The sequence below is a fragment of the Roseomonas sp. WA12 genome, assembly GCF_054165765.1.
Genome location: NZ_CM135108.1, coordinates 221972 through 446027, shown reverse-complemented (window position 1 = coordinate 446027; position 224056 = coordinate 221972). Strand labels below are relative to the sequence as shown.

210 protein-coding genes (2 of these 210 cut by a window edge) are annotated in these 224056 nt (G+C 70.7%); 103 read left to right on the top strand and 107 right to left on the bottom strand.

The genetic code is table 11. From position 1 onward, the window contains the following. The 11 genes from ACVBD7_RS02085 to ACVBD7_RS02035 form a co-directional block, all read right to left on the bottom strand. Window positions 1–1673, bottom strand: partial view of an LPS-assembly protein LptD gene (locus tag ACVBD7_RS02085; protein WP_458095869.1) — the 5' portion only. The gene continues 688 nt to the left of window position 1, outside the view; the window shows 1673 of its 2361 coding nt (coding positions 1–1673); it begins with the start codon at window positions 1671–1673; its stop codon lies beyond the left edge, outside the window. Between the two features lie 32 nt (window positions 1674–1705). Next, window positions 1706–2824: an LPS export ABC transporter permease LptG gene (gene lptG / locus ACVBD7_RS02080; RefSeq protein WP_458095868.1), complete on the bottom strand. Its 1119-nt coding sequence runs from the start codon at window positions 2822–2824 to the stop codon at window positions 1706–1708. Further along, on the bottom strand, window positions 2821–4035 hold the full coding sequence (lptF, locus tag ACVBD7_RS02075; protein WP_458095867.1) for an LPS export ABC transporter permease LptF: 1215 nt from the start codon (window positions 4033–4035) through the stop codon (window positions 2821–2823). Before lptF ends, lptG begins: the two co-directional genes overlap by 4 nt. A 78-nt stretch (window positions 4036–4113) precedes the next feature. Further along, a complete protein-coding gene (locus ACVBD7_RS02070; protein WP_458095866.1) occupies window positions 4114–4872 on the bottom strand; it encodes a trypsin-like peptidase domain-containing protein in 759 nt (252 codons plus the stop codon). Continuing rightward, window positions 4869–6320, bottom strand: coding sequence for an FAD-binding oxidoreductase (locus ACVBD7_RS02065; protein WP_458095865.1), 1452 nt, complete (start codon window positions 6318–6320; stop codon window positions 4869–4871). The genes ACVBD7_RS02070 and ACVBD7_RS02065 overlap by 4 nt, the downstream gene beginning before the upstream one ends. 35 nt (window positions 6321–6355) lie before the next feature. After that, window positions 6356–8005, bottom strand: coding sequence for an ABC transporter permease (locus ACVBD7_RS02060; RefSeq protein ID WP_458095864.1), 1650 nt, complete (start codon window positions 8003–8005; stop codon window positions 6356–6358). A 25-nt stretch (window positions 8006–8030) separates the two neighbouring features. Then, on the bottom strand, window positions 8031–9059 hold the full coding sequence (locus tag ACVBD7_RS02055) for an extracellular solute-binding protein (protein ID WP_458095863.1): 1029 nt from the start codon (window positions 9057–9059) through the stop codon (window positions 8031–8033). 154 nt (window positions 9060–9213) lie between these two features. Next, window positions 9214–9750 carry a chromate transporter gene (locus ACVBD7_RS02050; protein WP_458095862.1) on the bottom strand — a complete coding sequence of 179 codons (537 nt, stop codon included), beginning with the start codon at window positions 9748–9750 and terminating at the stop codon, window positions 9214–9216. Continuing rightward, the gene (locus ACVBD7_RS02045; RefSeq protein ID WP_458095861.1) at window positions 9747–10334 is read right to left on the bottom strand and encodes a chromate transporter; all 588 of its coding nucleotides are present in this window, start codon (window positions 10332–10334) and stop codon (window positions 9747–9749) included. Before ACVBD7_RS02045 ends, ACVBD7_RS02050 begins: the two co-directional genes overlap by 4 nt. 120 nt (window positions 10335–10454) lie before the next feature. Next, a complete protein-coding gene (locus tag ACVBD7_RS02040; RefSeq protein ID WP_458095860.1) occupies window positions 10455–11417 on the bottom strand; it encodes an L-threonylcarbamoyladenylate synthase in 963 nt (320 codons plus the stop codon). After that, entirely contained in the window at window positions 11414–12175 is a 762-nt protein-coding gene (locus tag ACVBD7_RS02035) for a 3'(2'),5'-bisphosphate nucleotidase CysQ family protein (RefSeq protein ID WP_458095859.1), read from the bottom strand. The genes ACVBD7_RS02040 and ACVBD7_RS02035 overlap by 4 nt, the downstream gene beginning before the upstream one ends. A gap of 124 nt (window positions 12176–12299) precedes the next feature. On the opposite strand from ACVBD7_RS02035, the gene ACVBD7_RS02030 reads away from it, so the two are divergent. The 5 genes from ACVBD7_RS02030 (at window position 12300) to ACVBD7_RS02010 (ending at window position 18478) form a co-directional block, all read left to right on the top strand. Beyond that, window positions 12300–14336, top strand: coding sequence for a cache domain-containing protein (locus ACVBD7_RS02030; protein ID WP_458095858.1), 2037 nt, complete (start codon window positions 12300–12302; stop codon window positions 14334–14336). Between the two features lie 93 nt (window positions 14337–14429). Then, window positions 14430–16115 (top strand): leucyl aminopeptidase, encoded by a 1686-nt coding sequence (locus ACVBD7_RS02025; RefSeq protein WP_458095857.1) that lies wholly within the window; start codon window positions 14430–14432, stop codon window positions 16113–16115. A 98-nt stretch (window positions 16116–16213) separates the two neighbouring features. Continuing rightward, a complete protein-coding gene (locus ACVBD7_RS02020) occupies window positions 16214–17698 on the top strand; it encodes a leucyl aminopeptidase family protein (protein ID WP_458095856.1) in 1485 nt (494 codons plus the stop codon). Beyond that, complete coding sequence (locus ACVBD7_RS02015) at window positions 17695–18141, top strand: DNA polymerase III subunit chi (RefSeq protein WP_458095855.1); 447 nt, start codon at window positions 17695–17697, stop codon at window positions 18139–18141. The genes ACVBD7_RS02020 and ACVBD7_RS02015 overlap by 4 nt, the downstream gene beginning before the upstream one ends. A gap of 91 nt (window positions 18142–18232) precedes the next feature. Continuing rightward, window positions 18233–18478 (top strand): hypothetical protein, encoded by a 246-nt coding sequence (locus ACVBD7_RS02010; RefSeq protein WP_458095854.1) that lies wholly within the window; start codon window positions 18233–18235, stop codon window positions 18476–18478. Window positions 18479–18615: 137 nt separating this feature from the next. Here the strand turns inward: ACVBD7_RS02010 and ACVBD7_RS02005 are convergent, their stop codons facing one another. Next, window positions 18616–19104, bottom strand: coding sequence for a bleomycin resistance protein (locus ACVBD7_RS02005; protein WP_458095853.1), 489 nt, complete (start codon window positions 19102–19104; stop codon window positions 18616–18618). Between the two features lie 130 nt (window positions 19105–19234). Here ACVBD7_RS02005 and ACVBD7_RS02000 point away from each other — a divergent pair, with 130 nt between their 5' ends. Together ACVBD7_RS02000 and ACVBD7_RS01995 are read left to right on the top strand one after the other, a co-directional pair. Next, a complete protein-coding gene (locus ACVBD7_RS02000; RefSeq protein ID WP_458095852.1) occupies window positions 19235–20377 on the top strand; it encodes a DUF4336 domain-containing protein in 1143 nt (380 codons plus the stop codon). Window positions 20378–20528: 151 nt separating this feature from the next. Then, window positions 20529–21164: a hypothetical protein gene (locus tag ACVBD7_RS01995; protein ID WP_458095851.1), complete on the top strand. Its 636-nt coding sequence runs from the start codon at window positions 20529–20531 to the stop codon at window positions 21162–21164. A 24-nt stretch (window positions 21165–21188) separates the two neighbouring features. On the opposite strand, the gene mutL is transcribed toward ACVBD7_RS01995, so the two are convergent. The 3 genes from mutL to pgi form a co-directional block, all read right to left on the bottom strand. Continuing rightward, entirely contained in the window at window positions 21189–23057 is a 1869-nt protein-coding gene (gene mutL, locus ACVBD7_RS01990) for a DNA mismatch repair endonuclease MutL (protein ID WP_458095850.1), read from the bottom strand. A 72-nt stretch (window positions 23058–23129) separates the two neighbouring features. Next, window positions 23130–23417, bottom strand: coding sequence for a hypothetical protein (locus ACVBD7_RS01985; RefSeq protein WP_458095849.1), 288 nt, complete (start codon window positions 23415–23417; stop codon window positions 23130–23132). 87 nt (window positions 23418–23504) lie between these two features. After that, the gene (gene pgi, locus ACVBD7_RS01980) at window positions 23505–25115 is read right to left on the bottom strand and encodes a glucose-6-phosphate isomerase (RefSeq protein ID WP_458095848.1); all 1611 of its coding nucleotides are present in this window, start codon (window positions 25113–25115) and stop codon (window positions 23505–23507) included. 164 nt (window positions 25116–25279) lie between these two features. On the opposite strand from pgi, the gene ACVBD7_RS01975 reads away from it, so the two are divergent. From ACVBD7_RS01975 to ACVBD7_RS01950, 6 genes are all read left to right on the top strand, one after another. Then, on the top strand, window positions 25280–25666 hold the full coding sequence (locus ACVBD7_RS01975; protein WP_458095847.1) for a CidA/LrgA family protein: 387 nt from the start codon (window positions 25280–25282) through the stop codon (window positions 25664–25666). Beyond that, the gene (locus tag ACVBD7_RS01970) at window positions 25663–26379 is read left to right on the top strand and encodes an LrgB family protein (protein WP_458095846.1); all 717 of its coding nucleotides are present in this window, start codon (window positions 25663–25665) and stop codon (window positions 26377–26379) included. The genes ACVBD7_RS01975 and ACVBD7_RS01970 overlap by 4 nt, the downstream gene beginning before the upstream one ends. A gap of 99 nt (window positions 26380–26478) precedes the next feature. Beyond that, window positions 26479–26787: a hypothetical protein gene (locus ACVBD7_RS01965; protein WP_458095845.1), complete on the top strand. Its 309-nt coding sequence runs from the start codon at window positions 26479–26481 to the stop codon at window positions 26785–26787. A 59-nt stretch (window positions 26788–26846) separates the two neighbouring features. Next, window positions 26847–28040 carry a ribonuclease D gene (gene rnd, locus ACVBD7_RS01960; RefSeq protein ID WP_458095844.1) on the top strand — a complete coding sequence of 398 codons (1194 nt, stop codon included), beginning with the start codon at window positions 26847–26849 and terminating at the stop codon, window positions 28038–28040. A gap of 215 nt (window positions 28041–28255) precedes the next feature. After that, on the top strand, window positions 28256–28954 hold the full coding sequence (locus tag ACVBD7_RS01955) for a class I SAM-dependent methyltransferase (protein ID WP_458095843.1): 699 nt from the start codon (window positions 28256–28258) through the stop codon (window positions 28952–28954). 118 nt (window positions 28955–29072) lie between these two features. Next, complete coding sequence (locus tag ACVBD7_RS01950; protein WP_458095842.1) at window positions 29073–30734, top strand: histidine kinase famiy protein; 1662 nt, start codon at window positions 29073–29075, stop codon at window positions 30732–30734. Between the two features lie 242 nt (window positions 30735–30976). On the opposite strand, the gene ACVBD7_RS01945 is transcribed toward ACVBD7_RS01950, so the two are convergent. Next, a complete protein-coding gene (locus tag ACVBD7_RS01945; RefSeq protein WP_458095841.1) occupies window positions 30977–31981 on the bottom strand; it encodes a Bug family tripartite tricarboxylate transporter substrate binding protein in 1005 nt (334 codons plus the stop codon). Between the two features lie 133 nt (window positions 31982–32114). Here ACVBD7_RS01945 and ACVBD7_RS01940 point away from each other — a divergent pair, with 133 nt between their 5' ends. Beyond that, window positions 32115–32267: a hypothetical protein gene (locus ACVBD7_RS01940; protein ID WP_458095840.1), complete on the top strand. Its 153-nt coding sequence runs from the start codon at window positions 32115–32117 to the stop codon at window positions 32265–32267. A gap of 221 nt (window positions 32268–32488) precedes the next feature. Continuing rightward, window positions 32489–33283 carry a hypothetical protein gene (locus ACVBD7_RS01935; protein ID WP_458095839.1) on the top strand — a complete coding sequence of 265 codons (795 nt, stop codon included), beginning with the start codon at window positions 32489–32491 and terminating at the stop codon, window positions 33281–33283. Between the two features lie 141 nt (window positions 33284–33424). Here ACVBD7_RS01935 and addA read toward each other — a convergent pair whose 3' ends face one another. From addA to tsaE, 5 genes are read right to left on the bottom strand one after another with little or no spacing between them, the layout of a single operon-like run. Next, window positions 33425–36862, bottom strand: coding sequence for a double-strand break repair helicase AddA (addA, locus tag ACVBD7_RS01930; protein ID WP_458095838.1), 3438 nt, complete (start codon window positions 36860–36862; stop codon window positions 33425–33427). After that, a complete protein-coding gene (gene addB, locus ACVBD7_RS01925) occupies window positions 36859–39849 on the bottom strand; it encodes a double-strand break repair protein AddB (protein WP_458095837.1) in 2991 nt (996 codons plus the stop codon). Before addB ends, addA begins: the two co-directional genes overlap by 4 nt. 46 nt (window positions 39850–39895) lie before the next feature. Then, window positions 39896–40621 (bottom strand): nucleotidyltransferase family protein, encoded by a 726-nt coding sequence (locus ACVBD7_RS01920; RefSeq protein WP_458095836.1) that lies wholly within the window; start codon window positions 40619–40621, stop codon window positions 39896–39898. After that, the gene (locus ACVBD7_RS01915; RefSeq protein WP_458095835.1) at window positions 40618–41625 is read right to left on the bottom strand and encodes an aminoglycoside phosphotransferase family protein; all 1008 of its coding nucleotides are present in this window, start codon (window positions 41623–41625) and stop codon (window positions 40618–40620) included. The genes ACVBD7_RS01920 and ACVBD7_RS01915 overlap by 4 nt, the downstream gene beginning before the upstream one ends. Beyond that, entirely contained in the window at window positions 41622–42086 is a 465-nt protein-coding gene (tsaE, locus tag ACVBD7_RS01910; protein ID WP_458095834.1) for a tRNA (adenosine(37)-N6)-threonylcarbamoyltransferase complex ATPase subunit type 1 TsaE, read from the bottom strand. The genes ACVBD7_RS01915 and tsaE overlap by 4 nt, the downstream gene beginning before the upstream one ends. Before the next feature lie 134 nt (window positions 42087–42220). Between tsaE and ACVBD7_RS01905 the strand changes: the two genes are divergently transcribed. The 6 genes from ACVBD7_RS01905 (at window position 42221) to ACVBD7_RS01880 (ending at window position 46884) form a co-directional block, all read left to right on the top strand. Then, the gene (locus ACVBD7_RS01905; protein WP_458095833.1) at window positions 42221–42400 is read left to right on the top strand and encodes a hypothetical protein; all 180 of its coding nucleotides are present in this window, start codon (window positions 42221–42223) and stop codon (window positions 42398–42400) included. Between the two features lie 155 nt (window positions 42401–42555). Beyond that, complete coding sequence (locus ACVBD7_RS01900) at window positions 42556–43575, top strand: NAD(P)/FAD-dependent oxidoreductase (RefSeq protein ID WP_458095832.1); 1020 nt, start codon at window positions 42556–42558, stop codon at window positions 43573–43575. Beyond that, window positions 43568–44230, top strand: coding sequence for a glutathione S-transferase family protein (locus ACVBD7_RS01895; protein WP_458095831.1), 663 nt, complete (start codon window positions 43568–43570; stop codon window positions 44228–44230). Before ACVBD7_RS01900 ends, ACVBD7_RS01895 begins: the two co-directional genes overlap by 8 nt. Before the next feature lie 13 nt (window positions 44231–44243). Then, on the top strand, window positions 44244–45074 hold the full coding sequence (locus tag ACVBD7_RS01890; protein WP_458095830.1) for a VOC family protein: 831 nt from the start codon (window positions 44244–44246) through the stop codon (window positions 45072–45074). Continuing rightward, window positions 45071–45820, top strand: coding sequence for an FkbM family methyltransferase (locus ACVBD7_RS01885; protein WP_458095829.1), 750 nt, complete (start codon window positions 45071–45073; stop codon window positions 45818–45820). Before ACVBD7_RS01890 ends, ACVBD7_RS01885 begins: the two co-directional genes overlap by 4 nt. Then, the gene (locus ACVBD7_RS01880; RefSeq protein WP_458095828.1) at window positions 45820–46884 is read left to right on the top strand and encodes a glycosyltransferase family 4 protein; all 1065 of its coding nucleotides are present in this window, start codon (window positions 45820–45822) and stop codon (window positions 46882–46884) included. The genes ACVBD7_RS01885 and ACVBD7_RS01880 overlap by 1 nt, the downstream gene beginning before the upstream one ends. Here the strand turns inward: ACVBD7_RS01880 and ACVBD7_RS01875 are convergent. The 4 genes from ACVBD7_RS01875 to ribA form a co-directional block, all read right to left on the bottom strand. After that, a complete protein-coding gene (locus ACVBD7_RS01875) occupies window positions 46865–47581 on the bottom strand; it encodes a YjbF family lipoprotein (protein WP_458095827.1) in 717 nt (238 codons plus the stop codon). The genes ACVBD7_RS01880 and ACVBD7_RS01875 overlap by 20 nt on opposite strands. 22 nt (window positions 47582–47603) lie before the next feature. Continuing rightward, window positions 47604–48092: a L,D-transpeptidase family protein gene (locus ACVBD7_RS01870; RefSeq protein ID WP_458095826.1), complete on the bottom strand. Its 489-nt coding sequence runs from the start codon at window positions 48090–48092 to the stop codon at window positions 47604–47606. 94 nt (window positions 48093–48186) lie between these two features. Further along, window positions 48187–48651 (bottom strand): hypothetical protein, encoded by a 465-nt coding sequence (locus ACVBD7_RS01865; protein WP_458095825.1) that lies wholly within the window; start codon window positions 48649–48651, stop codon window positions 48187–48189. A 49-nt stretch (window positions 48652–48700) separates the two neighbouring features. Next, window positions 48701–49879: a GTP cyclohydrolase II RibA gene (gene ribA / locus ACVBD7_RS01860; RefSeq protein ID WP_458095824.1), complete on the bottom strand. Its 1179-nt coding sequence runs from the start codon at window positions 49877–49879 to the stop codon at window positions 48701–48703. Between the two features lie 383 nt (window positions 49880–50262). Here ribA and ACVBD7_RS01855 point away from each other — a divergent pair, with 383 nt between their 5' ends. Further along, entirely contained in the window at window positions 50263–50979 is a 717-nt protein-coding gene (locus ACVBD7_RS01855) for a response regulator transcription factor (protein WP_458095823.1), read from the top strand. 254 nt (window positions 50980–51233) lie between these two features. Here ACVBD7_RS01855 and ACVBD7_RS01850 read toward each other — a convergent pair whose 3' ends face one another. Next, window positions 51234–52586 (bottom strand): ATP-binding protein, encoded by a 1353-nt coding sequence (locus ACVBD7_RS01850; protein ID WP_458095822.1) that lies wholly within the window; start codon window positions 52584–52586, stop codon window positions 51234–51236. 47 nt (window positions 52587–52633) lie between these two features. Beyond that, complete coding sequence (locus ACVBD7_RS01845; RefSeq protein ID WP_458095821.1) at window positions 52634–53797, bottom strand: penicillin-binding protein activator; 1164 nt, start codon at window positions 53795–53797, stop codon at window positions 52634–52636. A 20-nt stretch (window positions 53798–53817) separates the two neighbouring features. Here ACVBD7_RS01845 and rsmI point away from each other — a divergent pair, with 20 nt between their 5' ends. The 5 genes from rsmI (at window position 53818) to ACVBD7_RS01820 (ending at window position 59595) form a co-directional block, all read left to right on the top strand. Continuing rightward, window positions 53818–54765, top strand: coding sequence for a 16S rRNA (cytidine(1402)-2'-O)-methyltransferase (rsmI, locus tag ACVBD7_RS01840; protein WP_458095820.1), 948 nt, complete (start codon window positions 53818–53820; stop codon window positions 54763–54765). 64 nt (window positions 54766–54829) lie between these two features. After that, complete coding sequence (locus ACVBD7_RS01835) at window positions 54830–55990, top strand: hypothetical protein (RefSeq protein ID WP_458095819.1); 1161 nt, start codon at window positions 54830–54832, stop codon at window positions 55988–55990. Window positions 55991–56100: 110 nt separating this feature from the next. Further along, window positions 56101–58455: a xanthine dehydrogenase family protein molybdopterin-binding subunit gene (locus ACVBD7_RS01830; RefSeq protein WP_458095818.1), complete on the top strand. Its 2355-nt coding sequence runs from the start codon at window positions 56101–56103 to the stop codon at window positions 58453–58455. Then, window positions 58452–59204 (top strand): SDR family oxidoreductase, encoded by a 753-nt coding sequence (locus tag ACVBD7_RS01825; RefSeq protein ID WP_458095817.1) that lies wholly within the window; start codon window positions 58452–58454, stop codon window positions 59202–59204. Before ACVBD7_RS01830 ends, ACVBD7_RS01825 begins: the two co-directional genes overlap by 4 nt. 97 nt (window positions 59205–59301) lie before the next feature. After that, on the top strand, window positions 59302–59595 hold the full coding sequence (locus ACVBD7_RS01820) for a hypothetical protein (protein WP_458095816.1): 294 nt from the start codon (window positions 59302–59304) through the stop codon (window positions 59593–59595). Here ACVBD7_RS01820 and hemW read toward each other — a convergent pair. After that, window positions 59592–60746, bottom strand: coding sequence for a radical SAM family heme chaperone HemW (gene hemW, locus ACVBD7_RS01815; protein ID WP_458097618.1), 1155 nt, complete (start codon window positions 60744–60746; stop codon window positions 59592–59594). The genes ACVBD7_RS01820 and hemW overlap by 4 nt on opposite strands. Before the next feature lie 141 nt (window positions 60747–60887). Between hemW and ACVBD7_RS01810 the strand changes: the two genes are divergently transcribed. From ACVBD7_RS01810 to ACVBD7_RS01790, 5 genes are all read left to right on the top strand, one after another. Further along, entirely contained in the window at window positions 60888–62324 is a 1437-nt protein-coding gene (locus ACVBD7_RS01810; RefSeq protein ID WP_458095815.1) for an MFS transporter, read from the top strand. 49 nt (window positions 62325–62373) lie between these two features. Beyond that, window positions 62374–63213: a lysophospholipid acyltransferase family protein gene (locus ACVBD7_RS01805; RefSeq protein ID WP_458095814.1), complete on the top strand. Its 840-nt coding sequence runs from the start codon at window positions 62374–62376 to the stop codon at window positions 63211–63213. A gap of 56 nt (window positions 63214–63269) precedes the next feature. After that, the gene (locus tag ACVBD7_RS01800; RefSeq protein ID WP_458095813.1) at window positions 63270–64622 is read left to right on the top strand and encodes a 3-deoxy-D-manno-octulosonic acid transferase; all 1353 of its coding nucleotides are present in this window, start codon (window positions 63270–63272) and stop codon (window positions 64620–64622) included. Between the two features lie 17 nt (window positions 64623–64639). Next, entirely contained in the window at window positions 64640–65629 is a 990-nt protein-coding gene (gene lpxK / locus ACVBD7_RS01795) for a tetraacyldisaccharide 4'-kinase (RefSeq protein ID WP_458095812.1), read from the top strand. A 126-nt stretch (window positions 65630–65755) separates the two neighbouring features. Beyond that, window positions 65756–66598 (top strand): DUF2272 domain-containing protein, encoded by an 843-nt coding sequence (locus ACVBD7_RS01790; RefSeq protein WP_458095811.1) that lies wholly within the window; start codon window positions 65756–65758, stop codon window positions 66596–66598. 40 nt (window positions 66599–66638) lie between these two features. Here the strand turns inward: ACVBD7_RS01790 and ACVBD7_RS01785 are convergent, their stop codons facing one another. The 10 genes from ACVBD7_RS01785 to ACVBD7_RS01740 all read right to left on the bottom strand — a co-directional run bounded on the left by ACVBD7_RS01785 (window position 66639) and on the right by ACVBD7_RS01740 (window position 75697). Continuing rightward, window positions 66639–68129 carry a carboxypeptidase M32 gene (locus ACVBD7_RS01785; RefSeq protein WP_458095810.1) on the bottom strand — a complete coding sequence of 497 codons (1491 nt, stop codon included), beginning with the start codon at window positions 68127–68129 and terminating at the stop codon, window positions 66639–66641. Then, the gene (locus ACVBD7_RS01780) at window positions 68126–68827 is read right to left on the bottom strand and encodes an SURF1 family protein (RefSeq protein ID WP_458095809.1); all 702 of its coding nucleotides are present in this window, start codon (window positions 68825–68827) and stop codon (window positions 68126–68128) included. Before ACVBD7_RS01780 ends, ACVBD7_RS01785 begins: the two co-directional genes overlap by 4 nt. A 102-nt stretch (window positions 68828–68929) precedes the next feature. After that, window positions 68930–69799, bottom strand: a complete 870-nt coding sequence (locus ACVBD7_RS01775) for a cytochrome c oxidase subunit 3 (protein ID WP_458095808.1) — start codon at window positions 69797–69799, stop codon at window positions 68930–68932. 142 nt (window positions 69800–69941) lie between these two features. Further along, window positions 69942–70538: a cytochrome c oxidase assembly protein gene (locus ACVBD7_RS01770; RefSeq protein ID WP_458095807.1), complete on the bottom strand. Its 597-nt coding sequence runs from the start codon at window positions 70536–70538 to the stop codon at window positions 69942–69944. 46 nt (window positions 70539–70584) lie between these two features. Beyond that, window positions 70585–70713 carry a hypothetical protein gene (locus ACVBD7_RS01765; protein ID WP_458095806.1) on the bottom strand — a complete coding sequence of 43 codons (129 nt, stop codon included), beginning with the start codon at window positions 70711–70713 and terminating at the stop codon, window positions 70585–70587. 14 nt (window positions 70714–70727) lie between these two features. Then, complete coding sequence (locus tag ACVBD7_RS01760) at window positions 70728–71699, bottom strand: heme o synthase (RefSeq protein WP_458095805.1); 972 nt, start codon at window positions 71697–71699, stop codon at window positions 70728–70730. A gap of 54 nt (window positions 71700–71753) precedes the next feature. Beyond that, window positions 71754–73358, bottom strand: a complete 1605-nt coding sequence (gene ctaD / locus ACVBD7_RS01755) for a cytochrome c oxidase subunit I (protein ID WP_458095804.1) — start codon at window positions 73356–73358, stop codon at window positions 71754–71756. Between the two features lie 24 nt (window positions 73359–73382). Next, a complete protein-coding gene (gene coxB / locus ACVBD7_RS01750; protein WP_458095803.1) occupies window positions 73383–74303 on the bottom strand; it encodes a cytochrome c oxidase subunit II in 921 nt (306 codons plus the stop codon). A gap of 289 nt (window positions 74304–74592) precedes the next feature. Next, window positions 74593–74931 carry an ArsR/SmtB family transcription factor gene (locus ACVBD7_RS01745; RefSeq protein ID WP_458095802.1) on the bottom strand — a complete coding sequence of 113 codons (339 nt, stop codon included), beginning with the start codon at window positions 74929–74931 and terminating at the stop codon, window positions 74593–74595. Between the two features lie 97 nt (window positions 74932–75028). Further along, window positions 75029–75697 (bottom strand): hypothetical protein, encoded by a 669-nt coding sequence (locus ACVBD7_RS01740; RefSeq protein WP_458095801.1) that lies wholly within the window; start codon window positions 75695–75697, stop codon window positions 75029–75031. A 136-nt stretch (window positions 75698–75833) separates the two neighbouring features. Here ACVBD7_RS01740 and ACVBD7_RS01735 point away from each other — a divergent pair, with 136 nt between their 5' ends. From ACVBD7_RS01735 to ACVBD7_RS01720, 4 genes are all read left to right on the top strand, one after another. Next, window positions 75834–76469 (top strand): LolA family protein, encoded by a 636-nt coding sequence (locus ACVBD7_RS01735; protein WP_458095800.1) that lies wholly within the window; start codon window positions 75834–75836, stop codon window positions 76467–76469. A gap of 95 nt (window positions 76470–76564) precedes the next feature. Then, the gene (locus tag ACVBD7_RS01730; protein ID WP_458097617.1) at window positions 76565–77371 is read left to right on the top strand and encodes a gamma-glutamyl-gamma-aminobutyrate hydrolase family protein; all 807 of its coding nucleotides are present in this window, start codon (window positions 76565–76567) and stop codon (window positions 77369–77371) included. A 404-nt stretch (window positions 77372–77775) separates the two neighbouring features. Then, the gene (locus ACVBD7_RS01725) at window positions 77776–78459 is read left to right on the top strand and encodes a fumarylacetoacetate hydrolase family protein (RefSeq protein ID WP_458095799.1); all 684 of its coding nucleotides are present in this window, start codon (window positions 77776–77778) and stop codon (window positions 78457–78459) included. A 15-nt stretch (window positions 78460–78474) separates the two neighbouring features. Continuing rightward, window positions 78475–79296, top strand: a complete 822-nt coding sequence (locus ACVBD7_RS01720) for an exodeoxyribonuclease III (RefSeq protein WP_458097616.1) — start codon at window positions 78475–78477, stop codon at window positions 79294–79296. Here the strand turns inward: ACVBD7_RS01720 and ACVBD7_RS01715 are convergent. From ACVBD7_RS01715 to ACVBD7_RS01695, 5 genes are read right to left on the bottom strand one after another with little or no spacing between them, the layout of a single operon-like run. Beyond that, on the bottom strand, window positions 79293–80324 hold the full coding sequence (locus ACVBD7_RS01715) for an ABC transporter ATP-binding protein (protein WP_458095798.1): 1032 nt from the start codon (window positions 80322–80324) through the stop codon (window positions 79293–79295). The genes ACVBD7_RS01720 and ACVBD7_RS01715 overlap by 4 nt on opposite strands. Next, window positions 80321–81307, bottom strand: coding sequence for an ABC transporter ATP-binding protein (locus tag ACVBD7_RS01710; RefSeq protein WP_458095797.1), 987 nt, complete (start codon window positions 81305–81307; stop codon window positions 80321–80323). The genes ACVBD7_RS01715 and ACVBD7_RS01710 overlap by 4 nt, the downstream gene beginning before the upstream one ends. After that, window positions 81304–82179 carry an ABC transporter permease gene (locus ACVBD7_RS01705; protein WP_458095796.1) on the bottom strand — a complete coding sequence of 292 codons (876 nt, stop codon included), beginning with the start codon at window positions 82177–82179 and terminating at the stop codon, window positions 81304–81306. Before ACVBD7_RS01705 ends, ACVBD7_RS01710 begins: the two co-directional genes overlap by 4 nt. Further along, a complete protein-coding gene (locus tag ACVBD7_RS01700) occupies window positions 82176–83132 on the bottom strand; it encodes an ABC transporter permease (RefSeq protein WP_458095795.1) in 957 nt (318 codons plus the stop codon). Before ACVBD7_RS01700 ends, ACVBD7_RS01705 begins: the two co-directional genes overlap by 4 nt. After that, window positions 83129–84730: an ABC transporter substrate-binding protein gene (locus ACVBD7_RS01695; RefSeq protein ID WP_458095794.1), complete on the bottom strand. Its 1602-nt coding sequence runs from the start codon at window positions 84728–84730 to the stop codon at window positions 83129–83131. The genes ACVBD7_RS01700 and ACVBD7_RS01695 overlap by 4 nt, the downstream gene beginning before the upstream one ends. A gap of 124 nt (window positions 84731–84854) precedes the next feature. On the opposite strand from ACVBD7_RS01695, the gene ACVBD7_RS01690 reads away from it, so the two are divergent. Continuing rightward, window positions 84855–85559 carry a creatininase family protein gene (locus ACVBD7_RS01690; protein ID WP_458095793.1) on the top strand — a complete coding sequence of 235 codons (705 nt, stop codon included), beginning with the start codon at window positions 84855–84857 and terminating at the stop codon, window positions 85557–85559. On the opposite strand, the gene ACVBD7_RS01685 is transcribed toward ACVBD7_RS01690, so the two are convergent. Next, a complete protein-coding gene (locus tag ACVBD7_RS01685) occupies window positions 85556–86308 on the bottom strand; it encodes an SDR family NAD(P)-dependent oxidoreductase (protein WP_458095792.1) in 753 nt (250 codons plus the stop codon). The two genes, ACVBD7_RS01690 and ACVBD7_RS01685, sit on opposite strands and share 4 nt — an antisense overlap. Then, window positions 86305–87324: a ketopantoate reductase family protein gene (locus ACVBD7_RS01680; protein ID WP_458095791.1), complete on the bottom strand. Its 1020-nt coding sequence runs from the start codon at window positions 87322–87324 to the stop codon at window positions 86305–86307. Before ACVBD7_RS01680 ends, ACVBD7_RS01685 begins: the two co-directional genes overlap by 4 nt. Before the next feature lie 120 nt (window positions 87325–87444). Here ACVBD7_RS01680 and ACVBD7_RS01675 point away from each other — a divergent pair, with 120 nt between their 5' ends. Both ACVBD7_RS01675 and ACVBD7_RS01670 read left to right on the top strand, forming a co-directional pair. Then, window positions 87445–88356 carry a polysaccharide deacetylase family protein gene (locus tag ACVBD7_RS01675; protein WP_458095790.1) on the top strand — a complete coding sequence of 304 codons (912 nt, stop codon included), beginning with the start codon at window positions 87445–87447 and terminating at the stop codon, window positions 88354–88356. Between the two features lie 79 nt (window positions 88357–88435). After that, window positions 88436–89965 (top strand): ABC transporter substrate-binding protein, encoded by a 1530-nt coding sequence (locus ACVBD7_RS01670; protein ID WP_458095789.1) that lies wholly within the window; start codon window positions 88436–88438, stop codon window positions 89963–89965. 92 nt (window positions 89966–90057) lie between these two features. On the opposite strand, the gene ppdK is transcribed toward ACVBD7_RS01670, so the two are convergent. Genes ppdK through ACVBD7_RS01655 form a run of 3 tightly spaced genes read right to left on the bottom strand, consistent with a single transcriptional unit; the run spans window position 90058 to window position 95893 of the window. After that, window positions 90058–92736, bottom strand: coding sequence for a pyruvate, phosphate dikinase (gene ppdK / locus ACVBD7_RS01665; protein WP_458095788.1), 2679 nt, complete (start codon window positions 92734–92736; stop codon window positions 90058–90060). An 11-nt stretch (window positions 92737–92747) separates the two neighbouring features. Beyond that, complete coding sequence (glyS, locus tag ACVBD7_RS01660; protein WP_458095787.1) at window positions 92748–94985, bottom strand: glycine--tRNA ligase subunit beta; 2238 nt, start codon at window positions 94983–94985, stop codon at window positions 92748–92750. After that, window positions 94985–95893, bottom strand: coding sequence for a glycine--tRNA ligase subunit alpha (locus tag ACVBD7_RS01655; RefSeq protein ID WP_458097615.1), 909 nt, complete (start codon window positions 95891–95893; stop codon window positions 94985–94987). Before ACVBD7_RS01655 ends, glyS begins: the two co-directional genes overlap by 1 nt. Before the next feature lie 276 nt (window positions 95894–96169). On the opposite strand from ACVBD7_RS01655, the gene ACVBD7_RS01650 reads away from it, so the two are divergent. Both ACVBD7_RS01650 and ACVBD7_RS01645 read left to right on the top strand, forming a co-directional pair. Next, entirely contained in the window at window positions 96170–97495 is a 1326-nt protein-coding gene (locus ACVBD7_RS01650) for a family 1 glycosylhydrolase (protein ID WP_458095786.1), read from the top strand. Beyond that, on the top strand, window positions 97492–98232 hold the full coding sequence (locus ACVBD7_RS01645; protein ID WP_458095785.1) for an SDR family NAD(P)-dependent oxidoreductase: 741 nt from the start codon (window positions 97492–97494) through the stop codon (window positions 98230–98232). The genes ACVBD7_RS01650 and ACVBD7_RS01645 overlap by 4 nt, the downstream gene beginning before the upstream one ends. On the opposite strand, the gene ACVBD7_RS01640 is transcribed toward ACVBD7_RS01645, so the two are convergent. Together ACVBD7_RS01640 and ACVBD7_RS01635 are read right to left on the bottom strand one after the other, a co-directional pair. Beyond that, window positions 98198–98521 (bottom strand): hypothetical protein, encoded by a 324-nt coding sequence (locus ACVBD7_RS01640; RefSeq protein ID WP_458095784.1) that lies wholly within the window; start codon window positions 98519–98521, stop codon window positions 98198–98200. The genes ACVBD7_RS01645 and ACVBD7_RS01640 overlap by 35 nt on opposite strands. A 6-nt stretch (window positions 98522–98527) precedes the next feature. Beyond that, on the bottom strand, window positions 98528–99358 hold the full coding sequence (locus ACVBD7_RS01635; RefSeq protein ID WP_458095783.1) for a S49 family peptidase: 831 nt from the start codon (window positions 99356–99358) through the stop codon (window positions 98528–98530). Between the two features lie 92 nt (window positions 99359–99450). Here ACVBD7_RS01635 and ACVBD7_RS01630 point away from each other — a divergent pair, with 92 nt between their 5' ends. Together ACVBD7_RS01630 and ACVBD7_RS01625 are read left to right on the top strand one after the other, a co-directional pair. After that, a complete protein-coding gene (locus ACVBD7_RS01630; RefSeq protein WP_458095782.1) occupies window positions 99451–99834 on the top strand; it encodes a hypothetical protein in 384 nt (127 codons plus the stop codon). A 2-nt stretch (window positions 99835–99836) separates the two neighbouring features. Then, window positions 99837–100148, top strand: a complete 312-nt coding sequence (locus ACVBD7_RS01625) for a DUF167 domain-containing protein (RefSeq protein WP_458095781.1) — start codon at window positions 99837–99839, stop codon at window positions 100146–100148. A 90-nt stretch (window positions 100149–100238) separates the two neighbouring features. Here ACVBD7_RS01625 and ACVBD7_RS01620 read toward each other — a convergent pair whose 3' ends face one another. Both ACVBD7_RS01620 and ACVBD7_RS01615 read right to left on the bottom strand, forming a co-directional pair. Continuing rightward, window positions 100239–100742, bottom strand: a complete 504-nt coding sequence (locus ACVBD7_RS01620; RefSeq protein WP_458095780.1) for a YciE/YciF ferroxidase family protein — start codon at window positions 100740–100742, stop codon at window positions 100239–100241. A 96-nt stretch (window positions 100743–100838) separates the two neighbouring features. Next, window positions 100839–101735: a LysR substrate-binding domain-containing protein gene (locus ACVBD7_RS01615; RefSeq protein ID WP_458095779.1), complete on the bottom strand. Its 897-nt coding sequence runs from the start codon at window positions 101733–101735 to the stop codon at window positions 100839–100841. A gap of 95 nt (window positions 101736–101830) precedes the next feature. On the opposite strand from ACVBD7_RS01615, the gene ACVBD7_RS01610 reads away from it, so the two are divergent. The 3 genes from ACVBD7_RS01610 (at window position 101831) to ACVBD7_RS01600 (ending at window position 103684) form a co-directional block, all read left to right on the top strand. Next, window positions 101831–102574: a TSUP family transporter gene (locus ACVBD7_RS01610; protein ID WP_458095778.1), complete on the top strand. Its 744-nt coding sequence runs from the start codon at window positions 101831–101833 to the stop codon at window positions 102572–102574. After that, window positions 102571–102792, top strand: coding sequence for a hypothetical protein (locus tag ACVBD7_RS01605; RefSeq protein ID WP_458095777.1), 222 nt, complete (start codon window positions 102571–102573; stop codon window positions 102790–102792). Before ACVBD7_RS01610 ends, ACVBD7_RS01605 begins: the two co-directional genes overlap by 4 nt. A gap of 67 nt (window positions 102793–102859) precedes the next feature. Continuing rightward, a complete protein-coding gene (locus ACVBD7_RS01600; RefSeq protein ID WP_458095776.1) occupies window positions 102860–103684 on the top strand; it encodes an alpha/beta fold hydrolase in 825 nt (274 codons plus the stop codon). Here ACVBD7_RS01600 and ACVBD7_RS01595 read toward each other — a convergent pair. Continuing rightward, window positions 103653–105296 carry a glycoside hydrolase family 17 protein gene (locus ACVBD7_RS01595; RefSeq protein ID WP_458095775.1) on the bottom strand — a complete coding sequence of 548 codons (1644 nt, stop codon included), beginning with the start codon at window positions 105294–105296 and terminating at the stop codon, window positions 103653–103655. The genes ACVBD7_RS01600 and ACVBD7_RS01595 overlap by 32 nt on opposite strands. A gap of 129 nt (window positions 105297–105425) precedes the next feature. Here ACVBD7_RS01595 and ACVBD7_RS01590 point away from each other — a divergent pair, with 129 nt between their 5' ends. The 3 genes from ACVBD7_RS01590 (at window position 105426) to ACVBD7_RS01580 (ending at window position 107711) form a co-directional block, all read left to right on the top strand. After that, the gene (locus ACVBD7_RS01590) at window positions 105426–105872 is read left to right on the top strand and encodes a CoA-binding protein (protein ID WP_458095774.1); all 447 of its coding nucleotides are present in this window, start codon (window positions 105426–105428) and stop codon (window positions 105870–105872) included. A gap of 84 nt (window positions 105873–105956) precedes the next feature. Then, a complete protein-coding gene (locus tag ACVBD7_RS01585) occupies window positions 105957–106769 on the top strand; it encodes a DUF2076 domain-containing protein (RefSeq protein WP_458095773.1) in 813 nt (270 codons plus the stop codon). A gap of 78 nt (window positions 106770–106847) precedes the next feature. Next, window positions 106848–107711, top strand: coding sequence for a LysR family transcriptional regulator (locus ACVBD7_RS01580; RefSeq protein ID WP_458095772.1), 864 nt, complete (start codon window positions 106848–106850; stop codon window positions 107709–107711). A gap of 105 nt (window positions 107712–107816) precedes the next feature. On the opposite strand, the gene ACVBD7_RS01575 is transcribed toward ACVBD7_RS01580, so the two are convergent. Together ACVBD7_RS01575 and ACVBD7_RS01570 are read right to left on the bottom strand one after the other, a co-directional pair. Next, entirely contained in the window at window positions 107817–108041 is a 225-nt protein-coding gene (locus tag ACVBD7_RS01575; protein WP_458095771.1) for a hypothetical protein, read from the bottom strand. A gap of 138 nt (window positions 108042–108179) precedes the next feature. Beyond that, window positions 108180–108653, bottom strand: a complete 474-nt coding sequence (locus ACVBD7_RS01570; RefSeq protein WP_458095770.1) for a hypothetical protein — start codon at window positions 108651–108653, stop codon at window positions 108180–108182. Window positions 108654–108747: 94 nt separating this feature from the next. Here ACVBD7_RS01570 and ACVBD7_RS01565 point away from each other — a divergent pair, with 94 nt between their 5' ends. Beyond that, entirely contained in the window at window positions 108748–109983 is a 1236-nt protein-coding gene (locus ACVBD7_RS01565; RefSeq protein WP_458095769.1) for an MFS transporter, read from the top strand. 14 nt (window positions 109984–109997) lie between these two features. Continuing rightward, window positions 109998–110696 carry a trimeric intracellular cation channel family protein gene (locus tag ACVBD7_RS01560; protein WP_458095768.1) on the top strand — a complete coding sequence of 233 codons (699 nt, stop codon included), beginning with the start codon at window positions 109998–110000 and terminating at the stop codon, window positions 110694–110696. A 115-nt stretch (window positions 110697–110811) separates the two neighbouring features. Here ACVBD7_RS01560 and ACVBD7_RS01555 read toward each other — a convergent pair whose 3' ends face one another. The 6 genes from ACVBD7_RS01555 to ACVBD7_RS01530 form a co-directional block, all read right to left on the bottom strand. Continuing rightward, on the bottom strand, window positions 110812–111423 hold the full coding sequence (locus ACVBD7_RS01555; protein ID WP_458095767.1) for a GNAT family N-acetyltransferase: 612 nt from the start codon (window positions 111421–111423) through the stop codon (window positions 110812–110814). Continuing rightward, a complete protein-coding gene (locus ACVBD7_RS01550; protein WP_458095766.1) occupies window positions 111416–112168 on the bottom strand; it encodes a class I SAM-dependent methyltransferase in 753 nt (250 codons plus the stop codon). Before ACVBD7_RS01550 ends, ACVBD7_RS01555 begins: the two co-directional genes overlap by 8 nt. After that, the gene (locus tag ACVBD7_RS01545) at window positions 112165–112947 is read right to left on the bottom strand and encodes a phytanoyl-CoA dioxygenase family protein (protein ID WP_458095765.1); all 783 of its coding nucleotides are present in this window, start codon (window positions 112945–112947) and stop codon (window positions 112165–112167) included. The genes ACVBD7_RS01550 and ACVBD7_RS01545 overlap by 4 nt, the downstream gene beginning before the upstream one ends. Beyond that, a complete protein-coding gene (locus ACVBD7_RS01540; RefSeq protein ID WP_458095764.1) occupies window positions 112940–114025 on the bottom strand; it encodes a class I SAM-dependent methyltransferase in 1086 nt (361 codons plus the stop codon). The genes ACVBD7_RS01545 and ACVBD7_RS01540 overlap by 8 nt, the downstream gene beginning before the upstream one ends. Window positions 114026–114401: 376 nt before the next feature. After that, complete coding sequence (gene dctA, locus ACVBD7_RS01535; RefSeq protein WP_458095763.1) at window positions 114402–115724, bottom strand: C4-dicarboxylate transporter DctA; 1323 nt, start codon at window positions 115722–115724, stop codon at window positions 114402–114404. Between the two features lie 600 nt (window positions 115725–116324). Further along, entirely contained in the window at window positions 116325–117458 is a 1134-nt protein-coding gene (locus ACVBD7_RS01530) for a threonine synthase (protein WP_458095762.1), read from the bottom strand. 86 nt (window positions 117459–117544) lie between these two features. Here ACVBD7_RS01530 and ACVBD7_RS01525 point away from each other — a divergent pair, with 86 nt between their 5' ends. The 5 genes from ACVBD7_RS01525 (at window position 117545) to ACVBD7_RS01505 (ending at window position 120943) form a co-directional block, all read left to right on the top strand. Continuing rightward, window positions 117545–118663, top strand: coding sequence for a M20/M25/M40 family metallo-hydrolase (locus ACVBD7_RS01525; RefSeq protein WP_458095761.1), 1119 nt, complete (start codon window positions 117545–117547; stop codon window positions 118661–118663). Window positions 118664–118864: 201 nt separating this feature from the next. Then, window positions 118865–119368, top strand: coding sequence for a YciE/YciF ferroxidase family protein (locus ACVBD7_RS01520; protein WP_458095760.1), 504 nt, complete (start codon window positions 118865–118867; stop codon window positions 119366–119368). 44 nt (window positions 119369–119412) lie between these two features. Continuing rightward, entirely contained in the window at window positions 119413–119922 is a 510-nt protein-coding gene (locus tag ACVBD7_RS01515) for a ferritin-like domain-containing protein (protein WP_458095759.1), read from the top strand. 93 nt (window positions 119923–120015) lie between these two features. Then, the gene (locus ACVBD7_RS01510; protein ID WP_458095758.1) at window positions 120016–120552 is read left to right on the top strand and encodes a DUF4142 domain-containing protein; all 537 of its coding nucleotides are present in this window, start codon (window positions 120016–120018) and stop codon (window positions 120550–120552) included. Between the two features lie 106 nt (window positions 120553–120658). Beyond that, entirely contained in the window at window positions 120659–120943 is a 285-nt protein-coding gene (locus ACVBD7_RS01505; RefSeq protein ID WP_458095757.1) for a hypothetical protein, read from the top strand. Window positions 120944–120966: 23 nt separating this feature from the next. On the opposite strand, the gene ACVBD7_RS01500 is transcribed toward ACVBD7_RS01505, so the two are convergent. The 5 genes from ACVBD7_RS01500 to ACVBD7_RS01480 are packed head-to-tail and all read right to left on the bottom strand — an operon-like array spanning window position 120967 to window position 127945. Beyond that, the gene (locus ACVBD7_RS01500) at window positions 120967–121512 is read right to left on the bottom strand and encodes a cob(I)yrinic acid a,c-diamide adenosyltransferase (protein ID WP_458095756.1); all 546 of its coding nucleotides are present in this window, start codon (window positions 121510–121512) and stop codon (window positions 120967–120969) included. Between the two features lie 37 nt (window positions 121513–121549). After that, window positions 121550–122575, bottom strand: coding sequence for an energy transducer TonB (locus ACVBD7_RS01495; RefSeq protein WP_458095755.1), 1026 nt, complete (start codon window positions 122573–122575; stop codon window positions 121550–121552). Between the two features lie 13 nt (window positions 122576–122588). After that, window positions 122589–123476 (bottom strand): cation diffusion facilitator family transporter, encoded by an 888-nt coding sequence (locus tag ACVBD7_RS01490; RefSeq protein WP_458095754.1) that lies wholly within the window; start codon window positions 123474–123476, stop codon window positions 122589–122591. 25 nt (window positions 123477–123501) lie between these two features. After that, on the bottom strand, window positions 123502–127002 hold the full coding sequence (metH, locus tag ACVBD7_RS01485; RefSeq protein WP_458095753.1) for a methionine synthase: 3501 nt from the start codon (window positions 127000–127002) through the stop codon (window positions 123502–123504). A gap of 10 nt (window positions 127003–127012) precedes the next feature. Beyond that, window positions 127013–127945 (bottom strand): ArsR/SmtB family transcription factor, encoded by a 933-nt coding sequence (locus tag ACVBD7_RS01480; protein ID WP_458095752.1) that lies wholly within the window; start codon window positions 127943–127945, stop codon window positions 127013–127015. A gap of 56 nt (window positions 127946–128001) precedes the next feature. Between ACVBD7_RS01480 and ACVBD7_RS01475 the strand changes: the two genes are divergently transcribed. Together ACVBD7_RS01475 and ACVBD7_RS01470 are read left to right on the top strand one after the other, a co-directional pair. Beyond that, complete coding sequence (locus ACVBD7_RS01475; protein WP_458095751.1) at window positions 128002–128370, top strand: hypothetical protein; 369 nt, start codon at window positions 128002–128004, stop codon at window positions 128368–128370. A 189-nt stretch (window positions 128371–128559) separates the two neighbouring features. Next, on the top strand, window positions 128560–129438 hold the full coding sequence (locus tag ACVBD7_RS01470; RefSeq protein WP_458095750.1) for a tripartite tricarboxylate transporter substrate binding protein: 879 nt from the start codon (window positions 128560–128562) through the stop codon (window positions 129436–129438). A 46-nt stretch (window positions 129439–129484) separates the two neighbouring features. Here ACVBD7_RS01470 and ACVBD7_RS01465 read toward each other — a convergent pair whose 3' ends face one another. The 6 genes from ACVBD7_RS01465 to ACVBD7_RS01440 all read right to left on the bottom strand — a co-directional run bounded on the left by ACVBD7_RS01465 (window position 129485) and on the right by ACVBD7_RS01440 (window position 134545). After that, window positions 129485–129820: an NIPSNAP family protein gene (locus ACVBD7_RS01465; RefSeq protein ID WP_458095749.1), complete on the bottom strand. Its 336-nt coding sequence runs from the start codon at window positions 129818–129820 to the stop codon at window positions 129485–129487. A gap of 122 nt (window positions 129821–129942) precedes the next feature. Beyond that, the gene (locus ACVBD7_RS01460) at window positions 129943–130461 is read right to left on the bottom strand and encodes an N-acetyltransferase family protein (RefSeq protein ID WP_458095748.1); all 519 of its coding nucleotides are present in this window, start codon (window positions 130459–130461) and stop codon (window positions 129943–129945) included. Between the two features lie 84 nt (window positions 130462–130545). Beyond that, window positions 130546–131736, bottom strand: a complete 1191-nt coding sequence (locus ACVBD7_RS01455; protein ID WP_458095747.1) for an amidase — start codon at window positions 131734–131736, stop codon at window positions 130546–130548. A 91-nt stretch (window positions 131737–131827) separates the two neighbouring features. Further along, on the bottom strand, window positions 131828–133216 hold the full coding sequence (locus ACVBD7_RS01450; protein WP_458095746.1) for an esterase-like activity of phytase family protein: 1389 nt from the start codon (window positions 133214–133216) through the stop codon (window positions 131828–131830). Between the two features lie 118 nt (window positions 133217–133334). Beyond that, entirely contained in the window at window positions 133335–133778 is a 444-nt protein-coding gene (locus ACVBD7_RS01445) for a DUF3429 domain-containing protein (RefSeq protein WP_458095745.1), read from the bottom strand. 47 nt (window positions 133779–133825) lie between these two features. Further along, window positions 133826–134545 carry a GNAT family N-acetyltransferase gene (locus ACVBD7_RS01440; RefSeq protein ID WP_458095744.1) on the bottom strand — a complete coding sequence of 240 codons (720 nt, stop codon included), beginning with the start codon at window positions 134543–134545 and terminating at the stop codon, window positions 133826–133828. Window positions 134546–134639: 94 nt separating this feature from the next. Here ACVBD7_RS01440 and ACVBD7_RS01435 point away from each other — a divergent pair, with 94 nt between their 5' ends. After that, entirely contained in the window at window positions 134640–135467 is an 828-nt protein-coding gene (locus ACVBD7_RS01435; protein ID WP_458095743.1) for a ferredoxin--NADP reductase, read from the top strand. A gap of 27 nt (window positions 135468–135494) precedes the next feature. Here the strand turns inward: ACVBD7_RS01435 and ACVBD7_RS01430 are convergent, their stop codons facing one another. Next, the gene (locus ACVBD7_RS01430; RefSeq protein ID WP_458095742.1) at window positions 135495–137450 is read right to left on the bottom strand and encodes an alpha/beta hydrolase domain-containing protein; all 1956 of its coding nucleotides are present in this window, start codon (window positions 137448–137450) and stop codon (window positions 135495–135497) included. 266 nt (window positions 137451–137716) lie between these two features. Between ACVBD7_RS01430 and ACVBD7_RS01425 the strand changes: the two genes are divergently transcribed. From ACVBD7_RS01425 to ACVBD7_RS01405, 5 genes are all read left to right on the top strand, one after another. Further along, entirely contained in the window at window positions 137717–139441 is a 1725-nt protein-coding gene (locus ACVBD7_RS01425; protein WP_458095741.1) for an MFS transporter, read from the top strand. Between the two features lie 121 nt (window positions 139442–139562). After that, entirely contained in the window at window positions 139563–140375 is an 813-nt protein-coding gene (locus ACVBD7_RS01420) for an enoyl-CoA hydratase (protein WP_458095740.1), read from the top strand. Further along, a complete protein-coding gene (locus ACVBD7_RS01415; RefSeq protein ID WP_458095739.1) occupies window positions 140375–142015 on the top strand; it encodes an AMP-binding protein in 1641 nt (546 codons plus the stop codon). Before ACVBD7_RS01420 ends, ACVBD7_RS01415 begins: the two co-directional genes overlap by 1 nt. 46 nt (window positions 142016–142061) lie before the next feature. Next, entirely contained in the window at window positions 142062–142592 is a 531-nt protein-coding gene (locus tag ACVBD7_RS01410) for an N-acetyltransferase family protein (protein WP_458095738.1), read from the top strand. Between the two features lie 71 nt (window positions 142593–142663). Further along, the gene (locus tag ACVBD7_RS01405; protein ID WP_458095737.1) at window positions 142664–143725 is read left to right on the top strand and encodes an ROK family protein; all 1062 of its coding nucleotides are present in this window, start codon (window positions 142664–142666) and stop codon (window positions 143723–143725) included. Window positions 143726–144421: 696 nt separating this feature from the next. On the opposite strand, the gene ACVBD7_RS01400 is transcribed toward ACVBD7_RS01405, so the two are convergent. The 5 genes from ACVBD7_RS01400 to ACVBD7_RS01380 all read right to left on the bottom strand — a co-directional run bounded on the left by ACVBD7_RS01400 (window position 144422) and on the right by ACVBD7_RS01380 (window position 150679). Next, window positions 144422–144985 (bottom strand): DUF1643 domain-containing protein, encoded by a 564-nt coding sequence (locus tag ACVBD7_RS01400; RefSeq protein ID WP_458095736.1) that lies wholly within the window; start codon window positions 144983–144985, stop codon window positions 144422–144424. Further along, the gene (locus tag ACVBD7_RS01395; protein WP_458095735.1) at window positions 144982–145380 is read right to left on the bottom strand and encodes a DUF3592 domain-containing protein; all 399 of its coding nucleotides are present in this window, start codon (window positions 145378–145380) and stop codon (window positions 144982–144984) included. Before ACVBD7_RS01395 ends, ACVBD7_RS01400 begins: the two co-directional genes overlap by 4 nt. A 3-nt stretch (window positions 145381–145383) precedes the next feature. Next, window positions 145384–146514, bottom strand: a complete 1131-nt coding sequence (gene prfB, locus ACVBD7_RS01390; protein WP_458095734.1) for a peptide chain release factor 2 — start codon at window positions 146512–146514, stop codon at window positions 145384–145386. Window positions 146515–146631: 117 nt separating this feature from the next. Next, complete coding sequence (locus ACVBD7_RS01385) at window positions 146632–149259, bottom strand: penicillin-binding protein 1A (RefSeq protein WP_458095733.1); 2628 nt, start codon at window positions 149257–149259, stop codon at window positions 146632–146634. 289 nt (window positions 149260–149548) lie between these two features. Then, window positions 149549–150679 carry an N-acetylmuramoyl-L-alanine amidase family protein gene (locus ACVBD7_RS01380; RefSeq protein WP_458095732.1) on the bottom strand — a complete coding sequence of 377 codons (1131 nt, stop codon included), beginning with the start codon at window positions 150677–150679 and terminating at the stop codon, window positions 149549–149551. A 774-nt stretch (window positions 150680–151453) separates the two neighbouring features. Between ACVBD7_RS01380 and ACVBD7_RS01375 the strand changes: the two genes are divergently transcribed. The 3 genes from ACVBD7_RS01375 (at window position 151454) to ACVBD7_RS01365 (ending at window position 156452) form a co-directional block, all read left to right on the top strand. Then, window positions 151454–154483, top strand: coding sequence for an Rne/Rng family ribonuclease (locus ACVBD7_RS01375; RefSeq protein ID WP_458095731.1), 3030 nt, complete (start codon window positions 151454–151456; stop codon window positions 154481–154483). Between the two features lie 30 nt (window positions 154484–154513). Beyond that, complete coding sequence (locus ACVBD7_RS01370; RefSeq protein ID WP_458095730.1) at window positions 154514–155542, top strand: GNAT family N-acetyltransferase; 1029 nt, start codon at window positions 154514–154516, stop codon at window positions 155540–155542. A gap of 139 nt (window positions 155543–155681) precedes the next feature. Next, window positions 155682–156452 carry a competence/damage-inducible protein A gene (locus ACVBD7_RS01365; RefSeq protein ID WP_458095729.1) on the top strand — a complete coding sequence of 257 codons (771 nt, stop codon included), beginning with the start codon at window positions 155682–155684 and terminating at the stop codon, window positions 156450–156452. Between the two features lie 4 nt (window positions 156453–156456). Here the strand turns inward: ACVBD7_RS01365 and ACVBD7_RS01360 are convergent, their stop codons facing one another. After that, on the bottom strand, window positions 156457–158028 hold the full coding sequence (locus ACVBD7_RS01360; protein ID WP_458095728.1) for a hypothetical protein: 1572 nt from the start codon (window positions 158026–158028) through the stop codon (window positions 156457–156459). Between the two features lie 86 nt (window positions 158029–158114). Then, window positions 158115–159056 carry a peptidase M14 gene (locus ACVBD7_RS01355; RefSeq protein ID WP_458095727.1) on the bottom strand — a complete coding sequence of 314 codons (942 nt, stop codon included), beginning with the start codon at window positions 159054–159056 and terminating at the stop codon, window positions 158115–158117. Between the two features lie 155 nt (window positions 159057–159211). Here ACVBD7_RS01355 and ACVBD7_RS01350 point away from each other — a divergent pair, with 155 nt between their 5' ends. Together ACVBD7_RS01350 and comJ are read left to right on the top strand one after the other, a co-directional pair. Next, complete coding sequence (locus ACVBD7_RS01350; protein WP_458095726.1) at window positions 159212–160357, top strand: aminotransferase class V-fold PLP-dependent enzyme; 1146 nt, start codon at window positions 159212–159214, stop codon at window positions 160355–160357. Between the two features lie 5 nt (window positions 160358–160362). Continuing rightward, window positions 160363–160836, top strand: a complete 474-nt coding sequence (comJ, locus tag ACVBD7_RS01345) for a competence protein ComJ (RefSeq protein ID WP_458095725.1) — start codon at window positions 160363–160365, stop codon at window positions 160834–160836. A gap of 4 nt (window positions 160837–160840) precedes the next feature. On the opposite strand, the gene ACVBD7_RS01340 is transcribed toward comJ, so the two are convergent. Genes ACVBD7_RS01340 through ACVBD7_RS01325 form a run of 4 tightly spaced genes read right to left on the bottom strand, consistent with a single transcriptional unit; the run spans window position 160841 to window position 165225 of the window. Then, on the bottom strand, window positions 160841–162091 hold the full coding sequence (locus tag ACVBD7_RS01340) for a D-amino acid dehydrogenase (RefSeq protein WP_458095724.1): 1251 nt from the start codon (window positions 162089–162091) through the stop codon (window positions 160841–160843). A gap of 32 nt (window positions 162092–162123) precedes the next feature. Beyond that, window positions 162124–162996, bottom strand: coding sequence for a tryptophan 2,3-dioxygenase (gene kynA, locus ACVBD7_RS01335; RefSeq protein WP_458095723.1), 873 nt, complete (start codon window positions 162994–162996; stop codon window positions 162124–162126). Continuing rightward, on the bottom strand, window positions 162989–163753 hold the full coding sequence (locus tag ACVBD7_RS01330) for a DsbA family protein (protein WP_458095722.1): 765 nt from the start codon (window positions 163751–163753) through the stop codon (window positions 162989–162991). Before ACVBD7_RS01330 ends, kynA begins: the two co-directional genes overlap by 8 nt. Then, window positions 163750–165225 (bottom strand): M48 family metalloprotease, encoded by a 1476-nt coding sequence (locus ACVBD7_RS01325; protein ID WP_458095721.1) that lies wholly within the window; start codon window positions 165223–165225, stop codon window positions 163750–163752. Before ACVBD7_RS01325 ends, ACVBD7_RS01330 begins: the two co-directional genes overlap by 4 nt. Between ACVBD7_RS01325 and ACVBD7_RS01320 the strand changes: the two genes are divergently transcribed. Both ACVBD7_RS01320 and ACVBD7_RS01315 read left to right on the top strand, forming a co-directional pair. Further along, window positions 165173–166591, top strand: coding sequence for a gamma-glutamyltransferase (locus ACVBD7_RS01320; protein ID WP_458095720.1), 1419 nt, complete (start codon window positions 165173–165175; stop codon window positions 166589–166591). The genes ACVBD7_RS01325 and ACVBD7_RS01320 overlap by 53 nt on opposite strands. A gap of 76 nt (window positions 166592–166667) precedes the next feature. Continuing rightward, window positions 166668–167786: a pyridoxal phosphate-dependent aminotransferase gene (locus tag ACVBD7_RS01315; RefSeq protein ID WP_458097614.1), complete on the top strand. Its 1119-nt coding sequence runs from the start codon at window positions 166668–166670 to the stop codon at window positions 167784–167786. Between the two features lie 36 nt (window positions 167787–167822). On the opposite strand, the gene ACVBD7_RS01310 is transcribed toward ACVBD7_RS01315, so the two are convergent. Next, on the bottom strand, window positions 167823–168632 hold the full coding sequence (locus ACVBD7_RS01310) for an IclR family transcriptional regulator (RefSeq protein WP_458095719.1): 810 nt from the start codon (window positions 168630–168632) through the stop codon (window positions 167823–167825). 121 nt (window positions 168633–168753) lie between these two features. Here ACVBD7_RS01310 and ACVBD7_RS01305 point away from each other — a divergent pair, with 121 nt between their 5' ends. The 5 genes from ACVBD7_RS01305 (at window position 168754) to ACVBD7_RS01285 (ending at window position 175048) form a co-directional block, all read left to right on the top strand. After that, window positions 168754–170439 (top strand): AMP-binding protein, encoded by a 1686-nt coding sequence (locus ACVBD7_RS01305; protein WP_458095718.1) that lies wholly within the window; start codon window positions 168754–168756, stop codon window positions 170437–170439. Continuing rightward, window positions 170436–171614: an acetyl-CoA C-acyltransferase gene (locus ACVBD7_RS01300; RefSeq protein WP_458095717.1), complete on the top strand. Its 1179-nt coding sequence runs from the start codon at window positions 170436–170438 to the stop codon at window positions 171612–171614. Before ACVBD7_RS01305 ends, ACVBD7_RS01300 begins: the two co-directional genes overlap by 4 nt. An 11-nt stretch (window positions 171615–171625) precedes the next feature. Beyond that, the gene (locus ACVBD7_RS01295; protein ID WP_458095716.1) at window positions 171626–172828 is read left to right on the top strand and encodes an acyl-CoA dehydrogenase family protein; all 1203 of its coding nucleotides are present in this window, start codon (window positions 171626–171628) and stop codon (window positions 172826–172828) included. 13 nt (window positions 172829–172841) lie between these two features. After that, window positions 172842–173981, top strand: a complete 1140-nt coding sequence (locus tag ACVBD7_RS01290; protein WP_458095715.1) for an acyl-CoA dehydrogenase family protein — start codon at window positions 172842–172844, stop codon at window positions 173979–173981. 83 nt (window positions 173982–174064) lie between these two features. Further along, window positions 174065–175048 carry a tripartite tricarboxylate transporter substrate binding protein gene (locus ACVBD7_RS01285; protein ID WP_458095714.1) on the top strand — a complete coding sequence of 328 codons (984 nt, stop codon included), beginning with the start codon at window positions 174065–174067 and terminating at the stop codon, window positions 175046–175048. Here ACVBD7_RS01285 and ACVBD7_RS01280 read toward each other — a convergent pair. Further along, a complete protein-coding gene (locus tag ACVBD7_RS01280; RefSeq protein ID WP_458095713.1) occupies window positions 175035–176630 on the bottom strand; it encodes an FAD-dependent monooxygenase in 1596 nt (531 codons plus the stop codon). The two genes, ACVBD7_RS01285 and ACVBD7_RS01280, sit on opposite strands and share 14 nt — an antisense overlap. Window positions 176631–176861: 231 nt before the next feature. Further along, window positions 176862–177854 carry a Bug family tripartite tricarboxylate transporter substrate binding protein gene (locus tag ACVBD7_RS01275; RefSeq protein WP_458095712.1) on the bottom strand — a complete coding sequence of 331 codons (993 nt, stop codon included), beginning with the start codon at window positions 177852–177854 and terminating at the stop codon, window positions 176862–176864. A 262-nt stretch (window positions 177855–178116) separates the two neighbouring features. On the opposite strand from ACVBD7_RS01275, the gene ACVBD7_RS01270 reads away from it, so the two are divergent. From ACVBD7_RS01270 to ACVBD7_RS01255, 4 genes are read left to right on the top strand one after another with little or no spacing between them, the layout of a single operon-like run. Beyond that, entirely contained in the window at window positions 178117–178626 is a 510-nt protein-coding gene (locus ACVBD7_RS01270; RefSeq protein ID WP_458095711.1) for a VOC family protein, read from the top strand. A gap of 10 nt (window positions 178627–178636) precedes the next feature. Further along, complete coding sequence (locus tag ACVBD7_RS01265) at window positions 178637–179599, top strand: ABC transporter substrate-binding protein (RefSeq protein ID WP_458095710.1); 963 nt, start codon at window positions 178637–178639, stop codon at window positions 179597–179599. Next, window positions 179596–180384, top strand: a complete 789-nt coding sequence (locus ACVBD7_RS01260; protein ID WP_458095709.1) for an ABC transporter ATP-binding protein — start codon at window positions 179596–179598, stop codon at window positions 180382–180384. Before ACVBD7_RS01265 ends, ACVBD7_RS01260 begins: the two co-directional genes overlap by 4 nt. Next, entirely contained in the window at window positions 180384–181133 is a 750-nt protein-coding gene (locus tag ACVBD7_RS01255; protein WP_458095708.1) for an ABC transporter permease, read from the top strand. Before ACVBD7_RS01260 ends, ACVBD7_RS01255 begins: the two co-directional genes overlap by 1 nt. An 8-nt stretch (window positions 181134–181141) precedes the next feature. Here ACVBD7_RS01255 and ACVBD7_RS01250 read toward each other — a convergent pair whose 3' ends face one another. Continuing rightward, window positions 181142–182233, bottom strand: coding sequence for a hypothetical protein (locus ACVBD7_RS01250; RefSeq protein WP_458095707.1), 1092 nt, complete (start codon window positions 182231–182233; stop codon window positions 181142–181144). Window positions 182234–182332: 99 nt separating this feature from the next. Further along, window positions 182333–185065 carry a preprotein translocase subunit SecA gene (secA, locus tag ACVBD7_RS01245; RefSeq protein ID WP_458095706.1) on the bottom strand — a complete coding sequence of 911 codons (2733 nt, stop codon included), beginning with the start codon at window positions 185063–185065 and terminating at the stop codon, window positions 182333–182335. 392 nt (window positions 185066–185457) lie between these two features. Between secA and ACVBD7_RS01240 the strand changes: the two genes are divergently transcribed. Further along, complete coding sequence (locus ACVBD7_RS01240; protein WP_458095705.1) at window positions 185458–186435, top strand: peptidylprolyl isomerase; 978 nt, start codon at window positions 185458–185460, stop codon at window positions 186433–186435. 11 nt (window positions 186436–186446) lie between these two features. Continuing rightward, window positions 186447–187682 (top strand): bifunctional glutamate N-acetyltransferase/amino-acid acetyltransferase ArgJ, encoded by a 1236-nt coding sequence (gene argJ, locus ACVBD7_RS01235; protein ID WP_458095704.1) that lies wholly within the window; start codon window positions 186447–186449, stop codon window positions 187680–187682. 6 nt (window positions 187683–187688) lie between these two features. Here the strand turns inward: argJ and ACVBD7_RS01230 are convergent, their stop codons facing one another. Then, a complete protein-coding gene (locus ACVBD7_RS01230; protein WP_458095703.1) occupies window positions 187689–187865 on the bottom strand; it encodes a hypothetical protein in 177 nt (58 codons plus the stop codon). Window positions 187866–188030: 165 nt separating this feature from the next. Here ACVBD7_RS01230 and ACVBD7_RS01225 point away from each other — a divergent pair, with 165 nt between their 5' ends. From ACVBD7_RS01225 to ACVBD7_RS01200, 6 genes are all read left to right on the top strand, one after another. Next, the gene (locus ACVBD7_RS01225) at window positions 188031–189005 is read left to right on the top strand and encodes an MBL fold metallo-hydrolase (RefSeq protein WP_458095702.1); all 975 of its coding nucleotides are present in this window, start codon (window positions 188031–188033) and stop codon (window positions 189003–189005) included. Window positions 189006–189235: 230 nt separating this feature from the next. Next, window positions 189236–189442: a cold-shock protein gene (locus tag ACVBD7_RS01220; protein WP_458095701.1), complete on the top strand. Its 207-nt coding sequence runs from the start codon at window positions 189236–189238 to the stop codon at window positions 189440–189442. Between the two features lie 112 nt (window positions 189443–189554). Further along, entirely contained in the window at window positions 189555–189788 is a 234-nt protein-coding gene (locus ACVBD7_RS01215) for a hypothetical protein (RefSeq protein ID WP_458095700.1), read from the top strand. A gap of 81 nt (window positions 189789–189869) precedes the next feature. After that, window positions 189870–190061, top strand: a complete 192-nt coding sequence (locus tag ACVBD7_RS01210) for a hypothetical protein (RefSeq protein WP_458095699.1) — start codon at window positions 189870–189872, stop codon at window positions 190059–190061. A 27-nt stretch (window positions 190062–190088) separates the two neighbouring features. Continuing rightward, window positions 190089–190730, top strand: a complete 642-nt coding sequence (gene trhA, locus ACVBD7_RS01205; protein ID WP_458095698.1) for a PAQR family membrane homeostasis protein TrhA — start codon at window positions 190089–190091, stop codon at window positions 190728–190730. 92 nt (window positions 190731–190822) lie between these two features. Beyond that, window positions 190823–192070: an extracellular catalytic domain type 1 short-chain-length polyhydroxyalkanoate depolymerase gene (locus ACVBD7_RS01200; RefSeq protein WP_458095697.1), complete on the top strand. Its 1248-nt coding sequence runs from the start codon at window positions 190823–190825 to the stop codon at window positions 192068–192070. Between the two features lie 83 nt (window positions 192071–192153). On the opposite strand, the gene ACVBD7_RS01195 is transcribed toward ACVBD7_RS01200, so the two are convergent. From ACVBD7_RS01195 to ACVBD7_RS01160, 8 genes are all read right to left on the bottom strand, one after another. Then, a complete protein-coding gene (locus tag ACVBD7_RS01195) occupies window positions 192154–193140 on the bottom strand; it encodes a Gfo/Idh/MocA family protein (protein ID WP_458095696.1) in 987 nt (328 codons plus the stop codon). Further along, entirely contained in the window at window positions 193137–194105 is a 969-nt protein-coding gene (locus ACVBD7_RS01190; RefSeq protein ID WP_458095695.1) for an MDR/zinc-dependent alcohol dehydrogenase-like family protein, read from the bottom strand. The genes ACVBD7_RS01195 and ACVBD7_RS01190 overlap by 4 nt, the downstream gene beginning before the upstream one ends. A gap of 156 nt (window positions 194106–194261) precedes the next feature. After that, window positions 194262–195173 carry a beta-xylosidase gene (locus ACVBD7_RS01185; RefSeq protein WP_458095694.1) on the bottom strand — a complete coding sequence of 304 codons (912 nt, stop codon included), beginning with the start codon at window positions 195171–195173 and terminating at the stop codon, window positions 194262–194264. Continuing rightward, window positions 195170–195922, bottom strand: a complete 753-nt coding sequence (locus ACVBD7_RS01180; RefSeq protein WP_458097613.1) for a TIGR04290 family methyltransferase — start codon at window positions 195920–195922, stop codon at window positions 195170–195172. The genes ACVBD7_RS01185 and ACVBD7_RS01180 overlap by 4 nt, the downstream gene beginning before the upstream one ends. A gap of 5 nt (window positions 195923–195927) precedes the next feature. Then, window positions 195928–197055, bottom strand: a complete 1128-nt coding sequence (locus ACVBD7_RS01175; protein ID WP_458095693.1) for a CgeB family protein — start codon at window positions 197053–197055, stop codon at window positions 195928–195930. Further along, window positions 197052–198167 carry a glycosyltransferase family 4 protein gene (locus ACVBD7_RS01170; protein WP_458095692.1) on the bottom strand — a complete coding sequence of 372 codons (1116 nt, stop codon included), beginning with the start codon at window positions 198165–198167 and terminating at the stop codon, window positions 197052–197054. The genes ACVBD7_RS01175 and ACVBD7_RS01170 overlap by 4 nt, the downstream gene beginning before the upstream one ends. Beyond that, on the bottom strand, window positions 198164–199228 hold the full coding sequence (locus ACVBD7_RS01165) for an SDR family NAD(P)-dependent oxidoreductase (RefSeq protein ID WP_458097612.1): 1065 nt from the start codon (window positions 199226–199228) through the stop codon (window positions 198164–198166). Before ACVBD7_RS01165 ends, ACVBD7_RS01170 begins: the two co-directional genes overlap by 4 nt. 5 nt (window positions 199229–199233) lie before the next feature. After that, on the bottom strand, window positions 199234–200349 hold the full coding sequence (locus ACVBD7_RS01160) for an NAD-dependent epimerase/dehydratase family protein (RefSeq protein ID WP_458095691.1): 1116 nt from the start codon (window positions 200347–200349) through the stop codon (window positions 199234–199236). 370 nt (window positions 200350–200719) lie between these two features. On the opposite strand from ACVBD7_RS01160, the gene ACVBD7_RS01155 reads away from it, so the two are divergent. The 6 genes from ACVBD7_RS01155 (at window position 200720) to ACVBD7_RS01130 (ending at window position 206851) form a co-directional block, all read left to right on the top strand. After that, complete coding sequence (locus ACVBD7_RS01155) at window positions 200720–201796, top strand: inositol-3-phosphate synthase (protein ID WP_458095690.1); 1077 nt, start codon at window positions 200720–200722, stop codon at window positions 201794–201796. Between the two features lie 7 nt (window positions 201797–201803). Then, window positions 201804–202403, top strand: a complete 600-nt coding sequence (locus ACVBD7_RS01150) for a histidine phosphatase family protein (protein ID WP_458095689.1) — start codon at window positions 201804–201806, stop codon at window positions 202401–202403. Then, window positions 202400–203497 carry a CgeB family protein gene (locus ACVBD7_RS01145; RefSeq protein WP_458095688.1) on the top strand — a complete coding sequence of 366 codons (1098 nt, stop codon included), beginning with the start codon at window positions 202400–202402 and terminating at the stop codon, window positions 203495–203497. Before ACVBD7_RS01150 ends, ACVBD7_RS01145 begins: the two co-directional genes overlap by 4 nt. Beyond that, on the top strand, window positions 203494–204612 hold the full coding sequence (locus ACVBD7_RS01140; RefSeq protein WP_458095687.1) for a CgeB family protein: 1119 nt from the start codon (window positions 203494–203496) through the stop codon (window positions 204610–204612). The genes ACVBD7_RS01145 and ACVBD7_RS01140 overlap by 4 nt, the downstream gene beginning before the upstream one ends. A 24-nt stretch (window positions 204613–204636) precedes the next feature. Continuing rightward, complete coding sequence (locus ACVBD7_RS01135) at window positions 204637–206373, top strand: hypothetical protein (protein WP_458095686.1); 1737 nt, start codon at window positions 204637–204639, stop codon at window positions 206371–206373. Between the two features lie 91 nt (window positions 206374–206464). Next, window positions 206465–206851 (top strand): hypothetical protein, encoded by a 387-nt coding sequence (locus ACVBD7_RS01130; RefSeq protein WP_458095685.1) that lies wholly within the window; start codon window positions 206465–206467, stop codon window positions 206849–206851. Window positions 206852–206893: 42 nt separating this feature from the next. On the opposite strand, the gene ACVBD7_RS01125 is transcribed toward ACVBD7_RS01130, so the two are convergent. Beyond that, window positions 206894–207850 carry an acetyl-CoA carboxylase carboxyltransferase subunit alpha gene (locus ACVBD7_RS01125; RefSeq protein ID WP_458095684.1) on the bottom strand — a complete coding sequence of 319 codons (957 nt, stop codon included), beginning with the start codon at window positions 207848–207850 and terminating at the stop codon, window positions 206894–206896. A gap of 242 nt (window positions 207851–208092) precedes the next feature. Here ACVBD7_RS01125 and ACVBD7_RS01120 point away from each other — a divergent pair, with 242 nt between their 5' ends. Beyond that, window positions 208093–209091, top strand: coding sequence for a Bug family tripartite tricarboxylate transporter substrate binding protein (locus tag ACVBD7_RS01120; protein WP_458095683.1), 999 nt, complete (start codon window positions 208093–208095; stop codon window positions 209089–209091). A gap of 5 nt (window positions 209092–209096) precedes the next feature. Continuing rightward, a complete protein-coding gene (locus ACVBD7_RS01115) occupies window positions 209097–209840 on the top strand; it encodes an SDR family oxidoreductase (protein WP_458095682.1) in 744 nt (247 codons plus the stop codon). 10 nt (window positions 209841–209850) lie between these two features. Here the strand turns inward: ACVBD7_RS01115 and ACVBD7_RS01110 are convergent, their stop codons facing one another. Next, window positions 209851–210750, bottom strand: coding sequence for a tyrosine recombinase (locus ACVBD7_RS01110; protein WP_458095681.1), 900 nt, complete (start codon window positions 210748–210750; stop codon window positions 209851–209853). Window positions 210751–210774: 24 nt separating this feature from the next. After that, window positions 210775–210921, bottom strand: coding sequence for a hypothetical protein (locus tag ACVBD7_RS01105; protein WP_458095680.1), 147 nt, complete (start codon window positions 210919–210921; stop codon window positions 210775–210777). A gap of 211 nt (window positions 210922–211132) precedes the next feature. Between ACVBD7_RS01105 and aroB the strand changes: the two genes are divergently transcribed. Together aroB and ACVBD7_RS01095 are read left to right on the top strand one after the other, a co-directional pair. Next, window positions 211133–212815, top strand: coding sequence for a 3-dehydroquinate synthase (aroB, locus tag ACVBD7_RS01100; RefSeq protein ID WP_458095679.1), 1683 nt, complete (start codon window positions 211133–211135; stop codon window positions 212813–212815). 47 nt (window positions 212816–212862) lie between these two features. After that, window positions 212863–213417, top strand: a complete 555-nt coding sequence (locus ACVBD7_RS01095) for a DUF2889 domain-containing protein (protein ID WP_458095678.1) — start codon at window positions 212863–212865, stop codon at window positions 213415–213417. 3 nt (window positions 213418–213420) lie between these two features. Here the strand turns inward: ACVBD7_RS01095 and ACVBD7_RS01090 are convergent, their stop codons facing one another. Both ACVBD7_RS01090 and ACVBD7_RS01085 read right to left on the bottom strand, forming a co-directional pair. After that, window positions 213421–214806: a hypothetical protein gene (locus ACVBD7_RS01090; protein ID WP_458095677.1), complete on the bottom strand. Its 1386-nt coding sequence runs from the start codon at window positions 214804–214806 to the stop codon at window positions 213421–213423. Between the two features lie 32 nt (window positions 214807–214838). Then, on the bottom strand, window positions 214839–215126 hold the full coding sequence (locus ACVBD7_RS01085) for a BolA family protein (protein WP_458095676.1): 288 nt from the start codon (window positions 215124–215126) through the stop codon (window positions 214839–214841). Between the two features lie 145 nt (window positions 215127–215271). Between ACVBD7_RS01085 and ACVBD7_RS01080 the strand changes: the two genes are divergently transcribed. The 5 genes from ACVBD7_RS01080 to ACVBD7_RS01060 all read left to right on the top strand — a co-directional run bounded on the left by ACVBD7_RS01080 (window position 215272) and on the right by ACVBD7_RS01060 (window position 220479). Then, the gene (locus ACVBD7_RS01080) at window positions 215272–215805 is read left to right on the top strand and encodes a J domain-containing protein (RefSeq protein ID WP_458095675.1); all 534 of its coding nucleotides are present in this window, start codon (window positions 215272–215274) and stop codon (window positions 215803–215805) included. A gap of 50 nt (window positions 215806–215855) precedes the next feature. Further along, window positions 215856–216866: a cobaltochelatase subunit CobS gene (cobS, locus tag ACVBD7_RS01075; protein ID WP_458095674.1), complete on the top strand. Its 1011-nt coding sequence runs from the start codon at window positions 215856–215858 to the stop codon at window positions 216864–216866. A gap of 40 nt (window positions 216867–216906) precedes the next feature. Then, window positions 216907–217542: a glutathione S-transferase family protein gene (locus ACVBD7_RS01070; RefSeq protein ID WP_458095673.1), complete on the top strand. Its 636-nt coding sequence runs from the start codon at window positions 216907–216909 to the stop codon at window positions 217540–217542. Then, a complete protein-coding gene (cobT, locus tag ACVBD7_RS01065; RefSeq protein ID WP_458095672.1) occupies window positions 217539–219416 on the top strand; it encodes a cobaltochelatase subunit CobT in 1878 nt (625 codons plus the stop codon). Before ACVBD7_RS01070 ends, cobT begins: the two co-directional genes overlap by 4 nt. Before the next feature lie 70 nt (window positions 219417–219486). After that, the gene (locus ACVBD7_RS01060; protein WP_458095671.1) at window positions 219487–220479 is read left to right on the top strand and encodes an esterase-like activity of phytase family protein; all 993 of its coding nucleotides are present in this window, start codon (window positions 219487–219489) and stop codon (window positions 220477–220479) included. Here ACVBD7_RS01060 and ACVBD7_RS01055 read toward each other — a convergent pair. The 4 genes from ACVBD7_RS01055 to ACVBD7_RS01040 form a co-directional block, all read right to left on the bottom strand. Continuing rightward, window positions 220464–221240: a sensor histidine kinase gene (locus ACVBD7_RS01055; RefSeq protein WP_458095670.1), complete on the bottom strand. Its 777-nt coding sequence runs from the start codon at window positions 221238–221240 to the stop codon at window positions 220464–220466. The two genes, ACVBD7_RS01060 and ACVBD7_RS01055, sit on opposite strands and share 16 nt — an antisense overlap. Window positions 221241–221372: 132 nt before the next feature. Beyond that, window positions 221373–221669: a 50S ribosomal protein L28 gene (gene rpmB, locus ACVBD7_RS01050; protein ID WP_458095669.1), complete on the bottom strand. Its 297-nt coding sequence runs from the start codon at window positions 221667–221669 to the stop codon at window positions 221373–221375. Between the two features lie 168 nt (window positions 221670–221837). After that, window positions 221838–222104 (bottom strand): hypothetical protein, encoded by a 267-nt coding sequence (locus tag ACVBD7_RS01045; RefSeq protein ID WP_458095668.1) that lies wholly within the window; start codon window positions 222102–222104, stop codon window positions 221838–221840. A gap of 52 nt (window positions 222105–222156) precedes the next feature. Beyond that, a protein-coding gene (locus ACVBD7_RS01040; RefSeq protein ID WP_458097611.1) for an ABCB family ABC transporter ATP-binding protein/permease crosses the window boundary here: on the bottom strand, window positions 222157–224056 show its 3' portion. It continues 47 nt past the right edge of the window; the window shows 1900 of its 1947 coding nt (coding positions 48–1947); its start codon lies beyond the right edge, outside the window — the gene reads right to left on this strand; the stop codon is at window positions 222157–222159.

Below are 224056 nucleotides of genomic sequence, written 5' to 3'. Positions count from 1 at the left end.
TCCTCGTTCGGGATGTCGCGCTGGCGGCCGGTGTTGGGGCCGGAGACGAGCTGGACGCGGGGCTCGATCAGCTGGGTGCCGAGGCTGCCGGCGGAGCGCACGAGCGGCAGGCGCCAGTCGAGGGCCACGCGGATATTGCCGGTGACGGTGCTGGTGTTGCTGACATCGCTGAAGTTCGGCGCGAGGTTGAGGTTGGCGGCGTTGTAGCCGAGCCCGTCCGCCTGGGCGCGGAAGGTCCATTGCGCGCCGAGATTGTCGAAGCGGGGCAGTTCGTAGCGCAGGCGGGTGCCGGCGCGGCGGGTCTGGGTGCCCTCCCCGCGGTAGATCTGGAAGGCGGTGGCGTCGGCGGTGAGGGTGCCGCCCAGCTCGTCCCGGTTCAGCACCGTCTCGTAGTACATGTCCGGCAGGACGAAGGGCGTGCGGCTCGTCAGGTCCACCTCGCGCAGGCCCTGGAAGGCCAGGGCGCGGATGCGGGCATAGGACTGGTAGCCCCAGAAGCCTTCCGCATAGGCGGTGCTGGTGAGCACGGCGGTGGCGGGCTGGCGGTAGGCGCGCAAATAGGTCTCGCTGCTCGCGCGGTTGATGCTGAAGCCGGCTTGCCAGTTCTCGTCGATGGTGAAGAGGCCGCGGGAGAAGATGTGGCCGCCCAGGCCCTTCTCGCCACTGGATTCGCGGCCGTTGAGGTAGCCAAGCGAGCCCTGGGCGCTGATCTGGCCGGCGTTGAAGCGGCGGCGGTAGCTGAAGAAGCCGGAGGGCGGCGCCTCGGTCGCCACCATCGGCGTGACGGTCAGGTCGCTGCTGTCGTCGATCGCCCAGTAGTACGGGACCTCGGCGAAGCCACCAAGATAGCGGGTCTGGCCGAAGGAGGGGGTGAGGAAGCCCGAGGAGCGCGGCGTCGAGGGGTCCGGCATCGACATGTAGGGCGTGTAGAAGGCCGGCACGCCGCCAAAATCGAGCGTCGCGTCGCGGAAGCGGATGCGCTTGGACTCGCCGTCCTGGGTCGCGAGGCGGGAGCGGAACTGCCAGAGCGGGGGGGCCAGCGGGTCCTCGGCGCAGAGGTCGCAGGAGGAGTAGACGACGCGGGAGAGGTCCATGACCACCGCGCCGTTCTCGGTCGTGCGGCGGAGGGCGCCGTTGGCGGCGACGCGGCCGTTCTGGGCCAGCAGGCCGCGGAGCCCGTTCACCACGGTGTCCCGCGTGCTGCCCATCAGCTCCACGCGCTCGGCGAAGAGTACCTGGCCGTCGGGCTCGAGCAGCTGGACGTTGCCCTCGGCGATGGCGATGCCGGTATCGCGGTCATAGGTGAAGCGCTCGGCGCGGAGGATGCGGCCGCCCTGCCAGGCCTCGACCGCACCGGTGGCGGTCACGCGGTTCTCGTTCTGGTCGTACTCCACCTCGGTGGCGGTGAAGGTGACGGGGGTGTCGCGGTCCACGGCGGCGACGCCGGCACCGAGCGGGCCTGCGCCGGGCGTGGCCGGGCGCGCGGGCGCGGCACCTCCGCCGAAGCCCATGCCGCCCCCTGCCCCGCCGAGCTGGTCGGGGCGGATGGACAGGGTGCCGCTCTGGGCGAGGGCGGGGGCCGGCAGGGCCGCGGGCAGGGCCAGCGCGGCCAGGAGCGCGGTGCCGCCGAGCAGGCGGGCCCGCTGCGAGCGGAGCGGGAGAGAGGCAGGCATCGGGCGGTGGCGCCTCCGGGCGATCGCGTCCGTCATCCATCCTCCAGGTGCAGCAGAAGCGCCAGGGCACACATCAGCCCGGCAGCGGCCGGCGCCCAGGCGGCCAGGATCACGGGCAGGGTTCCGGTCTCACCGAACTCGCCGGTGACGCGGTCCAGCAGGAACAGGGCGAAGCCGGCCGCGACGCCGGCGCCCAGCATCTGGGCGACGCCACCCTTGCGGGCTTCGCGCATCGAGAAACCGGCGGAGAGCAGGGCCATGGCGACGGCCAGCATGGGCAAGGCGAGCAGGGAATGGAACTGCAGCCGGTGGCGCACGGCCGAAAATCCCGAATCCTCCAGCACGGCGATGAAATCCGGCAACGCCCAGAAGGAGAGGGTGTCGGGGCTGGCGAAGCTGTCCTCGATGCGGTCGGGGGTCAGCTCGGTGGGGAAGCGCAGGCTGTGCGGGGGGCTGGCCTGGCGGTCGGCGCCGAAGGCAACGGCAGCGTCCAGCACCCAGGCGCCGCCGGCCAGCGTGGCGCGGGGGGCCTCGACACGGCCGAGGAAGCGGTCCGTGGAGGAGATGCGCCAGACCGACACCTCCTCCAGCGCGAAGCCGCCGAGGCTGCCCGGCGCGCGGGCGGCGGGGCGGCCGGAGAGGATGGCAACGCCCTGCGGGTCGATCTCGCGGTCGGCTTGGCGGAGCCAGAGGCGTCCGCCGGCGAGGGTGGTGGTGCCCGCGTTGTTCCGCAGCGCGGCCGCGTCCAGCCGCTCGGCGCGCGAGAGGAGCACGGCCGAGAGGGGGGAGAGGCCAGCGGTGGCGGCGGCGCCGAGAATGGTGGCGACGAGGACGGGACCGAGCAGGAAGCCCCAGGCCGAGATGCCGGCCGAGCGGGCGACCACCAGCTCGGAGGAGCGGGCGAGGCGCCAGAAGGCGAGGATGCCGCCGAGCAGGATGGCGAAGGGCAGGACCTGCATCGCCACGAAGGGCACGCGGAGCGCCGCGATGGTGGCCACCAGCCCGAAGCCGGCTTCCCGCGTGGCGGCGCGGCGGAGCAGCTCGATGAAGTCGAACAGGGCGACGAGGCCGGTGAGAGCCGCGAGCATCACCAGGCACATGACGGCGAAGCGGCGCGCGACATAGGCGCCGAAGGTCAGGGGAAAGGTCACCCGGCAGCCCCGCGCGAGAGCTTGCCGGCGGCGGGCGGGACGGTGAGGCCGGGGCCGGAAGCCGGGCGGGGCACAGGGGGGGCGCGGCGCGGCCAGCCCGGGGCGCCCGAGAGCATCCAGGCCGCGGCGACGGCCGGGCCAAGGGCGTGGAGCCAGATCAGCGGGATGAAGGCGTTGTTCCTTGCCGCGAGGTTGCCGACCGCGAGGCCGAGGGCAAGGAGGGAGACCACCGTGCCGATCGCGGTGATGGCGGTGAGTCCCCCGCCGTGGCGGCGGAAGACGCTGCCCAGGGCGGCCGCGAGGCCGACGAGGGCGAAGGACAGGGCCGTGAAGGGCGAGGCGAGGCGGCCATGGCCTTCCGCACGGAACTTGCGGATGTCGCGCTCGGCCAGGCCCTCGTTCGGGTCCGGGTTCAGCAGCTCGCCCACGAAGCGCTCGCGGCTGTCGCGGTTGCGGGAGTCCTCGGTGCGGCTGGAGCGGGCGAGGTCCACGCTATTCTCGCCGAAGGCCAGGACCGAGAGGCGGGCGACGGGGGGCGTGCCGGGCGGGGAGTTGGGGGGCACCGCGCGCTCCATCTGCTGGCGCTGGCCGTTGAGCAGGACCACGCGCGGACCGTTGGTGCTGGGCAGGATGACGCCGCGCTCGGCCAGGATGGTCACGGGGGCGCCGGGCTCGCGCTGGTCATGGATGAGGATGCCGCGGAGCGTGCCGTCTTTCTCGCGCAGGCGGGCATAGACGGTCAGGTCGCTGGAAACGCTGCTGAAAACGCCTTCCTGGACGAGGATGGCGGCCATCTGGTTGCGGATCTCGAACTGCCACTCGCGGAAGGCGGCGTGGGAGATGGGGACCAGCCAGGTCTGCAGGAGCAGGCCGGCGCCGGTGGCCAGGGTGGCGACCAGCAAGGCCGGGCGGGCCAGGCGCCAGTCCGACAGGCCGGCGGCGCGCATTACCACCAGTTCCCGGTCCGAGGAGAGGCGGACATAGGTGAAGAGGGTGACCACAAAGGTGGTGATGGGAAGGATCACCGCGAAGAAGGAGGGCAGCAGGAGGCCGGTGAGTTCGAGGAAGACCGAGAAGGGCAGGCCGCGGTCCAGCACCAGCTCGATGAAGCGGAGCGACTGGGTCAGCCAGATCAGCGCTGCCAGGCCGATGGTCACGGCCAGCAGGGTCAGCGCGATCTGCCGAGCGATGTAACGCGTGATGCGGCTCATGGGGGGCGCAACCTATCCATCCGACCCCGCCGGGGCAAATGGCCCTTTGTGACAGAACAGCCCCTTGGGGCGGGATGTTCAGCTTTCCGGCGAGCGGCCGGCCGGGATGGCGGGTGCGACGTCGAGAAAGGCGCGGATGGCGGCAGCCGGAACGATCCGGGTGTGACCGGGCGTGGCCTCCGGGCGGTGGCTGACAATGCCGAGCAGGCAATGGCTTTCGGCGTCCACGACGCCGGAGCCGGATTCGCCCTGGGCGAGGAGGACGGGAAGGTCGGCATAGGCGCCGTCGGCAGCGCGGGCCTCGGGGACCATGGGGCCGGCGCGCAGGACGTCGCGCGGGGTAGAGAGGACGCGGACAGGCTGGCCGGGGATGGGGCCGGAGGCACAGGGGCGCGCGGCGGGGCCGGGGGGGACAGTGCCGGCCTGGAGGAGGGCGAGGTCCTGGCCGCCGCGATAGGTGACGCCGATCCCGGCCTCTGCCCTGCCCTCCCCCATGTGGATGGCGCGCACGGGAAGGGTGCGGCCGGCGTAGCGGATGGTGGGCTGGGCGGGGGTGCCGGCGCAGTGGCGGAGGCGGGGCACGCTGTCGTCCACGAGATGGGCGGCGGTGAGGAAGCGGCCATTGCCGAGATGCACGGCCTGACCGTCCAGCGGGCAGGACGGGAGGCGGCCGGCGCGGAGCTCGGCGCGGAAGGCGTCGGGGATGTCGGGCAAGCGGGGGATGGTGTCCGGCGCCGGGTGGGCAGCGCCGGTGCTGGGTGCGGCTGTTTCGCGCGGGGCACAGGCAGCCAGGGCGCTGGCGGCCAGGGCGGCCGCGAGCAGCGCCCTGGCCGTCATGCCGGGAGGACCTTGCCAGGGTTGAGCAGGCCCTTGGGGTCGAGCGCGGACTTGATGCGGCGCATGGCGTCGAGTTCGGGGCCACCGCGCCATTCGGTGAGCATGTCGGGCTTCAGGCGGCCGATGCCGTGCTCGGCGGAGAAGGAGCCGTCGAGGTCGCGGACGATGGCGTTCACCGTGTCCATGATGTCGTGGCTGCGGGCGAGGAAGTCGGCGGCGGACATGTTCTCGGGCTGCTCGAGGTTCATGTGGATGTTGCCGTCGCCCATGTGGCCGAACGGGACGGGGCGGCTGCCGGGGATGAGCTTCTTCAGCGCCTCGCTGGAGCGGCGGATGAGTTCGGGGACCTTGGAGACGGGGACGGAGACGTCGTTCTTGACCGAGGCGCCCTCCTTCTTCTGGGCCTCGGGGTGCTCCTCGCGCAGGCGCCACATGGCGTGGCGCTGGGCCTCGCTCTCGGCGAGGGCGGCGTCGGTCACCTCGCCGGCTTCGAGGGCCTCCTCCAGCACCGCCTCCATCAGGCCGCGCAGGTCGGCATCGGGGCGGGAGGAGGCGAGGTCCACCAGGACGTAGTGCTCGGCGCGCTCCGAGAGCGGGAGGGTGGCGCCCTCGATGTGCTGAAGGACGAGGTTCATGCCCTGCCCGGCCATGTATTCGAAGGCGCGGACGGCGCCCTCGTCGCGGTCGCGGAAGCGGCGGAAAAGGGAGAGGGCAGCGTCCTCGCTCTCCACCGCGCAAAGGGCAATGGCCTCGGCGCGCGGGCGGGGAAAGAGGCGGAGGACGGCGGCGGTGACGATGCCGAGCGTGCCCTCGGCGCCGACCATCAGATGGCGCAGCGCGTAGCCGGTGTTGTCCTTCCGCAGGCGGCGCAGGCCGTTCACCACGCCGCCATCGGGAAGGACGAATTCCAGCCCCAGCATCAGGTCGCGCGCGTTGCCGTAGCGAACGGTGGTGTTGCCGCCGGCATTGGTGGAGAGAACGCCGCCGATGGTGGCGGTGCCTTCGGCGCCCAGCGACAGCGGGAAGAGGGTGCCGGCCGCCGCCGCCGCGTCCTGCGCGGTTTTCAGGACCACGCCAGCTTCCGCCACCATGGTCATGTCCAGCGGGTCGAGGTCGCGAATACGGTTGAGGCGAGAGAGGGAGAGGATGACCTGCCGCCCGCTCTCATCCGGCATGGCGCCGCCGACCATGGAGGTGTTGCCGCCCTGGGGGACGACGGGGATGGATGCCCCGTGGAGGAGGCGCATGCAGGCGGCCAGCTCCTCGGTGGAGGCGGGGCGCAGAAGGGCGGGGGAGGCGCCGCGGTAGAGACCTCGCCAATCGGAGAGATGGGGTTCGAGGTCGGCCGGGTCGGTGAGAATGCCGCGCGGGCCGAGGATGGCGTGGAGCGCGTCCATCACGGCGAGGGGCAGCGGAGCAGTGGTGAGGGGCTGGGCGGTATCGGGCATGGTCGGGGGACCAAACGCCCGGCCGGGGCCGTGGGTCAAGAGCGGTCTGAGCCCTTGGGGAGGCGCTGTCTCGGCCGCCCGCCTGCCACCAGTAGCCCGATAACAGGTAGGCCCACCACGACAAGCGCCAGGGCGGCGACCGCACCCTCCTCATAGGTGCCGCGGGCGGCTTCCGCGTAGAGGGCGGTGGCGAGGGTTTCGCGGTTGAAGGGGCGGAGCAGGAGGGTGGAGGGGAGTTCCTTCATGGCGTCGAGGAACACCAGCAAGGCCGAGGCCGAGAGGGCGGGCAGGAGAAGGGGAAGGTGGACGCGGGCAAGGATACGCCCCCTGCCCGCCCCCATGGCGCGGGCGGACCAGTCCAGCTGCGGCCGGATGCGGGCATAGGCGGCGTCCAGCCCGCCGGCGGGGATGGCGAGGAAGCGGACGAAATAGGCGGTGACGAGGGCTGTCGCGGTGCCGGAGAGGGCGGGGAGATGGTCGCCGAGGGTTGCGGTGAGGTCGTCCAGCGCGCCGAAGGCGAGGATGAGGCCGACGGCGGCGATGCCGCCGGGGAGTGCGTAGCCGAGCAGGCTGGCGCGCAGCAGGGCGGTGTCGGCGGTGGCGCGGCGGTCGGGCATGGCGTCGCCGCGGGCGCCGAAGGCGAGCAGCAGGGCGGCGGGGAGGACCAGCAGGGTCGCCATGGCCGAGAGGGTGGCGCTGTTGGCGATCCAGTTGCCGAGCTCCGGTGGCAGGCCGAATTCGGCCACGCGGCGCCAGGCGGCCCAGAGGAGGTAGGCGGCGGGGATGACGAAGCCGAGCAGGACGGGGACGAGGCAGAACAGCATCGCCAGCACGCCGGGCGCGGGGGAGAGGGTGCGGCGGTCGGGGCGCAGGGTCTCGCGGACCACGTGGCGCCCACGGGCGCGGGAGCGGGCCCAGCCGTCGAGCGCGAGGAGGGCGGCGACGAGGGCGAGGATGACGAGGGCGATCTGCGCCGCGCCTTCCAGCGAGGAGCGGGTGATCCAGGTGACATAGACGGAAACGGTGAGGGTGCGGACGCCGAGGAATTCGGCGGCGCCGACATCGTTCAGGGTTTCCAGCAGGGCGAGCGCGGTGCCGGTGGCGATGGCGGGCCAGGCCATGGGCAGGCCGACCTGCAGGAACAGGCGCAGCCCGCCCGCGCCCATGCCGCGGCCGGCGCGGAGCAGGTCCTGCCCTTGCGTGAGGAAAGCGGCGCGGGCGGCGAGATAGACATAGGGGAAGAGGACCGTGCCCATCACCATGATGCAGCCAGGGAGCGAGCGGATCTCGGGCAGCGGAATGGCGCGGGGGCCGTGCAGGCCGAGAAGGGCACGAAGGGCAGATTGCACAGGGCCGGCGGGGTGGAGGACATCCAGCCAGGCATAGGCGGCAACATAGGTCGGTAGGGCGAGCGGCAGGACGAGGGCCCAGGCAAAAGTCTTGCGCCCGGGGAAGCGGTAGCAGGAGACGAGCCAGGCGGTGCCGGTCCCCACCCCGACCACCACGGCGCCGACACCCGCGAGAAGCAGCGCGGTTTCCAGCGCCGCATTCGGTAGGACGTAGCGGATCAGGTGCGGCCAGAGATCGCCCGATCCGCGCGCGGCGGCGATCGCCAGGGCGGCCACCGGCAGCGCCACAAGGGCAGTGCTGAGGGCCGCCCCGATCCGGTGGAGCCGGAGGGGCAAGGCGGAGCTTTGGCAGGCCGCGCCGTCAGCGGTCGAAGCCGACCTCGTCCACGATGCGGCTGGCGGCGGCGCGGCGCGCGGCGACCTCGGGGAGGGAGACGTCGCGCGGGGTGATGGGGCCGAAGCTGGCGACGATCTCGTTCACCGGGGTGTTCGGGCGCACCGGGTTCTCGAAATTGGCGTCGGCATACATCGTCTGCGCCTCGGGCGAGGTGAGGAATTCGAGGAAGCGGACGGCCTCGGCGCGGTTGGGGGCATGGCGGGTAACGGCGGCGCCGGAGATGTTCACGGCCGTCTCGTTGGCCGGGAGGACGACGCGCACGGCCTCGCCCCAGCGCTTCTGCTCGTCGCCGCCGCGGCCGGAGAGCATGAGGCCGGCATAGTAGGTGTTGGCCAGGCCAACATCGCAAATGCCGGCGAGGATGTCGCGCGCCACCTCACGGTCGCCGCCCGTCGCGCGGCGGGCGAGGTTGGCGTGGAGCTTGGCGAGATAGTCGCGCAGCCAGGGCTCGCCGTGATGGATCATCAGGATGGAGAAGAGGGCAGTGTTGTAGGGGTGCTGGCCAGAGCGGATGCAGACGCGCCCCTTGTAGCGAGGGTCGGCCAGGTCTTCGTAGGTGAGGCGCGCGGCCTCAGCCTCGGGGATGCGCTCGCGGGAGGCGTAGATGGCGCGGGCCCGGGTGGAGAGGGCGAACCAGCGGCCCTCGGCATCCCGCAGGTTGGCGGGGATGGCGGATTCCAGGGCGGGGGACCTCACGGGCTGGGTGAGGTTGCGGTCCACCAGCTCCATCAGGTTGCCGACATCCACCACCATGGCGACATCGGCGCGGGAGCGGCTGCCCTCGGCGGCCAGGCGCTCGGCGAGGCCGCCCTGGACGAAGACTGTGTTGACGGCAATGCCGGTCTCGGCGGTGAAGCGGTCGGTCAGCGGGCGGGTCAGGCCTGGTTCGCGGGTGGTGTAGAGGTTCACCTCGGCGGCGCGGGCGGCGCCCAGGCCGAGCGGGGCGAGCAGCAGCGAGAGGGCGAGACGGAGGGCGGTCCGCGGGCTGGGCATGGTGCTGGCCTCGTTCTGGTGACTGGAGTTCGTGACTGGGAGCGGTGAATTGGCGCCGTGGGTGGGCTTCGTGACTCGGCCGCAATCTGTTCCAGCACCGGTTTACGGGCAATAGGTGAGAATGCGTATCACTGCGCGGGCGGAAATAGGGCTGCTAGAGCAGGACAAGGCCCAGCACGCCGCCTGCCGCCAGGGCCCAGATGGGCGAGAGTTGCGATTTCCAGGTGAAGAGCGCGGCGCCGGCGGTGATGAGGATGGCGACCGCCACTTCCGCGCCCGTGCCGCGCGCGGCGGCGGCGCCGGTGACGAGGCCGGTTGCGAGGATGAGGCCGATGGCGACCGGCACCAGCCCGGCGCGCAGCGCCGCCATGCGGGGGTCCCCGGCCAGACGCTGGGTGAGCATCGCCACCGTCCAGGCGAGGATGAAAGTGGGGCCGAGGAAGCCGAGCAGGCTGGCCGCCAGCCCCTGCCAGCCCGCGACATGCCAGCCGATGACGGCGACGAAGAGGACGTTGGGGCCGGGCGCGGCGGAGGCGAGGGCGTAGCCCTGGGAGAAGACCGCGTCGGTCATCCAGCCGCGCAGCTCCACCACCTCGCGGTGCATCTCTGGGACGGCGGCGTTGGCGCCGCCCACGGCGACGAGGGAGAGCTTGAGAAAAAACAGGAACAGGTCCCAGACGGGTCCACTCATCGGGTTGTCCCCTCCCCTCTCCGCCCACGCCAGACCACGGCGGCGATGCCGATGGGGCCGAGGACGAGGACGATGGCCGGGAGAGGCACGCGGAACAGGGCGGCGGCCGCGGTGGCGAGCAGGCCGATGGCGATGAGCTCGGGCGGGGGGCTGAGGCGGCCGGTCATGCGGAAGGCGTTGCCGATCACCATGCCCGCAGCGGCGCAGGCCAGGCCGTGCATGAAGGGAGCCACATGCGAGTCGTCCGCGAAGTTTTGCCAGAGCATGACGAAGCCCATCAGCACGATCAGCGGGAAGAGGTAGAGGCCGCCCGTGGCAGCCAGCGAGCCGGGCAGGCCGGCGAAGCGGCGGCCGATCATCACGGCGGCATTGCCGACATTCGGGCCGGGCAGGACCTGGCCGAGGCCGAGGATCTCCGCGTAGTCGCGCTCGCTCAGCCAGCGGCGCTCCTCGACCAGGGCACGGCGAACCCAGATCTGCGCGCCGCCGAAGCCCATCAGCCCGGCCTTGGCGAAGGCGAGGAAGATCTGGCCAGGACCGGGGCTGGGGTTGAGCGGGAGGGGGTCGGTCGGGGTGGCGGGCACAGGGGCAAAATCCGCCGGTCGGGGGGTGGGGGCAAGGGGTGAGGAAGGCAGGGGGAGGTGAACTCCCCCGGACCCCTCTCTTTTTTTGCGGGTTTTGTGAATGCGGTTGGGCTGGTCCGCTTATCGGGGGGCGGCGGCGCGTGCGAGGCGGTCGTTGATGGCCTCGCCCAGGCCGGATGGGGGGACGGGCATCGCGGCGATGGCGCGCAGGCCGCGAGCGGCGCCCTCCGTGTCCAGCCAGCGGAGGCCGGCGAAAAGGCGGGCGGCGGCCTCAGAGGGGTCGGCGGTTTCAGAAAGGTTCCAGAGGGCACCGGCGCCGGGGAGAGGCTGTCCGAAGGCGAGCAGGGCTTCGTCGGGAGCAACGGAGGTGGCGTTCAGGCGCACGGGCAGCGCGGGGGCGTAGTGGGACAGCATCATGCCGGGCGAGCGCAGGGTTTCGGGCGTGCCGGTCGGGTCGGGGCGGGCGATGGGACCGATCAGGGGTTCCATCGCGGCCGGCGTGATGCCACCGGGGCGGAGGAGGAGGGGTTCGGGGCCGCTGAGGTCCAGCACGGTGCTCTCGAGGCCGACCGCGCAGGGGCCTCCATCGAGGACGGCGGCGATGCGGCCTTCAAGCCCGTCCAGCACATGGCCGGCGGTGGTGGGAGAGACGCCGCCGGATCGGTTGGCGGAGGGCGCGGCCAGGGGAAGGCCGGTTTCGCGGAGGAGGGCGAGGGCAAGGGGATGGGCGGGGACGCGGACGGCCAGCGTGTCCAGCCCGGCGCCAGTGAGCTGGTCGATGCGGCTTCTGGGATGGCGGGGGAGGACGAGGGTGAGCGGGCCGGGCCAGAAGTGTTCGGCCAGGGCCCGGGCGCGGTCGTCGGGGACGACTTCCGCGAGGGCGGATGCGGCGTCCGGGAAATGGCTGATCAGCGGGTTGAAGCTGGGGCGGCCCTTCGCAGCGTAGATGGCGGCAACGGCGCGGCCATCCGTCGCATCTGCGCCAAGGCCGTAGACGGTCTCGGTGGGGAAGGCGACGAGGGCGCCGGCGCGCAACAGGGCGGCGGCGCGCGCCAGTGCCTCCAAGGGCAGGTGCTCCGTCATGCACCCTGGGCGAGGAAGGGGTGGTTCTCGAAGCCGGTCTTGCCGTAGCGAAGGGAAGCGCCCTCGAAATCCGTGACACGGCCGCCGGCGGCCTCGAGCACGGCCTGTGGGGCTGCGGTGTCCCATTCCATGGTGCGGCCGAAGCGCGGGTAGAGGTCCCCCTCCCCTTCGGCCAGGCGGCAGAACTTCACCGCGGAGCCGATATTCTCGATGCGCGCGACCTTGCGCCCGGCGAGGAAGGTGCCGAGGCGCGGGTCGTCGGAATAGTGCCGGGAGGCGAGGACGACCGCGCCCTCCCCCGGGACGGTGCGGGCGCGGATGGGGCGCTGGCCCGCGGCGTCGCGCTTCCAGGCGAGGCCGGTGGGGACGATGCCGCCGAAGATCTCCATGCTGGCGGGGACGGCGACGGCGCCGAGATGGGCGCGGTCGCCCACCACCAGCCCGACATTCACGGTGAAGCTGTCATGGCCGGCGGCGAATTCGCGAGTGCCGTCCAGCGGGTCCACGAGCCAGTAGCGAGGGGCAAGCGCGGTGACCAGGCCGGCGGCGACCTCCTCCTCGGCGATCACAGGGATGTCGGGCGTCGCGGCGCGCAGGCCCTCGACGATCAGGGCTTCCGCGATGCGGTCAGCCTCGGTGACGGGGGATTCGTCGGACTTGCGCTCGACCGCGAAGCCGGCAGCGCGGATGACGTTGATGGCGTGGGCGGCGCGCTCGGCCAGGGTGGCGGCCAGGGCGAGCAGGTCTTCGTCGGTCATCACGAGGAGATAGCGCGGAGTGGGGGCGCGGGGGCAGCCCCGGCGGCGGGGTGGGGCTGCGATTAAGAATGTTTCCAGGGTTGGGACCTAAGGTGCCGGTTCCCCTTACCGAAATGGTTCCTGCATGCCCCGACATGTCCTGAGATCGCGCATCTCCGATTGGCCGATCGCGCTGCGGCTGCATCTCTGCACGCTGGTGGCGGTGCTGGGGCTGATCGGGCTGGCCGCCTATGAGGTGCGGACGCGCTCGGTGGAGCTGGAGCAGGACCGGATCGGCATCCTGCGCGCGGTGGTCGAATCGGCCCGCGCGACCGCGGCGCGGTTCGAGGCCGAGGAGCGGGCGGGGCGGATGGACCGTGCCGCCGCCCAGGCCGCCGCGGCCGCCGCGATCCGCGCCGTGCGCTACGGCGGGGATGAATACCTTTGGGTGAACGACGCGGAGGTTCGGCCGCGCATGGTCATGCATCCCTTCCGGCCGGATCTGGAGGGGCAGGACCTGTCCGGGCTGCGCGACCCGAACGGCTTCGCGCTGTTCGTCGCCTTCGCCGAGACGGTGCGCCGCTCCACCTCCGGCGTGGTCGGGTATCTGTGGCCGCGGCCAGGGGCTGAGAAGCCGGTCGAGAAGCTGTCCTATGTCGCGGGCTTCGCGCCGTGGAACTGGGTGATCGGCACGGGCATCTATGTGGACGACCTGCGGGCGGCGCAGCGGCAGATGATCCTGAAGGGCGCGCTGATCGCGGGGCTGGCGGCGCTCGCGGTGGGGCTACTGACCTGGTTCGTCGGGCGCGGGATCACGCGGCCGCTGGCGCGCGTCACGGCAGCCACCACGGCCATGGCGGGGGGTGACCTGGAGGCGCCGGTACCGGGGGCGGCGCGGCGGGACGAGTTCGGGCAGCTTGCGCGCGCGCTGGAGACCTTCCGCGAGAATGGGCTGCGAACGCGGCGGCTGGAGGCCGAGGCCGAGGCCGAGCGCACGGCGCGGGACCGCCGGGCAGCGTCGCGGGAGCGGCACACGCAGGATTTCGGCGCCTCCGTCTCCGGCGTGCTGGCGACGCTCGGACGATCGGCGGCGGAGATGCGCGGCGCGGCGGGTGAGATGTCCGAGGTGGTGCAGCGCACGCGGGACAGCGCGGCGGGAACCGCGACCGGGGCAGAGGATTCGTCCCGCAACCTGACCGCCGTTGCCGCGGCGACGGAGGAGTTGAGCGCGAGCGTGGCCGAGATCGCGCGGCAGGTGGCGCAGAGCGCGCAATCCGCCCAGGCGGCGGTGCAGCGCGCGGATGCGACGGATCGCGCGGTGCGCGGGCTGAGCGAAGCGGCGGAGCGGATCGGCGAGGTGGTGCGGCTGATCACCGACATTGCCGGAAAGACCAATCTGCTGGCGCTGAACGCGACGATCGAGGCGGCGCGGGCGGGCGAGGCGGGCAAGGGCTTCGCTGTGGTGGCGAGCGAGGTGAAGGCGCTGGCGACGCAGACCGCTAAGGCCACCGAGAGGATCGACGTGCAGATCCGCGGCATCCAGGCCGCAACGGGCGAGGCGGTGGAGGCGGTGCGCGAGGTGGGCACGGCCATCGCGCAGGTGGACGAGGTGGCGCATGCGATCGCTGCCGCGGTCGAGCAGCAGGGCGCGGCGACGCGGGAGATCGCGGCGAGCGTGCAGACCGTTTCCCGCGCGACGGACGAGGCGACAGGCGCGATGCGCGAAGTGGCGCGCATCACCGACCGGGCGCAGGCGAGCAGCGGGGCGGTTTCCGCCGCCGCGGACGACCTGGCGCAGGTGGCGGGCAGCCTACAGAGCGAGGTGGACCACTTTCTCCGGGCGATGATGCAGGCCGAGAGCGCGACGGATCGCCGCCGCTATGAGCGCGTGCCCGGCCGGGGGATGCGTGTGGTGCTGCGCGGCGCCGGGCAGCCCGCGGATGGGCGGGAGGTGGAACTGAAGGATGTCTCGCGCGGGGGCGGCGCGATCCTGTCGGACTGGATGCCGGGCGCCGGCACGGGGGTGGAACTGGCCTTTCCGGGCGTGGTCGGGACGGTGCCGGGGCGGGTTGTTCGCGCGGGCGAGGGCGTCGTGGTGGTGACCTTCCGCCAGGATGCCATGGTGATGTCCCGGGTGGATGCGGTGCTGGACCAGGTGGGGCGGCCGGCGCTGGCGGCCTGATCGGGCGTTTGATGGCGGGCGGGCTGCGCACCCGGCGTGGCGGATCCTCCGCCGGGTGCTATCTTCGGGGCTGAACAGCCCCCGGACGCCCCCATGCTCGACATCGCCTTCGCAAAGCCCGCCCTTCCCGAGAGCGGCGCCCTCGTCCTGCCCCTGGCGGAGGAGGATCTGGGCGGGGCGCTAGTCGGCGAGTGGGACAAGCTGCTGGGCGGGCATCTGGCGCGCGGGCTGGCAGCGGCGGAGTTCAAGGGACGCAAGGGGCAGTCGGCCACGCTCTACGCACCGGGCGGGGGTTTGTCCCGGCTGGTGCTGATCGGCCTCGGCAAGCGCGATGCGCTGGATGCGGCGGCGGCCGAGGCGGCCGGCGGCATGGCGGTGGCCGCGCTGGGGCGCGAGACGGTGGCCTCCATCGATGCGCGGGCGATCGGCGGCTGGGCCGGGGCGCCGGCCGATATCGCCATGGGCGCGGCGCTGCGGTCCTGGCGGTTCGACCGTTATCGCACCACGGAGAAGGCCGAGGACAAGCCGCGGCTGACGGGTGTGAAGGTGCTGTGCGCGGACCCGGCCGCGGCCAAGGCGGAATGGGCGCCGCGCCGGGCCGTGGCGGATGGCGTGTTCCTGACCCGCGAACTGGTGAGTGAGCCGGCCAATATCCTCAACCCGCCGGAATTCGCCGACCGCCTGCGCAAGCTGGAGAAGCTGGGCGTGGAGGTGGAGGTGTTCGGGCAGAAGGACCTGGAGAAGCTGGGCTTCGGTTCGATGCTTTGCGTGTCCCAGGGCTCGGCGCAGCCGCCGCGCATGGTGGTGATGCGCTGGAACGGGACGGACGCGAAGAAGAAGGACAGCAAGCCGATCGCCTTCATCGGCAAGGGCGTAACCTTCGATACGGGTGGCATTTCCATCAAGCCGGCGGCAGGCATGGAGGACATGAAGTGGGACATGGCCGGGGCCGGCACGGTCTCTGGCCTGATGATGGCGCTGGCCGGGCGCAAGGCGAAGGCTGATGTCGTCGGCATCGTCGGGCTGGTGGAGAACATGCCCTCCGGCACGGCGGTGCGGCCGGGCGATGTCGTCACCTCCTATTCCGGGCAGACGATCGAGGTGATCAACACGGATGCGGAGGGACGGCTCGTCCTCGCGGATGTGCTGTCCTACTGCAAGAAGCGCTTCGATCCGGCCTTCATGGTGAATCTGGCGACGCTGACGGGCGCTATCATCGTGGCGCTCGGCAACGAGCATGCCGGGTTGTTCTCGAACGACGACGGTCTGGCGGCGCGCATCCAGGATGCAGGCAAGTCGGTCGGCGAGCTGGCCTGGCGGATGCCGCTGGGGGATGCCTATGACAAGGCGATCCGCTCCGACATCGCGGATATGAAGAATGTCGGCGGCGGGCGCGCGGGTGGCGCCATCACGGCGGCGCAGTTCATCCAGCGCTTCGTCGATGGCTGCCCCTGGGCGCATCTCGACATCGCAGGTGTGGCCTGGGGCGGCAAGGATCTGCCGACCGTGCCGAAGGGAGCCTCCGCCTGGGGCGTGCGGCTGCTGGACCGGATGGTCGCCGAGCACCACGAGGGCCGGGTGCCGGCGGCGGATCCGGCCGAGACCGAGGTGGCGGCGGTGAGCGGTGAGGGTAGCGCCTCCGCCGCCGCGCTGTCGGAGGGGACGGTGGCGTCCGAGCCGCTGGTGCCGGCGCCGGATGGGGTGACCTCGGCGGCGACCGAGCCTGCGCTGGCCACGCGCGCGGCGCGGCGCCCTGCGACGCGCCGCCCGCGCCGCTGACGGCGCGGCCGTGAGGGGCGCCCGTGCCGCTGTGATGTCGGGGCCCGGTTCTTCCGGGGCCTCGTCCGGCGGGGCTCGGCTTTGTTGAGGGGGCGCCCGTGCTGAAGCTGCGGCTGATCGAGTTGCCGCATCGCGGGGCGCCGCTGGCGGTCCCGGTGCGGCCAGGCAAGGCGTTGCCGGAGGGGCTTGGCGCGGCCGCCGCGGCGGCGGGGTTCGATCCCGCGCGCGGCCAGGCATTGCGGCTGGATGGGGTGATTCGGGACCGGCGCGTCTGGCTGGTCGGCGTCGCGCCCGGGCCGCAGGGGATGGAGGCGGCGGGGGCGCTGCTGGCGGCCTCGCTGGGTGGCGGTGAGGGTGAGGAGAAGGAGGGCGGCGCGCGGCACGCGGTGCTCGACGCGCGCGGGTTCTCCCCGCCGGAGGTGGCGGCGCTGGCCATGGGAGCAGGGATGCGCGCGCATCGGCTGCCGCATCTCGGCGCGGTGCGGCCCCCTGACCTGCGGCAGCTAGATCTTTTGGTAGATAATGTGGCGGCTGTTGCGCCCGCGGTGGAGCGGGTGCGGGCGGTGCTGCGCGGGGTAGGGCTGGCACGGGATCTTGCGGCGGAGCCGGCGAACCGGCTGACGCCCGAGGTCTTCGCGGACCGGCTGCGCGGGCTGGAGAAGCACGGCATCGAGGTGGAGGTGCATGGCCGCGGCTGGCTGGAGCGGCATGGCTATGGCGGGCTGCTGGCGGTGGGGCGCGGGTCGGCGCATCCGCCGCGGCTGGTGGTGCTGCGCTGGCCCGGCCATGGCGGGCACGCGGCGCCGGTCGCCTTCGTGGGCAAGGGGATCACCTTCGACACGGGCGGCATCTCCATCAAGCCGGCGGCGGGGATGGAGGCGATGAAGGGCGACATGGCCGGGGCCGCGGCCTGCGGCGGGGCGATGCTGACGCTTGCGCTGCGCGACAGCCCGGCACCGGCGGTGGCGGTGCTGGCGATCGCGGAGAATGCGACGGGGGCGGACAGCTACCGGCCCGGCGACGTGCTGCGCATGGGGTCCGGGCTGACGGTGGAGGTGGTGGATACGGATGCGGAGGGACGGCTGGTGCTTGCGGATGCGTTGCATCACGCACGCGGGCTGGGACCATGCGCGATCCTCGATCTGGCGACGCTGACGGGGAGCATCGTCTCGGCGCTAGGGCATCAGCGGGCCGGGCTGTTCGGGAATGATGAGGGGCTGCGGGATGCGGTGATGGCGGCCGGGGATGCGGTGGGCGAGCCGCTCTGGCCCATGCCGATCGGGGCGAAGCACCGGGCCGATCTGGCGAGCGAGATCGCCGATCTCCGGCACTGCCTGCCGGCGGGGGGCGGCGGTGGCGGCTGGGCCGGGCGGTTCCTGCCCGACGCCTGCCATGCCGCGGCCTTCCTGCGGGACTTCGCGGCGCCCGAGGGTGGAGCGGCAATCCCCTGGGCGCATCTGGACATCGCCGGGATGGATCTACGGGAGGAGGGGGTGGCGTCCGGGCCCTATCCGCTGCCTCCGGGTCCGAGCGGGTATGGGGTGCGGGTCCTGGAGCGGCTGGTCGCGGATCGCTTCGAATGAGCGAGATCGGCTTCTATCACCTGACGCGCACGGCGCTGGAGCTGGCCCTGCCGAAGCTGCTGGGACGCGTGCTGGCGACGGGCGGGCGGGCGGTGGTGCGGGTGGGCGGGCCGGAGCGGCTGGCCTCTCTCGATACCGCGCTGTGGCTTTGCCCGGAGCCGGACTGGTTGCCGCATGGCACGCCAGCCTCCGGCGATGCCGATCTGCAGCCGATCTGGCTGACGACGGAGGACGAGGCGCCCAATGGGGCGCGGCACCTGTTCCTGGCGGATGGGGCGGAGACGGGGCGGGCGGAGGATTACGACCGGATCTTCGACCTGTTCGACGGCAACGACGCGGCGGCGCTGGAGGCTGCGCGCGACCGCTGGCGCCGGGCGCGGGCGGCGGGGCATGCGCTGACCTACTGGCAGCAGGGGCCGGGTGGCTGGGCGAAGCGGGAGTAGGAACCGCGTGAATCGTGGGCTGTCATCGGGGCTGCCCTTGCCTGCGGGCGGCGGGGCTGCCACATCGGCCCGGCCCTCAGGAGCGCAAGCTATGTCCGAGAATACCCAGGCGACCGAGACCATGACGGTCGGCGCCCTGATCGCCGAGCTGCAGAAGCTCGACGCCAGCCGTCCGATCGCGCTGGGCATCATGCTCGGCGGCGACGAGAGCGAGGAGGGCGAGATCGACATCTACGGCATCGACCTCATCGAGGAGATGGAGGCCGAGGACGGTTCTCCGGCCTATGTCATCGCCTGCGACCTGCGCGGGTCCGATGACGAGGAAGAGGAGGGCTGAGGCCCCCTCCCCGCGCGGCCTCGGGCTTCCGGCCCGGTGCGCGGGGGATGGCGGGCTGAGGCCCGCGGCGGAAGGCGGGGGTTCGGTCCCTGTTCCGCGACAGGGCGGGGCCGGTTGCGATCGGGCCCGTTCGCGCTTCAGGCCTCCGCCGGGCGCGTCCCGAGATCCTCGGCAAAGCGAAGCAGATAGCCGTCCGGGTCCTCGACCAGGAGTTCGCGCTGACCGCGAAGCCTGTTGCCGGCGCGGTACCAGGCCTCCGCCGGTTCCTCGCGCAGAGGCCAGCCCGCGGCCTGCAGCCCAGCCAAGATCGGGCCGAGGCGATCGACCATCATCTGCAGATTGATCCCGCGTCCGAAGGGACGCTCCAGCACACCCGTCTCCCAGCGGCCGTTGCGCTCGCACAGCATCACCTGCACGCCGTCCCGGACGAGGAAGCCGAAGCGGGCGGCCGGGCGGTCATAGGCGACGGCGAAGCCCAGGGGGCCGCACCAGAAGGCGAGGCTTTCGGCCAGGCTGGTGACGGCAAGTTCGGGGATGAGGGACGCGAAGCCGGTTTCGGGCGCGTGCCCCGTGCCGGGCGAGGCCGCGCGGCGGACGGGATCGGCGATGGGTGGCTCGTCGGGCATGGGGCGGGGTCCCGTGGGGCGTCGTGAGGTTGTGTCACCCCTTCTGTTTCGCTTCCAGCCCGCGCGCAGGCGCATCCATCCCCGGCGGGCTCCGTTTCCCCTGCTCCCCACAGGGATGGACGGTTCGGCCATGATTTCCACGCGACTGCACGGGCTGATCGATTACGGCGTCGCGGCCGTGCTCGGCGGCCTCTCCCTCTCGCGCGCTCTACCGCCCGCAGCGCGGCGGGCCCTCGGCACGGCGGCGGGCTATCACACCGTCTACTCGCTGGTCACGGATTACGAGGGCGGGGTGAAGCCCGTGATGTCCATGCGGCAGCACCTCGTGCTGGACGCGATCGGGGGCGCCGCGCTGGTGGGCGCGGGAATCCGGATGCGGGGGGAATCGGATGCGACGCGGGCGCTGCTGGTCGGCGTCGGGCTGGCGGAACTGGCGGTGGTGGCGTTCAGCAGCAACGCGCCGGTGCGCGGGCCCGGCCAGGGGAGCGGGCCGGTCGGGCGGCTGCTCGGGCGGGACAAGGCGCATGACGGGCACGGACATGGGGTGGCCTACCCGCCTCTTGATACGCCCAAGCCGGTGGCGGACGGGGTGTTCGTGGTGGACAGCCTGCTGCCGAACGCACTCGGCGCCGTGCTGGGCGTGCGGATGACGGTGATCCGGCTGCCGGATGGCGGGCTGTTGCTGCACTCGCCCACGCGGTTCAGCCGGGGGCTGCTGCGGGAGTTGCAGGCGATCGGGCCCATCCGCCACCTGGTGGCGCCGAACATCGCGCATTGGACCTTCGTGAAGGACTGGCAGGAGGCCGTGCCGGAGGCGGTCAGCTGGGCGGCGCCGGGGCTGCGGGACCGGGCGCAGGTACGGCGCAGCGGGGTTCGGCTGGACCATGACTTGGGGAAGACCGCGCCGGCGGAATGGGGTGGGGTGGTGGAGACGGTGCTCGTGCCCGGTGGTGGCGGGTTCCACGAAGCTGCGATGTTCCACAGGTCATCCCGCACGCTTGTCGTGACGGACCTGGTGATGAGCCTGGAGGCGAAGAAGGTGCCGGTGCTGCTGCGGCCGCTGGTCTGGCTGTTCGGAACGATGGCGCCGGACAGCATGCCGCCGCCCTATCTACGGGCGGTGGTGAAGTGGCGGCAGCCGGAGGCGGCGGCGGCGGCTTCGCGGCTCGTCGCGTTCGAGCCGGAGCGGGTGCTCTTCGCGCATGGGCGGTGGTTCGAGCGGGATGCGGCGGCGCGGCTGCGGCATTCGCTGCGATGGCTGCTGGCGGCCTGAGAAGGCACGGCACCCGGATGGGCGGGGTTCGTGGCGATCGCCACGTTCCATCCGGAGCAAAGTCCGGCGGATCGGTCGTTGCGGAGGGTGGCAGGGCCGTCCCACACTGAACCGATCCGCCATGACGAAATCCGCCCGGCTACGCCGCCTCTTGCTGCTCGGCAGCGTCCTGCTCATCCTGATCTATCTCTACCTGCTCAACGGCGCGGCTCCGTCGCAGGATCGAGTGCAGGTTGTCCTGCCTGGCTGGACCGCCTACATCGCCCTGGGCAGCCTTTTTCTGTTCGTGCTCTCGCAGTTGGCGGCAGTAGTGATCCGGAGGGGGTGGCGGCGGGTGATGCCGCTGATCGTGCTCGTGCCGGCGGTGCCGGCCTTTCTGCTGGCCCTCGGCCTGCTTGATGTGACCATGCGACGCGTGGAGCTCGACCGCACAACCCTCCCGGATGGGCGGGTGGTGATGCTGACCCTTGAAGCCGTGCCCACGGATGCTGTTTTCAACCTTTGGGAACAGCCGGAAGGCTGGCGTTGGCGATCGCTCTTCGAGAGCGGCGAGGCGCTCACCTATTCCGAGGACGGTTCGTTCACGGCCGATCCGCGCCTCGTCGTTTCTAGGGACGGGCGCTATCTGCTCGTCCGCCGTGGCGGCATCTGGACGGATTGCTGGGCAATCGATGCCAAGGGGTCATGTTTTTTCCTGGTGGAAGGCACTTCTCCCGGCCGCGAGGAATGGCTGTCCCGGTCGCAGAGTATCGCCTTCATCACCGGGGCTGATCCGTCCGAGCCCTGAGACCTCGGCACGGCCGGTTCCTTCCTAGGTTCGGCCGAACATCCGGGCGAGGTCGCCGGTGCCGAGGCGGAGGAAGGTGGGGCGGCCGTGGGAGCAGGTCGCCGCGCGGGGGGTGGCCTCCATCTCGCGCAGCAGGGCGGCCATTTCGGCGGGGTTGAGGCGGCGGCCGGCGCGGACGCTGCCGTGGCAGGCGAGGCGGGCGACCGCGGCGTCGAGGCGGCGCTCGAGGGCGGTGCTCTCCTCCCAGTCGGCAAGTTCGGCGGCGATGTCGGCGAGGATGGGGGCGGGTTCGGGCGTGCCGAGAAGCGCCGGCAGGGCACGGACGAGGATGGCGCCGGGGCCGAAGGGCTCGATCTCCAGGCCGAGGCGGGCGAGTTCCTCGGCGCGCTCGGCAAGGCGCAGGGCATCGGCGGCGGGGAGGTCCACCACGGCGGGGAGCAGCAGGGGCTGGGAACGGACGCCGCCGGTGACGAGCTGGGCGGAGAGGCGCTCATGCGTCAGGCGCTCATGGGCAGCGTGCTGGTCGATGAGGATGAGGGCGCCATCGGGCGCCTCGGCGAGGATGTAGGTGTCGAGCAGCTGGGCGAGCGGACGGCCGAGGGGACCCTCCGCGCTGCCGCCCGGCAGGCTTGGAGTCTCCGCGGGGACGGTCATGGCACCGGGCGGCAGGGCGAAGCGGGCCTGGGCCGGCGGTGCGCCAGTCGGGCTGGATGGCGGCGGGGCGGTGAAGAAGGTGGAGGTTTCGGCGAAGCCGCGGGGCTGCACCGGGGTGGTGCTGCCGTCGGACCAGGCGACGGCGGGTTCCGGCAGGGGCTGGCCGGCGCGGCTGGGCCAGGCGGGGTCGGGGGCGCCACCGGAGTCCCAGCCCGTGCGGGTGGTGCCGACGCCGGCGCCGGTGCCGAGCGCGCGGCGAAGGGAAGCGATGAGGGCGCCGCGGACGCCGCCGGCGTCGCGGAAGCGCAGCTCGGTCTTCATGGGGTGGACGTTCACGTCCACGGCCTCGGGCGGGATCTCGATGAACAGGGCGGCGACGGGGTGGCGGCCGGAGGCCAGTACATCCCGATAGGCGACGCGGAGGGCAGCGCGCAGCAGCGGGTCCCGCACGGGGCGGCGGTTGACGACGAGGTGCTGCTCGGCGGCGGTGGCGCGGTTGTGGGTGGGAAGGGCGGCGAGGCCTTCCAGAGTCAGATCAGGCCATTGGCCCTGTACGGGGACGGCGGCGGCAGCGAAGTCGCGGCCGAGCAGAGCGGCGGCGCGGGCGGTGCGATCGGCCGGGGGAAGGTCCAGCGCCACGCGGCCGTCCACGGTCATGCGGAAGCCGACCTCGGGCCAGGCAAGGGCGAGGCGGCGGACGGTTTCCACCGCGTGCGAGGCCTCGGTGCCGGGGGTCTTCAGGAACTTGCGGCGGGCGGGGGTGGCGAAGAATAGGTCCCGCACCTCGACACGCGTGCCGGGCGGGGCGGCGGCGGGGGTGACCTCGCCGACGCGGCCGGCTTCGACCTGGATGCTGTGGGCGTCCCCATCCCCCCCTTCGAGACGGGGGCGCGTGGTGATGGAGAGGCGGGAGACGGCGCCGATGGAGGGCAGCGCTTCCCCGCGGAAGCCGAGGGTGGCGATGCGGAAGAGGGTTTCCTCGTCCGGCAGCTTGGAGGTGGCGTGGCGCTCAATGCAGAGGGCGAGGTCGGCGGGGATCATGCCCTTGCCGTCATCCTCGACGAGGAGGCGGTCGATGCCGCCACCCTCCAACGTGATGGCAATGCGACGGGCGCCGGCATCCAGCGCGTTCTCCACCAGCTCCTTCACGGCGGCGGCGGGGCGTTCCACCACCTCGCCAGCGGCAATGCGGTCGGCGGTGGTGGGGGGAAGGCGGCGAATGGCCTGGAGAGGACTCACAAGGGAGGGATGGGGCTTCCGACGGCCCGGGGCAAGGATGCGCTGGGGAGGTGAAGGAAAGATGAGGAGCGGCTATCCGGCCACTGTCGCGACCTGGGCGAGGCTCCAGAAAAAGAAGAACACGAGCGCGTAGGTCACGCAGAGGAAGACCGCGAAGCCCAGCCCTCGTCCCAGTGCGGCGAGGAGCAGGGCCAGCAGCGAGGGCGCGCCGAGGAGGCCTGGGATCCAGAAGATCTCGTAGGCGTAGGGGCGTGACCAGTCCGTCGCCTCTCGGAGGGTCTGGATGAGCAGCCACGCGACAGGGGCGAATTCCAGGCCGGCGACGACGAGGATGGCGAGGCGGAGGCGTGCGCGGGACATGCGTAGGGCCATGGACCGTGAGGTCACGCCATCTCTAGCCGAGCCACTCCTGCCCCGGCCAGGGACGGCGCTAAGGGGGTGCGGCGGCTAGGCCTGGCCGCGCAGGCGGTGCAGTTCGGTGATGAGCGCGGTGGTGGAGGGGTCGTGAGTGCCGGCCGTGGCGCCGGGGGCGAGTTCCGGGAGGAGGGCGCCGGCGAGCTGCTTGCCGAGTTCCACGCCCCACTGATCGAAGGCGTTCACGCCCCAGAGGGCGCCGAGGAAGAAGACCTTGTGCTCGTACAGCGCGACGAGCTGGCCGAGGGTGTTCGCGTCCAGCCTCGGCAGGACGAGGGTGGTGCTGGGGCGGTTGCCGGGGAAGAGGCGGTGGGGCAGCAGGGCCCCGATGGCGTCCGGCGCCATGCCTTTGGCCTGCATCTCCGCGCGCACCTCATCGGCGTCGCGACCGCGCAACAGGGCCTCGGCCTGGGCGAGGCCGTTGGCGAGGAGCTGGCGGTGGTTCTCCTCGTAACCGTGGTCGGGGTTGGCGATCAGCACGATGTCGGCGGGCACGGGGGTGGTGCCCTGGTGCAGCAACTGCATGAAGGAGTGCTGGGCGTTGGTGCCGGGCTCGCCGAAGACCACGGGGCCGGTGGCGCGTGGGGCGGGAGTGCCGTCGAGCGTCACGCGCTTGCCCAGCGATTCCATCTCCACCTGCTGCAGATGGGCGGGGAAGCGGGCGAGGCGCTCGTCATAGGGGAGGACGGCACGGGTTGCGTAGCCGAGGCCGTCAACGTGCCAGATCTCGGTGAGCGCCATGAGGAGCGGCAGGTTCTCGGCCTCGGGCGCCGAGAGGAAGTGCTCGTCCATGGTGCGGGCGCCGGCGAGCAGCGACGCAAAGACGTCCCAGCCGCAGGAGAGGGCGATGGAGAGGCCAATGGCGGACCACATCGAGAAGCGGCCGCCGACCCAGTCCTGGAAGCCGAAGACCTGGTCCTGCGGCACGCCGAAGTCGCGCGTGGCAGCGAGGTTGGTGGAGAGGGCGACGAGCTGGGCGTCGGCGGCCTCGCCCTGCGCGGCGCGCAGCCAGTCGCGGACGAGATGCGCGTTGGTCATCGTCTCGGCGGTGGTGAAGGTCTTGCTGGCAACGAGGACGAGGGTGCGGGCGGGGTCCAGGCGATGGCGCATCGCCTCCCAGGCATGGCCGTCCACGTTGGAAAGAAAGTGGGCGCGCAGGGGCATGCCGTGGCGCCACAGGGCGCGCACGGCCATCTGCGGGCCGAGATCGGAGCCGCCGATGCCGATGTTGACGACGTCGGTGTAGCGGGCGTCCGCGTGGATGCGGGTGCAGAAGGCGCGCATGGCGTCGAGCGTGTCATGCACCCCGGCGGAGGCATCCTCGGCCCCGGCCTTGAAGGTGCCGCGCGGGCCGCGGAGCGCCATGTGCAGGACGGAGCGGCCTTCCGTGGTGTTGATGGCCTTGCCAGCGGCCATGGCGTCGCGCGCGGCTGCCACGCTGCGGATGCGGGCAAGGTCTAGTAGCGCGGCGAGGGCGGCGTCGGAGACGGAGGTTTTCGAGAGGTCGGCCAGGATGTCGCCAGCGCGGTGGGTGTATCGCGCGGGGCGGGCGGTATCGGCCATGAGGGGGCGGATCGCGGCGGCTTCAGGCGCGCGCGCCAAGTCTATCACGCGGGCCCAGGCCGCTTCCGCTCCGTTCGCCATGTGACCACACCCTCGAATCGCCGTGAGGTTAGGGGCGCGCGGACGGAGGCGGAAGGCGTGGGGCGATCACCTCTCCGCAGGATGGGGAGGCCGCGCGGGTGGCATGGCGGGTGACGGGGATTGGCGGGGGCCGGGGCGGCACGATCCTCGCTAATAACCTGGGCATGATCCCAGGCGCCGCCCTCATCCTTCTCTGCCAGCTCATGGGGGAGGCGCTGGTGCATGGCACGGGCTGGCCCCTGCCCGGCCCGGTGGTGGGGATGATCCTGCTGCTGCTCCTGCTGCTGGGAAATGACCTGCTGCCGAGGCCCGCGGATACGGGCTTCGTCACGGCGCCGGCGGATGGCTTGCTGGTGAACCTGGCCTTCCTGTTCGTGCCGGCGGGCGTGGGCGTGGTGAACCGGCTGGATGTGCTGGCGGCCAACGGGGTCGCGCTGGCGGTGGCGCTGGTGGTCTCCACCATCGTGGGGCTGGTGGTGACGGTGCTGGTCTTCGTCGGCGTCGCGCGGCTCGTGGGCGGGAAGGCTCCGGAAGGGGAAGCGGGGGCATGAGCGACGATTTCAGCCTTTGGGTTTATCTCTCCCGCACGCCGCTGCTGTGGCTGACGGTGACGCTGCTCGCCTATGTGGCGGCGGACCGGATCTCGCTGGCGCTGCGGCGGCATCCGCTGGCCAATCCGATGCTGATCGCGGTGGCGCTGGCGGCCGGCGTGCTGTTCGCGACCGGCACGCCCTACCGCACCTATTTCGAGGGGGCGCAGTTCGTCCACTTCCTGATCGGGCCAGCGACGGTGGCGTTGGCGGTGCCCCTGTACCGCAACCGGGGGACGGTGCTGCGGGCGCTGCTGCCGATGGGGGCGGCGCTGCTGGCGGGGTCCCTCGCCGCGATGCTCTCGGCGCTGCTGATCGCGCGGGCCATGGGGGTGGGGCCGGCGGTGCTGGCCTCGCTGGCGCCGAAATCGGTGACGGCGGGGATCGCGATGGGCATTGCAGAGGGGCTGGGGGGTGATCCCGCGCTTGCGGCGGTGCTGGTGATCCTGACCGGGGCGATCGGGGCAGTGTTGGTGACGCCTCTCATGAACGGGCTGGGGATGACGGATATGCGGGCGCGAGGGTTCGCGGCGGGGCTGGCGGCGCATGGGCTGGGGACCGCGCGGGCCTTCGTGGTGAACCCGGTGGCGGGGACCTTCGCGGGGATTGCGATGGCGCTCAATGCGTTGCTGAGCGCGATCCTGGCGCCGATCGTGCTGCGGGCGCTCCTGTAGGGCGCTGTTCTGCGGCCTCGGGTCGCCGGTATCCCGCAGGCGTGTTTCAGCAGGGCCGGCGTGTGCGGTTAGGATGGGCAGGTCTCAGGAGGCCCTGCCATGTATCTCGCCCGCTTTTCCTACGACGTGCTACCGGCCAATCGCCCGCAGGCGCTGGACTTCGTGCGGCGCGAGGTGGAGGCGGCGCGGCGGGACGGGCTGGAGGCGCGGATGCTTATCCCGCTGACACGGGGCCATGGCGGTGCGGCGTTGCAGTTCGAGGTGACGCTGACCAGCCTCGACCAGCTGGACGGGTTCCGGCAGCGCGGGGCAGGCTCGGCGCAGCAGACGGGGGACTGGATGCGGGCCTTCAGCGAGATCCTCCTCTCCCCGCCCGCGGTGGAGATCCTGCGGGTGGATGGGGGCTGAGGGCCCTTCTGCCAGGCGGGATTTGTGACCCGGGCGTTCTGCGATTACACCCGCGCCCCATGTCCCGCCGCCCCGGCCCTGCTGCCGATCCCGAGCCCATTCTGATCACCACCACCGAGCAGCTGGTCCCGCTCTGCGAGCGCTTGCGCCAGGAGCCCTTTGTGACGGTGGACACCGAATTCATGCGGGAGCGGACCTACTGGCCCGAACTCTGCGTGGTGCAGCTCGGCGGCACGCAGGACACGGCAGTGGTGGACGCGCTGGCGCCGGGGCTGGATCTCTCGCCGCTCGGGGCGCTGCTGGCGGATGAGCATGTGGTGAAGGTGTTCCATGCCTGCCGGCAGGATGTGGAGATCTTCCTGCTGCGCTTCGGGCAGACGCCGCAGCCGATGTTCGACACGCAGATCGCGGCCATGGTGGCGGGCTTCGGCGACCAGGCGAGCTATGACAGCCTGGCCCGCGCCCTGGCCAATGCCTCGATCGACAAGGCGCACCGGTTCTCGGACTGGTCGGCGCGGCCGCTCTCGCCGGCCCAGATCACCTATGCCGCCGGCGATGTGACGCATCTGCGGCGCATCTATGTGGCCCTGCGCGACCGGCTGGCGCGCGAGGGGCGGCTGGACTGGGTGGCCGAGGAGATGGCGTCACTCATCGACCCGGCGACCTATGGCACCGACCCCGACACCGCCTGGGAGAAGCTGCGGCCGCGGACGACCAACCGGCGGTTCCTCGGCACGCTGCGCGCCATCGCGGCCTGGCGGGAGCGGGAGGCGCAGCGGGTGAACATCCCCCGCCAGCGGCTGCTGCGGGACGAGTCGCTGCTGGAGGTGGCGGCCACGGCCCCGACCGATCCGGCCGCGCTCGGCCGGGCGCGGGGGGTGACGGATGGCTTCGCGCGGGGCAAGTCCGGCGCTTCGCTGATCGCGGCGATCGAGGAGGCCAAGGCGCTGCCCGAGGCGGAGCTGCCGGAGGCGCCGCGGGAGCGCTCGGGCGCCACCCCCTCCCCTGCCCTGGTCGCGCTGCTGAAGGTGCTGCTGGCGGCCAAGGCGGAGGAGCATCAGGTGGCGCCGCGGCTGCTGGCGAGCTCCGACGAACTGGAGCGGCTGGCCTCCGACGCGCCGGAGGATCTGCCGGCGCTGCAGGGCTGGCGGCGCAAGGTGTTCGGGGCGGATGCGCTGGCGCTGCGGAACGGCGACCTGGCGATGGGCGTCGAGGGGCGGCGGGTGCGGCTGATCCGGCCCGGCGTTGCCTGAGGGTCGGGACAGCGTCCAAGCCGCCTTGCAGCCTTGTTGTGGCTTCGGGCGTTGGCACGGCGGAAGGCCCGGCGATCGTGGGCTGGCTGGCCCGTCACCTCCCCAGGGATTGAACCCTCGGGGGCGCCGGGCCGCTTGCACCGGGGCGGCCCCTGGTTTAGCGCCCATATTTGGCCTCAATCGGCCGCATCCTCCTATCGGAACCAGAACAAGACATGGCGCGGACCCTGCCCGACCTGACCGCCGATCCCTCGCGGGACCACAAGCGCGCGGTGCTGGATGCGGGGGCGGTGCGTGACGCCTATCGCCGCTGGGCGGGGGTGTACGACACGGTGTTCGGCGGCGTTTCCTCCTTCGGGCGTAAGCGCGCGGTGGAGGCGGTGAACCGGCTGCCTGGGACGCGCGTGCTGGAGGTGGGGGTCGGCACCGGCCTGGCCCTGCCCCGCTATCGCCGCGAGAAGCGCGTGGTCGGCATCGACCTCTCCCGCGAGATGCTGGAGAAGGCGAGCGAGCGCGTGGCGGCCGAGGGCCTTTCCCATGTCGAGGGGCTGATCGAGATGGATGCGGAGCGCATGGCCTTCGCCGATGCCTCCTTCGACATGGCAGTGGCGATGTTCACCGCGAGCGTCGTGCCTGATGCGCGGGCGCTGTTTGCCGAGATGTCCCGCGTGGTTCGGCCGGGCGGGCAGATGCTGTTCGTGAACCATTTCGCGGCGCAGGACGGGCCGCGCTGGTGGGTGGAGCGCACCATGGCACCGCTGTCCCGCGTACTGGGGTGGCATCCGGACTTCGCGCTGTCCGACCTGCTCGGCTCGGAGGCCGAGGTGGTGTCGCTGGAGCCCTGCCCGCCGGGCGGGCTGTTCACGCTGGTCCAGGTGCGGAACACGCGCGCGGTGCAGGCCTTGGCGGCTTGACGCGACCACGGCTGCCTTGCCCGTCCCCTTGCGGATGGGCCGGGCGGGCCGATGTCCCTTCGGAATCCTGTGTCCCTGGGCCGACGAGCCCCTCGACGAGTCCGATGATCGCCGCCGCATGAACGACCACGCCACCCCTGCCCCAAGCGACGAGGCGGCCTCGCACATCCAGGATCCGGCCTCCGGCGGGCGGCCGACCGTGCGCGGCGGCCCCGGCCGCGGCATCACGGACAGCCATTCGGACATCTTCTTCGCCGCGGTCGAGATGACGCGGATGCCGATGATCGTCACGGACCCGCACCGGGCGGATAACCCGATCGTCTTTGCCAACCATGCCTTCCTGAAGATGACGGGCTATGGCTGGGACGAGGTGATCGGGCGGAACTGCCGGTTCCTGCAGGGGCCGGACACGGACCGGGAGACGGTGAACGAGGTGCGGCGCGCGGTGGAAACGCGGCGCGAGATCGCCACCGAAATCCTGAACTACCGCAAGAACGGCTCCACCTTCTGGAACGCGCTGTTCATCTCGCCCGTGCTGAACCCCGAGGGCGAGCTGATCTACTTCTTCGCCTCGCAGCTCGATGTGAGCCGCAGGCGGGATGCAGAGGAATCGCTGCGCCAGGCGCAGAAGATGGAGGCGCTGGGGCAGCTGACGGGCGGCATCGCGCATGACTTCAACAACCTGTTGCAGGTGATGCGCGGGTATCTCGAGCTGATCGACAGCGGGCTGGCGCGGCCGGAGCCTGACCGTGCGCGTCTGCAGCGCAGCCTCGGCGCGGCGCGGACGGCGGCCGATCGCGCGGCGACACTGACGCAGCAGCTCCTCGCCTTCTCGCGCAAGCAGCGGCTGGAAGGCCGGACGGTCAACCTCAACACCATGGTGGAGGGCATGCGCGACATGGCGGCGCGCAGCCTGGGTGACGAGGTGGCGCTTCGCTTCGACTTGGATCCCGAGCTCGGCCCCTGCCGGCTCGATGCGACCCAGGCGGAGGTCGCGCTGCTGAATGTGCTGATCAACGCGCGCGATGCGGTGGCGGGCCGGCCGGACGGGGTGGTGGTGATCTCCACCCGCAGCGAGGTCGTGCAGCCCGGGAATGTCGAGATGGGGACACGGCTCGATCCCGGCGACTACGCCGTGATCGCCGTTGCCGATAACGGCACGGGCATGCCGCCCGAGATCCTCAAGCGCGTGATGGAGCCCTTCTTCACCACAAAGGAGGAGGGGCGCGGCACGGGGCTCGGCCTCTCGATGGTGTACGGCTTCGCGCGGCAGTCGGGCGGGGCCGTCCGGATCGAGAGCGTGCCGGGCGAGGGCACGACGGTTCATCTCTACTTCCCGCAGGCGGAGGAGGAGGACGCGCCGCGCCCGCCCGCGCCGCGGGCCTCCGAAAGGCCGGGGACGGAGACGATCCTGGTGGTGGACGACCGCGCGGAGGTGGCGGAGCTGGCCCGCGCCATTCTCGAGGAGTTCGGCTACACCGTTCACCTCGCGCATGACGGGCGGGAGGCGATGAGGATCATCGCGGGCGACCAGCCGCTCGACATGCTGTTCACGGACCTGATCATGCCCGGGGGGATGAATGGGGTGATGCTGGCGCGGGAGGCCCGGCGGCAGCGGCCGCGTATAAAGGTGCTGCTGACCACGGGTTACGCGGATGATTCCATCAACCGCGATGCCGTCGGCGGGACGGAGTTCGACCTGATCCACAAGCCCTATGGTCGCGCGGAGCTGGCGCGGCGGGTGCGTATCATCCTGGATGGGCCGACCGGGGTGGGGTGACCCGGCCAAGGGGCGCCGTCCCCTCAGAGCCCCTGACCGGGATGCCGCCCGCCCCCCCGGATCCAGCGATCGGAACCAGTGATCGAGAGCGGCGCCGCAGTTTAACCTCAGGCAGCAGCAGCAGCCTGCTCAGTCGTCTGGTTTCATCGAAATCAGGCACACCGGACTAGAAAACAGATGGTGGGGCCCGGGGAGCCTCAGGCTCCTCGGTGGGAAGTCCAGGGAGGCAACGCCTCCCTGGACTACTGCACCATGATGTTCCGCTCACGGATCACGCCGCGCCACTTGGCGTTTTCGGCCGCGTTGTAGGCGTCCCATTCTTCAGGCCGCTGGGTTTCCGGCGTCACGGCCAGGGCCCCAAGGCGATCGCGGGTTTCGGGCGCGGTCATCGCGGTGCGGGCCAGTTCGTTCGCGCGGGCGACGATAGGGGCGGGCATGCCGGCGGGGCCGAGGAGGGCGATGTGCTCGACCGCCTCGTAGTCGGGGTAGCCCTGTTCGCGGAAGGTGGGGATGGCGGGCGCGACCGGGCTGCGGTCGCGGGAGGAAATGGCGAGCGCGCGCAATTCGCCGGATTGAATGAGAGGCAGCAGGCCGGAGGCGGCCTGGATGACCATGGAGACCTCGCCCTGCATCGTCGCCTGCACGGCGGGGGCGCCGGCGCGGTAGCCGACATCGTTCATGCGGATGCCCGCGGCCTGGAGGAAGAGTTCAGTGGCGAGATGGGTGGAGCTGCCGGTGCCGGAATTGGCGTAGGTCATGGTGCTGCCCGGGCGCTTCGCCAGTCCGACGAATTCCGTGAGTGTGCGGGCGGGGGAGTTCTTCGGCACGACCAGGATCATCGGCTGGGCAGCGATGAGGCCAATGCCGGTGAAGGCGCGATCGTTGTCATAGGGCAGCTGGTAGAGATGCGGGGCCATTGCGTAGGTGCTGATGGTGCCGACGAGCAGCGTGTGGCCGTCCGGCCGGGCGCGGGCGACGGAGGCGAAACCGATGGTGCCGTTGGCGCCCGCGCGGTTGTCGATGACGAAGGAGCGGCCGGTGTCCTGGCTCAGCCGGGCGGCGAGGATGCGGGCGACCGCGTCGGTGGAGCCGCCGGCGGCCCAGGGGACGACGAGGGTGACGGGGCGGTCGGGGTAGGTGTTGGCCTGGCCCGGCTGTGCCGTCGCCTGGGCGGCGGCGCCGGCTGCGGCGAATGGCAGCAGCGGCAAAGCGAGCGTGGCGGCGCCGAGCCGGCGGCGGGTGGTCATCTCCAGGCATCCTCCCATTCGGGCCGTTCACGGACCGTTGCACGATTGAATGTCACGGGGCGGCCGGAACGGGCAAGCCGGGGTGGCGGCGGGCGCGCTAGGGTGGCCGGGCAGCTAGCGAGGAGATCGCACCATGTCCGACCCCGGTCGCCCCATGCCGCCGGCGCCGCCGGCCCCGCCTTCCGCCGAGGAGGAAGCGAAGCGGAGGATAGATGAGGAACTTGACGAGGCCCTGGAGGAGAGCTTCCCGGCCAGCGACCCGATTTCCACCCTGCGGGAGGACTAGGTTCTCCACCCTCGAAGCGCGACGGGTGGTTCGCCGCTCATTTCAAGGTTCGTCATGGTGAGGGCCATGGGAATGGGATGCGCCATGCCGCTGCCCCGCACTCCTTCGACGCCACGGCGCGCGAAGGGCCGGTTGCGCCCCCTTTTCCGTGAATGCAAACCTCCGCCTCGTGGGCGACACGGATAGCGGCCCGCGGGGGTGGAGAGATGCCAACCAGCGTCGTGATCGGCCTTCTCAAGGTCAGCAAGCACAATTTTGGGCCGGACCCGGCCAACCGCGTCGCAGAGTTCGGCATGGCCGTTCAGCAGGCCAACGCGATCCTGAAGTCGCAACAGCGTGGTGGCATCCGGGTGCTCGTTGCCCCCGAGTACTACTGGTCCGGCTTCGGGGAGATCGGCAAGGTCATCAGGCAGCAGGGCCCCCTTGCGATGGACCGGGCCGGCAAACACGACATCTACAAGGCGCTGAAGAAGATCTCGGGCCAGGCGGGGTCGCTCGTCCTCGTGGCCGGCTCCATCTTCTACCAGAAGCCGGACGGCACGCGCACCGCCGCCTTCAATGTCTGTCCCGTGCTCCGCAATGGCCGATTCCTGCTGAAATCCTACAAGGAGTTCGACGACGGCGCTTCGGGCAAGAATGCTGGCACGCTTTCCTACGACCAGAAGGACAGTGATCCCTACTTCAAGGTGGACGGCGTTGGCTTTGGCCTGGAGGTGTGCGGGGACCACAATGACCAGGGCGGACAGGGCGGCCGCCTCAAGCGCTGGAACGCGGCGGCTGGGAAGACAATCGATATTCACCTCCTGGTGTCCGACTCGATGACCGTCCTCGGCGGCTCGGTCGCGGCGCGCGCGGGCGGCTACCTGGTGCAGTGCGATATCGGTGGGACGACCATGGGCATTGCCGTCTACCCCGCGGGGGGCGCGTACAGCCCTGCCACTGCATCACCGGCCATCGCGATCGGCGGAACCCAGGTCAACGGCGCCAGCGTCCACTGCTACCGCCTCGAGGTGTAAGTCATGGCCCCGTGCTGGCGGGGCCAGAGGCGAATTGGCGTGCGGCGAGGTCATTGCGGACAAGCAGAGGGAAGCGGGCGTGATGTGGCGGAGCCGAGCCTGTTGAAGCGCTCGACACGCCGGCGCCGGTCGGCGCGAGGGTCAGGCCGCGCCCGGGGCGTGCGGGTCCAGCGCGACATCCGGCAGCGCCATGACATGGCCTGACCAGGTCCAGACCAGGGCGCAGTCCACGCGGCGGCCGGGCCAGGCGGCACGCAGGACGGCGCGGTAGGCGGCCATCTGGCGAAGATAGGCTGGGGGGACCTTCGCCACTTCCTCAGGCGGGGGCCGGTTGGTCTTGTAGTCCAGCACCAGGACGCGGTCGGGCGTGACGAGGAGCCGGTCCACCTGGCCGGCGATGGGAATGCCGTTCACCACCCCGGCGAGCGGGGCCTCGGCGAGGCTGTCGGGGCCGAAAGCGCCTAACAATGCGGGGTGGCGGAGGACGGCGAGGGTTTCGGCGAGGGTCGCGTCCTGCTCCGACGGGTCCAGCCCGTGGCCGGGGCGGGCGAGGTGGCGGCGGGCGAGGTCTTCCCAGCGGGATTCACCGTGCTCGGGCAGGTGCTGGAGCAGGCCGTGAATGAGGAGGCCGCGACGGAAGCGGCGGCCGCCGGGGTCGGCGACGCCATGGGGAGCGGCGGCGGGGGGTTCGGCCTCGCCCTCCATGCGTGAGGGGGCGACAGGGTCGGCGCTGGCCTCCTCCGGCGCGCGGATGGTGGCCCAGTGGGGGAGGATGGCGGCCTCGGCGCGAAGCACGGCGGGGTCGGGCTTCGGTTCGGCCTCCTGTGGGGTGGTGATTTCCCAGCCCTCGGGACCGAAGCCGCAGCCATCGGGCAGGCCGAGGGTGGTAGGATCGAAGGGGACGCGGGCGAATCCGGGCTGCGACGCCTCGAGGCCGCGGAAGAAACCGTCCTTCACCAACGCGTGCCAGGGCGGGTGGGCGGTGGCTTTACGGGGGGCGAGGCCGCAGACGATCAGGCGGTCCTCGGCGCGGGTCAGCGCCACGTAGAGAAGGCGGTTCTCCTCCTCGGCATCGGCGGAGGCGCGGGCGTCGCGGGCGCGGGTCCAGGGGGCGGCCTGGAACTCGCGGCGGGGAGCCCAGAGCGGGACGTCGGGGGCGTTCGCGCTAGGATTGCTGGTGCCGGACCAGAGCAGCGTGTCGCGGGCGCCGCCGCGGCCAATATCAGGGATGATGACGACGGGGGATTGCAGGCCCTTGGAGCCGTGCGCAGTCATGATACGGACGGCGTCGGCCCCGTTCTCCATCTCGCGCTTCACCTCGGCACCGCCGCGGCGCAGCCACTGGATGAAGCCCTGCAGCGAGGGGGCGTGGCGGTTCTCATGGCGCAGCGCGGCGGAGAGGAGCTCGTCGAGCGCTTCCGCGGCCTCGGCGCCAAGGCGGAGGAGGAGCTTGGCGCGGCCGCCGTGCTCGCCCAGCACTTCCGAGAGCAGGGCGTGGGGGGTGATGAGGTCGGCGCGGTCGGCGAGGGACGCGATCCAGCTGGCAGCGCGGCCGATCTCCGTGCCTTCGTCGCGGTGCTTGATGAGGACGTGCCAGAGCGGGCCCTCGCGGCCATGGGCCAGGGCAAAGAGGTCGTCCTCGGAGAGGCCGATCAGGGGGGATTTCAGCAGGGCGGCGAGGGCGAGGTCATCCTCGGGCAGCAGCAGCGCGTCGCAGAGGGCGAGCATGTCGCGGACGGCGATCTGGTCGATCAGCGCGATACGGTCCACGCCGCCGACGGGGATGTCGCGCTTCTTCAGCTCGCGCACCAGTAGTTCGATCAGGCGCGTGCGGCGGCGGACCAGGACCATGACGTCACCGGGGCGGATGGGGCGGTCCCCGCGCGCGGGCAGCGTTTCATTCGCGATCATCGCACGGATACGGGCGGCGATGGCCTGGGCGAGGAGGGCTTCAGAATCCTGGGCGCCGACGGGCTCGCGCGGGACGATCCAGGGCTCGGGCGCCTCCGAGCCTGCGTGTTCGAGGAGGGGCCAGATCTCGACATGGCCGGCATGGCCGGCGCGGTCGGCGGAGTGTTCGAGCACCGCCTCCTCCCGCACCACGCCGCGGCGGGCGGGGCCGTCGGCGAAGACCTGATCGACGAGGGCGAGGACGGGGGCGCAGGAGCGGAAGGAGACGGTGAGCGGCACGCGCTCGAAGGTCGCGCCGCCGCGGGTCACCTGCCGGTCGAAGCGGCTTTCCCATTCGGCGAAGCCGCGGGCATCGGCGCCCTGGAAGCCGAAGATGCTCTGCTTCTCGTCACCCACGACGAAGAGGGTGCGGTCGCCGGGTTCGTGGGTGCCTGCGCCGGCAAAAAATTCCTGCGCGAGGGACTGGGCGATGCCCCATTGCGCGGTGTTGGTGTCTTGCGCCTCGTCGAGCAGGAGGTGATCGAGGCCACCATCCAGCTTGAACAGAACCCAGGCGGAGCCGGGATCGAGCAGCAGGGCCTGTGCGCGATGGATCAGGTCGTCGAAGTCGAGGGCGCCGCGGCGCTGCTTGCGGGCGCGGTAGTCGTCGAGCACCGGGCGGGCGGCAGCGAGGAGGGAGCCGGTGGCGCCGAGCAGGCGGTGCGCGTTCCAACGGGCGAGGATGGCTTCCACGCGCGCCATTTCCTGCGCGAGCGCCTCCTCCTTCGCCAGCGCCGCGCGGCGCTCGTTCTTCTGCGTGAACAGCGCCATCTGCCAGGACGCCCAGCGGGACGCGCGGGCCTCCTCCGGCTCGGAGAGGATGGCGAGGAGCGTCGCGGCGGCGTCGCGCGGGCCCTTGTTCTTGTGCTGCGACAGGGTCGCCAGCGCCTCGCGGAAGGAGTCCGGCGGCGTCACGACGAGGGCGGGGAGCGTGTCCTCGGACTCGCCGTCAGGGATTTCCAGGCATTCGCGGAGTGCCGCGGCGTGGCCGTCGGTGCGCTCCAGCAGCGGGCGCAGGCGTTCGCGCTTGCCGACCAGCTCGCGCAGCGCCTTGGCCAGGCTGTCGGCGGAGACGAGGCGGGCGAGGCCGGCCAGCGCCTCGTCGGGGATGGCGCGGCCGGCGAGCGCGGCCTCGCGCGCCTCGGCCAGCAGGGTGGCGCTGTCGCCGTCCTCCAGCAGGGTGAAGGCGGGGGGCAGGCGGGCTTCGAGCGGGAAGCTGCGGAGGAGCGACTGGCAGAAGGCGTGAATGGTGGCGATGCGCATGCCGCCGGGCTGTTCCAGCACGCGGCAGAAAAGCTTGCGCGCGATGGCCACTTCCGCGCGGGTCGCGGGCTGGCCGGTGAGGTCTTCGAGGGCGCGGCGCAGGTCGGGTTCCGGCAGCACGGACCACTGGCCGAGGCGTGACGCAAGGCGGGTCGCCATCTCGGCGGCGGCGGCCTTGGTGAAGGTGAGGCAGAGGATGCGGCCGGGCTGCGCGTCCTCCCGCAGCAGCAGGCGCAGGACGCGGTCGGTGAGGACCTTCGTCTTGCCCGAGCCGGCGGAGGCGCCCACCCAGGCGGAGACGCGGGGATTCGACGCGGATTGCTGGGAGATGCGGGCGCGGATGCGCGCCGAGACGGCCTCGTTCACGCGGCGTCGCCCTCGCTCGCCCCGCCCCATTCGGCGATGCGCGAGAGGTGGTCGTACTCGTCGCCCTTGGGCGAGCGCGCGGGGTGCGGGCGCGCGAGAAACGGGCGGTCGCCCAGCAGGAAGTCCTGCACCAGGGTGTTCAGGGCCTCGAAGGCCTCCTCGCTGACCTCGGGCAGGGTGGAATCCTTGGGGCGGAAGGGGGCGACGGTGCCGGCCTCGTAACCGCCGGAGACATGCCAGTGCTCGAGCGAAGAGACCTCGGCGGCGGGGATGTCAGCGAAGCCGCCGCGGGCGGCGATGGCGGCTTCCAGGGGCATCTGCGGGGCGCGGCCATCCACCATTTCGGCGTTGGTGGGCGTGGCGCCGGTCTTCAGGTCGATGAGGACGAGGCGGCCGTCCTTGGTGACGTCCACGCGGTCGGCGCGGCCTTCCAGGCGGACGCCGCAGGGGAGTTCGATGCCGCCGGTGATCTCGGCATGGCGCTGGGCGACATCGTCGCGCAGGCGCTCGGTTTCCAGCACGAAATCGGCGATGCGGGAAAGGCGCGGGCGCCAGTAGGCGACGAGGCCGGGGCGCGGGGCGAATTCGGCCAGCGCCTCCTCCGTCGCCTGGGCGAAGTGTTCCTGGGCGTCGGTGCAGTGCGGGTCGCCGTCGCAGAGGGCGAGCCAGCGGGAGACCATGTGGTGGACGATGTTGCCGTATTCGGCGGCGTCGGCCTCCGCGTCGAGGTCGTCCAGCGGGCGTAGCTTGAGGATGCGCTTGGCGTACCAGGCGTAGGGGTCGGATTTCAGCAGCCAGACATCGGTGACGCCGATCTTGCGCGGGCGCAGCGCGGCGGGGGGCGCGGGCGCGGGGCGGGTGCAGGGCTGCGCTTCCGCGGGCTTGTCGAGGAGGGTGGCCCAGCCGGTGGCGGGGGAGGTTTCCAGGCCGCCGAGGCCCTGGCCGCTGAGAAAGGTCTCGATGCGCGTCAGCCAGCGGGCAGCGACGGTGGGCGAGCCGCCGCGCTTGCGGGCACGCGACAGGGTGGCGCGCGGTGCCGACAGCGCGGAGAGGAGGAAGTCGGCGCAGACGCGGCCGATGCGGGCTTCCGGCGCTGGTAGGCCGAAGGCGGTGCGCATGGGGCGGCTCATCCAGGCGCCGGGGTCGGTGGCGATCGGCCAGATGCTTTCCTCGAGTGCGCCGAGAACGACGCGATCGAAGGATTGGAGGCGGGCTTCGAGGAGGCCGAGGATCTGCACGCGGGGATGCGAGCCGCCCTTGCGGCCGCGCATGGTGCGCACGCCCGGAGCGAGCGGGCCTTCCAGCAGCGCGTCGAACAGGGAGGGCCAGGCGGCGGCTTCCAGCGGCGGCAGGGCGCGCATGGCGGGCTCGAGCGATGACAGGTGGACGGCGAGCGGCTCACCCTCCTCGCCGCGGTAGAGGCGTAGGCCGCCGGGGAGTTCGTCCGTGCTGGCGAGGGCCTCGGCGGCGGCGAGATGGTCGGCCAGGAGGTCGGCGGGGGGGCGGACGCCGTAGTCCAGCTCGCGGAAGGTGCCGAGGGCAGCTTCCAGCGCGTCCAGCACCGCCAGCACGCGGGTGCGGGGCTGTTCGTGGCGGATGGTCTCGGCGGCGCGGCGCAACCCGTCCAGCCCGGCGGCGGGGCGCGGGCCGCGGAGGGCATGGCGCTCCAGCTCGCGCACGGCGCGCATCCAATCGGAACGGGGCATGCCGCCCGCGCACATTGGGTGCTTCAAGGAGGCGAGCAGGGGGACGGGAGCAAAGCCCTCCTCGACCATGCGGCCGATGAGGCGGAGGAAGGCGCCGGTGGGAGTCATTCCGAGCGGCTGGCCGGCGGAATCGTCGGCCAGGATGCCGTGGCGGAGGAGTTCGACCGAGACGCGGCGGGCGAGATCGCGGTCCGGCGTGACGAGGGCGGCGCGGGCGCCGGGAGTTTCCAGGGCTTCGCGCAGCAGCAGGGCGATGGCGGCGGCCTCGCCCGCTTCGTCGGGGGCGACGAGCAGGTCCAGGCCCGTGAGGGCGGGGCGCCAGCGCTCGGGCTCGCGGTCCTGCCAGCAGGCGATGGCCTGTTCGGGGCGCAGCGCGCGCGCGAGGAGCTCGGCGCGCGCCTCGTTGGGGGCGGGAGCGTCGGGCGCGCGGCCGGGCCAGGGGCGGAGGTCGCCGGCGCTGGCGTCCATGCCGCGCAGCAGGCGGGCGGTGCCGTTTAGCGGATGGCTGTTGGCGTCGCGCAGGATCTCCCACAGATCGCCGTCCACCTCCTCCCCGGCGCCGTGCAGGACGACGGCGCCCTTCTCCATGCGGGCGATCTGGCGGAGGAGTTCCACGGCCTCGGGGATGGTGCCGCCGATGCCGATGCCGGCGGCGATCACGGGGTCCACTGGCGGGTTGGTTTTCCAGGCTTCGGCCTGGGCGCGGAGGGAGGCGACGCGGCGGGTGCCGATGTCGGAGAGGCCCTGTTCGGCGAGCCATTGATTCCAGGACTTGATGACGCCGCCGAGAAAGGTGTGGGTGATCTCCCAGTGGCGGGCGAGGTCGCCGGTGACGAGTTCGGGCAGGCGCGAGGGGTCGCAGCCCTCTAGCGCCATCTCGTCCAGCAGGGTCGCGAGTTCGAGGGCGAGGCGCCAGGCCTGGTCGGGGCTTCCGGGGCCGCCGAAATTCGGGGGCAGGCGCATGACCATCTCGGTCAGCACGGCGAGGCGGCGGGCGGGGTCCACCGCGGGGGCTTCGTCCAGCAGGGCGGGAAGCGACAGCTCCTCGGCGTCCTCGGTGGAGAGGCCGGCCAGCGCGCGCAGACGGGGCAGGAGGAGCGCGGGCTTGCCGGAGACGCGGAGGAAGGCCTCGCGCAGCGATCGCGCGGCGCGGCGGGTGGGCAGCAGGATGGTGGTGCGGGCGAGCGCCGCAGGGTCGTCCAGGTCCTCCGCCATGGCGAGGACGCCATGGGCGAGGTCGTCGAGAAAGGGGCGGTGGGCGGGGATCTCGTACAGCCTCACCGCGTCCGCTCCCCTCCCCCGCCCCGGGCCCGATCCGAGAACAGCGCTAGAACAACTTCACTAGGCCCTTGTCCAGAACTTCCTCTGCCCGTTGCAGATCCGGCGGGGTCGAGAGGTGGAACCAGGCGCCGTCATGCACCAAGCCGTAGAGGCGGCCGGCCTCGATGGCGCGCATCCAGGGGCCCATCAGGCCGAAGCGGCCGGGCTCGGTGCCGTCCAGCAGGCGGGGGTGGATGATCTGCACGCCGGCATAGAGGTAGGGGGCCACCTCGCGCTCCTTCGGGCGGCGAAGGCGGCCGATGGGGTCCAGAAGGAAGTCGCCAAGTCCCACCTCGCCCTCCACCGTGGCGGCGCGGACCATGAGCAGCAGGGCGTCCATGCGATCCGCGTCGAAGGCGGCGCCGAGGCGCGTGAGGGCGGGGGTTGGGCCGTCCAGCCAGTAGGCGTCGCCATTCACGGCGGCGAAGGGACCCGCGCCGAGATGGGGGAGCGCGTTGCGGAGGCCGCCGCCGGTCTCCAGCAGCTCGTCCTCCAGCAGCACGGTGCAGTGGGGGGTGGTGCGCGCTTCGGCGGCGGCGGCGATCTGGGGGGCGAGGTGGTAGGCGTTCACCACCACCTCCGCGATACCGGCATCGGCGAGGCGGTCCAGCGCGTGGTCGAGCAGGGAGCGGCCGCGGAGGGTGAGGAGGGGCTTGGGCACGGTCTCGGTCAGCGGGCGCATCCGCGTCCCGAGTCCGGCCGCCAGCACCATGCCGTGGGTCAGGCGGATCATGCGGCGGGTTCCATTTGGGGGTTGGCGCGCAGGTGGAGCGGCACGTGTTCGTCGAGGAAGGCTGCGAGCGGCGCCGTGGCCGGGTGGCGCAGGGCATCCGCCAGCAGGCGCCAGCATCGCGGGCCGTGCTGGAGGTAGTGGGGCTTCCCGTCGCGCCGGTCCAGCCGGACCCAGAGGGCGGCGACCCGCAGATGGCGCTGGGCGGCCATGGCGGCGGTGGCGGCCTCAAATTCGGCGCGGTCCAGCCCCGGGCGGGCGGCGAGGTAGCGGGCGGTGGCGGCCTGGCGGATCTCCGGCGCCACGTCGCGGCGGGCGTCCTGCAGCAGGCTTACCAGATCGTAGGCGGGGTGGCCGTGGCCGGCATCCTGGAAGTCGATGAGGCCGGTCGCGGCGGGGCCCGGGCGATCCAGGGGAAGGAGATTGGCGGGGAAGTAGTCGCGGTGGACGAAGGCGCCTGCCCCTTCGAAGGGGGCGAGCATGGCGCGGATGGCGGTGCGGAAGGCCTCGCGTTGGGCGGGGGTGGGGTCGGCGCCCATGGCGGCGGGCCACCACCAGTCCAGGAAGGTAGCGGCGGCAGTGCGGGCCATGGCCTCGCCCTCCCAGGCCGGGAGGCCGGGGGGCGGCGGGGCGGCGTGCAGGCCGGCGAGGGTTTCGACGGCGGCCAGATAGAGGGGGAGCGGGTCGGCGCCGCCATCCAGCAGGCTGGCGTGGGTGGGTTCGCCCAGGTCTTCCAGCAGGAGGAGGCCGGCGGGGGTGTTGGCGGCCAGGACCTCGGGCGAGGAGAGACCAAGGGCACGGATATGCAGGCCGATGGCCATGAAGGCGCGGAGGTCGGCTTCGGCGGAGGGCAGGCCGACAGCCGCGGCAGCCGAGCCGTCCATCAGCAGGGCCGGGCGGGGGCCGCCGCGCAGCCGGACGTAGCGCCGGTGGCCGGCATCACCGGGGAGCGGCAGGCGCTCGGCATCGGCATAGCCCTGGGCGGCCAGGAATTCATCGGGGGTCATGCGGCGGCGAGGACTTCCAGGCGGCGGGTGTCCCAGCCCGCCAGGGTGGCGGTGCGGGCCTCTGGTGCATCGGCCGGGGCGAGGGTGATGCGGAGCGCGTCTCCCGGCGTGAGGGCGCCGAGGCGGTCGGGCCACTCGACCAGCACGATTCCCTCCCGCGCCTCGTCCCAGCCGAGTTCGGGCAGGGCGTCCGGGCCGTCCAGGCGATAGAGGTCCATGTGATGGACCTCGGTTTCGGGAAGGTCATAGGACTGCACGAGGGTGAAGGTGGGGGACGGCACTTCGAGCGCGGGATCGCCGGCGGCGGCGCGCAGGAAGGCGCGGGCGAAGGCGGATTTGCCGGCGCCGAGAGGGCCGTGCAGCAGGATGGCGTCCCCGGGGCGGGCCAGGCCGGCGGCACGCGCGGCCAGCGCGCCGGTCGCCGCCTCGTCGGGCAGGAAGAGGGTGATCGGGGCGGTCATGGGCGGGCCCAATCTGCCCCCGGGCCACCCCTGCGGGCAACCCTGGTGAAACGGCATGCCGCAACCGGGCGGGCGCGATCCGGTTAGCGAAGCAGGGGCGGCCGCGGGGTCGCCGTGACAGAGGGATTACCACCATGCGTCTTCTTCGTGCGGCCCTGTTGCCGATGCTGCTCCTCGCCACCCTCGCGGCCTGCACGGGCGGGAACCGCACCTTCGGCGAGCGAGCGCGCGACACGATCGACCCGCCGAGCGGGCCGGTGGAGGCCACCGGGCGGGCGGTGGACCGGGCGATCGATCGCGTTCGGCCGAACTGAGAACCTGACGCAGGGTCCGGGGTGGCCGGTGCCCATCCCGGTAAAGGGCCTGGGAGGCCAGGCCTTCCAGGGGCCGAAGGGCGCCCAGCCTTCCCCCCCCTTCCCACCCGCTGTATCACGCGTCCCCTTACTGCTGACGGGGACGGGATACGCCCATGACCGCGCATATCGAGACGGATGTTGCTATCATCGGCGCCGGCCCCGCGGGGCTTTTCGCCGTGTTCGAATGCGGCATGCTGAAGATGAAATGCGTGGTGATCGACACGCTGGAAGCGATCGGCGGGCAGTGCGCGGCGCTGTATCCGGAGAAGCCGATCTTCGACATTCCCGCGCATCCCCGCATCGCCGGCGCCGATCTGATCCGCGAGCTGGAGACGCAGGCGCAGCCTTTCACGCCGCTCTACCTGCTCGGGCGCCGCGTGGAGCGGCTGCTGGAGGAGGATGGGTTTATCACCCTGGGCACCAGCGAGGGCGACAGCGTGCGCGCCAAGGCGGTGATCCTGGCCGCGGGCGCGGGCGCCTTCGGGCCGAACCGGCCGCCGCTGGACGACCTGACGCGCTACGAGCAGTCCGGCGCGGTGCGCTACATGGTGTCCCGGCGCGAGGACTTCCGGGGCAAGCGGGTGGTGATCGCGGGCGGCGGAGATTCGGCGGTGGACTGGGCGCTGTCGCTGAAGGAGATCGCGGCGAAGGTGACGGTGGTGCATCGGCGCCCGAAATTCCGCGCGGCGCCCGAGAGTGCGGCACAGCTGGACCGCGCGGCGGAGCGGGGTGAGCTGGAGTTGGCGATCCCCTATCAGCTGCACGGGCTTAAGGGGGACGGCTCGGCGCTGACGCATGTCACGCTCTCCACGCTGAAGGGCGAGGAGCGCGACGTGGAGGCGGATCATCTGCTGGCCTTCTTCGGGCTCTCGATGGAATTGGGACCGATCGCGGAGTGGGGGCTGGGGATGGATCGCAGCCACATCACCGTGACGCCGGCGACCTGCGAGACGTCGCGGCCGGGGATTTACGCCATCGGCGATGTGGCGACCTATCCGGGCAAGCTGAAGCTGATCCTGCAGGGCTTCTCGGAGGCGGCGATGGCGGCGCATGCCATCCATCCCCGCGTGCATCCGGGCGAGGCGCTGCATTTCGAGTACTCCACCTCCAAGGGAGTTCCGGTTCATGGCTGACGGCAAGCTGTTCATCGGGACGAAGCGCTACTCCTCCTGGTCGCTGCGCGGCTGGCTGGCGGTGCATCTGGCGGGGCTGGATGTGGAGGAGGTGCTGATCCCGCTCGCGGGCGGGGGCGGCACCACGGCGATCAAGGCGGCGACGCCTGCGGGGCTGGTGCCCTATCTCGAGCACCAGGGCGCACGGGTTTGGGAGAGCTTGGCGATCTGCGAGTACTGCGCGGAGATCGCGCCCTCGCTTTGGCCTGAGGATCGCGTGCTGCGCGCGCTGCTGCGGAGCGCGGCGTCGGAGATGCATGCGGGGTTCCGCGGGCTGCGGATGGCGATGCCGATGAATCTCGGCGGCAGCTTCCCGGGGCGCGGCGGCACGCCGGATGCGCTGGCGGACATCGCGCGGATCGAGACGGTGTGGGCGGGTTGCCTGGATGCCAGCGGCGGGCCGTTCCTGCATGGCGCGGCGATGGGCGTCGCGGATGCGATGTATGCGCCGGTAGTGGCGCGGCTGATCACCTATGCGCCCGCGGTGTCTCCGCGCGGCAAGGCGTATATGGCGGCGGTGCGGGCGCATCCGCTGGTGGCGCGCTGGTATGAGGAGGCGGCGGCCGAACCGGCGGAGTGGCTGCTGCCGCATTACGAAGCCGGGCCCGCGGCCTGAGGGCGGCGGTGTGATGGGAAGCGCGACCGGGCTGGACCATGTTGGCGTCTGCGCGCGCGACTCGGCGGCGCTGTGGGGGACTTACGAGCGGCTGGGCTTCCAGCTGACGCCGGTGGCGCGGCAGTCCCGGGGCAGCGAGCCGCTGGGCACGGCCAATCGCTGCGCGATGCTGCGACAGGGTTACATCGAGCTACTGGCGGTGGTGGATCCGGCGCTGCCGGATAACGGGCTGGGCGCGATGCTCGACCGGTTCGAGGGCGCGCGCATCCTGGCGCTTGGCATGGAGGATTCGCCGGGGAACCTGGCGCGGTTGCGGCGGGCGGGGGTGGAGATTTCCGGCGTATCGCCGCTCTCGCGGCCGGTGGAGGCCGGCGGGCCGATCGCGCGGTTTGAGCGGCTGCCGCTGCCTGAGGCGCCGGAGGGGCGCGTGCAGCTGGTGCGGCATCTGACGCCGGAGGCCATCTGGCAGGAGCGCTGGATGGATCATCCGAACGGGGTGACGGCGCTGCGCGCGGCGATTGTGGTGGCGGAGAACCCGGCGGAGAGCGCGGCGCGGCTCTCGCGCCTTTCCGGCCTGGCGCTGGAGCCGGAGCCGGCGGGCGGCTTCGCGCTGCCGCTGCCGGATGGGGCGCGGGTGCGGGTGCTGGCACCGGATGTGCTGGCGTCGGTGCTGCCGGGGGTGGTGCCCCCTGCCCTGCCGGCGGTGGTGGGGATGGTGCTCGGGGTGGCGGATCTGGACGCGACGCGGGATGCGCTTTCGGCCGTGCTGCGAGTGGAAGTGCCCGGGGGTGTGATGGTGCCGCCGGAAGATGCCGCGGGCTGCGCCCTGGTCTTTGCCGCATGAGGCAGCCGAGCGCCCTTCGCCGCTCCGTCGAGACCTACTACGCGCCGGGGCGGGATCGGGCGCTGGATGCCTTCCAGTCACGCTTTCTCGGGGCGGGGGAGCTCGGCTTCGATGTCGGGGCGCATGTGGGGGACCGGGCGGCAGGTTTCCGGCGGCTCGGCGCGCGGGCCGTGGCGGTGGAGCCGCAGCCGGGGCTGGCGCGGCTGCTGCGCTGCATGTTCCACGGGGATGACGGGGTGGTGGTGGTGCCGGCGCTGGTCGGTGCCGCGCCGGGCGAGGCAGTGCTGCGGCTGAACACGCGGAACCCGACCGTCGCCACCGCGTCCGACGCCTTCGTGGCCGCGGCGGAGGGGGCTGCGGGCTGGGAGGGGCAGAGATGGGATCGTGAGATCGCCCGCCCCGTGACCACGCTCGGCGCGCTGGCGGCGCTGCATGGGCGGCCGGACTTCATCAAGCTGGATGTGGAGGGCTTCGAGGCGGAGGCGCTGGCGGGGCTGGATTTCGCCCCGCGCGTGCTGTCCTTCGAGTTCACCACCATCCAGCGCGGGGTGGCGGCGGATTGCCTGGCGCGGATGGCGGCGCTCGGCCCCTACCACTTCAACGCGGCGCTGGGCGAGGGCATGAGGTTCGCGTTGCAGGCGCCGGTGGAGGCTGCGGCGATGCGGACCTGGATCGAGGCGCTGCCGCATGCCGCCAATAGCGGCGATGTCTATGCCAGCCTCGATCCCGCGCGGATCACGGGCTGATGGAGTTCGAGGCCTTCCTGCCGCATCTCGGCTTCGCGGCGGTTCTGACGCTACTCTCGGCCGGGGTGGTGCGATTGATGATCGCGTATCCCATGCTGGACGATCCCAACAGGCGCGCGGCGACAGCGCACACCGTGCCCACGCCCAAGGGCGGGGGCTTGGGGATCGTGGCGGCTTTCGTGGCGGGCATGGTTGTGCTGTACGGCACGGCCCGCTTCGCGCGGATCGCGGAGGCGGAGTTCCTCGGCACCATCCTGGCCGCGGTAGCGATTGCCGGCGTGGCGTTGGCAGATGACATCTGGGACTTCCGCTTCGTCGTGAAGCTGGGGGCGCAGGCCGGGGCGGCGCTGGTGGCGATCGCGAGCGGGCTGGTTGTGTCGCGCATCGCCATCCCCTGGGTGGGGGTGGTGGAGCTGGGGATCGCTGGGCCGTTGCTGACGCTCTTCTGGATCGTCGCCTGCACCAATGCGGTGAACTTCATGGACGGGATGGACGGGCTGGTCGGCGGGTCGCTGCTGGTGGCCTGTGCCTCGCTCTGCTTCATCGCGGCGGGCCAAGGGGCCTGGTTCGTCTATGCCGCCGCGCTGTTCCTCACAGCGGGGCTGGTGGGCTACCTGCCCTTCAACCTGCATCCCGCGCGCATCTTCATGGGCGATGTGGGCAGCCAATTCCTGGGCTTCATCCTGGCGGTGCTGGGCGTGGCCTGCGCGCGCTTCGACACGGCGCAGATCTCGTTCCTGATCGTGCCGCTGCTGCTGTTCGGGCACCTGTTCGACACGGGCTTCACGCTTGTTCGCCGCGTGCTGGCGGGGGAGCGGCCGAGCACGCCGCACCGGACCCATCTGTACCAGCTGGCGCAGCGATCAGGGCTTTCGGTGCACCGGGTGGCCGCGATCCACGGCGCCTTCGTGCTGCTGCAGGCCGGGCTGGCGCTGGCCTTCCCGCATCTTTCGCCGGTGATGAAGCCGCTGGTGGTGCTGCCGGCGCTGGCGGTGCAGCTGCTCTGGTTGGCCTATGTCGCGCACCGGGTGCGGCGGGCCGGGCTCAGCTGGGCGGCGGGCTGACCACCTCGATCGTCACGGGGCGGTCGTCCACGCCCACCCATTGCTCGGAGCGCCAGACGGCCCCCGTTTCGGCATCGGCCCAGTAGCGGTTCACGAAGCGGGCGCCGCCGCCGCAGCGCTCCTCCACAAACAGGCCCTCGTCCACCCGCTGCGCTCGCATGCGGCATTCCAGCGCTACGCCAAATCGCATGCGGTTCGGGTCGCGCGAGGCGGGGACCAGGTCCACCACGCGGCGTGCGGTGGCCGGGCGCTCGGCCAGGCGGGTCACGTCGTCGAGCGGGTCCGGGCTGTCGAAGCGGGTGGCGGCGAGGTTGTTAGAGGTGCCGGCGGTGGCGACCACCCGCGCGCCGTCGGTCGCCAGCACCATGCCGTCATCGGCGCGCCACATGCGCTGCTCGCCATTGGCCTGGATCATCGTCATCACCTTGCGCCGACTGCCATAGGTGACAACGAGCGTTGGGCCGTCCGTCACCGCCACCTCCGTCTCCTCCAGCGCGCCCGCCGGCGCGTCGTAGCGGCGGGGGGCGAAGCCGTCCTGCCTCGGGGGCAACAGGACACTGGCCCGCAGCGCGTTCTCGGCGGAGCGGCCCATCTCGGCCATGTCCGGCGTGTCGCAGGCGGCAAGGAGGAAGAGGGACAGCAGGGCGGGACCGGAGCGCATTCCGGCCAGGATAATGCGCGCCCGCCCGGCGCGCATCACCGAATCGTGAGACAGCGGGTCAGGCGACCTCGATCGCCGTCAGACCTGCGGCCAACGCCGCGCGCAGGTCGGTAGGAGAGAGGGCGATGCAGCCCTCGGTCGGCGCGTAATCCGGGCGGGCGATGTGCAGGAAGATCGCGCTGCCGCGGCCGCGCACCACCGGCGCGTCGTTCCAGCCGAGGACGCCGACGATGTCGTAGACCTCGTCCTCCCGCCAAAGCTCCTCATGCCGGCCGGCATGGGGGAGCGTGACGGGGCGGTTATAGGCGCGATCGGCCGGGTCGTCGCACCAGCCATCGGTACGGCCGATCGGCTCCACCGGCACAGCGCAGGCCGGGGCGCGGCCGCGATCGGCGCGGTACAGGACCCGGCGCAGCGCGAGGGTAGCGCGGGGGGTGGCGCCGTCGCCCTCCTGCTTGTCGGCGCGAATGCCGCCGCGGCCGATGGCGCAGCGCCAGCGGTCGCGGCCGAGGACGAGCTGTTGGTTCGCGAGTTGGGCGGTCGTCATGGGGGATGTCTGCGGGGTGGGTGGGCGTTGGGCAAGAGGGGGCCTTGGTGGCCTCAAGGGAGGCGTCGCCTCCCCTGGGGACATCGCGCACCGGTCAGGCCGTGCTTCCCCGCATCTGCTCCTCATAGGCGGTACGGGCGCGGGCGATGGTGGTGGGATCGGGGCCTTGGCCCCATGCGAAGAAGGCGGTGGGCTGGTCGCGGCCGTTGGCGATGGCCCTCAATGTGTCCACGAAGCCCGTCACCTCCAGCATCGCGGAGGCGACGCCGCCGATGAAGCCGGCAGGGCCGCCGATCGCGGTTCCGACGAGGATGCGGGCGGCGATGGGGGCCGCGCTTCCGGTTGCCTCACGGTAAATCGTGCCCACACCCGGCAGGTGCTGCAGCGGGTTGATGGACTCCAGGAGCTCGTCGAAGGAGATCTCCATGGGCATGGGCTCGGCCTCCTCCCCAGTGAGGGGCGGGCCGCCGTCGGGCGCGGCGCGCGTGCCGCCATAGACGCGGCCGGCGAACATCCCCCATCCCTCGGGCGAGGCGGTGTTCGGGACGATATAGGTCATGGTGCCGCTCCGGCCTCTTCTCCGGAGGCTTGCGCAATCGGCGTGCCGTTTAACCCATGAGGTGGCCGAATCGGACCTTCTTGGTGGCCAAGTAGCCGTCGTTCACACCATTGGCGGCGAAAAGATGGGAGACCCGGCCCTCGATGCCGATGCCACAGGCAACGAGGCCGGCCAGCTTGTCCGGGTTGTTGGTCAGGAGGCGCAGGCGGTGAAGGCCGAGCGCCTCCAGCATCGTCGCGGCCACGCGGAAGTTGCGCTCGTCCGCGCCGTAGCCGAGGGCGCGGTTGGCATCGAGCGTGTCGAGCCCGCCATCCTGCAGGCGATAGGCCCGCAGCTTGTTCACCAGCCCGATCCCGCGGCCTTCCTGGGCCAGGTAGATGAGGACGCCGCCTGTTTCCTCGGCGGCCATGCGGGCGATGGCGCCGCGGAGCTGGGGGCCGCAGTCGCAGCGCAGCGAACCCAGAAGGTCCCCGGTGAAGCACTCGGAATGGAGGCGGGCGAGCGGCGCGGGGCCAGTGGCCGGCGCGTCCTCGGGGCGGCCGACGAGAATGGCCAGGTGCTCGATCCCACCATCGGCGGCGCGGAAGGCGACGATGCGGGCGTCCGGCGCGTCCTCCAGCGGCACTTGTGCCTCGGCGACGCGGGTGAGGCTGGCGCTGGCGGAGGCCGGGTAGGCGAGGACAGCAGCGACATCGACGGAGAGCAGGCCGAGCCGGGCCGCGGCGGGGACGGAGGCCGGGGCGGCGACCAGGGCGGGCAGCAGGCGCCCGACCTTGGCCAGCGCGATGGCGGCGGGCGACAGCGCCTGGGCAAAGCCGGGCGACGGTACGATCTGCGGCATCTCGGGCAGGAGCTGCTCGGCCACCGGGTCTGCCATGCGGCGCAACGTTTCGGGCGCCAGCAGCGCGGGGGAGAGGCGGAGGGAGACGGGCGCGTCTTCCGGCGCGGCAGTGCCGGTCGCAGGATGGGCAAGGACGGGGCGGGCCAGCACCGCGGCGGCACGCGGGGCGGAAAGCAGCAGCACGGGCGGGGCCAGGGCGGCATTCGCCAGCTCGGACAGTCCGCGGGCGCCCACGGTCTCGGCGGCGGCGAGGATGAGCGATTCGCCCCCGCTCTCGAGCAGGACCGGGGTGCCCCTTCGGAGCTCGGAAACGGCACGGTGGACCGCGCGCATGGCGGCGGCCAGGGAGTCCCCGGACGGGGCAGTGCCCGTGGAGCCCGTGCCCACGGAAGCGGTTCCCAGCGCGGCGGAATCCGACCGAACCGGGCCTCCGGTCACCTGGACGCCTATCGAAGCCTGGGCGCTCATCGAAGCGTCGGCCATTCCATCCCCCAAACGCATCCCGCCGGGCGCCCCGGCGGGTCCGGCCTCGGAAGGAGGGCCGTGCCGCGCGATTCGCGCAGTAGGGCGCCCTTCCGGGGCGAGGTGCCAATATGGGAAGGCCGATGCGGCCAAAAGGGGGCATGAACGGGGTGAAGGGGGCATTCCCCCACGAAAAAGAGAGCCAAGCCTTGCCGCATCCGGCGGCTTGGCCCCATATCCCGACTTCACAGCTCCGGGATCGGCCAACACCACGGGCCGGACTGGAAGTCCTTCATACGGGAGGGTGCATGTCGGACCCCCGTCCGATCCTGATCGTGGACGACGACCCGGCGCTGCGCGCCACACTGTCGGAGCAACTGGCCTTGGAGGGCGAATTTGCCCCAAGCGAGGCCGGTTCTATGGCGGAAGCGGGTCAGATCCTACTTGCCGATGGTGCGCGCTTCGACGCCGTGCTGCTCGATATCGGGCTGCCGGATGGCGATGGGCGTGACCTTTGCGCCGAGCTTCGCCGCACCGGAATCAAGGTTCCGATCATCATGCTGACCGGCCAGGATGCCGAGCAGGACGTGGTGCGTGGCCTCGATTCCGGCGCCAACGACTACATCGCCAAGCCATTCCGCATTATGGAACTTCTCGCGCGTTTGCGGGCTCAGCTGCGCGGATTCGACAATTCCGAGGACGCGGTCTTCGTGATCGGGCCCTACACCTTCCGGCCTTCGGCCAAGATGCTGCAGGACCCGGCGCGGAACCGCCGTATCCGGCTGACCGAGAAGGAATGCGCGATCCTGAAGTTCCTTTACCGCGCCGCCGGGCGGCCGGTGGGGCGGCAGATCCTGCTGAACGAGGTGTGGGGCTACAACGCCGCCGTCACCACGCACACGCTGGAGACGCATATCTACCGGCTCCGGCAGAAGATCGAGCCGGATCCCGCGACGGCCTCGCTGCTGCTCACCGAGGGTGGTGGGTACCGGCTGGATCCGCAGGCGGGCCGGGCCGCAGCATAGAGAAAGGCCGGAGAAGCCCTGCTTCTCCGGCCTTTTCATTTCCGGCAGGTCGGCGCGGGGCCGGCATCTTCTGGGGAGGTGCCCCTCCCCGCTTTATCCTACCGAAGAGGCGCGGCGACGACGGGGGTCTCACGCGCGGGCACCGGCAGGGCGCCGATGGCGCGCAGGGCGGGGATCAGGATGGGACGGACCATGGTGGGGGTTCCTCTCTTCGGCAGCTTCAACGAAGCCAATCGGGGCGCGGTTGCGGTGGGTTAACGCCCGGGCAGCCAGACGCGCATGACGGTGCCCTGCCCCACCACGCTGTCGATCAGCAGCTGGCCGCGGTGGTGGCCGACGATGTGCTTCACGATCGCCAGACCCAGCCCGGTGCCGCCCGCCGCGCGGGATCGGCCGGGATCGACGCGGTAGAAGCGCTCGGTCAGGCGCGGGATGTGCTCGCGGGCAATGCCCGGGCCGTCATCGGCCACCCGTAGCAGCACGCCGGGGGCAAGGCCGCCCTCGGGCGCGGCCAGGGTGCGGACGGAGAGGCGGACCGTGCCGCCCTCGCGCCCGTAGCGCACCGCGTTCTCCAGCAGGTTGCGCAGGACCTGGGCGAGCTGGCCGGGATCGGCCGGGTCGGCGGTCGCGGCGGAGAGGTCCAGCTCGAGCCTGACATTGCGGCCGGCGAGAATTGGAGCCATGGCCGCTGCCTCGTCGCGGGCCAGCAGGTCGAGCCGGCATTCGCTGCCGGGCGCCTGGTGCTCGGTCATCTCGATGCGCGACAGGCCGAGCAGGTCCTCGATCAGGCGGCGCATGCGGTCGGCTTGGTCGGCGACGATGGTGAGGAAGCGGGTGGTGGCCTCTGGATCGCCCTGGGCGGGGCCGCGCAGGGTCTCGACGAAGCCGATGATGGAGGCGAGCGGGGTGCGCAGCTCGTGGCTGGCATTGGCCACGAAGTCGGCGCGCATCCGCTCGGCCGCGCGGGCCTGGGTGCGGTCCGCCAGGACCACCATCAGCCGGCCGCCATCGGAGAGCGGCGGGTCCAGCGGGATGACCTGGGTGGAAAGGTCCCGCGCGACGGGGACGGGCAGCACGGCCTCCGCGGATTGCGGGATGCCCTCGGCGAGGGCGCGGTCCACGGCGCCAGCGATGCGGGGGTGGCGCAGGAAGGCAGCTGTGTCAGCGCTGCGGTCCTCGGTGCCCGGGCCGGAGCTTGGACCCGGGCCGAAGAAGCGGCGGGCGGCGGCATTGGCGCGGAGGACGCTGCCATCCTCGGCCAGGACAAGCAGGGGATCGGGCAGGGCCTCGACGATCGCAGCATCGGCTCGGCGGAGGCGGCCCAGCTCGGCCTCCCGCGCGGCGAGGCTGCGGGCGAGGCGAGCAGCCGATTCCGCCACGCGGTTGGCGGCGGGCAGCAGGGGTTCGCGCGGAGGCCTCGGCTCGCCATCGGCCGCTGCGCGGAGGTCGGCTTCCAGCCCGGCCAGGGTGACGAGCCAGGCGCGAGCCAGGAGCAGGGCGGTGACGGCCGTGCCCAGGAGAGCGAGGAGCACCGGCGCGGGTTCCGAGCCGCTTGCCAGCAACAGCCCCATGGCGGCGCAGGGCACGCCCGAGATCAGCGCTGCCACACGGAGCAGCGCCGTCCAGGATGGGGCTGTTCTCAGCGGACCGGGATTCAGGAGCCGGCGGCGCCGGGCAGAACCGGCGGCTCCACCGGCCGCGGCTCGGTGCCGGGAGTAAGGGCGTAGACGGCCAGGGCGCGCTGGACCTGGCCGTTGGGCAGCAGGCGGAAGGCACCGTCCGCTCCCTGCAGGGCCTCGCCCACCGGAAGGGTGGCGACAGCGGCGGGATCGCCGCCCCGCAGGCTGCGGACCGCGACCGAGGTGGCGTCATACGCGGTCGCGGCGAGGCGCGGCGGGCGGTCCCCGAAGGCGGACTGGTAGCGGGCCTCGAAGCCGTTGCGGGCCTGGGGGTCGGGGCCTGGGACCCAGGCGCCGGCGAGGGTGGGCTCGCTGGCGAGCGAGGCGTCCCCGGCCCAGAGGGCTGGGCCGCCGATGCGGAGCGGCGGGCTGGCAAGGCCAGCGCCGGCGAGCGCCGCGGCCATCTCGCGCGCCTGGGCGCCGCTCTCGCCGAGAATCAGCAGGCCGAGGCCCTCGGGCCCGGCCTGAGTGGCGAGTTGGCCGGCTGCCTGGGAGCGGGAGGCGCCGGCGGGATAGGTGACGATGACGGGAGCCGGCAGGTTGGAATCGCGCGCCGCGTTGCGGAGCGCATTGGCGAGCTGGCGGGTGAAGGGGCCGTCCGGCCCGGCGAGGCCGATGCGCTGGATGCCGGCCGACTGCGCAGAGGTGACGAGGCGGCGGACCTGCTGCGAGGGGGTGACGCCGGTCACCCAGACGCCATTGCCGCCCTGCTCCACGTCATTGGTGAAGGCGAGCACGGGGACGCCGGCGGCGCGGGCCTGGCCGGCGGCGGCGGCGGTCTCGGCGCCGGTGAGCGGGCCGACGACCACGCGGGCGCCTTCGGCCAGGGCGGTGCGGACGGCCTCCGAGGCGCCGCCAGCCGAACCGGTGGTGTCGCGCGGGACCAGCTCCACGCCACGAGCGCCGGAGTCGAACAGGGCGAGGGTGGCGGCGTTCATCATCGCCGGGCCGAGGGCGCCCTGCGGGCCGGTCATCGGCAGGAGAACGGCGACGCGGGCGGCTGGGGCCTGCTGCGGGGCCGTGGCGCCGCTGCCGAAGATGGGGCCGCCCGGGGCGGCGAAGGTGGTGCGCGGCACTTGCGGGGCGCAGGCGCCGAGGCCCACAAGCGCCAGCAGGGACAGGGTTTTGGCCAGGTTCATCGAGGCGCGGGAGGCGGAGCTTGCAGGCTGACGTGGACGCGGGGACGGACGGCCCTGGAGCCGGAACACATGAGGATTCACGCGAGCCCCCTCCTGCTGGCGGCCCGAGTGCCGCGCTTGCACCGGGTTTATGGCTGGTCGCCACCCCCATCGGCAACCTGGGGGACCTGTCACCCCGCGCGGTCGTGACCTTGCGCGGTGCGGAATTGATCCTGTGCGAGGACACGAGGGTGTCGGCGCCGCTTCTGGCGCGGCACGGCATCTCGGCACCGCTGCATCCCCTGCACGACCACAACGAGGCGGGCGAGGTGCCGCGGCTGCTGGAGCGGCTGCGGGGCGGGGCGCGCATCGCGCTGATCTCCGATGCCGGCACGCCCCTCGTCAGCGATCCCGGATACCGGCTGGCGCGGGCGGCGATGGAGGCGGGGGTGTTCGTCTCGGCGGTGCCCGGGCCGAATGCGGCCGTCATGGCGCTGACGCTGTCGGGCCTGCCGCCCCTGCCCTTCCTGTTCATGGGGTTCCTGCCGCCCAAGGAGGGCGCACGGCGGGACGCGATCGCGCGGCTGCGGGCGGCGGAAGGGGCGGGGTTGTCGGCGACGCTCGTCTTCTTCGAGGCGCCGCACCGGCTGGCCGAGTGCCTGGGGGCGCTGGCGGAGGGGTTCGGGGATCGTCCGGCGGCGGTGGCGCGGGAGCTGACCAAGCGCTTCGAGGAGGTGCGGCGGGGGCCTTTGCCCGTGCTGGCGGCGCATTACGCCGGGCACGCCGCGCGCGGCGAGATCGTGGTGGTGGTCGGCCCGGCGGAGGTGGATGCGCCGAGCGGGGCGGAGGAGGTGGAGGCGCGGCTGCGGGCGGCGCTGGCCGGCGGGCAGTCGCTGCGGGATGCGGCGGCGATGGTCGCGGCCTCGACCGGGCTGCCGCGGCGGCAGGTCTATGCCAGGGCGCTGGAGATCGGGCGCGAGGAGGGCTGAGGCCCCGTTGCCATTGGCTGCCGCACGCCCTAGCCAAAGGGCTGGACCGCGCGGAGGGGCCGAGTTGAGCGACGAGCTGGCAGTTCCTGCGGTGCACACGGAGCCGGCGCCGGTGGTGCTGGACGTGCCCGTCATCCTCTTCGCCTTCAACCGTCCGGCCTATCTGGAGCGGGTCTGCGCCTCGCTGCTCAACCAGCGCGGGGTGGTGCTTGATCCGCGGCGGGTGTTCCTGCTGCAGGACGGCGCCGTCTCCGCCCGCACGGGGCTGCGCTACGCCGAGGATGCGGAACTGGCGGCCTCGGTCGCGGCCTTCCGGAAGTACTTCCCGCGCGGGCAGGTAGCGGCGGCGCGGAGCAATCTCGGGATCGCCTCCAACATCCGGCGTGGCGAGGTACTGGCCTTCGAGGCGATGGACGCGGATTGCGCCTATTTCCTCGAGGACGACCTGGAGCTGGGGCCGGAATACCTGCGGATCATGGGCGAGCTGCGGGCGCTTTCGGATCGCGATCCGCGCGTGGGATATTTCGCGGCCTATGGCGACCACGAGGCGCAGCCGCCGGGGCCCGAGGCCTGGCTGACCATGATGCAGCACCACTGGGCCTTCGGCCTCCGACGGGAGCCCTGGCAGCGGTTGCGGGAGTGGATGGCGCCCTACGACCAGATTCTCGAGGGATCGGATTACGGGTGGCGGGACCATCTGGCGATCTTCCGCTGGATGGAGACGCTGGACTTGGCGGGGGGCTTTTCCTCGCAGGATGCGGTGAAGACGCTGGGCTGCAACGCGCTGGGAATCGGGCGCGTGATGACCGATGTGTGCTTCGCCCGGTACATCGGGGCCCAGGGCGCCTCCTTCCGCGACGAGCGGTTCAAGGAGATGGGCTACGACCGGATGAACTGGGTGGAGGGGCCGCAGCACCACCTGGCTTCGGGGGTGGATTCCCAGGTGGCCGGCATCATCGGCGATCCGCGCAAGCGCCAGGAGTATTTCCGCCAGGTGAAGCTGCCTGTCCTGCTGGAGGAGCAGATGCGGACGCGGCTGGAGCGGGACCGCCCGGCGACGCGCGAGGAGGTCATTGGCCTGTACATGTACCTGCTGGACCGGGTGCCGGAGGACGAAGCGGTGGACGCGCTGGCGGAGCGCCATTCGGTGCGCCAGGTGCGCGAGATCCTGCTGACCAGCCGGGAGTTCCGGGGCCGCAACCCCATGCCGCGGCCAGCGGGCTGAGACCCCTTCTTCCGCCGCGTCGCGGGAAAGAGACTTCCGCGATGCAGCATCAGCACCCAATTTGGCGGGGACGCGCCCGCGCCGCCACACATGCCTGACAGGATGCCCGCATGAACGCTCCGATCGATCCCTCGCGGCTGAAATTCGGCATCGGCCAGCCCGTTTCCCGCAAGGAGGACCCGGTGCTGCTGCGGGGCGAGGGACGCTACAGCGACGACCTCTCCCTGCCCGGCCAGGCCCATGCGGTGATGGTGCGCAGCCCCTATGCCCATGGCGTGATCCGCGGGATCGACACGGCGGAGGCCGCGGCGATGGAGGGGGTGCTGGCGGTCATCACGGGCCGGGACCTCGAGGCGGCGGGGATTGGGCCGATGCCCGTGAATGTCGGCCAGAAGAACCGCGACGGCAGCCCGGCGCGCCTACCGCGTCAGCCCGTGCTGACGAGCGACAAGGTGCGCTTCGTCGGCGACCCCGTGGCGATGGTGGTGGCGGAGACGGCCAAGCAGGCGCGGGACGCGGCGGAAGCCTTGGTGCTGGATATCGATCCGCTGCCGGCCGTGACGGAGGCGCGCGACGCGGTCGCCCCGGATGCGCCGCAGGTTTACGACGACGTGCCCGGGAACCAGGTGGTGGATTTCCACTACGGGGATGCCGAGGCGGTGGCGGCCGCCTTCGCGCGGGCGGCGCATGTCACGAAGCTTGCGATCCGCAACAGCCGCGTCGTGGTCTCCCCGATGGAGCCGCGCTCGGCGGTGGCGCATGTGGAGGATGGGCGCTTCGTGCTGCGGATGGGCAGCCAGGGTGTGTTCGGCATGCGCGGCAACGTCGCCAAGGTGATGCATGTGGAGCCCGAGGAGCTGCGCGTCCTGACGGGGAATGTCGGCGGGTCCTTCGGGATGAAGGCGAGCGTCTATCCGGAGTACCCGGCGCTGCTGCATGCGGCGAAGTTGCTGGGGCGGCCGGTGAAGTGGACGGACAGCCGGTCGGAGAGCTTCTTGTCGGACAGCCATGGGCGGGACCATGACTTCACCGCCGAGCTGGCGCTGGATGCGGAGGGGCATTTCCTCGCGCTGCGGATGACGGGCTACGGCAATCTCGGTGCCTATCTGTCCAATGCGACGACGCTGCCTTCCACCGTGAACACGGTGAAGAACGTGATCAGCGTGTACCGCACGCCGCTGGTCGAGGTGAACACGCGCTGCGTGTTCACGAACACCACGCCTGTCGGCGCGTATCGCGGCGCGGGGCGGCCGGAAGGGAACTACTACATGGAGCGGCTGGTCGACACGGCCGCGCGGGAGATGGGGATCGACCGGGTGGAGCTGCGCCGGCGCAACCATATCGGCCCGGAGCAAATCCCCTATTCGGCTCCGTCCGGCATGCATTACGACAGCGGTGATTTTCCGGCGATCCTGGAGGAGGCATTGGCCGCCGCCGACTGGGATGGCTTCGCGGCACGGCGCGCCGAGAGCCGCCGCAACGGCAAGCTGCGCGGGATCGGGATCGGGCATTACCTGGAGGTGACGGCGCCGCCCTCGAAGGAGATGGGCGGCATCCGCTTCGACGAGGATGGTGGCGTGACCATTCTCACGGGCACGCTGGATTATGGGCAGGGCCATGCCTCGCCCTTCGCGCAGGTGCTGGTGGACCGGCTGGGCATTCCCTTCGACCGGATCCGGCTGGAGCAGGGCGACAGCGACCTGCTGATCGCGGGCGGCGGCACGGGTGGGTCACGCTCGATCATGGCGACGGGGCAGGCGCTTTCGACCGCAAGTGCGCAGGTGATCGAGAAGGGGCGGCGGATCGCCGGGCATGTGCTGGAGGCGGCGGCAGAGGATATCGAGTTCGAGCCCCATGCAGCGAATGGTGGCCGTTTCGCCATCGCGGGCACGGATCGCGGCGTCGGCATCATGGAGCTGGCGGCGATGGCGCGCAGCGCGCCGGGGCTGCCGGAGGAGCTGCGCTCGCTCGATGTCTCCACCACAGATGAGTACGAGGATTCCGCCTTCCCCAATGGCTGCCACATCGCCGAGGTGGAGGTGGATATCGAGACGGGCGAGCCGCAGGTGGTGCGCTACACCACGGTGAATGACTTCGGCACCATCGTGAACCCGATGCTGGTGGCCGGGCAGGCGCATGGCGGCATCGTGCAGGGCATCGGCCAGGCCTTCACCGAGCAGACGGCCTATAGCGAGGACGGGCAGCTGCTGTCCGGCTCCTACATGGATTACGGGCTGCCGCGTGCGGAGCACGCGCCGTTCTTCGCCTTCAACAGCCATCCCGTGCCGGCACGCACCAATGCGCTGGGTGCGAAAGGCTGTGGCGAGGCGGGATGCGCGGGGTCCCTGCCCTCGGTGATGAATGCGCTGGTCGATGCGCTGTCCGAGCGGGGTGTGACGCATCTGGACATGCCGGCGACGCCGCTGCGTATCTGGGAAGTGCTGCACGGGGAGACGGCAGCATGATCGTTCTCGTCACTGGCGCGAGCTCGGGTTTCGGGCTGGCAATTGCGCACCGCTTTGTCGCCGATGGCGCACGCGTCATTGCCGCGGGACGTCGCGCGGATCGGCTGGCTGCGCTGCACGGGGAATTGGGGGCGGATAACGTCCTGCCGCTGGTGCTGGATGTGCGGGACCGTGCAGCAGTGGAAACGGCCGTTGCCGCGCTGCCCGAAGAATGGGCGGCGGTGGACGTGCTGGTGAACAATGCCGGCCTCGCCCGCGGGCTGGAGCCGGCGCAAAACGCGGATCTCGATGACTGGGACGCGATGGTGGACACCAATGTGAAGGGGGTGATGTATCTCACCCGCGCGGTGCTCCCGGGGATGGTCGCGCGCGGGCGCGGGCACATCGTGAATATCGGCTCCACTGCGGCGGAGTTCCCCTATCCTGGTGGCAATGTCTATGGCGCGACCAAGGCCTTCGTCCGGCAGTTCAGCCTTAACCTGCGCGCCGATCTCTGGGGCACGCCGGTGCGGGTGACCGACATCGAGCCGGGGCTGGTGGGCGGCACCGAGTTCAGCAATGTGCGGTTCGGCGACGATGCGAAGGCAGCGGCTGTGTATGAGGGCGCCGATGCGCTGATGCCGGAGGATATCGCAGATGCCGTGCACTGGGTGGCATCGCGGCCGGCGCGGGTGAATGTGAACACGCTGCAGGTGATGCCCGTCGCGCAGAGCTTCGGGCCGCTGCGGGTGCACAAGCCCGGGAAGTAGCGCGGAGGAAGCGTCGCCCTCCTCTTTTTTGACAGTTTTGCGCGCGCGGGCTGGTAGGGTGCCCCTAACGGCGAAGACGCCGGTGGGGAGGTTACGAATGCTGGGCCAAGGAATTTTCGGTGGTCGCGACAAGCCGCTGCCAAGCGAGGTGGCGGTCCATATCACGCAGGATGATTCGGGCGCGCTGGTGGGTGTGGTGGTGGTTCCCGGCAGCTATCCCGCTGCAATTGCCAGTGGCGAGATGCCGGAGGGGCCGGGGCTGACCTGCCGCCCGGCGGCGCTGGCCATCAATGACGGGATCCGAAAGTCCCAGGCGCTGCAGGCGCCGCTCGTGATCGTCGATCCCTATGGCGTGTGGAACGAGGAGTGGGGCGAGCTACGCTCGCACTAGCGCAGCAGAACGGGCAGCAGGGCGTCCAATCGCAGGCGGCCTTCGGTGGTGGCCTGCAGGCGGCCATTCGGCAGCCAGCGGAGATAGCCCTCCTCCATCAGGGCTTCGAGCATCGGCTGGTCCACCACCGCGTCGAAGGACAGGCCGCTGCGGGCCGTGATGCGGGCGGGGTCGATGCCCTCTGTCAGGCGCAGGCCCATCAGCATCGCCTCGCGTCCACGCTCGACGGGGGTGAGGGCTTCCTCCTCCACCCGGGCGTGGCCGTCGCGCTCCACGCGGTCCAGCCAGATCTCTGGTGCGCGGTGGCGGCGGGAGGCCATGACGGTGCCGTCCACGGTCAGGCGCTGATGCGCGCCGGCGCCGATGCCGAGATAGTCCCCGTAGCGCCAGTAGGCGAGGTTGTGGCGGCTCTCGGCGCCGGACTTGGCGTAGTTGCTGACCTCATAGGGGGCCAGGCCGAAGCCGGCGGCTTCCTCGGCCGTCGCGTTGTAGAGGGCGGCGGCGTCCTCGCCTTCGGGCAGGCGGAAGGCGCCGCGGGCGTGCTCGGTGGCGAAGCGCGTGCCGGGTTCGACGGTGAGCTGGTAGAGCGAGAGGTGGTCGGCGGCCAGGGACAGGGCGCGGCGGAGTTCGGTGCGCCATTCCGCCTCGGACTGGCCGGGGCGGGCATAGATCAGGTCGAAGGAGAGGCGGGGGAAGGTGGCGCGGGCGTGTTCCAGCGCCGCCACCGCTTCACCGGCCGAGTGGTTGCGGCCGAGGAAGCCGAGGGATGCGGCATCGAGCGCCTGCACGCCCAGGGAGAGGCGGTTGACGCCTGCGGCGCGGAATTCACGGAGCTTGGCGGCCTCCACGCTCGTGGGGTTGGCCTCCAGCGTGATTTCCAGGTCGGGTTCGGGCGCGAAGAGGGTGGTGGCGCGGGCGATGAGGGCGGCGACGGCCTCGGGTGGCATGAGGGACGGGGTGCCGCCGCCGAAGAAGATGGAGGCGAGGCGGCGCGGGCGATTGAGGCGCGCGGCCTCATGCTCCAGCTCCGTCAGAAGGGCGCGGCCGTGGCGGGTAGCGTCCACGGCGGGGCGGACATGGGAGTTGAAGTCGCAATACGGGCATTTGGCCGCGCAAAACGGCCAATGGATGTAGAGGGCCAGGGGCTCCACGGTGGTCGCCGGGGCCGGGTTGGGGGCCAGGGTTGGGGCGTCGCTCACGGCCGAGATATGGTCATGCCGGGCCATCAGGGCAAAGGCGAGGCGGCGGCCGGGGTGTAGCCAAGGCCGCGCGTCGGGGGCAGGAAGGGGGCAATGGCCGGCGACCGGCAGCTGCGGAGTGTCCTGTCCCTGTCCGCTTCCACCTCCTCGGCCGAGCTTCCGGAAGACGGCCTTCCCCAGCCCCGGCGCAACTGGGCCACCGCGGCCGTCGCGCTCGGCATCACCATGGCGGTGATCGACAGCACCATCGGGTCGGCCGCGCTGCCGACCATCGCGAGGGCGCTGGACACGACTCCGGCGGCCTCTATCTGGGCGACCAATGCCTATCAGCTGGCGGTCACGGTCTCGCTGCTGCCCTTGGCCGCGCTGGGCGAGATCGTGGGGTACCGGAAGGTCTATCTTACGGGGCTGGTGCTGTTCACCATCGCCTCCCTCGGCTGTGCCCTGGCAACGAGCTTCGACGGGCTGGTCGCGGCGCGGGCCTTCCAGGGCTTCGGCGCGGCGGGGCTGATGAGCGTCAACTCGGCCGTGATCCGCTTCATCCAGCCACGGGCGCGGCTGGCGCGGGGGCTGGGGCTGAACGCGATGGTGGTCTCCTCCTCGGCCGCGGCGGGGCCGACGGTGGCGGGGCTGATCCTCGGTGTCGCGGACTGGCCCTGGATCTTCGCGGTGAACGTGCCGATCGGGCTGGCGGCGCTGCTGATCGGGTGGAGGAGCCTGCCGGAGAGCCCGCGCGGGCGGCATCGCTTCGACGTGGTGAGCGCGATTCTGTCGGCGGTCACCTTCGGCACGCTCATCCTCGGCCTCGATTCCCTGGCCCATGGTGGCGCAGCCTGGGCGGCGCTGCCGCAGGTGCTGGTGGGACTGGCGGCGGGGGTTTGGCTGGTGCGGAGGCAGGTGGGGGTGGCGCGGCCGCTGCTGCCGGTGGACCTGCTGCGGATCCCGGTTTTCGCGCTGTCGGTCTGCACCTCGCTGTGTTCGTTCGGGGCGCAGGGGCTGGCCTTTACCGCCCTGCCCTTCCTGCTGCAGAGCGGCTACGGGTTCTCGGTGTTCCAGGCCGGGTTGCTGACGACGCCCTGGTTCCTCGCCACCGCTGCCGCGGCGCCGCTTTCCGGGCGGCTGATGGACCGCATGCCGGCGGCAGTGCTGGGAGGCGTGGGGCTGGCGATGATGTCAGCCGCCCTCGGGCTGCTGGCGATCCTGCCAGAGGCGCCCTCCGCCGCGGATATCGCCTGGCGGATGGCGCTGGGAGGCTTCGGCTTCGGGCTTTTCCAGACGCCCAACAACCGCACCATGGTGGGCGCTGCGCCACCGGAGCGGGCGGGGGGCGCGAGCGGGATGCTGAGCACTGCCCGGCTGCTGGGGCAGACCACCGGCGCGGCCACGGTGGGGCTGGTGCTGGGCTGGATGGCGGGGATGCCGGTCGGGGCGCCGAAGCTGGCGCTGACTCTCGGCTTCGGGCTCGCCGCGGTCGGCGCGGGGGTGAGCCTGCTGCGGCTGCGGGCGCGGGGGGTAGGGCCCCTGGCGTGACCTCTCGCCGCTCCCGTGCTAGGGGCGCCAAACCCATGGCACCCCTTCGATGCTCCGGCGGCTGACGCGCCATCCCCGCTTCCTGGCGGCTGCGGCCCGGCTGCTGGGGCTGTATATCGCGCTCGTCCACCGGACCACGCGCTGGACCCTGGCGGGCGATGCCGCCATCGCGGCGCTTCAGGCGCGGCCAGGGCCGGTCATCCTCTCCTTCTGGCACGAGCGGATTGCGCTTGGCCCGCGCCCCTGGATCGGGATGCAGCGGCTGGTGCCGGCGCTTCGGCCGAAGCGGCCGCAGGTGCTGGTCTCGCAGCACCGGGACGGGGTGTTCATCGGCGAGGTGGTGGCGCGCTTTGACCTCGACATGATCTACGGTTCGACCTCCAAGGGCGGCAGCCAGGCGCTGCGGATGATGCTGAAGATCCTGCGCAAGGATGGCGTCGTGGCGATCACCCCCGATGGGCCGCGCGGGCCGCGACGTGTGGCGGCGGCAGGCGTCGGGCAGTTGGCGGCCGTGTCAGGGGCGCCGGTGCTGCCCTATGCGGCCATCACCACCAGGCATTTCCGGCTGCGGTCCTGGGACCGGATGGTGATCCCCCTGCCCTTCTCGCGCGGGCTGATCGTGCTGCATCCGCCCTTTGTGGTGCCCGGCCATGCCGCCGAGGATGGGCGGGCTGCGGTGGAGACGGCGCTGAGCGCGGCCTGCGACGCGGCGGATGCCTGGGCCGAGGCGCGGCGGGCCGGGCGCGACGGCGCGGCGGAACTGGCAGCCGCGCAGGCGCTGGCCCGGCAGGCGCCCCCGGCTTTTCCGCCGGCGCCGCCGCGGATCGAGCCCGGCAATCGGGCGGTGGCGCCAACCGGCGCCGAGGATCCGCACGGGACCGCGGCGTGATCATGGGCCAGCCCGCGCATCCCGGGGAACCACCGGGGCTGGAGGGAGCAGTGCCCTTGCGCCCCGCCCTTCCGGATGGCTGGCGCGGCACCCTGCCGCTGCTGGCCTGGCGCGCGGCGGCCACCGTCGCGGCGCCTCTGCTTCCGCTCTGGCTCGCGCGGCGGGCACGGCGGGGTAAGGAGGATCCGGCGCGACTGGGTGAGCGCCGCGGCGAGGGAGCGGAGCGGCCGCCCGGCCCGCTGCTGTGGCTGCATGGGGCGAGCGTGGGGGAGAGCCAGTCGGCCCTGCCGCTGATCGAAGCGCTCGCGGCTTCCCGGCCCGGGCTGCGCTTCCTGGTGACGACGGGGACGGTGACGGCGGCGCGGCTGCTGGCGGAGAGGCTGCCGGCCGGGCTGGCCGGGCGGGTGCAGCACCGCTTCGCGCCGCTGGATGTGCCGGCCCATGTGGCACGGTTCCTCGATGGGTGGCGACCGGATGCGGCGGTGCTGATCGAGAGCGAGATCTGGCCGAACCTGATCGGGGCCATTGCGGAGCGGGGCATCCCGCTGGCCCTGGTGAATGCGCGCGTCTCCGCCCGCTCGGCGCGGGGTTGGGGGCAGGTGCCGGCGATGGCCCGGCGGCTGTTCAGCGTGCCCTCGCTGGTGATCGCGCAGACCGAGGCGGATGCGGAGCGGCTGCGGGCGCTCGGGGCGCGCACGACGCAGGCCTGGGGAAACCTGAAATTCTCGGCAAGGCCGCTGCCGGCATCGGAGGACGCGGTATCCGCCCTTCGCACGGCCATCGGCGCCCGGCCGGTGCTGCTGGCGGCCAGCACCCATCCCGGGGAGGAGCCGCAGGTGGCCGAGGCGCATGCGCGCCTTGCCGCGCGACTACCAGGGCTGCTGACGGTGATCACCCCCCGCCATCCCGAGCGCGGGCCTGCCCTGGCGCGGGAACTGGCGGCGCTGCCGGACGCGCCCTCGGTCGTGCTGCGCTCGGAGGGAAAGGTCCCGGGGCCGGGCACCGCCATCTACCTGGCCGACACGCTGGGGGAGCTTGGGCTGCTGTACCGCGTGGCGGGGGCGGCGCTGATCGGGGGGTCCCTCGTGCCCCATGGCGGGCAGAATCCGCTGGAGGCGGCCCGGCTTGGCTGCCCGGTGCTGCTGGGCCCGCATACCGGCAACTTCACCGCCATCGTGGACCGGATGCTGGCCGCCGGCGCCGCGCTCCGGGTGGCGGATTCCGCCGCGCTGGCCGAGGCGGCGGGGAGCGTGCTAACGGAGCCGGACCGGGCCCGGTCCATGACCACGGCCGCCGCCCGGATCGCAGCCGATGCCGGGGCCCTGCCCGAGCGCATGGCCGCGGCGATCGAGGCCCTCCTGCCCGCCCCTCCCCTGACCGGGGCCGGGGTCGTGGCGGACCCAGGATAAGGACGCCAGACGGCACCATGCGTGCCCCCGAATTCTGGACCGGGGATGGCAGCGGAATCGCGCCCCTCCTGCTCTCCCCCTTTGCCGCGCTCTATGCCCAGGCCACGGCGCGCCGCGTCGCGCGGCCGGGCTGGCAGGCGCCTGTGCCCGTGATCTGCTGCGGCAATGCGACCGCGGGCGGGGCAGGCAAGACGAGCCTGGCGCTCGATCTCGGCCAGCGGCTGGCGAACCGGGGCGTGTCCGCGCATTTCCTCACCCGCGGATATGGCGGCACGCTGCGCGGGCCCGTGCGGGTGGAGCCGGGCAAGCATGACAGCACCGCGGCGGGGGACGAGGCGCTGCTGCTGGCGGCCCAGAACCCCACCTGGATCGCGGCGGATCGCGCGGCGGGCGCGCAGGCTGCGATCGCGGCGGGCGCGCAGGCGCTGATCATGGATGACGGGCTGCAGAACCCGACGCTCGTGAAGGACCTCGCCTTCCTGACCATCGATGGCAGCTACGGCTTCGGCAACGGGCGCTGCATCCCAGCCGGGCCGCTGCGCGAGCCGGTGGCCGCCGCCGCGGCACGCGCCCAGGCGGCAGTGCTGATCGGGGAGGATACCTGTGGGGCGCTGGCACAGCTGCCTCCGGGCCTGCCCGTCCTGCGCGCACGCACCGTGCCGGGGCCGGAGGCGAAGGGGCTGGCCGGACAGGCGGTGTTCGCCTTTTGCGGCATCGCCAATCCCCGCAAGTTCTTCGCCACCCTCTCCGAGGCGGGCGCCATCATCGCCGGGCGGGCGCCCTATGCCGACCACTACCCCTATGATGCCGGAGATATGCGCGAACTGCTGGCCGAGGCGGACCGGCTGCGGGCCATTCCCGTCACCACGCGCAAGGATTTCGTGCGCATCCCGCCCGCCTTCCGCGCACGGGTGACGGTCGTGACGGTGACGCTGGCCTGGGACGAGCCTGCGCAGCTGGAGGCGATGCTGGACCCCCTGGCCGGACGCGTGCCGGTTCCGGCCTGAGGCGGCCGACAGGCGGATCGGTTACGCCGGCCGCATTTCGCGGCGCGCAAGCGACGGCCTGAAGCTTTCAGGAGCCGTGACGATCGGACGGCGAAACCCTTTCGTGCTGCGCTGCGATACCGGACCATGCGCCGCCTTCTTCTTCTCGCCTTCCTCGTCCTGTCCGCCTGCGCCTCGCAGCCTGAGGGTCCCTCCCCGTCCCGGTCCACCAACGGTCCCTCCCTTGCCCCCGCCGGTCCCGGCGCTGCACGGCTGGTGGCCGCGGCGGAGGGCGAGTGGCGGGCATGGGGGCGGCTTTCAGTGGTGGGATGGCCCGTTGCGCTGGAGCGCACGCCGGACGCTACGTCGGAGCTGTTCGAGCGGCTGATGTCCTATTGGTCCGCGACGCCCGAGGGGCCGGAGGTGGTGACGGCGCACCGGAACTTCCGCGACACGATCACATCGCCCTCCGCCACCTCCGCTTCGCTGGATCCGGTCTCTGGGCTGCCTTTTGAGGTGGTGCCGGCCAATGTGGCCATTTCCTCCTTCAACCACCCGGCCTGGTCGGCAGCCTTCATAAGCTACTCCATGGCGCAGGCGGGGATGCCGCGGAGCGACTTCGATCCCTCGGCCAGCCACGCACTCTATGTCGACCGCATGATCGCCAACGCGATGATGGACCCCACCGGCGCGGCCTTCGTGCCGCACGGGTTGACGGAGTACGCGGCCCGGCCGGGGGACCTGGTCTGCGCGGACCGGGCGTCCTCGCCGATCTATGACTGGCAGTCGCGGCTGGCGGAGACGGGGCGGTTCCGGCCGATGCATTGCGATATTGTGGTGCGCGCCGGCGGCGGGACGATCGACATGATCGGCGGCAATGTGATGGACGTGGTACTGCGGCGGCGGATCCCGACCGATGCACAGGGGCACGTGCTGCCGCCCCCGCCGGAGCGGGCGCCGTTCTTTGTGGTGTTCGAGAACCGGCGGTGACGCCTGGTCCCGGGAAGGCCCTGGCCTTCCCAGAGGCCGATCAGTCCAGGTAGCGCCCGCGCAGGTGTTCCATGAAAGCCGACGGATCGAGGGGGCGGCCGGTGGCGGAGCGCATCAGGTCCTGGAAGCCGAGCAAGGATCCCTTGTTGTGGACGGAGACGCGGAGCCAGTTCACGAGGGGGCTGAAGTCGCCCTGGCCCATGGCCTCATCCATCCCCGGTAGCGCGGCGCGGGCTGCCTGCATGAGCTGGGCTGCGGCCATGGCGCCGAGGGTATAGCTGGGGAAGTAACCGAAGGCCCCGTCATGCCAGTGGATGTCCTGCAAGCAGCCCCGGCGGTCGTCGGGCGGGGTGATGCCGAGGAGGCGGTGCAGGCCTTCGTTCCAGGCGCCAGGCAGGTCGGCCACCTTCAACTCTCCGGCGATCAGGGCGCGTTCCAGGCGGAAGCGCAGGATGACATGGGCGGGATAGGTGAGCTCGTCGGCCTCCACGCGGATGAATCCGCGCTTCACCCGGCGCCAAAGGCGGGCGAGGTTTTCAGGGGCGTAGGCGGTGGGCGCACCGCCGAAGGCCGCGTGGAGTTCCGGGCCGAGCCAGGAGAGGTAGGGGTCGGAGCGGCTGGCCTGCATCTCGATGATAAGGCTCTGGGACTCGTGGGCGGCCATGCCGGCGGCCTCGCCTACAGGCTGGCGGGCAAAGGCCTCGGGCAGGCCGCGCTCGTAGAGGGCGTGGCCGGTCTCGTGGAGGATGCCGAGAAGGGATTGCTCGAAGGAGTCCGGGGTGTAGCGGGTGGTGATCCGCACGTCGGTGGGGGTGCCGCCGCAGAAAGGGTGGGCGCTCTCGTCGAGGCGGGCGTGGTCGTAGTCGAGGCCGGCGCGCTCGGAGAGGCGCCGGCCGAGGGCGCGCTGGATCTCCGGCGGGAACGGGCCTTCGGGCTGGATCGGGGCGGGGCGGCGGGCCTGGATCTCCTCGGCGCGGGGCAGGGCGTCCTTGAGGAAGGCTTCGTAGGCGGCGAAGACGGGCTCGACATCGGCGGCGCCGATCCCGGCCTGGTAGCCCTCCATCAGCGCGTCATAGGGCGTGAGGCCGGTGGCGGCGGAAAGGGCGGCGGCGGTTTCGCGCTGCAGGGCAACCACCTCCTCGAGCCAGGGGCGGACGGCGGTGAAGTCGGCGCGCGGGCGGGCTTCGCGCCACACGCGCTCGCAGGCGGAGTTAGCGCGGGCGGTGGCCTCGACCAGGGTTTCGGGCAGGGCGGTGGCGCGCAGGTGTGAGCGGCGCATCAGCGCGAGGTTGGCCTCGTCCCAAGCGCCCTCCGCCGAGGCCGTGGCGAGGTCCTCGCAGATCTCGGGGGCGACCAGCATGGAATGGGCGACACCGGCCAGCACCGCGAGCTGCTCGCCGCGGGCTGCGCCGCCGCCGGGGGGCATCATGGCCGAAGCGTCCCAGCCGAGCATGGCCTGGCACTCGCCGATGGTGGCGATGCGGGCGTACCGCTCCTTCAGGCGGGCATAGGCGTCATTGGTGTCGTTCACGGATCGTCCTTCCGGATGGCCCAGGCGATCAGCACGCCGACCAGCGAGGCGGCAAGGCCGTACCAGGTGATGGCGTAGCCGAGATGGGAGTTGCTGGGGCGCGGCAGGGTCTGCGCGGGAGCCGGCAGAGTTTCCCGCGGCAGGCCGGCCGGGGCGAGGGCCACGAGCAGGTCGGGGCGCGTGGCGGGCAGGCCCAGGGCGGCGCCGATGGCGGCCGCGTCGGCGGTGTAGAAGCGGCGGCCGGCGGTGTCGTCGGTGGCGGCGAAGAAGTCGCGCGGGTGGGGCGGGGAGAGGTAGCCGGTGACCTCAACCGAGCCTTCCGGGCGGGCGATGGGGGCGGCACTGCGGTCAGTGGGAACCCAGCCGCGGTCGACGAGAAGGGGAGGCATGCCCGCGACCTCCAGCGGGGTGACGAGGCGGGTGCCGAGGGCGGTGCCGCGGACCTCGGCGCCGAGGGCGGATTCGAGGTCGTGGCGAAAGCGACCGGTGACCTGCACCTTGGTGAAGGGCTCGCTCGCGGCGGTCAGCGGCAGCGGTGGGCCGGCCTCGGCAGTGGCGATACGGGCCAGCAGCTCGGTCTTCCAGTGCAGGCGGCCGACTTGCCAAGTGCCGAGGGCCAGCAGGATGGCCAGCACGGGGATCGCGGCCAGCACGGCCGGGAGAAGGCGCCGGCGGCGGGGGGCCATCGGGGGGGTCATGTAGGGGCCTTCAGAAAGGGGGGCCTTCAAACGACGAACCCCGCCCGGCCTGCCGAAGAGATTCGGCCAGCCGGACGGGGTGCAGGAGCGGACGCGAGGGGATCAGTGGTGGGCGATCTCGCCCGCACCCCAGAGATAGATGCAGATGAAGAGGAACAGCCACACAACGTCCACGAAGTGCCAGTACCAGGCGGCCGCCTCGAAGCCGAAGTGCCGGCGCGGGGTGAAGTCGCCGCGCCAAGCGCGGACGAGGCAGACAAAGAGGAAGATGGTGCCGACGATCACGTGGAAGCCGTGAAAGCCGGTGGCAAGAAAGAAGGTGGAGGGGTAGATGCCGCCGCCCGAGAAGGCGAAGGGGGCCTCAGCGTACTCAACCGCCTGCAGGAAGGTGAAGAACATGCCCAGCAGAACGGTGATGGACAGGCCCTGCAGCATGCCCTTGCGGTCGCCCTCGATCAGCGCGTGGTGCGCCCAGGTGACGGTGCAGCCGGATAGCAGCAGGATCATCGTGTTGAGGAAGGGCAGGCCGAAGGGGTCGAAGGTGAGAATGCCCTTGGGCGGCCAGATATGGGTTTCGGCGCCGGAGACATGCTCCGGGTACAGCGCGAAGTGGAAGTAGGCCCAGAAGAAAGCGACGAAGAACATCACCTCGGAGGCGATGAACAGAGCCATACCGTAGCGCATGCCGATGCGCACGATCGGCGTGTGGACGCCGGGCTGCTTGGACTCGCGGATGACGTCGCGCCACCAGAAGAACATCGAGGCGAAAGTGCCGACGAGGCCCAGGCCGAACATCCAGTGGATGTTGTAGTGCGACCAGAGCACGATCCCGAACAGCAGCGCGCCTGCCGAGAAGGACGAGATCAGCGGCCAGGGGGACGGATCCACCAGGTGGTAGGGGTGCTTGTGCGGCGCCGGCGGCTCGGCGGGATCGAGCGTCATGCCGGCGGTGGTTGTGTCGAGGGAAGCCATCGCGCGTCCTGGTGATGCGGGGCCCGGGCCGCCCCTCGGTGGGAGGTCCCGGACGCCCCGGGAGTCCTGGGTCATCAATCCCGCAAACGGCGGCGCGGATCAAGGGTTAGCCGGGCGTCTCGGCGACGTGCGAGAAGGCTGTTTAAGGGGTGGCGGCGCGGCCCACATGCGGCCCGGCGCTGGCCAGGGCACCGCTGCGCTCAGCATCGGCCAGGGTGCGAAAGAACGTGTAGCTCAGGGTGATGGTGCGGATATCGCGGGTGTTCGGGTCCTGCGCGATAGCGGGGTCCACCCAGAAGGAGACGGGCATGTCCACGGACTGGCCGGCCTGCAACGTTTGCGCGTCGAAGCAGAAGCAGGCGGTCTTGTTGAAGTATTTGCCGACCACCTCCGGCGTCACATTGTAGGTGGCGACGCCCTCCACGGGGCGGTTGGCCTCGTTGGCCGCGTGGTAGAAGGCCAGCCCCTGCTCGCCGAGATGGACGGGCATGGAGTTCTGCGCAGCCTCGAAGCGCCAGGGCAGGCCGGGATGGGTGTTGGCAGTGAAGCGGACGGTGATCTGCCGCTCGGTTGCGCCAGGAGCGGCAAGGCCTTCCTGCACCGTGCCGTTGTAGCCGGTGACCCGGCAGAAGGCGGCGTAGAGGGGAACGGCCGCGAAGGAGAGACCGACCATCCCCGCCACGGTGGCGAAGGCGGCGGTGACAACACGGCGGTTGCGGCGGCTGGTTTGGTCGGTCATGGCCCCTCGCAGATGCGCCCGTTCGGGCCGTCCCTCAAGGGGCGGATCAGGACGTGGTGAGCTTGGCCATGGTAATGGCGTAGAAGATGGCGACGAGCGCGACGAGCACCACCAGTATGGCAATGTTGCGGCCGCGGCGGCGGCGGTAGAAGGCGGCCGCCTCTTCGTCGGACATGCGGGCGGGTTCCATCAGCCAATCACTCCGGCGGCGCGCAGCCAGTGGTCCGCCGCCAGCGCCGCGAAAAGGCCGGCAAGGTGCAGCAGAGAGAAGCGGAAAGCGGCGCGGGCGGCGGCGTCCTTGACGAGGCTGACGCCCATGGTGTCCTGCCGCTCGGTCAACACGCGCCACGCGTGGAACAGGAATCCGGCGCTGAGCACGGCGGCATAGGTGCCATAGACCCAGCCGGCGAGGCCCAGCAGCGTGGGCAGCAGGGCGAGCGGAGCCAGGGCGACCGTGTAGAGCATGATCTGGCGGCGCGTTTCGCGGGCACCCGCGGCCACGGGCAGCATGGGGACGCCGGCGCGCTTGTAGTCGTCATGCGCCCAAAGGCTGAGCGACCAGAAATGCGGGGGCGTCCAGGCAAAGACGATGGCGAAGAGGATGAGCGGAAGCACATCGACGCCGCCCGTCACCGCGACCCAGCCGATCACGGGCGGGAAGGCGCCTGCGGCGCCGCCGATGACGATGTTCTGCGGCGTCCGGCGCTTCAGCCACATGGTGTAGATGAAGACGTAGAAGAGGATGGAGCCGGCCAGCCAGGCGCCCGCGGCGGGGTTGGTGGCGAGGCCCATCAGGACCACGGACAGGACCGAGAGCAGGATCCCGAAGGCAAGGGCGGAGCCGGGATCGACGCGGCCGGCCGGGATGGGACGGCGGGCGGTGCGGAGCATCACCGCGTCGATGTCGCGGTCGTACCACATGTTGATGCAGCCCGCCGCGCCCGCGCCGAGAGCGATGCAGAGAATGGCGACGGTGCCCAGCACGGGATGGATGTGCCCAGGGGCGAGCAGCATGCCCACCAGCCCGGTGAAGACAACAAGCGTCATCACGCGCGGCTTGAGCAACGCGATCCAGTCGCGCAGTTCCGACCAGTCCGCCGAGGCGGCGGCTTGCGAAAGGGAAAGGGGGGCCGTGGCCCCCCTTCTCGTCAGGTCACTCATGGTGGTGCCTCATATCGTCCCGGAGCAGGCGACCGCAACGGGAAGATGATTGCATCAGCGAATGCGCGGCAGCTCGTCGAAGGTGTGGAACGGCGGGGGAGAGGAAACCTGCCACTCCAGCGTCGTCGCGCCCTCGCCCCAGGGGTTCGCGGCGGCCTTTTCCTTCCGGATGAAGGTCAGGGCGACGACGTAGATGAACACCAGGAAGGAAAGGCCGGAGATGTAGGAACCGACCGAGGCCACCAGGTTCCAGCCCGCAAAAGCGTCAGGGTAGTCCGGGTAACGGCGCGGCATGCCCTGGGAGCCCAGGAAGTGCATAGGGAAGAAGGTGAGGTTCACGCCGACGAAGGTGAGCCAGAAGTGCAACTTGCCCCACCACTCCGGGTACTGGTAGCCGCTCATCTTGCCGATCCAGTAGTAGAAGCCGGCATAGATGCCGAAGACGGCGCCCAGCGACAGTACGTAGTGGAAGTGCGCGATGACGTAATAGGTGTTGTGCAGGATCACCGTGACGCCGGCATTGGCCAGCTTCACGCCGGTAACGCCGCCGACCGTGAAGAGGAAGACGAAGCCGATGGCAAAGAGCATCGGCGTCTTGAAGGAGATGGAGCCGCCCCACATCGTGGCGATCCAGGAGAAAATCTTGATGCCCGTGGGCACCGCGATGATCATCGTGGCGGCCATAAAGTAGGCCCGCGTGTCCACCGAGATGCCCGAGGTAAACATGTGGTGCGCCCAGACCACGAAGCCGACCACGCCGATCGCGACCATGGCGTAGGCCATGCCGAGGTAGCCGAAGATCGGCTTGCGGCTGAAGGTGGACAGCACGTGGGAGACGATGCCGAAGGCCGGCAGGATCATGATGTAAACTTCGGGGTGGCCGAAGAACCAGAACAGGTGCTGGAACAGCACCGGGTCGCCGCCGCCCTCGGGCTTGAAGAAGGCGGTGCCGAAGTTGCGGTCCGTGATCAGCATGGTGATCGCGCCGCCGAGGACGGGGACAGAGAGCAGCAGCAGGAAAGCGGTGACGAGCATCGCCCAGACGAAGAGCGGCATCTTGTGCAGCGTCATGCCCGGGGCGCGCATGTTGAAGATGGTGGTGATGAAGTTGGCGGCGCCGAGAATGGAGGAGGCGCCGGCGAGGTGCAGGGCGAAGAGAGCCATGTCCATCGCGGGGCCCGACTGGTAGGTGCTGTCGGACAGCGGCGGATAGATGGTCCAGCCCGCGCCCGCACCCTGGCCGACGAACATCGAGCTGCCGAGCAGCAGGAAGGCCGGCACGATCAGCCAGAAGGAGATGTTGTTCAGCCGCGGAAAGGCCATGTCCGGCGCGCCGATCATGATCGGCACGAACCAGTTGCCGAAGCCGCCGATCAGGGCGGGCATCACCACGAAGAACACCATCACCAGCCCGTGGGCCGAGACCATGGCGTTCCACATCTGGCCGTTGGCGAAGAACTGCAGGCCCGGCTGCTGGAGCTCAAGGCGCATAAGCATCGAGAGCCCGACGCCGAGGAACGCCGCCACCACCGCGAAGATGATGTAGAGGGTGCCGATGTCTTTGTGGTTGGTCGAGAAGAACCAGCGCGAGACGAAGCCCGGCGCGTGGTCGTGGTGGTCGTCGTGCCCGTGGGCGGTGTCGTGCGCGGGATGCGCCATGAGTGCTCTTCCTGTCAGGCCGCCTTAACGGCGGGCCTCCCCAAGAGAATCGGTGGTGGGAACTGTGTTGGCAGCGACGGAGGTCGTCCGGTCCCGATCGGGCCAGCCGGGACCCTGGCCCTCGGCGAAGCGGGTGCGGGCCTGGGCAACCCAGGTGTCGAACTCAGCGCGCGGCACGGCACGGACGGCGATCGGCATGAACCAGTGGTTGTTGCCGCAGATCTGGTTGCACTGGCCGTAGAAGGTGCCCTCGCGGTCGGCACGCATCCAGGTCTCCAGCGTGCGGCCGGGGATCGTGTACTTCTGCACGCCGAGGCTCGGCACGAAGAAGCTGTGGATCACGTCATGCCCGGTGGTGAGCACGCGGATGGTGGCGCCGACGGGGACGACCAGGGGATTGTCCACGGCCAGGTTGCGGAGCTGGCCGGGGCGCAGCTCGTTGTCCGGGATCGGGTAGCTGTCGAAGGCGAAGTTGCCGTTATCGGGGTAGGTGTAGTGCCAGTACCACTGGCGGCCCTGCACGTTGATCGTCATGTCCGCATCCCGGGCCCGGTCCTCGTAGTAGATGAGGCGGAAGGACGGGATGGCGATCACCAGCAGGATCAGCACGGGCACCACGGTCCAGGCGATCTCGAGCGTGGTGTGATGGCTTGTGCGGGAGGGGGTCGGATTCCGGGCCGCGGCGTAGCGCCACATCACATAGGCCAGCAGGGCCGCCACGAAGATGACGATGGCCACGATGATCCAGAGGACGAGCTGGTTGAAGTCGTGGATGGCCACCTTCACGGGGCCCATCGCGTCCTGCAGGTCGAGTCCCCAGGGCACGGGGGCGCCGATCGCCTCGCCGTTCGGGGCGGGCGCGGGAGACTGCGCGAGGGCAGCGCCCCCCGCCGCCATCCCGGCCGTCATCATCATAGCCAGGGCTGTCGAGAGAATCCGCCGCATTCCGCCGTCCTGATCCGCCGTCCTGATCCGCGTGCCGCCCGCGCCCCGGGACTGGTGGGGGCGCCGGGCGCCAGGCGCCGCTTCGATACTGTCCTGCCCGGCGCATTGCGCGCCGCCCAGTGTCCACCCCGCACGATCGCGGTGCGGAACGCGACGGGACACTAATCACGCGCAGACGCAACGCACAAGATTGGGGCGCGTGAACGGCTTGAAAGGTGTCCATGGGAGGGCACCCGCGCTTTTTCCCGGGCGGGTTCGGGGGTGGGCCGCGGGGGCCCTGCGAGACCGCCTAGACCTGGGTTACGACCTCGGCCTCAGCCTCGCCCTCGACCCCGTCCTCGGTCACATGGTCCACCATATCCGTCAGCATAGAACGGACGTGCTGGTCCATCACCGCGTAGAAGACCTGCCGGCCGCGGCGGTCGGCCTGGAGCAGCCGGGCGGCGCGGAGCAGGCGCAGATGGTGGGAGACGAGGCTGCCGGAGATGCCGATCCGATCGGCCATCTCCCCGACCGAGGCAGGGGCGTCCAGGCAGGCCAGGATGATGCTGAGGCGCGTGGGATCGCTCATCAGCCGGAACATCTCGGCCAGCTCCACCACCTGGTCGTCGCCGATCCTGCCCCGCACCGTCCACCTCAACACCTGTCGCGCGCGAGTCTCGGTGGCTGGAGCCTCTCTGTCCAGCGGCCTGTACGCGGCGTTCCGCCTCTCGGCGGTGGGCGGCTCAGGCCGGGATTGTGCGCAGGCCGGAGCGGGCCAGGTGACGCCAGGGCGAATCCGGCTCGCTCCATGCGGCGCCCCGCCGCACCAGATTGCCGGCAGACCAGCGCTCCATGGCCCATTGCGCCCGCCCGGACAGGGCGATGGGCGGCGCCGGGCCGAGAAGGCCTGCCCAGAGCGGGGCACGCGGGGTGATTATGTCGGCCCCGTCCCGGATGGCCGAGAGCAGGTCATAGGCCCAGCGCGGTGCAACCGGCCGGCCTCGCTCGGCGATGAGGATGGGAACGGTCTCCGTCCCCAGCTCCCGCGCCCAAGTGGCGGCGTGGCGCATGGCGAGCACGGTGTCTCCCGGCCCGGCCTCAACCCGGAGGGGAAAGGGGAGGTCGGGGGCGATCGCCTCGGCGAGCGCAAGGGCTTCCGCATCCACGGCAAGGATCAGCACGGCCAGGGCGCCGGCGGCGACGGGCAGATTACCGGCCGTACGGGACTGTGCGAGTGAAACGAGAACGGGCCTCAGCGTCTCCAGCATCCCGGGCGGCACGGGCACCGCCACCACCGCGCTGGGCAGCACCGCCATCCGGGCAGGTGCGGCCGGGCTGGCGAACTCGTCCCGGGGCGCCGCGCAGGGCAGGGCCAGGGTCTCGGGGCGGTCGGTGTGGGCCAGGCTGTCCATGCCGGAATGAAATGGCGGAAGTCCTTGCGGCCCGGTTAACATCGGCGGCCCGCTGCTGCAGCCTGGGCGACGGGCTGACGTACAGGTGTTTGCGCAGCCCCTTTCGCCGCGAAGCCTCCCGCGCCATCTGGCGCCCATGCGCCGACGCCAGCTCCTCTCCGCCCTCCCCCTCCTGCCGCTTGCCGCGCCTGCCCTGGCGCAGGCGCCCTCGGCGCTTTCAGCGAGGGACCGGGCGGATCTGCAGAGGGTGGAGGCCTATCTGAACGGGCTGACCACGCTGCGGGCCCGCTTCATCCAGATCGCCCAGAATGGGGCGACGGCGCAGGGCACGGCGCTGATCTGGCGCCCGGGCCGGATGCGCTTCGACTATGATCCGCCGGAGCCACTGCTGCTGGTCGCCAATGCCGGCGCCTTCATGCATTACGACAAGGAACTGCGGCAGCCTTCGATCGTGCCGGTTGGGTCCACCCCGCTGGGCATTCTGCTGCGGGAGCGGATCACGCTCTCGGGCGACGTGACCGTTACTGGCATGCAGCGGGAGCAAGGGCTGTTGCGGGTGACCGTGTTCCGCACCGGCAACGCGGCCGAGGGCCGGCTGACGCTCGTTTTCGCCGAGAATCCCATGGAACTGCGGCAGTGGCTGGTGGTCGACGGCCAGGGGCGGACCACCCGCGTGACGCTCTCGGGCATCGAGACGGGGATGCGGCTGGACCGCGCCATCTTCGACTTCAACGATCCGCGCTTCCTGACCAGCCCGGTCAACAACGACTAGGTCCCCTCCCCCACGGATCTGGCCCGCGATTTCGCGGGTCATTCGGACGGGTTTCGCCTTGAACCTGACACAGGGGCGGCGCACCTTAGGTGATCATGCGGCCCCTGATCGGCATCTCCTGCTGCGTCAAACCTTTCGGTCCCGCCGGGATGCCGAATCATGCGGCGTCGGATCACTATGTCCGCGTCGTGCTCGGACCGGTCGGCGGGATGCCCGTCCTGCTGCCAGCGGCGGGCGAGGATGTCTCGCGCGAGCTGCTGTCCCGGCTCGATGGGCTGCTGCTCACAGGCAGTAGGTCCAATGTCTGCCCGGTATATTACGACGGCCCTGACCATGCAGAGGGCACGCCAGAGGACCGGGAACGCGATTCCACCACCCTTCCCCTGATCCGCGCCGCCATCTCGGCCGGGGTGCCGCTGCTGGCCATCTGCCGGGGTTTTCAGGAGCTCAACGTGGCGCTGGGCGGCTCGCTCGACCAACGCATTCAGGATCTGGACGGTCGGATGGATCACTCCACCCCTTCCGACCAGACGATCGCGCGAGTGAAGACGGGCAAGGCGCATCCGGTGCGGGTAGCATCGGGCAGCAAGCTGGCGCGGCTCTGGGCCGGGCTGGATTACGACGCGACGGCGGTGCCGGTGAACTCGCTTCACAACCAGGGTGTGGCCCGCCCTGCCTCGCGGCTGCGGCCGGAAGCCTGGGCGCCGGATGGCACGATCGAGGCGGCGAGCATCGATGATGCGCTGGGCTTCGCAGTGGGGGTGCAGTGGCATCCGGAGTATGACTGGGAGCGGGACCCCCTCTCCCGGCGAATCTTTGACCGGTTCGGCCAGGCTGCAGCGGACTATGCGCAGAGGCGCGGAGCCCAGACGATCATTCCGGAGCGAGTTGCAGCCGAATAACGCTGGAGGGGCGGAAACCGTTCGGTTTTCGTGTGATTCTCACGTCCCTGTGATCGGATCGCAGGCTCGCGGCTTTGCATTCCGCCTGTGGATATGAGTAATGTTCCTTCGCCGACAATAACAAGTCGGCGGTGGCCCGGTATCCCCTGCCGGCTCACCCGACCATAGTACTCCGATCGGAACTAGAGTAACCCCCCGGCGCCCGGTGACCCCCCTCACCGGGCGCCATTCTTTTTTCGCGCTCTGGTTGCGGAAATCCGAGCAGCACAACTGGGTTGATCCCCGACGGTTTCTTGCCGCGGTCTCCTGGTGGTCTTTCCTGGCGCTGCAGGGGCGCCGCTATCCGGCCCGGGGCGGTCGCCTTATATCCTTCCGCCGTTCCCCGAACCGGATCGGATCCCTCCATGGCCGACTATGTCATCGCCCCTCCCACCGTCTCGGCGCTGCCCGTGCGAGGCGGCGGTCTGTTTCCCGTGCGCCGCATCTTCTGCGTCGGCCGCAACTACGCCGAGCACGCGCGCGAGATGGGCAGCGACCCCGACCGCGAGCCGCCCTTCTACTTCACCAAGCCGGCCGACTCCGTGGTGACGGGTGGCGCCGACATGCCCTATCCGACCGCGACGAAGGATCTGCACCACGAAATGGAGCTGGTCGTCGCGATCGGCGTAGGCGGGGCCGACATCAAGGAGGAGGACGCGCTCAACCATGTGTGGGGCTACTGCGCCGGCCTCGACATGACGCGGCGCGACCTGCAGGGCGAGGCCAAGAAGACCGGCCGCCCCTGGGACATGGGCAAGGGCTTCGACCACTCCGCGCCGATGGGCGAGCTGGTGCCGGCCGGGTCCTTCGATCCCTCCCGCGGGCTGATCGAGTTGCGCGTGAACGGGGCGGTCCGCCAGACCTCGGACCTATCGAAGCTGATCTGGTCGGTGCCGGAAGTGATCGCGAACCTGTCCCGCCTCGTGCGGCTAGCGCCAGGCGACCTGATCATGACGGGGACGCCTGAGAACGTGGCGGCCGTGCAGCGGGGCGACCTGCTCGAGGGCACGGTCGAGGGCGTCGGCACCGTGGTAACGCGGATCGTCTGAGCGCCCGTGGCCAAGGTGACGTCGGTGGCCACGCTTCTGCGCGTGGCCACCTGGAACATCAATTCCGTCCGTCTGCGCGCGCCGTTGCTGCGGCAGCTAGTGGATGAGCTCGATCCGCATGTCCTGTGCCTGCAGGAGACGAAGACGCCGGACGAGTTCTTCCCCCATGAGGCGGCCGATGCGCTGGGGTTCCGGCACTGCATCATCACGGGGATGAAGGGGTATAACGGGGTCGCGGTACTCTCGCGGTACCCGCTGACGCGGGTGCCGGACTGGCAGGACTGGTGCGGCAAGGGCGACTGCCGGCATCTCGGCGTGGCTGTGGATGCGCCGGGCGGGCCGGTGGAGGTGCACAACTTCTATGTGCCGGCCGGCGGGGACGTGCCCGACCGCGAGGTGAACACGAAGTTCGCGCATAAGCTGGATTTCGTGGCGGAGGTGACGGCCTGGACGGCCGCGCGCGGGCCGGCGCGGCGCTCGGTGCTGGTGGGCGATCTGAACATCGCGCCGCTGGAGCACGATGTGTGGAGCCACAAGCAGATGGCGGGCGTCGTCTCCCACACGCCGGTCGAGGTGGAGGCCATGGCGCGCTGGGTTGAGGCGGGCCGGTGGCACGACGCGCTCAGGCATTTCGTGCCGGAGGACGAGAAGCTCTACACTTGGTGGTCCTATCGCGCGAAGGACTGGCGGGCCGCGAACCGCGGACGGCGGCTGGACCACGTGTGGGTGAGCCAGGACCTGGCGGGCGGGCTGCGGCGGATGGCGGTGCTGAAAGACGCGCGGGACTGGGTGCAGACGAGCGACCATGTGCCGGTCATGGTGGAGATCGGCCTCTAGGGCCCCTCCCCTGATGGCGGCAGGCCGTCACCAACGCCACCATGATGCAGGTGGCAGGCGGCGACCTGCCCGGGCAGCACGGGCAGGAGTGCCGGAACCTCGGCCCGGCATCGCGGGCCCGCATGCGGGCAGCGCGGGTGGAAGGGGCAGCCGGGCGGTGGGTTGAGGGGAGATGGGATCTCCCCCGCGATCGGCCGGAAGGCGCCGCGGCCGCGGCCGAGCTTCGGCACGCTGTCCAGCAGCGCGCGGGTGTAGGGATGCGCGGGCTGCGCGTAGAGGGTGCGCATCGGTGCGAGTTCCACGATGCGGCCGAGATACATGATCGCGACCCGGTCGGAGACGTGCCGCACGACGCCGAGGTCGTGCGAGATGAACAGGCCGGTGAGGCCAAGTTCCCGCCGAAGATCGGCAAAGAGGTTCAGCACCTGGGCCTGGATGGAGACGTCGAGCGAGGCCACGGGCTCGTCCAGCACCAGCAGTTCCGGGCCAAGCGCGAGGGCGCGGGCGATGGCGACACGCTGGCGCTGGCCGCCGGAGAACTGGTGCGGGTAGCGGCGGCGGAGCGCGGGATCGAGGCCGACGCGGGCCAGCATGTCGGCGACGAAGCCGTCCGCCTCCGCGCGGCGCACCAGGCCGTGGGCCAGCGGGCCTTCGGCCACCGTGTCACCCACGCGCATGCGGGGATCGAGGCTGGCGAAGGGATCCTGGTGAATCATCTGGACGCGGAAGGTGCGCTTGCGGCCGCCCGACATGACAGGGGTGCCGTTGAAGAGCACGGCGCCCTCGCTGGGCTCGTAGATGCCGGCGACGATGCGGCCGAGCGTGGATTTTCCGCAGCCGCTCTCGCCCACAAGGCCCAGCACCTCGCCGGGCGCGATCTGCAGATTCACCTCGGTCACGGCCTGCACCCCGCGCGGGGCAGCGCGGCCGAAGAGGGCGGCGATGCGGTCTCCCAGCGAGGCCGGGCGCGCGAAGCGCTTGCTGACGCGCTCGACGCTCAGCAGCGGCGTCATGCCGGGGCCTGTCATGTGGGGGCCTCCAGCGGGTGGTGGCACAGGGCGGACTGGCCGGCGCCGAAATCCACGTCGGGCGGGGGCAGCACGCAGTCGGGCTGGGCGCGAGGGCAGCGCGTGCGGAAGGGGCAGCCGGGGTCCGGGGCGCCATCAGGGCCGCGCGGCGGGGCGCCGGCGGCGAGCTGCGGCAGGCGGGCGCCGGGTTCGTGGCCGGAGGGCACGGAGCCGATCAGCGCGCCGGTATAGGGGTGGCGCGGGGCGGCGATCACGCGCGCCGCCGGGCCGCGCTCGACCACACGGCCCGCATACATGACGCAGACATCGTCGGCGAGCGAGGAGACCACGGCGAGGTCGTGGGTGATCCAGAGGAAGGCGGTGCCGGTCTCATCGGCGAGGCGGCGCACCTCGGCGAGGATCTGGCTCTGGATGGAGACGTCGAGCGCGGTGGTGGGCTCGTCGGCGATGATGGCGGCGGGGCGGTGCAGCAGGGCGGTGGCGATGGCGACGCGCTGGCGCATGCCGCCGGAGAGCTGGTGTGGATAGGCCTCCAGCCGCTCCGCCGGGCTGGGGATGCCGACGGTGGCCAGCGCATCCCGTGCCCGGGACAGGGCGGCCCCCTGGGAGACGCGGTCATGCGCGCGCACGGCGGCGGCCATCTGCGTGCCGATCCGCAGCACGGGGTTCAAGGTCATCAGCGGGTCCTGGAAGACCATGGCCACGCGGGCGCCGCGCAGGCGGCGCATGGCGCCCTGCGAGAGGCCCGAGATGTCCTGCCCTTCCAGCAGCACCTGGCCGCCCACCACGCGGCCGGGCGGTTCCACCAGGCCCATGACGGAGAAGCCGGTGACGGACTTGCCGGAGCCGCTCTCGCCCACCAGCCCGAGGATGCGGCCACGCTCGATGCGGAAGGAGACGCCGTCCACCGCGCGCACCACGCCGGTGCGGCCCGGGAACTCGGTGCGGAGGCCGCGGAGTTCGAGCGCGGGCGCGTCGCTCATCGGCGCCGCCTGGGGTTGATAACCTGGCGGAGCTGGTCACCGACGAGGTTGATGGCCAGCACGGTCACCATCAGCGCAATGCCGGGGTAGACCGAGATCCAGTACCGGCCGGAGAGCATGAACTGGAACCCGTTGGCGATCAGCAGGCCGAGCGAGGGCCGCGTCACGGGCAGGCCGAGGCCGAGGAAGCTCAACGTGGCTTCCAGCGAAATGGCGGTGGCGATCTGCACGGTCACGACGACGATCAGGGGCGGCAGCGTGTTGGGCAGGAGGTGGCGCCACAGCACGCGGGAGCCGGAGAGGGGCGTGGAGAGGGCGGCTTCCACATAGTCCTTGCGGCGTTCCGCCGAGGCGGCGCCGAAGGCGGTGCGGGCGAAGTATGCATATTGAGCGGCGACCAGCGCGGCCATGAGCTGCGGCACGCCCTGGCCGAGCATCGCCACCAGCACGAGCGCGAGAAGGATGGCGGGCAGCGAGAGCTGCAGGTCCACGATCCGCATCGCGACCGCGCCGAACCAGCCGCCGTAATAGGCGGCTGACAGGCCGATGGCGGTGCCGAGCGTGAGGGCGACGACGCCGGCGGTGACGGCGATCGAGAGGCTGAGGCGGAGGCCGTAGAGGATGGCCGAGAGCAGGTCCCGCCCGGCATTGTCGGTGCCGAGCCAGTGGACATACTCCCCGGAGCCGACGCTGCCCGGCTCCAGCCGCGCATCCATCAGGTCGAGCGCCGATTGGTCGTAGGGGTCCTGCGGCGCGATCCAGGGTGCGAGCAGGGCGAGCAGCGCGATGACCACGACCACGACCAGCGCCACCACCGCGACGGGAGAGCGGCGGTACTCCTGCCAGCCCTCGATGAGTGCCTCGCGGTTCATCGCGCGCGCACACGCGGGTCGAGGAAGCCGTAGGTCAGCTCGACGAAGAGGTTGATGGCGACGAAGAGCAGCACGACGAGGATGAGATAGGCCACCATGACCGGCCGGTCGAGCGAGGTAATGCTCTCGATCACCAGCTTGCCCATCCCGGGCCAGTTGAACACGGTTTCCGTCACCACGGCGAAGGCGAGGGTGGAGCCGAATTCCAGGCCGAATACGGTGACGATGGGAATGCCGATGTTCTTCAGCACGTGCAGCCCGACCACCTGCCGCTCGGGCAGTCCCTGGGCGCGGGCGAAGCGGACATGCTCGCTGCCCATCACCTCCTCGGTGCCCGCGCGCACCAGCCGGACGAGCAGGCCGAGCTTGAAGAGGGAGAGGTTCAGCGCGGGGAGCAGGAGGTAGGTCCATCCCTCGCGGGTCCAGATGCTCAGTCCCAGCGGGCCGACAGGACCGCGGCCGCCGGAGGGCAACCAGCGCAGCTCCACCGAGAAGAAGAGGATGAGCAGCAGGCCTATCCAGAAGGTGGGCACGGAGAAGCCGAGGGTGGAGAAGGCCATGATGGCGCGGCTCGACCGCGCCTCCGGCCGGTAGCCGGCCCAGATGCCGAGCGGGATGCCGAAGACGGCCGCGATCAGCAGCGCCAGCACCGTCAGCTCCAGCGTCGCCGGCAGGCGGGACAGGATGAGGGAGAGCACGGGGATGCGGAAGACGAAGCTGTTCCCGAAATCCCCGCGCAGCACGTTCCCGAGGAAGTGGCCGTATTGCTGCCAGAGCGGCAGGTCGAGCCCGTACTGCCGGATGATGGCCGCGCGCATCGCCTGCGTCGCGGCCGGGTCGATCAGCACGTCGATCGGGTTGCCGATGGCGTAGACGCCGAGGAAAACCAGCACCGACATCACCAGCATCACGAGGACGGCCTGGGCCAGCCGCCCCAGCAGGAAGCCCGTCACGCGCCCTTCGGCGTGACCAGCTGGGCGAGGGTCTCCTGGTCCACCCGGGGCGTGAAGGAGAGCTTGTTCTTGCCCATGGCCCAGACCGTCTGCGGCATGACGATCGGCAGCATCGGGCGCTCGTTCATGCTGATCTCGGCGGCGCGCGCGAACATCTCGCGGCGCCTGCCGTCGTCCAGCGTACGGGAGCCGTCAAGGAGGAGTTTATTCACCTCGGGGTTGCTGTAGCCGGAGCGGTTGAAGTTGCCGAGGCCCACGGACGGATCGGGGCCGTGAATCATGGCGCCGTAGGTATAGGCGGCCTCGCCGGTCAGCGTGCCCCAGCCGGACATCTGCAGGCTGTATTCCCCGCGCGTGCTGGCGGGGAAGAACACCGTGCCGGTGACGGCGTTGGGGTTCGCCTTGACGCCGATACGCGACCATTGCTGCGCCAGCGCCTCGCAGAGCGCGCTGTCGCCAGGTAGGCGGTTGGCGGTGGAGTGGAAGTCGATCTCGAAGCCGCGGGGATAGCCGGCCTCGGCGAGCAGGGCGCGGGCGCGGGGAAGGTCCGGGCGGCGCTCGGGCAGGTTCGGGCTGGCGCCGAAGAAGCTGTCGGGCATCAGCTGCGACATGGGCTTGGCCAGGCCCTCGAACACCACGCGGGCCAGCGCCCGGCGGTCGATGGCGAGGTCCATGGCCTGGCGCACGCGGGTATCGCGGAAGGGATTCGCCGGAATCTCGCGCCCATCCACCTTGGCGAGGCGCGGCAGCTTCTCGGCCAGGGTGAAGTAGACGTTGAAGACATAGACGCTGTCGCCCACGACCACATCCATGGTGGGGTCGCGCTGCAGGGCAGCGACGTCGGTGGCGGGGACGTAGTTGATCATGTCCACCTGCCCGCTCTTGAGGGCCGCGATGCGGGCGGCGTCGTTCGGGATCTCGCGGCGGATGACGCGGGCCCAGGGCTGGGTGGCGCCGTCCTTCAGCGCCCACCAGCCGTCATACCGCTCCAGCACCAGGTCGCCGCGGGGCTCCCAGCGGGTGAAGCGGAAGGGGCCGGTACCGATGGCTGCGGCGCCGGAGTTGAACTCCTCGTTGCGCGGTGCCGCGCCGATCTTGCGGGAGACGATCATCAGCCGGGTGAAGTCGTTGGGCAGGGTGGGCGCGGGGCCGTCGGTGACGAAGCGGATGGTCAGCGGGTCCACCACCTCCGCGCTCTTTGCGCGCTTGGTGTAGAGGGTCATGGACATCGGGCCCGTGACCTGCGGAATCCGCTCCAGCGAGAACTTCACGTCCTCGGCGGTGAAAGGCGAGCCGTCGTGGAAGGTGACGCCCTCGCGCAGCTTGAACTCCCAGGTCGTGTCATCCACCGCGCGCCAGGAGGTGGCGAGGCCGGGCTTGAGCACGAGGTTCTCGTCCTGGGCGACGAGGCTGTCATAGACGTGACGCAGCGCCTCGATATGGCCGCCCAGCGTGGACCAGTGCGGGTCGATGCTTTCCGGCCCGCTGCGGACGCCGACGGTCAGCGTGCGTCCGGCGGTCGCTCCCTGGGCCAGGGCGAGGCTGGCCGGCAGGAGGGCGGCGGCCGTTGTGGCCGACAGGAACTGGCGACGGTTCATGGCACGACCTCTGTGGGAGACGGGGTTTGCGACGGGATGGCTGGCGCCGGACGGCGGCCGCGGCAATGATGCTGTGCCGCAGCGTAGGAACGGCATCCGCCATGCGTCAACGGGAGTGCGGGCGATGAGGATCGCGGAGATGGACTGGCGGGCGGTGGAGGCCTGGCTCGCCCATGACGACCGGTGCGTCCTGCCCCTGGGCAGCACCGAGCAGCATGCCGGGCTGAGCCTGAGCGTGGACAGCATCCTGAGCGAGCGCGTGGCGGTCGAAGCGGCGGCGCCGCTCGGCGTTCCGGTATTTCCCGCGCTGGCCTATGGCATCACCCCGGCCTTCGCCGCCTATCCCGGCACGGTCAGCCTGCGGGCCACCACCTACTTGGCGGTGCTGAAGGACGTGCTGCGGAGCCTCTACTCGCAGGGGTTCCGGCGCATCCTTTTGTGCAACGGCCATGGCGGGAACACGCCCGGCGCCGCGGCGGCGCTGGAGTTCATGGGCGACTATCCGGATTGCCGGGCCCGCTGGCACGACTGGTGGCGCGCGCCGCGCACCCTGGAGGCGGTGACCGAGACCGATCCGGTGGCCAGCCATGCGAGCTGGATGGAGAACTTCCCCTGGACGCGTATCCCGAACGCGCCGCCACCGCCGGATGAGAGAAAGCCGATGACGGATCTTGCCCGGCTGCGCTCGCTGCCGCCGGATGGGGTGCGCGCGCAGCTCGGCGACGGCAATTTCGGCGGCGTGTACCAGCGCCCGGATGAGGAGATGCTCCGCATCTGGGACGTGGCGGTCGCCGAAACGCGGGACCTGATCGAGGATGGCTGGAACTAGCGCCCGCCATCCACCGACAGCACCTGCCCGCTGACGAAGCCGGCGAGCGGGCTGGCGAAGAACAGCACGGCGTCCGCGATGTCCTGCGGCGTGCCCAGGCGGCGGAGGGCGATGCGTGAGACAAGGTCGCGCTGGCCCTGTTCGCCGTAGCTGTCCCATTGCGCGTTGCTGGCGGGGTTGGAGGGGACGAAGCCGGGCGCCACGCTGTTCACGGTGATGCCGTGCGGGCCCAGCTCATGCGCCAGCTGGCGCGTCAGCCCGACAACGGCGTGCTTGGCGCTGCAATAGCTCTGGATGCCCGTGAGCGAGGCCTGCAGCCCGGCACCGGAGGAGATATTGACGATACGGCCGCGGCCGGCGCGCTTCATTCCCGGCGCGGCCGCGCGGCACAGCGCGAAGGCGGCGCCGAGATTGATGGCCAGCACCGCGTCCCAATCCTCGTCCGTCACCTCCTCCACAGGGCGAAAGACCTGGCCGGCGACACCGCCGGCATTGTTCACCAGCACCGAGATCGGGGCACCCGCCTCCGCCTCCACCGCGGCGATCCAGGCGGTGGCGGCGGCGCGATCGGTCAGGTCCACAGCGGCCATGGCGATGCCGGCGCGGGCGGTCTCGGAATTGGCGGCGGTGTCGGGGCCGCAGCCCCAGACCTTTGCGCCGAGGCGGGCGAAGCTCTCGGCGATGCAGCGGCCCAGGCCGTGGCCGGCGCCGCTGACGGCCACCACCTCGCCATCGAAGCGCAGGGTCATGGGATCAGCTCCAGCAGGTTGTCGTCTGTCATCGGGCGGCGGCCGTCCTCGATCTCGTGGATCATGGCGGCGAGCTTGCGGAGGCCGGGACAGGAGATGCCGTGGGCGGCGCCCGTCTCGATCACCGGCACCACCTGCATGTCCACCTCCGTGCGGCGGCGGCGCACGACAAGGTCTCGCCAGATGCCCGAATGCGTCTTAGCGCTGCCGCGGTTAAAGTGCTCCATGGCGGCGATGGAGGCGCGAGCGGCCTCGGGCGGGGCGCCCGGGCGGAAGGCGTCGGGGTCGAAGCCGTTGAAGCCGCGCGGGGTCACGCCCTCGGCCAGGGCGACGGAGACGGCTTCCTCGCCCAGGCGGCGGAAGGCGGGTTCCAGCTCGGGGCGGGCGAAGGCATCGGCGATGCTTCCCTGCCCCAGCGCCTGGGCAAAGAGCATCGCGCCGTAGCCGAGCTTGCCCCAGAGATAGGCGTGGATGTCCTCCGTGATGATGGCGTCCGGCTCGAAGCGGCGAAGGGTTTCGAGCAGGGCGCGCAGGCGCGGCGTTTCCTGGCCGTCCAGCTCGCCCAGCACGACGGCGGCGCGGTTGCCGAGCAGGATGTGGCCGGGTTCGATGTAGTCAGCGCCGAAATTGACGAAGGCGCCGATGGTGCGCGCGGGGCCGACGATGCTGGCGATCACGCGCTCGCAGAGGCCGTTCTGCAGCGACAGGACGTAGCCCTCGGGCGAGAGATGGGGGGCAAGGGCGCGGCAGGCCTCCTCGGTGTGGTGCGCCTTCACGCAGAGGAAGATGCGGTCCCAGACACCCTCGACCTGATCCGGCAGCATCGCCGGGGCGAAGACCGTGAATTCGGTGACTGGGCCGGAGATGCGCAGGCCGGGATGCCGGATGGCGGCCACGTGTTCGGGTACGACATCGACGAAGGTGACATCCATGCCATCGCGGCGGAGCGCGGCGCCGACCGTACTGCCGATGGCGCCCGCGCCCCAGATCAGAATCCGTTCGTTGGCGTCCGACATCGCTCACCCGATCACCGTTTGCGGCAGGTTTGCCGGAAACGGGGGCGGTGGGAAGGTGGCGCCGTGTTGCCTTAGAGCGGGACGCGCCGGAAGCTGGCGCGGCACCTCGGAGCAGACGCGATGACCGAACCCGCCCATCCCGATGGCGAGCCCTGGCAGTGGCCGGAGGCGACCTGGCGCCGCATCGTCGGGCGCGCGCGGGCCGGACGCAGCCTTGCGCCCCAGGCCTGGCCGGGCGGAGCGCGCTGCGCCTTCGCAGTTTCGTTCGACGCGGATCACGACACGATCCCGCTACGCGATTCCGACGAGAGCCCGATGCGGATCAGCCAGGGGCAGTACGGCAACCGGGCAGCGATGCCGCGCATTCTTCGGCTGCTGGAGCGGGAGGGCGTTCCAGCGAGCTTCTTCTATCCCGCCGTCTCCGCACTGCTCTATCCGGAGGAGGTGCGCGCCGTTGCGGATGCGGGGCATGAGATCGGCATCCACTCCTGGATTCACGAGGCGAACACACGCCTCCCCCCGGGCGTGGAGCGGGACCTGACCTTCCGCGCGGCGGACACGCTGGAGAAGCTCTCCGGCACGCGCCCCGTCGGCATTCGCACCGCGAGCTGGGACTTCTCGGTGGATACCATGTCCATCATTCGCGAGCTCGGGCTGCTCTATGACAGCAGCCTGATGGCCGATGACGACCCCTATGAGCTGGTGGCGGATGGGGAGCCGACCGGGGTGGTAGAGCTGCCGCCGGAATGGATCCGGGATGATGCGGTCTACTACAACTTCGTCCGCTTCAGCGCGCTGCGGCCCTACACGCCGCCCTCCGCCGTGCTGGAGATCTTCACGGCGGAGTTCGATGCGGCCTGGGAGGAGGGCGGGTTATTCCTGCTCACGCTGCACCCGCATGTCTCGGGCCACCGGTCGCGCATGCCGGTTCTCGATCGGCTGATCGCGCATGCCAAGGCGCGCGGCGGGTGCTGGTTCGCCACCCATGCGGATGTCGCGCGCTGGTGCAAGGAGAAGGCCGGGGCGGGCTGATGCGGTGTTGCCAAGCCGTGCGGCCGGCGTGACGATCCAGGGAGCCGGTGGCACCGGCGGCAAACAAAAGGGGCCTTCGATGCGAACTGCCTTGTGCCTGCTACGGCCCCTTCTTCTCGCGACTGTCCTTGTGTCGGGCGCGGCCCAGGGAAGAGCGGAAGGCGCGACGGTGCTGAATATCGGGCTGGCGGGCGATCCGGGGCCGCTGGACCCGGCACAGAGCGGCAACTTCATCGACCGCAACGTCTTCGCGTCGCTCTGCGACAAGCTGATCGATACCGGCGCCGAGATGAATTATGTGCCGCAGCTGGCAACGCGCTGGGAGTGGTCGGACGATCAGCGCGCGCTCACCCTGCATTTGCGGGAGGGCGTGAAGTTCCAGGACGGCACCGGCTTCGATGCGGAGGCGGTGAAGGTCAACCTCGACCGGTTCCGGACCATGCCGCGCAGCCTGCGGCGGGCCGAGCTGGCGGTGCTGGAAGCGGTGGAGGTCGTGGATCTGCTTACGGTGCGGCTGCGCCTCTCCGCCCCTTCCGCGCCGCTGCTCGCCGCGCTGGCGGATCGTTCGGGGATGATGCTGTCGCCGGCCGCCATCCAGCAGCGCGGGGAGGCGATCGGGCAGCGGCCGGTCTGCGCCGGGCCCTTCGCCTTCACCGAGCGCGTCGCTCAGGATCGAATCGTCGTTGATCGGTTTGAAGGCTACTGGAACGCCGCCGCTATCTCGATCGACCGGATCGTCTATCGACCGATCACCGACAGCACGGTGCGGATGCTGAACCTGCGCTCCGGGCAGTTGCAGATCGTCGATCAGGTGGCGCCGACGGATGTGCCGGACATCCAGTCCAACCGGCGCCTTCGGCTCGCGCGGCATGTGGCCGCAGCCTATCGCACGCTGCAGTTCAACGTGGCGCACGGACCGCGCTCGGAGACGCCGCTGGGGCGTGATCCGCGGGTGCGGCAGGCCTTCGAAAAGGCGATCGACCGCGAGGCGATCAACCAAGTGGTGTTCAACGGCTTCTTCGTGCCCAGCAATCAGACCGAGCCGCCGCGCGCCCGCTACTGGAACCCGGACCACCCCGTGGGCGGGGCCGATCTGGCCGGGGCGAAGGCGCTGCTGCGGCAGGCGGGCTTGACGCGCGTGCCCTTCACGCTGCAGCTCGCCAACACGCCGATCGACGGACAGATCGGCGAGGTGATCCAGTCCATGGCGCGGGAAGCCGGCTTTGACGTGAAGTTGGAGCAGGTGGAGTCCAATGCCGGGAACCAGCGAAACCAGGCCGGCGACTTCGATGCCTCTCTGCTGACCTGGAGCGGGCGCTCCGACCCGGACGCCAATCTCTCGATCTGGTTCGCCTGCAACGGCCCGTTCAATTTCGGCCGCTACTGCAATCCGCGAATGGAGGCGTTGCTGTCAGAGGCGCGGGCGCTGGCCGATCCGTCCAGGCGCATCCCGCTCTACCGGCAGGTGGTGGATCTGTACCGCGCGGAGATGCCGCATGTGATCCTGTACCACTACACCTGGCTGTGGGGCATGAGTGACCGGGTGGAGAACTTCGTACCGAATGCCGACGGCCTGATCCGCGTGCAGGGGCTGCGGCTGCGGCCCTAGAGGCCCCTGCCCCGCCCTTCCGCGGCAGCCCCTCAGAAAAAGATGAGGGTAGGTCTGGGAGGGAGAATTCCTTCTCCCTCCCAGCCGCCAGTTCAGGCCGTGCGATCCGCCACGGCCACCTTGTCATTCGCCAGCGCCGCCTGGGCCGCCGCCAGCCGCGCGACGGGCACGCGGTAGGGCGAGCAGGAGACGTAGTCGAGGCCGACGCTCTCGCAGAAGGTGATCGAGGCGGGGTCGCCGCCATGCTCGCCGCAGATGCCGAGTTTGAGGTTGGGCTTGGTGGCGCGACCTTTCTCGGCGGCGATGCGGACGAGGGCGCCTACGCCTTCCACGTCGATGGAGACGAAGGGGTCCTTCGGCAGGATGCCCTTCTCGACATAGAGGGGCAGGAACTTGCCGGCGTCGTCGCGGGACAGGCCGAAGGTGGTCTGCGTCAGGTCGTTGGTACCGAAGGAGAAGAAGTCGGCGGTCTCGGCGATGCGGTCGGCGGTGAGGCAGGCGCGCGGCAGCTCGATCATCGTGCCGACGAAGTAGTCGATGGTCATCCCTGCCTCGGCGAAGACTTCCTGCGCGATCTTGTCGATCTGCGCGTGGCTGATCTCCAGCTCCTTCTTCGTGGCGACCAGCGGGATCATGATCTCGGGGACCGGGGCCTCGGCCTCCTTCGCCACGATCACGGCGGCCTCGAAGATGGCGCGGGCCTGCATCTCGGCGATCTCGGGGAAGGTCATTGCCAGGCGGCAGCCGCGGTGGCCGAGCATGGGATTGGCTTCCGAGAGGTCGGCGGCGCGGCGCTTCATCGTGGCGAGGTCGGCGCCCAGGCTTTCCGCCACCTCGGCCAACTCCTCCTCCTTGTGGGGGAGGAATTCGTGCAGCGGCGGGTCGAGCAGGCGGATGGTGACGGGCAGGCCGGCCATGATGCGGAACAGCTCGACAAAGTCGTCCCGCTGGAAGGGCAGCAGCTTGGCGAGCGCGTCGCGGCGGCCGCTCTCCGTCTCACTCATGATCATCTGGCGCACAGCGGAGATACGGGATGGGTCGAAGAACATGTGCTCGGTGCGGCAGAGGCCGATGCCCTCGGCGCCGAACTTGCGGGCGGTGTCGGCGTCGAGAGGCGTCTCGGCATTCGCGCGGACCTTGAGGCGGCGCACGCTGTCGGCCCAGCCCATCAGCGTCTCGAAGTCGCTGGAGAGCTTGGGTTCCACCATGGCGACGGTGCCGGCGAAGACCTCGCCCGTCGCGCCATCGAGGGTGATGGTCTCGCCGGCCTGCACCTGCACGCCGCCGGCCTGGAGGATCTGGGAGGCGTAGTCCACTACGATGCCGCCGGCGCCGGCGACGCAGGGGCGGCCCATGCCGCGGGCGACCACCGCCGCGTGGCTGGTCATGCCGCCACGGGTGGTGAGGATGCCGCGGGCGGCGTGCATGCCGTGGATGTCCTCGGGCGAGGTCTCAATGCGCACGAGGATGACGGATTCGCCCTTCTGCGAGCGGGCCTCTGCCTCATCCGCCGAGAAGACCACCACGCCGCTGGCAGCGCCGGGCGAGGCGGGCAGGCCGCGGGACAGGAGCTTGCGGGGCGCGTTCGGGTCCAGCGTCGGGTGCAGGAGCTGGTCGAGCGAGCCCGGGTTCACGCGGCGCACGGCCTCGGACCGGTCGATCAGGCCTTCATTGGCCATGTCGACCGCGATCTTGAGCGAGGCGGCGGCGGTGCGCTTCCCGTTGCGCGTCTGCAGCATGTAGAGCTTGTTGCGCTGGACCGTGAACTCGATGTCCTGCATGTCCGCGTAGTGGCGCTCGAGCTTGGCGCGCACCGCGACCAGCTCGGCATAGGCGGCGGGCATCGCCGCTTCCATGCTGCGCTCGCCGGGCTTGGCGCGGGCCTCGCTCATCGGCTGCGGCGTACGGATGCCGGCGACGACGTCCTCGCCCTGCGCGTTGATCAGATACTCGCCGTAGAAGATGTCCTCGCCCGTGGACGGGTCGCGGGTGAAGCAGACGCCGGTCGCGCAGTCGTCGCCCATGTTGCCGAAGACCATGGCCTGAACATTCACAGCCGTCCCCCAGTCGGCGGGGATGTCATGCAGGCGGCGATAGGTGATGGCGCGTTGGTTCATCCAGCTGCCGAACACCGCGCCGATCGCGCCCCAGAGCTGGGCCCAGGGGTCCATCGGGAAGTCGTTGCCGGTGACCTCGCGGACCATGTCCTTGTACTGGGCGGCGACGCGCTGCCAGTCCTCGGGCGTGAGATGCGTGTCCTCGACGACGCCGCGGTCGAGCTTCGCGTCCTCGATGATCTCCTCGAAGCGGTGATGGTCCACGCCCAGCACCACGGAGCCGTACATCTGGATGAAGCGGCGGTAGCTGTCCCAGGCGAAGCGGGCATCGCCGGAAGCGGCCTCCAGGCCCTTCACCGTCGTGTCGTTCAGGCCGAGGTTGAGGACCGTGTCCATCATGCCCGGCATGGAGACGCGGGCCCCCGACCGGACCGAGACGAGAAGCGGGTTCTGGGCATCGCCGAAGCGGGCGCCGACGGCCTCCTCCACCCGTGCCAGGGCGGTCTTCACCTGGGGGTCGAGGTCATCCGGATAGGTGCTGCCATTCTCGGTGAAGAAGGTGCAGACCTCGGTGGTGATGGTGAAGCCGGGCGGCACGGGCAGGCCGATGGAGGCCATCTCCGCCAGGTTGGCGCCCTTGCCGCCCAGGAGGTTGCGCATGTCCGCGCGCCCGTCATTGCGACCAGCGCCGAAGCCATAGACCCAGCTCGTCATGAACTCGTCCCCTAACCCTCGATGCGCGAGATGTCGGCGACCTCGTCCATGGCGCCGCGCAGCATCGCCAGCAAGCCTAGCCGATTCCCGCGCAACTCCCTATCCGGGTCGTTGACCGTGACCCGGTCGAAGAAGGCATCCACAGGCGCCCGGAGCGGGGACAGGGCGGCCATGGCGCCCGCAAAATCCTCGCGCGACAGGGCGGCGGTGACGCCGGGGCGGGCGGCTTCCAGGGCGGCGGCGAGTGCCATCTCCTCCGGCGCGCGAAGAAGCGCGGGGTCCACGGCCGGGGCGTAGCTGCGCCCGTCCTTCTTTTCCTCGATTCGCAGGATGTTGGCCGCGCGGCGATAGGCGGCCAGCAGGTCTGTACCCTCGATGGAGGAGAGGAAGTCGCGCAGCGCATCGGCGCGGGCGAGAAGGCGGTTCAGGTCGTCATCGCCCGAGGTGCCGAAGGCGGCGGCCACGAGATCGTGACGCAGGCCCTCGGCCCGCATCTGCACGCGGAGGCGCTCGGCCAGGAACTCGACCACGCCCTGGGCGAAGGCGGCGACCATGGGCGGGTGATTCGAGCCGGCGGGCGGCTGCCAGCCGGCATTCATCCGCTCGGCGGCGACGGCCATACCGAATTCGGGGTTGGCGGTCATGCCCTGGGCCATCGGGTAGCCGAAGAAGGCCTCGGCCACCGCGTCACCCAGCGGCAGGCGCAGGTTGTTCTCCCGAATGATGCGAATGACGCCCAGCGCCGCGCGGCGCAGCGCGTAGGGATCGCCCGAGCCGGTGGGGCGCTCGTCGGCCGCGAAAAAGCCGGCGAGCTGGTCGAGCTTGTCGGCGAGCGCGGCGGCGATGGCGACAGGTTCGGCAGGGACGGCGTCGCCCGGGCCGAGGGGGCGGTAATGAGCGCCGATGGCCTCGGCCACGCGAGGGTCCTCGCCGGCGTGGAGCGCGTAGTAGCGGCCCATGACACCCTGGAGTTCCGGGAACTCGCCCACCATGCCGGAGGCGAGGTCGGCTTTCGCGAGGCGGGCGGCGCGGGCGGCGAGGTTGGGGTCGGCGCCAACCAGCGGGGCGATATGGCGGGCCAGGCGTTCCAGGCGGCGCACGCGGTCACCTTGGGTGCCGAGCTTGGCGTGGAAGACCACGGTGTCGAGCTTGGGAAGGAAGGCTTCCAGGATCCCCTTGCGGTCCAGGTCCCAGAAGAAGCGGGCATCGGACAGGCGGGCGCGGAGGACGCGCTCGTTGCCGCCGACGATCGCGGCGCCGCCGTCATGCGCCGCGATGTTCGCCACCAGCGCAAAACGGGCGGCGGGACGGCCGTCGGGATGGCGAAGGGCAAAGTAGCGCTGGTTCACACGCATGGTGGTGCGCATGAGCTCCGGCGGCAGGTCCATGAAGGCGTCGTCGATGCGGCCGAGCAGCGGGACGGGCCACTCGACAAGGCCGGCGACCTCGGCGAGGAGGCCCCGGTCGGGGACGACCTCGAGGTTCTCGGCCGCAGCCAGTTCGGCGATGCCGGTCTCAATCAGGCGCTCGCGCTCTGCGGCGTCGGAGATGACGGAGCGGGCGCGCAGGCCGGCTTCGTATTCCGCGACCGAGGTGACGGCGAAAGCGCCAGGGGACTGGATGCGGTGGCCCTCGGTGAGGTCGGCGGAGCGGAGGCCGTGGGCGTCGTCATCGCTGCCGGCGAGGGCGAAGGGGACGACGGCGCCGTCGAGCAGGCAGAGGATGCGCTGCATCGGGCGGACCCAGATGAGGTCCGAGGTACCCCAGCGCATCGATTTGGGCCAGGGGAACCGGCGGATCAGGGCGGGGATGGCTTCCGCGAGGACCACGGCGCTGGCGCGGGCGGGGTTCTGCAGGCGGAGGAGGAAGGAGGCGCCGGACTTCTCCGGGCGGGCGAGGATGGTGAGGCCGCCCTCGTCATAGATCGGCGCATCGGCCGCCTCGGTCGCGGCGCGCATGGCGGCGATGGCGGCGTCGGGCAGGTTGTGCTTGCGGGCGAAGCCGTCCAGCGCCTTTTCGGGCGCGCCCAGGCGGGGCCCCTTCTCCTCGCGCTCGCTCGTCGGCGTGGCGGCGGGAAGCTGGGCGATGAGGGCAATGCGGCGAGGGCCGTAGAGCGTGCGGGCACCCTCGAGGGTGAGGCCTGCGGGCTTCAGGGCTTCCGCGAGCAGCCGCGCGAGATCCTCGGCGGCGCGGGCCTGCATACGGGCGGGGATTTCCTCGGAGAGGATTTCCAGGAGGAGCTCGGGCATCAGACCGTCTCCCCCGCCAGCCAGCCTTCGCAGCAGCGTTTCGCCAGGGCGCGGACGCGGCCGATATAGGCGGCGCGCTCGGTCACGCTGATGGCGCCGCGGGCGTCCAGCAGGTTGAAGAGGTGGCTGGCCTTGATGCACTGGTCATAGGCGGGCAGCGGCAGCGCCGCGTCGCAGAGCGCGTTGCACTCCGCCTCGGCTTCCGCGAAGTGGCGGGAGAGGACGGGCACGTTGGCGTGCTCGAAGGAGTAGGCGGAAAACTCCCGCTCGTTGCGCAGGAAAACGTCGCCATAGGTCAAGCCAGCAGCGTTGAATTTCAGGTCGTACACGTTCTCGACGCCCTGGATGTACATGGCCAGGCGCTCCAGCCCGTAGGTCAGCTCGCACGATGGAACCGCGCAGGGGATACCGCCGACCTGCTGGAAATAGGTGAACTGCGTCACCTCCATGCCGTCGCACCAGACCTCCCAGCCAAGGCCCCAGGCGCCCAGGGTCGGGCTTTCCCAGTCGTCCTCGACGAAGCGGATGTCGTGCAGCATCGGGTCGATGCCAATGGCCCTGTAGCTCTCGATCAGCAGGGACTGCGGGTCGGGCGGGCTGGGCTTCATGATGACCTGGTACTGGTAGTAGGCGCCCAGGCGGTTGGGGTTGTTGCCGTAGCGGCCATCGGTGGGGCGGCGGCTGGGCTGCACATAGGCGGCGCGCCAGGGCTTCGGGCCCAGGGCGCGGAGTGTGGTAGCGGGATGGAAGGTGCCCGCGCCCATTTCCATGTCGTAGGGCTGCAGGATGGCGCAGCCCTGGCGCGACCAGAAGGCGTGGAGGGCCAGGATCATGTCCTGGAACGGGAGCGGCTCTCCGCCGGGGGCGGGCGGCTGGGTCTTCCCGGCGGGAAGCGGGGCGGTGTTCATGGCGCGGCCGGTATAGGGGCCCCCGGCCCGGCCGGGCAAGGAAGGCCCCCTGCCCCGGATCCCGCGGCGGCCGGGCGCGCCAGGGTGTTCCAGGGCGGGAACATGGCGGCGGTGCGCCGTGAGGCATGCCGGGCGGGCATCACCGGGCGGTGCGGATGCAGGCTGACATCGGGCTGACGGCCGGGGCTGGCTGCATCGGTGGGGCTGCCGGCACGTTGTGGCCTGAACTGCCCGGCCCGGTCGGGCTCCAAGGGCAGGCAGAGGCGAGGAAGCACCATGGCGTCAGGCTTCATGTTCGCCACCGGCGTGGAGAACAGCTACCCGACCATCGATGGCGGCCGTCAGCGGGCGGACGAGATGGAGAAGTGCGGCCATTACGAAAAGTGGCGCCAGGACTTCGACTGCGTGGAGGAGCTGGGCATCCAGTTCCTTCGCTACGGGCCGCCGCTGCACCGCACCTGGCTGGGCGATGGACGGTATGACTGGTCCTTCGCGGACGAGACCTTCGCCGAGCTGCGCCGGCGGGGGATCATGCCGATCGTCGATCTCTGTCATTTCGGCGTGCCGGACTGGATCGGCAATTTCCAGAACGGGGCCTTTCCGGGTCTCTTCGCGCGCTACGCCCGCGACTTCGCCGTGCGCTTTCCCTGGGTGCAGCTTTACACCCCGGTGAACGAGATGTTCGTCTGCGCGCAGTTCTCCGGCCGGTATGGCTGGTGGAACGAGCAGATGACGTCCGACCGCGGCTTCGTCACGGCGCTGAAGCATCTCGTGCGCGCCAATGTGCTGGCGATGCACGCCATCCTCGACGTGCGGCCGGACGCGATCTTCGTGCAGAGCGAATCGAGCGAGTATTTCCACGCCTCGACCCCCACCGCGATCGGGCCGGCGGAGGCGATGAACCAGCAGCGTTTCCTGTCGCTCGACCTCAATTACGGCCGGCGCGTGGACAGCGGCATGTACGAGTTCCTGCTCGATAACGGCATGACAAAGGAGGAGTACCACTTCTTCCTCGAGAACCGCCTGCGCCGCCACTGCGTGATGGGCACGGATTATTACGTGACCAATGAGCACCGCGTGTTCTCCAGCGGCCATACCGAGGCGGCGGGCGAGGTGTTCGGCTATGCCGAGATCACACGCCAGTACCACGACCGCTATCAGATGCCCGTGATGCACACCGAGACCAACCTCATCGAGGGGCCGACGGGGCAGGAGGCGGTGAACTGGCTGTGGAAGGAATGGGCGAACGTTCTGCTGGTGCGGAACGTGGGCATCCCGATCCTTGGCTTCACCTGGTACTCGATCACCGACCAGGTGGATTGGGACACGGCGCTGCGTGAGAACAACGGCAACGTCAACGCGCTCGGCCTGTTCGACCTGGACCGCAACATCCGCCCGGTGGGACGTGCCTACAAGCAGCTGATCCGGGACTGGTCCACGGTGCTGCCGGCGCAGAGCGACAGCCTCGTGCTGCCTCTCGATATGCCCGGTGACGAGGAGGCGGATGCCCGGTCCGAGCGGTTGCGCCACCACGCGCTTCGCAACGCCCGGCACCGCGTGCGGGCGGAGGGTCCGGGCCAGGATTGGGGAGGCGGGGAATGACGGCGATGCGGTTCGCGGAACGGGTGTGCCTGGTGACGGGCGGTGGTTCCGGCATCGGGCGGGCCACCTGCCTGCGGCTCGCGGCCGAGGGCGGCCGTGTCGCGGTGGTGGACCTGAAGGAGGATCGCGCGGCGGAGGTGGCGGAGGCGATCCGGGCGGCGGGTGGCGAGGGGTTGGCGGTGCGCGCCGATGTGTCGGCCTCCGCCGATGTGCAGGCGGCGATCGGGCAGGTGGTGGAGCGCTGGGGGCGGCTGGACGCCATCGTGAACTGCGCCGCGATGATGACCTTCACGCCGCTGCTCGACACCGCCGAGGCGGATTTCGAGCGGGTGCTGGGGGTGAACCTGCGCTCCGTGTTCCTGTTTGTGAAGCACGGCGTGCCGCATATGCCCAAAGGCGGCGCGGTGGTGAATGTCAGCTCCGTCCACGCGCACCAGACCACGCCGAATGTCGTGCCCTATGCCGCCAGCAAGGGCGGGATGGAAGCGATGACGCGGGGGTTGAGCATCGAGTTGGAGGGGCGCGGCATCCGCATCAACTGCGTGGCGCCCGGTGCGGTGGATACGCCGATGCTGTGGGACAACCCCAATGTGAAGAGCGGCGCGGAGACGATCACCGGCGCCGTGGGCAAGCCCGAGGATCTGGCGGCAGCGATCGCCTTCCTGGCCTCGGGGGAAGCCGCCTATGTCACCGGGACCACCCTCATCGTCGATGGCGGGCGGCTGGCGCGGCTCTAGGGGCAGGCCAGCGCGCGAGGGTGAAGGCGATCCCCGCCTCGATCTGCGTGACGCTGGGGGATGGCGCCTGGAAGTAGTGCCCGAAATCGTCCGCCAGCCGCACCAGTTCCGCGCCGGACAGCGCCGCGAGGAACTGAGGCGTCACCTGCGGGCCCAGGACGGAGCGGATGGCCTCGCAGCACTCATGCGGCGAGGCATCCTCAAAGAGCACAGGCGGACAGACGGCGGCGGCGAAGGATTCGCCCATGGCCGTCTCGAAATCAGCCCGTTCCTGCTCGGTCATGGTCATCGCGTGTCAGAGGCCGATGCGGGTCCAGGCGGTGCGCGCCTCGACGGCCGCGAGCGCGCCCTCCACCGCCGCGGCCGGATCCAGCGTGGCGCCGGAGAGCAGGCGCCAGGGCAGGCGCGGGCGGCGGGCGCCGAGGGGGACGATCTTCGCCTTCTCACCGAAGCGGCGGACCACCTCGCCGCGCAGGTCGCCCAGCCTGTCCACCAGTCCGAGTTCCAGGGCGCGGCGGCCGGTCCAGAAGCGGCCGCTGAACAGGGGTTCGCCGTCCCGCTTCAGGCGGGTTCCGCGGCGGGCCTCGACCCAGGCAATGAATTCGTGGTGCAGCCCGGCCATCAGCTCTCGCAGCCGCTCCTGCTGGGCGGGGTCGGCGGGGCGGAAGGGGTCGAGGAAGGACTTGTCCTCCCCGGCGGTGACGAGGCGGCGCTCGATGCCCAGCCGGGCGATCGCCTCCTCGAAGCCGAAGCCGGAGGAGATGACGCCGATCGAGCCGATGATGCTGGTGGGGTCCGCCACGATCTCGTCCGCCGCGCAGGCGAGCCAGTAGCCGCCGGAGGCCGCCGCGTCCTCCACGCAGGCGATGACCGGGACCTTCTTCTTTTCCGCGAGCTGCCGGATGCGGGCGGCGATGAGGGAGGATTGCGCGGGGGAGCCGCCGGGCGAGTTCACCGCCAGAACCACGGCAGTCAGGCGCTTGAGCGCAAAGGCGCGTTCCAGCACCGGATCCAGCGCGGCGGCGGAGAGGGTTGGCCCGGCGAAGCCGTTGGCACGAGGGGCGATGACGCCCTGCAGCCGCACCACGGCCACCACGGGGGGACGGTCGAGAAAGGGGAAGTTCATCCCTCCACAGGTCGCGTGCCGTGCGGCCGGTTCAAGGTATTGCCCCAATGATGCCGCTTGCAAGGCGCCCGGGATCGCGCGATCTCGGAGGCATGTCGTTCGCCAAGCGTGATCTCCGGGCCGCCCTGGCCGTTCTCGCTGCCATCGGGCTGATGGTGCTGTACCGCTACCTCCAGGTGGAGCCGCGGGAGATGGGCGCGCTGTGCCTGGACATGGCGCAGGCGCCATTCGCCTGCCGGCCGCGGGCGGTGCTGCTGTGGTTGCAGCACTGGCAGCTCTGGGGCGCGGCGGCGCTCGCGCTCGGCGTGTGGGCCTTCATCGGCGCGCCCTTCGCGGTGCGGGCAGCGGCGGTGGCGATGGGCGTGATCGCGGTGCTGAATTTCAACGCGACCTGGGGGATGGTCGGGGCCGCGCTCGGCGGCTGGGCCTGGGTGGAAGCGAATGCGCGGGCGCGGTCCGCGCTGGCCCGGGGATGATCTTGCAGGAGTCCGCCTGGCGCGTGGTCGAGGGCGGGCTGGAGCTCCGGGTGAAGGCCCAGCCCCGCGCGCGGCGGCCCGGATTGCAGGGGCTTATTGCCGGGCTGGATGGCCCGCGGATCAGGGTGGCCGTGGCCGAAGCGCCGGAGGATGGGCGCGCGAACCGCGCCATCTGCGTCGTACTGGCGAAGGTGCTGGAGGTCACGCAATCCCGGGTTTCGGTCACGCAGGGCGAGACATCCCGGGAGAAGACGGTGCTGGCGCGCGGCGATTCAGCCGCGATGGCCGCCAAGCTGGACGCGATCCTGTCCTGAAAAGGGAAACGCCGGCCCTTCATCCCCTGCGGGATGCCGGACCGGCGCGCCTGCCCCTGGTGGATCGCCCGAGGCTTGAGATGAAACGCCTCAGGCGGCCATGCGGTTGACCTTGCTCTCGGCGAGCATGGTCAGCTTCTTGTCAGTGGCCTTCTCTTCGGCGAGCGTCTCCTCGAGGACGGAGGCGCAGTCATTGCGGCCAAGCTGGCGGGCGAAGGCGACGAGGGTGCCGTAGCGGGTGATCTCGTAGTGCTCAACCGCCTGGGCGGAGGCGAGCATGGCAGCGTCGAGCACCTCCTTGTCGTCCACGTCGCCCATCACCTCCTCGGCCTCCTCGAGGATGCCGTCCATGGCGGCGCAGGTGACGCCCTTCACGGGCTGGCCGTGCATCTGGAACACCTTCTCCAGGCGGACGATCTGGTTCTTCGTCTCCTGCAGGTGCAGCTCGAAGTTCTGCTTCAGCTGGGGATCGGTCGCCTTGTCGATCATCTTCGGCAGGGCCTTCGTGATCCGGTTCTCGGCGTAATAGACGTCCTGCAGCATGTGGACGAACAGGTCGTCGAGGGTTTTGATCGGCTTGGAGAAAAGGCCCATGGCGGTCTGCCTTCGTGCGAGGGTTTGCGGATCTTCGCGGGTTGGCCGGCCGTGGGCCGCCAGCCCGTTCAACGCCCCGGGCCGAAGGCCGTTGCCTCAGCCGCGTGGCGGGACGGGGGCACCTGCCTCGGCGGACTGACGCAACAGCCAGTCCCGGAAGGCCACGAAGCCCGGCTCTGCCCGCCGCCGCTCACGGAACACCAGGTGCCAGCCGCGGCCTTTCGGCACCGGCAGGACGAAGGGCGCGACGAGGCGGCCGGCGCGAAGGTCGTCGTCGATATAGGGGCGCAGGCCGAGGGCGATGCCGATGCCGTCCGCCGCCGCCTGCAGTGCCTGGCCGTAGAACTCGAAGACCGGGCCGGCGGGGCGGAGCGCGGGAAGGCCCGCGCCGGCAAGCCAGCGCGGCCAGTCCTCCGGCGCATGGGCCACGCGGATGAGACGGGCGGGGTCCAGGGCCTGCGGCGTGTCCAGTCCGGCGGCCAGGGCCGGGGCGCAGACGGGGAGAAGGTCTGCGGTGAAAAGCGGTTCGGCGCTCAGCCCGGGCCAGCGGCCGTCGCCGAGCTGGATGCCGCAGGTCCAGTCCTCGGCGAAGGGGGCAGCGACCCCGCCGGTGGTGATGCGCACCTCCACATCAGGCACCTCGCGCTGGAAGGCGGCGAGGCGGGGGATGAGCCAGCGGATGGCGAAGGTGGGGCCCACGCCGACCGTCAGCACATGGCTTTCGGGCTGGCCGGCGACGTCGGCGGTAAGTTGGGCGAGGGAATCGAGGATCTGGGTCAGCCCGGCCTGGTAGAGGCGGCCGTGTGAGGTGAGCGACAGCCGGTTTGCCTCGCGCTGGAACAGCGGCACGCCCAGGCGCTGTTCCAGCAGTTGCACCATGCGGCTGATGGCGGCGGGGGTGACATTTAATTCGCGGGCGGCACCGGCGAAGCCGCCGTTCCGCGCGGCTGCCTCGAAGGCCCGGACGCCGTTGAGGGAGGGCAGCCTGCGCATCGGGCACCATCAGGAAAACTGGGGGTGGCCCTCAGATAACACCGTTTGCGCGCGGGGCCCATCGGGCGGAAACCCTGGGGAGAGGAGAACCGCCGATGACACCGCTGCTGATGCTGGGGCTGACGGTGCTGATGGTGGGGACGGCCCTGCTCTCGGGCGTGTTCGGCATGGCGGGCGGCCTGGTGCTGATCGGGGTGCTGCTGGCGGTGCTGCCTGTGGCCGACGCGATGGTGCTGCATGCGGTGACGCAGATGGCCAGCAATGGTTGGCGCGCGGCGCTGTGGTGGCGGCATGTGCGGTTCCGCCCGATGGCGCAGTATCTGCTGGGCGCCTTGCTGGCCCTTGTCGTGCTGGGGCTGGTGAACTTCGTGCCGTCCCGCGCCACGGCCTTGTTGATGCTCGGGCTGACGCCGTTTCTCGTGCGGCTGGCGCCGGCGAGGCTGAAGCCCGATCCGGAGCGTCTGTCGCACGGCGTGTTCTACGGCGCGGTCTGCATGGCACTGATGATCCTGACCGGCGTGTCGGGGCCACTGATGGACAGCTTCTTCCTGGGCGGGAAGCTGGAACGGCGCGAAATCGTGGCGACCAAGGCGGCATGCCAGATTTTTAGTCACGCGGGGAAGCTGCTCTATTTCGGCGGGCTGGTGAGCGCGACGGGGGAGCTGGACCCGGTGCTGGCCGGGCTGGCGGTGGCGGCATCCATCCTCGGCACCACCCTGGCCAAGCCATTGCTCGAGATGCTGAGCGATACGCAGTACCGCAGCTGGGCGGGGCGGCTGATCACGGTCATCGCGCTGTACTACGTCGTGCAGGGCGCCTGGGAGATGTTCGGGGCATGAGCGGGGTGACGGAGCCGCTGGTGCTTGATCTGGTGGAATGGGTCGCGCAGCGGCCGCGCGCCTATGCGGAGGTGATGGAGGCCTGGCGCACCTCCTGTCCGCGGCTGACGGTGTGGGAGGAGGCGCTGGAGCGCGGGCTGGTGGTGCGGGCCGATCCGGTTCGGGTCACGCCGCTGGGATTGCAGTGTCTGGCGGAATACGGGCGCGGGTTGGGCTGACCGGGATCTGCATGCGGGGTGATCTTCGCGGTAGTTTAGCGCCTCTCGCTACTACCCAGGATGGATCATGAGCACTCGTCACGCGATCGCCTCTGGCACTGCTGTGCTGGCGGCGGAGATGGTCGGCCAGGGTGATCCGGTGCTCTTCCTGCACGCCAATGTCTGCGATAGCCGCATGTGGCGGACGCAGATGGATGGGATCGGGGCTCGCAGCAGGGCCATCGCCTATGACCGGCGGGGCTTTGGCGGGACGCGCGCCGGGGCGGAGGCGTTCTCGGCGGTCAGCGACGCAAAAGCGGTGATGGAGGCCTTAGCGGAAGGAGGGCCGGCGGTCCTTGTGGGATGCTCGCAGGGCGGGCGGATCGCGCTCGACCTGGCGCTTCGGCATCCCGCTTCGGTGCGTGGGCTGGTGCTCATCGCGCCGACGGTGACGGGCGCACCGGAGGCAAACTATTCGCCCGAGATCGCGGCGCTGATGCGTGAGATGAACGCGGCGGAGAGCAGCGGCGACCTGGATCGGGTAAATGCGATGAAAGCGCGGCTCTGGCTGGACGGGCCGCTGGCGCCGGAAGGGCGTGTTGTGGGTGAGGCACGGCGGCTGTTCCTTGAGATGAACGGCATCGCGCTGCGCGCGTCGCCGGTGGGGACGGACGGCGACGCCACCTCCGCCTTCGGCCAGTTGGGAGAGCTATCGGTGCCGGCCCTGGTGATCTGGGGCGATTTCGACTTTCCGCATATTCAGGAACGGTGCAGTCAGGTCGTGGCCCGGTTACCGGATGCGGCGGGCCATGTGGTGGCCGGCGCCGCCCATCTGCCGAGCCTGGAGCAGGCGGATGCGGTGACGGACCTGGTTGCGGCGTTTATCCGCGGCTGTCCGGGCGGGCGGGGATAGGGCGGCCGAAGCGCAGCAGCGGCGGGATCGCGAGGCCGATGGCGCAGGCGGTCCAGCCGAGGGCCTGGAGGTTGTGCGGCCCCTCGTTCACAGCACTGGCGATGGCGCAGAGCAGCAGCGCGCCGCCGGCGAGCCATTCGGCCCAGCCGCCGCCGCGGCGGGGCAGGTCGCCCAGCAGCGCGCGGGCGAGGACGGCGACCAGCGGGACCGCGAAGGTCGGGAAAGGGAAGTCGCGGTAGCGCGGGTCAAAGAGCAGCATGAGCTGAAGGACGGCGGCGGTGGCGATGAAGAGGAAGAACAGGTCCTCGAAGGCGAAGGCGCGCCAGTCCCGCGGGCGGAAGCGGCCGCGGAAGACGGAGCGGATGTTCGCGCTGGCCTGGGCACCGTTGCGGACCGGTTCCACCGGGTTGCCGGAGAGGCGCTGGCCGGCGCGGCGCAGCAGCAGCGCGGCGAGGAGCGCCTGGCCGAGGATGTTGACGACGAAGGCGAGCTTCAGGTGCTCGTCGAACGCATAAGGCCAGCCGCCGCAGAAGGCGTAGGCGAGCGCGTTGCCGAGGGCGGCGGAAAGCAGGGCGAGCGTCCATCCCGCCGCTTTAGGCCAGGCGCGAGTGGTGGCCGCGAACATGGTGGCGCCGAGGGCGAGGGCGGCGGCGGCGTACCAAGGCCACCAGGGGTTCTCGCGCACAGGGCCGGAAAGGTCGAACTTCGGCTGGCGGTCGGCGGTCCAGAGGCCCCAGGCGGCGCCGACAGTGCCCTCGTTGCGGTACTTCCAGACCTGGTCGAAGGCCTCGATGAGGTTGTAGTCGAATCCCTCCTCGCGGCTCAGCTGGATGAAGCGGCGGAGGAAGACGGCCTGATCCACGCGGGAGGGGACGGCGCCCTCGCGCCAGCGGCCGGCGCTGGGCCAGCCGATCTCGCCGATGGCAATGGGCTTGTCGGGGAACATCGCCTTGATGCGGCGATACACGTCGCGGACATGCGCCATCGCGACATCGACGCCGAGCGGCTCGTCCTCCCAGTAGGGGAGGATGTGGATGGTGACGATGTCGACATGGCGGGCCAGCTCGGGGAACTGGGCCCAGAATTCCCAGACATCGGCATAGGTGACGGGCTGGCGGACGGCGGCCTTCACGCGATCGAGCTGGCGGGCAAGCTCCTCCACCGGTAGGTCGCGGCGCAGCAGCACCTCGTTGCCGACAACGACGCGCTCGACGGTCTCCGGGTAGCGGTTGGCCGTCGCGATGAGGGCGGCGATCTCGCGGTCGTTCTGGCGGAGGTCGCGGCCGAGCCAGGCGCCTTTCCACATCTTCACGCCGTGGCGGCCGGCGATCTCGGCGGTGTCGTACTGGCCCTCGATACTGGCGTAGCTGCGGATGGCGCGGACCCGAGGCGCGATGAGGCGGATGTCCTCCTCCACCTGGGCGGCGGTGGGGAAGCTGTCGCGCAGCGGGCTCTGGCCCTCGCGGAAGGGGGCGAAGGAGACGGAGTTGAAGCGGTCGGCCACCATCGGCACATCGCCGGCCATTTCCCGGTTGGGGATCCACCAGGCCAGGATCGTCACGAGCACGGCGATGAGCAGCGCGGGGGCGGTCAGGGTGCGGGCGGCAGGCATGGGGCGGGTGTAGCGGCGGCCCGAGGCTCACGAAAGGCGGAGGTGCCGCGATCCGGCCCCATTCGGGCGTTGCTTGGAACAGTGCGGCGGCGGGCCCAACTGCCCCCTGCCCTTTTCGAGGAATTCGGTATGCCCAGGGACGGCTTAGGCGACGATGTGGTGCGGGACCTGCTGCTGCGGACCCGGCAGATCGCAGTGGTGGGGGCCTCGGACAAGCCGAGCCGGCCCTCCTTCGGCGTGTTCGGTTTCCTGCTGGACCGCGGCTACACCGCGATCCCCGTGAATCCCGCGCTGGATGGCCGCAGCGTGCACGGGATGCAGGCGGTGCCCTCGCTAGAGGAGGCCTCGCCGCTCGACATGGTGGATGTATTCCGCCGAAGCGAAGAGGCCGGCGCGGTGGTGGACGAGGCGATCCGGCTGGGTGCGAAGTCGGTCTGGCTGCAGCTTGGCGTCTGGGACGATCAGGCAGCAGAACGGGCGCGGGCGGCGGGGGTGACGATTGTGATGGACCGCTGCCCCGCGATCGAGTGGGGGCGGCTGGGCCTGCCTTCCCGTGTCCCCGCGGGTCCGGCCTAAGATTAACATCTTGAAAGGTTCGGGGCTGCGGGCCATCTCGCGGCCGTCGTGGGCATTCGTCCACAACGAGGAGTTTCGAGGGATATGACCGAGGAAGAGCGCCGCATCATTTCCGGCTATGTGGAGCGCGTCTCTGGCGCCGCATCACGGCCGGCCGCGACCTCCAACGGGCCCTGGGGTGCGCGCAGCGTGCCCAACACCCAGGCTGCGCCCAGCCTGCCCCCCGTGGATCCCGAGGCAGACCGGCTGATCGCCGACCTGTTCTCGCGCTACCCGGAGGCGCGCTACCGCATCACTCAGACGGCCTTCGTGCAGGAGGCCGCGCTGGTGCAGGCGCAGAACCGCATCCAGGAGCTGGAGTGGCAGCTGGAGAACACCCAGAACCAGGCGCAGGCGAACCAACAGCAGCAGGGCGGCGGTGGCCTGTTCGGCGGGCTGTTTGGTGGCGGCCGCGGGGGGAACCGGCCCATGCCGATGACGCCGCGCCCCCAGCCGATCCAGCCGCCCGAGGGCGCGATGAACCCGGCCATGATGCAGCAGGGGCGCGGCGGTTCGGGCTTTCTCGGCACAGCGCTGACCACGGCGGCGGGCGTTGCCGGCGGCATGGTGCTGGGCAACATGATGATGGGGATGTTCTCGGGCGGTGGCGCGCATGCGGCCAGCGCGGCCTCGGGTGTGTCCGACGCGACGGGCGGCGGGGCCTTCGGGGAGCAGGCGGTGAACACGCCCGCCTCCTCGCCCTGGACCGATCCGGGCGCGGCGGGGAACGACGCTTCGCCGGTGGCGGACCAGGGCGGCTGGGGCGGCAATGACGCAGCCGGCTACGACAATGCCGGCGGTGGCTTTGACGACGCGGCCGGCTTTGACGATGCCGGCGGCTTCGACGAGGATATCTGATCACTCATCGATCCGCCGGGTGATCCTGGCGGGTTCTCATTGACCTCGTCGGGGGCGCAGGTTCAGCCTGCGCCCCCGATGCGTGTTCCGGACCTCGACCTCGATCTTCTCCGCTGCTTCGTGCAGGTGGCGGAGCGCGGCGGCTTCACGGCGGCGGCGCCCGCGCTGGGGCTGACGCAATCGGCGATCTCGCTGAAGATCCGCCGGCTGGAGGAGCTTCTGGGCAAGCGCGTGCTGGAGCGGACCAGCCGCAGCGTGGCGCTGACGCCGCAGGGCGAGACGCTGCTGGCCTATGCAAGGCGGATGCTGGCCCTGAACGAGGAGGCGGTGAGCCGGCTGGTGGCGCCGCCCGTTTCCGGGCGGCTGCGGCTGGGTGTGGCGGACCACTTCGTGCCGCGGAACCTGGCGCCACTGCTGGCGCGCTTCTCCCGGTCCCATCCCGGCATCCGGCTGGAGGTGGAGGTCGGGCGTTCCCATGAGTTGCGGCGGAAGATGGAGGCGGGGTCGCTCGACCTCGTGCTCGGCAAGCGGCGGGACGGGGAGAGCGAGGGCAGTCTTCTGTGGACGGAGCCGGTGATCTGGGCGGCGGCACCGGGCTGGATGGCGCCGGAGGGGCGGCCGCTGCCGCTGGCCATGCTGCCACCGGGCTGCATGTTCCGCGACCGGGCAATGGCGTCCCTGGCGCGGGCGGGGCTGGGGTTCGAGATCGTCTACACCTCGGCCAGCCTGCTTGGCGTTGCGGCGGCGGCGCAGGCGGGGTTGGGCGCGACGGTGATCGGGGCCTCGGGCCTGCCGGAAGGGCTGGTTCCCCTGCCCGGCCTGCCGCCCCTGGGCGTGGCTGACATGGCGGTGTTCGGCGATCTTGGGGCGCTGGCGCAATTGGCAGGGCCGTTGGTGGAGGCGATCCGCGAGACGGTTTCGCGGGCCGCGCTGGCCGCCTGAGGGGTGCACCTGGTGGCAGGGAGGGCCGTTCTGCTCCCCTGGGCGCGCCGCCCGCTTCGTAAGTGCAGACAGGCCCAGGTGCCGCCGCGGCCCGCGGTTCAGTCCTCACCGAGCCGGATGAGAAGCTTGCCGAAATTGCCCCCCCTCGAGCAGGCCGATGAACGCCTCGGGCGCCTTGTCCAATCCGGACACGACATCCTCCCGCCAGCGCAGCCGGCCATCAGCCACCCTGGGCGCTGCCTCGCGCAGGAAGTCGGCCTCCTGCGCCTCGGCGAACTCTGTCTGGATGAAGCCGCGGAGCGTCATGCTGCGATAGAGCAGCTCGTGCATGGCGCCGGGCAGACGGTCCAGCCGGTCGCTAGGCTGCGGGCCGGTAATTGTACTGGGAGATCAGCCCGCAGAGCGGAATGCGGGCGTGGTGGTTGAGCAGGGGAAGGATCGCATCCCAGGCATGGCCGCCGACATTCTCTAAATAGACATCGATGCCGTTCGGGCAGGCCCGGGCCAGCGCCGCCGCGAAATCGGGTGCCCGTGGTCAACGACGGCATCGAAGCCAAGATCGTCTCGGACATGGGCGAGCTTAGCGGCGCCGGTGGTGATCCCCACGGCGCGCGCGCCCCGGATCCGCGCGATCTGCCCGACGGCCGAGCCCACGGCGCCGCTGGCGGCGGCGACCACCACCGTTTTGCCCGGCCGGGGCTGGCCGATGTTGCGCAGGCCGGCATTGGCCGTGAAGCCCGGCATGCCAAGGACGTCCAGTGCCGTGGAAGGAGACGCGATCGGCGGGTCGATCCGGCGCAGGCCCGTTCCGTCCGGCAGCCCGAAGTGCTGCCAGCCGGAATGGGAGAGCAGGATGTCGCCTTCCTTGCCGTCCGGATGGCGGGACTGGCGCACGCGGGCGATGGTTGCGCCGACGAGGACCTCGCCGAGGCCGATGCGCACTCTTGCTTGGTAGGAACTCGGGCGGGGGCGGTGTCCGACCGAGGCCCAGGCGGGCGATTGACCGCCCGGCGCGACGGGGCGCAGTTTGCGGCCGATGCAGAACGCCGACGCCCCCTCCCCCGACCGCGACTGGCGGATCATCGGGCTGATCGGCACCGGGCATTTCCTCTCGCATTTCTACATGCTGTGCTTGGCGCCGCTGTTCCCGATCTGGCGGGAGGAGTTTGGCGTGTCCTACGCGGTGCTGGGCCTCTCGGTTGCGCTGATGAGTGCGGTGACGGCGCTGCTGCAAACGCCCGTGGGCTTCCTGGTGGACCGCTATGGGGCGCGGCCCTTCCTGGTAGGGGGCACGCTGATCATGGCGCTCTCCATCTCCGCCATGGCGCTGGCTCCGAACTATTGGGTGATCCTGGCGCTGGCGGTGCTGTCGGGCATCGGGAACTCGGTGATCCATCCGGCGGATTACGCGATCCTCGGCAGCAGCATCGGCGAGAAACGGATGGGCCGGGCCTTCGCTATGCACACTTTTACAGGCAATCTCGGCTTCGCCATCGCGCCGCTCGCGATCGGGCTGATGACGCAGACGCTGGGCGTGGGCTGGCGGCCTACGTTGCTCGCTTTGGGGCTGCTCGGCGTGCCCGTGGTGGCGGCCATCGTGCTGCAGTCGCGTATCCTGCAAGACCAGGCGCGGCCGAAAAAGGGTTCGGCGCCGGTGGGGCGGGAGGTTCTGCTGTCCCGCACGATGCTGATGTTCTTCGCCTTCTTCCTGCTGTCCTCCATGGCGGGCGTTGGCATCCAGTCCTTCCTCATCGCGACGCTCGACCGGCTGTGGGGCACGCCGCTCGCCGTCGCCTCCCTCGCCCTCACTGGCTATGTCGTGGGCGCGACGGGCGGGGTGCTGATCGGCGGCTGGTATGCGGACCGGCACACGCGCCATTTCACCTTTGTCACGGGGCTGACGGCGCTCTCGGTGGCGCTGTTCCTGGCGATAGGGCTGCTGCCGCTGCCGGAGGTGGCGCTGCCCGTGGTGGCGCTGGTGGCGGGCGGGGCGCTCGGCGCCTCCCGCACCCCGCGAGACGTGATGGTGAAGAACGCCGCGCCCCCGGGGCAAATGGGCAAGGTGTTCGGCTTCATCTCCTCCGGCCTGCCGCTGGGCGGGGCGATCACGCCCGTGCCTTTCGGGATGATGCTGGACCGCGGCATGGCCTGGATGGTGCTGCCGACCGTGGCCCTGCTGCTGGTGCTCTCGCTACTCTGCGCTGGCACCGCGCGGGGCGGGGCGCTGCGCGCCGCGCGCCAGGCCGCGCCGACCCCGCTGCCCGCCGAGTAGGGCGGGGCGACGCGGTGGCCGCGCCGCTCGACCTGGCGTTGGAAGCGCTTGGCTGGATCGGCACGGCCGCCTTCGCGACAGCGGGCGCCCTGGCGGCAGCGCGCAAGCGGATGGACCCCGTTGGCTTCCTGCTGGTGGCAGGGGCGACGGCCTTCGGCGGCGGGACCCTGCGCGACCTTCTGCTGGGGCTGCCGGTCGCGTGGCTCGGGCGGCCCGAGCTCGCCGTGCTGGCCGCCTCCTTTGCGCTGCTGGTGTTCTTCGTCGCGCCGCGGGTGGAGCGGCGGGTGGCGCTGCTGCTCTGGGCCGATGCGGCGGGGATGGCGGTGTTCGCCGTGCTGGGGGCGGAGGCGGCGGCCCGTGCGGGGGCGGCACCCTGGGTTTCGGTGCTGATGGGGGTGATGACGGCAAGCTTCGGCGGGCTGATCCGCGACGTCATCTGCGGGGAGATTCCGCTGATCCTTCGGCGGGAGATTTACGCGACCGCCGCGGCCGCCGGGGCCGGTGTGTTCCTGGCGCTGCACGGGCTGGGTGCGGAGCGGGCTGTCGCGGTCGGGGCCGGGGTGCTGCTGGCCTTCCTGTTCAGGGCGGCAGCGTTGGGAGGTGGGTGGTCCCTGCCGGCCTATGGCGGACAGGCGGCGAGCGGGGCTGCGGATCCGGAGCCCGAGGCGGACCGGAAGGGAGAGGCCGCGCGCAACAACCCTCCCCGGCCTTAACGCTGGTTCGGCGGAGGACGGGCATCCGCCCGGCAGCAGAAGCTTCCAACCGCATCGGCGGGCCGAGGATTTCTTCTCCAAATCGCTCGCGTGCTCGGAAGGCAGATTGCAGTGCCTAGGTCAGACTGGCTTCCACCCGCCCCTGTTCAGGAGAGGTGGCGACCAGACGCGCTGCTTCGGGCGGCAGGGAAAGCTGCCATTCCGCCCGCAACAAGCCGTAGAGCACGACATCCTCCCGCCGCCCCGCCTGGAAAAAGGCGGAGCGCAGCACCCCCTCCCGCGTGAAGCCGAGCCTGTCGTAGAGGCGGGTGGCTGCAGCGTTGGCGTGGAGAACAGAAAGCGCCACGCGCTGCAGGTCCAGCCCAGCAAAGGCGTAGTCGAGCAGCAGCGAGGCGGCCGCGAAGCCCAGCCCCGCGCCACGATCGGCCCTGTCCCCGATGGAGAGGCCGAGCATGGCGCTGCGCTGCACCCAGTCGATGGAGTGGAGCTGCGCCAGACCCTTGAGCGCCTGGTCATGGCGAATGCCGAAGACGACACGGTTGCGCAGGTTGCCCTCGGCGAGGCCGCGCACCCAGGCGGCGGTCGTCTCCTTCGCCACCGGGCCGCGGAAACCCATGGTGAGGTCACGCAGGCCGGGCTCGTTCTGCCAAGCATGAAGGCGGACGACATCCCCAGCCCCGAGCGGGGTCAGCGCGATGGCAGGCCAGTCCAGCGCAATCTCAGTCATTCCCGCGCTCGCAGACCAGGAAGATGCTGGCGCAGAGCTCGGGATATCTCATCCCCAGCCCATAGCAGGCCTCAACATAGGCTTCCGAGATGATGCCGGCCTTCAGCGCCGCGTCGAACTGGAAGTTGGCGAGCGCCTTGAAAATCAGCCCGCCGCGATGGAGCGTCCGCAGGCTTGCGCTACGGGCGACATGCTCCAGCGTGTCGAAGGAGAAGGTGTTGCGGTGGCCGTTGTTCCGCTCCGCCTCCGTGACGGCGGCGTTGTGCGTGATCAGGCCCATTCCGACCGCGATCTGGCGCGATGGGGCCTGTGCGTTGGGCACCAGCACGAAGAGGCGTCCGCCCGGCGCGAGCCAGCGCCGAATCCGCGCCATGACGCCCACCGGGTCGTCCAGATGCTCGAGCGTGTTGATCAGGAAGATGGCGTCGAACACCTCGTCGGTCTCCAGCTCTTCGAAGGTGGAGAGGATGAAGCGGGTCCGGCCTCCCAGCCCGGCGCGCGTGGCTTCCAAAAGGCTCGGCGCGGCCTCGACGACGGTCAGATCCTCGTAGCGGGCGGCCAGCAGCTCCGTGGATTCGCCGAGATAGCAGCCGAGCTCCAGCGCGCGGCCGGAGGGCAGGAAGGGTTCGAAGGCCTGCATCATGTAGTGCCGCAGGATCGCGTCGAAATCGTAGTTGTAGCGACGTTCGCCGAACTGGCCGGCCTCGCGGTCGAAGTCCCGTGCAGGGCTGGTCGTCATGTTCATCCCTGGTCCTCTCTGTAGAGACGCGCCTCGCGCGGGCGGTAGAACTCGTCGTAGGAGGTCGGCACCATCGCGTTGTAGCCGAGGAGCTGGCGCATCCTGGGCGACAGGCGGCGTCCGTACTCGGCGCCGAGGAATCGCGGATAATCCATCTGCTGCTTGATGAAGGCGCGGCTGAAGCTGAGGGTCAGTGCCGCGCGCGCATGGCCCGAGCGGTTCTCGCCAGCGGCGTGCCAAAGGTTGCTGTCGAACAGCACGATGCTTCCCGCAGGGCCGATCAGGCGTTCCGCCTGTTCACGGAACAGCGCCCCAGGTGGCGGTTTCGGCGCGTGGTGGGAGCCGGAGAGCACATAGGTCGCGCCATTATCCAGCGTGAACGGATCCAGCATTACCAGCATGTTCAGCATCATCCGGAACTCTCCGGCATGGGTGCGCACGTCGCGATGGATGCGATGGACATAGCTGGCGGTGCCGGGGCTGACGCAAACCGGGTTGAAGGCGTGCAGGATGAAGGCTTGGCCTCCGAATTGGCGCGCCACCTCCTCCTGAAGCGGGCAGTGCTCCAGGAAGGCATCGAGAGCGGGGTACTGGCCGAGCGCGTGATGCGCCGTGCCGTCCGGCGCGGCTGCTGCCCCGGAAGCGACCTGACGCCGGCCGCAATCCTCGATGCTGTCGAGCGCCGCCTGGCGTATCGGGGCAAGTTGCTCCGGCGGCACCACCCTCTCGAACAGGACCCAACCGCGGGTCCGCATCAACTCCCCGGACTCTGCACGCTCACTCATCGCCATCGCTCCGCAGCTGCACGAGCAGGGCGGGGCCGGCCCGGAAGGTGGCGGCGATGCGGCGGCCCTCTCGCGCCACGAAGCCATCCGCGGCCTTTTGCGGGCCCTTGCCGAAGGCCCATTCGTAGTCATCGAAGATGATCCATCCGCCGGGCCGGACATGGGGCGTCCAGAGAGCAACGTCGCTCTCCACCTCCTCGCGCGCGTGGTTGCCGTCGATGTGCAGGACAGCGATGGCGCCCGCATATCGGGTGCTGCCGAAGGCGGCGCTGCTCACCTCCAGCCCCGGCATGTAGAGGCGCGCGGCATGGGTGGAGCGGGCGCGGAGGTAATTCAGGCGCCCATCGGCGAGGGGCGAGAGGTTGATCTCGAAGATCCGGAGCGCCTCCTCCGTGTCGAGCCGGATGCTGGCGCTGTCGAGCAGGGCGTTGCCCTGCTGCATGGCCGCGTCCTCCCACGGATCAATGCAGAGCACGGGGCCGATGCCGTAGCGACGCGCCAGCAGGACGAGCAGGGCTGCCGAGCGGCCCCACCAGGACCCGATCTCGACGATGTCGCCCCCCGGGGTGCGGCGCATGACCTCCATCAGCGCGACCATCTTCTCCTCCCCACACATGCCGGGGATGGTGCCGATCAGGCGGACGAGGCCGGTACGCTCCAGTGGTGTGAGCGCCGGGCGGGCCGGGCCGGTTGGCGAGAGGAGGGGCAGCGCCGCGACGCGCTGCCGCAGCGCGCGATAGGCGCGGTCCTCGTCATCCGGGGAACGGCAGGCCTGCAGCACGGTGCCGGGCGCGATCGCCTGCAGCCGTTCGGCGAGATGACGGTGCACGACGAAGTGCGGGGTGTAGACCGAGCCGATGCCGTGCCGGCGGATCAGCCCCGCCAGCGCGATGTCGAAGCCAGGATCGGTGACGAAGGGGAGGTGTTCCCAATCCGCGTAGGATTGGCGGGCGGGATCGTCCCCGACGGAAGAGGCACCAACCACCGTGCCGCCGCACGCCTCGGCGCGTTCACGAAAGGCGAGTGCCTCCGGCATTCCCGCCGGAAAGACGAGGGTGCGATCGGGCTCGGGCGTCATCGGGCGGCCTACATCTTGTGGCGGCCGCAGTGTCGCGCAGGACGTCTAAAGGGCGGTTAACGACGGGCACGCGCCCGCGGCCGAGTGTTGGCCTCTGTGGGAAACCAGCTTCCCGGATCCCGGAGCGTAATCTGAGCGGTCGTCCCGCGCCGGTGAGTTAACAAGCCTCTCAAACCCCGGACTCAGACCGCTGCGATGCCCTCACTGATGAGAGCCGCCGCAGGCCAGAGTTCGTTTGCCGCGCTCGCGCACCTGTCTCGCAGCCCCGCGGCGAACCGCAAGTCCCACATCCCGCGGCAGCCAGGCAAAAAAAAGATGAGGGAGGGTCCGGGAGGGAGAATTCCTTCTCCCTCCCGGGAGCGACCACGGGCCGCTCTCAGTTCCCGGCCTTTGACGGCTCGGGCAGCGGCACCACCGGCCCGGGCGCGCCGGCCCCGACGATGGCACGCGCGCCGAGGGCCTGGCGCAGCGCCTTCGGGTCCAGTTCGCCTTCCCAGCGGGAGATGGCGAGACAGGCGACGCCGTTGCCGACGAGGTTGGTGAGGGCGCGCACCTCGCTCATGAACTTGTCGATGCCGATGAGCACGGCCAACGCCGCGATGGGAATGTCGGGGATCACGGAGAGGGTGGCGGCCAGGGTGATGAAGCCGGCGCCGGTGACACCGGACGCGCCCTTGGAGGTGAGCATGGCGACCAGAAGGATGGTCAGCTCCTGGCCCAGCGTCAGGTCCGTGTTCGTGGCATAGGCCAGGAACATGGTGGACAGCGTCATGTAGATGTTCGTGCCGTCCAGGTTGAAGGAGTAGCCCAGCGGCACGGTGATGCCGACGACCTTCGGGGAGGCGCCAAGGGCTTCCATCTTGCGCATGATCTGCGCCAGCACGCTCTCACTGGAGGAGGTGCCGAGGACGATCAGCAGCTCCTCGCGGATGTAGGCAATGAAGCGGAAGATGGAGAAGCCGCAGAACCGCGCGATGCTGCCCAGGACCACGATCACGAAGAACAGCGCGGTGAGGTAGAAGGTGGCCACCAGCTCGCCGAGGCGCAGCAGGGAGCCGAAGCCATAGGCGCCGATGGTGAAGGCCATGGCGCCGAAGGCGCCGACGGGGGCGGCTTTCACCACGATCGAGACGACGCCGAAGAACACGGCGCCAGCGGCGTCCACGGCGTGGGAGATCGGCTCGCGCAGGCGGTCGGGCAGGGCGTTGATGGCGAAGCCGGTGAGGACGGCGAGCAGCAGCACCTGCAGCAGGTCGCCATTGGCGAAGGCGCCGACGAAGCTGTCGGGGATGATGGCCATGAGATGCGCGGCCACGCTGTCATTCGCCGCGCGCTGGGCGAAGCCCTGGATGGCGGCGGCGTTCATCTGGCTGGCGTCGATGTTGAAGCCCGAGCCGGTCTTGAAGATCTTGGCGACGGCGAGGCCGATGACGAGGGCGAAGGTGGACACCACCTCGAAATAGAAAAGCGCCTTAATGCCCACGCGGCCGACGCTGCGCGCATCCCGCACCGAGGCAATTCCGTGGACGATTGTGAAGAACACAACCGGCGCGATGACCATGCGGATGAGCTTGACGAAGCCGTCCCCGAGCGGCCGCATGGCCTCACCCGTGTGGGGCCAGATCACGCCAACGGCGATGCCGAGGACAATGGCGATGAGAACCTGCACGTAGAGCAGGGAGAGGGCGCGTCTGATCATGGCGGGCTTCCGTGCGTGGGAAGGCCGCAAGCAAGGCCCGCCCGTTATCGGGCGCCCTTATGACAGATGACTTATACAGGACAATGAAGCTGTGGGGCTAACCGCCCCGCGCGCAAGTCATGGCTTCACGCGCACATGTACTGGCGATGAACTCCACTTAATGTAACCAGGCCGGTACTTGGCTCAGGTATCTCCATCGGCCGCGCCGTAACGTTGGCCGTTTAGGAAAGGCTGCGCCTGCGGCTTGGCCAGAAGGGTGCCGCTGAAAACAGATGGAACCTGAATGGTCGCGGGCGGCTGGAATAGCCTCCTCCCTGGTCCCACCGCAGCGACCAGACTGCTTGTATCCGCAGCTTGGGATCCGGCACGGTCCAGCAGCGCCAAAGGCATCTATCAGGATCAATCACATCGGCTGGGCCGAGGGCCCATAGTCGATCATGCAATGGGCCAGACCGGGACCGCGGTTGTCCCCGTCAGCAGGGGCGGATCGAGTTGCAGGATGATGCGGGACGAACGGGCATCGTCGAGGGCCAAGTGCCGGGATTCACCTGAATTTGTTTCCGGCAACCTGGCCCTGATGCTCCATGGCGCAGACAGGCGTCAGACCGGCCCGATGCCCAGCATCTCGGCGTAGCGAGGCGTGGATTTCAGGCCCGTACCGGTGAGCACCACCACCACCCGTTCCCCCGGGCGCAGGCTGCCATCGGCGGCCAGCTTGCCGAGGGCCGCGACGGCCTGAGCACAGGTCGGCTCGACATAGATGCCCTGGCGCGCGAGGCCGAGCGACGCAGCTGCGATCTCCGCCTCGTCCAGCAGCACGCCGCCCCCCCCGCTGCGGCGCAGGGCGCCGAGCACCTCGGCCGGGCGGATGGGCTGGGCGATGGCGGTGCCCTCGGCGATGGTCGGGCGCGGCGGCTCGGGCGGAAGGCCCAGGGCTTCGCGCGCAAGGGGACCGCAATTGGCGGGCTGGGCGGCGTAGAGGCGCGGCAAGCGAGAGATGGCGCCGGCGCGGAGCAACTCGCCGAAGCCGATGTCGCAGCCCAGCACGTTGGACCCGGCGCCGCAGGGGATCACCACTGCATCGGGCGCCTGGTAACCGAGGTCCTCCCACAATTCATAGGCCAGCGTCTTGGTGCCCTGCAGGAAGAAAGGGTGCCAGTTATGGCTTGCGTAAAAGAAGCCGGAGCTGGGGTCGTTGCCCTGGCGCAGGGCTTCGTCCGCGCAGTCCTGGCGGGAGCCGGGCGTGAGCTGGATCTCGGCGCCCGCTGCGCGGGACTGCACGGTCTTGGCGGGGGAGGTGCTGTCCGGCACCAGGATGCGGGCACGCATGCCGCCGGCCGCCGCATAGGTGGCGATGGCGGCGCCGCCATTGCCGGAGGAATCCTCCAGCACCGCGGTGATGCCCTGGTCCCGCAGCAGCGAGAGCATCACCGAGGCGCCGCGGTCCTTGAAGGAACCAGTGGGCATCAGCCACTCGCATTTCAGAAGCGCGTCCACGCCCTCCAGCCTTCGGGACAGCAGGGGCGTGCGGCCCTCCCCCATGGCGATGGCCTGGCGCGGCCGGAAGGGCAGCGCGGCGGCGTAGCGCCACAGGCCGAGGGCCGTGGGATCAATCGCCTCGCGGGTGATGCCGGGCAGGTCGGTCAGTAGCAGCGGCTGGCCCTCGTCACCGCACCAGCGCGGCGTGTTGAGCGACCAGGTCCGGCCGCTGCGCGGGTCGAGATAGGCGGTCACGGTCTGTCCTCGTGGCTTGGGGCCGGATGGCTGGGCGGCGCGCAACCTGTCTTGCCGCCGCGCAGCCCGCAAGGGATACCCCACCCATGACAGACCGCACTGATGCCGAGGCCGTCGCCGCCCTCGCCGCCGACCTCATCCGCATCGACAGCCGCTCCTTCGTCTCCAACCTGCCGGTGGCCGAGCGGGTGGAGGCAGAGCTGGCGGGCTTCGAGATCGAGCGGCTGGACTTCACCGATGCGAATGGCGTGGCCAAGCGCGCCATCGTTGCGCATCGCGGCGGGCCGGGTGGGCTGGCACTATCGGGCCATATGGACACGGTGCCGGATACGGGTTGGCAGGAGGATCCCTTCTCAGCGCGCGTCGATGCGGACGGCATGATGCATGGCCTGGGCAGCGCGGACATGAAGGGGCCGGTCGCGGCCTGCATCGTGGCGGCGCGCGGGCTGCCGGCGGATGTCCCGGTGACGCTGCTGATCACCACGGACGAGGAGACGACCAAGGCAGGCGCCGCGCTGATCGCCGAGAGCTCGGCACTCGCGCGCCGCGCGGCACTGCGCGGAATCATCGTCGCCGAGCCGACGCGGCTCGCGCCCATTCGCGGGCATCGTGGCACCATCAATTTCGAAGCAGTGGCGCAGGGCAGCCAGGCGCATTCCTCCACGGGCATCGGGGTGAACGCCAATCTCGCGCTCATCCCCTTCCTATCCGAGATGCGCGCGCTGCACGCGCGGCTGCGCGAGGAGCCAGACTTCCAGGATGCCGGCTACGAGCCGCCTTTCCCCGACCTGAACATCGTGATCGACAACCACGGCACCGCGATCAACGTCACCGTTGCGCGCGCCACGGCGCGGATGAAGTTCCGCTACTCCCGCGCGCTGGATCCGGCGCCGGTGGTCCGCGCGATCGAGGAGGCGGCCGCGCGCGCGGGGCTGACGCTCAACTACGTTATCGACGGCTCGCCGCCCGAGCTGCCGCCGGAGCATCCTCTGGTGCGCGCCGCCGAGGCTGTGACGGGTCAAGCCGCACGTACAGTTCCCTTCGGCACGGATGCGACGCGGCTGAACGCCATGGCACCCTGCGTGGTGCTCGGCCCCGGCGATATCGGCGTGGCGCATTCGCCGAACGAATTCGTGCCGCTGACCGAACTGGCGGCCGCGGTACCGCTGTTCCGTCGTCTGCTGAGTGCCTCATCCGCGGGCTGATCGACGTTCGATTCCCTTGTAGGCGAGGTCCCCTCCCTCGCCTCACCGCGCGCAATTAACTTATGTAAATCAGCAACAAAGACGGACAGAGACTGAGCATTTCAATCTGAATTCTTGGGGGTCCAGGCCAACCCGTACGCGTCGCCCCGCGTTGAGCTGTTCCGGTGAGTGAAAACACCAGAGCACGAGGGGATGCCAGTGATGGCGGAACTGCAAAAGATGATGGTCGACCAGCTAAAGGACGCGTTCAGCGCCGAGAAGCAGGTTATCCAAGCGATGCGCCGCGCGACGCGCAAGGCGTCCGAGCCGCAGCTGAAGCAGGGCCTTGAGGCGCATATTGCGCAGAGCGAGGAACAGCGTGGGCGCGTCGAGCAGGCGCTCGAGAAGCTTGGCGCGAAGCCCGGCCGCAAGGTGTGCGAGGCCATGCGCGGCCTGGTCGAAGAAGCGCAGCACGAGCTCGAGGAGTACGAGAAGGGCCCGGTGCTCGACCTCGTCATCGTCGCGAGCCAGCAGCGCATGGAGCACTACGAGATCGCCGCCTACGGCACGATGGTCGAGCTGTCCAAGGCGCTCGGCCAGACGGAAGTCGTCAACCTGCTGGCGCAGACGCTGGGCGAGGAGAAGGCGCAGGACGAGCTGCTGACCGAGGTCACTCGCTCCGCGATCCTGCCCGCTGCCCTGAGCGAGGAGCAGGAGGACGCCTGACGCGTCTCCGCCCGCCTGACTGAAACCGAAGAAGAGGACATCCGATGCAGCAGAGTGCCCAAGACCTTTACGTGACCGGCCTGGTCAATGCCCATGCGCTGGAGGCGCAGGCGATCCAGTTGCTCTCCCGCCAGGTTGAGCGGCTGGAGAACTATCCGGAGATGGAGCAGGCTCTGCGCCGGCACATCACCGAGAGCGAGCAGCAGCGCGACCGGCTGGACCAGATCCTCGCCTCGCTCGGCACCTCGAGCTCGACCGCTAAGGACCTCGTCACGGGCCTCATGGGCAATATGGCAGCGCTTGCCCATGCGCCGATGCAGGACGAAGTGTTGAAGAACAGCCTGGCGAACTTCGCCTTCGAGCACTTCGAGATCGCCTCCTACAAGTCCTTGCTCGTCCTCGCTGAGCTTGCTGGCGACAACCAGGGGCCGCTGGCGCTGCGCCAGTCGCTCCAGGAGGAAGAGCGCATGGCGCAGTGGTGCGCCGACAATCTCGAGCCGACCGTGCGGGCCTATGCGACCCGTACCATCCAGGGAACGACCGCCGGTATCTGACCCCCCCGTCCGTGGCGCCCGATCTGACGTGCTGATCCGGGTGCCACGGCCGCGCGTGTCGTTCCCTCCTTCCCCCCCACGGAGTGACCCGTCATGACATCCAACCTTTTCGACCGGCGCATGCTCGGCCTCGTCCTCGCCGGTGCAGGGCTTGCCGGCTGCGCTGCGACCGCCGAGCCGAACCAGCCCCCCGGCCAGCTCGCCGCCAATGCGGGTCCGATGACGTTGCGCGCCACCGCGCTGCAGGGCGGTGCCTTCCTGATGCAGACCGCCCAGCTTGGCGCCAGTAAGGCGCAGCGGCCGGAGCTGCGCCGCTTCGCGCCCTTCGAGGTGAGCGAGCAGCAGGGCATCATGCAGGCCATGACCCTTCTGGGTGAGGGCATGACGCCGCCCCCGCCGCCGCCGGAGAAGGCCGCCATGCTGCGCCAGCTGCAGTCGGCCTCGGGCGCCGAATTCGACCGCATGTTCGTGATGGCGCAGACCCAGGGCCATCAGGAGGCGCTGAACGTCTACACCGCCATCTCGCAGAGCAGCGCCGCCCCGGCCGCCGACCGCGCCATTGCCCTTCTGGCAATCGACCGCATCCGCGAGCACCTGGCCTTCCTGCAGGCGATCAACTCGCGCGCCTGACCAATGAGGCGGAGCATGACCGGTCCCTTCCCGGTTGTGCTCCGCTACTCTTCCGCGAGGAGCCAACGCCCGCGCGAACTTCTGTGCCACGCTGCGGTGTCCCGACTTGCCGCATGTTGATGCCCTCTGGCGCATCCGGCGCCATTCATCCGCCTCGCCGGCCACAGCCGAGAGCGGGATGAACTGCGAAGAAACACCCTTTGAAATGGCTCTCCGGCGCGCGAGGGAGAGTGATGTCCGGCTCGCGCGGCAGCGCGCGCTGGTCGAGCGGATGGAGGCGATGCAGTTGAAGCATCTCCTGCCCGAAGCACGCCGATTGCTTGAAATGATGGAGAGCAACCAGCGGCTGTTCAGCCAGCAACTGCGGGCGATATTCGACCGGACCCGCTAGCCGCGCTCAACGCTTCCTGTCTCTCAGTGATTTTCTCCAGGCTGCCAGAGCGGGTCCTGCCCCATGTTCAGGCTGCGCGAGAGCACGAAGAGGTGGTCCGACAGCCGGTTGAGGTAGCGGATGGCATCGCTGTTCACCTTCTCGGCCGCGGCGAGCGCCACGACCGCCCGTTCGGCACGGCGCGAGAGGGCGCGGGCAAGATGGGCATGTGCGGCGGCGGGCGTGCCGCCGGGCAGCACGAAGGAGCGCAGCGGGGGTAGTTCGGCATTCATGCTGGCGAGCTCACGTTCCAGCCGCAAGCACTGTTCAGGCGAGACCCGCAGCCCGCCCCCTTCGCCCGGCACACTAAGATCGGCGCCGAGATCGAACAGGTCGTTCTGAATGCGGGCGAGCATCGCGTCCTCCTCCTGAGCGGTGTGCAGGCGAAGAAGGCCAATGGCGGTGTTCGCCTCGTCCACGGCGCCGAGCGCCTCGATCCGTGCAGCGTCCTTCGGCACGCGCGTACCATCGCCCAGCGAGGTTTGCCCGGAATCGCCCCCGCGCGTGGTGATCACGTCCAGCTTGACCATGGGTTCTCCTTTGCGGCGCGCGGGCCAGCCTGGATGACTAGTTCAGGTTGAACACGACACGGTAGTCCCGGCTGCCCCAGACGGGCACGCCGTCCCGCAGGGCCGGAACGAAGCGGCAGCGGCGGATGCCGCGCTGGGCCGCCTCGTCGAGGGCGAAGGAGCCGCTGGGCTCGACCAGCCGCGCCTCCACCACCCGTCCGTCATCCGAAATCCGCAGCCGGAACACGACCGCGCCGGTGATGCCACGCCTTCGCTCGTCCGGCGGATAGCCGATCACGTCTTGGCAGCCGGGCTGCGGGGCGCCGACCGCGCGGCTCTCGCCGGGCGCGCCGGTGGCCCCGGCCCCGAGCCGGATGGCGCCGGGGGCAATCGGCACCTCGACGGAGCGCATTGGCGCACCGGCCGTCGCGGGTGAGGCCGGTGGAGTTGATGCGGGGGCAGACGCTGCCGGGGCAGCCGGTGAGGGCGGAGCCGGACGCGGTGGCGGAGCGGGGGCTGGTGGGAGCGGCAGAGGCAATGGCTCCGCGGGCCGGGGCGGGGCGGGTTGCGCCGGCTGTGGCGCTGGCGGCGAGGGAACGGGGGGCGCAGGAGCCGGCGCGGAAGATGGCGGGGCCTCGGGAGTCGCTGGCGACGCTGGGGCGGGTGAAGCGGCAGCCTCGGCGGGCGCTGGCTCGGGCGCTGCTGGGCCGGCGGCGGGCGGCGCGGCCGTTGGCGGCAGTTCGGAGAGCGGGGGCGGCGGGGGTTCGGCCGGGGCGGAGGCGGCAGGTTCGGGTGCGGGCGGTGGGGCGGTGAGCTGGGGCGAGAGCGTCTCCGCCCCCTCCCCCGCGCCCACCAGTCCTTCCCAGACAAGCGGCGTGCCTTCGAGGACGAGCGGCTCGGACAGGTCCCGTGGCCCGAGATCGAGCAGGATGGCGGCCATCAAGGCCACATGCAGCAGCGCTGCAACCCACCAGGCCCAACGACGCGCCCGGGCGCGCCGGGCCCGCGGGCGCCAGGCCGGGGCGGCAACCGGGGCGAAGGGCCAAGCCGTGCCGGTCACCTCGCGATCGACGGCGCCGCTCACCGCCCGCCGCGCGTCAAAGCACCACCACCCCGCTATGCTTCGCCTTGCCCTCCGGTTCGACATGAATGGTGATGACGGCGCTGCCAAGGGTGGACTTCAGCGCCGCCTCAATGCGGTCGCAGATGTCATGCGCCTCGGAGACCGGCATGGCGCCGGGGACGACAAGGTGGAACTCGACAAAGGTGATCCGCCCGGCGCGGCGGGTGCGGAGGTCATGCGCCTCCAGTGCGCCGGTGGCCTCGGCGGAGAGGAGGCCACGGATCTGGCTTAATTCCTCCGGCCGCACCGCCTCGTCCATGAGGCCGCCGACGCTTTCGCGCAGCAGGCGAGCGCCGGAGAAGAGGATCATAATGGCGGTGGCGCCGGCCAGCACGGGATCGAGCCAGAGGAGGCCGGTCATCGCGACCAGGCCCACGCCGACGATCACCCCGGCCGAGGTCACCACATCCGACATGAGGTAATGCGAATCGGCCACCAGGGCGGGCGATCCCAGACGCTTGCCCCGCCTTCGCAGGATGGTGGCCCATGTGCCGTTGATGACGGTGGCAACGAAGGAGAGGGCAAGGCCCAGGGCCGGCTGGTCGGGCGCACGGAGGCGCCAGAGGGACTGGTACACCTCCTGCAGGATCATGGAGGCGGCGACGAGGATCAGCGTGCCTTCCAGCACCGCCGAGAAATACTCCACCTTGGCGTGGCCATAGGGGTGGTTGTCGTCCGCCGGTAGGGCCGAGTAGCGGACGGCGGCGAGCGCGGCCGAGGCGGCGGCGACATTCACCACTGTTTCCAGCATGTCGGCGAAGAGGGCCGTGCTGCCAGTCAGCCACCATGCCGCCCCCTTGAGGGCGAGCACGGTGAGGCCGACGCCAAGGCTGGTCCAGGCGGTGCGTTCGGTGGGACTCATCCGCCCCCGAATAGCCCGCCTGGGCCTAGACCGAGAAGTACTTCGCGCGCGGGTGGTGCAGCACGATCGCGGAGGTGGATTGCTCTGGATGCAGTTGCCACTCGTCCGAGATCGTGACTCCGATCCGGTCGGCCTTCAGCAGGCGCAGCAAGGGCTCCTGGTCCTCCAGCTTCGGGCAGGCGGGGTAGCCGAAGGAGTAGCGGCCGCCGCGATAGCCCTGGGAGAGCATTTTCTCCATGTCTCGCGCGTCCTCTCCGGCATAGCCGAGCTCGGCGCGGATGCGCTTGTGGACGTATTCGGCCATGCCCTCGGCCATCTCGACCGAGAGGCCGTGCAGGTACAGGTAGTCCTGGTAGCGGTTTTCCTCGAACCATTCCCGGGCCATGTCACTGGCCTTCTGGCCGACGGTGACGACCTGCAGGCCGATGACATCGCGTCCCTCCGGGCCATCATCGATGTCGCGCACGAAGTCGGCAATGCAGTCGCCATCCTCCTTGGGCTGGCGCGGCAGGGTAAAGCGGGTGACCTCGGTGACGCCGTCCTCCTCGAAGAGGATGAGGTCGTTGCCCTGACCGGCACATTTCCAATAGCCGTAGATGGCCTGCGGCTTGAGGATCTGCCCTTCGTCGGCGATGCCGAGCATCCGGCGCAGCACCGGGCGCAGTTCCTGCTTCGCCCAGCCCAGGAAATCGTCCAGGGAGCGGCCCTGCTTCCGGAAGCCCCACTGGAATTGGTAGAGGCTGCGCTCGTTGATGAAGGGGACGATGGCCTTGGTCGGGGCCTCGATCACCTTGGCGCCCCAGAAGGGCGGGGTCGGCACGGGCTCATCCGCCGTCATGCGATGGCGGCGTTCCTTCGCATAACCGATCTCGACTGGGGCGAAGCCGCGGGCATCCGCCGTGCCGAGGGTGCGGCGCTCGCTGCGGCCCTTGCCTGTCCGCTTGGCCTGGAGAGCGGCGAGGTAGTCGTCGAAGCCGTTGCCCATCACCCGGTCCATCAGGTGCAGGCCGTCGAAGGCATCGCGCGCATAGGCGACGCGGCCGGAGGCATAGGCCTTCACGCAGTCGTCCTCGACATAGTTGCGCGTCAGCGCGGCGCCGCCGAGCATGACCGGGATGTCCACGCCCTGACGGGACATTTCCTCCAGGTTCTCGCGCATCACGACCGTGGACTTCACCAGCAGGCCTGACATGCCGATGGCATGCGCCTTGTGCTCCTTGGCGGCGGTGACGATGTCGGCCAGCGGCACCTTGATGCCGAGATTGACAACCTTGTAGCCGTTGTTGGTCAGGATGATGTCGACCAGGTTCTTGCCGATGTCGTGCACGTCGCCCTTCACCGTGCCGAGCACGATCGTGCCCTTCTCCTGGCCCTCCACCTTGACCATGTGCGGCTCGAGATAGGCGACCGCGGCCTTCATGGTCTCGGCGGATTGGAGCACGAAGGGCAGCTGCATCTTGCCGGCGCCGAACAGCTCGCCCACCACCTTCATGCCGTCCAGCAGCACGTCGTTGATGATGGAGAGCGGGGCGATGCCCTTGGCGAGCGCGTCGGCCAGCTCATCATCCAGCCCCTTGCGGTCGCCGTCGACGATGCGGTCCTTCAGCCGGCCCTCCACGGTCTCGGCCTTGGCGCGCTTGGCGGTGTCGGCCGCCTTGCGGCCGGAGAAGACCTCCAGCAGCTTCTGCAGCGGGTCGTAGCCCTCGGCGCGACGGTCGAAGATCAAGTCCTCGGCAACCTGCACCTCCTCGGGCGGGATGAGGTGCAGCGGCTTGATCTTGGAGACGTGGACGATCGCGCCCGTCATCCCCGCCTTCACGGCGTGATCGAGGAAGACGCTGTTCAACACGTGGCGGGCGGCCGGGTTGAGGCCGAAGGAGATGTTGGACAGGCCGAGGATGATCTGGATGTCCGGGAACTTGTCCCGGATCATGCGGATGCCCTCCAGCGTCCACTGGCCGAGCTTGCGGTCGTCCTCGTTGCCCGTGGCGATGGTGAAGGTCAGCGGGTCGATCATCAGGTCGGATTGCGGCAGACCGTGCTTGGTGCAGGCGAAGTCCACGAGGCGCTCGGCGATGCGCAGCTTGTCCTCCGCAGTCTTCGCCATGCCCACCTCGTCGATGGTAAGCGCGATGACGGCGGCGCCGAACTTCTTGGCCAGCAGAAGGCGCTCATGCGCGTGCCCCTCGCCATCCTCGAAATTGATCGAGTTGATGATGGGCTTGCCGCCATGCAGCTTCAGCGCGGCCTCGATCACCGGGGTCTCGGTGGAATCGATCACGAGGGGCGCGTTCACGGAGGAGGTGAAGCGCGTGATCACCTCGTTCATCTCCGCGATCTCGTCGCGGCCGACGAAGGCGGTGCAGACGTCAAGCGAGTTGGAACCTTCGGCGACCTGCTCGCGCCCGATGGCGACGCAGCCGTCCCAGTCATGCGCTTCCTGCCGCTGGCGCCACACCTTCGAGCCATTGGCGTTACAGCGCTCGCCGATGGAGAAATACGCGTTCTCCTGCCGCAGCGCGACAGAGCCGTAGAGGCTGGCGACGGACGGGATCCAGACAGGCTTGCGCAGCACCGGCGCGGGGCGGTGGTTCGCGCCACCGAGCTTGCGCAGCATCCCGTCCAGCGCCTGGATATGCGGGATGGAGGTGCCGCAGCAGCCGCCGATGAGGTTCATCCCGTCCTCGAGGACGAAGCGCTCCATCCAGCTCGCCATCTCCTCGGCGCCGAGTGGGTAGTGCGTCGCGCCATCCACCAGTTCGGGCAGCCCGGCATTGGGCTGGCAGGAGATCATCCCGCGCCAGTTCTGCGACAGCCAGCGAACGTGCTCGGCCATCTCCTGCGGGCCAGTGGCGCAGTTGAGGCCGATCAGCGGGACGTCCAGGGAGTCGATCACCGTCGCGGCCGCGGCAATGTCGGGGCCGACGAGCAGCGTTCCGGTCGTCTCCACCGTCACCTGCACGAAGATGGGGATGTTCACCCCCGCTTCCGCGATGGCGCGCTTGGCGCCGTTCACGGCGGCCTTGATGAACAGCGTGTCCTGGTTCGTCTCGGTCAGGAGAGCATCGGCGCCGCCTTCGATCAGGCCGCGGCACTGCTCGGTGAGCGCATCCTCCAGCGTGTCGTAGGGGATGTGGCCAAGGCTCGGCAGGCGGGTGCCGGGGCCGATATCGCCGATCACCCAGCGGTGGCGGCTGTCGCCGAAGCTCTCGGCGGCCTCGCGCGCCAGCTCGACGGCGCGGCGATTGATCTCGCGCGTGCGGGCGGTCAGGTCGAACTCGCCGAGGGTGATGGGGCTGCCGCCGAAGGTGTTGGTCAGCACCATGTCGGCGCCGGCCTCGAAGTAGCCGCGATGGATCTCCCGCACGAGGTCGGGGCGCGAGAGGTTCAGCACCTCCGTGCAGTTCTCCTGGCCCCAGTAGTCCTTCTCGATATCGAGGGTCAGGGCCTGCACGCGGCTGCCCATGGCGCCGTCGCAGAGCAGCACGCGGTCGCGGAGGGCGTCGAGCAGATGCGGTCGGGACATTCTCACTCTCTCAGGCGGGCTGCACGGCGGTCGCGCGATGCGCGGACCACAGGCGGACATTCAGGGGGCCGGGCACGTCCACCGGCGGGGAGAGGGCGCAGCCGGTCTCGCCGAGCCAGCCGGCGATTTGCGCGTCGTCGAAGCCGGGCCAACGATGGGCGTGGCGCTCCATCAGCTCGGCGCGGGAATGGGGGGCGAGGTCCAGGATCAGCAGCGTGCCGTCGGGCGAGAGGACGCGCGCGGCCTCGGCCAAGGCCGCGGCAGGATCCTCGGCATAGTGCAGCACCATCTGCAGCGTGACGGCGTCGAAGCCCGCATCCGGGAAGGGCAGGCGGTACATGTCGGCCTGGCGCACGGCGCAGCGCGGGGCGAGGCCACGCTCGGCGAGGCGGCCGCGGGCGAGGGCCAGCATATCGCGGCTGGCATCCACGCCGAGGGCCGCGTCGCAGCGGTCGGCTACGAGTTCGAGAAGCTGGCCGGTGCCGGCACCAATATCCAGCAGGCGACCGATGCGGTCGGGCAACGCCTGCAGCAGCGCGGCCTCGATCGCGGCGGCAGGCAGGCCGAGGGCGCGCATCTCGTCCCAGTCGGCGCCGGCGCTGCGAAAGGCCTCGGAAGCGGCGCGGACACGTTCGGCGCCGAGACGGGCGGCGAGGCGGCGGTCGGCGGCGAGAAGCGGGTCATCCTCGGGCAGACGGGCGAGGATGGCGCGCGCCAAGTCGGCCCGGGCCGCGAGCGAGAAATAGACGTTGGATCCTTCGGGCATGCGTTCCAGAAGCCCGGCTTCCACCAGCAGCTTCAAGTGGCGCGACAGGCGCGGCTGGGACTGGCCGAGGGCGGCGCAGAGATCGGTGACACAATGGGCGCCGCGGGCGCAGAGCGCGAGCAGGCGGAGCCGCGTCGGCTCGGCGGCGGCACGAAGCTGGGCCAGGGTCTCGTCCATGGCTTGAACATGACATAACAATATCTTTATGTCTATTGGAAAGGAGCCCCCGCCCCATGCCCGTCTTTGCCGATGGCCGTATCCCCCTCTCCATCGTCGGGAGTGAGGCAGCGCTGGCCGCGAGCCTTGCCGGCGGTGCCAAGGTCGCCTTGCTGGCGGAGGAGCCCCCTGCCCTCCTCCCGCCCGGGATCGTCGCCAGCGCCGGGTTCGAGCCGGGCGCGGCGCATCCGGCGGCCTGCACCTGCTGCGTCGGGCGGGTTCCGATGGCGCAGGCGCTGGACGCGCTGTTCCTGGACCGGGTGAAGGGCGTTGTACCCTGGTTCGATCGGGTGGTCGCGCTGCTGCCCTCGCCCGACCGGCAGACGGAGCTGGACGTGATCCTGCACATGGACGGCGTGGTCTCGGCGCGATACCGGCCGGGCTGATCCGCGGCTTGCGGCGCGCCCGAGCTGCGTGCTGCATTTCCCTCTCGAGCGGGACGAACCTGCCGGGACTGGGAGGATTGGGTGAGACGACGCCCGTTGATAGCGGCCGCGCTCGGTGCGGCAGCCGGTTGGAGCACGGGGCGTCCTGCCCGGTCCCAGACATCGCTTCCGGGCTGGCCGAGCCGGCCGATGCGGATGATCGTGCCCTTCGCAGCGGGTGGCGCCACGGACATTCTCGCCCGTGCGCTGGCGAACCGCTTTCAGGCCGAGTGGCCGCAGCCCGTGGTGGTGGAGAACCGCACCGGGGCGGGCGGAACGATCGGGACCGAGGCGGTGGCGCGGTCGGCGCCCGACGGGCATGTGCTGCTGCTCGGTACCAGCGCGACCCAGGCGATCACGCCGCATCTCTATCCCAGCCTCTCCTACGACACGGTCCGGGATTTCGCGCCGGTCTCCATGGTGGCCACGGTGCCGATGGTGCTGGTGGTGCATCCCTCCGTCCCGGCGCGGGACGTGGCGGGGCTGGTCGCCCACGCGAAGGCTCGGCCGGGGCAGGTCACCTTCGCCTCCTCCGGACAGGGAGCGATTACGCATCTCGCCTCCGAGCTGTTCGCGGCGAAGGCGGGCATCCAGCTCACCCATGTGCCCTATCGGGGCAGCGCGCCGGCCATTGCGGACCTTCTGGCGGGGCGGGTGCTGATGATGATTGACCATGCGCCGACGGTGCTGCCGCATATCCGCGCGGGCGGGCTATTGGCGCTGGGAACGGCGGGGCCGGAGCGGACGCCGATGCTGCCGGAAGCGCCGACGCTGGCCTCTGCGGTGCCGGGGGTGGAGGTGACCTCCTGGTTCGGGCTGCTGGCGGCGGCGGGAACGCCCGCGCCCATCCTGGCCGCACTGAACGAGGCCACGCGGCGGGCGCTGACGGATGCGGAGGTGGTGGCGCGGCTGCGCGAGCAGGGCGCGGATGCCCGAGCGGGCACGCCGGAGGAGTTCGCCGCCTTCATCGCCGAGGACCGGACGCGCTGGGGCAGCGTGGTGCGCGGGGCGGGGGTGACCGCCGGCTAGAGTACGGCGCACCGCCCATGCTGCATGGCAGGGGCGGTGCGGCCTTTCACTCCGGGGTGCGCTGCGGCGCCGGGATGAAGCCGACCGGCGTCATCAGCTTGTTCTCCTGCGACAGCAGGTAGCCGGCATCGGCGCTCATCTGCAGATAGGCGGCCCAGGCGGGATCCGCCTGCATGGCGGCGCGGCGGCGGGCGCGGTCGGCGGCATCCTCGTACATCCAGATATGGACGTAGCTGTTCACGTCGCCGGTCTCGGTGGTGAGATAGGCGAGCGGCATGCCGAGATGGCGCTTCTGAACCGCCCAGCCATGCTCCTCATAGAGCGCGAGATGGCGCTTCAGCGTGCCCGGGCGGCAGATATAGGTGCGGTGGTCCAGGAGCATGCCCGTCCGTTTCTCCTCTTGGTCTGGCTGAGCCTGCCGGAGCCGGTTGGCCCCCGATTCAGGCGCAGGGGAGGAGCCCATATCCGCCGGGTGGCGTCAACGCGGCCAGGGATGCGGGCCGGTTAGGCCGGGGTGGAGCGGTCGCCCTCGCCGAGGGCCTTCTGCATGTAGACCACGTCCACCCAGCGGCCGAACTTCAGGCCGACGGCCTTGAGGATGCCGGCCTGCTTGAAGCCGAGGGAGAGGTGGAGGCCGATGGAGCCGACATTTTCCGAATCTCCGATCACCGCGACCATCTGGCGGAAGCCGGCCGCCTCGGCGCGGTCCAGCAGTTCCGCCACCAGCGCCTTGCCAACGCCCTGGCCGCGCACGTCGTCGCGGACATAGATGGAATCCTCCGCGGTGTGGCCCCAGGCCGAGCGGGGATGGAACTTGGCGAAATAGCCGTATCCGAGGACCCTGCCCTCCTCCTCCACCACGATCCAGGCAAGGCCGGCCTCCTGGATGCGGGCGATCCGGGCGGCGACCTCCTCCACCGCCGGCGGCTCCTCCTCGAAGGTGCCGGTGCCGTGCAGCACGTGATGCGCGTAGATCGCGGCGATGGCGGGGGCGTCGTCGGGGGTCGCGTCGCGGATCGGCATGGGGGATGCGTAGAGCAGATTCTGGGCGTGGGGAATCACCCGCGGATGAATACCCTGTGCCCGATCCGTCCTGCCGGACCCGCCTCAGACCGGAAGGCCGAGATGCGCCGCCACCCCCTCGGCGAGAGCCAGCAGCGCCCGGTCCCGCCCCGGGGCCGCGACGAAGGAGAGGCCGACGGGCAGGCCATCCACCTGGCCGGCCGGGATCGTGACCTCGGGTAGTCCGCCCATGCCGGCGATGGCGGTGACGCCGATCGTGGTCTCGCGGATCTGGAGCTGCTCCGTCGCCGAGGCGTTGAGCCGGGGCGCGACCAGCGGCGAGGTGGGGTAGACCATTACCGCCCCACCGCCGAGCAGCCCGGCCAGCCGGCGGCGGAAGCCCTGGCGGAAGCTGCGGCCGGCCTGGGCCTGGCCCGGCGGCAGGTCTCGCGCCAGGGTGAAGCGCTCGCCGACGCCGGGGCCGAAGGCCGGACCGGTGCTGGCCACCCAGGCGCCCAGCGTCGCCCAGGCCTCCTCGGCCTGGGTGCAGCGGAAATGCTCGTACAGCACGGGCAGGCCCTCGGGCACGATGCAGGCCGAAACGGCGGGGCCGAGCAGCCGGGTCACCTCCTCGAGCGCCGGCCCGAGGGCGGCGGCGACGTCGGGATGAGCGTTGATCCAGGCCTCCTCGATCCGCAGCACGGGGCCGAGAGGGGCGTCGCCGCCCTCGGGCAGGAGCACCTCGCCGGCGCGGCGCAGCACCGAGGCGCGGGCGGCGAACCAGCCGGCGGTGTCGTAGGAAGGTCCGAGAGGCCTGGCGCCGACGAGGGAAACGGCGCCCCAGCTCGGCCGGATGCCGTAAATGCCGCAATAGGAGGCAGGGATGCGGACGGAGCCGCCGGTGTCGGAGCCGAAGGCGATGTCCGCCTCGCTGGCCGCGACCACCGCGGCGCTGCCGCAGGAGGATCCGCCGGGGAAGCGGTCCGGCGCCGCGGGGTTGATGGGGGTACCGTACCAGACGTTCTCGCCGGTCAGACCGTAGGCGAGTTCGACCGTCTTGGTTTTGCCGACGAAGCGGGCCCCGGCCTCTGCGAGCGCGAGAACGGCCGGGGCGGTGGCGACCGCGACGGGATGGGTGCGCGCCCAGTCGGGATTGCCGTAGGTCGTGGGAGAACCGGCGACGTCGTAGAGATCCTTCGCCGCGAAGGTGAGGCCCAGGAGCGGTCCCTCCGGCGCCGCGGCAAGGGAGGCGCGCTCCCCGGGCATGAAGCCACTCTCGCGATCCGAATAGGCCATCGATCCGCCCCTGATTATGGGCGGATGCTGCGGCAGTGTCCTCACCCTGTCCATCCGGCCCCGCGGTTTCGTGCGGGGCCGGACGGGCACTTCAGCGCGCGCGCAGCAGCTCCGGCACGCGCAGCAGAACGATCTCGTTGTCATCAGCGCGGGTCAGGTGGCGGCCGGCGCTGAAGGGCAGGTTGTTGTCGTTGCCGAGGATGATGTGGTCGGCATCGACCATTGCCACGTTCTCGATGGTGAAGAAGGGGAAGGTGAAGCGGTCGCGAGGGGCGTCGGGGGCGATGTCGCCGCGCTGACGGGCAACAGCCTCGGGATCGCGGATCTGCATCAGGTCGATGTAGCCGAGCTTCTTCACAAACCCATCGGCATCCACCTCGCCAAGGTCGATCAGCGACACGCGCTTCACCCGGGCCGGGCTGTGGAAGCAGGCGGGCGGAGTCTGGCCAGCCGCGCAGGCGCGGGCCGGGTCGCCCTCGCCGTCGTCACGCTCGATCACCAGGGCGCGGCGGTCGTCGATCATGTTGAAGTCGCCGATGGATGTCGCGCCCTCGGCGAAGCGGAAGCGGAGATTGCGGCCGGTCCAGCCGCCGCGCGCCGCGTCCAGCTCGAGAATGCGAAGGAAGGCGCCCTCGGGCTGGCCCTGTGCCGTCAGCAGCGGCTTCTCGAGCATGGCGTAGAGGCGGCTGCCGTCGGGGCTGGCGGCCATACCCTCATAGCCGCCGCTGCGCTGCGACTCGAAGGCGACCGTGCCGGTGGGCAGGGTGGGGACGGAGAGATCGGGGTGGTCGGGGCTGCGGATGGCGCGGTTGTCGATGGTCGTCTCGACGACGCGCTGCACGCGGCCCTCGCCATCCACCTGGATGAGGAAGGGGCCGAACTCGTCGCCGATCCAGAAGCCGCCGTTCACGGGCTGGATGGACTCGATGTCGAAGTCGCTGCCGGTAAGGTAGCGGCGATCGGTGCCCTCATGCGCGATGCGGAAGGGGACGCGGCGCTCGGGGTCCGAGAGGAAGATGGTCTGCAGGACCTGAACGGTGCCGGCGCGGAAGTCCGGGCGGATCTTGTGAAGCATCAGCAGCGCGTCCGGGGAGTTGCGCTTGTTGCCGAAGCCGTTGTCGGTGAGCACCCAATAAGCGCCGGCCTCACCGGTGACCGGCTTGATACCGGAGAAGCCCTGCACGGCCTGACCTTGGAAGGGGAAGGAAAGGCCTGTCGCGCGGCCATTCGGCGCGGGTCCGGTGGTGCCGGGGATGCTGCCGGCCGCATCGACGCGGCGATTGCCGGAACCCGCGAACTTGCCAGAGATGCGCGCATCGGCCGGGGCATCGGCCGGGGGCTGGATCATGGTGTTGGCGGGGAGGATGGCGTGACCCTCCAGCACCGCCTCGAAGCGCTGCTCCTGCGCATCGGCCACGCCGGGCAGGAAGGCACCGGCCAAGGTGAGAAGGGCGGCGGAGGCCAGGAGGATGGCACGCATGATCGGAAGTCCCCGAGAGTGGCGGGCGGGGCTTACGGAGATCGCGTTGCGATGGTGCGACCGATAGATGACGAAGCCGTGTCGCTCATGGTGGTGGGCGGCACCCGGCCGGCGCGGGTCAGGCCGCGGCAGCGCCCAGCAGCAAGGATGCTGCGGCGCCAGTGGTCAGGCCCCAGCGCAGGCGCAGATAGGCTTGGGGAACGAGGCCCCGGCGCGCGGCCAGGGTTTCGACGACCGAGGTCGCCAGGATGATCGCGGCCACCGCCAGCAGCCCGCCCCGGACAGACAGCAGAAGCATCGCGGCCCAGGCCAGAAGCGCGGGTAGCACGCCCAGGCCCATCCGCGCCCAGGCTGCCCCTGCCTCCCCAGCCAGCGGGCGCAGCGCCAGACCCCAGTGCACGGCGCCAAGGAAGGAGGCGATGCAGACGCCATAGGCGAGCAGCATTGTCAGGGTCGGGGTGCGCCAGTCCGGCGAGAGAAGGGCGAGGCCGGCCAGCCCCATGAAGGGGATCAGCCCGGCGGGGCCGAGCAGGCGGGCGGGGGTGGGCAGCGCGTCATCCATGCGACCGCATTTCGTGCCGCGGCACGGGTCCGCAAGGCCGGTTGGGCTCAGCCGACCAGCCAGGGCAGCGGCGGTGCTTCCACCCGCGCGAGGGAGGTGCGGGGACGGCCCTCAAGGTCCCAGTTGGCGTCGCTCAGCCAAGCTTCGATCGCATCCCGACGCGCCGGCCACTCATCGGCCAGGATGGAGAACTGGGCGGTGTCCCGCAGCCGTCCCTTGATCACCTTGATGGCCCGCAGCGTACCCTCGTAGCGGAAGCCCAGCCGGGCGGCGGCGTTGCGCGAAGGCTGGTTCAGCGCGTGGCATTTCCAGACCAGGCGGCGGTAGCCGAGATCGTCCATGGCGTGGCGCATGAGGAGGAACATGGCCTCCGTCGCCGCGCGGCTGCGTTGGAGGCGCGGCGAGAACCAGATATGGCCGATCTCGATCGCGGAATCGGCAGGGGCGATCTCCATCAGAGTGAGCCAGCCATCGGCGGTGCCGGTGGCGTGCTGCCGGACGGCCCAGGCCATGGGATCGTGCTGCGCTGCGAAACCGGCGACGTGCCGGCGCATGGCAGCCTCATCGGTGAAGGGGCCGTAACCGAGATAGGCCCAGCCCGGCTCGGCGCCGGGGGACCCGGCGGCCCTCCAGAGCTCGGCGGCTTGGTCGGCATGGAGCGGCTCGAGCGTCACGCTCTCGCCCCGATGAGTGATGCGGGAGGGGAGCGGGCGGGGGGTCGGGTCAACTTCGGGGCCCAGCGGGGGCGGGTTCGGGGAATCGGACATGCGAGGATGCTGCGCCGGCCGGGCGCCCCCGTTCAAGGAGGGGTGAGGCACGCTGCATTGCACATGGCGCGCCCCGACCCCATACCGTCCGGCCATGCCGAACGACGCCTCCCCCTCCAAGACCGGCCCGGACCCGAAGCGGCCGGCCATGTCCGCCTTCCACGAAGCGGAGGTGCTGTCCGTCCGCCATTGGACCGACCGCCTCTTCTCCTTCACCTGCACGCGGGAACCGGGTTTCCGCTTCGCCGCCGGGCAGTTCGCGATGATCGGGCTGATGGTGGAAGGGAAGCCGCTGATGCGGGCCTATTCCGTCGCTTCCCCGCCCTGGGAGGAGACGCTGGAGTTCCTCTCGATCAAGGTGCAGGACGGGCCGCTCACCTCCCGGCTGCAGATGATCCAGCCGGGGGACGCCGTGCTGATCAACCGCAAGCCTGTCGGCACGCTGCTGCTCGACAACCTGATCCCCGGCAAGAACCTGTGGTTCCTCTCCACCGGCACGGGCCTCGCGCCCTTCATGTCGCTCATCCGCGAACCCGAATGCTACGACCGTTTCGAGAAGGTGGTGGTGACGCACACCGTGCGCGAGGTGGAGGAGCTGGCCTATCGCGACTACATCACGCAGGAGCTGATGGAGCACGAATTCCTGGGCGAGATGGTCCGGGACAAGCTGCTCTACTATCCCAGCGTGACGCGCGAGGAGTTCGTGAACCGCGGACGCATCACGGAGCTGCTGGACAGCGGGAAGATCTTCTCCGATCTCTGCCTGCCGCCGCTCTCAGCGGAGAATGACCGGGTGATGCTCTGCGGCTCGCCGGAGATGCTGGTGGACACCAAGGCGCGGCTGGAAGCGCTGGGAATGCGCGAGGGCAGCGCGCATGAGCCCGGGCATTTCGTGGTCGAGCGCGCCTTCGTAGACAAGTAGCGCGCCCTTTCGGCACCGGCCGCTCCCTTATCGGCCCAGCCGCGCGAGCCGGCCTTCACGCGCCGCCTGGATCGCGGCGTCGGCATCGGCCGGCAGCAACAGGCGCTCGGCGACCATCCGCGCCGTCGCGGCGCGCACCGCGGCGTCGTAGGCGTCCGGGGTCGGGTAGAGCGCTTCCAGGGACGGCCGCGGGTCGCGCGCCGCCTCCCGCTCCGCCTCGGTCGCAGCGAAGGGCAGCACGCTGCCGACCTGCGTGCAAAGCTCCTGTGGCCCGTCCGTATCCCGCTGGGCGTTCCAGCCGACATAGGTGGCGCGGGGCGCATCCAGCAACGGCAGGCGCAGGCCGGCGACCGCGTTGCCGTCCAGCCCGGCGCGCGGAAGGAAGAGCGGGTAGCTGCCGCGCACCGTCGGCAGCGGCGCGGTCCCCTCGATCAGCTCCGCCCGCACGTACTGGCCGCGATAGGCGAGGCCGGGGATGGCGGGATAGACCTGCGCGGCAGGGACCAAAGTGCCCTGCCCGCGCATGGGATAGCGGCTGGCGGGCGGCTCCGTGCCGTCCCGTAGCCAGGCCTCCATCGCGACCATCAGCGCGCGCAGCGCGGGGCCGCCGTTGATCGGGTTCAGCGGCAGCGTGCAGCTCGGGCTGGGACGCGCCACCGCATCCGCCGGATTACCGTGCGGCGCGCCGGAGAGAAGGAACAGCCGCACATCCGGCGGCATGTCGATGTGGTTCCCGCGCGTATCCGTGACGAGAAGGCTGGCCTGGGATCCCCAGAACTCGAACTCGGAGTCCATGTGGATGATCTTGGGGCAGGTGTTGTTCAGGCGGCAGCGCAGGAGGATCCCGTCGCGCCGCCCGCTCAGGCTGTCCTCCATCACCGGGTAGGTGAAGGGGAATTGCAGCACGGGGAACAGACGGTCGTACTGCGGCCCGGGGTTCCGGCCGGGCTGGGCGAAGCGGGCATTGGTGAAGCTGCGGCGGGCGCCGGGGATGATCGGCATCATCCCTTCGAAGACGATCCGCCCCGCCTCGTCCTCGTTCATGCCGAAATACAGCAGGTCGCGCAGTGCGCGGCCGGATTGCGAGATGCCCAGGCCAATGGCGTAGTCGATGCCGCTGCGGCCCTCGCTCGCCAGCGGGTTGGTAGGGCCGGTCTCGCGCCGGAGGAAGCTCGCCACGTCACGCATCGCGGCGAGGCCCATGCCGGAAAGCTTGGGATCACGCGCCTCGTAGGTGATCTCGTAGAGCGCGCCGGGAGCGGCGCCGGCAGGTCGGTCGATCTCGACCGTCGTGTCGTCGATGAAGCGGAGCGTGAGGGTCTCCGGCCGTGCACGCTCCATATCAGTGCGGTCGCGGACAGTGATGCGGGCGGAGGCGCGGTCGGCGGCCGGGTATGAGAGCGTGACCCGCTTCGGCGTGGCGGTGTCCGCGAAGGTGAACTCCTCGCGCGATGGGCCGGTGATGCCGGAACCCACGGGCACGTCGATGCGCAGCAGGTTGTCGCCGGCTGGCGCGTCGAGCTGCCACCCCGCCCAGACAAGCGTGTAGCCCTGTTCGAGGAGAAAGCCGTTGCCGGCATCCTCCGGCCGCTGCAGGCGGATCGCACCGTTGCCATCGGCGTCCTGCGCCCAGCCGGTGAGGAGCTTGCGGCCGCGATTCGGCACTTCCAGCACCATCGTGCCGCTCGGGCGCGCGGGGCGGAGGATGACCACGTCGGTCATCGCCTCCACACGCCCCTGCGCGTTGCGGGGCGCACGGCCAATATCGGCGATCACCGCGTTGCGCGGGTCCGTGGGATCGAGCGCGATCGTGGCGCGCGCCGTGATCTTCTCCGCCGCGCCGCGCGTGCCGAAATCGCGGCCACCCAGCGCCGAGGCCTCACGCGCGGTGATGTCGAACCGCGTGACCTCGGCCGCGGCAGGACAGGCCGACATTGCCAGGGCGAGGCATGCGAGCGAGCGCGCCACCAATCCTGCCGTCATGGCTCGTTTCCCGTTCCTTCTGCATTTGCGGAGCATGGGCGCCCTGTGCGGATCGTGCAAAATCCTTTCAGCAACGGGTTTCATTGTGCATTGCAATATTTCGGAAGACTAAGAAAAGCGGCTGGCGACCTCCCGTTTTCTTGTTCTAGCGTCGCAGGGATGGGCCAGCGCGGCGGCCCGTTCCCGCGCGCCCGCCACGGCCGTGCGAGGGGGAATAAAAGGCCGGGCATGTCGCGCCCCGGGGGGATAGCAGGACCAAGCAGCGCATGAGCGCCTATTCATCAACCGCCGTGGCGGCCGACCGAAACCGCCCGATGACGAAGGAGGAGAGGAAGGTCATCCTTGGCTCCTCCCTCGGTACGGTCTTCGAGTGGTATGACTTCTATCTGTACGGCAGCTTGGCCGGGCTGATCGGCACGCACTTCTTCAGCCAGTACCCCGAGGGCACGCGCAACATCTTCGCGCTGCTGACCTTCGCGGCCGGCTTCCTCGTGCGGCCCTTCGGCGCGATCTTCTTCGGGCGCATCGGCGACCTGGTGGGGCGGAAATACACATTCCTCGTCACCATCGTGATCATGGGCGCCTCCACCTTCATCGTCGGCCTCCTCCCGGGCTCCGACACGATCGGCATCCTGGCCCCGATCCTGCTCATCGTGCTGCGCTGCCTTCAGGGCCTGGCGTTGGGCGGCGAGTATGGCGGTGCGGCCACCTATGTCGCCGAGCACGCGCCGAATGGCCGGCGCGGGTTCTACACCTCCTTCATCCAGATCACCGCGACGGCGGGGCTGTTCCTGTCGCTGCTGGTCATCCTGGGCGTGCGCACCTGGACGGGCGAGGCGGATTTCGCCGCCTGGGGCTGGCGCGTGCCCTTCCTGCTCTCGATCCTACTGCTCGGCGTCTCGGTGTGGATTCGCTCCACGCTGCATGAGAGCCCGGCCTTCCAGAAAATGAAGACCGAGGGCACCGGCTCCAAGGCGCCGCTGTCGGAGGCCTTTGGCCAGTGGAAGAACGCCAAGTGGGCGCTGCTCGCGCTGCTCGGGCTGACGATGGGCCAGGCGGTGGTCTGGTACACCGGCCAGTTCTACGCGCTGTTCTTCCTCGGCTCGATCCTGAAGGTGGACGGGCCGACGACGAACCTGCTGATTGCCTGGGCGCTGCTGCTGGGCTCGGGCGGCTTCGTGCTGTTCGGCTGGCTGTCGGACAAGATCGGCCGCAAGCCGATCATTCTCGGCGGCTGCCTGCTCGCGGCCGTTACCTACTTCCCGCTGTTCAAGCTGCTGACGGCGGAGGCGAACCCGGCGCTGTACCAGGCGCAGCAGACCATCCCGGTGCAGGTGCTGACCAATCCGGCGAGCTGCTCGTTCCAGTTCAATCCGGTGGGTACGGCGCGCTTCACCCAGCCCTGCGACATCGCCAAGGCCGCCCTCGCGCGCGCCTCGGTGCAGTACTCGGTGACGCCGCTTCCCGATGGCGCGGCGGATGCGGACACCTCCGTCCGGATCAACAACGGCGCGCCGATCCGCGCGGCGGACCCGACCTTCGCGCAGCAGCTCTCGGCGGGGCTGACCGCTGCCGGCTACCCGGCGGCGTCGAACCCGACGGTGGTGAAGATGGCAGGGCCCTTCGATATCCTCCGCGAGCAGACGGCCGTGATCATCGGCGTGCTCACCCTGCTCGTGATCTACGTGACGATGGTCTACGGCCCGATCGCGGCGGCACTCGTGGAGTTGTTCCCCACGCGCATCCGCTACACCTCGATGTCGCTGCCCTACCATATCGGCAACGGGTGGTTCGGCGGGCTGCTGCCGGCGACATCGCTGGCGATGGTGGCCCAGACCGGCGACATCTATTACGGCCTCTGGTACCCGATCGTCATCGCGCTCGCGACGGTGGTGATCGGCGCGATCTTCATCCCCGAGACGAAGGACCGCGACATCTTCGAGGCCGAGGAATCGGGCACGAACGCACCGACGACCAGCGCGCGCGCCTGACCGGCCGCGCCTGACATGGGATGGGGGCGCCGGGAGGGATCCTGGCGCCCTTTCCTTTTCCACCCCTTGCATCGGCGCCGCCGCGCAAGCCAACCTCCCCGCCAGAACGGGAGAAACGGCCATGCCGGATGGCGCCACCGGGGTCGCGCCCCCTCTGCTCCGGCAGGATGACCGGGCCGTCGCCACCCTTACCCTCAATCGCCCGGCGGCGCGGAACGGGCTCTCCCTCGCGCTGCTCGATGCGCTGCGGGCGGCGCTGCGCGACATCGCGGCCGATCCCGCCATCCGTTGCGTGGTCATCCAGGCCGAGGGCCCGGCCTTCTGCGCCGGGCACGACCTCAAGGAGATCACGGCGCATTTCGCCGATGCTGATGGCGGACATGCCTTCTTCGCGGCTTCGATGGCGCGCTGCGCCGCGGTGATGCAGGCCATCCCCGCCCTGCCCCAGCCCGTGATCGCCGCCGTGCAGGGCCTAGCCACCGCCGCCGGCTGCCAGCTCGCCGCCGCCTGCGACATGGTGCTGGCGGCGGAAGGGGCGCGTTTCTGCACGCCGGGGGTAGAAATCGGGCTGTTCTGCTCCACCCCGGCCGTCGCCCTCTCCCGCGCCGTGCCACGGAAGGCCGCGATGGAGATGCTGCTGACGGCCGAGCCGGTGGATGCGGCGGAGGCGCGGCGGATCGGGCTGGTGAACCGCATCCTGCCCGTGGTCGAGCTGCGCGAGGCGGCGGCGGCGCTGGCGGCACGGATCGCGGGTCGGTCGGCGCTGGCCGTGCAGCTTGGCAAGCGCACATTCCATCGGCAGGCCGGGTTGCCGCTCGCGGAGGCCTATGAGGTGGCGGCGGCGGCCATGGTGGAGAACCTGCTGGCCGAGGACGCGGCCGAGGGCATCGGCGCCTTCCTCGCGAAGCGCGCGCCGGAATGGAGGCATCGCTGATGGACACCCACCCGCCCATGACGGCGAAGCAGGCCTATGATGCCCTGCCCCGCCTGCGTGCGAACCACAGCGCGCTGACGCCGCTGGGCTTCGTGGAACGGGCGGCAGCGGTGTTCCCCGACCGCGTCGCGGTGATCCACGGCGCGCTGCGCTTCACTTGGCGCGAGCACCGGGACCGCTGCGTGCGTCTGGCCTCGGTGCTTGCCGCGCGCGGCATCGGGCGCGGGGATACGGTGGCGGCGCTGCTGCCCAACACGCCCGCGATGATCGAGGCGCATAACGGCGTGCCGATGGCGGGCGCGGTGCTCAACACAATCAACATCCGGCTGGATGCGGACACCATCGCCTACATCCTCGACCATGGGGAGGCGCGCGCCATCCTGGTGGATCGCGAGTTCGCGCCGCTGCTCGGCCGCGCGCTGGAGATTGCGACCGTGCGGCCCCTGGTGATCGAGGTGGATGATCCGGAGGCGCCCTTCCCGCACACGCTCGGCGGTGAGAGTTACGAGGCCCTGCTCGCCTCGGGCGATCCGGCCTTTCCCTGGCAGCCGCCCGGCGACGAATGGGACGCCATTGCGCTCAACTATACCTCCGGCACCACCGGGCGGCCGAAGGGCGTGGTGTACCATCATCGTGGCGCCTATCTCGGCGCGGTGGGGGACCTGCTGGCCTGCGGCATCGGCCCGGCGCCGGTCATGCTCTGGACCCTGCCGATGTTTCACTGCAACGGCTGGTGCTTCCCCTGGGCCGTCGCCGCGGCCTCCGGCACGCATGTCTGCCTTCGCGCGGTACGCGGGCCGACGATGTGGGAGCAGATCAAGGCGCATGGCGTGACCCATATGTGCGGCGCGCCGATCGTGCTGCAGATGCTGGTGAACGATCCCGCGCGGATCTCCGGCACGGGGCTGGTCTTCGCCACCGCCGGTGCCTCGCCGCCCGAGGCCGTGCTGGCGGCGGCCGATGCCGCCGAGGTCACGGTGCGCCACATCTACGGGCTGACGGAATGCTACGGCCCCTCCGTCATCAACGAATGGCATCCCGAGCACGACGCCCTGCCCGCGCCGGATCGCGCGGCGCTGATGGCGCGCCAGGGCGTGCGCTACCCCACGCTGGACGCCTTCGACGTGCTCGATGCCACAGACACTCCCGTGCCGTCCGACGGGGCGACGATGGGCGAGGTCGTCATGCGCGGAAACACGGTAATGAAGGGCTATCTGAAGGACCCCGGCGCGACGGAGAAAGCCTTTGCCGGCGGCTGGTTCCGCACCGGCGACCTCGGGGTGAAGCACGCGGATGGCTATGTGCAGCTGAAGGACCGCGCGAAAGACATCATCATCTCCGGCGGGGAGAACATCTCCTCCATCGAGGTGGAGGATGCGCTGTACAAGCACCCCGCCGTCGCCGTCGCGGCCGTGGTCGCGGCACCGGACGAGCGATGGGGCGAGGTGCCCTGGGCCTTCATCGAGCTGAAGGCCGATGCCGAAGTGACCGAGGCCCAGCTGATCGCCCATGCCCGCGAGCGTCTGGCCGGCTTCAAGGTACCGAAGCGGGTGATTTTTCAGGAGGTGCCGAAGACCTCCACGGGCAAGCTGCAGAAAGTGCCGTTGCGCCGCGCGGTGCGGGAGGGAACCTTCACCTGACTGCCGCCCGTCTTCAACGCACCCAACCCCCACGCATGACGCAGCGATGACAGAGATCCGCGACAGCCGCCCCGAAGACGTCCCGGCCATTACCCGCATCTACGCCCATTGGGTGGAGCATGGCCGCGCCTCCTTCGAGCTGTCGCCGCCCGCCGGGGCGGAGATGGCCGCGCGGCGGGATTCCATCCTGGCCGGCGGCTACCCGCATCTCGTTGCCACTGGCGAGGGCGGCGTGGTGCTCGGCTACGCTTATGCCTCCGCCTACCGGCCCCGCCCGGCCTACCAGCACACCGTGGAGAACTCGGTCTATGTGGCGCCCTCCGCCACGCAATCCGGCACCGGCCGTGCCCTGCTCAAGGCCCTGATCGCGCGCTGCGAGGCAGCGGATTTCCGGCTCATGGTCGCGGTAATCGGGGATTCAGCGAATCTCCCCTCCATCCGCCTGCACGAGGCGCTGGGCTTCCGCCACGACGGGGTGATCCCGGCCATCGGCTGGAAGCACGAGCGCTGGCTGGACACGGTGCTGATGACCCGGCCCCTGGGCCCGGGCGCTTCGGTGGCACCCACACGTCCGTGACGTTCCCGCGGCGGCCGAACCAGCCGGTCGCCGCCGCGTTCTCCCGGGATACGAGGGGATAAACATAAGTCATGCCCGACCAGGCCATCTCGCCGCCCGTGGCCGGCCACGGGGCGTCGCAGCTGACCAGCGTGGTGCTGGACGCCTACAATGCCGAGCTGCGGGACAAGGAGGGCTTCATCGGGGACCGCGCGAGCAAGCGCGCCTTCCGCGCCATCCTGGAGGAGTGGCGCGAGCGGCTGCGCAAGCTGGGTGACGAGGACCCGTTAGGCGATGAGGAGACGGAGGCCGTTTCCAGCCGCCGCCTGGAAAAGCTGATGCATGACGAGCGGCCCGAGGCGGCCGCGCTGGTCCATGGCGTAATCGAGGAGTTCGCCCAGGAGCTGGCGGGCGTCACCCGTCGCTTCCTCAAGCTGAAAGGCTGGAAGGACACGCAGCGCATCGCGGTGGGTGGCGGGATGAGCGGCAGCCGGATCGGGCATCTGGCGATCGGGCGCGCCTCGCTGCTGCTCAAGGCCGATGGGCAGGGGGTGGAGCTGCGCCCCATCACCCATGAGCCGGACGAGGCCGCGCTGATCGGCGCCGCGCATCTGGCTCCCAGCTGGATCTTCGCCGGGCATGACAGCCTGCTGGCCGTGGATATTGGCGGCACCAACATCCGGGTTGGGCTTGTCGAGCTGAACCTGAAGAAGGCGCGCAATCTCTCCGAGGCCCGCGTCGTCGGGCTGGAGGTGTGGCGCCATCGCGGCGAAGAACCGACCCGCGAGGAGGCGGTGGAGCGGATCGCCACCATGCTGCGAGGAATGACGGCGCTGGCGAAGGCAAAGAAGCGCGCGCTCGCCCCCTTCATCGGCATCGGCTGCCCCGGGATCATCGAGGAGGACGGTTCCATCGATCGCGGCGGCCAGAACCTGCCGGGCAACTGGGAGAGCAGCCGCTTCCACCTGCCCAGCGCGATCGCCGCAGCCATCCCCGAGATCGGCGGGCATCCGACTGCTGTGCTGATGCACAACGACGCCGTGCTGCAGGGGCTGAGCGAGATCCCGAACATGCGGGACGTGGAGCGCTGGGGCATCCTGACGATCGGGACCGGGCTGGGGAATGCGCGGTTCACGAACCGGAAATCTGACTAGCGTCCCGCTCCGTCCGGCGAGGTTCTCGCTAGTCTCGTCCGGCATGGGTGGCGCGCGAGGGGAACCGGGACCACCGAACGCAGGACGCTGCTGAAAACCGCTGCCAACACGGCGCTCGTGGCCAGGCTCGAGGGGCTTGCCACCCCTGCCCTGTCGCAGGGTGCCAATGCGCGAAGCCTTCTTCGTGCCCTGGCGCGAGTGCCTGGTCGAGCTGGCCGACGAGCCCGCGGCGGGAGGCGCTGCGGGAGGAGTGGTTCGAGGCGAACGACGCCGAAACCGAGAAGCGCGTCGCCCGCGAGCTGCGGATGGCGGTGTGGGAGGAGGCACCCTTCGTGCGGCTGAGATTGCTGCGGCCGCAGCAAGCTATCGGCGCAGCATCACGGGAGTGCTGAAGGGCGGGCCGTCGCTGTTCTGGAACGTGCGGCGGGCCTGATGGCGCGCCCATGGCCTCCGAGAGGGAGAAGGAATTCTCCCTCTCGGGCTCTCCCTCATCTTTTTCTTTGGGACTGCCGTGGACGGCTCGACTGTCGGTTCGCCGAGGGTCGATACCCTCGGCGGGGAATATGGCCGTTCCTACTGCCGTTAATACTTCGCCCGCGGCCCCGTCCTTCAATCACCGTATCCGCGGCAGCCTGAACGCGGGGTCCGGGGAGCCCGTTGGCTCCCCGGTGGAGGGGGTCTGGGGGAGGCAGCGCCTCACCCAGGGGCCACCCAGGGCACCGGCACCGTGTCGCCTGCAATGTAGAGCGGATGGCCGGGCTGCCCGTCGGCCGTGACCTTCAGGGCGAGCGGCTGGGCGCCTGCCCTGGCCAGGATGGCGGCGAGTTCGGTCGCGCGGCGGCGCAGGGGCTTGGGCGGCAGGCCCCAGGCGACGACGAGGCGGTCAGCACGGGCGGCCCAATCGGCGATGGCCTGGTCGTTCCCGGGGCCAATCGGGTCCTCGACCTCCAGCAGCATGGTGGGCTTCGTCGCGCGCAGGGCGAAGGCGTTCAGCACCACCATGGCGCCGAAACCCCAGCGGCGGGTGAAGTCGCGGGCGCGGCGGACGGTGGGGTCGTCCACCTGCTCGTCCGCAGTGCTGGGGTTCATCATGATCCAGGCGCAGACGCCGGGGGAGCCGAAGGGCAACCCGTCCCAGCGGCGTTCGAGCACGGTGCGGTAGCGGCCGTCCTCGGAGAACTCGGCGCGGGAGACGACCTCGGCGCCGACCTTCAGGCGGATTTTGCCGCCGGGGTCATGGAGGTCCTGCGGGCGGGTCATCGGTTGCTGAGCCACCACAGAAAGGCGGCGACCAGCAGGGCGAAGATGGCGGACCAGACCACCAGCAGGCCGAGATGCCAGGGGCCGGCGGCGTCCATGGCGACCTGGCTGGGAGCGGTGGGGTTGTAGGCGATGCGGAGGGTCTCGCCGATGCGCGGGGCGTTGCGGTTGACCGGGCGCGGGCCGGAGAGCTCGGCGGTGATGGGCCCCGCCGGGCCGGTGAAGGTGACGAACAGGGTGCGGCTGTGGGTGCGGGCGGGGTTGCCGGGATCAACGGGGCGGGCCTCCGCGAGGACCCAGCCCCGCTGGCGGTGACGGGCGCGGAGGAGCGAGCCGAGCGCGAGGGCCGGCACGCCCAGCATGAAGCCCCAGAACAGGATCGCGACCGGGTTCACCGGCTACAGCGCGCTGGCGCTCGCCTCGGAGCGGGTGGCGCCGACGCGGCTGGCCAGGGCAGCGGCCATGAACTCGTCCAGGTCGCCATCAAGCACGGCGGCGGGGTTGCCCTTCTCCACGCCGGTGCGCAGGTCCTTCACCATCTGATAGGGCTGAAGGACGTAGGAGCGAATCTGGTGGCCCCAGCCGATATCGGTCTTGCCGGCCTCGGTGGCGGCGGAGACGGCTTCGCGCTTCTTGAGCTCCAGCTCGTACAAGCGCGCGCGCAGCATGTTCATCGCGATGACGCGGTTCTTGTGCTGGCTACGGTCCTGGGTAGAGGCCGCCACGATCCCGGTGGGGATATGGGTGAAGCGCACGCCCGATTCCGTCTTGTTCACGTGCTGGCCGCCGGCACCCGAGGCGCGGAAGGTGTCGGTGCGCAGGTCGGCCGGGTTGATGTCCACCTCGATCTTGTCGTCGATCACGGGGTAGACATAGACGGAGGCGAAGCTCGTCTGCCGCTTGTCGTTGCCGCCGAAGGGCGAAATGCGGACCAAGCGGTGAACGCCCATCTCGGTCTTCAGCCAGCCATAGGCATTGGGGCCGGAGACCTGGATGGTGGCGGACTTGATCCCGGCCTCGTCGCCCTCGCTCTGCTCGGTGATGGCGACCTTGTAGCCATGGGCCTCGGCCCAGCGGGTGTACATGCGGAGCATCATCTCCGCCCAGTCCTGGGCGTCGGTGCCGCCGGCGCCGGAATTCACCTCGACATAGGCGTCGTTGGCGTCGGCCTCTCCACTCAGCAGGCTCTCGATTTCGCGGCGCTTGGCCTCGGCGGCCAGGCGGTGAAGATCGGCGACGGCAGCGTCGGCCGTGCCGGCATCGCCCTCGGCCTCGGCGAGCTCCACCAGCTCCAGCGCGTCATTCACGTCCTGCTCGAGGCGGCGTACGCCGTCGATCTGGTCGGCGAGACGGGTGCGCTCGCGCATCAGCTTCTGGGCAGCGGCCGCGTCGTTCCAGAGGGAGGGATCCTCAGAACGGGCGTTCAGCTCGTGCAGCCGCACCACGGCGGCGTCCCAGTTCAGGTGGCGGCGCAGAAGGGCGACGCTGTCGGCGATCTGGGCCTTCAGGCCCTCGGCATCGGCACGCATGGTTCGGCGGGTCCTGTCGGATCATGCGGCGGCGTCCCGCGGCGATGCGCGGCGGCGCCGATCCGATCTCCTCGAATACGGATGGAACGCCCCGGAGATGGGGAGTCCGGGGCGGACCTAGTAGAGCCCGCCCAGGCTGCTGTCCACGGCCGAGGCCGTGGCGCCGCTGGAACCGCCACCGTAGGCGCCATCGCCACCACCGCCGCCACCGGAGCCGACATTGCCGCCCATGGGCGGGCGGGCCGCGGTCTCCGTTCCCGGCCGGAAGGGCTCGAGGATGGACTGGCCGTTGCTGGTGGAGACGCGGACGAGCGCGACGCCGGGCGGGGCGCGGAAGGGCACGGGCGGGCTGTCGGCCAGGGCTGCCGCGACCACCTCGTTGAAGATCGGCGCCGCGTTGCCGCCGCCCGTCTCGCCCTCACCAAGGGAGTGCGGGTCGTCGAAGCCGACCCAGACGGCAACCACGATGTCCGGCGTGAAGCCGACGAACCAGTTGTCGAAATAGTCGTTCGTCGTGCCGGTCTTGCCGGCCACGGGGCGGTTCAGCCCCTTGGCGGCGGCGACGCCGGTGCCGCGCGCGGTTACGCCCTGGAGGAGGGCGACCATCTGGTAGGCCGCGATCGGGTCCACTACCTGGCGACGCGCATCGGCGAGGCTGGGCGGGCCGGCCGAGACGTCGAGGTCGCAGCCCTGGCAGCGGCGGGCGTCGTTGCGCCACACCACATGGCCGAAACGGTCCTGCACGCTGTCGATCAGCGAGGGCTCCACCGCCTTGCCGCCATTGGCGAAAGCGGCGTAGCCCGCGGCCATCCGCATGACCGTCGTCTCGCCGGCGCCCAGCGCCATGGAGAGGACGCGCGGCATGTTCGGGATCACCCCGAAGCGGCGGGCGGTGTCGGCCACCTTGTCGATGCCGATCTCCTGGGCGAGGCGGACCGTCACCTGGTTCAGCGACTTCTCGATGGCGGTTCGCATGGTCACCCAGCCATTGGAGTTGCCGCTGTAATTGCCGGGGCGCCAAACGCCCTGGGGGGTGGCCATCTCGAAGGGTGCATCGAGCAGCTGCTGGTTGGGCGGGATGCCCTGCTCCAGCGCCGTGACATAGACGAAGGGCTTGAAGGACGATCCGGGCTGCCGCATCGCCTGGGTGGCGCGGTTGAACCAGGAGCGGTCGAAGTTGAAGCCGCCGGACATGGCGAGCACGCGGCCCGTGGCGGGATCGAGCGCGACGACCGCGCCCTCCACCTGCGGGATCTGGCGGAGCGCCAGCCGCTCGCCGCGGGCGGGGGTGCGGCCCTGGGCGGCGGAGGCGGCGACGGTTTCCACCATCACCACGTCGCCGGGGGTGACGAGATCGGCCATGCGGCGGGCGGCAACCATGCGGTTGCCTTCGCGCTGCAGGCGGGACCAGGGCACATCCTCCATCGCCAGACGGCCCTCGCGGGGCTGGGCGGGGGTGCGGGTGTTCGGGCGCTCGGCCCAGCCGAGCCGGGCCTCGCGGGCGCCCACTTCGAGCACCACGGCCAGGCGCCATTCCGGTAGCATGCCGGACACGCGGGGCACGCCTTCCAGCGCCGGCATCCACTCGGCGGCCGAGGCGGAGACCTTCGTCACGGCCCCGCGCCAGCCGCCGCGGCGGCGGTCATAAGCCATGAGGTGGTTGCGCAACGACGCCTCGGTGGCGGCCTGCAGCTTGGGGTCCATGGAGGTGCGGACCACGAGGCCGCCCATGGTCGTCTGCTCCGGCCCGAAGCGGGAGTTCAGCTCGCGCCGGACCTCCTCGGTGAAATACTGGCCAACCGCGACCATGTCCGGCCGGGCGCGGCCGCGATACTGGATCGGCTCCTGCTTGGCGGCATCGGCCTCCTCCCGCGTGATGGCGCGGTCCTCGACCATGCGGTCCAGCACCCAGTCGCGGCGCTCCTTGGCGCGCTCGGGGTAGCGCGCGGGATTGTAGTTGTTGGGCGCCTTGGGCAGCACGGCGAGAAAGGCGGTCTCGCCGATCGTCAGCTCGTCCAGGCCCTTGTTGAAGTAGTTCTGCGCGGCGGCAGCCACGCCATAGGCCTGGGCGCCCAGGAAGATCTCGTTCAGGTAGATCTCGAGGATGCGCTCCTTGCTCATCGCGGCCTCGAGCCGCGCGGCCAGGATAGCTTCCCGCACCTTGCGCATGATGGTGCGGTCCGCGCCCACCAGCATGTTCTTGGCCACCTGCTGCGTGATGGTGGAGGCGCCGCCAGCGCGGCGGCCCGTGCCCATCTGCTCCAGGTTGTTGATGGCAGCGCGCATGATGCCGATGGGATCGACGCCATGGTGCTCCCAGAAACGCTGGTCCTCGGCGGAGACGAAGGCCTGCTGCACACGGCGAGGGATGGCGCCGATGGGCACGAAGACGCGCCGCTCCAGCGCCATCTCGGCCATCAGCCGGCTGTCGGCGGCGAAGATGCGGGACATCTGCGGGGGCTGATAGTCGGCCAGCCAGGCATGGTCGGGTAGGTCGGCCGTCGCGGTGCGCCACAGCCCGTAGCCGGCGATGCCGCCCACCACCACGCCGATGGCGCCCACCGACAGGACAAAACCAACCGTGCGGCGCAGCCAGATGGCGCGGCGCGGACGGGGTTTGCCGTTGCCCGCCGGGGGAACCGGCGGGATGTCCATCGCGTCGGACGGCTCCGCGGGCGCGGCCCCGTCCCGGGGGCGGCGCTCGCCCACCAGGGGCCGTTCGGCGCGGAGATCTCTCGAAGTCATCCTGTACCCTCAACGGCCGCCCGCAGGGGCGGCCCTAACACGTCGCACGCATCGTCCCGGGCCCTGTTCCGGGGCCCTTCCTCAACTGGCGTCGGCACCCGGCCGGTGGCAAGCCCGCCACGGTCCCTGCCCTGACCAAACCCCGAACCAGCGCGGAGGCACCCTTCCGGCGGGGTGCTCCAAGGCCCGTAACCCAACCTCGTCCAGCCTGGTTGCGCGTTGCGGCATCTCCGCCGCGCGCTGTGGCCTCGTTGCAATGGCAGATGCCCGGCCGGGCCCTCAACCACGATCAACCGGCAGGGGCGACGCCCAGCCCGGGCCGTTGCAGGTAATCCTCCACCGCGCCAGCCAGGGCGGAGGCCACCAGCGCACGGTGTTCCGGCTGACGCAACTGCGCCTCGTCCTGCCGGCTGGAGAGGAAGCCGATTTCCACCAGCACCGAAGGGATGTCGGGCGCTTTCAGCACGGCGAAGGCGGCTTGCCGGTGGGTGTTCGGTAGCAGCGGCACCCGGGGCCGCAGCGCCCCCACGGTCATGTTGGCCAGGCGCACCGAGCCCTGTCGCGTCTCCTGCCGGACAAGGCTGAGGAGGATGCGTTGCACCTCCGGCGGAACGGGGGGCAGGTTCAGCCCGCCCGCGGAATCCGCGGCATTCTCCCGCCGGGCCAGCGCGGCCGAGAGCGCGTCGGAGGCGGTTTCCGACAAGGTGTAGACGGACGCACCCCGCGCGCCGGGCGCAGAGTCCGCATGAATGGAAACGAAGAGAGCGGCGCGGTTGCGGCGCGCAAAATCCACCCGCCCGGCCAGGGGAACGAACACGTCGCGCGAGCGAGTCATGACCACCCGGCACCGCCCGCCGGCTTCCAGCCGCCGCTTCATCTCCTGCGCGGCGGCCAGGACGATGCGCTTCTCCTGGGTGCCGGTGGCGCCGATCGCGCCGGGGTCCTTGCCGCCATGGCCGGGGTCCAGCACCACGACCGGGCGGGGGCCGCCGCTGCTGGCCGTCCCCTGGGCGATCGGTCGGCCCGGTCCGGCCAGGCGCGCGAAGCCGGCCGGGGTGCCCGGGCGGATGGAGAGCACGAGGGACCCACCCTCCCGCGCCGCATCCGGGGCGTCCACGGGGCCGTGCAGGTCGATCACCAGCTGCCGCGCGCGGGCGTTCCAGCGGGCCGCGCGGACGGGGCCGGCCCCGGGGAGGCTCGTCGGGCCGTCCCAACCATGGCGCGGCAGGCTGAGCACGAGCCTCGCCGGGCGCGACTGGGCGGTGAGGCGCCAGGGACCGGTCGCGGCGCCGGGAAGCACCAGTCGGGCGCTGTCGCCCTCGCCACGCAGGCTCGCTCCCTCCGCGGCGGCCGGGTGCGGCGCGGCGAGGGCGGCCAGCGCCGCGGCCAAAAGCCCGCGGCGTCGCAGATCCTGTCCCATCTCCCCCTTGGTCTCCCCCTCAACATGTTTGGCAGGATCGCCGGGCATCCCCCTGCCCGGCCTCGCCAATCCACCAATTCTTAGCACCGGCATCACGGTGCATGGGTGTTCAAAGCGTGGTCGAAGCGTGACGGAGGGCAACAGGGGGAACCCAAGGAGGGCCGGTAAGGGCGCTTCCGGGCGGAGTGTGGCACAGGGCACACAGCGCCTTGCTCCCTCGGGGCCCCCTGCGTATGGTGCATTGCCCCGGCGGCACGCCGCCGGTGGAGGGTTCACGGGCGCGGCCGATTCAAGGCGGCCGCCGGTCCAATCGTTGGATGCCCGACCCCGCATCGCCCCGGAAGGGGCCGCCGCCCGCGCCGGTTCCCGGCCAGGCGAGCCGGCCCGCCATCAAGGGCAGGTGGGGAGAGCACCCTCCCCCGGCGCGCGCCATGCGGCGCGGCGGGCCAGTCGTCCCCACCTGTGGGGCCTAAAGGACCGCAACGCGCCAGTCGCCGGCCCGCCCGCGCGCGCCCTCCTCCCGATGAGAGGGGCGCTGCGCCTAGGGGTTCGCGAGGGCAGGCGACGTCACCGGGCACGCAGTGCCCATGAATCGAACCGGGCACCCGCGTGCCCATGACCGCATCAGGGCACCCCGCCGGGGCCGCCCTTCACGGGAGAAAGGACGGATGACGGCGATGCATCGCTCTGCCCCGGCCCAGTCCCCTCCCGGCCCACCAACCCTCACCGCCGCCGGCCGCCCTGTGCCCCGCGCGGCGCGGAGTCCCGCCTTCCATGACCAAGCGCATGCTGATCGATGCATCCCATCCCGAAGAGACGCGGGTGGTGGTGCTGGACGGCAACCGTCTTGAGGATTTCGACCTCGAGACCCAGAACCGGCGCCCGCTGAAGGGCAACATCTACCTCGCCAAGATCGTCCGCGTGGAGCCGAGCCTCCAGGCCGCCTTCGTCGAGTACGGCGGCAACCGCCACGGCTTCCTCGCCTTCGGCGAGATCCATCCCGACTACTACCAGATCCCCGTCGCCGACCGGCAGCGCCTGCTCGAAGCCCAGGCCCGCGAGGCCGAGGAGGACGAGTACCCCGAGGACGAGATCGAGACCGCCGCCGAGCGCCTCGCCCCCAATGACGACGCCGACCTGATCGGACGCGAGGAGGAGCGGCGCGGCGCGCAGGCCGAGGCCTCCTCCGACGAGAACGGTTCGTCCGAGACTGTCTCGCCCGAGACTGTCGCGCCCCAGCCTGGCGAGACCCTCGACGAGTCCGGCGCCACCGCCGACACCACGACCGAGACCCCCGACCACCCCGCGGCCGGCGAGACCGCCGGCACCGCGCCGGATGGCGAGACGGGCGGCGAGGACGGCGCCCCCGGCTCCACCCCACGTGCCCAGCCGATGACCATGCATGTGGACCGGGTGAGCGAGGGCGACCCGGTGGCCGAGCCCGGTTACGAGCGCGGCTCGGACCGGGGTTCGAACGATGACTCCGACAGCGGCGTCGAGACCGTCACCGAGGCCGCTCCCCCGCCCGAGACGATCGGCGGCGAGGAGCGGAACGGCGACGAAGGCTCCGACGAGGAGCGCCGCGAGCGCCGCATCCCCTCCAAGTTCCTGCGCCACTACAAGATCCAGGAGGTGATGCGCCGCCGCCAGATCATCCTGGTGCAGGTCGTCAAGGAGGAGCGCGGCAACAAGGGCGCCGCGCTGACCACCTATATCTCCCTGCCCGGCCGCTTCTCCGTGCTGATGCCGAACTCGCCCAAGGGTGGCGGCGTGTCGCGCAAGATCACCTCGGCGGGCGATCGCAAGCGGCTTCGCGAGGTGATTGACGACCTGAACCTGCCGCGCGGCATGGGCATGATCGTCCGCACCGCGGGTGCCCAGCGCCCCAAGCCGGAGATCCGGCGCGACGGCGAGTACCTGCTGCGCCTGTGGGACGACATCCGCACGCGCACCATGTCCTCCACCGCGCCCGCGCTGGTCTATGAGGAGGCCGACCTCCTCAAGCGCTCGATCCGCGACAACTTCGCGAAGGAGATCGAGGAGATCCAGATCGAGGGCGAGGAAGCCTTCCGCCAGGCCCGCGACTTCACGCGCATGCTGATGCCGCAGAACGAGCGCAAGATTAAGCTCTACCGCGAGCCCGGCATGCCGTTGTTCGTGCGCGCCGGCGTGGAGCAGCAGCTCGATGCGATGATGTCGCCCACCGTGCAGCTCCGCTCTGGCGGCTACATCGTCATCAACCAGACCGAGGCGCTTGTCTCCATCGACGTGAACTCGGGCCGCGCCACGCGCGACCGGCACATCGAAGACACGGCGCTGCGCACGAACCTGGAAGCGGCGGACGAGATCGCCCGCCAGCTGCGCCTGCGCGACCTCGCCGGCCTCATCGTGATCGACTTCATCGACATGGAGAGCAACCGGAACGACGCGATGGTGGAGCGCCGCCTGAAGGAGGCGCTGCGCTTCGACCGTGCGCGTATCCAGGTCGGCCGCATCAGCCATTTCGGTCTGATGGAGATGTCGCGCCAGCGGCTGCGCCCGTCGCTGACCGAGCACTCCTTCGTCACCTGCCCGCACTGCCAGGGACTGGGCATCGTCCGCTCGGACGAGAGCTCGGCGCTGCACGTGCTGCGCGCCATCGAGGAGGAGGGCGCCAAGCGCCGCGCCGCCGAGATCGTCGTGCACTGCTCGCCGGCGGTGGCCATGCACATCCTCAACCGCAAGCGCGAGCGCCTGGCCGCGGTCGAGCAGCGCCACGACATGTGCGTGGTGTTCGAGCCCGACGCGACGCTGACCGCTGCCCAGAACCGCATCGACCGCACCCGCCCGCAGACCCAGCCGGCGCCCTCCATCGGCGCGCCCGCGCTGCGGATGGATTACGCGCCGGAGCCGGTCTTCGTGGCCGGTGGTGGTGGCGACGAGGAGGAGGATGCCGTCTCCGCCGCCATGGCCGATGAGGACGCGGGCGAGGAGGGTGTCTCCGCCGAGTCCGGCGAGGCGAAGGACGAGAACGGGGAGCGCGGCCGTCGCCGCCGCCGGCGCCGTCGTGGCGGCCGCCGCGAGGAGGGTGCCGCCCCCGAGGCCGGCACCGGGACGTATGAGGCCGGAGCAGACGAGGCGGGCGCCGACGAGGCCCTGCTTCTCGGTGGCGGCGCTGCCGACAGCCGGGATCTCGGCGCCGGGATTGCCGGGAACGGCGACGCGACGAGCGAGGACGCGCTGGCCCAGGACGGTGCCGCTGATGGCACGGGCGCCGCGCCCGTGGCCGAGGAGCGGCCGGAGGGCGATGCCCGCCGCCGCCGTGGCCGCCGCGGCGGTGGCCGCTTCCGCCGCGATGAGGCCGCCCGCCCCGGCGACGAGGCGCCCGCGCCCGCCGCCGAGGAGGCCGCGCCCCGCTATGCCGGCCCCACCCCCGCCGATCCCTTCGCCGGCACCTATGACGCGCTGATGGATGCGATGGACGCGGCCGAGGCGGCCGCGACCGCCGATGCTCCGCGCGTGGTGCGCGAGATCCCGATCGCCGAGGCGCCGATGGCGACGAGCCCGGAGCCGGTGGCGCCGGAACCCGCTGCCGAGTTCACGGCGCCTGAAACACCGCCGGCCGCGATGCCGGAGGCCTCGGCTCCCACGGAGGCGGCTCCTGCGTCCCAGGCTGTGGACGTCCAGCCCCCTGCCGAGCCGGCATCCGCGCCGGCCGCAGAGCCCGCAGCGGCGGAACCCGTCGTCGGCGCGGTGGTGCAGCCCGTGGTGCTCGGGGCGGATGCCCCCGAGGCGCCGGCCAAGAAGGGCTGGTGGCGGCGCTGACCCGGCGCCCCGGCCCGGACGAGGGCTGAGGTGCCCGACGCCACTTTCGCGCCGCTCCACACACAGGGGCGCGCGGGGGCGCTGACCCTCCGCGCCCTGCGCGCGGAGGATGCGGCCCAGCTGCACCGGCTGGTGAATGACTGGGAGGTCGCGCGCATGCTGGCGCGCGTCCCCTTCCCCTATCCGCACGAGCTGGCCAGCGAGTGGATCGCCTCCACCCGCGCCCAGATCGAGGCGGGTACGGCCTGGCATCTTGCCATCACCCGGGACGAGGCCCTGGTCGGCTGCGTCGGCCTCACCACCGCGCGCGACGCGCCGCGCCATGCCGAGCTCGGCTACTGGGTCGGCCGGCGGCACTGGGGCCAGGGGGTCGGGCCCGAGGCGGCGGGGCGGCTGGCGCGCTGGGCGCTCGCCAATCTCGACATCGACGTAATCCATGCCTCGGTACTGCCGGAGAACAAGCGCTCCGCCGCCGTGCTCACGCGGATCGGCTTCATCGAGGACGGGATGGCGGAGCAGGACTTCACCGCCCGCAACGCCCGCCTGCCCGTGCGCCGGTACCGCATCGGGCGCGCCGATCTCTCCACCCCGGCCGAGACCCCGATGCCTGCCGCGGACGGCACCCCTGCCCCGGCCGATGCGCCGGCGGCGGCGCCTGGGGCGAATATACTGCTCGTCGCAGCCTGCGCGCTGATCGATCCGGACGGCCGTGTGCTTCTCGCCCGTCGCCCGGAAGGCAAGCCGATGGCGGGGCTGTGGGAGTTCCCGGGCGGCAAGCTTGCCGCCGGCGAGACGCCGGAGGAGGCGCTGATCCGCGAGTTGCGGGAGGAGCTGGGGATCGATGTCTCGGCCGCCTGCCTCGCGCCCTTCGCCTTCGCCTCCCATCCGCTGGAGGGGCGGCATCTGCTGATGCCGCTTTATCTCTGCCGCCGCTGGACCGGGACGGTCGAGGGGCGCGAGGGGCAGGCGCTGGCCTGGGTGCGGCCGATGAAGCTGGGCGACTACGCGATGCCGCCGGCGGACAAGCCGCTGGTGGCACTGCTGCGGGACTTTCTCTGATCGGGAGCAAAGACCGGGGGAGGTGAACTCCCCCGGACCCCCTCCTTTTTCTGAGGGGTTTGCCCGCGCGTTGGCGGGGCTGGCTTGACGTCCTCCGCGAAGACGCGACCTTTCCCGCGACGCCCGAGAGAGAACGCCCATGACGAATCCCACTGCCGCCCTGCTCATCATCGGGAACGAGGTGCTTTCGGGGCGCACCCAGGATGCGAACCTCAAGTTCATCGCCACGCGGCTGGGCGAGCTGGGGATTCCGCTGCGCGAGGTGCGCGTCATCCCCGACGTGCCGGAGACAATCATCGGCACCGTCAACGAGATCCGCGTGAAGTTCACCTATGTGTTCACGACCGGCGGCATCGGGCCGACGCATGACGACATCACAAGCGAGTGCATCGCCGGGGCTTTCGGCGTGCCCTGGGAGGTGCATGAGGAGTCGCGCGCGATCATGGAGGCCGACTACGCCCGCCGCACGCCGCCCGTCTCGATGAACCCGGCGCGGCTGCGCATGGCCACCCTGCCCCGCGGCGCCACGCCGATCCTGTGCTCGGAGACCTCGGCGCCGGGCTTCGTCATGGGCAATGTCCATGTCATGGCCGGTGTGCCGCGCATCATGCGCAGCATGTTCGAGGTGGTGGCGCCGACTCTGCAGGGCGGCACGCCCGTGAAGTCTCGCGCGCTGCACGCGCACGGGCTGCTGGAAGGGCAGATCGCCGAGGCGCTGACGGCCATCCAGGCACATTTCCCGATGCTCGATATTGGATCCTACCCGTATTACCGCGCGGGCGGGAACGGGGTGGCACTGGTGGCCAAGGGCACGGACGAGGCGGCGCTGGAAGCCGCCGCGGCCGAGATCGCGGCCCTCATCCGCGCCGACGGGAAGGAGCCGGTGGAGGGCGAGCCCGCGCCGGCCTGAGCCTTCAGGGACCGCCGCCGGTCCAGCAGGGCGCGGAGACGCTCACGCGCTCCTCCGGGCGCGGCGGCGGCTCGCGCAGCCAGCCGGACAGGGTTGGCTCCGGCCAGGGCGCGAGGTAGTGCGCCCATTCCGTCGTGTGCGCGAAGACAGATTGCCGCGCGGCCTCGAGGAAGGAGCAGGTCGCGCTGGCGCGCCAAGCGGGCTTGGTCAGCAGGCTGGCCTCCATGCCGGCGCCCATCATGGCGAGCACGGCGCAGGCCATCAGCACCCGCCGGGCGATGCGCTGGCCGCGCGACACCGCCGGTGCCAGCAGCGCGGCGGCCGTCATCACCGCCAGCACGGCCAGCGGCGCCATGCCGCCGCGCGCCGTCATCTCGTTACCCGGGCCGAAGACGTAGCCGGGGATTTCGCAGAGAATGGCGACCGCCACCCAGGCGATGCGGCCGCGCACCAGCATGCCCGCCGGGATCGCCCAGCACAGGATCTCCAGCAGCAGGAACAGGGCCCAGACCAGGAGGGCCTTCACCGGCGGGTTCAGGACGAAGACGAAGCCGTGCGGGACGGCCGCGGAACCGGCGACGAGGTAGACGCAGATCGGCAGCGCGAAGACGACGGCGAGCAGGTTGCCCGGCGTCACCGCCCGCCAGACAGCGCCGATCCCGCGGCTCAGCAGCGCCGCGCCGGCCAGAACGGCGGCGCCGGCGCTGGCCAGCGGGCTCCAGAAGGCACCCGCGGCGAAGGGCAGCGCGATGCCGCGCGCGAAATACGGGTTGCGCCCGTGCCGCAGCACCACCAGCGCCAGCAGCCAAGCCGGCATGGCGTGGTTGGGCGCCCAGAGGATGGCGGTGACATGGCCGGAGTACTGAAACAGGCGCGGCCACCACTCCCCGCCCCTCTCCCAGCTGGCGAAAGGACCGGTGCCGAAATTCCAGTCGAGCCAGATGTTGGGCAGGATATCCAGCCCGTGGAACAGGATGAACACGCCTGCCATCACGGCAAAGCCCCGCCCGGGCCGCGTGGGCGCGACCGCGCGCGCCAGCAGGGCAAGCAGCATCAGCACCAGCGCGAAGCCCAGCCCCGTCCAGGCCCAGAGAGCGACCTGGGAGGCCGCGAAGCCCGCAACGCGCCCGACCAGCCCGGCCGGGATGTAGAAGCCGAGCGGCGCGCGCAGCAGCCACTCCACCCCGCGATCAGCGTCGAAATAGGCCACCGGCCAGGCTTCCGTGCCGAGGTCGTGCAGCACAGCGTCCCGGATCTGCCAGTCGGCCGAACTGTAGACGAGGTGGTGCGAGCCCGTGGCGCCCGCCCAGAGCAGGCCGAGGGCAAGGCAGAGCAGGGTCATGCGCGCCGAGAGCGGCCATGCGCCTCGCCAGCCCGGCGCAAGCGCGAGGGAAGCAAGGCCCGCCAGGCAGGCCAGCCCGCCCGCCCAGGGCACCGCCCAGGCACCGAGGAACAGCAGGCCGGGCAGGGTGAGATAGGCGAGCAGCAGCGCCGTCAGCCGGTCCGGCCCGGCCTCGCCGAAGACCCGGTCGAGGTCGAGCCGTGTCGGCCGGGGGCCGTCCGATGGAGGAATCATTCCAGGACCGCCTGCCCCGCCAGCCATGCCGTAATTCGCCCCCGTATCACGCGGAAATCACGCTGGACAGGGCGGCCCGGCACCGCTCAACCCCGGCGTGCAAGGCGCACCGCCACATGCCCGCGCATCACCCGAGGGCTGGGCATCACCAGCATGCAGTCGTCATGCGGCGTGCGGATCTCGGCCTGCCCGTCGCGGGCGATGAGGGTGCCCGCCCGGGGGATCACCGCGCCGCCGCGCACTGGCCCGGTGAAGGCAAAATGGCGGGATGCGGCGGTGACGCAGTGCGAGACCGTCCAGACCGCGGGAGCGGCCGCCGGCTCTGGCAAGGGCAGCATCGGCGCAGGCCGGGCCATCCCCAGCGCATGCAGCAGGCCGGCGGCGCAGGCTTCCGCCATCGCCTCGGTCTCCGGTTCCCAATGCGGGCCAGCCTCGGCCAGCAGGGCGACGCGATGCGTGCCGGGTTCGGTGAAGGGCGGATGGTCGATGAGCCGGGGCCCCTCGGGCCGTTCCGTGTCGGCCACGATAACAGGCGGCGAGCCGATCGCGCGGGCGAGGGACAGTGCCGCCAGGGACCGGCCGGCCAGCATCACCGGGTCCGAGGGCCAGAGCATGGAGTGCAGGTCCAGCAGCACATCGGCTGCCTCCACCACCGGGCGCAGCGCCCGGGCGCGGCGGAGCTCCGCGCTGTCCCTGGAGCCTTCGAGAATGGAGGGGTGCCAGAGGCGGTTCAGGTCCTCGTCAACGTAGCGGGAGAGTGTGGGGTCGGCGGGATCGAAGCGGGCGAAGGCGTCTAAATTGGCGAAGACAAGGCTCAGCACCCCGCGCGCCGGCCGAAGCCCCGCGCGCAGCCAGCGCGCCAGCACCGTGGCCCCCGCGAACTCATTGCCATGAACGAGGCAGGTGATGACGGCATGAGGGCCCGCCTGGCCGGAATCCAGGCGCCAGACCCCGGGAATGCCGGTATTGCCGCACGCCGCCTCCCAGAGGTCGGGCACCGGCACGCGGACGGCGAAGGCTTCATCCATGCGGGGTCATCGCCCGTCCGGCATGGGCCGGGACGGGGCGGTGCGCGTCGCTCGGCAGCGCCATCGCCTGGCGGCCTCTCGCCATTCCCGCTCTCCTTCCCCCACTCTATAGGCCGGCCCCGCGGCGACAATGCGGCGCCCCACCGGAGCCCCCTGTGCTGGACCTGCGCGCCCATTTCTCCCGCTTCCTCCTGGCCGAGCCCGGGCGGCTGCATTTCGCCGCCCACAGCCACCACCCCTGGCCCGACGTGACGCGGGAGGCCCAGCTGCGTGCCTGGGACGATGCGGCGCGGCTGCAGGACGGGAAGTGGGACGAGGTGCTGGGGCCCGTGGCGGAGGCCTGCCGCGCGCATGTGGCGCGGCACCTGAACCTGCCCGATCCGGCCAGCCTCGCCTTTGCGCCCAACACGCATGACTTCGTGCGCCGCATCCTGAGCAGCCTGCCCACCGGCCGGCCGCCGCGCGTGCTGACCACGGATGGCGAGTTCCACTCCTTCGCCCGCCAGGCGGCGCGGCTGGAGGAGGAGGGGCTGATCGCGGTGACGCGCATTCCGTCCGAGCCCGGTGGCGACTGCGTCGCCCGGCTGGTGGAGGCGGCGCGGGGCGGGTTCGACCTGATCTGGGTGAGTGAGGTGTTCTTCCATTCCGGCTTCGCGCTGGACGGGCTGGAGGCGCTGGCCGAGGTGGCGGGCAAGGCCGTGCTGGTGATCGACGGCTACCACGCCTTCATGGCGCGGCCGGTCGATCTCTCGCGGGTGGCGGGGCGGGCCTTCTACACGGCGGGCGGGTATAAGTACGCGATGGCGGGGGAAGGGTGCTGCTTCCTGCACTGCCCGCCGGGCTGGCTGCCGCGGCCGCGCGACACGGGCTGGTTTGCGGCCTTCGGGGCGCTGGCCGCCAGCGACGGCAAGGTGGGCTACGCGCCCGACGGCAACCGGTTCCTCGGCGCCACCTTCGATCCCTCGGGCCTGTACCGGCTGGATGCCGCGATGCGATGGCTGGATGGGCTGGGCGTGACGGTGGAGGCCATCCACGCCCATGCCCATGCGCTGCAGGAGAGGTTCTGCGCGGGGCTGGCGGGCACGGGGCTGGACCCGGCACGGCTGGCGGTGCCGCTCGGCGAGGCGAGGCGGGGCAACTTCCTGGCCTTCGATCTGGACGACGCGGAGGAATGGCAGGCGCGGCTGGCGGAGGCGCGCATTGTCACCGACCGGCGCGGGCGGCGGTTGCGCTTCGGCTTTGGCCTGTACCAGACGGGCGAAGAGGTGGACGAGGCGTTGCGGCGGATCCGCGGGCTCTGACGGCGATGATGCAGCTTTTCACGATCGCCATTCTCTATACGCAGCTTCTCGTCGGGCAGCCGGGCAGCGCCGGGATCGGCCTGCTTTGGAGCGATGCGGAGGTGGCGCAGGGCTTCGCCTGGGACCCGGAGCTCGTCGGCTTCGGCGTGCCGGACCATGACGGGGATTGCCTTGTTGCCGTGGAGACGGAGCGCGCTGGGCCCTTCGTGCCGGAGGAGGACGCGCTCTGGGCCGTCTCGGTGCCCTTCGTGGCGCGGGGAGCGGTGGTGGAGGTCGGGACGGTGCTGCAGGATGCGCGACGCTTCCCGATCCGGCCTGGCTCGTACCAGCTGGTGTTCCAGGCGCGGCCGGGCGGGGCGGGGCACGCCTACCGGCTGGAGGTGATCTTCATCCGCGACGGGGCGCCGGGCTTTTCCGTGCTGAAGCAGGGGGAGCTGGAGAGCGGCGCGGTGCTCAGCAGGCGGGCTCGGCGGGCCTGAACCGTCAGGCCGCGAAGCCGTCCATTGGAATCGGGGGCGCTCGCCCCGCCAGCAGGTCCGCCACCACCCGGGCCGAGCCCATGGCCAGGGTAAAGCCCAGCGCGCCGTGGCCGATGTTCATGTGCAGGCCGCCCAGCCCGGGCACGGGGCCGAGGATGGGCAGGGCCGTGGGGGTGGCGGGGCGCAGGCCGGCCCAGGGGTTCAGGGTTTTCCAGTCGGCGGCGCCAGGGAAGGCCTCGCGCGCCTGGCGGACCAGCAGGTCGAGGCGGGAGAGGTCGAAGCCGGTGTCGTAGCCGACCAGGTCCGCCATGCCCGCCACGCGGAGCGTGTTGCCGAGGCGGGCATAGACGACCTTCTTCGCGAAATCCGTCACGCTGATCTTCGGCGCCACGCTGTCGGCGGCGATGGGCAGGGTGAGGCTGTAGCCCTTCAGCGGATAGACGGGCGGCCGAAGGCCGAGCGGCGCGAGGAGCCGCGTGCTGCCGGCGCCCATGGCCATGACGGTGGCGTCGGCCTCCTCCACGCCCGATGAGGTCTGCACGCCGATGACGCGGCCGCCGACCGCGAGGATCTGCCGGACATCCGTGCCGAAGCGGAAGGTGACGCCGAGATTGCCGGATCGCATCGCGGCTTCCAGCCCGGCGCAGAACAGGCGGCATTCCGCCGCATCCTCGCCGCGCGTGAGGATGCCGCCGGCGAGGCGATGCGCGATGCCGGCGAGCGAGGGTTCGGCCGCGAGGCATTCCTCGCGCGAGAGGGCCTCCTGCTCGCTGCCCAGGCTGCGCTGGAGGTCGAGCAGGCGGCGTGCGGCGTCGAAGCCGGCGGGGTCGGAATGCACGACCAGCTTGCCGGCGTGGCGGAAGGCGCAGTCGATCGCCTCCTCCGCGATCGTGGTGCGGGTGAGGTCGCGGGAGAGGTAGGAGAGGAGGAGAAGGCGGCGCGTGGTGCGGTCCGCCGTGGCGGCGTTGCAGGCGGCGAGGAACTTCGCGCCCCAGACCCATTGCGCGGGATCGAGACGTGGGGTGAAGCGGATGGGGCTGTCGCGGTCGAGCAGCCAGCCCGGCAGCTTGCCGATCACGCCCGGCCCCGCGAGCGGCGCGACATAGGAATAGGAGAGTTGCCCGCCATTGGCGTGGCTGCTTTCCAGCGCGACGCCGCTGCGGCGTTCCAGCACCGTCACCGCATGGCCGTCGCGCGCGAGGAGATAGGCGGCGGCCAGACCCGTGACGCCGGCGCCGAGGACGAGAACCTTCATGCCGGCATCATCGCTTGCGCCACGCCGCGCGGCTACAGCCGGCCGCGCACCGTCCACAGCTCCGGGAAGAAGCGGCGTTCCAGCGCGCGGCGCAGATAGGCCACGCCGGCGGAACCGCCCGTGCCGGTGCGCATGCCGATGATGCGCTCCACCGTGGTGACGTGGCGGAAGCGCCATTGCTGGAAGGCGTCTTCCAGATCCACCAGCTCCTCGGCCAGCTCGTAGAGATCGAAATACTTGACGCTGTTGCGATAGACCGTCGCCCAGGCCTCGATCACGCCCTCATCCTCGGCGTGTGGCGTGGTGGGGTCGCGGTTCAGCACGGCCTCCGGCACGGGGATGCCGCGCTTGGCGACCAGCCGGAGGGCTTCCTGGTACAGCGAGGGGGAATCGAAGGCGGCGCGCAGCCGGGCCGTCAGCGCCTCGTCATGCGCGTGAGGCTTCAGCATGAACTCGTCCCGCGCGCCGAGCAGGATCTCCATCAGCCGATACTGCCAGGACTGGAAGCCGGAGGAATGGCCGAGCACGTCGCGGAAGGCCAGGTAGTCGGCCGGGGTCATGGTGGAGAGCACGTCCCAGGCCTCCACCAGCTGGCGCTGGATGCGCGAAACGCGGGCCAGGCCCTTGAAGGCCGGGCGCAGGTCGTCCACGCGCACGCAGGCGGTCGCCACCTCCAGCTCGCGGATGATCAGCTTCATCCACAGTTCCTGGACATGGTGGATGACGATGAAGAGCAGCTCGTCATGCTTCTCCGAGATGGGATTCTGCGCGGAGAGCAGCGTGTCGAGGTTCAGGTATCCGCCATAGGACATGGTCCGGGAGAAGTCGGTGGCGAGGCCCCTCCCCTCCTCCTTTGCATGGGCCGGCGCCTCGCCGGCGGGCGCATGCTCCGGCGCGTCAGCCACGGCGGCGGGCTTCCGCCACGAGCCGCTCCAGCTCGGGCAGTTCCACCGCGCCGGGCACCAGCGCGTCGCCGATCACCAGGGCGGGGGTTCCCTCCAGCTGCAGCGTCTGGGCGAGGGCGATGTTGGCCTGCAGGCGGGCCTGGATGGCCGGGTCGTCCATGTCGCGACGCAGGCGGGGCCAGTCGATGCCGGCGCGCTGCGCCTCGGCCTGGATCACCTGCTCCGTCGGCTCCACGCGGAGGCGCAACAGCGCGTCGTAGAGCGGCTCGTACTTGCCCTGCTTCTGAGCGGCCAGCAGGGCGCGGCTGGCCAGCACGCTGTTGGGGCCGAGAATGGGCAGGTCCTTCATCACCACGCGGATGTTGCGGTCCCGCTGCAGGAGCTGCTGCATGTTGGGGTGCAGCGCCTTGCAGTAGGTGCAACGCGCATCGAAGAACTCGACGATCGTCACGTCGCCGCGCGGGTTGCCCTTCATCGGGTCCCGCGCGTCGTTGAACAGCGCGTCGCGGCTGGCGGCCAGCGCGTTGCGGCGGGCGTTCTCCTGCTCCGTCCGCTGGGCCTCCTGCATCGCGGTGATGGCCTCGCGCAGGATGGTGGGGTCGGTCCGCAGCGCCTCGCGCAGGATGGAGACGATCTCCCCCCGCTGCTCGGGCGAGAAGCCTGCCGGCGCCGGGGCACCCGTCGGGCCTCCGGTCTGGGCCAGCGCCGTGCCGAGGCCCAGCGCCAGCGCCGCGCCCGCCATCAAGATCCGCCTCATCGATTTCTGTCCCTTCGCCGGAGGTCGTCCTCCGCCTGTCGCTCGTCGCGGTTGAGGTTATCACGGCGCACGGCGTTCCGCAGGTCGGTCGCGCGCAGGCGTGCGGGGCCGGCGGGCAGGCCGCGCTCGGCCCGCGCGGCGCGGAAGCGGGCTTCGGCCGTGTCGCCCTCCGCCATCGCCTTCTCAGCCAGGGCCAGTTCGGCATTGGGGATGTCCTCCAGCCGGGCATAGGCGTTGGCGAGCTGGGCCCAGGTGAAGGCGTTGTCCCGGTCCTGCCGGGCGGCGGCCTGCAACTCCGCCACCGCGCGGCGGAGCGATCCGGGATCCCCGCCGCCCTCCAGCAGGGCGCGGCCGAAGGCGGCGCGGATGAGCGGCTCGTTCGGCTCAAGCCGCACCGCGGCGGCCAGAGGCGCGATTGCCTCCCGCGGGCGCCCGCCCTCGAACAGGACCTGGCCCTTGAACTCCAGCAGATAGGGGTTGGCCGGCTGCTCCCGGATCACCGGCTCCAGGATCTCCAGGGCGGCGTCGGTGCGGCCGGACCGGTACTGGGCGATGGCGCGGGCATAGCGGGATGGGGCCGTGTCGTCGTTCAGGTAGCGGCGCCAGCTCGAGGCGGGAGCATCCACGAAGCCGTTCAGCTTGGCACGCACCATGGCGAATCGGGTTTCCAGTGCCGCCGGTATCCCGCTGCCCGCCGAGCGGCCGCGAGCCATCTCCTCGCGCACGAAATCCAGCCGGTCGCGCGAGAGGGGGTGGGTGCGGAAATACGGGTCCTGCCGACCGACGGCCAGCAGCTCCTGGTCCAGCAACCGGCGTAGCAGACGTTCCAGCCCCGCGCCGGACCAGCCCAGCCGGGCCATCAGGGCCAGCCCGGCCTGATCCGCCGCCTGCTCCTGGGTGCGGGTGAAGGCGAGGAACTGGCCCATGGCGCTGCTCTGCCCGCCCATCATCAGCCCCATCGCGGCATCCGAGGAGCGCGCGGCCAGCCCGGCACCGGCGCCGAGCAGCATGGCCGCGACCGAGCGCAGCATGGCCAGGCGCATTTCCTCCGGCAGTCGGGCGAGGTGGCCGCCGGCGATATGCCCGACCTCATGCGCGATCACCCCTGCGAGTTCGCCGGCCGAATCCGCCTGCTGGATCAGCCCGGTATGAATGAACAGCCGGTTGCCCTGGGCAACGAAGGCGTTGATCGCCCGGTTCTGGATCAGGGTCAGCTCGACAAGACGCCGGTCCACCCCGGCCGCGGCCAGGAGCGGGTCCAGGAAGGCGCGGATGAGGGTTTCCGTCTCGGCATCGCGGATGGTGGAGATGGGGGAACGCTCCCCGGCTCCGCCCCGTGGCGGCGCCCCCCCTTGCGCCTGGGCGGCCCAGGGTGCCAGGAACGCGGCCATGACGAAGATGGCAGGGATGGCCCAGGGAATGGCCCAGCGAATGGTCCCGAACGGGATGGCGAGCGCGAGCGGCTTCCGCATGGGCAGCACCCTATTCCGGGCGGGCCGCCCGCGGCCAGCCGGGCGCCCGGCCATGGCGGCTGTCGCGCTGTCACTGGCGGCGCTGACGGGATGCTCCACCATCGACCGCGTCGGCACTGCGCTGACCGGCGGGCCCTCCGTCCAGCCGGGACAGCAGGGTTATGTCCGTGGCTTCCTGGGAAATGTCGCAGCCGAGGAGCCCCGTGCGGCGCTGGTCGCGCGCGACATTCTCTCGGCCGGCGGCTCGGCGGCGGATGCGGCTGTCGCGGCGGGCTTTGCCCTGGCCGTCACGCTGCCCTCCCGCGCCGGGCTCGGCGGCGGCGGTGCCTGCCTGGGCTATGACCCGCGCCGGAACGAAGTGGAGGCTTTCCTGTTCCAGCCCGGCGCTCGCGCCGGCGTGCCGCGCGGCGCCGACCGGCCGGCCGCAATCCCGATGATGGCGCGCGGGCTGTTCGCGCTCCACGCCCGCCAGGGCCGCCTGCCCTTCGAGCGCGCCATCTCGCCCGCCGAGGGGCTGGCCCGCTTTGGCGCGCCGGTTTCGCGGGCGCTTGCGAGCGATCTCGCGGCCGTCTCCGGCCCGCTGCTCGCAGATCCCGTTACCCGCGCGGTGTTCGCGCCGGGCGGGGTGCCGGCGGGCGAAGGCGTTACCGTGACGCAGCAGGACTTGGCCAGCACCCTCGGCAGCCTTCGCACGGCGGGGGTCGGCGATTTCCACCAGGGTGGACTGGCCCGCCGGGTCGAGGAGGGCAGCGCGGCTGCGGGCGGCGGGCTTACCGTCGCCGAGATGCGCAATGCCGTGCCCCAGGCCGTACCGCCCGCGCAGGAGCGGCTGGGCTCCGACATTCTCGCCACCCTCCCCGCGCAGGTGGATGGCGGCGCGACCATGGCGGCCTTCCGGGCGGCAGGCGCCGGCCAGTCGCCCGCGCCGATGGGCGGCAGCTTCGGTGCCAGCACCGCGCTGGTGGTGCAGGACCGCGATGGCGGGGCAGTGGCCTGCGCCTTCACCATGAACAACCTGTTCGGCACCGGGCGCACCATGCCGGGCATGGGCTTCCTGCTCGCGGCCGCGCCGGGGATGGGCGGGGTCCAGCCGCCGCCGCTGGGCGCGATCCTGCTCGCCAACCTCAACGTGAAGGCGATGCGCTATGCGGGCGCCGGCTCGGGCCAGGGCGCGGCTCCGGCCGCGGCGGGCGGCCCGGCCGGGCTGCATCTGCTGCGCCGCGCGGCGCTGGGCCAGGCGGTGACATCCGGCGCGCCGGAGCCGGGGCGTGCGGTGGCCATCACCTGCCAGGGCAGCGTGTCGGCCTCGAACTGCTCCGCCGTCGCCGATCCGCGCGGCTCCGGGCTGGCGACCGGGAACAACTGATGTGCCTGGGTTGCCGTCCGGGCTGCCATCCGGGTTGAAGGTGGGCAGGGGCGCCCACGCCCCCGCCTTCCTGGTGATGGACGTGATCGCGGCGGCCAATGCGCGCGCCGCCGCCATCCCACCGGGGCAACCGGGCATTCTGCGCATGGAGGTGGGGCAGCCCGGAACCGGGGCGCCACGCGGTGCCGCCGAGGCGGCGATCCGCGCCCTGCAGGACGGCCATCCGATGGGCTACACCGAGGCCTTCGGGCTGCGCTCGCTGCGCGAGCGGATCGCGGCGCGCTATGCCGGGCATTACGGCGCCGCCGTGCCGGCCGAGCGGATCGCGGTGACGGTGGGTGCCTCGGGCGCCTTTCCCCTCGCCTTCCTCGCGGCATTCGACACGGGTGACCGCGTGGCGATGGCAGCGCCCTACTACCCGCCCTATGCCAACATCCTGACGGCGCTGGGCATGGTGCCGCAGCTGCTGGCCTGCGACGCCTCCACTCGCTACCAGCCGACGGTCGCCATGCTGGAGGCGCTGGACCCGCGCCCGGCGGGGCTGATTGTCGCCAGCCCCTGCAATCCCGCGGGCACGATGCTGGCGCCCGAGGAGCTGGCGGCGATCGCGCGCTGGTGTGACGCGAACGGCGTGCGGCTGATCTCGGACGAGATCTATCACGGGCTGTCCTATGCCATGCCCGAGGCGACGGCGGCGGCGCACTCGCCCAGCGCCATCGTGGTGAACAGCTTCTCCAAGTATTTCAGCATGACGGGCTGGCGCATCGGCTGGCTGGTGTTGCCGGAGGAGCTGGTGCGCCCGGTGGAGCGGCTGGCGCAGAACATGTTCATCTCCGCGCCCCATGTCGCCCAGGTGGCGGCCGAGGCGGCCTTCGACTGCATCCCGGAGCTGGAGGCGAACCGCGCCGCCTATCGCCGCTCCCGCGACCTGCTGCTGGCGGGGCTGCCGGGGGCCGGGTTCGACCGGATCGCTCAGGCGGATGGCGCCTTCTACATCTGGGCGGATGTCGGCCATCTGACGAATGACAGCCCGGAATTCTGCGCGCGCATGCTGGCCGAGGCCGGGATCGCCGCGACCCCCGGCGTCGATTTCGACCGGGATCGCGGCGCGCGCTATGTGCGCTTCAGCTATTGCGGGCCCGAAGCGGACATGGCCGAGGCACCGGACCGCCTGAGGCGCTGGCTGGCGGGCTGACCCGCCAGGGGTGAGGTCACCACGCCTTGCCGGGCATCAGCCCGGGCGTCCGGGACCGCCGGCGAGGGACTCCACCCGCCGCGCCACGGCGGCCAGACGCGGGCCGATCTCCCGGATCAAACGATCGCGGTCGAGCATGAAGGCCGGGGCGCCGCAGTTCAGCGCCATCACCTCCCCGCCCGGCAGGACAACCGCGGCGCCGGCGGCGTGGACGGTGGGGTTCCAGTCGCCAGGCGAGATGGTGAAGCCGTGGGCCGCGTGCATCGCCAAGGCTTCCTCCAGTCCGTCGTGGATGCGCGGCCAGTCTGCGGGGTCGCGCGCCTCCAGCTCAGCCTCGATGGCGGCGCGCTCGGCCTCGGAGATGGCGGCGTGGTGGGCGCGGCCCATGGCGGTGACGCCGATCGGCACGCGCGAGCCGATCTCGAGTTGCAGCGCGACTGCCGTGCGCGGCGAGACGTGCTCGACATACAGCATGAACAGCCCGTCCCGCCGGCCGAGGGAGACGGAGGCGTTCGTCTCCTCCGCGAGTTGGCGCATCAGGGGCGATGCCAGACGACGGATGCCCATATTGGCCAGGGCGAGCTGGCCGAGAGGCACCGCGCCCAGGCCAAGCTGGTATTTCCCGTAGCGCGGCAAGTAGGCGAGGTAGCCCAGCCGAGTGAGCGTGTGGGTGAGGCGGGAGACGGTGGCGCGCGGCAGGCCGGTACGCTCGGCGAGTTCCTGATTGCCGAGGATCGGGTCCTCCGCCCGGAAGGCGTGCAGGATGTCGAAGCCGCGGGCGATGGCGGCGACGAACTGCCGGTCGTCTTCCGGCGCCGTGGCAGGTGCCGTCGCGCGCTTTCGCATCCCGTCCCTCTCGCGCTTGACCGGTGGCAGCCCCTGTCCGATATCTGGGGCCAAGACGGCAGAACATATTTCCGCATTGCGGAAATTGAAAGAACGTCCTTCTGCCTTTGGGAGAGGCGCCATGGTGTCCGCGCTGGCGGCATCCACGACAGGCAAGACGGATCGCCCCTGGCTGGCCTCCTATCCGGAGGGCTGCCGCTGGGACGCGCCGCTCGAGGCCGGCACGCTGGGCGGGCTGCTGGACCGCGCCGTGGTCCGCTGGTCCGGCCGGCCGGCGCTGGAGTATCGCGGGCGCCGCATCACCTATTCCGAACTGGGCGCGATGGTGGACCGGCTCGCGGCCGGGCTGCTGCAGCACGGCGTCTCGCGCGGGCAGGCGGTAGGGCTGCTGCTGCCGAACACGCCCTGGCATCCCGTGTGTTTCCTGGCGCTGGCGCGGATCGGGGCGCGGGTGGTGCATCTCAGCCCGCTCGATGCTAAGCGCGTGCTGCACCACAAGCTGACCGATAGCGGCGCCCGACTGGTGATCGTGACCGATCTCGGCGGCCTGCTGCCGACGGCGCTGGAGCTGATCGAGGCCGGCGTGGTGGACGAGGTGCTGCTGGGCGAGGATGCGGCCTGGGGTGGCGAGGCGGTGGCCGCCCCCGATGCGCGGCTGCGGCCACTCTCGGCCATCTCGGCCGATCCGCCCGCCACCTGGCCTGCCGTGGCGCCGGAAGATGTCGCGCTGCTGCAATACACGGGCGGCACGACGGGCATGCCCAAGGGCGCGATGCTGACCCATGCCAACCTGACCGCGGTCGTCAGCATTTATCAGAGCTGGCAGGATGGCGGGGTGTTGGTGCCCGGCGAGCAGCGCGTACTCGGCGTGCTGCCGCTGTTCCATATCTACGCGCTCTCCTCCGTGCTGCTGCGCCACCTGGCGGACGGTAACGAGATCCTGCTGCGCCCGCGCTTCGACGCGGAGGCGGTGCTGCGGGACATCGAGACGCTGCGCGTGACCGTGCTCTCCGGCGTGCCGACGATCTGGATCGCGCTGCTGAACCATCCCGGTGCGTCCTCGCACGACCTCTCCTCGCTGCGCGCCTGCATCTCCGGCGGCGCGCCATTGCCCTTCGAGGTGGCGGCGCGGGTGGAAGCGCTGCTCGGGCAGCGGCTGCGGATCGGCTGGGGGATGACGGAAACGGGCCCTGCAGGCACGCGCGTGCCGGTGGCCGCCAACCCGCGCCCCGGAATCATCGGCCTGCCACTGCCGAGGCTGGACCTGCGGATCGTCTCGCTGGATGACCCCACCCGCGCGCTGTCGCCGGGCGAAGTGGGCGAGATGGCGATCCGCGGGCCGACGGTCTTCGCCGGCTACTGGAACCAGCCCGAGGAAACGGCGAAGGCCTTCCGCGACGGCTGGTTCCTCACCGGCGATGTCGGGCGGATGGAGGCGGACGGGATGTTCTTCCTCATGGACCGGCGGAAGAACATGATCATTTCAGGCGGGTTCAACGTGTATCCGGCGGCGATCGAGGGCGCGATCCACGAGCATCCGGACGTGGCCGAGGTGATCGTGATCGGCATCCCCGACCCCTATCGCGGGCAGTCCGCCAAGGCCTTCGTCACGCTGCGATCCGGCGCGCCGGAGCTGACGCTCGACACGCTCCGCGTCTTCCTGCGCGACCGTCTCGGCCGGCACGAGATGCCGGTGGCGCTGGAACTGCGTGACTCCCTTCCCCGCTCGCCCGCCGGCAAGCTGCTGGCCAGCGCCCTCATTGCCGAGGAGCGCGCGCGCAACCCACAGGAAACCGACGCATCATGACCGACGCCGTCATCGTCTCCACCGCGCGCACGCCGATCGGCCGCGCGCATCGCGGCGCGCTGAACGCGACGCATGGCGCCGACATGGCCGCCCACGCCATCGGCGCCGCCATAGGGCGCATCGGGCTCGAGGGCGAGGCGGTGGAGGAGGTCATCCTCGGCTGCGGCTATCCCGAGGGGGCGACGGGCGGCAACGTGGCGCGCCACGCCGCCATCCGCGCGGGCATCCCCGTCACCTCCTCCGGCCAGACCGTCAGCCGCTTCTGCGCCTCGGGGCTGGAGGCGATCGCGGCGGCCGCCAAGCGCATCATCGTGGACAAGGTGCCGGTCGCCGTAGCGGGCGGGGTGGAATCCATCTCCCTCGTGCAGCCGACGGTGAACCGGAACCAATACCGGAACGCCTGGCTGGAGGCGAACAAACCCAGCATCTACGACACCATGATCGACACGGCCGATCTGGTGGCCGAGCGCTACGGCATCTCGCGCGAGGCGCAGGACACGTTCGCGCTGGAGAGCCAGCGCCGCACCGCCACCGCCCAGCAGGCGCGGCGCTTCGACGACGAGATCGTGCCGATCACCGCCGTGATGAACGTGACGGACAAGGCGACCGGCGAGGTCCGGCGTGAGGAGGTGACGCTCTCCAAGGACGAGGGCAACCGGCCCGACACCTCGCTCGAGGGGCTGCTGAAGCTGAAGCCGGTGAAGGAGGGCAGGTTCGTCACCGCCGGCAATGCCAGCCAGCTCTCGGATGGCGCCAGCGCCTCCGTGCTGATGTCGGCCGAGGAAGCCGCCCGCCGTGGCCTCGCGCCGCTCGGCATCTTCCGCGGCCTGGCCACCGCGGGCTGCGAGCCGGAGGAGATGGGCATCGGCCCGGTCTTCGCCGTGCCCCGCCTCCTCGCGCGCCACGGGCTGACGGTGGACGATATCGACCTGTGGGAGCTGAACGAGGCCTTCGCCTCGCAGTCCATCTACTGCCGGGACAAGCTGGGCATCGACCCGGAGAAGGTGAACGTGAACGGCGGCGCCATTTCCATCGGCCATCCCTTCGGCATGAGCGGCGCGCGGCTGGTCGGCCATGCGCTGCTGGAAGGGCGCCGCCGCAAGGCGCGCTACGCCGTTGTCACCATGTGCGTCGCGGGCGGCCAGGGTGCGGCCGGCCTGATCGAGATCGCGTAAGGAGACCGAGGATGGACCTGCGCTTCACGCCCGAGGAGATCGCCTTCCGCGACGATCTCCGCCGCTTCTTCCGCGAGAAGGTGCCCGCCGAGATCCGCCGCAAGGTGGCCGAGGGGCGGCACTTGGACAAGGAGGACATCGTCACCTCCCAGCGCATCCTGAACGAGGCCGGCCTTGCCACGCCGAACTGGCCGGTGGCCTGGGGCGGCAAGGACTGGACGCCGGTGCAGCGCTACATCTTCACCGAGGAGATGCAGCGCGCCGCCGTGCCGCTGCCGCTGCAGTTCAACGTCTTCATGGTCGGCCCCGTCATTGCCGCCTTCGGGTCGGAGGAGCAGAAGCGCAAGTTCCTGCCTGCCACCGCCAATCTCGACATCTGGTGGTGCCAGGGCTTCTCCGAGCCCGGCGCGGGATCGGACCTCGCCTCGCTCCGCACCACGGCGGAGAAGCGGGACGGGAAGTATGTGGTCTCCGGCCAGAAGGCCTGGACCACGCTCGGCCAGCACGCCGACTGGATCTTCTGCCTCGTCCGCACGGACAAGGAGGCGAAGAAGCAGCGCGGCATCTCCTTCCTGCTGATCGACATGAAGACGCCGGGCATCACCGTGCGCCCCGTCATCACCATCGACGGTGCGCATGAGGTGAACGAGGTGTTCTTCGACGATGTCGAGGTGCCTGCGGAGAACCTGGTGGGCGAGGAGAACAAGGGCTGGGACTACGCCAAGTTCCTCCTCGCCAACGAGCGCACGGGCATCGCGCGCATCGGCCTGTCCAAGCAGCGCCTGGCGCGTGCCAAGCGCCTCGCGCGCGAGACGGATTCCGGCGACGGCACGCTGTGGGACGACAACGACTTCCGCCGCCGCGTGGCGGAGATCGAAGTGGGGCTGAAGGCGCTGGAGATCACGCAGATGCGCGTGGTGGCCAACCAGCGCCACCGCGATGCGGACAAGCCGGACCCGGCCTCATCCATCCTGAAGATCAAGGGATCGGAGCTGCAGCAGGCCACCACCGAGCTGCTGCTGGAAGTGGCCGGTCCCTACGCCCTGCCTGCGCCGGATCACGACCAGCCCGAGGGTTGGAACGAGCCCGCCGTCTCGCCGGCCTGGGCGGATGCCGCGGCCCCGGCCTATTTCAACTACCGCAAGGTCTCGATCTACGGCGGCTCGAACGAGATCCAGCGCAACATCATCGCGAAGGCCTTCCTGGGCCTCTGAGGGGAAGCGGAGCGTGGATTTCGACCTGACTGAGGAACAGCGCCTCCTCAAGGAGAGCGTGGACCGCTTCGCCGCGGACAATGCGCGCGATCCGGGCGCGCACGGCGCGAAGCCGGACGATGCGGCGCTGTGGAGTTCCATCGCGGAACTCGGCCTGCTCGCGGTGCCCTTCTCCGAGGAGGAGGGCGGCATCGGTGGCGGGCCGGTGGAGACGATGATCGTGATGGAAGCGCTCGGCCGCGGCCTGATCACGGCGCCCTACATCCCCACCGTCGTGCTCGGCGGCGGCTTCCTGCGCCTGGGCGGCACGGAGGCGCAGCGGGCAGAGTTCATCCCGCAGGTGGTGGACGGCTCCCTCACGATGGCCTTTGCGCAGCTCGAGCGGCAGTCGCGCTACGACCTGTATGACGTGGCAACCACCGCGAAGCGGGACGGGGACGGCTATGTGCTGGAGGGCCGCAAGGGCGTGGTGCTCGGCGGCGACACGGCGGGGCTTCTCGTCGTCACCGCCCGCACATCCGGCGCGCGCCGTGACCGCGACGGCATCACGCTTTTCCTCGTGGATGCCGATGCGCCCGGCGTCACCCGCCGCGGCATGCTCACCCAGGACGGGCAGCGCGTCGCCGAGATCGCTTTTGATGGCGTGCGCATCCCTGCGGACCGTGTCCTCGGCGAGGTCGATGGCGGGTTTTCGCTCGCCGAGCGCGTGGTGGATGTGGCGCTGGCCGCCATCTGTGCCGACAGCCTCGGCGCGATGGAGGAGCTGCACCGCATGACGGTGGACTACCTCAAGACCCGCCAGCAGTTCGGCGTGGCCATCGCCTCCTTCCAGGCCCTGCAACACCGCGCCGCCGACATGCTGGTGGCAGTGGAGCAGGCGCGGTCGATGGCGATGTACGCCGCGATGATGGCGGAGGAGGTGGACGCAAAGGAGCGTCGGCCGGCCATCGCCGCCGCAAAGGCGCAGGTGAACCGCTCCGGCCGCCTTGTCGGGCAGGAGGCGGTGCAGCTGCATGGCGGCATCGCCATGACCTGGGAATACAAGGCCGGGCACCTCTTCAAGCGGCTGACCGCGAACGACATGCTGTTCGGCGACACCGACCACCATCTGCGCGCCGTGATGGAAGATGGCGGGCTGGTGCACGAGGTCTGACGGTTCCGCACCGATCATCCGGCGCGTTGCGCGCCGGCACATGACATGACAGGCCGAATGGCCGAGTTACGGAGAGACGATCCATGACCACCTCCCACCTGCCGCGGCGCGGTGCGCTGAGCCTCGGCCTGGGTGCCGGCATCGCGGCCCTCGCGCGCCCTGCCCTGGCACAGGGCCGGTACCCTGATCGGCCGATCCGCATGGTCGTGCCCTGGTCGCCGGGCGGCGCGAGCGACATCCTGATGCGCTCGCTCTCGGACGCTGCGGGCAAGCGGCTGGGCCAGACGGTGGTGGTAGAGAACCGCTCAGGCGCCGGCGGCATCCTGGGCGCGCAGATGGTCGCGACCGCTCGGCCGGACGGCTATCTCCTCACCCAGACGCCGATCTCGATCTTCCGCTACCCGCAGATGGTCGCGCGCCCGCCCTTCGATCCGATGAAGGACCTGACCTATGTCGCGCAGATCACGGGCTATCTGTTCGGTGTCGCCGTGCGCGCGGATGCGCCCTGGAAGGATTTCCGCGAGCTGATCGCCTATGCCAAGGCGAACCCCGGCAAGATCAACTACGGCACGCCGGGCTCGGGCACCTCGCTGCACATCACCATGGAGCAGATCGCGGCGGCCGAAGGCGTGGAGTGGACGCAGGTGCCCTTCCGCGGCGCATCCGAGAACATGCAGTCCCTGCTGGCCGGCAACACCCAGGTCTGCGCCGAGACGAGCGCCTGGGCGGAGCTGGTGCAGAGCGGGCAGTTCCGCCTCCTTTGCGTCTGGAGCGGAGAGCGGGCCAAGCGCTTCCCTGATGTGCCGACGCTGAAGGAGATCGGCATCGACATCGTTTCCACCTCCCCTTACGGCATCGGCGCGCCGGCGGGGCTGGACCCGGCCGTGCTCCGCACTCTGGAGGAGGCGTTCCGCGACGCCGCGCAGGACCCCGCCCATGTCGCGCTGCTCGAGCGCTATGACATGGCGCCGGCCGTGCTCGGCAGCGCGGACTACACTGTGGCGGCGCGTAAGCAGTATGAGGAGGACGGCGCGATGATCCGCCGCCTCGGCCTCAAGGCGAGCTGAGCGCACCCGTCGCGCGGGCGAGCAGGGCGGCAGGTTCGGACCCGTCGCCCGCCCATGTCACGAACTGATCCGGGCGGACAAGAATGGTGTTCGCCTCGTAGGCCTTCCTGGCCTCATCGCCCATCAGCACAACCTCGAGCGGAATGCCGCGTTGCGCGGCTTCCCGGCGGAACTTCGCAGCGGAAGCTGAATCCGGTGCGGTGCTGAGAAGCGTGAATCCGCTGCCGAGAGATTCGAACACGTTGCGGCCGGAGGGCAGCGGCTGCGGCGCCAGGTGGTGCCCGGCCCGCGCCGCGAAGAGATGGGATCCCATCGCACTCGGCGAACCACCCGCGCCCGCCACGATAGGTGAGCCCTCGTAGTTCGGCTCGAAGGACGCGACCTCGGATTTGGCGCCCGACTGCCGCGCGGTCCATTCGGCCTCGAACGCCGCCCGGTCGCGCGCGGGGTCGAAGGCGGCGAGGAAGTCGCGATCGGCGTTGATTGAGCGCTCGATGAAGTCGCCCGCGGTGGAGGCGAAGACCGGGCGCCGCTCGGCATCGTAGGAATCGAGCAGCTCGGGCCCGCCCCAGCCCTGCAGCACCGCCGCCAGTTTCCAGGCGAGGTTCGCCGCGTCCTCCAGCCCCGTGTTGATGCCGTAGCCGCCATAGGGAGGGTGGCTGTGCGCAGCATCGCCGGCGACGAACAGGCGGCCTTGGCGGTAGCTGTCGGCGATGGCGAAGCGGAGATCCCAGAAGCCGATATGCTCGAACTCCACCTCGAACTCCGCGCCCGCCGCACGGTGCAGCAGGGCGCGAAAGTCGGTGTTGTCTTTCGTCGTGCCGGCGGGAACCGGCGCATGGAAGAACCAGGTGGCGCCGAGGTCCACGCGCCCGAAGAACTGCCAGTAGCCGGCCAGATCCGGGTGCAGCACGTTGTAGTAGGACTTGCCGGGGAACCGGGACAGCAGCTCGTGCAGCCCGGTGGAGCGGAAGACCAGCAGCACCATCAGCCGATCATGGTCCGACCGGGTCTGCGTGATCCCCGCCGCCTCACGCAGCGTCGAGCGGCTGCCGTCGCAGCCTACGGCATAATCCGCGCGCAATATGCGCCGGCCCGGTCCGTTGCGCTCGGCGATGGTGACGCGGACGCCGTTCGCGTCCTGCTCGACCGCTTCGGCTGACCAGCCATAGACGGTCGTCACCGCCGGCAGCTCAGCCGCGCGGGCGCGCAGCACGGCTTCCGTCGCGTATTGGGGCAGGCGCTCGTTGTCGGTGAAGTAGTAGGGGCGCACCAGCTCGCGCTGCAGCCAGTCGTAATGGTAGTCGCCGAGCAGCGTGCCATAGGCCGTCATCCCGCCAATTCCGTAGGATTTCGGGATGGTGCGCGCGGCGCGCAGCGCGGTCTCCGCGCCCCAGAGATGCATGTGCTCCATCGTCCGCTGGGTGAGGTTCTGGCCCTTGGGGATGGGCTGCGGGCTGACATGGCGTTCGACCAGCGTGCAGGCAATTCCGCGCTGGCCGAGAGCGATGGCGAGCCCCATGCCGACGGGGCCGCCGCCGATAATGGCGACCTGCGTGCGATCCGGGTCGTTGGCGGTCATCTCTGGGCGTTTCCGGTGCTTCGTTGCATCCGGCCACGCGTCATACGCCGCCGAAGCGGCAGAGCGCGCGGTCGTCTGGCCGACGATCATGGCGCGCCCCGCTGCACATCGCCACCCGGGCGGTGCACGACTTGCCGCCGGTCAGGCCACCCGCGCGCCGGAGCGGCGCGCTCAGTCCACCCGTGCGCCGAAGCGGCGCGCTCAATCCACCCGTGCGCCGGAGCGGCGCGCTCAATCCACCCGTGCGCCGGAGCGGCGCACGATGTCGCCCCAGCGCTGGATGTCGCGCTCATGCACCTGGCGGAAGGCTTCGGGGCCGGGATCCGCGGGCGGGGTGATGCCCTGGTTCTCCTTCAGCCAGGCGACGAAATCTGGCTCGCCGATGATGCGCGCCACCTCCTGCGCCATGCGCTGCTGGATGGCGGCGGGGAGGCGCGGCGGGGCGAGCAGCCCGTACCAGGTGCTGCTCTCGAAGCCTGGCAGCGCGCAGGCCTCTTCGATAGTGGGCACATCCGGCAGGGCGGAAAGGCGCGCGCGCGTGGTCACGCCCAGGGCGCGTAGCTGCCCCTGCCGCACGGGCCCGATGCTCGGCCCGCTCTGGTTGAAGAAGAAGGCCGTCTCCCCGCCCAGCAGCGAGACCATTGCCGGCCCCTGGCCGCGATAAGGCACGTGCAGCGTGTCGATCCCCGCCGCCATGGAGAACTGCACCCCCGCGAGATGGGTGGAGGCGCCGTTGCCGGTGGAGGCATAGGCGAGCGCGCCGGGCTTCGCCTTCGCCGCAGCGATGAGGTCCCGGCAGGTATTGATCTCCGGCGAGTGCTGCGGGCTGACGAGCAGCACGTTCGGCACATCGCCCAGCAGCGCGATATGAGTCACGTCGCGCAGCGGGTCGAAGGGCAGGCTGCTGTAGAGCGAAGCATTGATGGCGTGCGTGCCGGCGGTGGCGAGGAGGAAGGTGTATCCATCCGGCCGGGCGCGAGCGACGTATTCGGATGCAATGTTGCCGCCCGCCCCTGTCCGGTTGTCCACCACGACGGGTACGCCAAGGACGCGTGTGAGGGGTTCCGCGAGCTTGCGGGCGTAGATGTCCACGCCCGAGCCGTTGGGAAAGCCGCCCATGATGGTGATGGGGCGGTTGGGCCAGGGGCCGTCCTGGGCCCTGGCCGCCGCGGGCAGGGCAAGCACGGCGAGCGCCGCGAGGCGGAGGGCGGTTCTACGGAGCACGGCGTCATCCTCTGCGCGTTCGGGGCCGCCCGGGCCTCGGGCGAGAGGACGGAGTATGGCGGCGGGCGACTGCGCTTGAGAATACCGCCGCGCCACTGGATCGGGCCCACTGCGACCGCCCCTGCCCAGGATTGCGCCAGCCCCGGCGCGGCCTGACCAGGAAACGGGCTGCGGGCCGCGCCGTAACCCCTGCCAGCGCTGGCACATGGCTTGCCCTTTGAGGCTACGCTTCGGCGATCGACCATCTCGGAAGCCCGCCACAATGCCCGACTCCCAGGAAACGCCCCTCGTCGCCGGCCTGTTCCACATTGCCATCAAGACAGGCGATCTCGCCGCCACCCTCCGCTTCTACAAGGGCGTGATGGGGCTTACCGACACCCGCCGCCCGGATTTCGGCTATCCGGGCGCCTGGCTTGCCGTTCCGCTGCCGGGCGGGCAGGCGCTGATGCACATCTATGCCGGCGGCCCTGCCCTCGGCCCCGAGGGCATCGCGCCGCAGGGCACCGCCGCAATCGACCACGTCTCCCTCGCCTGCCGCGGCTACCACGCCTTCATCGCCCGCTTCCGCGAGGCGGGGCTGGAGTGGCGCGAGTTCCTCGTGCCCGGCACCAGCCTTTGGCAGCTCTTCGTCTACGACCCCTCCGGGGTGCAGCTTGAGCTGACCTTCGATGGCAGCACCGAAACCGGTGCGCCGCCCGACATGTCGGAGGGCCGCCGCTACGTCGCGGGCCTCTCCTTCTTCGATCCCGTCACCTATTCGAAGCTCTCCTGAGGGCCCACGCATGAACCGTCGCAGCCTGCTCGCCGCCACGCTCGCCACGCCTTTTCTCCCCCGCGCGGCGCTGGCGGCGGATGCGGTGAAGATCGCCGTCTTCAACGTCTCCTCTGCCCTGCCCTTCTATGTCGCGCGCGAGCGCGGCTTATTTGCCGAGGCGGGGATCGCGACAGAGGCGGTGCCGCTGCAGGCCGCGCCACTGATCGTGCAGGCGATGGTTTCGGGCGATGTGGACGGCGCCTCCAACCTCGTCACGCTGGAGGGCGCGAACATCAACTCCCGGCGTGCCAACACCGCGGTCTACATCCAGCTGGGCGGGCAGAATGCCCAGTACCAGATGGAGCAGTTCATCGTCCGCCCGGGCTTCAGCGCGACAAGCATCAGGGAATTGAAGGGCGCGCGCATCCTCTCCGCTCCTGGACCGGCCAACATGTCCGCTGCCCGCGCCGTGCTGGCCGCGAACGGCCTGCAGGAAGGGCGCGACTACACGCTGAGCGAGCAGCAGATGGGCGTGCATGTCGGGGCGCTCGCGGCCGGCACCTTCGATGCCGCCTACACGCTGGAGCCCCAGGCCAGCATCGCCGAGCGCCAGGGTGCCGCGCGGCGGCTGGAGGCTGGGGTGATCGCGCGCTATCTGATTGGCCGGGAGGGCGCGCAGGCCTGGGCTGCTGGCGGCGCGCTCACCGGCAAGTTCCTGCAGGAGAGGCCAGAGGTTGCCGGGCGGTTTGCGGGTGCCTGGGCGAAGGCCTGCGCCACCATCAGGAGTGACCCCTCCGTGCGCGACCTGCTGGTGCGGTTCATGAACACCTCGGCCGAGCTCGCGCCCACCGTCCCGCTGGTGAACTTCGCCATGGTGAAGGACCTGACCTCGCAGGACGTCGCGGATTTCCAGAAGTTTGTCGATCTCGCCGTCACCCAGGGCGTGGTGCGCAGCGCGATCGACGTGAAGACCTTCCTGCGCCCGCTGTGACGGCCATTTCCCCCCGGGACGCCGCGGTTTCCGTCCGCGGCCTCTCCAAGGCCTATCGTGGCCAGCCCGTGCATGCCGGATTGGACCTCGATCTTCGCCGCGGCAACATCCTCTCGATCTTCGGGCCGAACGGATGCGGCAAGTCCACCCTCATCAACATGATGGCGGGGCTGCTGGAAGCGGATTCCGGCACGGTGCTGTTCGATGGCCGCACGGTGGGCGAGGCCCGCATCGGCTATGTCTTCCAGAACTACCGCGAGGCCCTGCTGCCCTGGCGCCGTGCCGCCGACAATATCCGCTATCCGCTAAAGCTGATGGGCAAGCCTCGCGCCGAGGTGGAGCAGCGGCTGGAGGCGCTCGTGGCCTCCTTCGAGGTGCGCTTCGACCTCAACCGCTACCCCTATGAGATGTCGGGCGGTCAGCAGCAGCTCGTCTCCGTCATGCGCGCTCTGGCCATGGAGCCCGAGGTGCTGTTTCTCGACGAACCCTTCTCCGCCCTGGATTACGAGACGACGCTGTCTCTGCGCGAGCTGCTCGGACGCGTGCTGAAAGAGCACCGCATCACCGCCATGCTCGTCTCCCACGACCTCGAGGAATCCATCGCGCTCGCCGATCGGGTGCTGATGCTGACCCGCCGCCCGGCCAGAATCGTGGACGACGTGCCTGTTCCCCTCGCCTGGCCACGCGACGCCGCGACCCTCTCCTCCCCGGACTTCGTCGCCATCAAGAAGCGCTGCCTCGATGTCTTCACCGCCTCCGTGCGCGCACGGCCGGAAGCGGCCTGATGCGCGGCCTGGTTCCGCCTCTTCTCGGCGCCGCCGGCTTCATCGCTCTCTGGCAGATCGCGGTGCTGCTGCGCGTGGCCGACCCCGTGCTGCTCCCCTCCCCCGCCGAGACCGCGCGCGACACCTGGGGCGCTCTCCAGACCGGCACGCTGGGGCATGACGTGCTGCGGACGGTGTGGCGCACCCTGCTCTCCTTCCTTATTGCCTCCGCCATCGGCGTGCCGCTGGGCGTGGCTCTGGGCGCGCGGGAGCGGCTGTATCGCGCGGTGGAGTTCGTGGTGGACTTCTTCCGTTCCACCCCCGCCTCCGCTCTCTTCCCGCTCTTCCTCGTCCTGTTCGGCACGGGGGAAGCGACGAAGATCGCGGTGGCGGCTTTCGGTGCCGCGCTGGTGATCCTGTTCAACGCCGCCTATGGCGTGATGAACGCCCGCCGCACCCGCGTGCTGGCCGCGCGCGTGATGGGCGCCGGCCCCATGCGCGTGCTGACGGATGTGCTGGTGTGGGAGGCCTTGCCGCAAATCCTGGTCGGCATGCGCCAGGGCGTCTCGCTCGCGCTCGTCATCGTGGTGGTGGCGGAGATGTTCATCGGCTCCACCGACGGTATCGGCCAACGTGTGATCAATGCGCAGATGCTATTCGAGAGCGGGCTGATGTACGGCGCCATCTTCGTCGCCGGTGCGCTGGGCTACGCGCTGAACCTGCTCTTCCTGCTGATCGAGAAGCGCTTCGTCCACTGGTCCGGCAAGTAGTGGGGCGCCTAGTACGCCCCGTGCCGGGCCAGATGCGCGGCGAGAGTCGGCACGCGCTCCGAGAGCAGGATATTCTGCAGCGGGCTCCGCACCTCGCTCACTTCGATCTGCATGCTGTCGTCAATCATCGGCGGCGAGACCCGCATCTCGATCAGACCGAGGCGCAGAAGGGCGATGTAGCACTGGCGGGAGGCGCGCAGGACGTTCTGCAGGTCGCCCAGTACCCAGACATTCTCCATCAGGTTCTGGGCCTGCACGATCGGCTTCACCGCTTCCACCCCGCGGGTCAGCGCGGCGCGTGCCTGGTCCGGCTTTCCGAGCATATGGGCCAGGACACCTTCGGCGAAGGCGCAGATGACGAAGTTCAGCGCCGAGACCTTGGCATAGCCGACGAGATGCGTGTGGCGCGTCGCAAGCTCGAAGAAGGACAGCGCCTGCTCGTAGGACTCGTCGTAGAGCGAGAGATGGGCGGCGACGGTGGCGAGCGAGACTGTCCAGCGCACATGCCGCCAGTCGACCCTGGCACCCGACGACTCTGCCGCGCGGACGAGGGCGGAGCCTTCCTCCACCACCGGCCCTGCCTCGCGCAGGATCCAGGCGACACGCGCCGTCTCCTCGGGGGAGAGCGAGTCGGCCGGCTTCTCAAGGTAGCGATGGCTGAGAATGGTCAGCGCAGCGGCCCGGAGGACGAATTCAGCGCCTGGATTGTTCAGGTAGAAGCTATGCGCCGCCAGCTCCAGCAGATGCCGCGAGCGAAAGCGGGAGTGGTGCAGCTGGACCTTGTCCAGGAATTCGCCCGGCGAGACCCGGAGGGCGTCGAAGAACAGGCCGTGCAGGACTGCGCCGCCCGCGATGTCCGTGCCGGCATCGTCGGTGATCCGCACGGCATAATCCTCGGCCGTGCGGAACGACGTCACGTCGAGGGTGGCGCGGGCGCGGGCGCAATCATCGAGAGGGAACCAGGCCAGCTCCCGGCTGCCAAGGCGCAGGCAGGCCTGGCGCCCGGCCCAATCGGCAGGGGCGCGCACCGTCAGTGCGAGGGAAAGCGGACCTTTGGCTTCCTCCGGGGATGCCTCGATCTCGATGCTAGACCTGCTCATTTGTATCCGAAACAATTCGCCCACTTCATGCCCGGGGCATCTCCGCGCGTCAAATACCCTTCATAAACCCCGCCCGGGGCCCGTGCGAAACGGGCGGCGTCACGCCCGCCCGTGGCAGTGCTTGTACTTCTTGCCCGAGCCGCAAGGGCACGGCGCGTTGCGCGGCGTGCGGTCCCAGGTGGACGGATCGTTCGGATCCACCCCTTCCGCGACGCGCGCGGTGGCCAGCGGCGCCGCCGTGCCGTACTCGCCGGCCACCGCGTCGTAGCCCAGCAGCGGATCGCCAGACTCGGGCGTGGGGTGGCGGGCGTCGATGAAGCCGATCGGTTCCGGGCTCGGCATCGGCATCTCGGGCGAGAGATTCACCTGCATCAGCCAGCGCGTCGTCTCTTCGCGCATCTCGCCGAGCATGGCGTTGAACAAGTTGAAGGCCTCAGACTTGTACTCGTTCAAAGGGTCGCGCTGGCCATAGGCGCGCAGCCCGATGCCCTGGCGAAGGTGATCGAGCGAGAGGAGGTGATCCTTCCACACCTTGTCGAAGACCATCAGCAGAATGGACTTTTCGGCGTCGCGCACGCGCTCGATGCCGGCATTGGCGGCGCGGGCGGCATAGGCGCTATCGGCCGCCTCCTGGATGCGCTCGCGGATCTGGGTCTCGTCGATCCCCTCCTCGCGGCCCCATTCCACGACCGGCAGGTCGAGGCCGAGCACGTCCAGCACGCGGGTCTGGAGCGTCTCCGTCTCCCACTGCTCGGCATAGGCGTTCTCGGGGATAGCGGCGGCGACCATGTCGTCGATCACCTCGCGGCGCATCTCGGCCACCGTCTCCTGCACGTCGGCGGCCTGCATGAAGGACTTGCGCTGGGCATAAACCTCCTTGCGCTGGTCGTTCATGACGTCGTCGTATTTCAGCAGGTTCTTGCGCGTGTCGAAGTTCCGCGCTTCGACCTTCTTCTGCGCCTTCTCCAGCGCCTTGTTGATCCAGGGGTGGACGATCGCCTCCCCTTCCTTCAGCCCGAGCTTCTGCAGCATCCCGCCCATGCGGTCGCTGCCGAAGATCCGCATCAGGTCGTCCTCGAGCGAGAGGAAGAAGCGGGACGCGCCCGGGTCGCCCTGGCGGCCCGAACGGCCGCGCAACTGGTTGTCGATGCGCCGGCTCTCATGCCGCTCGGTGCCGATAACGAAGAGGCCGCCCGAGGCCTTCACCTTGGCCGCGCTCTCCGCAACCTCGCGGCGGATCTCGGCCAGCCGCGCCTCGAATTCCGGCCCGTCCGGCTCGCCGGGGAAGGTGGCGCGGGCCAGCATCTCGGCATTGCCGCCGAGTTTGATGTCGGTGCCGCGGCCAGCCATGTTGGTCGCGATCGTCACGGCGCCGGGGCGGCCGGCCTGGGAGATGATCGCCGCTTCCTGCTCGTGGTAGCGCGCGTTCAGCACCTGGTGCGGCACGCCCTTGCGCTTCAGCAGCTCGGCGATCAGCTCGGACTTTTCGATGCTGGTGGTGCCCACAAGGCAGGGCTGCCCGCGCTCGCGGGCCTCCTGCACGAGGGTAGCCACGGCCTCGTACTTCTCCATCGCCGACCGATAGACCTCGTCATCGGAATCGAGGCGGGTAACGGGCAGGTTGGTGGGGATCTCCACCACCTCCAGCTTGTAGATCTCGGCGAACTCGTCGGCCTCGGTGGCCGCCGTGCCGGTCATGCCGGCCAGCTTGGGGTAAAGGCGGAAGTAATTCTGGAAGGTGATGCTCGCCAGCGTCTGGTTCTCGGGCTGGACGGTCACGCCCTCCTTCGCCTCGAGCGCCTGGTGCAGCCCGTCGGAGTAGCGGCGGCCCTCCATCATGCGGCCGGTGAACTCGTCGATGATGACGATCTTGTCCTGACGCTCGATGTAGTCGACGTCGCGCGTGAACAGCGTGTGCGCGCGAAGGCTCTGGTTCACGTGATGGACGAGGGTGACGTTGTGGAAGTCGTAGAGGTCGCCCTCCTCCAGCATCCCGGCCTCGGTCAGCGCCGCCGAGACCGCCTCGTTGCCCGCCTCGGTGAGGGAGACGGTCTTGTTCTTCTCGTCCTTCTCGAAGTTCTCCGGGGTCTGCGCGATCACGCGCACCACGGCATTCACGCGGTTGTACAGCTCGGAGGTATCGTCGGTCGGGCCAGAGATGATGAGCGGCGTGCGCGCCTCATCCACCAGGATGCTGTCCACCTCGTCCACGATGGCGAAGGCGAAGGGGCGCTGGACCATCTCGCCCAGGCTGTACTTCATGTTGTCGCGCAAGTAGTCGAAGCCGAACTCGTTGTTCGTGCCGTAGGTGATGTCGCAGGCATAGGCCTCGCGGCGCTGGGTGTCGGTCTTGCCATAGACGATGGTGTCCACCGTCAGGCCGAGCCAGTTGTAGAGCCGCCCCATCTCCTCGGCGTCGCGGGACGCCAGGTAGTCGTTCACCGTCACCACATGCACGCCGTTGCCGGTCAGGCCATTCAGGTACACGGGAAGGGTGGCGACCAGGGTCTTGCCCTCGCCGGTCTTCATCTCGGCGATGCGGCCCTCATGCAGCACCATGCCGCCGATCAGCTGCACGTCGAAATGGCGCATCCCCAGCACCCGCTTGCTGGCCTCGCGGCAGACCGCGAAGGCCTCCGGCAACAGGCTGTCCAGCGTCTCGCCGCGGGCCAGGCGCTCGCGGAACTCGGGGGTCTTGGCCTGCAACGCCTCGTCGGAAAGGGCGGAGATGTCAGGCTCCAGCGCGTTGATGGCCGGCACCCGCGCCCGGTACGCTTTGAGGGCGCGGTCGTTCGAGGTGCCGAGGATGGCGCGGGCGAGGCGGGCGAACATGGGGGCAGGCGATCTCCGGGGCATCGCAGAGGGGAGCCGCCACCGAAGGGCCGCGGCGCGGCCGGCAGGAGGGGGGCCACACCGGGCCCTGCGTGCAAGGGGGAGAGATAGGGAAGGGGGAACGGCCGGTCAACGAAGGCCGCAACCAACCCGGCGCCTCCACCCCTGCCCGGGGCCCGGGCTTAAGCCGCAGAGACCGCGCCGCATGGCCTGCCCGGCCGTTACGGGTCTTATCCAGCGCCGGAGCACGCCGCGCCATTCAAGGCAGCGACGTGCCGGCCGGAGCCGGTACGGCTCCGATCCAGGCTTGTGATCGAGTCCCCTGGGATGGCCGCCTTGTGACGGAACGACCGCTCGGCCATGTTGCGCCCCCTTCCGCCAAGGCTTCCCCCATGCGCCGCCCGCTTCTCGCCTCCGCCCTAATCCCGACCTGCCTGCTCTCGGTCGGCCTTGCCTTCGCCCAGGCACCCGCCCCGGCCCCGGCGACCCCTGCTCCGGCAAGCCCGGCTCCGGCGACCGCTGCCCCGGCCACCCCTGCCCCGGCAGCGGCTGCGGCCGATCCCGTGGTGGCGCGGGTCGAAGGCCAGGAGATCCGCCTTTCTGACGTCCGCGACGCCGCCGGCGAGCTGCCGGACGAGCTGAAGAGCGCGCCGCCCGCTATGCTCTACCCGCTGATCGTGGACCAGCTCGTGGCGCAGAAGGCCCTGGTGGCCCGCGCCCGCGCCGAGGGCTTGCAGAACGATCCGGAGGTTCAGCGCCGCGTTGCCCGCGCCACCGACCAGGAACTGCAGCAGGCCCTGCTGCGCCGCGAGGTGGCCCCGGCCCTGACCGAGGAGGCCCTCCGCGCTCGCTATACGCGCGATTCCGCCAACCGCCAGGGTGAGGAGGAGGTGCATGCCCGCCATATCCTCGTCCCGACCGAGGCGGCGGCCCGCGAGGCTCTCGAGGAGGTTCGCCGCCCCGGCGCCGACTTCGCCGAGATCGCCAAGCGCCGCTCCACCGGCCCCGGCGCCGAGCAGGGCGGCGATCTCGGCTTCTTCAAGAAATCCGACATGATCCCGGAATTCGCCGAGGCCGCCTTCGGCCTCCAGCCCGGCCAGATCAGCCCCAACCCGATCCAGACCCCCTTCGGCTGGCATGTGATCAAGGTAGAGGGGCGCCGTACCGCACCCGCCGCCAGCTTCGAGGACAGCCAGGAGGCCCTGCGCCAAGCCGCCTTCGAGGAAACGGTGAACGCCGCCGTGGAGCGCATTCGCGGCGCCGCGCGCGTCGAGCGCTTCAACCTGGACGGCACGCCCCAGCGCGCGCCGAGCCTGCTGGACGGCGCCGCGCCCCCGGCCGCGGCCCCTGCCCCGGCCCAGCGGCGCTAAGGAAGCCGGGCATGGCGAAGGACCTTCCCGTTTCTCCCCTGCGCGTTGAGCTGCCGCCCCTCCCCGCGCTGAAGGGCGTGCGGCTGGGCGTGGCGGCCGCCGGCCTGCGCTACCAGGGTCGGCCGGACCTGATGATGATGGAGTTCGTCCCCGGCACGACGGTCGCGGGCGTCTTCACCAGCAACAAATGCCCCGGCGCGCCCGTGGACTGGTGCCGCAAGGCGCTGAAGGGCGAGGCCGCGCGCGCGCTGGTGGTGAATGCCGGCAACGCGAATGTCTTCACCGGCCGCGCGGGCGTGGAGACGGTGGAGGCGACCGCCGCCGCCGCCGCCGCCCTGGTCGGCGCGAAGCCGGCCGAGGTGTTCCTCGCCAGCACGGGCGTGATCGGCCAGGTGCTGCCGCATGAGAAGCTGACCGCGGCGCTGCCCGCGCTGCACGCCACACTGGCCGAGGCCGGCTGGGCCGATGCCGCGCGCGGCATCATGACCACCGATACCTTCCCCAAGGCCAGCACGCGCACGGCAACCATTCATGGCACGACGGTGACGATCGTCGGCATCGCCAAGGGAAGCGGCATGGTCGCGCCGGACATGGCAACGATGCTCTCCTTCATCGCCACCGACGCCGCCATCCCCGCCGCCGCGCTGCAGGCCGCGCTGCGCAAGGGCGTGGAGGCCAGCTTCAACCGCACGACGGTCGATAGTGATACCTCCACCTCCGACACCGTGCTGCTCTTCGCCACCGGCCAGGCCGGGCATGACCGCGTGGGCGCGCTCGCCACCGAGGCGCTGGCCGATTTCCAGTCGCAGCTCGATGCCGTGCTGCTCGACCTCGCCCTGCAGGTGGTGCGCGATGGCGAGGGCGCGCAGAAGCTGGTGAAGGTGGAGGTGCGAGGCGCCGTCTCCGACAGCTCGGCCAAGCGTGTCGCCATGGCGATCGCCAATTCTCCGCTCGTGAAGACCGCCATCGCCGGCGAGGACGCGAACTGGGGCCGCATCGTCATGGCTGTGGGCAAGGCCGGGGAGCCGGCGGACCGGGACCGTCTCTCCGTCGCCGTCGGCGGCGTCTGGATGGCCAGGGATGGCGGCGTGGTCGAGGGCTATGACGAGGGCCCGGTGGTCGCCCATATGAAGGGCCGCGAGATCGACATCGAGGTCGACCTCAACCTTGGGAAGGGCGAGTCCACCGTTTGGACCTGCGACCTCACCCACGGCTATATCGACATCAACGGTTCCTACCGGTCCTGAGACCCGTCAGGGGCGGTCGAAAAGATCGCCCCTGGACTGGAACGGCGACGACCGGTGCAGGAAGTATCGATCGAACCGCTCATGCCCGCTGCGGTCAGGAAGCGGGTCCGGGGTTGGTGCGCAGCCAGCCAGCCCCGGCCCGGACATGCCGATGAGAAGCGCGGCGATGATCCGTACCAGCATGTTTCTCCGGCCTGGCTGAAGATCCATGCGGAAAACGCCGCAACCGCGCCCCCGTGTGCATTCACCAAGGGCGGAATGGCTCCCGCACCGCCTTGCAGCCCTTGGCCGATGGGCCTTCAATTCCCGAAAAGCCGGCCTACGGGCACGGCGGAACGGGAGGTCGCCATGACGCGCTTCGCAGCAGCCAGCTTGCTCGCCACCCTCGCCCTGGGGGGCGTTTTCGGCTCGCCCGCGATGGCGCAGACAGATGAGGTCGCTCGCCAGATCGCCGCGGCGCGGGAAGCGGCCGGCACCGATCTCACTCCCTACATGCAGATGTGCCGCAGCGCGGACCCGGCTGCAGCTCCCGCCGCACCATCGATCGAGGCCCGCCTCCGCCAGCCGCGCCCGCCCGCTGGCCGCGCCTTCGACAACCTGATCTTCCTGGGCAACCACTGGACCACCGCCTGGGCGCTGACGACCTCCGAGGGGATCATCATCCTCGACGCCATGGACAATGACGAGGATGCCGAGCAGGGCATCGAGGCCGGGCTGCGCCGCTTCGGGCTGGACCCCGCGAACATCCGCTACGTTATCGTCTCCCACGGCCATGGCGACCACTATGGCGGTGCCAACCGCCTGAAGCGCCTCTATGGCGCCCGCATCGTGATGAGCGAGACGGACTGGCGCATGCTGGAAACGAAGCTCGAATTCGACCGGCCCGACTGGGGCCGCCCGCCCGCGCGTGACATCAGCGTCTCCGATGGGGATCGCATCACCCTCGGCGACACCACGGTCGAGCTGCTGATGACCCCCGGCCATACCATGGGCACGCTCTCGCCGATGTTCACCGTGCGCTATGGCGGGACGAGCCACCGCGCGATGATATGGGGCGGCACCTCCTTCAACTTCGGCCGCCAGCCGCCGCGGCTGCAGGCCTATATCGAAGGAACCGAGAGGGCGCGCGAGGTGGCGCGGACACAAAACGTGGACGTCTTCCTCTCCAATCACGCCTTCAACGACGAGGCCATTCCGCGCACCGCCGCGCTGGCCGCCAACCCCGGCATGGCCAATCCCCTCGTTATCGGTCAGGCCGGCGTGCAGCGCGCGATCGGCGTGCTGAATCACTGCGCCCGCGCCACCATGGCTTCCTGGAGATAGGCAGATCCCTTGGGCAGGACCCGGTTTTCCACAATCCTGCCTCCCGTATAAAATTCAATCATTGAAGCACAGAGCGCAGAGGCCCATATCCAGGGGGTCAATCTCGTTAGGTTCGGCCTGCTCTCTCTGCTCTTCACTGAGCGCCGAGCCCGGTGTCCGTCTCTCCTCGACGCTTGATCCGCCCCGCGCTGTTGCGGGAACGGTACTCATTCCTGAACGGAACACCCACCATGCCCATCGGCACCGTGAAGTGGTTCAACGCCACCAAGGGCTTCGGCTTCATCCAGCCGGAGGACGGCTCCAAGGACGTGTTCGTCCACATTTCCGACGTCCAGCGCGCCGGCATCCAGGAGCCCCGCGAGGGCGATCGCCTGGAGTATGAGCTGCAGCGCGGCCAGCAGGGCAAGGTCTCGGCCGCGAACCTCAAGGCGGTCTGAGCCGCAACGCCGTCGTGGCAGGAGAGGCCCGTCCCTCCTGCCCGGCCCTCCCTTTCGGGGGAGGGCGCGGCACTCCGGGCCGGCTTCACGTCACAACCCGCGAGGACACGCCATGCAGCGCCACAGCTTCGAAGTCGGCCAGAGCATCGAACTCATCGCGGGCATGCTGACGCCTCCGGGAGTCACCGGGAACTACACTGTCGTTCGGCTGCTGCCGAACGATGCCGCGGACCGCGAGTACCGCGTCCGCAGCGAGCGCGACGGGCATGAGCGTGTCGTTCGCGAAAGCCAGATGCGAAGCGGGCCCCTCGCCGCGCTCGGCCGGAACTGGCCTGTCGCTGGCTGACGCCGCGGCTACCCTTTCCCATCCATCCGGGTCCCTCAGGGGCCCGCAGACCATTGCTGCAGAACATCACCGGGGGCCATCGTGGCGCAAAGCAAGACCAAATCCGAGGCAGCCGGCGCGGCTGAACCCGCGGGCCTCGAAGAGACCATCGCCTACCTCGCCAAGCGTCATAAGGTTTCGCAGGCCATTGTGCGCGAGATCGCGCGCAAGCTCGGCTCGGCCGACCGTATCGCGATCGAGCGTGACATCGAGCGCGGCAAGGCCCGGCGCTAAGCCGCGCGCGACACCGCACGGGCAACCGTGACCAACGCCAGCACCCTCGACCGCGCGGTGGGCGAGCGACGTGCCGATGCCGCCATGCACGGCATCGGCCTCCCGGCCGCCCTGGTCGGATGCGCCGTGCTGCTCGCCCAGATGCCCGACAGCCCGGGCGCGCGGGCCGCGGTCGCCTGTTACGCGATCGGGCTGGTCGCCACCTTCGGCTTCTCGGCCGCCTACAACCTTTCTCCGCCCGGACCGCGTCGCGCGCTTCTGCGGCGCTTCGACCATGCCGCCATCTTCCTGATGATTGCGGGCACCTATGCGCCGGTGTCGCTGCTCGGCATTGGCGGAGTGCTGGGGGCGGTGCTGCTCGGCCTCGTCGGCGCGGGAGCATTGGTTGGCGCGGCTGTGAAGCTCCTCGCTCCAGGGCGGTTCGAACGAACGGCCATTGCGGCCTATCTCGCCCTGGGCTGGGTCGGCGTCGTGGCGGCGGTGCCGCTGGCGCGAACCCTACCCGGTTGGCAGTTCGCGGCACTTGTGCTGGGCGGGCTGCTCTACAGCATTGGCGTCATCGCCCATGTCTCCACCCGGCTGCCTTACAACATGGCCATCTGGCACGGCTTCGTCCTGCTGGCCGCAGGTTGTCACTACGCCCTGGTGCTCGGCCTGCTCGCGGGCTGAACTGGCGGGGGGACAACCTTCCGGCGCCGGGGATGTTATTATGCTGCGGCGCAGCAAGGGCGGGATGCGCTGCCCGCTCCGAAGGATCCCACATGACTGACCACCGGCTCGACCTCTCGGCGCTTCTGCGCATGCAGAAGCAGCGCCGCAACGCGACCGAAGCCTCGGCGCGCCGCGCAGGCGGCGACGGACGTCTGGTTGAGGTGTCAGGTTTTGGCTCCGATCCCGGGTCGCTTCGGATGCTGACGCATGTGCCGGAGGGCTTGGCGCCCGGCGCGCCCCTCGTCGTCGCGCTGCATGGCTGCACCCAGACTGCGGCGGGCTATGATGAGGGCACGGGCTGGTCGGCCATGGCCGATCGCCTGGGCTTCGCGCTGCTGCTACCCGAGCAGCGTCGTGCGAACAACGCCCATCTCTGCTTCAACTGGTTCGAGCCGGGCGACACGGTACGCGACTCCGGCGAGGCGCTCTCCATTCGTCAGATGATCGCGTCCATGATCCGGACCCATGGGCTGGACCCGTCCCGCGTCTTCGTCACTGGCCTCTCGGCGGGCGGCGGCATGACATCGGTGATGCTGGCCACCTATCCCGAGGTCTTCGCCGGCGGCGCCATCGTCGCAGGCCTGCCCTATGGCGCGGCAACAGGTGTTTCCGAGGCGCTGCGGGCCATGTCCCGCCCCACCACCATGCCGGCGGCCACGCGCGCGGCGGCGGTGCGGGCCGCCTCGAGCCATGCCGGCCCCTGGCCGCGCGTGGCGGTGTGGCACGGCGATGCCGACACCACGGTGAGCCCTGCCAATGCCGAGGAGAGCGTGAAGCAGTGGCTTCACCTGCACCGGATTGATGAGGCAGCCCCGGGGACCGAGCGTCGGGCGGGTGTCCACACGCAGCGCGACTGGACCGGGCCGGATGGCACCGTCCGCGTCGTCTCTCACCGCATCGCCGGCCTGTCGCATGGCGTGCCCATCCACCCCGGGGAGGATGAGGGGCAGTGCGGCATGGCGGGCGCCTACATGCTCGATGTCGGCGTATCCTCCACTCACGGGATCCTGGCCTTCTGGGGCCTGGAGCAGGCGCAGGCCACGGTAGCGGCCCGCGCCCCGATCACCCGGCCCGAGCGCCCGTCCGAGCCCGAGCGCCCCCGTGCCGCTCCTGCCAACGATCAGGACCGTGTGCGTCGGCCCGTTGCGGCCCGTGTGGCCGAAGTGATCCAGGACGCCATGGCCGTCGCTCGTCCCGTTTCGGGGACCCGGCCCGGCCCCTCTGCCCGGCCGGCTACCCCCTTCATCGATCCGGGCCGGGTGATCACGGCGGCACTGCGGAAAGCCGGACTGATGTAACGGGCGCGGGTGGCCGCTGAAGGGAACAATCTCCCGCCAGCGGCCATCCTGCTTTTCTACATGGGCCGAGCCGCGCTTCTGCCTTAACGCCCGTAGATGCGGTCCAGAACTTCGGCAACGGTGACCAGGGACTCCGCCCCGGGGTCGAACCGCGCCCCACCGGCAAGCCGGCTCGCCCAATCCGCCGCAGCACGCCCGCCCCACTCGTCGGGCGGGATGGCCAGCGGCTCGCGCGCGGTGCCGCGGAACCGCTCCGCCGTAAAGTCGTAGAAGGAGCCGTTGACGTTGCGCAACGCGGCGCCCCCGGATGCCCCGTGGAATTCGGCTGCGATCACCGCGTCCTGCCCCGCATGCAGGTTCCAGGAGCAAGCCAGGCGCAGCACCGTGCCGTCATTCAGCTCGATGGTGGCGACTGCATAGTCCTCCACGCGATCGGTGCGACCACCCAGCGGCTCGCCGCCGGCGAAGAGATGGCCGGTGACCTGCGCCACCTCCGGAAAATTCAGCGCCCAGAGCGCCAGGTCCACCAGGTGCACGCCGAGATCCATGACGCAGCCTCCGCCCGAGAGCGCGGGGTCACGGAACCACGGCTTATCCGGGCCATAGGCGTTGTGGAAAACAAGGTCGGCGGCGTGGACGCGGCCAAGCCCGCCCTCGGAAATCACCGCGCGGATGCGGCGCATGCCCTCGGTGTACCGATAGGAGAGATCAACCCCTAGCAGCCGGTCGGCGCGACGCGCGGCCTCAACCGCCTCCCGCACCTCGGCGGCGGTGCGGCCGAGGGGCTTCTGGCAGAACACGGCCGCGCCAGCCTGCAGCGCCTGGATCGTCTGCGCGGCGTGCAAGGCGCTCGGCGTGGCGATCACCACCCCGTCCAGCCCGAGGGCGAGCATCTCCTCCATCCCGCCGACCACGGCGGCCCCGGGCGCCAGGCGCTGGGCCTCCGCCACCATCTCGGGCGAGGGATCGGCGATGGCGGCGGCTTCCACCGCGCCCGTGGCCAGGATGGCCTGCATGCGGTGCCGGCCGATCCAGCCGACGCCGAGGAAGCCGAGGCGCGGGCGGCTCATTCGAAGCGCACCAGGGCCTTGAGGAAACCATCGGGCCGGTCCCGCGTGGCGTCGAGCGCCTCGCCCAAGCGGTCGAGCCCGAACTCATGCGTCATCAGCGGCCGCGGATCGATCCGCCCGGCCGCGACGGCCTCCACCGCCTCCCGAATGCCCTGCATGTAGACCTTCGGGTCGCGCTCATGCGCGTTGATGACGTCGAGGCCACGCCAGTTCCACAGCCACATGTTCACTTGCCGCGGCCCGTCCTGGTGATACCCCGCGACGATGAGGCGCCCGCGCTCCTTCGTCAGTTCCGCGGCGAGGTCGAGCGGCCACTGCTTGCCCACTGCCTCGATCACCACGTCGCAGAAGGTGCCGTCCGTCAGCTCCTTCACGCGGGCGATGATGCCGTTGTGGTCCTCCATCGGAATGGTCTCGACCGCGCCCATGTCCCGCGCCAGGTCGAGCGAGAAAGGACGGCGGGAGATGGCGATCACACGCGCCCCCGCATCCGTAGCCAGCTTCGTCAGGATCGCGCCGAGAAAGCCGATGCCGAGGATGGCGACGGTCTGCCCCGCCTTGATCTCGCTGCGGCGGAAGATGTTCATCGCGCAGCCTAGCGGCTCGCCTGGGAAGGGCTGGCCGGCGAGGCTGTCGGGCAGGCGCACAACATTCTCCGCATCGGCCAGGTCGTATTCGGCATAGCCGCGATAGGAGAGCGCAGCCACGCGGTCGCCCACGGAGAGGCCCTGTACCCCCTCTCCCACCGCATCGATCGTCCCCCAGGCCTCATGGCCAAGATCGCCGGGCTCGGTCGGAAACTTCATCCAATCCGGGCCCGACCAGGGCGTGAGGTTGGAGGCGCAGACGCCGCAGCCCTCCAGGCGCAGCCGGACCTGGTCTTTGCCGGGTTCAGGGCGGGCGATGCTCTGCACCTCGATCTGGCCGGGGCCTGTGAGGATGGCGGCGCGCATGGTGGCACTCATTGGGGTGGTCCCTGGAAGCAAGGTTGGGGGAGATGAACTCCCCCAAGCCCCCTCCTTCTTTTGGCTTGTTTGCTGGGGCGCCATTGGCCCTTGGCCCGCGACAGCCCGATAGAAAAAGATGAGGGGTCCGGAGAGAATTCCTTCTCCCAGGCCTTTCTACTCCGCGGCGATCGTCGCCTTGGCCGGCGCATACCGCCGGATCATCGAGGCGCAGAACTCCGCGAACTCCTCCGGCACCTGCGGCGGGCTGGTGTGGTGGGGCGCGATGCCGCGATGCTCCGGCGTGAAGCAGAAGGTGACGGTCACGTCGAAATCCGCGAGCGCCTCCATCTGCCGGTCGAACCAATCGAGCGCGTTGGGGCGGAAGCTGTCGGCCCAGGACAGGCCGGTGCGGAGATAGGTGACGCCGAGGCGCTTCATCCAGGCCACCGCGTCGTCCAGCCGATGATCCTCGTAATGGAACCACTGGCACAGGCCCATATGGGGCGTGTGCTTGGCGAAGTGGTCGATGGAGGGCTTGGGCGACCCGTCCTCGCGCAGCAGGCCCATGTAGAAATGGCGGTAGTAGGAGGAGCCCTCGGCCTCGCGGTGGCGCGTGGTGGCGCCCCATGCCTGGGGCAGGTCGTACAGGCTGTACCAGTGGATGCGCGGGGCCTTGCCGATCAGGAGCTCGGCGGTGCGATCCACGCCCCAGGCCTGCACCTCCTCGGCGCCGAAGGTGGAGATGCCGACCTCGCTGACCCAGATGGGCTTGTCGGTGACGGCGCGGATCTCGTCAATCTTCGCGGGCCACTCGCCGATCTTCCAGAGATTCCAGTCGAGCGGAAAGCCGTGCACGGCCACCACGTCGATCTCCTCCATGGCGCCCCGATGGGCCATGTTCTGGATGAAGGTGGGATCGATGGGCGAGATGCCGCCGAGGACACGCGGGATGTCCGGATTGGCCTGCTTGATCGCGCGGCCGGCAAGCTTCACCGTCTCGGCGAAGATCGCCCAGCCCGGATCGATCTCGGGGTCCCAATGGGACTTGTTGTTGGGCTCGTTCCAGATCATCGCGGCTTCGATCACGCGCGCGGCTCCTTGACTGGATAGGCGGCACCGGCACCCCAGGGGGCCTCCACGCGCCGGCAGAGATAAACCTCCTGCTCCGGGTGCTCGAGCACGGCAAAGCCGGCGGAGCGCAGCATGGCTTCCGCGGCCGACGCGTTCGGCGCCCACCAGTTGGAGGGGTCTTGCGAGTAGCGGTGCTCGATGAAGTGCAGCTTCGGCCAGGCCGGATCATCGAACACCGCGGTCTCGGTGAACGGGTAGTCGTGCGCGGGCGCCATCGCCTCGGTCGCACCGCGCTGCATGGATTGGAACAGCATCAGGTCGCCCGCGACATGCTCGTGGATAAGGTCCAGCGCGAGCAGCGGGTGGCGCAGGTGGTAGAGCACGCCCATGAAGATCACGAGGTCGAACCGCTCGCCGAGCGCGCCGACCTCATACACAGAAAGGTTGCGGAACTCCGCTTTCAGCCCTGTCACCTCGGAGGCGAGGCGGGCCTGGGCGAGGTAGCGGTCGTCGCTGTCGATGCCAAGCACGCGGGCGGCACCGCGGCGGGACATCTCCAGGCTGTAGAAGCCGGCATTGCAGCCGATATCAAGCACCGTCTTTCCCGTCAGGTCGGCGGGGATGACATGCGCGAAATGCTTGAATTTGTTCTCGGGATAGCCCCAGAGAAAGTGGTTCGGCGCGGTGCGGACGCCGCCCAGGTCCATGTCATGGAACCAGTCACCGAGCGCCTCGACGCGCTGGCGAATCTCGTCCTGCGTCATCGCCGTCACGCCGCATGCTCCGCAGGGCCGAGGCGCCGGGTGGGGGCGGCATCGAGCTGGCGGAGGATGCCAAGCAACTCGTCCACGCGATGCGCGCAGCTGTGCCGCGCGCGGATCGTCTCGAGGCCGTGCTGGACCAGGGAGTGGCGCAGCGCCGGATCGCCGCGGAGAGCGGTGAGGTGCCGGGTCATCTCCACTTCGTCCGCTGCGGTAAGGAAGTCGGTACCAGGGCGGAAGAGATGCTCGGAATCCTCCCAGGGCGCGGAGACGAGCGGGATGCCGCAGGCCAGCGCCTCGAAGACACGGATGGTTGGGATGCCCGGCAGCATCTGCACGTAGAAGCGGCGGGGCACGTGCACGGTGGCCAGGTGGTTGGCGAAGATCTCGGGCGCCCGCGCGTTGGGCAGCCAGCCCCGGTAGTGCACGCCGTAGCGGCGCAGGGTCTCCAACGCCTCGTCCGGGTAGCGCACGCCGTAAATATCCAGCGGCAGGCCCACGGTCTGCGCCGGGCGGAACAGGAAGCTCTCCAGCTCCGCGCTGCGCTCGCCATCGCCCCAGTTGCCAATCCAGACCAGCCCTTCGCGCGGCCCCTCCTGCGCGGGCGGGTGGAACAAGCGGAGATCGGCGGCCTCGTGCCAGGTGAAGACGCGGTCGCCCCAGCCCCAGCGCCGGTACACTTCGGACAGGGTAGCGCCGAAGGCGAGCACGCCGTCATAGCCGTCCAGGTCGAAGGTGCGGATCGCCTCGGGGTCGGAGACAGCGCGGTGATGGGTGTCGTGGAACAGCAGGGTGAATCGCGCACCGTTGCGACGCAGGCGACCGATGGCGGCGACCAGCGCGGGTTCGTTCCACTCATGTACGATGACGACATCGGCGTCGGAGACGGCGGCCTCCACCTCCTCCGTGCCGGCGACGATGCGCGCGTTCAGTTCGGGGTAGTTCGTCCGATAGGCGTAGAGCCCGGCCTCGCCATGGTCACGCAGCAGGTTCTCCAGGCTCCAGGCACCCTGGGGCTCCAGCGCCAGCACCTCGTGCCCGCGATGAACCAGGTCCCGCAACACGCCGCGCAGGAAGTGCGCGTTGCCGTGGTTCCAGCAGGAGGCGAGTGAATGGGTGAGATAGACAAGTTTCACGCGGCGGCGGTCCCCTGCATCAGAACGCCCCGATACACTGCAAGGGTGGCCTCCGTCATCGCCTCCACCGTGTAGCGGGCGGCGCGAGCCCGGGCAGCGGCGCCGAGCCGGGCACGCTCCTCGGGGCTCTCGGCAAGCTTGTTGAGCGCGGCAGCGACGGCCGCCTCGTCGCGCGCGGGGACGAAAAGGGCGGCGCCGTCCCACAGCTCCCGGAAGGTGGGAATGTCGGAGAGCACCAGTGGGCATCCGCACTGGGCCGCTTCGGTCACGGCCAGCCCAAAAGGTTCGTAGAGCGCAAGGGAGACGAGGATCGGCTTGCGAGCAAGCAGCGCCACGAGTGCGGGCTCGTCGAGATTGCCGAGCGGACGGATATGGTTGAGCTTCGCACGTGTACCGTCGGGCCCATTGATCGGACCGGCCGCCAACACGGGCAGTTGCACCCGGGCGGCAACGCGATCCAGGAGATCGAGGCCCTTGCCCGTGTCCCACAGCCGCCCGACCGTCAGGGCAAACAGATCAGGCACCTCCGCTCCCCCACCAGGGGCCACCAGTGGCCTGCGGCCGTTATGCACGGCCACGGGCGGGCGCGGCAGCGTGTAACGCCGGGCAGTCGCTTCGGCAAAGGCATGGCTGGGTGTGATCACGGCATCGGCCGCAAGCAGCCCCCGACGCAGCAGCGCGGCGCGCCAGGCAAAGTCCTCCGGCAGATCGCCACCGCGCACTGCGTCCCACCAGGTGGCCGTGCAGGAATGGGAGACGGCGACAACCGGCACCGGGAACGCCGCGCCGGCCGCGTGGGCCGGGCTGTTCAGATGCACGAGGTCCGCGCCCGTCTCCCGCGCCAGCGCCGCGAGCGACCCGGCGGCGGCAAGCACCGGCTCCGGCCCCTCGGCCAGCCAGTCCAGCGGCAGGTCCGTCAGCCGAAGCTGCAGCCCGGGCACAGCCTCGGCCTGCGCGCGCTGCCCGTCATTTGGCGCCGGGCCGAGCACGGCGAGGGTGGTGATGACACCACGGGCCGCAAGCCCGCCCGCGAGGTCGAGCGCATAGGTCCAGACCCCGCCGGCGGCATCGGCCGTCATCAGCAGGCGCGTCGACTCCCGCCTGGGGCTCACGCGCTGGCGGGCTCCGGCGCGGCGCGCTCCTGCCGGAGCCATTGTGCGAGGGCCGCGACGCCCTCGCGCCACGGGCGGGCGGGGCCCAGCCCGAGCTCGCGCGTCGCGCGGGTGGTGTCGGAGACGTAGTAGCGCTGGTCCCCAGCGCGCCAATCGGCGTAGCGCGTATCGACGACGCGGTTCGTCAGGTCGCCGATATGCGCGAGGAGCTGGCGCAGGCTCACCGCATTAACCGGCCCGCCGCCGAGGTTGAAGGCGCGCCCCGAGATGGCATTGATGCCCTTCCAGGCGGCCATATAAGCCGCGACGGCATCGCCTACATCCAGCACGTCCCGCACTTGGCAGCCGTCGCCATAAATGCTGATCGGCTCGCCGCGCAGTGCGCGCAGCACGAAATGCGCGACCCAGCCCTGGTCCTCCGTGCCCATCTGCCGCTGCCCGTAGATGCAGCTCATGCGCAGAACGGCAGTCGGCACGCCGAAGGAGCGGCCGAAATCCAGCACATACTGGTCCGCCGCGCCCTTGGAGCAGCCATAGGGCGTGTGGAAATCGAGCGGCCGGTCCTCGCCGATGCCCTTCGCACGGATCGCTGGATCGACGGGCGCATAGGCCTCGCCATCCAGCGCCAACTCCACATCGGCCAGATCGCCATACACCTTGTTGGTGCTGGCGAAGACGACAGGCACATGGCCACCGCGCTGGCGCAGCGCATCGAGCAGCGCGAAGCTGGCGCCGAGATTGATGTCAAAATCTGCGCGCGGGTCGGTGAGGCTTGTGGTCACCGCGACCTGCGCCGCGAGATGGAACACCGCCGAGGCCTCCTGCGCCGCAGAGGCGAGCGAGGCCGTGTCGCGCACATCGGCGACGGTGGCGGAGATGCGCCGGGGATGCCGCCGCTTCAGCCATTCGAGATTGGTCTCGACCCCCGGCCGCGTCAGCGCGTCATAGATGAGGACGTCATGCCCTTCGGAGGCCAGCCGGTCGGCAAGGTTGGAGCCGATGAAGCCCGCGCCGCCCGTGACGAGGACGGGCTGCTTTCCCGTGATGGCCGGAGCCGCCATCTCGTTCACGCCACCAGTCCCCGCAGCTCCAGCTCGTTCCGCGCCTGGCTCACGCGGTCTTGCGACTGCTGCCGCGCGACCCATTCGGCCAGTTCCGCGAGATCCGCGGTGAAATCGAGATGCCGGGTGACGTAGCCCAGCTCCTCGCGGGCCTTGGTGATGTCGGGGATATTGTGGCGGATGTCGCCGGCGCGGGTCTTGCCCGCGATCTCCGGCAGCAGGCCAGTGCGACCCATGGCGGTGGCCAGATCGGCCGCCACCTCCGTCACCGTGCGGTCCACGCCGCTGCCGATGTTGAACACGCCGCCCGCGGCCTGCGGCCGGTCGAGCGCGAGGAGGAAGGCGTTCGCCACGTCCTCCACATGCACGAAGTCGCGGCGCTGCTGCCCGTCCTCGAAGATCATCGGCGGCTGGCCGTTCTGCAACCGCGCAGCGAAGATCGCCAGCACGCCCGTATAGGGGTTCGAGAGCGCCTGGCCCGCGCCATAGACATTCCACAGCCGCAGTGCGACGCCTTCCATCCCGTAGGTGGGCGCGACGGTAAGCGTCAGCCGCTCCTGCACGAACTTGCTGATGGCATAGACGGAGGCGAGATTAGTGCGCTTCCACTCCGGCGTCGGCACAGGCACCATCGGGCGGCCCTTGGCGTCCAGCGGGTCCCAGGGCGCATCGGGGCCGCTGCGCGGGCGGCGCACGGCGTCCTCCACCAGGTTGCCGTCCGCATCGCGGTACAACCCCTCGCCATAGACGCTCATGGAAGAGGCCACGACGACGCGCTTCACCGGCTGGTCGATGAGTTGCTGAAACAGTACGGCCGTGCCGTGATCGTTGACCGAGACGTAGCGGTCGATCGCGTACATGCTTTGCCCGACGCCGACCTCGGCCGCGAGATGGACCACCTTGTCCACGCCCTTCAGCGCACGGGCCACCGCATCGGGGTCGCGCACGTCGCCGCGCACCACCTCCACCTCGGAATCGAGCCCGTCGGCGCCGCGATCCGCATGCACCTGCTCGATGAAGCTATCCAGCACGCGGACATGATCGCCGCGATCGAGCAACGCACGCGACACGTAGCGCCCGATGAAGCCGGCGCCACCGGTGATCAGGATCGATTCAGCCAAACCCTCGCCCTCCGGCCTGCCATCGATTGCGGCGCAAGGCGCGGAAGACGATGATTTTCGACTCCGCTCACCGGAACGCCGTGGTGGCCTCTGAGTCTTTACCCCCTACGCCCCCCGAACAGAAGGCGTGTGAAGGTAAGAAGAAGGCCAGGAATGGGATCACATTTTCTTGTGACAAGCCGGCGGCAGCAATGGGTTGCGGCCGAGAGATTGATCCTTCACGACGCGCGAAGCTAAGTTGATGCAGCGCCCGGCACATGGCCGACAGGCGCGGGAATAGGAATTCTGATCTCTTGATGCCCGGGTCGTCCCGCCTCCTGGCCGCTTGGCCGCGCAACCTGCTCCGACCCGCACGTGGAGGCATTTCCCTGTGAGGCGCGCACTCCGCGTTGCCGTTGTCGGCGTGGGCAACTGCGCTTCCTCCTTCGTGCAGGGCATCACCTACTACCGCGACGCCGTCTCGAACGAGCCCGTCCCGGGGCTCATGAATGTCGAGCTCGGCGGCTATCATGTTGGTGACATCGAGATCTCGGCCGCATTCGACGTGAACGCCGAGAAGGTCGGGCGCGACGTGGCCGATGCGATCGGGGCCTCGCCGAACAACACCCATGTCTTTGCTAAGGTGGCGCCGACCGGCGTGACCGTGCAGCGCGGCGCCACGCTGGACGGAATCGGCCGCTACATCAGCGCTGAGATCACGGAATCCGATGCGCCCGTGGCCGATGTGGCCAAGGTGCTCGAGGAATCGCGCACTGATGTGGTGGTCTCCTACCTCCCGGTCGGCTCGCAGAAGGCCACCGAGTTTTACGCGGAGCAGGCACTCAAGGCGGGCTGTGCCTTCGTGAACTGCATTCCCGTCTTCATTGCCTCCGATCCGGAATGGCAGAAGCGGTTCGAGGCGCGCGGCCTGCCGATCATTGGCGACGACATCAAGAGCCAGGTCGGCGCGACCATCGTGCACCGCGTGCTGGCCAACCTGTTCAAGGACCGCGGCGTGCGGCTGGATCGCACCTACCAGCTCAACTTCGGTGGCAATGCCGACTTCCTGAACATGCTAGAGCGCGAGCGGCTGGAATCGAAGAAGATCTCCAAGACCCAGGCCGTCACCAGCCAGTTCGACGTGCCACTCCCGGCCGGCGACGTGCATGTCGGCCCCAGCGATCATGTGCCCTGGCTGACCGACCGGAAGTGGGCGCAGATCCGGCTGGAAGGCACGGGCTTCGGCGGCATGCCGCTGAACCTGGAGCTGAAGCTGGAGGTGTGGGATTCGCCCAACTCGGCCGGCGTGGTGATCGATGCGGTGCGCTGCGCCAAGATCGGGCTGGACCGCGGGATCGGCGGCGCGCTGGTGGGGCCCTCCAGCTACTTCATGAAGTCGCCGCCGCAGCAGTTCCAGGACAACGAGGCGCGCGAGCGCGTGCTCCGCTTCGTGGCCGGCGAGGGCTAGCTGGCCGGTGGCCGCCACGATCTTCCTTATTCGCCATGCCGCGCATGATCGCGTGGGCAGCACGCTCTGCGGCCGGATGGCCGGCGTGACGCTCGGCGATCACGGGCGGCGGCAGGCATCCGCATTGGCGGCACGGCTGGCGGGCGAGGCGATCGAGGCGGTGTATTCCAGCCCGCTAGAGCGCGCACGGGAGACCTCGGCGCCGATCGCGGCGAGGCTGGGCCTGGTGCCGCGGGACCTGGCGGCCATGGCCGAGATCGACTTCGGCGACTGGACAGGCCGGACTTTCGAGTCTTTGGACGGCGACCCGGACTGGACGCGCTGGAACGCGGCGCGCGCCATCTCGCGCGCTCCGGGCGGCGAGAGCATGGCGGAGGCGCAGGCGCGCGCCGTGGATGCCGTGCAAGGTCTGTGCAGCGCCCACCCCGAAGGCCGCGTCGCCGTGGTCAGCCATTGCGACGTGATCAAGGCCGTGCTGGCCCATGTGCTGGCGATATCGCTGGATGGGCTTCAGAGATTTGAGATTTCGCCCGCCTCCGTCAGCACGCTGGCGGTGTGGGATGGTGGAGCAAAGGTGCTGGGCATGAATGAGGCGGTGGCGGCATGAAGATCGCCTTCTACGGATCGAGCCTTCTTTCCTCCTACTGGAACGGTGCAGCAACCTATTACCGGGGCATGCTGCGCGACCTCGCCGCGCGCGGGCACACCATCACCTTCTACGAGCCGGACGCCTTCGACCGGCAGAAGAACCGCGACATCGATCCGCCTGATTGGGCCGAGGTCCGCGTCTATGACGCGACCGAGGACGCTCTGCGCGACGTGATGGCGGAAGCGGGCCTGGCCGATGTGGTGGTGAAGGCCAGCGGCGTCGGCGTCTTCGACAACGAACTGATCGAGGGTGTGATGAAGGCCGCGCGGCCGGATGCCATCCGCATCTTCTGGGATGTGGACGCGCCCGCGACGCTCGCCGAGATCACCCCCGCGCCGGACCACGCGCTCCGCCGCACCCTTCCCCTTCTGGACCTCGTGCTGACCTATGGCGGCGGCCCGCCCGTCATCGCGGCCTATGAGGGGTTGGGCGCCCGGCGCTGCATCCCGATCTACAACGCGCTCGACCCCGAGACGCACCATCCCGTCCCCGCCGATCCGCGGTACGCGGGCGACCTGAACTTCCTGGCGAACCGCCTGCCGGATCGCGAGGCGCGGGTGGAGGAGTTCTTCCTCAAGGCCGCCGCGCAACTGCCGGACAAGGCCTTCCTGCTCGGCGGCAATGGCTGGGACGGCAAGCCGATGCCGGAAAACGTCCGCCGCATTGGCCATCTCGGCACGCGCGACCACAACGCCTTCAACACCTCCTCGCTCGCCGTGCTGAACGTGGCGCGGGACAGCATGGCGGCGGTGGGCTTCTCACCCGCCACCCGGGTGTTTGAGGCCGCAGGCGCCGGCGCCTGCCTCATTACCGATGCCTGGGTTGGGCTGGAGCTGTTCCTGAAGGAGGGCGAGGAGGTTCTCGTCGCCCGTGATGGCGCGGATGTTGCCGAGCACATGCGCCGCCTCACGCCCGAGCGCGCGAAGGCGATCGGCAAAGCGGCGCGGGCCCGCATCCTTGCCGGGCACACCTACACGCGCCGCGGCGCCGAGGTGGACGCGTTGCTGAAGGCCGAAGCCGTTCGCGTGCGCGCACGGGGCGTGGCGGCGTGAGTGCGGGCGCGCCGCTGCGGGTGGTGGTGCTGGGTCTGAGCCTGTCCTCCTCCTGGGGGAACGGCCACGCCACCACCTATCGCGCGCTGCTGCGGGCCTTCGCCGCGCGGGGTCACGACGTGCTGTTCCTGGAGCGCGACGTGCCCTGGTACGCGCAGCACCGCGACCTCCCCTCCCCCGACTTCTGCCGGCTGGAGCTGTACCCGGACCTCGCCGCACTCGAGGGCTGGCGCGCCGCCATGGCGGGCGCGGATGCCGTGATCGTCGGCTCCTATGTGCCCGAAGGCGTTGCGGTCGGGCGCATGGTGCAGGCGGTGGCCGCAGGCGCGACCGCCTTCTACGACATCGACACCCCCGTCACCCTGGCCAAGCTCGAACGTGGCGACGAGGAATATCTCTCCCCCGCCCTTATCCCGGGCTACGATGTCTATCTCTCCTTTACCGGCGGCCCGACGCTGGACCGGCTGGAGGGGCAGTACGGCTCCCCTGCCGCCCGCCAGCTCTACTGCTCGGTGGACGAGGGCGCCTATCGCCCGCTCGACCTGCCGCCCCGTTGGGACCTCAGCTATCTCGGCACCTACAGCCCCGACCGCCAGCCGACGCTGGAGCGCCTGCTGATCGAACCCGCGCGCCGCGCCCCGGAGCTGCGTTTCGCCGTTGCCGGCCCGCAATACCCCGGGGATATCGATTGGCCCGCCAATGTCGAGCGGATCGAGCACGTTCCCCCAGCTGAACACCCTGCCTTTTACGCTAGCAGCCGGTACACGCTGAATGTCACCCGCGCCGACATGATCCGCGCCGGCCACAGCCCGAGCGTGCGGCTGTTCGAGGCCGGCGCCTGCGGCATCCCCATCATCTCGGATCGCTGGGACGGCATCGATACCCTGCTGCGGCCTGGCGAGGAGATCATCCTCGCGGACAGCCCGGAAGAGGTGCTGACCGCGCTGCGCGACATGCCTGAGGAGCGCCGCCAGGCCATGTCGCGCGCTCTTCGCACCCGCGTCCTCGCTGAGCACACGGCAGCCCACCGCGCGGCGGAGCTGGACGGCCATCTGCGCGAGGCAATGGCCCGCCGGGCAGCACTGGGCGAGGCGGAGGCGCGGGTCGCTTCCTGACAAGCGCCGCGTGAGGCCCGCCCGATGATCGTCTATGGCGACGTCCCGCGCCGGGCAGACCCGCACGCTGTCCTGGACGCGCTAGAAACGTCTCTGCGCTCCCTGTCGCAGCGCCCCCTGGGCCTGGAACGTCACGCGGCCTTGGTCTCCGCCCTGATCGAGGCCGGGGAGCTGGCCCAGGGGCTGGCGGATGTGGATTTCGCTGCCCGCGGGTTGGATGCAGCCTCTCCCGCCGCCGATGCGGCCATGGCGCTGCTCACGCGGATCGCAGAGGCCGTCCATCTCTCCTGGGCCTCCGGTTTCACCGACGTCCCACCTCTGCCCGAGGCGGAGGTCGCGGCGCTGAAGGCCTGCCCCCTCCCGCCCTCGATCCAACCGAGGCGCGCCGAGGGCTTCGCCCATTACGCTCTCTACCCTGAGGCCTATGCCGAGGCTGCCGCGGCCCTGCCGCCAGGGCCGCTGCGCGTCATCGGCCTGCGCTCTATCGGCACGGCCCTGTCCGCGATGGTGGCGGCCGCACGGGGCGCCCCGGTGCCGCGCAGCCTGCGCCCGACCGGCCACCCTTTCCGGCGCGAACTGGCCCTGGACCCTGCCTTAGCCGCATCCCTGCTGGACGACCCCACCGCCCACTACGCCGTGGTCGACGAGGGCCCCGGCCTGTCCGGCAGCAGCTTCGGTGCCGCGATGGATTTCCTCCAGGCCCGCGGCGTTGGACTGCACCGCATCCATCTCCTCCCCGGCCATGGCGGTGAGCCCGGCCCGGAAGCCGGGGAGGCCGCCCGCGCCCGCTGGGCCGCGGTCTCCCGCCACCCCGCCCTGTTCGACGAGTTGCCCACTCATCTGGGGCGCTGGGCCGCCGAGCGGCTCGGCCTCGCCACGGCGCCGCTGCAGGAGATATCGGCCGGTGCCTGGCGATCCCAGCGCTTCACGACCGAGGGCGAGTGGCCGCCGATCCACCCCTACCTTGAACGCCGCAAGTTCCTCCACCGCACCGCGCAGGTGTGGCTCCTGAAGTTTGCCGGCCTCGGCGCCCATGGCGAGGCGGCTGCCAGCAGGGCGCGCCAGCTCCACGCCGCCGGCTTCACGCCGGAACCGGCCGGGCTGCTGCACGGCTTCCTGGCCGAGCGCTGGATGGAGGACTCACGGCCGCTCGACCCGAACAGGATCGACCGGACTGCGCTGGTCGCCCATCTCGGCCGCTATCTCGGCTTTCGCGCGCGCGAGATGCCGGCCGGGCCGGAGACGGGCGCCTCGGCGGCCGCGCTGCTCGAGATGGCGCGCACCAACTCGCGCGAGGCTCTGGACGAGCGTGCCGCCGCCCGGCTGGACCACTGGCAGGACCAACTGCCTGCCCTCGATGCCGCCATGCGCCGCGCCTGGACCGACAACCGCCTGCACCCCTGGGAATGGCTGGTCCTGCCGGACGGCCGGCTGCTGAAGGCCGATGCCGTGGACCACGCCGCGGCACATGACCTGATCGGCTGCCAGGACATTGCCTGGGATGTCGCTGGCGCGGTGGCGGAGCTGAGCTTCTCGGAGGAGGAGCGGGACGCCCTCCTCACCGCCCTGGCACGGGAGACGGGCCGCCCGGTGAACCCGGCGCTGCTGGGCTTTCTCACCCCCTGCTACCTCGCCTTCCAGCTCGGCCTGCACAGCATGGCGGCGGATGCCGCCAGCTGGAACGCGCCGGAGGCCGCGCGGGCCCGTGCTGCGGCAGAGCGTTACGCAGGGGATTTGCGGCGGGTGCTGGGTACGGAATAATGTTGCGTCCGCGGACCGGCCAAGGCCGCCCGCCGGAACCCGGATCGCGCGAAAGCGTTGGTCTCACGAAACCGAGCGAGGACAACCGCCCATGATCGCCCCCAGCAACGGCTTCCGCTTCGCCGCCCTTCTGGCAGCCGGCAGCCTCGTCGTCGCCGGCTGCGCGCCGGTGCCGGTCGGCCCTGGCCCCTATCAACAGCAGGCGAGCAACGCCGCCTACGCCTGCAACCAGGGCATCCGCGAGGCCTGCTATGATTATCAGGCGCTCGCGCCCGCCGCGAATGCCGAAGCGTATCAGGCGGACCAGCAGGCGCAGCAGAACGCCGTGGTCGGCACCGCGGTCGCAGCCGGGCTGGTGGGTGCCGTGGCCGGCGCCGCCATCGCCGGCAGCAGCTCCCGCGGCCGCTCCTACAACCGCGGGCGCTACTATCACCGCGGTGGCTACGACCGCGGCTACCGTCGCGGCTACTACCGCTGAGGCTGACGTCCCGGGCGCCAGAGGTGCCCGGGCCCGGCGGGCTCAGACCAGCCCTGTCCGCCCCATTTCCAGGAACTTCTCACGCCGGCGGGCCCGCAGCGTGGCACCGTCCAGCGTCATCAGAGGGTTGAGGCAGGCCTCGATCCGGTCGCCGACCGTGTCCACCATCGCCGCCGCTTCGCGATGCGCCCCGCCCATCGGCTCGGGCACGACGCTGTCCACAAGGTTCAAGCGCTTCAGGTCCTCGGCGGTCAGGCGCAGCGCCTCGGCCGCAGTCGCCGCCTGGGTGGAATCCCGCCACAGAATGCTGGCGCAGCCCTCGGGAGAGATCACGCTGTAGATTGAGTGCTCCAGCATCAGCACGCGGTCCGCCGAGGCGATGGCGATGGCGCCACCCGAGCCGCCCTCGCCGATGATGGTGGCGATGAAGGGCACCGGCGCGTCCAGCCCCGCCTCGATCGAGCGCGCGATGGCCTCGGCTTGTCCGCGTGCCTCGGCCTCTACGCCCGGGAAGGCGCCGGCGGTGTCCACGAAGGACAGGATGGGCAGGTTGAAACGTCCGGCCAGCTCCATCAGGCGCCGCGCCTTGCGGTAGCCCTCCGGCCGCGGGCTGCCGAAATTGTGCTTGATGCGGCTCTCGGTGTCCGAACCCTTCTCGATGCCCAGCACCATCACGGAATGGCCGCGGAACCGGCCCAGCCCACCCACCATGGCCTGGTCATCCGCAAAGGCGCGGTCGCCGGCCAGGGGGGTGAAGTCCTCGATCAGCCCGGCGATATAGGCCAGGCATTTCGGCCGGTCGGGGTGCCGCGCCACCTGGGCCTTCTGCCAGGGGGTGAGCTTGGCATAGGTGGCGGCCAGCAGCTTCTCGGCCTTGTCCTGCAGGCGCCCGACCTCGTCGGCCACATCGATGCCGCCCGCATCGGTGGTGCGGCGCAGCTCCTCGATCTGGCCTTCCAGCTCGGCGATCGGCTTCTCGAAATCCAGGAAGTGACGCATCCAAAAGTCCGGTCCGGGGGCGCGGGGGGATTAGCGCAGGGTGGGCCCAGGGGAAAGAGCGGGGGGTGAAGGGCCGGGCCTCGCCTGCCGGAACCTCTCCTCCTCCCTGACCGGACGCGGGAGGCCGGGCCTGCCTCACTTCGGCATCAGCCCGCAGAAACCCTGTTCCTGCGCGCCCCGGATGGCCTCTACGCTCCCCTGCAATCGCCCGGGAACACGGGCGAATGACACGGAGGATCCCCATGCCGCCCTTTCGCCGCCGTTCCATTCTGCTCGGCGCCGCCCTTGTCCCGGCCGCCCTCTCCCGCCCGGCCTTTGCCCAGGGCGCGGGCAGCTACCCCGACCGCCCGATCCGTGTCGTGGTCCCCTTCTCGGCCGGCGGCACCACGGACATGCTCGCCCGCCTGTTTGCCCAGCGCATGACCGAGGGGATGGGCCAGGCCGTGGTGGTGGAGAACCGGGCAGGCGCCGGCGGGTCCATCGGGGCCGATGTGGTCGCCAAGGCCGCGCCGGATGGGTACACCCTGCTGTTCCACAATCTCACCTTCACCTCGACCACCACGGCGCTGCAGCTCGCGGGTCGTTCGCCGCATGACATCGAGCGGGATTTCGCGCCCGTCTCGCTCGCCGCCAACGTGCCGATGCTCCTCGTTGCCTCCGCCTCCGTACCGGCGCGGGACCTCCGCGAATTCGTGGCGCATGCGAAGGCGCAGGGCCAGGCCGGGCTGTTCTATGGCTCCACCGGGCCGGGCAGCATCATGAACCTGGCCGGCGAGGTGCTGAAGCGCGATGCCGGCATCAGCATGGAGCACATCCCCTTCCGCGGCGCCGCGCCCCTTGTGCAGGAGATGGTGGCCGGCCGCGTGCAGTTCGGCGGGGACCAGCTCTCCACTGCCCTTGGCCATGTGCGCTCGGGCACGCTGAAGCCGATGGCGACGCTGGCCGCCCAGCGCTCCGCCGCATTACCCGACGTGCCCACGGTGCGCGAGCAGGGGTTCCCGAACATGGAGCTGCGCGGCTGGAACGGCTTCTTCGCCCCGGCCAACACGCCCCAGCCCGTGATCGACCGCCTGCAACGCGAGATCGCCGCCGCCGCCGCTAACCCGGATGTCCGCCGCCGCATGGCCGAGGTGGGCGCCGAGCCCGTAGGCTCCTCTCCGGCCGAGCTGCGACAGGCGGTGTCCGAACAGGTCGCGCAGGTTCGGCCGCTGGTGGCCGAGCTTCGTCTGCAGGTGGAATAAACAGCATGGGAGTGGTGGTGATCACGGGTTCGGGCCGCGGCATCGGTGCCGCCGCCGCCCGGCTCGCGGCACGGCGCGGCCATGCCGTGCTGATCAATTATGCGGAGCGGGAGGACCGTGCCCGGGAGGTTGCGGAGGAGATCCGCACCGGTGGCGGCCGCGCCGCCCTCGCCCGCGCCGACGTGTCGCGGGAGGAGGAGGTGGAGGCGATGTTCGCCACAGCCGACCGCGAGCTGGGACCGATGACGGGGCTGGTGAACAATGCCGGTATCACCGGCCCCGCCACCCGCACCGAGGACTACGACGCGGCGACCATCCGCCGCATCCTCGATGTGAACGTCACCGGCACCTTCCTCTGCACCCAGGCAGCGGTGCGGCGGATGTCCACGAAGCGCGGCGGGGCGGGCGGGGCGATCGTGAACCTCTCCTCCGTCGCCGCCACCATCGGCGGCGGGGGCCAGTGGACGGCCTATGCCGCAGCCAAGGGCGCGGTGAACAGCCTGACGGTGGGCCTCTCGAAGGAACTGGCGCCGGAGGGCATCCGGGTGAACGCCATCCTGCCCGGGCTGATCGACACTGAGATCCATGCCGCCGCCGGTCTCGGCGATCGGCTGGCGAAGATCGGCCCGACCATCCCCATGGGCCGGGTCGGTACGGCGGAGGAATGCGCGGAAGCCATCCTGTGGCTCCTCTCGGGTGAGGCCGCCTACATGACCGGCGCGCTCATCCCGATAACCGGGGGCCGCTAAGGGCGCGCGCTCAGCCCTCGCGCCCGGCCGAGAGCGGGTGGTGCGCCTCCACCAGGCCGCGCAGCCGCTCCTCCAGCACCTGGGTGTAGATCTGGGTGGTGGTGATATCGGCATGGCCGAGCAGCACTTGCAGACTGCGAAGATCCGCCCCCCGCCCTAACAGATGCGAGGCGAAGGAATGCCGCAACACATGCGGCGAAACCCGCTCGGGGTCGATGCCTGCCCCCAGCGCGGCCTCGCGCAGCAAGTTGTTCAGGGTCTGCCGGGTGAGGTGCCCCGAGGACCCGCGGGAGGGGAACAGCCAGCGTGACCGCTCATGCCCCACAGCCGTCTTCCGCGCGGCGAGTGCGGCCTTGCGGGCGCGGGCGCTGATCGGGACCAGCCGCTCCTTCGCCCCCTTTCCGCGCACGACCACCAGGGGGGAATCCTCCCGCATGGCGGTGGCCGGCAGCTCCACCAGCTCGCTCGCCCGCAGGCCGGAACAGTAGAGAAGCTCGCAGACCGCGACCGCCAGCGGCGCCCGGCGCTCGGGCAGGCTCCCGGCGGCAGCGATCAGCGCTTCAACCTCGGCCTCACGCAGCGGGCGGGGCAGCGGCGGCGGGCGGCGGGGGCTATCCAGCGTCTCGGTCGGGTCGTCGGCCCGTACGCCCTCCCGCGCCAGGAAGCGGTGGAACTGGCGCAGGGCCGAGAGGCGGCGCGCGGCGGTGCGGGGGGACAGGCCGGCATCGGTGAGGCTGGCAACGTAGCGGCTGAGCGTCCCCGCGCTCATCGCCTCCGGGGCCTCGCCCGCGCGGCGGGAGGCGAAGCCGGACGCGTCCTCCAGATCGGCGCGATAGGCGGCCAGCGTGTTCCGGGCGGCGCCGCGCTCGGCCGCCAGCATCTCCAGGAAGGCCTCGAGATGCCGGTTCAAGGCAGACGTATCAGCCGGTGCGGATCAGCGCGGGCCGAAGCGATCGTTCGGCAGGGTTCGCTCGACGGGCTGCTGCGTCACGCCCGGCGGAAAGGCGCCGACGACGAGCAGGGCCGCGATGATCGCGCCCACCAGCAGCAAGACCAGCAGCAGCAAGGGGCGTCGGAACATCGGGCGACAGGTATCCCAGAACTCGGCTCCCCGGAAACGGGGTCCGCCCGGACGACGTGGCGGCGGGGCTGTGCTAGCGTCGCGCGCCGTGTCACGCAACCTCGCCGATCCCCTCCCCGCGCATCCGGACGCTTCGCCCCAACTGGGAGGCCAGCCGGGAAGCCAGCCCGGCCACCTCTCCTGGCCCGAGGCCGGGCCGGAGGCAGGCGCAATGCCCGAGGCAGCCCCGGACGCCGCGCCTCTTCCTCGGGAGCCCCGCCCCGCCCCGGAACGCAGCGTCGTGCTCGTGGGCATGCCCGGCGCCGGCAAGTCCGCGATCGGCCGCCGCCTGGCCGCGCGCCTGGGCCTGCCCTTCCTGGATGCCGACACGGAAATTGAGAACGCCGCGGGCATGTCGGTTGCCGAGATCTTCGCCCGCTACGGCGAGGCGCATTTCCGCGACGGCGAGCGCCGCGTCATCTCCCGCATCGCCGCCGGTCCGCCCGTGGTGCTAGCCACCGGCGGCGGCGCCTATGCCGATGCCCGCACCCGCCGCGCCCTGCGGGATGCAGGCGCCCTCACCCTCTGGCTGCGCGCCGAAATCCCCGTGCTGAAGCGCCGCATCGCCGGTCGCAGCAATCGTCCGCTCTTCATCGGGCGGGACCCGGAGGAGGTGCTGCGCGGCCTGATGGCAGCCCGTAACCCCTTCTATGCCGAGGCCGACCTGTCGCTCGACTGCGGCGAGGACACGCCGGAGGTGACGACCGTGCGCGCCGAACGCGCCATCGCCGGCTGGCGCCGCCCGGCCCGCCTGCCCGTCGCTCTTTCGGCCAATCCCTATGAGGTGGTGGTGGGCAGCGGGTTGCTGGCACGCGCGGGCGGGCTTCTGTCCGCGCATCTGCCCTCCCGCCGCGTCGCCATCGTTTCGGACAGTGTGGTCGCCGCGCTGCACGGCCCCCGGCTGCGCGCTGGGCTGGAGGAGGGCGGCTTTGAGATCCGGGCCGAGCTCGCGGTGCCGCCCGGCGAGGGGTCCAAGCGCCTTTCCATGCTGGAAACGGTGCTGGAAGGCCTGCTGGCGGCCGGTACGGATCGCGGCACCGCCGTCATCGCCCTCGGCGGTGGGGTGGTGGGAGACCTTGCCGGCTTTGCCGCCGCGGTGGCGCTGCGCGGCCTTCCCTTCGTGCAGATGCCGACCACGCTGCTGGCCCAGGTGGACAGCTCGGTCGGCGGCAAGACCGGGGTGAACCTCGCCGCCGGCAAGAACCTGGCCGGGGCCTTCCACCAGCCGCGCATCGTGCTGGCCGATACCGACACCCTCCTCACCCTTCCCGCGCGGGAGCTGCGCGCCGGTTGGGGAGAGGTGGCGAAGCACGGCCTGCTCCAGGGCCCGCTCTGGGAGTGGTGCGAGGCGAACGGCCCCGCCGCCATGGCCGGCGACCCGGACGCACTTCGCCATGCGGTGCTGGAATCCTGCCGGTTGAAGGCCTCCGTGGTGGTCGCCGACGAGCGGGAGGAGGCGCCCGAGGGCGGCCGGGCCCTGCTCAATCTGGGCCACACCTTTGCTCATGCGCTGGAGGCCGAGTGCGGCTATGACGGCACGCTGCTGCATGGCGAAGCGGTGGCCGTGGGGCTGGGCCTCGCGGCGTCCCTCTCCGCGCGCCTTGGCCATTGCGCCCAGGAATGGCCGGGGCGGGTGATGGAGCATCTGCAGGCCGTGGGCCTGCCCGCGCGGATCGGGGACCTGCCGCGGGGCTTCTCGGCCGAGGCGTTGATCGGGCGGATGCGCAAGGACAAGAAGGTGCGGGACGGCGCGATGCGCTTCGTGCTGCTCTGCGGCGCCGGTGGAGCCTTCACCACCGCCGACGTGCCGCCCGCCGCCGTTGAGGCGCTGCTGCGGGACGAAGGGGCAGTTTGAGACGGCGCTGGCCCAAGCGGGCCGCGCGCCCTATCTTGCACCGCACCATGCCGCTCTCCCCTCCCGCCTCCCGGGAAACCCTCCACCGGCGCCTCATCGACATGCACGGCTATCGCCGCGCGGACGGGCTGTTCGACATCGAGGGCCACCTTGAGGACACGAAGACCTACCCCTTCGGGAATCTCGACCGCGGCACGATCGAGCCGGGTGTCCCCCTGCACGGCATGTGGCTGCGCCTGACGGTGGACGAGGACCTGGTGATCGTGGCCTGCGAGGCCGCGACCGACTTCTCCCCCTATTCCATCTGCCCCCAGGCCGCACCGAACTTCTCGGCGCTGGAAGGGGTACGCATCGGCCCCGGCTTCACCCGCGCGGTGAAGGAGCGCGTCGGCGGCGTGCACGGCTGCACGCATCTGCGCGAGATGCTGGCCCAGATGGCCACGGTCGCCTTCCAGACGATCTATCCCGTCCGTCGCAAGAAGGAGGCGGAGGATCCCGCCGCCGCCGAGGCCGCGCGCAACCGCATGGTGGGCACCTGCCTCGCCTATGCGCCGGACAGCCCGATCGTGACCGAGCGCTGGGGCCGCGCCGAACCGGGCTGACGCCTAGCGCCCCCGCAGCGCCTTGATCCAGCCCGGGACGATGCGGCTGGCCCTGCCCTCCTCCTGCTGCGCCCGGCGCAAACCCTCCTCCGCCTCCACCCCGCCGCCGAGCTGCTGGGCGGCGGCATAGGCCTGCGCCGCCTGGGCGAAGCGGCCCAGCACCATCAGCGCCGCAGCCCATTGCAGCCGGGCCGCCGGATCGGAGGGCCGTAGCCGCGCCCCCTCCCGCCCTGCCGCTTCGCCGCCCGCCTTGTCCCCGGCCCGCAGCCGGGCCAGCGAAAGGCCGACCCAGGCCCAGCCCTCTCCCGGATCCAGCGTCACCGCCATTTCCAGCGCGGCGCGGCCGCTCTCCAGCTGGCCCTCCACCAGGCGGAGATGCCCGAGTTGGACCAGCAGCACCGCCTGCGGGCCGACCGCGGCGAGGCCGGCCTCGGCCACCGCCAGCGCCTCCCGCCGATGACCGGCGGCGGCCATCTGGTTGCACAGGTCGGTCCAGGCCCCGGCATCCAGCCCGCCGAGCGCGGCGAGCGGGCCCAGCACCGCCTCGGTCGCCGAGGGCTTCGCGCGCATCGCCTCCGCCAGCGCCTCGGCGACATGGGTGGGCCGCAACCCGGCCGCCACGGCGCGGCCGAGCAGCACGGTCCCCGGCCCCTGCCGCCCGCGCGTGACGAGCGCGGCGCCGAAGCCGGCCTGCCAGAAGGGGGAGGCATGGCGCCGGTCCCGCAGCACCCGGCGAAGCGGCGCGGCATCGTCCGTCAGCACGGAGCGCAGCGCGGTCTCCATCACCACCCGGTCGTTCAGGAGCTGGATGGGATTGTGGTTCATCCAGGGCGTGTGGATCACCCTCGCGCCCAGCACCTCCATCAGCCGCGCATGGGCGGAGTCCTCGGGGTGATGCATGTCGGCCAGGATCCAGGACCGCGTCGGCGCGTCACCCGCCCGCACCATCATGTCGGCATCCCGTGCCGGGTCATGATAGGCGCGGAACCTGGAATCCCAGGGCACGTCGGCCGGCAGGATCGAGACCTGGGGCGAGACCGCGAATGCGTTGTCCAGCCCCAGCATTCGGCCGTGCCGCAGCACCGCATGCGCGCCCATGCTGTAGCCATAGCCGATGGCCGCGCCATCAGGCGGACGCATCGCCTCCAACCTCGCGCGCACCACTCCCGCCGCGGCCTCGACGGATGGCGCCGGGAACCAGTTCGGACGCCGCGCCACGAAGCCGATCGCGGGCCAGCCCATGGCGGTAGCCAGGGCAGACGCCCAGAAGCCCGGCTCCTCCGGCCGATTTGCCAGATGCCCGAAGCTGACGAGCACGGGCATGCCGGGCTGGCCGGGTTGGGCGCGGACGACCATCTCGGCGTCCTCGAACAGGGTCTCGGTGCCCATCAGCCCCTACCCCCTACGCGATGCGCGGCGGCTCACGCCTCGCCGGGGGCGCGAAGTTCCAGCGCCAGTGCGTGCAGGCCGCCACCGAACTCCTCGGCCAGTGCGGCATGGACGGCGCGGGACCGCGCGAGCCGCGTCATCCCCGCGAAGCCCGGTGCGACAACGCGCACGGTGTAATGTGTCTCGCCGCCCGGCCGGGCGCCGGAATGGCCGGCATGAAGCCCGCTGTCGTCCCGCACCTCCACCACCCCGCCGGGGAAGGCGTGGAGAAGTGTGGCGCGGAGCCGGCCGGCGCGCGTGGTCAGATCGGGTGCGTCCATATCAAGAGGCTTTTCCATGTGTTGCGGGCAGGTGTGAAGGGACGTTTCGTGCCTTGCCGCCGGCGGCGCGTGCGATCATAAGGTCCACACCATGGCCCGACGCGGCGCAACACCCCTCCGATCCACCGTCCCCCCCGGCAGCTCCATGCGGACCTGCGAGGCCCCCGGCTGCGAAGCCCCCGGCGAGTTCCGGGCGCCGCGCGACCGCTCGCGCCTCAGGGACTACTATCATTTCTGCCTGGAACATGTTCGGGCCTACAACCAGGCCTGGGATTTCTACCGCGGCATGACCCCGGAAGAGATCGAGCAGAACCTGCGCGAGGACTCTGTCGGGCAGCGCCCAACCTGGCCCCTGGGCAGGTTGGGTGGGCAGGCCCATATCGGTCCTGAAGGGCTGCGCGACCCGCTCGGCCTCTTCGCCGATACCAAGCCGACCCCGAAGAAGACCGCAAGGGAGGCGCCGCCGGAGTTGCGCGCCGCCCTCGATGTCCTCGGCCTCGGCTGGCCCATCGACGAGGACGGGCTTCGCGCCCGCTACAAGGATCTCGCCAAGCGCTACCACCCGGATGCGAATGGCGGGGACAAATCCTCGGAGGAGCGGTTGAAGGACATCAACCGCGCCTACAGCCTTATCCGCAAGCGTCTCGCGACGCTGTCGCAGCAGCAGAAGGCGGCCTGACCCCGAGAGGTACGCCGCCCCAACACCTCTTCACGGAACCGGACCCGCCCATGAACAAGGTCGCCAGCATCGCCGAGAGCCGCCCCGCCATGACCTCGGCCATCGACCAGCCCGATGTGCAGATTTCTGTTCGCGAGGCCTTCGGCATCGAGAGCGACATGACGGTGCCCGGCTTCTCGGTTCGCACCGAGCATGTGCCGGAGGTGGACAGCACCTATCGCTTCGACCGCGACACCACACTCGCCATTCTCGCCGGCTTCGCCTTCAACCGCCGCGTGATGGTCCAGGGCTATCATGGCACGGGCAAGTCCACGCATATCGAGCAGGTCGCCGCCCGCCTGAACTGGCCCTGCCTTCGCGTGAACCTCGACAGCCACATCAGCCGCATCGACCTGGTGGGCAAGGACGCCATCGTCCTCAAGGAAGGCAAGCAGATCACCGAGTTCAAGGAAGGCATCCTTCCCTGGGCGCTGCAGCACCCCTGCGCCATGGTGTTCGACGAGTACGACGCCGGCCGCCCGGACGTGATGTTCGTGATCCAGCGCGTGCTCGAGGTGGAGGGCAAGCTGACGCTGCTCGACCAGAACCGCGTGATCCGCCCGCACCCCGCCTTCCGCCTCTTCGCCACCGCCAACACGGTGGGCCTCGGCGACACGACCGGCCTCTATCACGGCACCCAGCAGATCAATCAGGGCCAGATGGACCGCTGGAACATCGTGGCCACCCTGAACTATCTGCCGCACGCGCAGGAGACCGGGATCGTGGCTGCCAAGATGGGCATCGCCGACAGCGACACAAAGGCGCGCAAGCAGATCGAGGCGATGGTCGCGCTCGCCGACCTGACCCGCGCGGGTTTCATTGCCGGCGACATCTCCACCGTCATGTCGCCGCGCACGGTCATCACCTGGGCCGAGAACGCGAAGATTTTCGGCGATGTCGGCTTCGCCTTCCGTCTCTCCTTCCTCAACAAGTGCGACGAGGCGGAGCGGTCCACGGTGGCCGAGTACTACCAGCGCTGCTTCAACGAGGAGATCCCGACGGGTCTCTACGTGAAGCGCTGATCCGCGAGAGCGGTAGCCCAATCAGAGAGGTCGCCCAGGCATGACGGCGCGCTTCCTTCTCCACCACGCGCCGGGCACCCGCTCCGCTGGCAGCCTCTGGCTGCTGGAGGAGGCAGGGGCGGACTACGAACTGGCCTGGCACAATCCCGAAGCCGGCACGCATAAGGCGGCCGACTACCTGGCGCTCAACCCGGCCGGGAAGCTGCCCGCCCTGGTCGATCGCGGCCCTTCCGGCGACTGGACGGGCGTGGTGGTGACGGAGGCCGCGGCGATCGCCGCCTATGTCGCCGACACCCTGCCCGAAGCGCAGCTTGCCCCTCCGGTCGGCACCCCTGCCCGGGCAGCCTACGCCTTTTGGATGGCCTACGGCCCGGGCGTGCTGGAGCCTGCAATGGCCGATTTGGCCTTCCCGCGCGCCAAGGAGGCCCCGGCCCGCGCCATCGGCTGGCCGAGCTTTCCAGATGCGGTCGCGCGCGTGGAATCCGCGCTCGGCAACGCCCCCTGGCTGACCGGCGCGCAGTTCACCGCGGCCGACGTCACTGTCGGCGGGCTGATCGCCTATATCGTGGGCTGGGGCATGCTCCAGCCCGGCCCGAACACCGCCCGCCTTCTCGCCGCCATCGAGGCCCGCCCCGCCCGGCAGGCCGCCATCCGCAAGGGAGCCGCAGCAGCATGAGCGGCAGCAACAAGGACACCACCCGGCAGGAGGAGTTCAAGCGCGCCACCGCCGGCACGCTGCGCGCCATGGCGCGCTCCTCCGACGTGCAGGTCGCCTTCCAGCCCGGCCCCTCGGGCCTTGCCGGGAAGCGCGCACGCCTGCCGCTGCCCACCCGCGCCCTGCCGCCCGCCGAGATGGCGAAGCTGCGCGGCGCCGCCGATTCAGTGGCACTGAAGCTGCGCCACCATGACGAGGCGACGCATGCCGCCCGCACCCCCGGCCGGCGCGAAGCCAAGGAGGTGTTCGACGCGCTGGAGCAGGCCCGCGTGGAGGCCGTTGGCGGCCGCCACATGGCGGGCGTCGCCGCCAATCTTCGTGCCCGGCAGAGCGAGCAGGCCGAGGCGGAGGGTTATGATCGCATGACCCGCAAGGACCAGCTGCCGCTCACCGCGGCGCTGTCCCTGCTCGCGCGCGAGCGCCTGACCGGCGAGCCCGTGCCCGACGCCGCGCGCCGCGTGGTGGACCTGTGGCGCGATACGCTCGGCCCCCGCGCCGACGACGCGTTGGCCGAGATGGCGACCAATGCCGGGGACCAGGACGCCTTCGGCCGCGCCTCCCGCAAGCTGCTGGCCGCGCTGGACCTGGCCGAGGCCGAGGTGGAGGCGGAATCGGAGGAGTCCCAGGACCAGGAGGACGAGGGAAGCGAGACCTCCGGCGCCCAGGACCAGCAGGGCGAGGGCGAGAGCAAGCCCCAGGAATCCGAGAGCCTGATGGGCGCCCAGCCCGAGCAGACCGAGGGCCAGGCCGGCGACGAGGAAGCCGGTGAGGACGAGGAGGATGACGGCGCCGCCGCCGAGGGCGAGGACCGCCCGGGCGGCCCGCAGCAGCGGAAGGAGGTGCCCGTCACGGACGACGCCTCCGCCTACCGCGCCTATATTCGCCAGTTCGACGAGGAGATCTCGGCCGACGACCTCTGCGACGCGGAGGAGCTGTCCCGCCTGCGCCAGCAGCTGGACCAGCAGCTCTCCCACTTGCAGGGCGTCGTCTCCAAGCTCGCCAACCGCCTGCAGCGCCGGCTGCTGGCGCAGCAGCAGCGCGCCTGGGAGTTTGACCTGGAGGAGGGCACGCTGGACGCCGCCCGGCTGGCGCGCATCGTGGTCAACCCGATGCTCTCGCTCTCCTACAAGCGCGAGCGCGAGGCCGACTTCCGTGACACCGTCGTGACGCTGCTGATCGACAATTCCGGTTCCATGCGCGGGCGCCCGATCACGGTGGCCGCCATGTGCTGCGACATTCTCGCTCGCACGCTGGAGCGCTGCGCGGTGAAAGTGGAGATCCTGGGCTTCACCACCCGCGCCTGGAAGGGCGGCCAGTCGCGCGAGCGCTGGGTTCAGGATGGCAAGCCGCGCAACCCCGGCCGGCTGAACGATCTGCGCCACGTCGTCTACAAGTCTGCCGACGCCCCCTGGCGCCGCGCGCGCAAGAATCTCGGGCTGATGCTGCGCGAGGGTCTCCTGAAGGAGAACATCGACGGCGAGGCGCTGGAATGGGCCTATCGCCGCCTGCTCTCGCGCCCCGAGAAGCGGCGCATCATGATGGTGATCTCCGACGGCGCGCCGGTGGATGATTCCACCCTGTCGGTGAACCCGGGCAACTACCTGGAGCGCCATCTGCGCAAGGTCATCACCGATATCGAGGGGCGCGACATCGTCGAGCTGATTGCCATCGGCATCGGCCATGACGTCACCCGCTACTACCGCCGAGCCGTCACCATCGTGGATGCCGAGGAGCTGGGTGGCACGATGATGAAGAAGCTCGCCGAGCTGTTCGACGAGGACGCGGCCATGGCCTGGCAGCGCGCCGCCTCGGAGCGGGCGCCGGTGATGGTGTGAGGCCAGCGGGTGCGCGGCCGGGGGCGGTCATGGTCCTCGCATCGCGCGCCCGGCCTTCTCTTCCACGCGCGTGAAAGGCCTGCGCCGCCGCAGCCTGGGTCGGCGCGCGGCCTTCGCCACGCTCCTGGGCGCCACCGCCTGCCAGCGCCCGGGCCCACTTGCCCTGCCGGTGTCGATGCCGGAATTGCCTGCTGCGCCGCTGTCCGGCGGCACGGCGCTTCGCCCGCTCGGGGTGCTCGAGATCGACACCGCCCGCTTTGGGGCGGATGGCCTCTCGGGCCTGCATATCGCGCACGACCTGACCCTCACCGCTATTTCCGACCGCGGCCGCTGGGGCCAGGCAAGGCTCGTCCTGGCGCCGGATGGCACGCCGCTTGGGCTGGAACCGCTCCGCGCCGGCACGCTGTGTGATCCCGTCGGCCGTCCCCTGCCGCGCAATCTTGTCAGTGATGCCGAATCCCTCGCGCGGCAGACCGACGGTTCCTGGCTTATCGGCTTCGAGCGCAACCACAGGATCTGGCGCTACCCCACGCTGGACGCCCCCGCAGAGCCCGTCATCGCTCCGGCGGAACTGGCACTGGCACCGGGCAATGGCGGGCTGGAATCCTTGGCCGTGCTGGCGGATGGGCGCTGGCTTGCCATCGCGGAAAGCCAACGGCCGGCGGGTGAGCCGGCCGCACGGATAGCTTGGCTTCGCGGCCCGTCCGGTTGGCGCCGACTGGCCTATCAGCCGGCGCCAGGGTTCGACCCGAGTGACCTCTGCCCCCTGCCGGATGGCGGTGCTCTGGTGCTGGAGCGGCATTTCACGCTGCTGGGCGGCTTCGCGTCCCGGATCGTCCGGCTGCCGCCCATTGCCCAGGACGCCACGCGGCTGGCCGGCAAGGAAGTGGCCCGGCTAGCCCCGCCCCTGCCCACCGACAACTGGGAGGGGATCAGCGCCTTCGGCCATGGCGGCCGCGGGCTGGTGGCCGTGGTGTCTGACGACAACCAGCTCATCCTTCAGCGCACGCTGCTGATGATCCTCGGCGAGGTTGAGCCCGAGGCAGTTCAGGCCGCCAGCTGATCCTCCAGCACCCGCGCGCGGGGCAGGGTGAGCCAGGTGCGGGCGCCAATGCCAGGCACCGCCTCCAGCGTCAGCTCGCCACCATGCGCACGGATCAGTTCCCGCGCTGCCGACAGGCCGAGGGAGAGGCCGCGGGTGCCCTCCCCGCCCGCGAGATCGCCGCCGGGCAGGCCAGCGCCGTCATCCTCGATGACCAGGGCCACGGTTTCGGCCGCGCGGACAATCCGGAGGGCAATTCGGTCGCCCCCCCGCGTCTCGCGGGCTGCCCGGGCGAGGGATTGGGCCAGCACGCGGCAGAGCGCACGGCGGTCGGCCACGAGGACCAACGCCTCGGCCTCCGGCGAGACCTGCCAGTGGCGTGCCCCCTCCCCCATGGGCAGGGCGACACTGCCGATCGCCTCCCGCAGCAGGGGGCCGAGGGGGACGCGCTCCTCCTTCAGGGCGCGGGGGCCGGGATGGGTGGTGACATGGTCCGCAACCTCATCGGCGAGGGTGAGCAGCCGGCGCCCCTCCAACTCGATGCCGGAGGCGAGATCCGCGGGCAGGCGCGATGCAAGGCCGAGCAGGCCAAGGCCGGGCGTTTCGAGTTCCCGCACCACTAGTCCGAGGGATCGCGACTGGGCGCCGAGCCGCAGCTCGGCCTGCGCCGCGCGGGCTTCGGCTGTCTCAGCACGCTCCCGCTGCCACCAAGCGGCCAGGGCGAGGAAGGCAGCCGACGCGGTGGCGACCACGGTGGCGGGGATGAGGAGGGAAATCTCCATCCGCGCAAACTGACAGCTCCAGGCTGCCGAAAGGTGAATGCGCAGCGCCCAAACATGACGATGGCGCGAGGAGAGGCTCCTCGCGCCATCAAAATCCGGTCTGCCCCGGGGGCAGAGGCGGTTGGGGTGCCCTCAGGCGGCCGCCTTCTTCGCCTGCGCCTTCTCGATCCGGCGCTTCAGCACCTTCGCCTCAATCGTCAGGGCGCGGTCGGGGGTGCCGAGCAGAAAGGAGTCGAGGCCGCCATTGTGCTCCACGGTGCGGATGCCGCGGGTGGAAAGGCGGAGCTGGATCGAGGAACCGAGCACGTCCGAGAAGAAGGAGGTGTGCTGGAGGTTCGGCAGGAAGCGCCGGCGGGTCTTGTTGTTGGCGTGGCTGACGTTGTTGCCCGTCAGGACGCCCTTGCCGGTGATGCCGCAGCGGCGGGCCATGGTGGAAACCCCTGGGTGGTTCGGCCGCGCGTCCACGCCCCTTCTGGGGCCCCTTCCGGGAAGGATCGTCGCGGGCACGGGTTGCTGGTCTGATAGGAAGCGCGGCGTATGGCGTCCGCGCCGCCCGGAGTCAAGCGGGAGAGGGGTGCGGCAGGCCCTTCCGGCGCGTCAGGACGGGCGAGGCGGCTCGACCGGCTGGCGCCGCATCTCGTCCAGCTCACCGTTCTCCACCGAGGAGAGGGCGCTGCGGAGGACGCGGGCGATGGACTCGTCATCCATGCTGCGCGCCATCAGGGCCAGCGCGCCGCCCAGAAAGGCGGAGGCGATGGAAATGGGCGCGATGCCCTGCTCGGTCATGTACTCGATCGCCTTGTCGGTCACCGAGCCGGCATGGCTCAGGTCGTCCGGGGCGGCGCCTTGCGGGTCCAGGGACATTCCCAGGGCCTCCTCTCTTTGAAGAACGGCAGAAAATCCTGACCCCAGATGGTCAGGCCGGAGCGGTAGCGGAAGCCCCCCGGGCAGCGGCGCCATCCAGCGCCTCCTGCGGCAGGGTGGCATCCGAGGTTCCGTCGGGGGCCGGAGCCGTGCTCGTGCCCGGCAGCGGCGAGATGTCCCGCGCCGCCGCAGCGGCCTCGGCCAGCGCCACGGCCTGGGCCTGGCGGCGCCACATGCTGGCATAGATGCCCTCGGCGGCCACCAGTTCGGCATGGGTGCCGCGCTCGGCGATGTTGCCGTCCGCCAGCACGATAATCTCGTCCGCCTCCACCACGGTGGAGAGTCGGTGCGCGATCACCAACGTCGTCCGCCCGCGGGAAACACCGCGGAGCGCGGACTGGATTTCCTGCTCGGTGCGGGTGTCCAGCGCGCTCGTCGCCTCATCCAGGATGAGGATGCGCGGGTCCTTCAGGATGGTGCGCGCGATCGCCACGCGCTGCTTCTCGCCGCCCGAGAGCTTGAGGCCGCGCTCGCCGACGCGGGTCTTGTAGCCCTCCGGCAGGCGCATCACGAAGTCATGCACCTGGGCGAGCTTGGAGGCCTGGATCACCTCCTCCTCGGAGGCGTCGGGGCGGCCATAGGCGATGTTGTAGAGGATGGTGTCGTTGAACAGCACCGTGTCCTGCGGCACCACGCCGATGGCGGCGCGCACGCTCTCCTGCGTCACGTCGCGGATATCGGCGCCGTCGATCCGCACCCGCCCGTCCCACACGTCGTAGAAGCGGAACATCAGGCGGGAGATGGTGGACTTGCCCGCGCCCGTCGGACCGACGATGGCGAGCATCTTTCCGGGCGGCACGGCGAAGGAGACGCCGTGCAGGATCTCCCGGTTGCGACCATAGCCGAAGCGCACATTCTCGAAGGCAACCGCGCCGGGGCCGGCGGGCAGCGCCGGTGCGCCGGGCTTGTCCGCCACCTCGCGCGATTCGCGCATGAGGGTGAACATTGCCTCCATATCCACCAGCCCCTGCTTCATCTCGCGATAGACGAAGCCCAGGAAGTTCAGCGGCAGGTAGAGCTGGATGAGATAGGTGTTCACCAGCACGAAGTCGCCGACCGTCATCCGGCCCGCGGCCACGCCCTGGGCCGCCATCAGCATCACCACCGTCAGCCCCGCCGCGATAATCGCGGCCTGGCCCATGTTGAGGAAGTTCAGCGACACCTCGGACTGGGTGTAGGCGCGCTCATACCGCTCGAGCGAGTTGTCGTAGCGACGCTCCTCGTGCCGCTCATTGCCGAAATACTTGACAGTCTCGTAATTCAGCAGGCTGTCGATCGCCTTGGTGTTCGCCTCCTGGTCGGTGTCGTTCATCTGGCGGCGGAAGCGCAGGCGCCAGTTGGTGAAGACGAGGGTGAAGGCGACGTAGAGCGCGATGGTGCCGAGCGTGACCAGCGCGAAGGACAGGCTGAACATCCGCCACAGGATCACCGCGACCAGCAGGATCTCGAAGATGGTCGGGATGATGTTGAACAGCATGAAGTCGAGGACGAAGTTGATCCCCCGCGTACCCCGCTCGATGATTCGGGACACGCCGCCGGTCTGGCGATCAAGGTGGAAGCGCAGGGACAGCGCGTGCAGATGGGTGAAGACCTGCAGCGCGATCCGGCGCGCGGCGCGGGCCTGCACCTTGGTGAAGACCGCGTCGCGCAGCTCCCCGAAGGCCGAGGAGGCGACGCGCAGCAGGCCGTAGCCGACCACCAGCGCCACTGGCACCATCAGCACAGCCGCGGCAGAACCGGCGCCCTCCCCCAGCCGCGGGGTCAGCGCATCGACGGCGCGGGCATAGGCAACGGGCACCAGCACATTGGCGATCTTGGCCGCGACGAGGAACAGCAGCGCGATGACGACGCGGACGCGCAGCCCCGTCTCGCCCTTCGGCCAAAGATAGGGG

Coding starts and splice junctions, on each gene's coding strand:
- ACVBD7_RS01220 (WP_458095701.1), top strand. CDS start 189,236: ATGCCCATCGGCACCGTGAAGTGGTTCAACGCCACCAAGGGCTTCGGC.
- ACVBD7_RS01330 (WP_458095722.1), bottom strand. CDS start 163,753: ATGAGGCGGATCTTGATGGCGGGCGCGGCGCTGGCGCTGGGCCTCGGC.
- ACVBD7_RS01950 (WP_458095842.1), top strand. CDS start 29,073: ATGAACGACCACGCCACCCCTGCCCCAAGCGACGAGGCGGCCTCGCAC.
- ACVBD7_RS01615 (WP_458095779.1), bottom strand. CDS start 101,735: ATGCGCAGGCTGCCCTCCCTCAACGGCGTCCGGGCCTTCGAGGCAGCC.
- ACVBD7_RS01890 (WP_458095830.1), top strand. CDS start 44,244: ATGGGAAGCGCGACCGGGCTGGACCATGTTGGCGTCTGCGCGCGCGAC.
- secA (WP_458095706.1), bottom strand. CDS start 185,065: ATGTTCGCCCGCCTCGCCCGCGCCATCCTCGGCACCTCGAACGACCGC.
- ACVBD7_RS01555 (WP_458095767.1), bottom strand. CDS start 111,423: ATGACTGAGATTGCGCTGGACTGGCCTGCCATCGCGCTGACCCCGCTC.
- ACVBD7_RS01465 (WP_458095749.1), bottom strand. CDS start 129,820: ATGCTCCTGGACCACCGCACCTATATCTGCCGCCCGGGCACGCTGAAG.
- ACVBD7_RS01865 (WP_458095825.1), bottom strand. CDS start 48,651: ATGACCTATATCGTCCCGAACACCGCCTCGCCCGAGGGATGGGGGATG.
- comJ (WP_458095725.1), top strand. CDS start 160,363: ATGATGCAGCTTTTCACGATCGCCATTCTCTATACGCAGCTTCTCGTC.
- ACVBD7_RS01805 (WP_458095814.1), top strand. CDS start 62,374: ATGCTCCGGCGGCTGACGCGCCATCCCCGCTTCCTGGCGGCTGCGGCC.
- ACVBD7_RS01695 (WP_458095794.1), bottom strand. CDS start 84,730: ATGAACCGTCGCCAGTTCCTGTCGGCCACAACGGCCGCCGCCCTCCTG.
- ACVBD7_RS01095 (WP_458095678.1), top strand. CDS start 212,863: ATGCCGCTCTCCCCTCCCGCCTCCCGGGAAACCCTCCACCGGCGCCTC.
- ACVBD7_RS01900 (WP_458095832.1), top strand. CDS start 42,556: ATGACCGCGCATATCGAGACGGATGTTGCTATCATCGGCGCCGGCCCC.
- ACVBD7_RS01285 (WP_458095714.1), top strand. CDS start 174,065: ATGACCACCTCCCACCTGCCGCGGCGCGGTGCGCTGAGCCTCGGCCTG.
- ACVBD7_RS01650 (WP_458095786.1), top strand. CDS start 96,170: ATGGCGTCAGGCTTCATGTTCGCCACCGGCGTGGAGAACAGCTACCCG.
- ACVBD7_RS01325 (WP_458095721.1), bottom strand. CDS start 165,225: ATGCGGAAGCCGCTCGCGCTCGCCATCCCGTTCGGGACCATTCGCTGG.
- ACVBD7_RS01955 (WP_458095843.1), top strand. CDS start 28,256: ATGGCGCGGACCCTGCCCGACCTGACCGCCGATCCCTCGCGGGACCAC.
- ACVBD7_RS01375 (WP_458095731.1), top strand. CDS start 151,454: ATGACCAAGCGCATGCTGATCGATGCATCCCATCCCGAAGAGACGCGG.
- ACVBD7_RS01515 (WP_458095759.1), top strand. CDS start 119,413: ATGCAGCAGAGTGCCCAAGACCTTTACGTGACCGGCCTGGTCAATGCC.
- ACVBD7_RS01820 (WP_458095816.1), top strand. CDS start 59,302: ATGCTGGGCCAAGGAATTTTCGGTGGTCGCGACAAGCCGCTGCCAAGC.
- ACVBD7_RS01340 (WP_458095724.1), bottom strand. CDS start 162,091: ATGAAGGTTCTCGTCCTCGGCGCCGGCGTCACGGGTCTGGCCGCCGCC.
- ACVBD7_RS01385 (WP_458095733.1), bottom strand. CDS start 149,259: ATGACTTCGAGAGATCTCCGCGCCGAACGGCCCCTGGTGGGCGAGCGC.
- ACVBD7_RS01250 (WP_458095707.1), bottom strand. CDS start 182,233: ATGAGCAGGTCTAGCATCGAGATCGAGGCATCCCCGGAGGAAGCCAAA.
- ACVBD7_RS01610 (WP_458095778.1), top strand. CDS start 101,831: ATGACACCGCTGCTGATGCTGGGGCTGACGGTGCTGATGGTGGGGACG.
- ACVBD7_RS01120 (WP_458095683.1), top strand. CDS start 208,093: ATGCCGCCCTTTCGCCGCCGTTCCATTCTGCTCGGCGCCGCCCTTGTC.
- ACVBD7_RS01730 (WP_458097617.1), top strand. CDS start 76,565: ATGCGGCCCCTGATCGGCATCTCCTGCTGCGTCAAACCTTTCGGTCCC.
- ACVBD7_RS01725 (WP_458095799.1), top strand. CDS start 77,776: ATGGCCGACTATGTCATCGCCCCTCCCACCGTCTCGGCGCTGCCCGTG.
- ACVBD7_RS01270 (WP_458095711.1), top strand. CDS start 178,117: ATGCCCGACTCCCAGGAAACGCCCCTCGTCGCCGGCCTGTTCCACATT.
- ACVBD7_RS01965 (WP_458095845.1), top strand. CDS start 26,479: ATGTATCTCGCCCGCTTTTCCTACGACGTGCTACCGGCCAATCGCCCG.
- ACVBD7_RS01595 (WP_458095775.1), bottom strand. CDS start 105,296: ATGCCTGCCGCCCGCACCCTGACCGCCCCCGCGCTGCTCATCGCCGTG.
- ACVBD7_RS01080 (WP_458095675.1), top strand. CDS start 215,272: ATGCGGACCTGCGAGGCCCCCGGCTGCGAAGCCCCCGGCGAGTTCCGG.
- rpmB (WP_458095669.1), bottom strand. CDS start 221,669: ATGGCCCGCCGCTGCGGCATCACCGGCAAGGGCGTCCTGACGGGCAAC.
- ACVBD7_RS01550 (WP_458095766.1), bottom strand. CDS start 112,168: ATGAACATGACGACCAGCCCTGCACGGGACTTCGACCGCGAGGCCGGC.
- ACVBD7_RS01305 (WP_458095718.1), top strand. CDS start 168,754: ATGGTGTCCGCGCTGGCGGCATCCACGACAGGCAAGACGGATCGCCCC.
- ACVBD7_RS01410 (WP_458095738.1), top strand. CDS start 142,062: ATGACAGAGATCCGCGACAGCCGCCCCGAAGACGTCCCGGCCATTACC.
- ACVBD7_RS01255 (WP_458095708.1), top strand. CDS start 180,384: ATGCGCGGCCTGGTTCCGCCTCTTCTCGGCGCCGCCGGCTTCATCGCT.
- ACVBD7_RS01500 (WP_458095756.1), bottom strand. CDS start 121,512: ATGGTCAAGCTGGACGTGATCACCACGCGCGGGGGCGATTCCGGGCAA.
- ACVBD7_RS01810 (WP_458095815.1), top strand. CDS start 60,888: ATGGCCGGCGACCGGCAGCTGCGGAGTGTCCTGTCCCTGTCCGCTTCC.
- ACVBD7_RS01180 (WP_458097613.1), bottom strand. CDS start 195,922: ATGACGCAGGACGAGATTCGCCAGCGCGTCGAGGCGCTCGGTGACTGG.
- ACVBD7_RS01525 (WP_458095761.1), top strand. CDS start 117,545: ATGACAGACCGCACTGATGCCGAGGCCGTCGCCGCCCTCGCCGCCGAC.
- ACVBD7_RS01365 (WP_458095729.1), top strand. CDS start 155,682: ATGACGAATCCCACTGCCGCCCTGCTCATCATCGGGAACGAGGTGCTT.
- ACVBD7_RS02055 (WP_458095863.1), bottom strand. CDS start 9,059: ATGCCCAGCCCGCGGACCGCCCTCCGTCTCGCCCTCTCGCTGCTGCTC.
- ACVBD7_RS01710 (WP_458095797.1), bottom strand. CDS start 81,307: ATGAGCGACGCGCCCGCGCTCGAACTCCGCGGCCTCCGCACCGAGTTC.
- ACVBD7_RS01455 (WP_458095747.1), bottom strand. CDS start 131,736: ATGGCCTATTCGGATCGCGAGAGTGGCTTCATGCCCGGGGAGCGCGCC.
- ACVBD7_RS01635 (WP_458095783.1), bottom strand. CDS start 99,358: ATGAACTTCCCCTTTCTCGACCGTCCCCCCGTGGTGGCCGTGGTGCGG.
- ACVBD7_RS01680 (WP_458095791.1), bottom strand. CDS start 87,324: ATGTCGGACGCCAACGAACGGATTCTGATCTGGGGCGCGGGCGCCATC.
- ACVBD7_RS01915 (WP_458095835.1), bottom strand. CDS start 41,625: ATGACCCCCGATGAATTCCTGGCCGCCCAGGGCTATGCCGATGCCGAG.
- ACVBD7_RS01045 (WP_458095668.1), bottom strand. CDS start 222,104: ATGTCCCTGGACCCGCAAGGCGCCGCCCCGGACGACCTGAGCCATGCC.
- ACVBD7_RS01070 (WP_458095673.1), top strand. CDS start 216,907: ATGACGGCGCGCTTCCTTCTCCACCACGCGCCGGGCACCCGCTCCGCT.
- ACVBD7_RS01775 (WP_458095808.1), bottom strand. CDS start 69,799: ATGGCTTCCCTCGACACAACCACCGCCGGCATGACGCTCGATCCCGCC.
- rnd (WP_458095844.1), top strand. CDS start 26,847: ATGTCCCGCCGCCCCGGCCCTGCTGCCGATCCCGAGCCCATTCTGATC.
- ACVBD7_RS01415 (WP_458095739.1), top strand. CDS start 140,375: ATGGACACCCACCCGCCCATGACGGCGAAGCAGGCCTATGATGCCCTG.
- ACVBD7_RS01685 (WP_458095792.1), bottom strand. CDS start 86,308: ATGACCCTGCGCTTCGATGGCGAGGTGGTGGCCGTCAGCGGCGCCGGC.
- ACVBD7_RS01215 (WP_458095700.1), top strand. CDS start 189,555: ATGCAGCGCCACAGCTTCGAAGTCGGCCAGAGCATCGAACTCATCGCG.
- ACVBD7_RS01125 (WP_458095684.1), bottom strand. CDS start 207,850: ATGCGTCACTTCCTGGATTTCGAGAAGCCGATCGCCGAGCTGGAAGGC.
- ACVBD7_RS01425 (WP_458095741.1), top strand. CDS start 137,717: ATGAGCGCCTATTCATCAACCGCCGTGGCGGCCGACCGAAACCGCCCG.
- ACVBD7_RS01790 (WP_458095811.1), top strand. CDS start 65,756: ATGCGCCGCCTTCTTCTTCTCGCCTTCCTCGTCCTGTCCGCCTGCGCC.
- ppdK (WP_458095788.1), bottom strand. CDS start 92,736: ATGACGAGCTGGGTCTATGGCTTCGGCGCTGGTCGCAATGACGGGCGC.
- ACVBD7_RS01735 (WP_458095800.1), top strand. CDS start 75,834: ATGCGCCGACGCCAGCTCCTCTCCGCCCTCCCCCTCCTGCCGCTTGCC.
- ACVBD7_RS02030 (WP_458095858.1), top strand. CDS start 12,300: ATGCCCCGACATGTCCTGAGATCGCGCATCTCCGATTGGCCGATCGCG.
- dctA (WP_458095763.1), bottom strand. CDS start 115,724: ATGATCAGACGCGCCCTCTCCCTGCTCTACGTGCAGGTTCTCATCGCC.
- ACVBD7_RS01490 (WP_458095754.1), bottom strand. CDS start 123,476: ATGAGTCCCACCGAACGCACCGCCTGGACCAGCCTTGGCGTCGGCCTC.
- argJ (WP_458095704.1), top strand. CDS start 186,447: ATGGCGAAGGACCTTCCCGTTTCTCCCCTGCGCGTTGAGCTGCCGCCC.
- ACVBD7_RS01825 (WP_458095817.1), top strand. CDS start 58,452: ATGATCGTTCTCGTCACTGGCGCGAGCTCGGGTTTCGGGCTGGCAATT.
- aroB (WP_458095679.1), top strand. CDS start 211,133: ATGCCCGAGGCAGCCCCGGACGCCGCGCCTCTTCCTCGGGAGCCCCGC.
- ACVBD7_RS01165 (WP_458097612.1), bottom strand. CDS start 199,228: ATGGCGGCTCCGGCCATCACGGGAAAGCAGCCCGTCCTCGTCACGGGC.
- ACVBD7_RS01460 (WP_458095748.1), bottom strand. CDS start 130,461: ATGCCGATCCGCGACGCGACCCCCGACGACGCCCCCGCCATCGCCGCG.
- glyS (WP_458095787.1), bottom strand. CDS start 94,985: ATGCCCGAGCTCCTCCTGGAAATCCTCTCCGAGGAAATCCCCGCCCGT.
- ACVBD7_RS02050 (WP_458095862.1), bottom strand. CDS start 9,750: ATGAGTGGACCCGTCTGGGACCTGTTCCTGTTTTTTCTCAAGCTCTCC.
- ctaD (WP_458095804.1), bottom strand. CDS start 73,358: ATGGCGCATCCCGCGCACGACACCGCCCACGGGCACGACGACCACCAC.
- ACVBD7_RS01480 (WP_458095752.1), bottom strand. CDS start 127,945: ATGGACGAGACCCTGGCCCAGCTTCGTGCCGCCGCCGAGCCGACGCGG.
- ACVBD7_RS01540 (WP_458095764.1), bottom strand. CDS start 114,025: ATGACGCCCGAGCCCGATCGCACCCTCGTCTTTCCGGCGGGAATGCCG.
- ACVBD7_RS01135 (WP_458095686.1), top strand. CDS start 204,637: ATGATCGTCTATGGCGACGTCCCGCGCCGGGCAGACCCGCACGCTGTC.
- ACVBD7_RS01740 (WP_458095801.1), bottom strand. CDS start 75,697: ATGGACAGCCTGGCCCACACCGACCGCCCCGAGACCCTGGCCCTGCCC.
- ACVBD7_RS01640 (WP_458095784.1), bottom strand. CDS start 98,521: ATGACCATGACCGAGCAGGAACGGGCTGATTTCGAGACGGCCATGGGC.
- ACVBD7_RS01130 (WP_458095685.1), top strand. CDS start 206,465: ATGATCGCCCCCAGCAACGGCTTCCGCTTCGCCGCCCTTCTGGCAGCC.
- ACVBD7_RS02010 (WP_458095854.1), top strand. CDS start 18,233: ATGTCCGAGAATACCCAGGCGACCGAGACCATGACGGTCGGCGCCCTG.
- cobT (WP_458095672.1), top strand. CDS start 217,539: ATGAGCGGCAGCAACAAGGACACCACCCGGCAGGAGGAGTTCAAGCGC.
- ACVBD7_RS02070 (WP_458095866.1), bottom strand. CDS start 4,872: ATGACGGCCAGGGCGCTGCTCGCGGCCGCCCTGGCCGCCAGCGCCCTG.
- ACVBD7_RS01265 (WP_458095710.1), top strand. CDS start 178,637: ATGAACCGTCGCAGCCTGCTCGCCGCCACGCTCGCCACGCCTTTTCTC.
- ACVBD7_RS01190 (WP_458095695.1), bottom strand. CDS start 194,105: ATGAGTGCCACCATGCGCGCCGCCATCCTCACAGGCCCCGGCCAGATC.
- ACVBD7_RS02015 (WP_458095855.1), top strand. CDS start 17,695: ATGAGCGAGATCGGCTTCTATCACCTGACGCGCACGGCGCTGGAGCTG.
- tsaE (WP_458095834.1), bottom strand. CDS start 42,086: ATGACCGCCCCGATCACCCTCTTCCTGCCCGACGAGGCGGCGACCGGC.
- ACVBD7_RS02005 (WP_458095853.1), bottom strand. CDS start 19,104: ATGCCCGACGAGCCACCCATCGCCGATCCCGTCCGCCGCGCGGCCTCG.
- ACVBD7_RS01580 (WP_458095772.1), top strand. CDS start 106,848: ATGCGTGTTCCGGACCTCGACCTCGATCTTCTCCGCTGCTTCGTGCAG.
- ACVBD7_RS01920 (WP_458095836.1), bottom strand. CDS start 40,621: ATGATCCGCCTGACCCACGGCATGGTGCTGGCGGCCGGACTCGGGACG.
- ACVBD7_RS01315 (WP_458097614.1), top strand. CDS start 166,668: ATGGACGTGATCGCGGCGGCCAATGCGCGCGCCGCCGCCATCCCACCG.
- ACVBD7_RS01475 (WP_458095751.1), top strand. CDS start 128,002: ATGCCCGTCTTTGCCGATGGCCGTATCCCCCTCTCCATCGTCGGGAGT.
- ACVBD7_RS01230 (WP_458095703.1), bottom strand. CDS start 187,865: ATGCTGGTACGGATCATCGCCGCGCTTCTCATCGGCATGTCCGGGCCG.
- coxB (WP_458095803.1), bottom strand. CDS start 74,303: ATGCGGCGGATTCTCTCGACAGCCCTGGCTATGATGATGACGGCCGGG.
- ACVBD7_RS01985 (WP_458095849.1), bottom strand. CDS start 23,417: ATGTCCCGCGCACGCCTCCGCCTCGCCATCCTCGTCGTCGCCGGCCTG.
- ACVBD7_RS01760 (WP_458095805.1), bottom strand. CDS start 71,699: ATGAGTGACCTGACGAGAAGGGGGGCCACGGCCCCCCTTTCCCTTTCG.
- ACVBD7_RS01300 (WP_458095717.1), top strand. CDS start 170,436: ATGACCGACGCCGTCATCGTCTCCACCGCGCGCACGCCGATCGGCCGC.
- ACVBD7_RS01590 (WP_458095774.1), top strand. CDS start 105,426: ATGCCCAGGGACGGCTTAGGCGACGATGTGGTGCGGGACCTGCTGCTG.
- ACVBD7_RS02000 (WP_458095852.1), top strand. CDS start 19,235: ATGATTTCCACGCGACTGCACGGGCTGATCGATTACGGCGTCGCGGCC.
- ACVBD7_RS01400 (WP_458095736.1), bottom strand. CDS start 144,985: ATGACCCGCCCGCAGGACCTCCATGACCCCGGCGGCAAAATCCGCCTG.
- ACVBD7_RS01670 (WP_458095789.1), top strand. CDS start 88,436: ATGCGAACTGCCTTGTGCCTGCTACGGCCCCTTCTTCTCGCGACTGTC.
- ACVBD7_RS01855 (WP_458095823.1), top strand. CDS start 50,263: ATGTCGGACCCCCGTCCGATCCTGATCGTGGACGACGACCCGGCGCTG.
- ACVBD7_RS01885 (WP_458095829.1), top strand. CDS start 45,071: ATGAGGCAGCCGAGCGCCCTTCGCCGCTCCGTCGAGACCTACTACGCG.
- ACVBD7_RS01945 (WP_458095841.1), bottom strand. CDS start 31,981: ATGACCACCCGCCGCCGGCTCGGCGCCGCCACGCTCGCTTTGCCGCTG.
- metH (WP_458095753.1), bottom strand. CDS start 127,002: ATGTCCCGACCGCATCTGCTCGACGCCCTCCGCGACCGCGTGCTGCTC.
- cobS (WP_458095674.1), top strand. CDS start 215,856: ATGAACAAGGTCGCCAGCATCGCCGAGAGCCGCCCCGCCATGACCTCG.
- ACVBD7_RS01280 (WP_458095713.1), bottom strand. CDS start 176,630: ATGACCGCCAACGACCCGGATCGCACGCAGGTCGCCATTATCGGCGGC.
- lpxK (WP_458095812.1), top strand. CDS start 64,640: ATGCGTGCCCCCGAATTCTGGACCGGGGATGGCAGCGGAATCGCGCCC.
- ACVBD7_RS01360 (WP_458095728.1), bottom strand. CDS start 158,028: ATGATTCCTCCATCGGACGGCCCCCGGCCGACACGGCTCGACCTCGAC.
- ACVBD7_RS01620 (WP_458095780.1), bottom strand. CDS start 100,742: ATGGGCCTTTTCTCCAAGCCGATCAAAACCCTCGACGACCTGTTCGTC.
- ACVBD7_RS01715 (WP_458095798.1), bottom strand. CDS start 80,324: ATGACAGGCCCCGGCATGACGCCGCTGCTGAGCGTCGAGCGCGTCAGC.
- ACVBD7_RS01845 (WP_458095821.1), bottom strand. CDS start 53,797: ATGAACCTGGCCAAAACCCTGTCCCTGCTGGCGCTTGTGGGCCTCGGC.
- ACVBD7_RS01090 (WP_458095677.1), bottom strand. CDS start 214,806: ATGGGCACCGAGACCCTGTTCGAGGACGCCGAGATGGTCGTCCGCGCC.
- pgi (WP_458095848.1), bottom strand. CDS start 25,115: ATGGCGAACGGAGCGGAAGCGGCCTGGGCCCGCGTGATAGACTTGGCG.
- ACVBD7_RS01705 (WP_458095796.1), bottom strand. CDS start 82,179: ATGAACCGCGAGGCACTCATCGAGGGCTGGCAGGAGTACCGCCGCTCT.
- ACVBD7_RS01510 (WP_458095758.1), top strand. CDS start 120,016: ATGACATCCAACCTTTTCGACCGGCGCATGCTCGGCCTCGTCCTCGCC.
- ACVBD7_RS01520 (WP_458095760.1), top strand. CDS start 118,865: ATGGCGGAACTGCAAAAGATGATGGTCGACCAGCTAAAGGACGCGTTC.
- ACVBD7_RS01240 (WP_458095705.1), top strand. CDS start 185,458: ATGCGCCGCCCGCTTCTCGCCTCCGCCCTAATCCCGACCTGCCTGCTC.
- lptF (WP_458095867.1), bottom strand. CDS start 4,035: ATGAGCCGCATCACGCGTTACATCGCTCGGCAGATCGCGCTGACCCTG.
- ACVBD7_RS01770 (WP_458095807.1), bottom strand. CDS start 70,538: ATGACCGACCAAACCAGCCGCCGCAACCGCCGTGTTGTCACCGCCGCC.
- ACVBD7_RS01870 (WP_458095826.1), bottom strand. CDS start 48,092: ATGACGACCGCCCAACTCGCGAACCAACAGCTCGTCCTCGGCCGCGAC.
- ACVBD7_RS02025 (WP_458095857.1), top strand. CDS start 14,430: ATGCTCGACATCGCCTTCGCAAAGCCCGCCCTTCCCGAGAGCGGCGCC.
- ACVBD7_RS02040 (WP_458095860.1), bottom strand. CDS start 11,417: ATGACGGAGCACCTGCCCTTGGAGGCACTGGCGCGCGCCGCCGCCCTG.
- ACVBD7_RS01830 (WP_458095818.1), top strand. CDS start 56,101: ATGAACGCTCCGATCGATCCCTCGCGGCTGAAATTCGGCATCGGCCAG.
- ACVBD7_RS01195 (WP_458095696.1), bottom strand. CDS start 193,140: ATGAGCCGCCCGCGCCTCGGCTTCCTCGGCGTCGGCTGGATCGGCCGG.
- ACVBD7_RS01085 (WP_458095676.1), bottom strand. CDS start 215,126: ATGGACGCACCCGATCTGACCACGCGCGCCGGCCGGCTCCGCGCCACA.
- ACVBD7_RS01545 (WP_458095765.1), bottom strand. CDS start 112,947: ATGAGTGAGCGTGCAGAGTCCGGGGAGTTGATGCGGACCCGCGGTTGG.
- ACVBD7_RS01420 (WP_458095740.1), top strand. CDS start 139,563: ATGCCGGATGGCGCCACCGGGGTCGCGCCCCCTCTGCTCCGGCAGGAT.
- ACVBD7_RS01630 (WP_458095782.1), top strand. CDS start 99,451: ATGTCGTTCGCCAAGCGTGATCTCCGGGCCGCCCTGGCCGTTCTCGCT.
- ACVBD7_RS01765 (WP_458095806.1), bottom strand. CDS start 70,713: ATGTCCGACGAAGAGGCGGCCGCCTTCTACCGCCGCCGCCGCGGCCGC.
- ACVBD7_RS01585 (WP_458095773.1), top strand. CDS start 105,957: ATGACCGAGGAAGAGCGCCGCATCATTTCCGGCTATGTGGAGCGCGTC.
- ACVBD7_RS01675 (WP_458095790.1), top strand. CDS start 87,445: ATGACCGAACCCGCCCATCCCGATGGCGAGCCCTGGCAGTGGCCGGAG.
- ACVBD7_RS01780 (WP_458095809.1), bottom strand. CDS start 68,827: ATGACCCCCCCGATGGCCCCCCGCCGCCGGCGCCTTCTCCCGGCCGTG.
- ACVBD7_RS02065 (WP_458095865.1), bottom strand. CDS start 6,320: ATGCCCGATACCGCCCAGCCCCTCACCACTGCTCCGCTGCCCCTCGCC.
- ACVBD7_RS01200 (WP_458095697.1), top strand. CDS start 190,823: ATGACTGACCACCGGCTCGACCTCTCGGCGCTTCTGCGCATGCAGAAG.
- ACVBD7_RS01975 (WP_458095847.1), top strand. CDS start 25,280: ATGATCCCAGGCGCCGCCCTCATCCTTCTCTGCCAGCTCATGGGGGAG.
- ACVBD7_RS01115 (WP_458095682.1), top strand. CDS start 209,097: ATGGGAGTGGTGGTGATCACGGGTTCGGGCCGCGGCATCGGTGCCGCC.
- ACVBD7_RS01645 (WP_458095785.1), top strand. CDS start 97,492: ATGACGGCGATGCGGTTCGCGGAACGGGTGTGCCTGGTGACGGGCGGT.
- ACVBD7_RS01320 (WP_458095720.1), top strand. CDS start 165,173: ATGGCCCAGCGAATGGTCCCGAACGGGATGGCGAGCGCGAGCGGCTTC.
- ACVBD7_RS01430 (WP_458095742.1), bottom strand. CDS start 137,450: ATGACGGCAGGATTGGTGGCGCGCTCGCTCGCATGCCTCGCCCTGGCA.
- ACVBD7_RS02035 (WP_458095859.1), bottom strand. CDS start 12,175: ATGACCGACGAAGACCTGCTCGCCCTGGCCGCCACCCTGGCCGAGCGC.
- ACVBD7_RS01055 (WP_458095670.1), bottom strand. CDS start 221,240: ATGGAGATTTCCCTCCTCATCCCCGCCACCGTGGTCGCCACCGCGTCG.
- ACVBD7_RS01905 (WP_458095833.1), top strand. CDS start 42,221: ATGCGTCTTCTTCGTGCGGCCCTGTTGCCGATGCTGCTCCTCGCCACC.
- ACVBD7_RS01470 (WP_458095750.1), top strand. CDS start 128,560: ATGCGGATGATCGTGCCCTTCGCAGCGGGTGGCGCCACGGACATTCTC.
- ACVBD7_RS01940 (WP_458095840.1), top strand. CDS start 32,115: ATGTCCGACCCCGGTCGCCCCATGCCGCCGGCGCCGCCGGCCCCGCCT.
- ACVBD7_RS01105 (WP_458095680.1), bottom strand. CDS start 210,921: ATGTTCCGACGCCCCTTGCTGCTGCTGGTCTTGCTGCTGGTGGGCGCG.
- ACVBD7_RS01450 (WP_458095746.1), bottom strand. CDS start 133,216: ATGCGTGCCATCCTCCTGGCCTCCGCCGCCCTTCTCACCTTGGCCGGT.
- ACVBD7_RS01295 (WP_458095716.1), top strand. CDS start 171,626: ATGGACCTGCGCTTCACGCCCGAGGAGATCGCCTTCCGCGACGATCTC.
- ACVBD7_RS01380 (WP_458095732.1), bottom strand. CDS start 150,679: ATGGGACAGGATCTGCGACGCCGCGGGCTTTTGGCCGCGGCGCTGGCC.
- ACVBD7_RS01895 (WP_458095831.1), top strand. CDS start 43,568: ATGGCTGACGGCAAGCTGTTCATCGGGACGAAGCGCTACTCCTCCTGG.
- ACVBD7_RS01690 (WP_458095793.1), top strand. CDS start 84,855: ATGAGGATCGCGGAGATGGACTGGCGGGCGGTGGAGGCCTGGCTCGCC.
- ACVBD7_RS01970 (WP_458095846.1), top strand. CDS start 25,663: ATGAGCGACGATTTCAGCCTTTGGGTTTATCTCTCCCGCACGCCGCTG.
- ACVBD7_RS01445 (WP_458095745.1), bottom strand. CDS start 133,778: ATGGATGACGCGCTGCCCACCCCCGCCCGCCTGCTCGGCCCCGCCGGG.
- ACVBD7_RS01405 (WP_458095737.1), top strand. CDS start 142,664: ATGCCCGACCAGGCCATCTCGCCGCCCGTGGCCGGCCACGGGGCGTCG.
- ACVBD7_RS01310 (WP_458095719.1), bottom strand. CDS start 168,632: ATGCGAAAGCGCGCGACGGCACCTGCCACGGCGCCGGAAGACGACCGG.
- ACVBD7_RS01435 (WP_458095743.1), top strand. CDS start 134,640: ATGCCGAACGACGCCTCCCCCTCCAAGACCGGCCCGGACCCGAAGCGG.
- ACVBD7_RS01145 (WP_458095688.1), top strand. CDS start 202,400: ATGAAGATCGCCTTCTACGGATCGAGCCTTCTTTCCTCCTACTGGAAC.
- ACVBD7_RS01565 (WP_458095769.1), top strand. CDS start 108,748: ATGCAGAACGCCGACGCCCCCTCCCCCGACCGCGACTGGCGGATCATC.
- ACVBD7_RS01875 (WP_458095827.1), bottom strand. CDS start 47,581: ATGCGCGCCGGGCGGGCGCGCATTATCCTGGCCGGAATGCGCTCCGGT.
- ACVBD7_RS01880 (WP_458095828.1), top strand. CDS start 45,820: ATGGAGTTCGAGGCCTTCCTGCCGCATCTCGGCTTCGCGGCGGTTCTG.
- ACVBD7_RS01355 (WP_458095727.1), bottom strand. CDS start 159,056: ATGGATGAAGCCTTCGCCGTCCGCGTGCCGGTGCCCGACCTCTGGGAG.
- ACVBD7_RS01600 (WP_458095776.1), top strand. CDS start 102,860: ATGAGCACTCGTCACGCGATCGCCTCTGGCACTGCTGTGCTGGCGGCG.
- ACVBD7_RS01440 (WP_458095744.1), bottom strand. CDS start 134,545: ATGTCCGATTCCCCGAACCCGCCCCCGCTGGGCCCCGAAGTTGACCCG.
- ACVBD7_RS01655 (WP_458097615.1), bottom strand. CDS start 95,893: ATGAACACCGCCCCGCTTCCCGCCGGGAAGACCCAGCCGCCCGCCCCC.
- ACVBD7_RS01575 (WP_458095771.1), bottom strand. CDS start 108,041: ATGCACGAGCTGCTCTATCGCAGCATGACGCTCCGCGGCTTCATCCAG.
- prfB (WP_458095734.1), bottom strand. CDS start 146,514: ATGCGTGCCGATGCCGAGGGCCTGAAGGCCCAGATCGCCGACAGCGTC.
- ACVBD7_RS01605 (WP_458095777.1), top strand. CDS start 102,571: ATGAGCGGGGTGACGGAGCCGCTGGTGCTTGATCTGGTGGAATGGGTC.
- ACVBD7_RS01225 (WP_458095702.1), top strand. CDS start 188,031: ATGACGCGCTTCGCAGCAGCCAGCTTGCTCGCCACCCTCGCCCTGGGG.